193 protein-coding genes and 1 other RNA gene (2 of these 194 only partly in view) are annotated in these 230,686 nt (G+C 45.1%); 89 read left to right on the top strand and 105 right to left on the bottom strand.

What is annotated here, in order from left to right; all coding sequences use genetic code 11:
* From B5X68_RS14080 to B5X68_RS14100, 5 genes are all read right to left on the bottom strand, one after another.
* Positions 1–499 carry the 5' portion of a YdcF family protein gene (locus B5X68_RS14080; RefSeq protein ID WP_229208416.1) on the bottom strand. Its footprint begins 227 nt before the window's first position, so the window shows 499 of its 726 coding nt (coding positions 1–499); the start codon lies at positions 497–499; its stop codon lies off the left edge, out of view.
* 133 nt (positions 500–632) lie between these two features.
* Positions 633–1,265, bottom strand: a complete 633-nt coding sequence (locus B5X68_RS14085; RefSeq protein ID WP_082215406.1) for a hypothetical protein — start codon at positions 1,263–1,265, stop codon at positions 633–635.
* Between the two features lie 38 nt (positions 1,266–1,303).
* The gene (locus B5X68_RS14090; RefSeq protein ID WP_082215407.1) at positions 1,304–1,915 is read right to left on the bottom strand and encodes a hypothetical protein; all 612 of its coding nucleotides are present in this window, start codon (positions 1,913–1,915) and stop codon (positions 1,304–1,306) included.
* Positions 1,916–1,949: 34 nt separating this feature from the next.
* Positions 1,950–3,212: a flexirubin biosynthesis putative acyl-CoA ligase FlxY gene (gene flxY, locus B5X68_RS14095; RefSeq protein WP_229208417.1), complete on the bottom strand. Its 1,263-nt coding sequence runs from the start codon at positions 3,210–3,212 to the stop codon at positions 1,950–1,952.
* Positions 3,213–3,237: 25 nt separating this feature from the next.
* Positions 3,238–4,920 carry a C45 family autoproteolytic acyltransferase/hydrolase gene (locus tag B5X68_RS14100; RefSeq protein ID WP_082215408.1) on the bottom strand — a complete coding sequence of 561 codons (1,683 nt, stop codon included), beginning with the start codon at positions 4,918–4,920 and terminating at the stop codon, positions 3,238–3,240.
* A gap of 56 nt (positions 4,921–4,976) precedes the next feature.
* Here B5X68_RS14100 and B5X68_RS14105 point away from each other — a divergent pair, with 56 nt between their 5' ends.
* Together B5X68_RS14105 and B5X68_RS14110 are read left to right on the top strand one after the other, a co-directional pair.
* Complete coding sequence (locus tag B5X68_RS14105; RefSeq protein WP_082215409.1) at positions 4,977–5,603, top strand: 4'-phosphopantetheinyl transferase family protein; 627 nt, start codon at positions 4,977–4,979, stop codon at positions 5,601–5,603.
* 29 nt (positions 5,604–5,632) lie between these two features.
* Entirely contained in the window at positions 5,633–8,110 is a 2,478-nt protein-coding gene (locus tag B5X68_RS14110; protein ID WP_082215410.1) for a PIG-L family deacetylase, read from the top strand.
* Between the two features lie 5 nt (positions 8,111–8,115).
* Here B5X68_RS14110 and B5X68_RS14115 read toward each other — a convergent pair whose 3' ends face one another.
* From B5X68_RS14115 to sufC, 8 genes are all read right to left on the bottom strand, one after another.
* Positions 8,116–9,225 carry a vWA domain-containing protein gene (locus B5X68_RS14115; protein WP_082215411.1) on the bottom strand — a complete coding sequence of 370 codons (1,110 nt, stop codon included), beginning with the start codon at positions 9,223–9,225 and terminating at the stop codon, positions 8,116–8,118.
* A gap of 90 nt (positions 9,226–9,315) precedes the next feature.
* On the bottom strand, positions 9,316–9,744 hold the full coding sequence (locus B5X68_RS14120) for a BrxA/BrxB family bacilliredoxin (protein ID WP_082215412.1): 429 nt from the start codon (positions 9,742–9,744) through the stop codon (positions 9,316–9,318).
* A gap of 52 nt (positions 9,745–9,796) precedes the next feature.
* Complete coding sequence (locus B5X68_RS14125) at positions 9,797–10,108, bottom strand: SUF system Fe-S cluster assembly protein (protein ID WP_026631607.1); 312 nt, start codon at positions 10,106–10,108, stop codon at positions 9,797–9,799.
* A 26-nt stretch (positions 10,109–10,134) separates the two neighbouring features.
* Positions 10,135–10,569 carry a SufE family protein gene (locus tag B5X68_RS14130; RefSeq protein ID WP_082215413.1) on the bottom strand — a complete coding sequence of 145 codons (435 nt, stop codon included), beginning with the start codon at positions 10,567–10,569 and terminating at the stop codon, positions 10,135–10,137.
* Between the two features lie 11 nt (positions 10,570–10,580).
* On the bottom strand, positions 10,581–10,961 hold the full coding sequence (locus tag B5X68_RS14135; RefSeq protein ID WP_082215414.1) for a DUF5618 family protein: 381 nt from the start codon (positions 10,959–10,961) through the stop codon (positions 10,581–10,583).
* A gap of 46 nt (positions 10,962–11,007) precedes the next feature.
* Positions 11,008–12,234 (bottom strand): cysteine desulfurase, encoded by a 1,227-nt coding sequence (locus tag B5X68_RS14140; RefSeq protein ID WP_082215415.1) that lies wholly within the window; start codon positions 12,232–12,234, stop codon positions 11,008–11,010.
* A gap of 84 nt (positions 12,235–12,318) precedes the next feature.
* Positions 12,319–13,638, bottom strand: a complete 1,320-nt coding sequence (gene sufD, locus B5X68_RS14145) for a Fe-S cluster assembly protein SufD (RefSeq protein ID WP_082215416.1) — start codon at positions 13,636–13,638, stop codon at positions 12,319–12,321.
* A gap of 60 nt (positions 13,639–13,698) precedes the next feature.
* Complete coding sequence (gene sufC, locus B5X68_RS14150; protein WP_082215417.1) at positions 13,699–14,457, bottom strand: Fe-S cluster assembly ATPase SufC; 759 nt, start codon at positions 14,455–14,457, stop codon at positions 13,699–13,701.
* Positions 14,458–14,715: 258 nt separating this feature from the next.
* Here sufC and B5X68_RS14155 point away from each other — a divergent pair, with 258 nt between their 5' ends.
* Together B5X68_RS14155 and ctlX are read left to right on the top strand one after the other, a co-directional pair.
* A complete protein-coding gene (locus B5X68_RS14155; protein ID WP_082215742.1) occupies positions 14,716–16,176 on the top strand; it encodes an arginine deiminase family protein in 1,461 nt (486 codons plus the stop codon).
* 64 nt (positions 16,177–16,240) lie between these two features.
* Positions 16,241–17,197 (top strand): citrulline utilization hydrolase CtlX, encoded by a 957-nt coding sequence (ctlX, locus tag B5X68_RS14160; protein ID WP_082215418.1) that lies wholly within the window; start codon positions 16,241–16,243, stop codon positions 17,195–17,197.
* 70 nt (positions 17,198–17,267) lie between these two features.
* On the opposite strand, the gene B5X68_RS14165 is transcribed toward ctlX, so the two are convergent.
* Positions 17,268–17,726, bottom strand: a complete 459-nt coding sequence (locus B5X68_RS14165; protein WP_082215419.1) for a hypothetical protein — start codon at positions 17,724–17,726, stop codon at positions 17,268–17,270.
* 241 nt (positions 17,727–17,967) lie between these two features.
* On the opposite strand from B5X68_RS14165, the gene B5X68_RS14170 reads away from it, so the two are divergent.
* Together B5X68_RS14170 and hemW are read left to right on the top strand one after the other, a co-directional pair.
* A complete protein-coding gene (locus tag B5X68_RS14170; protein ID WP_082215420.1) occupies positions 17,968–20,040 on the top strand; it encodes a TonB-dependent receptor in 2,073 nt (690 codons plus the stop codon).
* Positions 20,040–21,167 carry a radical SAM family heme chaperone HemW gene (gene hemW / locus B5X68_RS14175; RefSeq protein ID WP_082215743.1) on the top strand — a complete coding sequence of 376 codons (1,128 nt, stop codon included), beginning with the start codon at positions 20,040–20,042 and terminating at the stop codon, positions 21,165–21,167. The genes B5X68_RS14170 and hemW overlap by 1 nt, the downstream gene beginning before the upstream one ends.
* 48 nt (positions 21,168–21,215) lie before the next feature.
* Here the strand turns inward: hemW and B5X68_RS14180 are convergent, their stop codons facing one another.
* Positions 21,216–21,641 carry an OsmC family protein gene (locus B5X68_RS14180; RefSeq protein ID WP_082215421.1) on the bottom strand — a complete coding sequence of 142 codons (426 nt, stop codon included), beginning with the start codon at positions 21,639–21,641 and terminating at the stop codon, positions 21,216–21,218.
* A gap of 272 nt (positions 21,642–21,913) precedes the next feature.
* On the opposite strand from B5X68_RS14180, the gene B5X68_RS14185 reads away from it, so the two are divergent.
* Positions 21,914–22,459, top strand: coding sequence for a hypothetical protein (locus B5X68_RS14185; protein WP_229208418.1), 546 nt, complete (start codon positions 21,914–21,916; stop codon positions 22,457–22,459).
* Between the two features lie 83 nt (positions 22,460–22,542).
* Positions 22,543–23,163, top strand: a complete 621-nt coding sequence (locus B5X68_RS14190) for a DUF1684 domain-containing protein (RefSeq protein WP_082215423.1) — start codon at positions 22,543–22,545, stop codon at positions 23,161–23,163.
* 54 nt (positions 23,164–23,217) lie between these two features.
* On the opposite strand, the gene B5X68_RS14195 is transcribed toward B5X68_RS14190, so the two are convergent.
* The gene (locus B5X68_RS14195) at positions 23,218–23,769 is read right to left on the bottom strand and encodes a YcxB family protein (protein ID WP_170916651.1); all 552 of its coding nucleotides are present in this window, start codon (positions 23,767–23,769) and stop codon (positions 23,218–23,220) included.
* Between the two features lie 201 nt (positions 23,770–23,970).
* Between B5X68_RS14195 and B5X68_RS14200 the strand changes: the two genes are divergently transcribed.
* The 4 genes from B5X68_RS14200 to B5X68_RS14215 all read left to right on the top strand — a co-directional run bounded on the left by B5X68_RS14200 (position 23,971) and on the right by B5X68_RS14215 (position 28,460).
* Entirely contained in the window at positions 23,971–26,031 is a 2,061-nt protein-coding gene (locus B5X68_RS14200; protein WP_082215424.1) for a BatA domain-containing protein, read from the top strand.
* A gap of 98 nt (positions 26,032–26,129) precedes the next feature.
* Positions 26,130–27,260, top strand: a complete 1,131-nt coding sequence (locus B5X68_RS14205) for a 5-(carboxyamino)imidazole ribonucleotide synthase (RefSeq protein ID WP_082215425.1) — start codon at positions 26,130–26,132, stop codon at positions 27,258–27,260.
* A 14-nt stretch (positions 27,261–27,274) separates the two neighbouring features.
* The gene (purE, locus tag B5X68_RS14210; protein ID WP_082215426.1) at positions 27,275–27,766 is read left to right on the top strand and encodes a 5-(carboxyamino)imidazole ribonucleotide mutase; all 492 of its coding nucleotides are present in this window, start codon (positions 27,275–27,277) and stop codon (positions 27,764–27,766) included.
* A gap of 58 nt (positions 27,767–27,824) precedes the next feature.
* On the top strand, positions 27,825–28,460 hold the full coding sequence (locus B5X68_RS14215; protein WP_082215427.1) for a LysM peptidoglycan-binding domain-containing protein: 636 nt from the start codon (positions 27,825–27,827) through the stop codon (positions 28,458–28,460).
* 91 nt (positions 28,461–28,551) lie between these two features.
* On the opposite strand, the gene B5X68_RS14220 is transcribed toward B5X68_RS14215, so the two are convergent.
* Both B5X68_RS14220 and B5X68_RS14225 read right to left on the bottom strand, forming a co-directional pair.
* Positions 28,552–31,434, bottom strand: coding sequence for an outer membrane beta-barrel protein (locus B5X68_RS14220; protein WP_082215428.1), 2,883 nt, complete (start codon positions 31,432–31,434; stop codon positions 28,552–28,554).
* Positions 31,435–31,570: 136 nt separating this feature from the next.
* Entirely contained in the window at positions 31,571–35,185 is a 3,615-nt protein-coding gene (locus B5X68_RS14225) for a PAS domain S-box protein (protein WP_082215429.1), read from the bottom strand.
* Between the two features lie 81 nt (positions 35,186–35,266).
* Between B5X68_RS14225 and rsmA the strand changes: the two genes are divergently transcribed.
* Together rsmA and mgtE are read left to right on the top strand one after the other, a co-directional pair.
* Positions 35,267–36,073 (top strand): 16S rRNA (adenine(1518)-N(6)/adenine(1519)-N(6))-dimethyltransferase RsmA, encoded by an 807-nt coding sequence (gene rsmA / locus B5X68_RS14230; protein WP_082215430.1) that lies wholly within the window; start codon positions 35,267–35,269, stop codon positions 36,071–36,073.
* A 68-nt stretch (positions 36,074–36,141) separates the two neighbouring features.
* On the top strand, positions 36,142–37,494 hold the full coding sequence (gene mgtE, locus B5X68_RS14235) for a magnesium transporter (protein WP_082215431.1): 1,353 nt from the start codon (positions 36,142–36,144) through the stop codon (positions 37,492–37,494).
* Between the two features lie 44 nt (positions 37,495–37,538).
* Here mgtE and B5X68_RS14240 read toward each other — a convergent pair whose 3' ends face one another.
* Positions 37,539–38,966: an L-serine ammonia-lyase gene (locus tag B5X68_RS14240; RefSeq protein WP_082215432.1), complete on the bottom strand. Its 1,428-nt coding sequence runs from the start codon at positions 38,964–38,966 to the stop codon at positions 37,539–37,541.
* Between the two features lie 109 nt (positions 38,967–39,075).
* Between B5X68_RS14240 and dtd the strand changes: the two genes are divergently transcribed.
* Both dtd and B5X68_RS14250 read left to right on the top strand, forming a co-directional pair.
* Positions 39,076–39,528: a D-aminoacyl-tRNA deacylase gene (gene dtd / locus B5X68_RS14245; protein ID WP_082215433.1), complete on the top strand. Its 453-nt coding sequence runs from the start codon at positions 39,076–39,078 to the stop codon at positions 39,526–39,528.
* A gap of 94 nt (positions 39,529–39,622) precedes the next feature.
* Complete coding sequence (locus B5X68_RS14250) at positions 39,623–39,949, top strand: nucleotide pyrophosphohydrolase (RefSeq protein WP_082215434.1); 327 nt, start codon at positions 39,623–39,625, stop codon at positions 39,947–39,949.
* Positions 39,950–40,004: 55 nt separating this feature from the next.
* Here the strand turns inward: B5X68_RS14250 and odhB are convergent, their stop codons facing one another.
* The 8 genes from odhB to B5X68_RS14290 form a co-directional block, all read right to left on the bottom strand.
* On the bottom strand, positions 40,005–41,645 hold the full coding sequence (gene odhB / locus B5X68_RS14255; protein ID WP_082215435.1) for a 2-oxoglutarate dehydrogenase complex dihydrolipoyllysine-residue succinyltransferase: 1,641 nt from the start codon (positions 41,643–41,645) through the stop codon (positions 40,005–40,007).
* 49 nt (positions 41,646–41,694) lie between these two features.
* Positions 41,695–44,457: a 2-oxoglutarate dehydrogenase E1 component gene (locus tag B5X68_RS14260; RefSeq protein ID WP_082215436.1), complete on the bottom strand. Its 2,763-nt coding sequence runs from the start codon at positions 44,455–44,457 to the stop codon at positions 41,695–41,697.
* Between the two features lie 112 nt (positions 44,458–44,569).
* The gene (locus B5X68_RS14265) at positions 44,570–45,493 is read right to left on the bottom strand and encodes a PorP/SprF family type IX secretion system membrane protein (protein ID WP_082215437.1); all 924 of its coding nucleotides are present in this window, start codon (positions 45,491–45,493) and stop codon (positions 44,570–44,572) included.
* Between the two features lie 106 nt (positions 45,494–45,599).
* Complete coding sequence (locus tag B5X68_RS14270) at positions 45,600–48,815, bottom strand: hypothetical protein (RefSeq protein WP_082215438.1); 3,216 nt, start codon at positions 48,813–48,815, stop codon at positions 45,600–45,602.
* A gap of 16 nt (positions 48,816–48,831) precedes the next feature.
* Positions 48,832–49,902, bottom strand: coding sequence for an NAD(P)/FAD-dependent oxidoreductase (locus B5X68_RS14275; protein ID WP_082215439.1), 1,071 nt, complete (start codon positions 49,900–49,902; stop codon positions 48,832–48,834).
* Between the two features lies 1 nt (position 49,903).
* Complete coding sequence (gene cmk / locus B5X68_RS14280; RefSeq protein ID WP_082215440.1) at positions 49,904–50,611, bottom strand: (d)CMP kinase; 708 nt, start codon at positions 50,609–50,611, stop codon at positions 49,904–49,906.
* 98 nt (positions 50,612–50,709) lie between these two features.
* Positions 50,710–51,297, bottom strand: coding sequence for a LutC/YkgG family protein (locus B5X68_RS14285; RefSeq protein WP_082215441.1), 588 nt, complete (start codon positions 51,295–51,297; stop codon positions 50,710–50,712).
* A 4-nt stretch (positions 51,298–51,301) separates the two neighbouring features.
* Entirely contained in the window at positions 51,302–52,678 is a 1,377-nt protein-coding gene (locus B5X68_RS14290) for a lactate utilization protein B (RefSeq protein WP_082215442.1), read from the bottom strand.
* Positions 52,679–52,920: 242 nt separating this feature from the next.
* Between B5X68_RS14290 and B5X68_RS14295 the strand changes: the two genes are divergently transcribed.
* Entirely contained in the window at positions 52,921–53,313 is a 393-nt protein-coding gene (locus B5X68_RS14295) for a T9SS type A sorting domain-containing protein (RefSeq protein WP_082215443.1), read from the top strand.
* 93 nt (positions 53,314–53,406) lie between these two features.
* Here the strand turns inward: B5X68_RS14295 and B5X68_RS14300 are convergent, their stop codons facing one another.
* The 7 genes from B5X68_RS14300 to B5X68_RS14330 form a co-directional block, all read right to left on the bottom strand.
* Complete coding sequence (locus B5X68_RS14300; RefSeq protein WP_082215444.1) at positions 53,407–54,180, bottom strand: (Fe-S)-binding protein; 774 nt, start codon at positions 54,178–54,180, stop codon at positions 53,407–53,409.
* 1 nt (position 54,181) lies between these two features.
* The gene (locus B5X68_RS14305) at positions 54,182–54,964 is read right to left on the bottom strand and encodes an endonuclease/exonuclease/phosphatase family protein (protein ID WP_229208420.1); all 783 of its coding nucleotides are present in this window, start codon (positions 54,962–54,964) and stop codon (positions 54,182–54,184) included.
* A 34-nt stretch (positions 54,965–54,998) separates the two neighbouring features.
* Positions 54,999–55,334, bottom strand: coding sequence for an L-rhamnose mutarotase (locus B5X68_RS14310; protein WP_082215445.1), 336 nt, complete (start codon positions 55,332–55,334; stop codon positions 54,999–55,001).
* A gap of 8 nt (positions 55,335–55,342) precedes the next feature.
* Complete coding sequence (locus B5X68_RS14315; RefSeq protein WP_082215446.1) at positions 55,343–56,173, bottom strand: amidohydrolase family protein; 831 nt, start codon at positions 56,171–56,173, stop codon at positions 55,343–55,345.
* A 1-nt stretch (position 56,174) separates the two neighbouring features.
* A complete protein-coding gene (locus B5X68_RS14320; RefSeq protein ID WP_082215447.1) occupies positions 56,175–57,038 on the bottom strand; it encodes a fumarylacetoacetate hydrolase family protein in 864 nt (287 codons plus the stop codon).
* Positions 57,039–57,082: 44 nt separating this feature from the next.
* Positions 57,083–57,856 carry an SDR family NAD(P)-dependent oxidoreductase gene (locus B5X68_RS14325; protein ID WP_082215746.1) on the bottom strand — a complete coding sequence of 258 codons (774 nt, stop codon included), beginning with the start codon at positions 57,854–57,856 and terminating at the stop codon, positions 57,083–57,085.
* Positions 57,857–57,963: 107 nt separating this feature from the next.
* Positions 57,964–59,616, bottom strand: a complete 1,653-nt coding sequence (locus B5X68_RS14330) for a UxaA family hydrolase (protein ID WP_082215448.1) — start codon at positions 59,614–59,616, stop codon at positions 57,964–57,966.
* A gap of 157 nt (positions 59,617–59,773) precedes the next feature.
* Here B5X68_RS14330 and B5X68_RS14335 point away from each other — a divergent pair, with 157 nt between their 5' ends.
* From B5X68_RS14335 to B5X68_RS14350, 4 genes are all read left to right on the top strand, one after another.
* Positions 59,774–60,676, top strand: a complete 903-nt coding sequence (locus B5X68_RS14335) for an AraC family transcriptional regulator (RefSeq protein ID WP_082215449.1) — start codon at positions 59,774–59,776, stop codon at positions 60,674–60,676.
* Entirely contained in the window at positions 60,673–62,304 is a 1,632-nt protein-coding gene (gene ade / locus B5X68_RS14340; RefSeq protein WP_082215450.1) for an adenine deaminase, read from the top strand. The genes B5X68_RS14335 and ade overlap by 4 nt, the downstream gene beginning before the upstream one ends.
* A gap of 162 nt (positions 62,305–62,466) precedes the next feature.
* Positions 62,467–63,048 carry an RNA polymerase sigma factor gene (locus B5X68_RS14345; RefSeq protein ID WP_015815162.1) on the top strand — a complete coding sequence of 194 codons (582 nt, stop codon included), beginning with the start codon at positions 62,467–62,469 and terminating at the stop codon, positions 63,046–63,048.
* 102 nt (positions 63,049–63,150) lie between these two features.
* Positions 63,151–64,422, top strand: a complete 1,272-nt coding sequence (locus B5X68_RS14350; RefSeq protein ID WP_082215451.1) for a replication-associated recombination protein A — start codon at positions 63,151–63,153, stop codon at positions 64,420–64,422.
* On the opposite strand, the gene B5X68_RS14355 is transcribed toward B5X68_RS14350, so the two are convergent.
* Positions 64,416–64,598, bottom strand: coding sequence for a hypothetical protein (locus B5X68_RS14355; RefSeq protein WP_082215452.1), 183 nt, complete (start codon positions 64,596–64,598; stop codon positions 64,416–64,418). The genes B5X68_RS14350 and B5X68_RS14355 overlap by 7 nt on opposite strands.
* 119 nt (positions 64,599–64,717) lie before the next feature.
* On the opposite strand from B5X68_RS14355, the gene B5X68_RS14360 reads away from it, so the two are divergent.
* Positions 64,718–65,287, top strand: coding sequence for a YfbU family protein (locus B5X68_RS14360; protein WP_229208421.1), 570 nt, complete (start codon positions 64,718–64,720; stop codon positions 65,285–65,287).
* Positions 65,288–65,590: 303 nt separating this feature from the next.
* Here B5X68_RS14360 and B5X68_RS14365 read toward each other — a convergent pair whose 3' ends face one another.
* From B5X68_RS14365 to B5X68_RS14380, 4 genes are all read right to left on the bottom strand, one after another.
* Complete coding sequence (locus B5X68_RS14365) at positions 65,591–65,785, bottom strand: hypothetical protein (protein ID WP_082215454.1); 195 nt, start codon at positions 65,783–65,785, stop codon at positions 65,591–65,593.
* Positions 65,786–65,950: 165 nt separating this feature from the next.
* A complete protein-coding gene (locus tag B5X68_RS14370; protein WP_082215455.1) occupies positions 65,951–66,319 on the bottom strand; it encodes a hypothetical protein in 369 nt (122 codons plus the stop codon).
* 67 nt (positions 66,320–66,386) lie between these two features.
* Positions 66,387–66,887, bottom strand: coding sequence for a hypothetical protein (locus tag B5X68_RS14375; RefSeq protein ID WP_082215747.1), 501 nt, complete (start codon positions 66,885–66,887; stop codon positions 66,387–66,389).
* A 171-nt stretch (positions 66,888–67,058) separates the two neighbouring features.
* Entirely contained in the window at positions 67,059–69,071 is a 2,013-nt protein-coding gene (locus tag B5X68_RS14380) for a T9SS type A sorting domain-containing protein (protein ID WP_082215456.1), read from the bottom strand.
* Positions 69,072–69,697: 626 nt separating this feature from the next.
* Between B5X68_RS14380 and B5X68_RS14385 the strand changes: the two genes are divergently transcribed.
* Entirely contained in the window at positions 69,698–70,336 is a 639-nt protein-coding gene (locus B5X68_RS14385) for a response regulator transcription factor (RefSeq protein WP_082215748.1), read from the top strand.
* Between the two features lie 51 nt (positions 70,337–70,387).
* Here the strand turns inward: B5X68_RS14385 and B5X68_RS14390 are convergent, their stop codons facing one another.
* The 7 genes from B5X68_RS14390 to B5X68_RS14415 all read right to left on the bottom strand — a co-directional run bounded on the left by B5X68_RS14390 (position 70,388) and on the right by B5X68_RS14415 (position 77,821).
* A complete protein-coding gene (locus B5X68_RS14390) occupies positions 70,388–71,434 on the bottom strand; it encodes an aldo/keto reductase (RefSeq protein WP_082215457.1) in 1,047 nt (348 codons plus the stop codon).
* 120 nt (positions 71,435–71,554) lie between these two features.
* Positions 71,555–71,707 (bottom strand): hypothetical protein, encoded by a 153-nt coding sequence (locus tag B5X68_RS28925; protein ID WP_170916652.1) that lies wholly within the window; start codon positions 71,705–71,707, stop codon positions 71,555–71,557.
* A 114-nt stretch (positions 71,708–71,821) separates the two neighbouring features.
* On the bottom strand, positions 71,822–72,394 hold the full coding sequence (locus tag B5X68_RS14395) for a hypothetical protein (RefSeq protein ID WP_141110307.1): 573 nt from the start codon (positions 72,392–72,394) through the stop codon (positions 71,822–71,824).
* An 88-nt stretch (positions 72,395–72,482) separates the two neighbouring features.
* On the bottom strand, positions 72,483–74,132 hold the full coding sequence (locus B5X68_RS14400) for an ArnT family glycosyltransferase (RefSeq protein ID WP_082215459.1): 1,650 nt from the start codon (positions 74,130–74,132) through the stop codon (positions 72,483–72,485).
* Between the two features lie 119 nt (positions 74,133–74,251).
* Positions 74,252–76,021 carry an ATP-binding protein gene (locus B5X68_RS14405; RefSeq protein ID WP_082215460.1) on the bottom strand — a complete coding sequence of 590 codons (1,770 nt, stop codon included), beginning with the start codon at positions 76,019–76,021 and terminating at the stop codon, positions 74,252–74,254.
* 11 nt (positions 76,022–76,032) lie between these two features.
* Entirely contained in the window at positions 76,033–76,455 is a 423-nt protein-coding gene (locus B5X68_RS14410) for a response regulator (RefSeq protein WP_082215461.1), read from the bottom strand.
* Positions 76,448–77,821: a PAS domain S-box protein gene (locus B5X68_RS14415; protein WP_082215462.1), complete on the bottom strand. Its 1,374-nt coding sequence runs from the start codon at positions 77,819–77,821 to the stop codon at positions 76,448–76,450. Before B5X68_RS14415 ends, B5X68_RS14410 begins: the two co-directional genes overlap by 8 nt.
* Positions 77,822–78,006: 185 nt before the next feature.
* Between B5X68_RS14415 and B5X68_RS14420 the strand changes: the two genes are divergently transcribed.
* A complete protein-coding gene (locus tag B5X68_RS14420) occupies positions 78,007–78,528 on the top strand; it encodes a DUF4142 domain-containing protein (RefSeq protein WP_082215463.1) in 522 nt (173 codons plus the stop codon).
* Positions 78,529–78,559: 31 nt separating this feature from the next.
* Positions 78,560–78,901 (top strand): hypothetical protein, encoded by a 342-nt coding sequence (locus tag B5X68_RS14425; protein ID WP_082215464.1) that lies wholly within the window; start codon positions 78,560–78,562, stop codon positions 78,899–78,901.
* An 8-nt stretch (positions 78,902–78,909) separates the two neighbouring features.
* Here B5X68_RS14425 and B5X68_RS14430 read toward each other — a convergent pair whose 3' ends face one another.
* The 28 genes from B5X68_RS14430 to B5X68_RS14565 form a co-directional block, all read right to left on the bottom strand.
* Positions 78,910–82,701 (bottom strand): metallophosphoesterase, encoded by a 3,792-nt coding sequence (locus B5X68_RS14430; protein ID WP_082215465.1) that lies wholly within the window; start codon positions 82,699–82,701, stop codon positions 78,910–78,912.
* Positions 82,698–83,558 carry an SdiA-regulated domain-containing protein gene (locus B5X68_RS14435; protein WP_082215466.1) on the bottom strand — a complete coding sequence of 287 codons (861 nt, stop codon included), beginning with the start codon at positions 83,556–83,558 and terminating at the stop codon, positions 82,698–82,700. The genes B5X68_RS14430 and B5X68_RS14435 overlap by 4 nt, the downstream gene beginning before the upstream one ends.
* Positions 83,559–83,566: 8 nt before the next feature.
* Complete coding sequence (gene ppk1 / locus B5X68_RS14440; RefSeq protein WP_082215467.1) at positions 83,567–85,600, bottom strand: polyphosphate kinase 1; 2,034 nt, start codon at positions 85,598–85,600, stop codon at positions 83,567–83,569.
* A 6-nt stretch (positions 85,601–85,606) separates the two neighbouring features.
* Positions 85,607–86,857, bottom strand: a complete 1,251-nt coding sequence (locus tag B5X68_RS14445; RefSeq protein WP_082215468.1) for a Pycsar system effector family protein — start codon at positions 86,855–86,857, stop codon at positions 85,607–85,609.
* Between the two features lie 35 nt (positions 86,858–86,892).
* Positions 86,893–89,289 (bottom strand): GAF domain-containing protein, encoded by a 2,397-nt coding sequence (locus B5X68_RS28930; RefSeq protein WP_082215469.1) that lies wholly within the window; start codon positions 89,287–89,289, stop codon positions 86,893–86,895.
* Between the two features lie 85 nt (positions 89,290–89,374).
* Positions 89,375–90,661, bottom strand: a complete 1,287-nt coding sequence (locus tag B5X68_RS14455; protein ID WP_082215470.1) for an NAD(P)/FAD-dependent oxidoreductase — start codon at positions 90,659–90,661, stop codon at positions 89,375–89,377.
* 101 nt (positions 90,662–90,762) lie between these two features.
* Positions 90,763–91,494, bottom strand: a complete 732-nt coding sequence (locus tag B5X68_RS14460; protein ID WP_229208422.1) for a methyltransferase family protein — start codon at positions 91,492–91,494, stop codon at positions 90,763–90,765.
* Entirely contained in the window at positions 91,491–92,237 is a 747-nt protein-coding gene (cmoA, locus tag B5X68_RS14465) for a carboxy-S-adenosyl-L-methionine synthase CmoA (RefSeq protein WP_082215471.1), read from the bottom strand. The genes B5X68_RS14460 and cmoA overlap by 4 nt, the downstream gene beginning before the upstream one ends.
* 6 nt (positions 92,238–92,243) lie before the next feature.
* A complete protein-coding gene (locus B5X68_RS14470; RefSeq protein ID WP_082215472.1) occupies positions 92,244–92,888 on the bottom strand; it encodes a sterol desaturase family protein in 645 nt (214 codons plus the stop codon).
* A gap of 1 nt (position 92,889) precedes the next feature.
* A complete protein-coding gene (locus B5X68_RS14475) occupies positions 92,890–93,462 on the bottom strand; it encodes a DUF4833 domain-containing protein (RefSeq protein ID WP_082215473.1) in 573 nt (190 codons plus the stop codon).
* A 15-nt stretch (positions 93,463–93,477) separates the two neighbouring features.
* Complete coding sequence (locus B5X68_RS14480) at positions 93,478–94,386, bottom strand: PfkB family carbohydrate kinase (RefSeq protein ID WP_170916653.1); 909 nt, start codon at positions 94,384–94,386, stop codon at positions 93,478–93,480.
* A gap of 58 nt (positions 94,387–94,444) precedes the next feature.
* Complete coding sequence (locus B5X68_RS14485; RefSeq protein WP_082215475.1) at positions 94,445–95,155, bottom strand: HAD family hydrolase; 711 nt, start codon at positions 95,153–95,155, stop codon at positions 94,445–94,447.
* Complete coding sequence (locus tag B5X68_RS14490; protein WP_082215476.1) at positions 95,152–96,225, bottom strand: lysylphosphatidylglycerol synthase transmembrane domain-containing protein; 1,074 nt, start codon at positions 96,223–96,225, stop codon at positions 95,152–95,154. The genes B5X68_RS14485 and B5X68_RS14490 overlap by 4 nt, the downstream gene beginning before the upstream one ends.
* Positions 96,206–97,168: a CDP-alcohol phosphatidyltransferase family protein gene (locus B5X68_RS14495; protein WP_082215477.1), complete on the bottom strand. Its 963-nt coding sequence runs from the start codon at positions 97,166–97,168 to the stop codon at positions 96,206–96,208. The genes B5X68_RS14490 and B5X68_RS14495 overlap by 20 nt, the downstream gene beginning before the upstream one ends.
* Positions 97,168–98,037: an ATP-grasp domain-containing protein gene (locus B5X68_RS14500; protein WP_082215478.1), complete on the bottom strand. Its 870-nt coding sequence runs from the start codon at positions 98,035–98,037 to the stop codon at positions 97,168–97,170. The genes B5X68_RS14495 and B5X68_RS14500 overlap by 1 nt, the downstream gene beginning before the upstream one ends.
* Positions 98,038–98,100: 63 nt before the next feature.
* Positions 98,101–98,814, bottom strand: a complete 714-nt coding sequence (locus B5X68_RS14505) for a nucleotidyltransferase family protein (RefSeq protein WP_082215479.1) — start codon at positions 98,812–98,814, stop codon at positions 98,101–98,103.
* Between the two features lie 30 nt (positions 98,815–98,844).
* On the bottom strand, positions 98,845–101,412 hold the full coding sequence (locus B5X68_RS14510; RefSeq protein ID WP_082215480.1) for a DUF5686 and carboxypeptidase-like regulatory domain-containing protein: 2,568 nt from the start codon (positions 101,410–101,412) through the stop codon (positions 98,845–98,847).
* A gap of 114 nt (positions 101,413–101,526) precedes the next feature.
* Complete coding sequence (locus tag B5X68_RS14515; RefSeq protein ID WP_082215481.1) at positions 101,527–102,552, bottom strand: NAD-dependent epimerase/dehydratase family protein; 1,026 nt, start codon at positions 102,550–102,552, stop codon at positions 101,527–101,529.
* The gene (locus B5X68_RS14520) at positions 102,549–103,670 is read right to left on the bottom strand and encodes a GNAT family N-acetyltransferase (RefSeq protein WP_082215482.1); all 1,122 of its coding nucleotides are present in this window, start codon (positions 103,668–103,670) and stop codon (positions 102,549–102,551) included. Before B5X68_RS14520 ends, B5X68_RS14515 begins: the two co-directional genes overlap by 4 nt.
* Positions 103,667–104,872 carry a serine palmitoyltransferase gene (gene spt / locus B5X68_RS14525; RefSeq protein WP_082215483.1) on the bottom strand — a complete coding sequence of 402 codons (1,206 nt, stop codon included), beginning with the start codon at positions 104,870–104,872 and terminating at the stop codon, positions 103,667–103,669. Before spt ends, B5X68_RS14520 begins: the two co-directional genes overlap by 4 nt.
* 446 nt (positions 104,873–105,318) lie before the next feature.
* Positions 105,319–108,465: an efflux RND transporter permease subunit gene (locus tag B5X68_RS14530; protein WP_082215484.1), complete on the bottom strand. Its 3,147-nt coding sequence runs from the start codon at positions 108,463–108,465 to the stop codon at positions 105,319–105,321.
* 21 nt (positions 108,466–108,486) lie between these two features.
* Entirely contained in the window at positions 108,487–109,536 is a 1,050-nt protein-coding gene (locus tag B5X68_RS14535) for an efflux RND transporter periplasmic adaptor subunit (RefSeq protein WP_082215750.1), read from the bottom strand.
* A 41-nt stretch (positions 109,537–109,577) separates the two neighbouring features.
* Positions 109,578–110,894 carry a TolC family protein gene (locus B5X68_RS14540; protein WP_082215485.1) on the bottom strand — a complete coding sequence of 439 codons (1,317 nt, stop codon included), beginning with the start codon at positions 110,892–110,894 and terminating at the stop codon, positions 109,578–109,580.
* A 58-nt stretch (positions 110,895–110,952) separates the two neighbouring features.
* Positions 110,953–111,567 carry a TetR/AcrR family transcriptional regulator gene (locus B5X68_RS14545; RefSeq protein ID WP_082215486.1) on the bottom strand — a complete coding sequence of 205 codons (615 nt, stop codon included), beginning with the start codon at positions 111,565–111,567 and terminating at the stop codon, positions 110,953–110,955.
* A gap of 153 nt (positions 111,568–111,720) precedes the next feature.
* Entirely contained in the window at positions 111,721–112,950 is a 1,230-nt protein-coding gene (locus B5X68_RS14550; protein WP_082215751.1) for an acetate/propionate family kinase, read from the bottom strand.
* On the bottom strand, positions 112,947–115,040 hold the full coding sequence (pta, locus tag B5X68_RS14555) for a phosphate acetyltransferase (protein ID WP_082215487.1): 2,094 nt from the start codon (positions 115,038–115,040) through the stop codon (positions 112,947–112,949). Before pta ends, B5X68_RS14550 begins: the two co-directional genes overlap by 4 nt.
* A 53-nt stretch (positions 115,041–115,093) precedes the next feature.
* Positions 115,094–116,038 (bottom strand): FAD:protein FMN transferase, encoded by a 945-nt coding sequence (locus B5X68_RS14560; protein WP_229208423.1) that lies wholly within the window; start codon positions 116,036–116,038, stop codon positions 115,094–115,096.
* Between the two features lie 210 nt (positions 116,039–116,248).
* Positions 116,249–116,437: a hypothetical protein gene (locus tag B5X68_RS14565; RefSeq protein ID WP_082215488.1), complete on the bottom strand. Its 189-nt coding sequence runs from the start codon at positions 116,435–116,437 to the stop codon at positions 116,249–116,251.
* Between the two features lie 424 nt (positions 116,438–116,861).
* Here B5X68_RS14565 and B5X68_RS14570 point away from each other — a divergent pair, with 424 nt between their 5' ends.
* Entirely contained in the window at positions 116,862–118,466 is a 1,605-nt protein-coding gene (locus tag B5X68_RS14570) for an amidase (RefSeq protein WP_082215489.1), read from the top strand.
* Positions 118,467–118,517: 51 nt separating this feature from the next.
* Here B5X68_RS14570 and B5X68_RS14575 read toward each other — a convergent pair whose 3' ends face one another.
* On the bottom strand, positions 118,518–119,975 hold the full coding sequence (locus tag B5X68_RS14575; protein ID WP_082215490.1) for a hypothetical protein: 1,458 nt from the start codon (positions 119,973–119,975) through the stop codon (positions 118,518–118,520).
* Between the two features lie 289 nt (positions 119,976–120,264).
* On the opposite strand from B5X68_RS14575, the gene B5X68_RS14580 reads away from it, so the two are divergent.
* Positions 120,265–121,977 (top strand): hypothetical protein, encoded by a 1,713-nt coding sequence (locus B5X68_RS14580; RefSeq protein WP_082215491.1) that lies wholly within the window; start codon positions 120,265–120,267, stop codon positions 121,975–121,977.
* On the opposite strand, the gene B5X68_RS14585 is transcribed toward B5X68_RS14580, so the two are convergent.
* Positions 121,952–122,344, bottom strand: coding sequence for an alpha/beta fold hydrolase (locus B5X68_RS14585; protein WP_229208424.1), 393 nt, complete (start codon positions 122,342–122,344; stop codon positions 121,952–121,954). The genes B5X68_RS14580 and B5X68_RS14585 overlap by 26 nt on opposite strands.
* A 238-nt stretch (positions 122,345–122,582) precedes the next feature.
* On the opposite strand from B5X68_RS14585, the gene B5X68_RS14590 reads away from it, so the two are divergent.
* The gene (locus B5X68_RS14590; protein ID WP_170916654.1) at positions 122,583–123,836 is read left to right on the top strand and encodes an asparagine synthetase B; all 1,254 of its coding nucleotides are present in this window, start codon (positions 122,583–122,585) and stop codon (positions 123,834–123,836) included.
* A gap of 24 nt (positions 123,837–123,860) precedes the next feature.
* On the opposite strand, the gene B5X68_RS14595 is transcribed toward B5X68_RS14590, so the two are convergent.
* The 3 genes from B5X68_RS14595 to B5X68_RS14605 form a co-directional block, all read right to left on the bottom strand.
* Positions 123,861–124,808, bottom strand: coding sequence for a bifunctional helix-turn-helix transcriptional regulator/GNAT family N-acetyltransferase (locus B5X68_RS14595; protein WP_082215492.1), 948 nt, complete (start codon positions 124,806–124,808; stop codon positions 123,861–123,863).
* Positions 124,809–125,101: 293 nt separating this feature from the next.
* Positions 125,102–126,211 carry a lipid-A-disaccharide synthase gene (lpxB, locus tag B5X68_RS14600; protein ID WP_082215493.1) on the bottom strand — a complete coding sequence of 370 codons (1,110 nt, stop codon included), beginning with the start codon at positions 126,209–126,211 and terminating at the stop codon, positions 125,102–125,104.
* Positions 126,212–126,231: 20 nt separating this feature from the next.
* Positions 126,232–126,651, bottom strand: coding sequence for a 6-pyruvoyl trahydropterin synthase family protein (locus B5X68_RS14605; protein ID WP_082215494.1), 420 nt, complete (start codon positions 126,649–126,651; stop codon positions 126,232–126,234).
* A 114-nt stretch (positions 126,652–126,765) separates the two neighbouring features.
* Between B5X68_RS14605 and rfaD the strand changes: the two genes are divergently transcribed.
* From rfaD to B5X68_RS14620, 3 genes are all read left to right on the top strand, one after another.
* A complete protein-coding gene (gene rfaD, locus B5X68_RS14610; protein ID WP_082215495.1) occupies positions 126,766–127,731 on the top strand; it encodes an ADP-glyceromanno-heptose 6-epimerase in 966 nt (321 codons plus the stop codon).
* Positions 127,732–127,827: 96 nt separating this feature from the next.
* Entirely contained in the window at positions 127,828–129,279 is a 1,452-nt protein-coding gene (sufB, locus tag B5X68_RS14615; protein ID WP_026631702.1) for a Fe-S cluster assembly protein SufB, read from the top strand.
* A 106-nt stretch (positions 129,280–129,385) separates the two neighbouring features.
* Positions 129,386–131,656, top strand: coding sequence for a monovalent cation:proton antiporter family protein (locus B5X68_RS14620; protein WP_082215496.1), 2,271 nt, complete (start codon positions 129,386–129,388; stop codon positions 131,654–131,656).
* Positions 131,657–131,662: 6 nt separating this feature from the next.
* On the opposite strand, the gene B5X68_RS14625 is transcribed toward B5X68_RS14620, so the two are convergent.
* On the bottom strand, positions 131,663–132,556 hold the full coding sequence (locus tag B5X68_RS14625) for a 1-aminocyclopropane-1-carboxylate deaminase/D-cysteine desulfhydrase (RefSeq protein ID WP_082215497.1): 894 nt from the start codon (positions 132,554–132,556) through the stop codon (positions 131,663–131,665).
* A 40-nt stretch (positions 132,557–132,596) separates the two neighbouring features.
* Between B5X68_RS14625 and B5X68_RS14630 the strand changes: the two genes are divergently transcribed.
* Together B5X68_RS14630 and B5X68_RS14635 are read left to right on the top strand one after the other, a co-directional pair.
* Positions 132,597–133,628 carry an RluA family pseudouridine synthase gene (locus B5X68_RS14630; RefSeq protein ID WP_082215498.1) on the top strand — a complete coding sequence of 344 codons (1,032 nt, stop codon included), beginning with the start codon at positions 132,597–132,599 and terminating at the stop codon, positions 133,626–133,628.
* 47 nt (positions 133,629–133,675) lie between these two features.
* Positions 133,676–134,119, top strand: a complete 444-nt coding sequence (locus B5X68_RS14635; RefSeq protein ID WP_082215499.1) for a GNAT family N-acetyltransferase — start codon at positions 133,676–133,678, stop codon at positions 134,117–134,119.
* On the opposite strand, the gene trmD is transcribed toward B5X68_RS14635, so the two are convergent.
* The 10 genes from trmD to fabG all read right to left on the bottom strand — a co-directional run bounded on the left by trmD (position 134,116) and on the right by fabG (position 144,697).
* Entirely contained in the window at positions 134,116–134,793 is a 678-nt protein-coding gene (gene trmD, locus B5X68_RS14640; RefSeq protein ID WP_082215754.1) for a tRNA (guanosine(37)-N1)-methyltransferase TrmD, read from the bottom strand. The two genes, B5X68_RS14635 and trmD, sit on opposite strands and share 4 nt — an antisense overlap.
* Positions 134,783–135,346, bottom strand: a complete 564-nt coding sequence (gene rimM, locus B5X68_RS14645; RefSeq protein WP_082215500.1) for a ribosome maturation factor RimM — start codon at positions 135,344–135,346, stop codon at positions 134,783–134,785. Before rimM ends, trmD begins: the two co-directional genes overlap by 11 nt.
* An 88-nt stretch (positions 135,347–135,434) precedes the next feature.
* Positions 135,435–136,208 (bottom strand): 30S ribosomal protein S16, encoded by a 774-nt coding sequence (locus B5X68_RS14650; RefSeq protein ID WP_082215501.1) that lies wholly within the window; start codon positions 136,206–136,208, stop codon positions 135,435–135,437.
* Between the two features lie 141 nt (positions 136,209–136,349).
* Positions 136,350–137,858, bottom strand: coding sequence for an OmpA family protein (locus B5X68_RS14655; RefSeq protein ID WP_082215502.1), 1,509 nt, complete (start codon positions 137,856–137,858; stop codon positions 136,350–136,352).
* Between the two features lie 56 nt (positions 137,859–137,914).
* Positions 137,915–138,322: RNase P RNA component class A (rnpB, locus tag B5X68_RS14660), an RNA gene on the bottom strand.
* 108 nt (positions 138,323–138,430) lie between these two features.
* Positions 138,431–139,831: a DUF4403 family protein gene (locus B5X68_RS14665; RefSeq protein WP_229208425.1), complete on the bottom strand. Its 1,401-nt coding sequence runs from the start codon at positions 139,829–139,831 to the stop codon at positions 138,431–138,433.
* 34 nt (positions 139,832–139,865) lie between these two features.
* Positions 139,866–140,849, bottom strand: coding sequence for a Smr/MutS family protein (locus tag B5X68_RS14670; RefSeq protein ID WP_082215756.1), 984 nt, complete (start codon positions 140,847–140,849; stop codon positions 139,866–139,868).
* A 60-nt stretch (positions 140,850–140,909) separates the two neighbouring features.
* Positions 140,910–141,863, bottom strand: a complete 954-nt coding sequence (locus B5X68_RS14675; protein ID WP_082215503.1) for a DUF2279 domain-containing protein — start codon at positions 141,861–141,863, stop codon at positions 140,910–140,912.
* Entirely contained in the window at positions 141,850–143,925 is a 2,076-nt protein-coding gene (locus tag B5X68_RS14680) for a hypothetical protein (protein ID WP_082215504.1), read from the bottom strand. The genes B5X68_RS14675 and B5X68_RS14680 overlap by 14 nt, the downstream gene beginning before the upstream one ends.
* Positions 143,926–143,950: 25 nt before the next feature.
* A complete protein-coding gene (gene fabG, locus B5X68_RS14685) occupies positions 143,951–144,697 on the bottom strand; it encodes a 3-oxoacyl-[acyl-carrier-protein] reductase (protein ID WP_082215757.1) in 747 nt (248 codons plus the stop codon).
* Between the two features lie 146 nt (positions 144,698–144,843).
* On the opposite strand from fabG, the gene B5X68_RS14690 reads away from it, so the two are divergent.
* Entirely contained in the window at positions 144,844–145,557 is a 714-nt protein-coding gene (locus B5X68_RS14690) for an SDR family oxidoreductase (protein WP_082215505.1), read from the top strand.
* Positions 145,558–145,631: 74 nt separating this feature from the next.
* Here B5X68_RS14690 and B5X68_RS14695 read toward each other — a convergent pair whose 3' ends face one another.
* Genes B5X68_RS14695 through B5X68_RS14705 form a run of 3 tightly spaced genes read right to left on the bottom strand, consistent with a single transcriptional unit; the run spans position 145,632 to position 148,249 of the window.
* Positions 145,632–146,702 carry a hypothetical protein gene (locus B5X68_RS14695; RefSeq protein WP_082215506.1) on the bottom strand — a complete coding sequence of 357 codons (1,071 nt, stop codon included), beginning with the start codon at positions 146,700–146,702 and terminating at the stop codon, positions 145,632–145,634.
* Positions 146,699–147,337: an ABC transporter ATP-binding protein gene (locus B5X68_RS14700; protein WP_082215507.1), complete on the bottom strand. Its 639-nt coding sequence runs from the start codon at positions 147,335–147,337 to the stop codon at positions 146,699–146,701. Before B5X68_RS14700 ends, B5X68_RS14695 begins: the two co-directional genes overlap by 4 nt.
* A gap of 24 nt (positions 147,338–147,361) precedes the next feature.
* Positions 147,362–148,249 carry a hypothetical protein gene (locus tag B5X68_RS14705; RefSeq protein ID WP_082215508.1) on the bottom strand — a complete coding sequence of 296 codons (888 nt, stop codon included), beginning with the start codon at positions 148,247–148,249 and terminating at the stop codon, positions 147,362–147,364.
* A gap of 346 nt (positions 148,250–148,595) precedes the next feature.
* On the opposite strand from B5X68_RS14705, the gene B5X68_RS14710 reads away from it, so the two are divergent.
* The 10 genes from B5X68_RS14710 to B5X68_RS14745 all read left to right on the top strand — a co-directional run bounded on the left by B5X68_RS14710 (position 148,596) and on the right by B5X68_RS14745 (position 161,570).
* Positions 148,596–149,630 carry an isoaspartyl peptidase/L-asparaginase family protein gene (locus B5X68_RS14710; RefSeq protein WP_082215509.1) on the top strand — a complete coding sequence of 345 codons (1,035 nt, stop codon included), beginning with the start codon at positions 148,596–148,598 and terminating at the stop codon, positions 149,628–149,630.
* A gap of 24 nt (positions 149,631–149,654) precedes the next feature.
* Positions 149,655–151,073 carry an alpha-L-fucosidase gene (locus B5X68_RS14715; protein WP_082215510.1) on the top strand — a complete coding sequence of 473 codons (1,419 nt, stop codon included), beginning with the start codon at positions 149,655–149,657 and terminating at the stop codon, positions 151,071–151,073.
* Positions 151,074–151,122: 49 nt separating this feature from the next.
* Positions 151,123–151,293 carry a hypothetical protein gene (locus tag B5X68_RS28935; protein ID WP_170916655.1) on the top strand — a complete coding sequence of 57 codons (171 nt, stop codon included), beginning with the start codon at positions 151,123–151,125 and terminating at the stop codon, positions 151,291–151,293.
* Positions 151,294–151,392: 99 nt separating this feature from the next.
* On the top strand, positions 151,393–151,560 hold the full coding sequence (locus tag B5X68_RS28940; RefSeq protein ID WP_170916656.1) for a hypothetical protein: 168 nt from the start codon (positions 151,393–151,395) through the stop codon (positions 151,558–151,560).
* Positions 151,561–151,595: 35 nt separating this feature from the next.
* Positions 151,596–153,059, top strand: a complete 1,464-nt coding sequence (locus B5X68_RS14720; RefSeq protein WP_082215511.1) for an alpha-L-fucosidase — start codon at positions 151,596–151,598, stop codon at positions 153,057–153,059.
* A 192-nt stretch (positions 153,060–153,251) separates the two neighbouring features.
* Positions 153,252–153,848 (top strand): RNA polymerase sigma factor, encoded by a 597-nt coding sequence (locus tag B5X68_RS14725; RefSeq protein ID WP_170916657.1) that lies wholly within the window; start codon positions 153,252–153,254, stop codon positions 153,846–153,848.
* 79 nt (positions 153,849–153,927) lie between these two features.
* On the top strand, positions 153,928–155,049 hold the full coding sequence (locus B5X68_RS14730; RefSeq protein ID WP_082215513.1) for a FecR family protein: 1,122 nt from the start codon (positions 153,928–153,930) through the stop codon (positions 155,047–155,049).
* A gap of 178 nt (positions 155,050–155,227) precedes the next feature.
* Positions 155,228–158,806, top strand: a complete 3,579-nt coding sequence (locus B5X68_RS14735) for a TonB-dependent receptor (RefSeq protein ID WP_082215758.1) — start codon at positions 155,228–155,230, stop codon at positions 158,804–158,806.
* 40 nt (positions 158,807–158,846) lie between these two features.
* Complete coding sequence (locus tag B5X68_RS14740) at positions 158,847–160,505, top strand: RagB/SusD family nutrient uptake outer membrane protein (RefSeq protein WP_082215514.1); 1,659 nt, start codon at positions 158,847–158,849, stop codon at positions 160,503–160,505.
* Between the two features lie 93 nt (positions 160,506–160,598).
* On the top strand, positions 160,599–161,570 hold the full coding sequence (locus tag B5X68_RS14745) for a sugar phosphate isomerase/epimerase family protein (protein ID WP_082215515.1): 972 nt from the start codon (positions 160,599–160,601) through the stop codon (positions 161,568–161,570).
* A gap of 150 nt (positions 161,571–161,720) precedes the next feature.
* On the opposite strand, the gene B5X68_RS14750 is transcribed toward B5X68_RS14745, so the two are convergent.
* Complete coding sequence (locus tag B5X68_RS14750) at positions 161,721–162,890, bottom strand: LacI family DNA-binding transcriptional regulator (RefSeq protein WP_082215516.1); 1,170 nt, start codon at positions 162,888–162,890, stop codon at positions 161,721–161,723.
* 349 nt (positions 162,891–163,239) lie between these two features.
* Here B5X68_RS14750 and B5X68_RS14755 point away from each other — a divergent pair, with 349 nt between their 5' ends.
* The 17 genes from B5X68_RS14755 to cobA all read left to right on the top strand — a co-directional run bounded on the left by B5X68_RS14755 (position 163,240) and on the right by cobA (position 188,898).
* Positions 163,240–166,266: a SusC/RagA family TonB-linked outer membrane protein gene (locus B5X68_RS14755; RefSeq protein WP_082215517.1), complete on the top strand. Its 3,027-nt coding sequence runs from the start codon at positions 163,240–163,242 to the stop codon at positions 166,264–166,266.
* 30 nt (positions 166,267–166,296) lie between these two features.
* Positions 166,297–167,790: a RagB/SusD family nutrient uptake outer membrane protein gene (locus tag B5X68_RS14760; protein WP_082215518.1), complete on the top strand. Its 1,494-nt coding sequence runs from the start codon at positions 166,297–166,299 to the stop codon at positions 167,788–167,790.
* 19 nt (positions 167,791–167,809) lie between these two features.
* Positions 167,810–168,742: a hypothetical protein gene (locus tag B5X68_RS14765; RefSeq protein ID WP_229208426.1), complete on the top strand. Its 933-nt coding sequence runs from the start codon at positions 167,810–167,812 to the stop codon at positions 168,740–168,742.
* The gene (locus B5X68_RS14770) at positions 168,739–170,544 is read left to right on the top strand and encodes an FAD-dependent oxidoreductase (RefSeq protein ID WP_082215520.1); all 1,806 of its coding nucleotides are present in this window, start codon (positions 168,739–168,741) and stop codon (positions 170,542–170,544) included. The genes B5X68_RS14765 and B5X68_RS14770 overlap by 4 nt, the downstream gene beginning before the upstream one ends.
* 83 nt (positions 170,545–170,627) lie before the next feature.
* Complete coding sequence (locus B5X68_RS14775) at positions 170,628–173,195, top strand: glycerophosphoryl diester phosphodiesterase (protein WP_082215521.1); 2,568 nt, start codon at positions 170,628–170,630, stop codon at positions 173,193–173,195.
* A gap of 70 nt (positions 173,196–173,265) precedes the next feature.
* A complete protein-coding gene (locus tag B5X68_RS14780; RefSeq protein WP_082215522.1) occupies positions 173,266–174,951 on the top strand; it encodes a sodium:solute symporter family protein in 1,686 nt (561 codons plus the stop codon).
* Positions 174,952–174,988: 37 nt separating this feature from the next.
* On the top strand, positions 174,989–177,016 hold the full coding sequence (locus B5X68_RS14785; protein ID WP_082215523.1) for a glycoside hydrolase family 2 protein: 2,028 nt from the start codon (positions 174,989–174,991) through the stop codon (positions 177,014–177,016).
* Between the two features lie 49 nt (positions 177,017–177,065).
* Positions 177,066–179,342, top strand: coding sequence for an FAD-dependent oxidoreductase (locus B5X68_RS14790; protein ID WP_082215524.1), 2,277 nt, complete (start codon positions 177,066–177,068; stop codon positions 179,340–179,342).
* 129 nt (positions 179,343–179,471) lie between these two features.
* A complete protein-coding gene (locus tag B5X68_RS14795) occupies positions 179,472–180,641 on the top strand; it encodes a TSUP family transporter (protein WP_082215525.1) in 1,170 nt (389 codons plus the stop codon).
* An 89-nt stretch (positions 180,642–180,730) separates the two neighbouring features.
* Entirely contained in the window at positions 180,731–181,918 is a 1,188-nt protein-coding gene (locus B5X68_RS14800; RefSeq protein ID WP_082215759.1) for a trans-sulfuration enzyme family protein, read from the top strand.
* Between the two features lie 23 nt (positions 181,919–181,941).
* Positions 181,942–182,169 carry a UPF0175 family protein gene (locus B5X68_RS14805; protein WP_082215526.1) on the top strand — a complete coding sequence of 76 codons (228 nt, stop codon included), beginning with the start codon at positions 181,942–181,944 and terminating at the stop codon, positions 182,167–182,169.
* Positions 182,162–182,620: a PIN domain-containing protein gene (locus B5X68_RS14810; protein WP_082215527.1), complete on the top strand. Its 459-nt coding sequence runs from the start codon at positions 182,162–182,164 to the stop codon at positions 182,618–182,620. Before B5X68_RS14805 ends, B5X68_RS14810 begins: the two co-directional genes overlap by 8 nt.
* Positions 182,621–182,625: 5 nt before the next feature.
* Positions 182,626–183,330 carry a phosphoadenylyl-sulfate reductase gene (locus B5X68_RS14815; RefSeq protein ID WP_082215528.1) on the top strand — a complete coding sequence of 235 codons (705 nt, stop codon included), beginning with the start codon at positions 182,626–182,628 and terminating at the stop codon, positions 183,328–183,330.
* A gap of 96 nt (positions 183,331–183,426) precedes the next feature.
* The gene (gene cysD, locus B5X68_RS14820) at positions 183,427–184,380 is read left to right on the top strand and encodes a sulfate adenylyltransferase subunit CysD (RefSeq protein WP_082215529.1); all 954 of its coding nucleotides are present in this window, start codon (positions 183,427–183,429) and stop codon (positions 184,378–184,380) included.
* 177 nt (positions 184,381–184,557) lie between these two features.
* Positions 184,558–185,802, top strand: coding sequence for a sulfate adenylyltransferase subunit 1 (locus B5X68_RS14825; RefSeq protein WP_082215530.1), 1,245 nt, complete (start codon positions 184,558–184,560; stop codon positions 185,800–185,802).
* 14 nt (positions 185,803–185,816) lie between these two features.
* A complete protein-coding gene (locus tag B5X68_RS14830) occupies positions 185,817–188,045 on the top strand; it encodes a ferredoxin-like domain-containing protein (RefSeq protein ID WP_082215531.1) in 2,229 nt (742 codons plus the stop codon).
* Positions 188,046–188,124: 79 nt separating this feature from the next.
* The gene (cobA, locus tag B5X68_RS14835) at positions 188,125–188,898 is read left to right on the top strand and encodes a uroporphyrinogen-III C-methyltransferase (RefSeq protein ID WP_082215760.1); all 774 of its coding nucleotides are present in this window, start codon (positions 188,125–188,127) and stop codon (positions 188,896–188,898) included.
* Here cobA and B5X68_RS14840 read toward each other — a convergent pair.
* Positions 188,895–189,284: a hypothetical protein gene (locus B5X68_RS14840; protein WP_082215532.1), complete on the bottom strand. Its 390-nt coding sequence runs from the start codon at positions 189,282–189,284 to the stop codon at positions 188,895–188,897. The genes cobA and B5X68_RS14840 overlap by 4 nt on opposite strands.
* A 60-nt stretch (positions 189,285–189,344) precedes the next feature.
* Between B5X68_RS14840 and B5X68_RS14845 the strand changes: the two genes are divergently transcribed.
* The 11 genes from B5X68_RS14845 (at position 189,345) to B5X68_RS14895 (ending at position 203,575) form a co-directional block, all read left to right on the top strand.
* Positions 189,345–190,244, top strand: coding sequence for a lysophospholipid acyltransferase family protein (locus tag B5X68_RS14845; protein ID WP_082215533.1), 900 nt, complete (start codon positions 189,345–189,347; stop codon positions 190,242–190,244).
* 101 nt (positions 190,245–190,345) lie between these two features.
* Positions 190,346–191,260, top strand: a complete 915-nt coding sequence (locus B5X68_RS14850; protein WP_082215534.1) for a lysophospholipid acyltransferase family protein — start codon at positions 190,346–190,348, stop codon at positions 191,258–191,260.
* On the top strand, positions 191,253–192,236 hold the full coding sequence (locus B5X68_RS14855) for a glycosyltransferase family 9 protein (RefSeq protein ID WP_082215535.1): 984 nt from the start codon (positions 191,253–191,255) through the stop codon (positions 192,234–192,236). Before B5X68_RS14850 ends, B5X68_RS14855 begins: the two co-directional genes overlap by 8 nt.
* 40 nt (positions 192,237–192,276) lie before the next feature.
* On the top strand, positions 192,277–193,185 hold the full coding sequence (locus tag B5X68_RS14860) for a carbon-nitrogen hydrolase (RefSeq protein WP_082215536.1): 909 nt from the start codon (positions 192,277–192,279) through the stop codon (positions 193,183–193,185).
* A gap of 793 nt (positions 193,186–193,978) precedes the next feature.
* Positions 193,979–197,137 carry a SusC/RagA family TonB-linked outer membrane protein gene (locus tag B5X68_RS14865; RefSeq protein ID WP_082215537.1) on the top strand — a complete coding sequence of 1,053 codons (3,159 nt, stop codon included), beginning with the start codon at positions 193,979–193,981 and terminating at the stop codon, positions 197,135–197,137.
* 39 nt (positions 197,138–197,176) lie between these two features.
* Complete coding sequence (locus tag B5X68_RS14870; protein WP_082215538.1) at positions 197,177–198,655, top strand: SusD/RagB family nutrient-binding outer membrane lipoprotein; 1,479 nt, start codon at positions 197,177–197,179, stop codon at positions 198,653–198,655.
* Between the two features lie 37 nt (positions 198,656–198,692).
* Complete coding sequence (locus B5X68_RS14875) at positions 198,693–199,175, top strand: hypothetical protein (RefSeq protein WP_082215539.1); 483 nt, start codon at positions 198,693–198,695, stop codon at positions 199,173–199,175.
* Positions 199,176–199,282: 107 nt separating this feature from the next.
* On the top strand, positions 199,283–200,473 hold the full coding sequence (locus B5X68_RS14880; RefSeq protein ID WP_082215540.1) for a pyridoxal phosphate-dependent aminotransferase: 1,191 nt from the start codon (positions 199,283–199,285) through the stop codon (positions 200,471–200,473).
* A 206-nt stretch (positions 200,474–200,679) separates the two neighbouring features.
* Positions 200,680–201,774, top strand: a complete 1,095-nt coding sequence (locus tag B5X68_RS14885; protein ID WP_082215541.1) for an AEC family transporter — start codon at positions 200,680–200,682, stop codon at positions 201,772–201,774.
* Between the two features lie 22 nt (positions 201,775–201,796).
* Positions 201,797–202,384, top strand: coding sequence for a Hint domain-containing protein (locus B5X68_RS14890; protein ID WP_082215542.1), 588 nt, complete (start codon positions 201,797–201,799; stop codon positions 202,382–202,384).
* A 132-nt stretch (positions 202,385–202,516) separates the two neighbouring features.
* Positions 202,517–203,575 (top strand): agmatine deiminase family protein, encoded by a 1,059-nt coding sequence (locus tag B5X68_RS14895; RefSeq protein WP_170916659.1) that lies wholly within the window; start codon positions 202,517–202,519, stop codon positions 203,573–203,575.
* Positions 203,576–203,622: 47 nt separating this feature from the next.
* On the opposite strand, the gene B5X68_RS14900 is transcribed toward B5X68_RS14895, so the two are convergent.
* A complete protein-coding gene (locus tag B5X68_RS14900; protein WP_082215762.1) occupies positions 203,623–204,423 on the bottom strand; it encodes a glycoside hydrolase family 25 protein in 801 nt (266 codons plus the stop codon).
* A 129-nt stretch (positions 204,424–204,552) separates the two neighbouring features.
* Here B5X68_RS14900 and B5X68_RS14905 point away from each other — a divergent pair, with 129 nt between their 5' ends.
* The 3 genes from B5X68_RS14905 to B5X68_RS14910 all read left to right on the top strand — a co-directional run bounded on the left by B5X68_RS14905 (position 204,553) and on the right by B5X68_RS14910 (position 205,552).
* Positions 204,553–204,753, top strand: coding sequence for a hypothetical protein (locus B5X68_RS14905; protein ID WP_082215543.1), 201 nt, complete (start codon positions 204,553–204,555; stop codon positions 204,751–204,753).
* Positions 204,754–204,876: 123 nt separating this feature from the next.
* Entirely contained in the window at positions 204,877–205,017 is a 141-nt protein-coding gene (locus tag B5X68_RS29475; RefSeq protein WP_374754821.1) for a type II toxin-antitoxin system RelE family toxin, read from the top strand.
* Positions 205,018–205,171: 154 nt separating this feature from the next.
* Positions 205,172–205,552: a T9SS type A sorting domain-containing protein gene (locus tag B5X68_RS14910; protein ID WP_141110308.1), complete on the top strand. Its 381-nt coding sequence runs from the start codon at positions 205,172–205,174 to the stop codon at positions 205,550–205,552.
* 102 nt (positions 205,553–205,654) lie between these two features.
* On the opposite strand, the gene leuS is transcribed toward B5X68_RS14910, so the two are convergent.
* Positions 205,655–208,462: a leucine--tRNA ligase gene (gene leuS, locus B5X68_RS14915; protein WP_082215545.1), complete on the bottom strand. Its 2,808-nt coding sequence runs from the start codon at positions 208,460–208,462 to the stop codon at positions 205,655–205,657.
* 249 nt (positions 208,463–208,711) lie between these two features.
* On the opposite strand from leuS, the gene B5X68_RS14920 reads away from it, so the two are divergent.
* The 3 genes from B5X68_RS14920 (at position 208,712) to B5X68_RS14930 (ending at position 212,139) form a co-directional block, all read left to right on the top strand.
* A complete protein-coding gene (locus B5X68_RS14920) occupies positions 208,712–209,380 on the top strand; it encodes a porin family protein (protein ID WP_082215546.1) in 669 nt (222 codons plus the stop codon).
* Positions 209,381–209,541: 161 nt separating this feature from the next.
* Positions 209,542–211,032: a helix-turn-helix domain-containing protein gene (locus tag B5X68_RS14925; protein WP_082215547.1), complete on the top strand. Its 1,491-nt coding sequence runs from the start codon at positions 209,542–209,544 to the stop codon at positions 211,030–211,032.
* 159 nt (positions 211,033–211,191) lie between these two features.
* Positions 211,192–212,139, top strand: coding sequence for a sterol desaturase family protein (locus B5X68_RS14930; protein WP_082215548.1), 948 nt, complete (start codon positions 211,192–211,194; stop codon positions 212,137–212,139).
* Here B5X68_RS14930 and B5X68_RS14935 read toward each other — a convergent pair.
* Both B5X68_RS14935 and B5X68_RS14940 read right to left on the bottom strand, forming a co-directional pair.
* A complete protein-coding gene (locus tag B5X68_RS14935; protein WP_082215549.1) occupies positions 212,132–213,295 on the bottom strand; it encodes an acyl-CoA dehydrogenase family protein in 1,164 nt (387 codons plus the stop codon). The genes B5X68_RS14930 and B5X68_RS14935 overlap by 8 nt on opposite strands.
* Before the next feature lie 14 nt (positions 213,296–213,309).
* Complete coding sequence (locus B5X68_RS14940; RefSeq protein ID WP_082215550.1) at positions 213,310–213,522, bottom strand: type II toxin-antitoxin system HicB family antitoxin; 213 nt, start codon at positions 213,520–213,522, stop codon at positions 213,310–213,312.
* Between the two features lie 400 nt (positions 213,523–213,922).
* On the opposite strand from B5X68_RS14940, the gene B5X68_RS14950 reads away from it, so the two are divergent.
* A complete protein-coding gene (locus B5X68_RS14950; protein ID WP_141110309.1) occupies positions 213,923–214,342 on the top strand; it encodes a hypothetical protein in 420 nt (139 codons plus the stop codon).
* Positions 214,343–214,348: 6 nt separating this feature from the next.
* On the opposite strand, the gene B5X68_RS14955 is transcribed toward B5X68_RS14950, so the two are convergent.
* Positions 214,349–215,272 (bottom strand): sugar phosphate isomerase/epimerase family protein, encoded by a 924-nt coding sequence (locus B5X68_RS14955; RefSeq protein ID WP_082215552.1) that lies wholly within the window; start codon positions 215,270–215,272, stop codon positions 214,349–214,351.
* 108 nt (positions 215,273–215,380) lie between these two features.
* On the opposite strand from B5X68_RS14955, the gene B5X68_RS14960 reads away from it, so the two are divergent.
* The 7 genes from B5X68_RS14960 to B5X68_RS14990 all read left to right on the top strand — a co-directional run bounded on the left by B5X68_RS14960 (position 215,381) and on the right by B5X68_RS14990 (position 224,517).
* Positions 215,381–216,967: an NAD(P)/FAD-dependent oxidoreductase gene (locus tag B5X68_RS14960; RefSeq protein ID WP_082215553.1), complete on the top strand. Its 1,587-nt coding sequence runs from the start codon at positions 215,381–215,383 to the stop codon at positions 216,965–216,967.
* Between the two features lie 75 nt (positions 216,968–217,042).
* Entirely contained in the window at positions 217,043–217,273 is a 231-nt protein-coding gene (locus tag B5X68_RS14965) for a DUF4160 domain-containing protein (RefSeq protein WP_229208427.1), read from the top strand.
* A 32-nt stretch (positions 217,274–217,305) separates the two neighbouring features.
* On the top strand, positions 217,306–217,545 hold the full coding sequence (locus B5X68_RS14970; protein ID WP_082215555.1) for a DUF2442 domain-containing protein: 240 nt from the start codon (positions 217,306–217,308) through the stop codon (positions 217,543–217,545).
* Between the two features lie 29 nt (positions 217,546–217,574).
* On the top strand, positions 217,575–218,228 hold the full coding sequence (locus B5X68_RS14975; protein WP_082215556.1) for an NUDIX hydrolase: 654 nt from the start codon (positions 217,575–217,577) through the stop codon (positions 218,226–218,228).
* 169 nt (positions 218,229–218,397) lie between these two features.
* On the top strand, positions 218,398–221,169 hold the full coding sequence (locus B5X68_RS14980) for a DNA gyrase/topoisomerase IV subunit A (protein ID WP_082215557.1): 2,772 nt from the start codon (positions 218,398–218,400) through the stop codon (positions 221,167–221,169).
* A gap of 187 nt (positions 221,170–221,356) precedes the next feature.
* A complete protein-coding gene (locus B5X68_RS14985; protein ID WP_082215558.1) occupies positions 221,357–221,950 on the top strand; it encodes a SanA/YdcF family protein in 594 nt (197 codons plus the stop codon).
* Entirely contained in the window at positions 221,947–224,517 is a 2,571-nt protein-coding gene (locus B5X68_RS14990; protein WP_082215559.1) for a DUF5686 and carboxypeptidase-like regulatory domain-containing protein, read from the top strand. Before B5X68_RS14985 ends, B5X68_RS14990 begins: the two co-directional genes overlap by 4 nt.
* A 5-nt stretch (positions 224,518–224,522) precedes the next feature.
* Here the strand turns inward: B5X68_RS14990 and B5X68_RS14995 are convergent, their stop codons facing one another.
* Complete coding sequence (locus B5X68_RS14995; protein ID WP_082215560.1) at positions 224,523–225,503, bottom strand: ABC transporter ATP-binding protein; 981 nt, start codon at positions 225,501–225,503, stop codon at positions 224,523–224,525.
* Positions 225,503–226,075 carry a nitroreductase family protein gene (locus tag B5X68_RS15000; protein ID WP_082215561.1) on the bottom strand — a complete coding sequence of 191 codons (573 nt, stop codon included), beginning with the start codon at positions 226,073–226,075 and terminating at the stop codon, positions 225,503–225,505. Before B5X68_RS15000 ends, B5X68_RS14995 begins: the two co-directional genes overlap by 1 nt.
* A gap of 170 nt (positions 226,076–226,245) precedes the next feature.
* Here B5X68_RS15000 and B5X68_RS15005 point away from each other — a divergent pair, with 170 nt between their 5' ends.
* The gene (locus B5X68_RS15005; RefSeq protein WP_082215562.1) at positions 226,246–226,566 is read left to right on the top strand and encodes a heavy metal-binding domain-containing protein; all 321 of its coding nucleotides are present in this window, start codon (positions 226,246–226,248) and stop codon (positions 226,564–226,566) included.
* A gap of 17 nt (positions 226,567–226,583) precedes the next feature.
* Here the strand turns inward: B5X68_RS15005 and metF are convergent, their stop codons facing one another.
* Both metF and B5X68_RS15015 read right to left on the bottom strand, forming a co-directional pair.
* Positions 226,584–227,540 (bottom strand): methylenetetrahydrofolate reductase [NAD(P)H], encoded by a 957-nt coding sequence (gene metF / locus B5X68_RS15010; protein WP_082215563.1) that lies wholly within the window; start codon positions 227,538–227,540, stop codon positions 226,584–226,586.
* A gap of 375 nt (positions 227,541–227,915) precedes the next feature.
* Positions 227,916–228,377: a GNAT family N-acetyltransferase gene (locus B5X68_RS15015; protein ID WP_082215564.1), complete on the bottom strand. Its 462-nt coding sequence runs from the start codon at positions 228,375–228,377 to the stop codon at positions 227,916–227,918.
* A gap of 99 nt (positions 228,378–228,476) precedes the next feature.
* On the opposite strand from B5X68_RS15015, the gene B5X68_RS15020 reads away from it, so the two are divergent.
* Positions 228,477–229,193 (top strand): YebC/PmpR family DNA-binding transcriptional regulator, encoded by a 717-nt coding sequence (locus B5X68_RS15020; protein WP_082215565.1) that lies wholly within the window; start codon positions 228,477–228,479, stop codon positions 229,191–229,193.
* Here the strand turns inward: B5X68_RS15020 and B5X68_RS15025 are convergent.
* Complete coding sequence (locus B5X68_RS15025) at positions 229,190–229,636, bottom strand: transcription elongation factor (RefSeq protein WP_082215566.1); 447 nt, start codon at positions 229,634–229,636, stop codon at positions 229,190–229,192. The genes B5X68_RS15020 and B5X68_RS15025 overlap by 4 nt on opposite strands.
* 162 nt (positions 229,637–229,798) lie before the next feature.
* Here B5X68_RS15025 and B5X68_RS15030 point away from each other — a divergent pair, with 162 nt between their 5' ends.
* On the top strand, positions 229,799–230,686 hold the 5' portion of the coding sequence (locus tag B5X68_RS15030; protein WP_082215567.1) for an aspartate carbamoyltransferase catalytic subunit. It continues 33 nt past the right edge of the window; the window shows 888 of its 921 coding nt (coding positions 1–888); the start codon lies at positions 229,799–229,801; its stop codon lies off the right edge, out of view.

Here is a 230,686-nt window from a genome sequence, read left to right on the forward strand (position 1 = left end):
TCACCGTGGGCAACAGTCCAATCGGCAGTTCAAACCGCTTGATAAATCTGCGCATGTAACTGGTCTGGATAGGATCCGTAGCGAGCGCAAGTTTTGTAAAACCGAGGTCTTTTCCAAGACGATAAGAATAGTATACGTTCTCTGTGCTGTGTTCAGCCTTTTCTTCTGTGTAAATATTTTCGAGGGGAACCCCCAGCGCGTGCGCATAATTGGCCATTACTTTGCTTTCCACATAAGGCGTAGCAACGGCGGAGCCCGAGAAAATGATGTTTTTGGTGTAGCCTTTCGAATAAAGATAATGTGCCCAGTGAATGCGCATTTGCAGGATCATATCCCATTTCTGGCCGTTGTGCGGAAATCCGGGAACAATGACGGCATCATAAGGTGCTTCTTTAACGCCTTCATTAAAAGCCTTAGCGGCAGACCGATAGAGTATTTTTCCGCAACCAGATAACGATAAGGTGATGAGCGCCAGGAAAATAAGAGGTAAAATCCGCACGATAATGGGTTATCAGTTAAAGAGTAAGCTGTGAAGCGTCCTCCGAAATGGTGAACAAATCACAGCTTACAAAAAATATGCATTGGTATCGGTAATGAACTAACTTTTAAAAATAAGGAATTCTATTTGATTTTTACACCTTGTAGGTTTTGCTCCATTTTTTGTAAAGTTTGGAATCAATGGCTTCATTGATCTTATAAACGCCGCCAGCCCAATAATTCCGGAAGCCAAAACCGCCTGCTTTTCCTTCCACTTTCTCTGTATAAAGCACTTTTTTAGTGCTCAGGTCAATGAAAGTAACCCATACGGTTAGTTTTTCAGCTGTTTTACTCAGGCTTTCAACGACATACACAACGCCTATGCCATCCTTCTCACTTAGTGAATATTTTGAAACAGATTTTTTAACCTGATCTTCCGTAAGCACAGACTCTGCTTCGGTAATGTTATCCGCAACATTGGCTGATTTGTTATATTTAACCATATCCTCCACTTTCGAAGCGTACTGATCATCTTTTAAGTTGAAGGCCTTTTGAAGTGAAAACTTCTTTGGCTCCATTTCTATGAGGTTGTTCCAGCTCACCATATGCTGGTTCTGGATGGCGCTGGGATCTGTAAAACCGATTTTACCGACATATTTGGCCTGCGTAAAATCCAGGCCCAGAAACGTAAGCTTCGCTTTGCCGTTGAAAAGATCCGCCATTGTATTTTCAGCAGATGCAAATCCGGCATTTAAAAGAACAAATGCAAAGAGTAATAACTTTTTCATAACAAGAGAGCGTTGAAAATGTAAGAAATGAATTGTTATTAAAGCTTTTTATCCAAAAATGCAGCAAGTGACTTTCCAGCTTTTGCGTAAGATTCAGCAATTCTGACACCAGTATCAAAGTCGAAGCCGCCAAACTGTCCGCCAGGAACATTACGCAGGTTCAATTGAGCCACTTTCGCAGATTTGTTAGCCGATTCTACCAAGTCAACTTCATAGTCTACATAAGCGTTTTTACGCATCACGCCCACATTAAAACCGGGTTCAACGAATTTGGTACGAACGATCAATGTATAAGTCGCATCGGGACGGGATTGAACGGCTTGCAGGCCTTTGTCTGCCATTCCTTTGTTAAAGAGCTCCTCGAATTTGGGTTCAAAACGATTTTTACGGTCATCAACCCAGGCCTTTTTCCAGGTGTCGCCTTTGCCAGCTTCCTTTGCATTGTATTCCGCTGATTTTTTGTCCAGATATTCCTTTTCAGTTGCAAATTTACCAACTCCGAATTCTGAATAATCGTACTCAATGTTAACCGTTTTCTGACCTGACAATACAGCTACGTCGCCACTTCGCAGATCAACTCTTTGGGCAAATGAATCACTTGCTCCGATCGCAGCAAAGGCAATTACGGCTGCGTAAATAAACTTTTTCATGGTAATTATTTTATTTTTTTATGGTAATAGAGCTTCAAATATAGATCAATTTTTCAGGTTTGCGTTTCTCCTGTTTGTATATTCTGAGGTTGAGTTCGTGAGCGGTTATAAATGCAAATGAAGGCGTTACGCGAAGCCGCGATTTGAACAAAGAATGCAGCTTTTCCCTAAAAACCGGCGTATTCAATTCGTCGGGAAGCTGGATCGCGATGTCATCATTTCCAAATTCATTTTTCGAAACCACAACCTGATAAAGCTCTATTTCCTGGACCATATCCAGCACATCAAAAATGGCAGGCGGAAAGATGGTCGTCCCCTTGAATTTGATCATCTGCTGTTTCCTTCCTACCACTGGCCCTACGCGCGGACTCGTGCGGCCGCAAGCACAAGGTTCGTAATGCACATGGCATAGATCGCCTGTGCGATAACGCAAAAGCGGCATTCCTTCAACGCCTAATGTTGAAATAACAATTTCGCCAAGCCCGCCGTTTTTGACCACAACATCCTGCTCATCAACTACTTCCAAAATCAACAGATCTTCATTCAAATGGCCGCCTTTGCCCGCTTTACATTCTGTGAAGGCCGCACCCATTTCGGTTGATGCGTAAGTGGAGTATAATTTTACGTCCCACTGGGAAGTAATCCTTTTGCCGAGTTCATTATATGTAAAATCAGGATTGCGGATCGGCTCGCCAATGCATATCACCGATTTGATGCTGGAAGAAGCGAAATCAATGCCGTTGGCAACTGCATAATCGATCAGTCTGGGAATAAATGAGGGAATTGCAATAATAACCGTGGGTGAAAAGCGCTGGATCGACTCCCATTGTAAAAACGGAGCGCCCGGCCCGACCCGGATCATGCCCGCGCCCAATTTCCTGGCACCCATCCAATAAGCCAATCCCGCCATGAAACGCTTATCAATGGTGGTCATAAGCTGGTAAATGTCGTGCTCCGAGCCATCCGCACAGCGAAAAGATTCAGACTCATTATCCGCAAGCCGTTCAATGTCCGAATCGGTAAGATAAAATGCGACCGGATCGCTTAATGTGCCCGAAGTTGTCACATAATCCGCAACCCTGCTTTTTGGAACACACAAAAAATCATCATTTGCAGCCGCCAGATCATCTTTCGTTGTGAAAGGCAGCTTTGCCAGATCAGCAATCGAAACAATGCTGTCTACATCCACGCCATGTTTTCGGAAAACCTTCTGGTAATAAGGAGAATGCGCCGAAACATAAGCCAGCAAGTGTTTTAATTTTTGCTCCTGCGTTTCACGGATCATATTAAAGGTCATTGGGAGTCAGGGTTATAACTAAAAATCAGGAGGTTTTTTGGCTCTCGGCAATTTTATCTTTGATCACATTCCTTTCATTAAGGGAAGCCACATCGCGTTTCAATGCTTCCCGGTAATAGCTGATTGCCTTTTTGAAGTTTTTATTTGTTTTGAAATAATCCCCTAAATACAAATAGGGAAGATAACTTTCCGGATTGTTCGCAACAAATGCAGTTTCTTCTTCCCGCGAAAGTTCAAAAGGAATGCCCAGCATCACATATTTAGTGATCTTCTGTTTGGTAACCTTAAAAGCCTCAAACTTTTTGTAGTCGTTAGATGCCAGGAACGGGTCGGGGCGGATTTTGAGAGAATCCTTTGGCTGGAATGTGCCATTGTGATCGAAAATGTCATTCAAATTATAATATATAAATTCTCCCAACTGATAAGGCGGCGTCGAGATCCACATTTCCCCCTTTTCAGGCTTGAAAAGAATGCCGTGGTGCGCGATTAGCTGGTTCAGTGTTTTTGAATTTCCATAACCCACAAATTTGTCATTAACGCCTTTTTGATCGCGTAAAATAGCCGCGGCTTTGTTCACGTCCATCGGATACGACCTGTTCATAAGCTGGTTCATACGATCGAAACGCGCCTTGGAATCCGTGTCTTTGATGTTATTAATGTTCACAGAGTCACCAATAAATGATTTGCCCTGGTAATGATTGGCGCAAACGAGATAATCTTTACCCGATTCGAAAACGTCCATTTTCTGAGGTGATTTCTCAATAATAGCAGCGTTATCATCGGCCGCCGACCCGATCAGCAATGATTCGGAAACGAATGTCTCGCTCCTTTGCGCTATTTTGGTCGCTTCCTCAATGGTGCCCGCATATTGAAGGATTTCCCTTGCCAGAATCGAGATAGGCTCTTTCGCAGCGAACGGAATGTCTGATTTGGAGGCATTTAATGTAACAGTAATTCCCTTCTCATTCATGCCCGAAACCACGCCCGTGAGGCCCGCCCATGCATAGGAAGCAAATTTGTATCCCTCATCCGGGTTCATGAAAACGATGAGCTTGTCCTTTGCAAAACCATCACCCATGTAAAAATCGAAATTGCGTGCGATCAGCAATGTCGAATCATTTGTTAATGCATTATTAACCGCAAAAGAAGTGCAGCCAACCATGTTCAGGTCCGTGAGTGCGTGGCCAATGTCGTGTGCAGCGTGATAATTGAGAATGCGATAATATTTGGGGCCGATATAATTGAATTGCTCTGAAAATGACTGTGAAACTCCGTAGATCTCCTGCTGGTTTTCCTCGGGAATGTATTTGTAAATATCCCGGTTAAACCAGCCTACAAAGCCTTTCAGGACTTGCAAAAACATGCTGCTAGGGATCATTTCCCTGATCTGATTCACAAAATGAACTTCCTGCTTTTCCATCAGTTCTTTTGCAAGAATGCCGTAGATCAGTCCGCGCTCGTAAGGTTTTCCTTCGAGATACATTTCCCAAATGCCTTGTTTATTCTTTTTAAGCCAGCAATTTCCGACCGTATAATGGTCTTCGCCCACTTTAATTCGCTTGTAACTTTCGATAGTTTTATTACTTTCAAGCTTGGGTGCAGGAACGCGGATGCGCCAGATAAACAGCCCAAAAAGAACTCCTACGATCAGCAGGAAGATCGCAATGGTTTTTAAGACGGACCTGGTTACTTTATTTTTGGGCCACATAAAGAGACGGGCGTTGCAATTTTATAAGTGCGGTTGAATATCAAAATTAATAATAAATGGCCATCTGTTACATAAAAAGCATTTCGGATGATTCAACGCTAGGATTGTGGCACATGACGGAAAGCTGGCAGGAGATGCAAGAAATGGCTAATCTGCCCAATTCTGAATATCTGCCGCTGGAAGAGAAAAAAACCGACCGCAGAAAGCAGGAATGGCTGGCATGTCGCATTCTGTTACAGGAAATGATACATTCTCAGCCTCTGATCAAATATGACGAAAACCGGAAACCACGCATAAAGAATAGCACCCGACAGCTTTCAATGTCGCATTCGGGCGATTATGCAAGTGTGTATGTGCATGATAACAAACCGGTTGGAGTGGATTTACAGCAAATGAAGCCGTCTATTTCCAAAGGCGCGGATTATTTTCTGAACGACGCAGAACAGCACTGGGTTGACCTGAATGACAATGTTCAGCTGCATTTGATCTGGTGTGCGAAAGAGGCGGCGTTCAAATATGCCGGCGATGCGGATCTGGACTTGAAAAAACATATCATTACAAATCCCTTTCATAGCAACCAAAATGGATTAATTGAGGTTTCTATCCAAAAGGAACAACTGACTGAATCTGTCAAAGTGCGATACGACACTTTTGAAGACTACTTATTGGCCTGGACTGTCTGAATTTTTGAATACAAAAACCTAATCCCTATATGCCTCGATTTCTTACTTGCCTGCTTTTGCTTTTTGCCCTCCGACTTTCCGCACAAGTTCCTTCGCAATCGTCCAGTGAAATTTTTCAGAACATTAAGAAACTGAATGTATTAGGCTCTGTGCTTTACATTGCCGCGCATCCGGATGATGAAAACACGTTAATGTTATCATATTTATCAAAAGATCAGCTGGTTAGGACGGGATATTTATCATTAACAAGAGGCGATGGCGGGCAAAATCTGATCGGAGCGGAACAAGGTTATAACATTGGCGTCATTCGCACGCAGGAATTGCTGGCTGCAAGACGCATTGACGGAGCGCAGCAGTTTTTTTCAAGGGCATATGATTTTGGCTTTTCCAAAACGCGTGACGAAACATTGAATTTTTGGGACAAGGACAAAGTTCTCGGTGACGTGATCTGGATGATCCGCAAATTCCAGCCAGACGTAATCATTACCCGTTTCCCACCTGATCCGCGCGCAGGCCATGGCCATCATCAAACATCTGCATTTCTTGCAGAACAGGGATTCAGCCTTGCTGCTGATCCGAAATCTTATCCCGATCAGCTGAAATTTGTCAAGCCGTGGCAGGCCAAAAGATTAGTTTGGAATACATACACGCCGGGTTTTACCAACAAACAGCCGACCGAAGAGAAAAATCCGTTCATATCCATCGAAATTGGCGGTTATAACCCGGTTTTAGGCAAATCTTATACAGAAATCGCTGCTGAAAGTCGCAGCCAGCATAAGAGTCAGGGATTCGGGAGCGCGCCTCAGCGTGGCGCCAGGATTGATTATTTCCTGCACAAAGTTGGCGAAACAGCGCAAAAGGGCCTTTTTGATGGGATTGATGTTTCCTGGAAACGCGTGAAAGGAAGTGAGAAAATTCAGACAATGATCACCGGCGCGATCAAAAATTTTTCTGTTAATAAGCCGTCCGCATCCGTTCCTGAACTTTTGAAAATCAATACCGAATTGAATAAGCTTGATTCCACGAACATTTACATTAAAGCAAAAAAAGAGGAGGTTAGAGAGCTGATTTTACAATGTGCAGGGCTTTGGTTTGAAACCAATCCCGACGATTTTTCGCAAGTTGCAGGCGACACAGCTGCTATTAAGATTGCGGTGGTCAAAAGATCGGATTATCCTGTAAAACTGATTTCCCTGCAATGGACTGGCAAAGAAAAGGATAGCACATTGAATTTGGCCTTGGAAGATAACGAGCTGAATTCCTTTGCATTGAATCCGGTTTTGCCTGCCAAATTGAAAGTAAGCCAACCATATTGGCTGGAAAAACCGATCGATAAAGGTTTGTTTCAAATTGATAATCAACAGGACATTGGATTCCCCGAAAACCGGCCTGAAACCACTACCGAGTTTGTTTTTGAGATTGGTGGTCAGCAATTTGCGTTTTCGAGACCCTGGATTTACAAAAGTACCGATCCCGCACAAGGCGAGATTTACAGGCCATTTGAAATTCGTCCGGCGGTGACGGCAAACATTACAGAGCCGGTTTTTATATTTTCTTCATTGGAACCAAAAACAGTTAGCATTCTCGTAGAAGCGCAACGCAAGAATGTAAAGGGATCGGTTAAGCCTGAAATTCCGGCTGGCTGGAAGTCTGTTCCCGAGTCTGCAAGCTTTGATTTCAAAGGAAAATATCAACAGCAATATTTCTCATTCATCATTACTCCGCCAGCTAATAATCAGGAAGTGAAACTGAAAGCGATTGCAACAGTGGATGGACAAATGTTTGATAAATCCATCAGAACCATTGCCTACCAGCACATTCCAAGCCAGACTATCTTCCCAACGTCAGAAGCCAAGCTGGCGAAAATAGATGTAAAAACGACCGTTAAAAATATCGGCTATATTGCTGGCGCTGGCGACGACGTCCCAACGGCCTTACGGCAAATGGATTGCCAGGTTACCATGCTGAACGAAGCCGGTTTGGCAAAAGATCTGTCGATTTATGACGCTATTATTGTTGGCGTGAGGGCATATAACACAGAAAATTATCTCACCAATTACCAATCCAAATTGATGGATTATGTAAAAAACGGAGGGACGATGGTCGTGCAATACACCATTCCGGGTGGGCAAAAAGTAAAACAGATCGGGCCTTATGACATTGAACTTGGACGCGACCGGGTGGCCGAAGAAGATGCAGAAATGCGTTTTTTGTTACCAGAACATCCTTTGCTTAATTATCCAAACAAAATCACGCAAAAAGATTTTGAAGGCTGGATCCAGGAACGCGGGTTATATTTTGCACAAACCTGGGACAAAACAAATTATCAGGCGCTATTTTCAGCCAATGACAAAGAAGAAACGTTGAAAGAAGGCAGCGTACTCTATGCCCAATATGGTAAGGGGCATTACATTTATACTGGCCTGTCCTTTTTCCGCGAGCTTCCGGCAGGCGTTACGGGTGCTTACCGACTTTTTGCCAACATGATATCTGCTGGCAAAAAGTAGGATTCTTACTTGACGTTTTTCCTGCGGTTACGCTGAAAATCTTCCAGAACAAACCCGCCTAACCCTTGCAAATTGCTGTAATAAGCACGGCCGTTATTGACTTGCGTGAAGTTTTGTACAAATTGTTTCAAATAAGGGTCCGTCGCGATCATGAATGTCGTCACCGGAATGTCCAGCCTTCTGCATTGCGCAGCTAGCGTTAATGTCTTATTAATGATCTTGCGATCCAGGCCGAAGCTGTTTTTGTAATAACGGATTCCTTCTTTTAAGCAAGTCGGCTTTCCGTCGGTTATCATGAAAATTTGCTTATTACGCGTTTTTTTGCGTCGCAGGATGTCCATAGCAAGCTCCAAACCTGCTACTGTGTTTGTATGATATGGCCCAACTTCCAGATATGGCAAATCTTTAATCTGGATCTGCCAGGCATCATTTCCGAAAACGATAATGTCCAGTGAATCTTTCGGATATTTACTTCTGATCAATTTAGCCAGCGCAAGTGCAACTTTTTTTGCAGGCGTAATGCGGTCTTCTCCATATAAGATCATGGAGTGACTGATATCGATCATTACAACAGTCGCAGTTGTCGTTTTTTGCTCACGTTCAACGACTTCCAGGTCATTTTCCATCAACATAAAATCACCAATGCCATGGTTGACCTGCGCATTTTTGATGGATTCGGTCATCGCGATCTGGTCCAGTGTATCGCCAAACTGGAACTGGCGAATGTCGCTGCTGAGCTCGTCGCCTACGCCCATATGCGGCGTGTGGTGATTTCCGCCTGTTTTTGAGCGTTTAAGTTTCCCGAATATTTCGTCCAAAGCACTCTTGCGAATGCTTTTTTCGGCTTTGGGCGTCATAATGATCTTGCTCTCTCCGTCCTGCTTTTCTTCGGTGATATAACCTTTCTTTTTAAGGTCATCGAAGAAATCACCGATCCCATAGGAATCATTGGTAAGATTATATTGCCGGTCGAGCTCGCTAAGCCATGACATTGCCTCAGAAACATCGCCGGAAGTCATTAATAGCAGTTGCTGAAAGATGTCGAACAATTGGTCAAACTTACTGTTCGGACCTTGTTCGGCTGGTATAAATTTGGAAAAACGATGTCCGCGCATAAAAATCAGCTAAAATAAGACCTCAAAAAAGAGACGGCTACTTTCAAATTTAATCGAAAGTAGCCGCATATTCATTCATATTTGACAAGACTACGCTTCTTCTGCACAGAATTCTTCAAATGCCATTTGTAAATGTTGTGCAATCATCTCAGCCGAACGGCCTTCGATGTGGTGACGCTCTACAAAATGGATCAATTCACCATCTTTGAAAAGCGCTACCGCCGGTGAAGACGGAGGATATGGCAATGTATATTCGCGCATTTTGGCAACTGCTTCCAGATCGGCTCCTGCAAAAACCGTTGCCAAATGGTCAGGTTTGATTTCGCTGCGTGACAAAGCTGCTCTCACACCCGGACGCGCTGCACCTGCCGCACATCCGCAAACCGAATTGATCACAACCAGAGCCGTTCCTTTCGTGGTTTGCATAAAATTGTCAACTTCCTCAGCAGTTGTCAGATCCTGAAAACCAACATTAACTAGTTCAGCTTTCATTGGAGCCACTAATTGTGGTGGATACATATTTCTAAAAATTAAAGTTTATGAGATAATTATATTATTGGCAATCAAAACCTTACATGAAACCTAATTCAAGTTTGGCTTCTTCCGACATCATTTCCGTCGTATAAGGCGGGTCAAATGTCAGTTCAAGGCTCACGTCATTTACACCTTCCACTTCCCGGATCTTTTGTTCCACTTCTCCTGGTAATGTTCCTGCGGAAGGGCACGAAGGCGATGTTAGGGTCATGGAAACAAATACATTATTGACAGGGAATATTTTCAAATCGTAGATCAGCCCCAGTTCGTACACATCGACCGGAATTTCCGGATCGTAAACCGTCTTGATGGCCTTCACAACTTCTTCCCTTAATTCTGACTCTGACATTTCGATATAAATTTTACTAATCTGAATTAATTCGCTGTGTTAAAAGACTTTGCCTGAAAAGCGACACCATAAGCCTTCATTTGTTTCAACATGGCAGCAAGTCCGTTTGAACGGGTTTGTGCAAGATGCTGATGTAATCCAATGCTTTCCATAAAATAAAGATCCGCACCGGCAATTTCCTTTGGCGTATGGCCCGACAACACCTTTACAAGCATGCTAACCAGTCCACGGACAATGATTGCGTCGCTATCCGCTTCGAATTTCAGCAAATCGCCATCCATGTAAGCATTCAGCCACACGCGGGATTGGCAGCCCTTTATTATATTGTCTTCAGTCTTAAATTGTTCTTCCAATGGTGGGAACTGCTTTCCGAGGTCAATAATATACTCGTACTTGCTCTCCCAATCATCAAACAATTCAAAATCCGAAATTAGTTCGTCCTGTATCTCGTTTATGGTCATTGTATTTTTAATTATGCGACGGCAGTTCTGGTTTCTACCCAATTGATAATTGACTCTGCCATCTTGATGCCCGCCATTGAAACGTTAGCATCAGTATTTCCGTCATAACTCATCGCCAAATGAAGCGTGCTATATGCGGCAACAAATGACGCCAAAGCTTTTTTATCCAATTTTGAAAGATTGTCTTTATACCAACCCACATCTTTTCTACCCTTGCCTTTTTCCTCAAATAAACCATCAAGCGCCACCAAAACTCCGGTGTAAGCTGCATGACCAGCAAGTTTTACATATTTTGGATCCTGATAGAGGCCATCCTCCTTCTTCGCCTTTTCTCTTAAAATCTCCTTAGCATTATCCAGATAACGCTTTGCTTCTTGTACTGTGTTTGGCATAGGTGTATATAGATTTGGTTAAAATTCGGAGGTTAATTTAGCAAGATTATCCGAGCATTCTTTTCACTTTGTGCAAGCCCTGGATCAAAAGATCGATTTCTTCGGTCGTGTTATAAACAGCAAATGAGGCACGTGTGGTTCCGGTAATGTTGAAGCGGCGCATCAAAGGCTGCGTGCAATGGTGACCTGTGCGAACTGCTATGCCCTGCTGATCCAGCAACACGCCCATATCCTGATGGTGAATGCCATCGATCACGAATGAAAGCACACTTACTTTTTCCTTTGCCTGACCTATAATCCTCAATCCTTCAATGTCTTTTACCGCTTCTGTGGCGTACTCAAGTAACTTGTGCTCGTGCGCTGCAATGTTCTCTTTACCTAGTGTATCCACATAATCCAGCGCATATTTCGCGGCCACAACGTCCGCTATATTGGGCGTTCCGGCTTCGAATTTATAGGGCAGCTCGTTATATGTTGTTTTCTCAAAAGTCACTTCTTTGATCATCTCTCCACCCCCGCGATAGGGTGGCATGGCATCCAGCAATTCTTTCTTTCCATACAAAATCCCCATTCCGGTCGGCCCGTAGATTTTGTGGAGGGATAATGAATAGAAATCGCAATCCAGATCCTGGACGTCCAAATGCAAATGCGAACTAGCCTGTGCTCCATCTAAAAGCACTTTTGCGCCAACTGCGTGTGCTTTTGCAATGATCTCTTTAACCGGGTTAATGGTGCCCAGAGAATTGGAAACATGCACGACAGAAACGAATTTGGTGCGCTCTGTCAGCAATTTTTCATATTCATCCATCAGCAATTCGCCCTCATCATTGATCGGGATGATCTTTAAAATGCAGCCTTTCTCTTCGCAAAGCATCTGCCAGGGAACAATATTGGAATGATGCTCCATGGTTGAAATGATCACTTCATCGCCCGCTTTCAGGAACGTGCGGCCATAACTGGATGCGACAAGATTGATCCCGTCCGTTGTCCCGTAAGTAAAAATGATCTCCTCTGGAAGCGGCGCATTCAAAAACGCTTGTAAACGGCGGCGCGATTGCTCAAATGCCGAAGTTGCTTTCTCGGCCAGATGATGGATTCCCCTGTGAATATTGGCATTATAATGCTCATAATAACCCGACAGCGCATCCAAAACCAGACGCGGTTTCTGCGTTGTTGCAGCATTGTCAAAGTAAACCAGCTGCTTTCCGTTCACAATTTCATTCAGGATCGGAAAGTCATTTCTGATGGATGCTATATCAAGATTGTTGCTCATTATGACAGGTATTTAAGAAAAATACCCAACCCAATGAATGACAGGTTGGGTAGCAATAAGATGAGTCCGGCGAATGTCAGACGATTATTTTGAAGCTAATTTCTGAGCGATTACGTTTTCAAGATATTCACGAACAGAGTCGATTTTGATCTGGGAAACTACATCGGCGCAGAATGCGAACATTAACAACGACATAGCTTCCGGTTTCGAAATACCGCGGGAACGCATGTAGAAAAGTGCTTCCTCGTCGATCTGACCGGTGGTGGTTCCGTGCGAACATTTCACGTCGTCGGCAAAGATCTCCAACTGCGGCTTCGTGTTCATGGTCGCTTCCGTTGAAAGCACAATGTTCTTACATGACTGAAACGCATTGGTTTTCTGCGCATCCTGGCGAACAAATATTTTTCCGTTGAAAACGCCCTTTGATTTATCTCTTAAAATTCCTTTATACAATTCATTACTTTCTGAATTGGGCTTGCGGTGATCTGCGACAGTGTGATTATCAACATGCTGCGTTCCATCTGGAAAATAAAGCCCGTACATATGCGCCTCGCAACGCTCTCCATCCAGGATAATGTTCAGGTTGTTACGGGTGAAACGGCCATTCAGTGTAACTGTTCCAGCGTAAAACTGCGAACGATCCAGCATGCGGACCTGCGTCGTGCCTACGTGGTAAGCATTGTCGCTTTCGTTCTGAACTTTGTAATACTCAACACCCGCTTCCTCGCCAACATATATTTCAGTTACGGAATTGGTGAAAGAACGCTCCGTTCCCAAAGTCCGGAACGCCTCGGCAAGTTTTACATGCGCATTACGACCAACTGCAATAATATTTCTGGGCTGACTTCCGACATTCTCTAATCGTGCATCGCTTACAAAACGGAGGATGATAGGATGCTCAACTGTCTTATTATCAGGAATATGAATAAAAATCCCGTCTTGTGCAAATGCTGTATTTAATGATGTAAATGCATCATCCTGATCTTTAACCAACTCATTAAAATAAGAATTGACCAGAGAGGGATTACTTTTATATGCTTCTGAAAGCGAGCTGATTGTGATCTGATCCTGCGAAGAAATGATGCGGGAAAGCTCGGCGTGATAATGTCCGTTTACAAAATAAATGATATTCGCATCCTGCGCCGGTATTTTCAAATCTTCAAGATCCGCCAATCCAAGCGAGCTTTCGGCATTAAAATTATAAGAAACGCTGACCAGGTCTTTCACATTGGAATATTTCCACTCCTCGTTTCTCGGTGTTGGGAAACCCAACTTATCAAATTCAGCCAATGCTGCACGTTTTTTCTGATGAAAAGCCGATGAAGCCTCACCATTCATAACGGATTCGCGGGCATGGAAATCCGCAATCAGCCTGGTTTTCAAATCTATTGTTTCGGTACTCATTGATGTATTGATATGATACTTTAAATGTTAAGAACCCGAAGGTTTAACCTTAATATGTTCTTAACCAACGGCTTCTACTTCCGCCTTGATCCAATCGTATCCTTTTTCTTCCAGTTCCAGCGCGAGCTCCTTAGGACCGGATTTTACAATCCTGCCTTTGTAAAGAACGTGAACATAATCGGGAACGATGTAATCCAACAGACGCTGATAGTGTGTTACCACCACCGTAGCGCGCTCAGGGGAACGCAATGAGTTAACACCTTCTGCCACAATGCGTAATGCATCAATATCTAAACCAGAATCGGTTTCATCGAGGATTGCCAGTTTCGGTTCAAGCACAGCCATCTGGAAGATTTCGTTGCGCTTTTTCTCTCCGCCTGAAAAACCCTCGTTCAAAGCGCGTTTCAACAATGAATCGTTCATACTCACCAGTTTCGCTTTTTCACGCACCATTTTCAGGAATTGCGCAGCGTCCAGCGGGTTCTCGCCTCTATATTTACGGATTTCGTTAACAGCCGTTTTTAGAAAATTAATCGTAGTAACACCTGGAATTTCAACCGGATATTGGAATGCAAGGAAAATTCCCTCTGCTGCTCTTTCTTCGGGAGCCATATCCAGGATATTCTTTCCGTCAAAAACTACCGAGCCGCCAGTAACTTCATATTCCTCTCTTCCAGCCAGAACAGACGCCAAAGTGCTCTTACCGGACCCATTAGGCCCCATAATCGCATGCACTTCACCTGGTTTAACTTCCAGATTGATGCCTTTTAATATTTCCTTACCTTCAATTGAGGCACGCAAGTCATTAATAGAGAGCATAACTTATTTATACTTAAAATACAGTTCGTGGTAAATTTACCGCAAAAGTAACACGCTTTGGGCGTAAAAGAAAATGGCGGCAAATGTCTGCAGTGATAGCCTGCATATAATCTACAACCTTTTTAAAGCCAGCCTTGTTCCCCGGAATTGGATATTTGTAATGTAAAAACCTTGCCGGTGAGGACGTTGCCCGGAAGCCTGTTTTTAATTGCAAAAGAAACATTTACTTTGCGCACAACACACGTCATCAAAACATTTATGCATACAGAAATTACCGCCGGCACCGCAATTCATGTCGCTACGGAAACGGGCACATTGAAAAGACTGCTCATTCACAGCCCCGACCGGGGATTGGGAAAAGTGGTGCCCAGCAAAGCGCAGGACTGGCTTTTTGAAGACATCGTCCACCTGGACACTATGCGCCGGGGTGAATACGATTACTATGTGAAACTGCTGCTTTACTTCCTGGATCCGGACAAAATCAAAGGCAAGCTGGCGGAAATTGACAATGATCCTACCCGCTCCTTTTTTATCCCCGGTTCCGAAAATTATTTTGATTCCAATTGCGTCGTTGACATTCAAAAGCTGCTGGGAGAGATCCTGGAAAACAGTGAGGTCCGCGTTAAACTCACGGCGGCGATTTGTGGCATTGAAAGATGTTCCTATAATACACAGGAAGAACTTAATCAATATGATCCGCACGAGTTGGCCAAAATCTTTATTTCCGGCTCCTACTCTGACAAAAGAATGTTGTTCGCACCCTTGCCCAATCTGATTTTCATGCGGGACATCGGCATTGTTATCAATGATCATATTTTGTTGAACAAGCCAGCAAAAAATGCCCGGACACGCGAATCGATATTGGCGCAGTTTGTATTCTTTTATCACCCCATGTTCGGCAAAATAAAGGACAGCATTATCGAAATTCCTGAAAACGAACGCCATTTTTTGTTGCCGGATGACGAAAAAGCAAGTGATTACCACCGCTGCACCCTCGAAGGCGGTGATGTGATGATGGTTGCACCGAACCATTTGGTGATCGGATGCAGTGAGCGGACGTCGCTTTATGCGGCGCAACAAGTGATGAAATTATTGTTCGAAAAGCATGTAGTGTCTAAAATTACCATAGTCAAAATCCCAAAAAAACGAGATTACATGCACATTGACACCATTTTTACGCAGGTTAAAAAAAATGTGTGGGTGCTGCTGGGCTCATTGGCCCGCTTAGGCGATGAAGCCAAAAAGCAGGATTTGCTTCATTTCTTTGGCCCCCAGGATACAAATAAGGAATTCAGGATTTTGCAGTTTATCAAAGACGATGAACGCAATCCGACAGAAATCGAGAATCTCGAAGATTTGCTCACATCAATCAGCGTCCAAGATTTGGGTGTTACGGAACCAGTCAGATTCATCTATTCAGGCGATAATGAGTTTCCGTACGGCGAGCGCGAACAATGGACGGATTCTTGTAATCTTTTAGCATTAAAAGACGGCGTGGTTGTGGGTTATGATAGAAATGACAAAACGCTGGACGCATTCAGGAAGCACGGTTATCAGGTGATCAGTGCCAAGGATTTGATTCAAAAATTGGAAGATGACGAGTTGTCAGTTGAGACATTAACAGACACTTTTATCACCCTCCCATCCGCCGAACTCTCACGGGCGCGCGGCGGATCGCATTGCATGAGTATGCCCATTTTGCGCGTATCTGCGCCGTAAATTTATATTGTATTCGCGGCGTTTCAGTTGTAAATTGCAATAGACATTAATTACAAAAACTCCTATGCGCGTTATCACTTCATCTGCCCAGATCCAGCCCCAATCGACCTCCCGGATCATGATGATCAGGCCGGTGCGATTTGGCTTCAATGCAGAAACCGCAGAAAGCAACGAGTTTCAGCAGCACTCATTTGCGCTCAGTACGCACGGAACTGCGGGCGACCTGGCGAAAGAAGAATTTGACCTGATGATCGATCAGCTGAAAAAAGCGGGTGTGGATCTGCACGTTTTTGATGATAATGAAGACATTTTGAGGCCGGATGCCGTCTTTTCCAACAATTGGGTGTCTTTTCACCAGAGCGGAAAGGTGGTTTTGTATCCCATGATGGCCGAAAACCGTCGCGCCGAACGTCGGCTTGACATTATCGAGCGCTTAAAAGACGATTTCAAAATTGAGGAGATCATTGATCTCAGCTATTTCGAAGAACAAGGGAAATTTCTGGAAGGAACGGGCAGTATGGTGCTGGACCGCCGCTATAAGATTGCCTATGCGTGCCTGTCGCCACGCACCCACCCGGATGTTTTAGAAGCGTTTGCGGATGCTTTGGGCTATGAGATCGTTGCCTTTTCAGCTTCTGACGAAAACGGTAAGCCCGTTTATCATACCAATGTGATCATGTGCGTCGGCGATGTTTTCGCGGTCGTTTGCCTTGAAGCTATCAAAGACCCGGACGAGCGTCAAATGGTCCGTGCAGCACTGGAAGAAACTAAGAAATACATTATTGAAATTTCATTTGACCAGGTGCGGCATTTTGCGGGAAACATGCTGATGGTGCGAAACAACAAATCGGACAAATTCCTGGTCATGTCTACCCAGGCCTATGATTCATTAACAAGCCCCCAAAAGCAAGCATTAAGCGATTATGCCCGCATTTTACATACAGACCTCGGTGTGATCGAAGGGAACGGCGGAGGGTCTGCCCGATGCATGATGACCGAAATTCATCTCCCCCGAAAGTAACTCCGCTATAAAACAAAAATGCTCCTCAAATGGGAGCATTTTTGTAATTCGTAACCCTCATAAAAAACAATTAATCCCTGATATCGGCTTTCGCTTTTGCGATTTTTTCCTTGGTTTCCGCTTTAAATGAATCCCATTTGTCAGCAGTTTCATCCTGAACATTCCTCCAGGAAGCTTTAAGATCTTCTTTTTCCTCGTTCAATTCTTTTTTGCGGTCTCTCCACTTTGCTTTTTCCTTGTCAGTTGCTTTTTCCATTTTGGCGTCAGCCTCTTCTATTTTTTTGTCAAGTTTTGCAACAGCTTCATCGATATCTGCTTTCAATGATTCCTTATCCTCTTTTACCTTCGCCTCAAACTCATTGCCTGCTTCTTTAATATCTGATTTCGCTTCCGCTACATTATCATCCATATCTTCTTTTGCCTCTTCAACAGTCTCGTTAGCAGAGTCTTTTGTTTTTTCGGAACAGCTGGTTAGGCTCAGCATGCCCATGGTCAACATTGTGGCAACCATTAGAGTGATCTTTTTCATAACTGGGTGTTTAAGTAATGATGTTTTTTGGTGAATGTGGTTTTCATTCTAAAACATCTTCTACAAAAACCCTACCAGACCACTATACGCGTCCTCGCAAATGGTTTGTAGAAAATTATGCTCATTCGCTGTTGCTAACCTGAACTTGATAATATTGTAATAGGTTATGGGTGGTATATCACTTGCTAGTATTCCTTTTAATACTCAGATTTGTATTTTATTGATAGCCGTCTCAACCTTTATGCACAAATTTTATATTCCTAGCCTTTTATTATCGATCTCAATTTTTGTTAATCCGGGAAAAACCGCTGCCCAAAGCGATACATTGAAGGCGCGCGAACTGGAAGAACTCACCGTGAATGCTTTTGAATCAAAAACGAACCCGCTGACCACCACAGCAACTGTGGGCTTGATCACCTCGAGATCCCTGGAAAGGTTTCCGACAAACACCTGGGCTAATGCTGTGAACACAATCCCGGGCGTGAAAATGGAGGAGCGCTCACCAGGAAGTTACCGGTTCTCGGTCCGCGGAAGCCTCATTCGTTCTCCATTTGGTGTGCGGAATGTGAAATTTTACTGGAATGGAATCCCCTTTACGGACGCGAGCGGAAACACACCGCTCAATTCCCTGGATTATGGTGCTATTCAAAATATGGAGGTCATCAAAGGTCCCGGAAGCAGCATTTACGGAGCGGGAACGGGCGGAGTGGTGTTGCTCCAAAGTCAGCCAGACAATGATTTTACGAACCGGATCGAGCAAAGTGTGAGTTTTGGCAAATATGGTTTCCAAAGCAGGAATTCCACGATCCAGGTTGGCGACATTTCGGTACAATATGGCCATAGCGAGCAGGACGGTTATCGAAATCACAGCAGTATGGTAAGGGACGCCATCCGTTTTTCTTCTTCTTCAAAATTGGGCGAGAGAAGCACATTATCCATTCTGGGTATGTTTTCAGATTTGAAATATGAAACACCCGGCGGCATTAACCTCACGCAATATCAAAATAACCCGAAACTGGCCAGACAATCCACCCCGACGGTGCCGGGGAGCGAGGCGCAACAGGCCGCCATTTACACCAAACTCGCGTTAATCGGTGGTAATTACACATTGCAGCTCTCGGATAGCTGGACCCAATCCAATGCATTGTATCTGACATTTACAGATTTCGCCAATCCTTTTATTTCCAATTATGAAAAACGCGATGAGAACGGCATAGGCGGCAGAAATATCTGGCAAAACCGTTCACAAATCGGCAATGTCAAAACCAGCTGGACAACAGGATTTGAATGGCAATATGGCAAATCGGCCCAGCGAAATTACGACAACATTGGCGGCATGCCGGACAAGCAACAAACCGTGGAAGATATCCGCACTACGAGCCTTTCTGTATTCAGCCAACTGGAGGCGGTGGTTTTTACAGACCTTACATTAAGCGCAGGTGCGAGTTACAATACATTTAAATACAAATACGAAAGGTTTTTCGCGCTTCCATACAGCAAGGAAGAACGGAAGTTTGATGGCATTTTTGTGCCGAGATTCGCCGCAAATAAGGTTATTGCCAAAAACTGGGCGGTTGTAGCATCTTACAGCGGTGGCTACTCCCCTCCTACATTACAGGAAGTGCGGCCATCAGCCGGCGGTTTCCGCAGAGATCTGGAAGCGGAAAAAGGCATGAACACAGAATTCGGAATCAGGAAAACCGGCAAAGTGATCACCGGGGAAATCAGTTTGTATCATTTTGGGTTGCGCGAAACGATTGTTCGTCGGACCAATGAGGCTGGTGCAGAGTTTTTTATCAATGCAGGAAAAACCCGTCAGAATGGACTGGAATGGACCATTGCTTACGATGTTTTATCGGATCCAAAACTTCCGGTCATGCTAAAATTGTGGAACACCGGCACGGCGACAAAATACACATTTGAAGATTTCCAGCAAGCAGATGTAGATCTGACTGGCAAAAGAATTCCCGGGATTCCGAAGTTCTCGCAAACATCGGGCCTGGATGCGCTATTTAAATATGGTTTTGCAGCATTTGTAACTTACCAGCACGGAAGCTCGTTTTATTTAAATGATGCCAACACGGTTGAAAACACACCCTATAACCAGTGGATCGCCCGCGTGAGCTGGAAGAAAAGCTGGGGACAACATTTTTACAGCGAACTTTCGGCATCAGCAGAAAAAGTAAATGCTGGCATTTACAGCCAGGGCTACGACCTGAATGCATTTGGCAGCCGTTATTATAATGGTGCGCCAAAAGACAATTTGTGGGCAGGCGTGAAGATCGGCTGGGAGTGGCAGAAAAATTCCAAATAATGCACTTATACCTTCATATTCCTTTTTGCAGACAAGCTTGCCATTATTGTGACTTCCATTTCAGCACAAACACGTCCAACAAACGCGCTGTCGTTGAGGCCATTGTAAGTGAAATTATTTTAAGGAAAGATTATTTACCAAAAGCGGATATTGAAACCATTTATTTCGGCGGCGGAACGCCTTCGATGCTGGACGGGGAGGAATTGCATTTATTGTTAGATACAATCAATCAGCATTTTACAGTTGCAACAAATGCAGAAATCACGCTGGAAGCCAATCCCGATGATCTGCACAGGGATAAGTTACAGCAATTGTACAATGCGGGGATTAACAGGTTAAGCATTGGAATACAATCCTTTCACGAACCGCATTTAAAATTCCTCAACAGGGTTCATTCCGCCCTTGAAGGCGAACATTGCGTAAAAATTGCGCAGGAAATCGGCATCAACAACATTTCTATTGACCTGATCTACGCGATTCCTGCACCTGATCACAGCATTTTAATGCAGGATATTCAAAAGACATTTGCCCTGAACATTTCACATATTTCTGCTTATTGCCTTACCATTGAGCCACAAACTGCATTTGGAAGCTGGCTAAAAAAGAAGAAAATCAAACCCATTGACGAAGAATATGCTGCGCAGCAGTTTGAGATTTTGGTAAAAACGCTGGCTGAAAATGGCTATGAGCAATATGAGATCTCGAATTTTGCACGAAATGGTCATTATAGCCTGCATAACAGCTCATACTGGAAGCAAAAGCCGTATTTAGGCGTTGGACCGAGTGCCCATTCCTACAATGGTGTAAGCCGGGAATACAATGTTTCCAACAATGCCCGCTATGTGGAAGCCATTCAAAAGCAGATCATTCCTGCAACATTGGAAACACTAACGCCGGCGGATCAAACCAACGAATATTTGCTGACCGGCCTGCGGACAAAGTGGGGTGTTAATAAAGAAAAACTCGAATTGTTGTCGGGAAACTCTTTCTATTCCGTGCATCGGGCGGATCTTGAAAAATTGTCGGAGAAAAACTGGATCAGGGAAGATGCAGCTAACTGGTATTTGACCGATTCGGGGAAGCTTTTTGCGGACAGGATATCCAGCGACCTTTTTATTGAGGAATAATTATTTACCGGGCCCAGATAATGTTGCCCGGTAAATAATCAAGCAAGGTTATTCAGCAACCAGCTCAGCATTCAATGTAATTTCTGCATTCAGCAATTGAGAGATCGGGCATTCTTTTTTCGCCTTATCTGCAATTTGAGCAAACTGATCTGCTGCAACGCCTGGCACTTTTGCTTTCAGGTCAATGGCGCTTTTGGTAACCTGTCCTTTTGCAGGATCCAATGTTACAGTTGCAGTTGCATTAAGCTCATCTGCTGTAAAACCGGCTGCATTGAGCTCAAAGCTCAATTTCATGGCAAAACAGCTCGCATGAGCAGCTGCGATCAACTCCTCAGGATTGGTTCCTTTGCCCTCGGCGAAACGGGTATTGAATGAATATTGGGTATTTTCCAACACAGTGCTCTGTGTGCTAACGGTCCCTGTTCCTTCTTTACCAGTTCCTTTCCAAACGGCGGTTGCTTTACGGTTAATCATATCAAATCTGTTTTAGAGTTATATTTAAATCCTTCTTAATTGGATCGTTTCAACGAAAAGTAACAAGCATCGCCGATTTACGCAAATTATTAAATTAATATCCTGCGCAATAAATGGGCACTTTTGAATGTTCCAGACTATGCGCATTCCATATCCGCCACCAGCTCTTTTAGTTAAGGATTGTTAATGGCTGGTCAGGCATTAAACTTTAATATTGCGCTGCAATCTAAAAACCATATTACAAACCATAATTCAACTTAATCTATTAAATCATGAAAAAGATAATAATGCCTCTTCTGCTTGCCGTAATCGTTGCATTCCAGGGTTGTAAAGGACCCGAAGGGCCACAGGGACCGCAAGGTGACGCGCTGGTAGGAACTACATTTGACCTTGTCGGTGTGGACTTTCTGGCCGCAGATGATTTTCAATATGGCCTCACCTTTGCGGATGCCAAACTTGGTGTAGACGTGCTTGAATCGGACGCGGTGCTGGTGTACATTAACTGGGGAACTGAGGATGTTAACGGAACGCCATTAAAAACTTACCGATTGCTGCCCCAAACAGCATTTTTGGACAATGGCATCCTGACCTACAACACGGACCGCACTGTAAATGACTTCTCGATTTTTCTCGACGGAACTGTTAATCTGAACACAGTGAGCGCCGATTACACCAGAGACCAGGATTTCCGCGTAATAATTATCCCATCCGATTTTGCAGCCCGCAAGGCTGGACAAGTGGATTACAGCGACTATAATGCAGTTGTAAAAGCCTACAACATTGACGAATCAAAAATTAAAGTTGTAAAGGCAAATTAGGCACAGTATTTTAAGTGTTTAGGCATTCTGGATATTTTTTAATAAAATCCGGTAATTTTTTACCGGATTTACTTTTACCAAGTATGAAAAGCGTTTTAAACACACTCGGGTTATTGCTGATTACGGTTTCACTGGCTGGTGCGCAGGATTTTAAGAAGGAGACTGATAAATACAGAAAAAAGTACAAAGAGGAATTTCTGAGCTCAGCTAACTCACCCTTAAAAGAAGCAGATTTGCCGTTTTTACAATTTTACGAGCCTGATTCTGCTTACAGGGTCGTTGCGAAATTCGAAAAAAGCCGCGGCCAATCTTTTGAAATGCCTACTTACAGCGGCGTAAATAAGACCTATGTTAAATACGGCAAGGTAAAATTCCGCATTAACGGCAGAAGGCAAACGTTGACCGTTTACAGAAGTCTTAGTTTACAGCAACTTGCGAAGTATAAAGACTATCTTTTTATACCATTTAAGGACAAAACAAATGGTGAAGAATCCTATGGCGGGGGTCGCTATCTGGATCTCAAAACTACCGATATAAAAGATGGCGAACTCGTGCTGGACTTCAATAAGGCATACAACCCATACTGCGCTTACAGTGATGGTTACAATTGCCCTATTCCACCAGCGCCCAATCATTTGCCGATTGCGATCACAGCCGGAGAAAAGAAATTCGGAAAAGATCACCAGCAGGCGCAACTGAAATAGCATAAAAAAATCCCGATCTGTCAAGACCGGGATTTTTTTATTTCTGCACGAAATTTATGCTTTCAAAAAGTCCTTTTGCTTCATTATACGCTCAAAAACCTTGATATCGTGCTCAGAAGTAAAAATGCTAAATGGTAAATACAAGAACTGGCCTTTTGAAATAACCAGCACATAAGCGTCCTTATCTTTGTAAGCATCCATGATCTGCTCCCATTTCATCACACTGCCCTCTTTCTGGTTCAGTTTCATCAGGATCTGACGATTGTCGATCTCATAAGAGAACTTCTCAAACATGGGTTTGTACTGAGCAAGCTGCGTAATTCCTGTAAACTGTACCAGCCAGAAAAGCACGTAAAGTAACGCGCCGACAAACACCGTTATGTAGATCCATAAGTTCGGATAAACACCGGTAAGGTTCAGAACGGCATTGATCAGGATCAGCGCCAATGGTATCAACCCCCATTTCAACTGCGTTTTGAAAAAATAACGCATGGCAAGGGTAATGTATTTTTTAGTGGGTAAAGCGTATCTTTTCGTACGGACCGCCGCCGGGTTCGTAGGCATCTGGTAGACGGGCTGGTGTTTATTCACCGAAACTTTGGCCATAATTCAGTTTAAATTAACAATTCTGTAATTCCCTGCAAGCATTGTTGTTGTCATTATGCTCCCGGAAAATGAAGTGCAAAGTTAGAAAAAAGCTGTCGACATATCAGAAAGCTGTTGAAATAAAAAACTGTTATGAGATTTTAGTGTAATTTGTCTTTCTTAACTGCGTTGAACATGAAACACGAAAATATTCATAACTAAATGGGTTTCCTTTTTCCATCATTTTTGTGGGGTCTTCTGGCTGTTTCGGTTCCTATTGCGATTCATATATTCAATTTCCGTCGTACCAAAAAAGTTTATTTTACCAACGTCGCATTTTTAAAGGCAGTAGAAACAAAAACGCGTTCGGTAAGGCAGGTGAAGCACTGGCTGGTGTTGGCGGCGCGCATTTTAGCAATCATTTGCCTTGCGCTCGCATTCGCTCAGCCATTTTTACCTGCGCAAAACAATGTTGCCGTTGACCGGAAAGGCATTACCAGCTTATATCTCGACAATTCCCTGAGCATGGAAAGCGAGCTCAACAACAAGCGCTATCTGGACATTGCGACCGCACGTCTGAGCGAATTACTGGGGCTTTTCAGAAATGCAACGTCCCTCCAACTCGTCACCAACGAGTTTTCAGCCCAGGAACAAGGCTTATATGCGTCAGAAAAATTACGTGACAGACTGACAACCATTGGTTTATCAAACACACCACGCACTTTTGACCAGATTTATAAGAGACAGGAAAACCTCATGGCCCGGCATCAGCATCCGGGCAAAAACCAGCTTTTCTGGTTTTCCGATTTCCAAAAAAGCACTTCCGGAAATCTCTCCGGGCTTAAAACGGATACAACAAACCAACTTTTTCTGGTGCCCGTTCAGGCTGCGGCTGAAAAGAATGTTTTCGTGGATTCTGCGTGGCTCAACACGCCTTTTATACGTGAGTTGCAAAACAACATTCTCTTCGTAAAGGTCAGCAACTCCGGTTCAGAAGCTGCCCGTAATGTTGTTTTAAAGCTGAATCTGGACAATACACAGGCTTCAACAGCATCCGTGAATGTGCCTGCAAACGGCAGCGCGACTGCGAAATTCAATTTTAACCTCAAAGGAAAAGGATACAAAAAAGGGCAGATCACGTTTGACGATTTCCCGGTAACATTTGACAACAATTACTACTTCGTCCTTAATGCTTCGCCATTAATTCGCGTGCTGCATATTTATGGACAAAAGTCGGCCGGTAATTACGTTGAAAACGTATATGCTAATGACAGCCTGTTTTCGCTGCAAAGTTATAGTGCCAATAATGTTGATCCGGGACTGATTAAAAACACGGATCTGGTCATTTTGGAAGGCGTTACCTCGCTTTCCGGCTCCTTACCGCAGGACTTGCAGGAGCTTATCCGAAATGGTGGAAGCGTTACTGTGATTCCACCGGCCGCTCCTAGCACTGAAAGTTACAATGGTTTCCTTTCGCGGCTTGGTGTCAATGGTCTTACCGGAACACAGAATGCTGATCCTGCGCCGGTTGCATTTGCAGCGCCGGATCGCAACAATCCGTTTTTTAGTGATGTTTTTGAAGAGTCTGTCCGCCAGGAACTGAACCTTAATTTACCCTCCGCTTCGCCAGTATGGAGTTGGGCCAATGCAGGGCAAATGGTGCTTGCATTGCGTAACGGGCAAACTTATCTGAATCAGGTAACCTCGGGAACCGGAAAGCTCTATCTCTTCGCCGCACCATTAAACCCTGAATACGGTAACATTGCGCAACATGCCATTTTCGTCCCGATCATGTATAAAATCGCCGCATCCAGCGTCCGTGCCCAACGTACATCTTGCAAGTTCGACGAAAATCCGATCAGTCTGAATGTTGAAAAAGCGCAACCCAACACAGTTTATAAATTGAGAAGGAACAAAACGGAAGTTATCCCAGTGCAGCGAATCGCCGGAAATCAGCTTTTGCTGGAAATCCCACAGGGCGATCAGCTTGGCGAAGGACTGGACGCAGGTTATTTTGAGTTAATAAAGGATAATAAAGTGGAGCAGATCATCGCATTGAATCATAACAATGCAGAATCAAAACTGCAATACTACTCCCCGGACGAGCTAAGAACCATTTTCGCAGGCCAGAAAAACATTCAGATCTTCGACCGCATCGACGACGATGCCTTCTCCACAGCATTCCAGCAGCAAAACATGGGAACCAATCTATGGAAATACTTCCTATACGCCGCCCTCTTCTTCCTGCTGGTGGAAATCGCTTTGATAAGGTTTTTGAAATGATTGAACCAACGAAAGCAGAATTCTTGTCAAAAGATTTCGGTTCAGTTTTATGTTAGCGGTTTTTACACCAATTTTGTGCGACACTACCGAAACGTTAAATGCTTTCATCGCGAATAGGAATTCTTGGCGGCGGCCAACTAGGACTTATGCTTTTACAAGCCGCTGTGGACTGGAATCTGGACATTCACGTCCTTGATCCCGACGCAGAGGCTCCATGCCGACAAATTGCCCCACACTTTCAGCAAGGCTCATTGCAGGATTATGACACAGTTTATAATTTCGGTAAAGACCTGGATGTCATCACAATAGAGATTGAGAAGGTTAATGTTCAGGCCCTGGAAGCGCTGGAAAAGGAAGGCAAAAAAATCTTTCCGCAACCATCAGTCATCCGCCTGATCCAGGATAAACGCATTCAAAAACAGTTTTATAAAGAAAACAATCTCCCTACTGCTGATTTTATATTAACAGAAAACAGGGAGGACGTTCGCAAGCATTCCTCTTTTTTACCCGCATTTCATAAGCTCGGCAAAGATGGTTACGATGGCCGCGGTGTGCAGCGGTTAACTTCCGAAGGAGACATTGATAAAGCTTTCGAGCAGCCCGGACTGTTGGAAAAAGCGGTGCCTTTCGACAAGGAACTGGCCGTGATTGTTGCAAGGAATGTGAAAGGTGAAATCACAACGTTCCCAACCGTGGAAATGGTTTTCCATCCTGAACTGAACCTCGTAGAGTATCTTTTCGCTCCCGCAGAAATTGAAAAATCAATTGATGAAAAAGCGCTGGAAATAGCCAGAAGAACAGCAGATGCATTCCAGATCGTAGGATTACTGGCAGTTGAGCTTTTTATGACAGCAGACGGAGAGATTCTGATCAACGAAGTGGCGCCACGGCCGCATAATAGCGGCCACCACACCATCCGCGCCAATGTGACTTCACAATACGAGCAACATTGGCGGGCGATATTGGATTTACCACTGGGCAGCACACAAGCTTACGGGCCTTCTGCCATGGTTAATTTGCTGGGCGAAGAAGGTTACGAAGGACCGGCCGTTTATGAAGGAATGGAGAAGTTATTGGCGACAGAACAGGTTTTTCCATTCCTATATTGGAAGGCTGTTACAAAATCATTTAGAAAAATGGGCCACATTACCATTATGGATGCCGATATCGCGTCTTTAAAGAGAAAGGTTGATTTTGTTAAGCAGAATATTAGAGTAATCAGTAAGTAATCTTCGTTATAGTAATGGTTGGAATTATAATGGGAAGCCTGTCGGACAGGAAAATTATGCAGCAGGCAGCTGATGCACTTTCCGAACTCGGGATCGCCTTTGAAATGGAAATCGTTTCCGCACACCGGACTCCCGAACGCATGCTGGAGTATGCCTCAACGGCCAGAAGCCGCGGATTACAGGTTATTATCGCTGGCGCAGGCGGTGCGGCGCATTTGCCGGGAATGGTTGCCTCGCTCACCTCATTGCCCGTTATCGGCGTTCCCGTGCTGTCGAGCAATTCGATAGATGGCTGGGATTCTGTTCTTTCCATTTTGCAAATGCCATCAGGCGTCCCGGTTGCAACGGTTGCATTAGACGGTGCCAGAAACGCCGGAATATTGGCTGCGCAGATCATTGGAGCCAGCGATCAGGAAGTTGGAAAACGGCTTGATTTGTTCAAAGAGGGCTTAAAAGAAAAAGTTGCGGTGATGAATGAGGAATTGAAAAATCACCTTGGAAGTTAGAAGGTCTTTAGTATTTTCGTAAAATTAATTTGCACCACAAAACATCGAATAACCGGCTATGGAAGACGAATTCCCTAAAAAAAGAAATGTCCGTCCGACCGAAAAGTCCAACCTCCCAATTGTTACGCTTCTTGTGTTGGTTCTTTTGGTATTAGCAATGTTGTACGTGGGGTATGAATACATTTCAGACAGTTCATCCAACTCCGAAGAACTTACCTCGGTCGTTGTAGACTCAACATTGGACGAGCAAAGTGTTGGAGAACCCATCACGGATGAACCTGCCGAAGCGCTTGAAACTGCACCTGCTGAAAAAACGGCTGAACCGGCCAAAGAAAAACCAAAAGAGCCCGAAAAAGAAACAACGCCCGCTATCTCGGCATCATCAGTGGGAGGTGAGCAAATTACGCATACAGTGAAAAGCGGTGAGAGTTTTTCCAGCATTGCTTCCCGCTATAATTTAAAAACGGAAACATTAAAGGGACTAAATTCTTCCAGTCCTGAATTAAAGTCGGACGTTACAAAACTCAAAATACAGGTCCAGGCGGTGCATACGGTTGGCCCCGGTGACGTTTTGAGGGTTGTTGCAGGCAAATACGGCATCACGAAAGAGGCACTTATGAAGGCGAATGGCAGAACCAGGGATTACTCAGAAAGAGGAGAAAAACTGATCATTCCTTTCCCTTCAAAAAAATAGATCTTCAATTTACTTTATACCAAAGCCCGGAACGAATACTCGCTCCGGGCTTTTTTGCATTGGAAAGTTCGATCCAGCAACAGTTTCTTAGTTAAAACCCACCCCGTTCGCCTCTGCCTCCCCTTCCACCACCAGGCATATCACCGCTGTCAAAATCTCTGCGGCGATTATTTTCCGGAGCTGGCGCTTTTCCAAAGTTTCTCAGCGTGTAAGTGAATGTAAGCATTGCGTATTGGGTCAGAACGCGGTTGGTTACATCCTGCACATAAGTTTCAGTTACGTTTCTGGTAATGCTGTTGTTTTGTTTCAAAATATCAAAAACCGTCAATTTCAATTCACCTGCATTGTTTTTAAGGAATTTCTTACCAACGCTCGCGTTCCAGAGTGTGAAGTTTTGATTATAACCTTCTCCCAAACCGCGGTAAGACTGGTTGCTTATGTCGCTTTGGACTACAAATCCTTTTCCAAAAATCCAGTTGACACGTCCGGTAATCCCTTGCGTATAATAATTATTGTTCAGGTTCGGCTGAATTGTGTTGCGGACCATATTGTAATTTCCTGAGTACGAAACTGTGAAATCCAGCTTTTCACTCACATTACTGCTGATAACCAGACCTTGTGAAACCGCATACGTGTTAGAAAAATTAGAAATGTTGTTGATCAAACCCGGCGAACGCACATAATTGAAGCCAGTGGTCAGGTTCACATTCAGTTTCAGCGGCGCAACCGGCTTTCCATATGCAAGGAAAGTTCTTGCATTCCAGCTTCCGTCCACATTCACAGGCTTCGTAAATTTTGCACCGCGTTCCAGAACAATGCCGTCAGCCACTTCGGTGGGCTCCTGGGCAATGATCGTTGAGTTCACAATGGCATTGTTGGTTTGGGTTACAAAAACCATGGCATTCAAGCTGTAAGGTCTTTCGGCGCCTGCAAGCGAATAGCGAACATTAAAACTGTTGCGATATTCCTGTTTCAAGCCGGGGTTACCAGCCGTCAGCGCTAACGGATTGCTGTTGTCGATCACATTCTGCAATTGCGAAATGGATGGTTGGTTTGTAGAGCTACGAAAAAATGTACGGAACTGCGTGCCGGTTTTCGATCTGTAACTCAACATAAAATTTGGCAGCAAATTGGTGAATGACTGATCCACTTTGGCATTAATAGGCGCCAGCTGCTGACTATATAATCCTGTGTTTTGAAAATCCACTCCAAAGTTCGCGGACCAGCTGTTTTTGCGGTAACGATATCCGACTCCCGCGCGATTGGTCACATATCGATTGTCAAAAGTGTTGGAAAGCAGCGAATCCAGGTCAGAATAAGTGTTTTCATCAAAACTCATATTATAAGTTTCCTTTTTGGAATCGCTGTTGCTTACGGTCAGGCCGTAATTGAACTGTAACTGACTGTATTTCCCGATGGGTTCTGTATAGTTCACATTTCCGCCCAATGTAACGCCGTTAGAATATGTAAAGCTCTGCTGATCAAGTGTATCCCCTCTCGCGGCAAGGCCCAGGCTGTCGTAAAACATTGTTCTTGAATACAGGTTACCTGTTCCGTTACGATCATTCAGCTGCGTATTCAGGTTTACGGATAACGTCCTGCCCTTCTTTTCAAACGAATGACGGAACAAAACATCATTATTGAAGTTGTAAGCATTTGTCGCGTTGCGCTGGTTATTGTCCAAACTATTGATCCGCAGACCATTTAGTGTGTTAAGCCCTGCTTTTGTACTCGCCGAATTATTATCTTGAAAGCTCAGTCGCGGCGTAATGATCAGCGAGTTGTTTTTATTAATGTTATATTCTATTCTGAAATTCAGTCTGTGATTGGCGTTGGTGTTATTTGTACGGCTGTTTTCATCATAAATCTGATCGGTTGAATCCGTATCGCCTGGTAAAATGAAGCGTTGCTGCATACTCTGCAAATTGCTGTTACCAGTCCGGTTGAAGAAATAACTGCCGGTAACATCCACTTTTTTACCAAACTTATTGGCATAATTCAAGCCAAATGAGTTGGTTCCCGTGATCCCACTTTGATTTCCGACCAAGAAGTTGCCCGAAGAACCTCCTCCTGAGCCCCCTCTTCCGCCACCTCCGCCACCAGATACACCGATCAAATCCTGGCTGGAGAAGTTCTGCATATTAATGTTATTACTCAAACCGATCACTGATATACGCTGGTTGCCTTTAAAAAAGCTCACATTTCCGCCAGCCTGATAGCGGTTATCCAGTCCATAACCTGCGAAAACCTTACCAAACTGCCCCATTTTGCGATCTGCCTTGGTAACAATATTGATTGTTTTCTGTGCAGTGCCATCATCAAAACCTGTGAATTGGGCCTGATCGCTTAGTTTGTCAAAAACTTCGATTTTATCCACAATTTCAGCAGGAAGTGATTTCAAAGTTAATGCAGCATCTTCTCCAAAGAACGGCTTACCATCTACCAAAACCCGGTTAACAGTCTCTCCGTGAGCCGTTACAGTTCCGTTCGTGACCGTAATGCCGGGCATTTTCTGGATAAGATCTTCGGAAGTCGCGTCGGGATTGGTTTTGAATGCAGCAGCATTAAATTGGGTCGTGTCGCCTTTTTGCTCCATAGCGGTGACCTGGCCAACGACCTTAATCTCTTTCAGATTTGCAACCGCCTCACTCAACTGAAATATTCCAACATCCTGATTGTCATCCCGCAATGTAACCGTGCGGGAAGCATCTTTATAGCTGAGATATGAAACCTTAATGAGATAAGCAGCTTGTTTGACCAGTCCATTGAAGGAAAATTTGCCATCCACATCAGTCGTCACATACTCGGGCTTAGCATCCGGCACATTCCTGCTCACAGCCACATAGGCGCCAACGACCGGTTCGTTCGTGACGCTGTCCTTAACTACGCCGGAAATCCGGCCGGTTGGCTCTTGGGCAAATGCTGAAAGCGAAAATAAAATCAGCAGCGAGATCAGGGATGCAATTCTGTTCATGGTTTCTGTAAAGGTTTATTGCAGTTTAGAGCATCCTTTTTGGGTAAAGTTTAATTCCGCTCAGCAATAAACCTCTACAATCGATAAAACCACCGCACTTATAGATCAACGCCAGGATTTACCCGACGAGAAAATTTCATTTCAACCAGTCTTTCAGCAGCCCTTCGTACGCATTCAGGAACTTATGATAAGCTTTTTCCAATTGCGGAAGGGCCTCCGCAAGCGTGCTCGTGTCATCGGATTTCAAACGCCACTCCGCATCGCGGGCAATTTCTGCGACTTGCGCTACACCCACAGTCCCGCCGCTGCCCTTTAACGTATGCAAATTGCTTTTGACCGTCTTAATGTCGCCATTGGCATAAGCCTCCAAAGCGCCCGAAACCAACTCATTGGATTCGGTAACAAAATCCTCGAACACAGACCACACGAGATCCGCACCGCCTATGCCATTCAATTGGTCTATTATTTCTTTATCCAAAACGGGCAAAATCACTTCCTGTGCAATTTCACGTTGTTTGGATTCCAGTTTTCGGCTTTCCACATTGCCTAGCAGGTCTTTTACTTTGAGGATCAATGTCTGCGCCCGGATCGGCTTGGCAATGTAGTCGTCCATGCCTTGGCTCATAAAGCGGTCGCGGTCCTCTTTCATGGAATAGGCCGTCATAGCAACGATCGGCGGCATAGAATCCGGGAAGCGTTTTTTTAATTCCTGGGAAGTTTCAACGCCATCCATATCCGGCATCTGGATATCCATAAATATAATGTCGTAACTCACATCCGAAACCTTTCTTTTGGCCTCCACCATTTCAATTGCCTTAAAACCGCTTTCTGCGAGATCTACGTAACAGCCCGATTTTTTCAGGATTTCATTGGCCACTTTCCGGTTCACGGCATTATCGTCCACAAGCAGGATCGTTGGATGGTAATCCTTGAAAACATTCTCGATAGGCGTTTCTTCCATTTGCACAATGGTACTGGCTTGAGCGATGGAAGTTTCTTTGGTTTCAAATGTAAACCAGAACGTACTTCCCTCTCCTACCGTGGATTCCACGCCGATTTCCCCATGCATTAATTCGCATAACTGTTTCGAAATGGCCAATCCAAGTCCAGTTCCACCAAAAGATTTGCGTGAAGAATTGTCGAGCTGAGTAAACGAAGTAAACAAAATCTGCCGGTCCATCGGACTGATCCCAATGCCTGAATCCTGGACCTCCACCTTGATCTTATGGAACAATCCATCCTTTTTAACCAATGTCAGAATAACCGTAACCGCGCCATTTTCTGTGAATTTCAACGCATTGGAAGTCAGATTTGATAAGATCTGCAATAACCTCGTCTGATCTGCAATGATGAACTTTGGAATGTCGGGGGCGATTTGATAGGTAAGTGTATTGCCTTTGCTTTTGGCGGTCTGACCGAAAAGGGAGACGAGTTTTAGTAACAATTCCTCGGTTGCAATCGGCGCCTCGTGCAGTTCCATCTTTCCAGCTTCAATTTTGGAAAGATCCAGAATGTCGTTCAGAATGTTGAGTAATGTTTCCGATGAGCGCTTGATTGTGAGCACGTAATCTTTTTGCTCCACATCCAGCGGCGTCTCGCCCAGCAAGTCGATCATCCCGATCACCCCATTCATTGGCGTCCGGATTTCATGGCTCATGTTAGCCAAAAAGCCTTCCTTAACCTTTAAGGATCGTTCTGCGTGTTCTTTTGCTTTCAGCAATTCCTGCTCGTTGCGCTTTAATTCAGTAATGTCACGCGCGAGAACGGCAATTTCCGTCGGCTTGCCTTTGTCATTGGTGAACATCAGCATGTTGATCATAAACTGCCTCTCGGTGCCATCCTTGCGGTAAAGCGAGATCTCGAAGTTTCTTAGACTCTTGCTCCTTCGTAATCGGATCAATGCAGAATGTATCCGTTTTTTATCCGGGAAAAATTCTGTGATTTTGTGCCCTATAACTTCGCCTGGCAGGTAACCAAGCCTTTTCAGCACGGATTGGCTGATCATCGTGATCTCGCCAAGGCGGTTGATCCGGCAATAAATATCTTGCAGGTTTTCAAAAATCCCACGGAAAAGTTCTTCGCTATGCCTCAATGAAAGTTCGGCTTCCTTACGCCGCGTAATGTCGCGCGCAATGCCCGATACTTCCTCAATTACGCCATCGGCATAATGGATGGGATTGAGATAAAATTCCAGCCACATTTCGCCCTGGTCTTTCCGGTCGATTTTAAATTCAAAATATTGCGGTTCACCTTTTAATGCTTGCCTGTATTTCGTTTCAAGTGTCCTGCGATTACTGTTACCAACCATTCGCCAGCCAAATTTCTCTGCGCTCGATTGCAGTGATGGCCTCACACCAAGCTGATTCTGAATAAGATCCGCATAATTTCTATTAAATGAAGTCAGTTGCAACGATTTGTTGACCGACCAGATTAAATGAGAACTGCTATCGAAAATGGCATTCAGTCGTGCCAGATATTTACTCAGTTCTTCTTCGCTTTGTTTCCTTGCAATCGCCATCGCAACCTGGCCTGAAATGAATTCCAGCAATTCCAAGTCCCTGGCGTCGAACATATTAGGATCGTCATAGGATTTTACACCAATGATCCCCGTAACGCGGTCGCCCACACGTAAAGGCACGCACAGAAGCAATTTTGGCGTTACACCATATAGATACAAGCTGTTGGTTTTAGCCAATTCCTCAATCTTTTCTCCCGACAGGAAAAGTGGTTTATTGGACGCAATGGCGTATTCAGTAACACCATTACCCAGTTTCCTTTTGGTAAATCTCACATTTCCCTGGAAATACTGATCCACGTAATAAGGGAAATAAATGTAGCTTTTGCTTGGATCGTAAAGCGCGATAAAGAAGTTCTTGACATCGATGATCTTGCCTAATTCCTCATGAATGCTGTGGTAGAAGTCGTCAAGATTTTGCGTGTTAACCGTCCAGTTGGCAATGCTATAATACAGGTTTTGTGCCTTTTCAGCCCTTATTTTTTCTGTAAAATCGTTTAAAATGCAGCGGAAAGCAGTTGGCTTACCATTATCAAACCTGCAATTGACACTTCCGGCAACGAAAACCTTTTTGCCTTCCCTACTCAGGAATACTGTCACAAAATTGGGATTGGAATGGCCTTGTTCGATCAGTTTCAGCTGCGCCAATGCCTGTTCCTTATGTTGCGGATGCAGAATGTCTTCCATCCGCATGGAAGCGATTTCATCGAGCCCATAACCCAGCACTTCGCGCCAGGCTTTATTTACAAATATGAATTTCCCGTCAATCGCCACAAGCTGGATCAGATCGCTCGTATTATCCACCAGGTCCTGCAACTGTGAATTGGATTTGGCAATGGACGATTCCATCCTGCGGCGGCGCGTAATATCGTCGCCCACCAATGTGACACATTCCACCTCGTCCTGTTCGCGGTGCATCAGCACACTATTGATCGAGAATGTCCTTAATGAGCCTTTTTGTGCCAAAAAAGGAATTTCCCGTTGTTCCAGCTTGCGCTTTCCCTGAATTCCTTCTTCCAGCATTTGCCGGATTTCGTGCTCTTCTTCCTTCGGGATAAGTTTATCAAAAATGCTTTGTCCCAATAAATCCGACTCGAGCCAGCCCGTTTTCATCAAGGCGTGCGCACTGATATTACGGATGACGAAGTCTGGAGAAAACGTAATTCCAATGAGGTTCAGATGCTGAAGTGTAGCGTGTATAGTCTGCCAATCGGTATGGGACAAGATCATTTCCATAGTATCTCGATAATCGCACTTTTAAGATTCCTTCCTATTCTTTATTCGATAAATCTACGAATTAAGCCGTAATTTTGGTTCGTGAAAACAAATTATAAAAAGCGCGACGATTCCAAAGTGAGGGCCAAAAAGCATTTGGGCCAGCACTTTCTGAAAGACTTAAATATTGCTCAGCGGATCGTTGACGGCCTGTCGGGACATTACGGTTACAGCAAGGTTCTGGAGATAGGCCCCGGCATGGGCGTCCTGACCCAATTTCTTATCAATAAGGATGCATTCAGCACTTACGTGATAGAAATTGACACCGAATCTGTGACCTATTTAAAGAAACATTATGAAAGTCTTACTCCAAGGATCATTGAGGGCGACTTTTTAAAATTCAATCCGGCAAATCATTTTTCCGAGCCTTTTGCCATCATTGGTAATTTCCCTTATAACATTTCCTCCCAGATCTTGTTCCGTGCATTACAAATCCGTGACCAGATCCCGGAAATCGTTTGTATGCTGCAAAAGGAAGTGGCTATGCGCATTGCGTCACCTCCGGGGAACAAGGATTATGGGATTTTGAGCGTTTTATTGCAGGCATTTTATGATATAGATTATCTGGTTTCTGTGCCCCCGGGCGCATTTGACCCGCCTCCAAAAGTGCAGTCAGGCGTAATCCGATTGCGCAGGAACACGGTTGCGGCATTGGATTGTGATGAAAAAATGTTTTTCCGTGTTGTAAAAACCGCATTTAATCAACGGAGAAAAACGCTTCGCAATGCGCTGAAACCGGTGGGCGATTTGCCCGATCATCCATTATTGACGAAACGGGCGGAACAATTGAGTGTCGCAGAGTTCGTTGAGCTCACAAAGCTGGCCCAGGACTTGCAGCCGCAAATCTAAAATTGCCTTTAAAAAGTATATAATCTGGCTAGGAGGCATTCTGCTAATTGCTAAAAGCTAAGTGAACAATGACGTTTGAATTAACCAAGGAATACGTAGAGCACATTCAGGAACTGATTGAAAAAGAGGATTCGGCTTCCATTAGAACGGAAACAGAAAGCCTTTTTCCGGCAGATATAACCGGCCTTTTGTCAGAGCTGGAAACGGAAAGTGCCAAATTCCTGATCACGCGGCTGGATGTGGAGCGCGGGGCTGAGATCCTCGCGGATATGGAACCCAATGAGCGCCGCGACTTTCTGAAAGCGTTCACGTCGGAGGAAATCTCTCATTTCGTCAATCTTTTTGATTCTGATGATGCGGTGGATTTGTTGAATGAGCAGCCTATCCGCGTCCGAGAAGAAGTCATTGCTTTGCTGGAAGACCGCGAACAAGCGCGATTTATTCTGGACCTGCTGCATTATGACGAAGATGTGGCGGGCGGTTTGATGCAGAAAGAGTTGGTGAAAGCCAATGTCAACTGGACTGTAAATCAATGCATTGAGGAACTCCGGCAGCAGGCCGAGGACGTAGGCAAAGTGTATGCTGTGTATGTGGTCGATGATTTTGGCAAACTACTTGGCATTCTCTCACTTAAAAAAATTGTCCTCGCCCATAAAAATACACGCATTGAAAGCCTTTATGACAAGGATGTTATTTTCGTAGAAACATATCGTCCGGCGGAAGAAGTTGCAGAATTGATGCAACGCTATGACCTTGACGCACTGCCTGTTGTGAATGTGCAGGGAAAACTTCTAGGCCGTATCACCATTGATGACGTTATTGACGTGATCACAGAACAAGCCAGTTCCGATACATTGGCTATGGCGGGGATCACGGGCGATGTGGAAGAAGATGACACGATATGGCAGCAAACCAAGGCGCGTCTTCCGTGGCTTTTGGTGGGCATGATGGGCGGGATTTTAGCGGCGAAATTTATCAGTTTTTTTGAGGGAGATTTGAAAATTATCCCTGCTATGGCTGCATTTATTCCGATTATTGGGTCAACTGGCGGAAACGTGGGCATCCAGACTTCCTCTATTATTTTGCAAAGTCTGGCTGACAAAACGGGTTTAGACACGACCGTTGGTCAGCGATTGATCAGGATGTTTGCGGTCGCTTTCATCAATGGCATTATCATCAGCACGATCGTTTTTGGATTTAATCTCCTGATTGGCAATGACGTACAACTGGCGCTGGTTGTTTCGGCAGCATTAATGTCAGTCGTTTTCCTGGCTTCCTTTATGGGAACTATGACGCCGATTTTGTTGGAAAAAATTGGCATTAATCCCGCAGTTGCATCAGGACCATTCATTACTACTGCTAATGATTTGATCGGTTACGGCGTATATTTCGGACTGGCACATTTGCTATTAAATCTCTAATAATCAGTGCTAATCCCTCGTTGGCTGCAACGGCGCCCGCTCATTTAACATTCACTCAAACTGATCGGAATGTTGACGGCTAGCCCGCCTTCGGAAGTTTCTTTATAGCGATTATTCATATCCAGCGCCGTTTCCCACATGGTATGCACAACATTGTCCAGTGAAACCTTTGCATTCTCAGGATTACTTTGCAAGGCCAGCTGACAAGCCGTGATCGCCTTGATCGCTCCCATCGTATTTCGCTCGATACAGGGAATTTGCACCAAACCTCCCACCGGGTCACAGGTAAGTCCTAAATGGTGCTCCATGGCAATTTCAGCAGCCATCAGACATTGCTCTACCGTCCCACCCGACACCTGCGCCAGCCCAGCCGCCGCCATGGCGGAGGAAACGCCAATTTCAGCCTGACAACCGCCCATAGCAGCAGAAAGCGTCGCTCCTTTTTTGAAAATGCTGCCAATTTCACCGGCTGTAAGCAAAAATCTGAACACATCTTCATCCGTGCCCCCGCCAAACGCGAGGTGAAACTGGATAACCGCCGGGATCACACCAGCAGAACCATTCGTAGGCGCCGTAACCACGCGGCTATATGATGCATTCTCTTCATTAACCGCCAATGCAAAGCAGCTTACCCAATCCAATGTATATTTAAAACCAGCACCACTGGTTCTGATCGCGTCCATCCAGTCATCGCACCCCACGCAAACAAGGTCATTCAAAAGTTTTTTATTTAATGATGCCGCTCGCCGCTGCACATGAAGGCCGCCGGGCAGAACACCATTCGTTTGGCAACCATGAAAAATACTTTGCTGCATCACGTGCCAAATGTTCATCAGATCACGCCTGACATGGGTTTCGTCCTTCCAAACTTTTTCGTTTTCCAAAACAATTTCCCAGATCGGCTTACCCGAATCGTTGTGCCATTTAAGCAAGTCCGCCGCCTGGTCGACCGGATAAGGAAGGTCGACGCACGCCTTCGATTCATCTTCCGCTTTACCTTCCTGAATGACAAAACCGCCGCCGACCGAGTAGTAAGTTTCCTCGATTAAACCCGCCGATTCACAGTTTGCAATGAATGTAAGGCCATTGGGATGGAAAGGAAGTGTTTCGTTCTTATGGAAGATAATGTTTTCTTTTGGAGTAAAAACAACCCGCATGTCGCCGGGGAGCATGATGCATTCTTTTGAGGCAATTTCAGCCAAAATCTCGTCAATGTTCTCTGTTTTGACCGTAACCGGGTCATAGCCGCTTAAACCCAGAATAACCGCGATATCCGTACCGTGGCCTTTTCCTGTTTTCGCCAGCGAACCATAAAGATGAATGTTAACCGCCCGCACCCGATCCAGCCCGCAGCGCACCTGAACAGCCGCCAAAAACTGCTGCGCCGCCCTCCACGGACCAAGCGTATGAGAACTGGAAGGCCCAATCCCAATCTTAAAAATATCAAAAACAGATATGCGTTCTTCTTTCATTGGCAATTGAACTTGGCTCGGTAAAGTTAGTGAGAGTTTTTGATGTTTTGGAAACCTGGAAATTCTGGGGTTACCTTTATAGCAAATGAATAATAATTAATTTTTTAATATGATTGCAGTAATCCAGCGCGTGAGCAGTGCGTCTGTTACCATTGAGGGAAAAATTGAGGGGGAGATACAAAATGGTTTTTTAGTACTTTTAGGCGTTACGCATCTTGATAGTCAGGAGGACGTGGAATGGTTGGGCAGAAAGATTGTCGGGCTGCGGGTTTTTGGTGATAGTGATGATAAAATGAATTTGGACCTTAAATCAGTGGACGGAGACATTCTATTGATCAGCCAATTTACGCTTCATGCGAGCACGAAAAAAGGAAACAGACCATCTTTTATCGAAGCAGCCAGACCCGAAGTTGCCATTCCGCTTTACGAAAAGATGATCCACTTTCTGGAAGCAGAATTGGAAAAACCGATCCAACGCGGGATCTTCGGGGCCGATATGAAAGTAGCATTACTGAATGACGGCCCGGTAACCATTATAATTGATTCAAAAAACAGGATCTAAGATTTCTGCGTCAGCCCCCGCTCATTCACTCATTCACTCATTCACTAATTCACTAATTCACTAATTCAAAACCCACTCATTCAAAACTAAACCCATGACTATCCAAGAAGCACAATCCCAAGTAGATGACTGGATCAAAACCTACGGCGTACGATACTTTTCTGAACTGACCAATATGGCGATCCTTACTGAGGAAGTGGGGGAACTTGCCAGGATTATGGCCAGGACTTATGGTGACCAGTCCTTCAAAAAATCAGATCTGGGTAAAGACCTGGGCGATGAAATGGCGGATGTAATGTGGGTGCTGATCTGCCTAGCAAATCAAACCGGCGTTAACCTGACCGAGGCTTTTGAGAAGAATATGGCGAAGAAAACAGAACGGGATAAAGACAGGCACAAGGATAACGCGAAATTGAAATAAACAAAAAGAGAGCCCGGGTGACCAGGCTCTCTTCGTTTATCGTGCAATGTTGAAATTACATATCAAGCAATAATCTCATTGGATCTTCCAAAAGTTGCTTCACGCGAACAAGGAAGCTTACGGAATCTTTGCCATCAATCGTGCGGTGGTCATATGAAAGCGCCACATACATAATCGGGCGGATAACGATCTGACCGTCAACGACAACTGCGCGCTCAACAATGTTGTGCATCCCTAAGATCGCAGATTGCGGTGCATTAATGATCGGTGTTGATAGCATTGAACCGAATGTTCCTCCATTTGTGATTGTAAACGTACCACCAGACATTTCATCCAGCCCGAGTTTCCCGTCACGTGCACGCACTGCCAGGCGAACGATTTCCTTCTCCACAGCTGCGAACGATAATGTTTCAGCATTACGTATAACAGGAACAACTAACCCGCGAGGCGTTGAAACCGCTACGGAAATATCTGCATAATCATTATAAACCAGCTCTTCACCATCCATATAAGCATTGATAACCGGGAAGTCTTTCAACGCAACCGTTACCGCTTTTACAAAGAATGACATAAAGCCTAAACCTACTTCATGCTTTTCCTTGAACTTATCTTTGAATTTCGAACGCACGTCCATTACCGGCTTCATATCCACCTCATTGAAAGTGGTAAGCATGGCCGTTTCGTTTTTCACAGCCACCAAACGGCGCGCAATGGTTTTACGCAATGACGACATTTTCTCACGACGCTGACTTCTCGCTCCGGCTGGGGCCGGGGCTGCTTGCGTTGCTGGTTTGGCTGGTGCTGGCTGTGAAGCAGGAGCCGATTCAGCCGGTTTGCTACCCGCTTTCAAAGCATCATCCTTCATAATCCGTCCGCCAGATCCTGAACCGTTAACATCTTTCGGATCAATTCCTTTTTCGGCCAAAATCTTCGCAGCAACCGGGGAGGCATGTTTTTCGCTGTATGCTTTGTCTGCTCCGGCTGTTTCAGCGGCAGGTGCAGATGTCTGAGGCGCTTGTTGAGGCGCAGCAGCCCCTGCTCCTTGCTCAATGGTGCAAATGATTGCTCCGATTGACAACGTTTCACCTTCTTTTCCAACAATCCGCAATGTTCCAGCTGCTTCTGCCGGCAATTCGAATGTTGCTTTATCGGATTCCAGCTCGCAAAGGATCTCGTCAACTTCTACGTGATCACCATCTTTTTTGCTCCAGGAAGCAATGGTAACCTCAGTTATCGACTCTCCTACTGCGGGAACTTTCATCTCATATGCTTTTCCACCACCGGCTGGCGCAGCGCCTGTAGATGCAGATTGGGCAGGCGCAACGGCCGCAGGTTCAGCGGCTTTATCTTCAATCTTATCGGCAGCTGGTTCCTCTGCAGCTGACGCGGCTGGCGCAGCAGCATTCGAAGCAGCGGCAGCTTCCTGCTTGGGAGCCGGCGCTTTCGATGCACCGTTTGCGGCTGAATCGATGGTTGCAATCAGGTCACCAATGTTCAGCGTATCGCCTTCCTGCGCTTTGATGTGCAGGACGCCTTCTGCTTCCGCTGTTAATTCAAATGTCGCTTTATCCGAATCAAGTCCACAAATGACCTCATCCATCTTCACAAAATCGCCATCATTTTTGAACCAGTTTCCTATTGTAACCTCTGTAATGGACTCGCCAACGGGCGGTACTTTTATCTCAATTTCAGCCATTTTATGTGCAATCTTGTTATCGAACTAAGTGTCTAAATTTATAGGAATATCATTCAAAAGCTCTGCTAATAATCTCCGCCTGCTCTTTTGCGTGGATTTTTGAGAATCCTGTCGAAGGCGAAGCACTGGATTCGCGGGCGATCACCTGAAGCGGTTTTGCGCCTTTATACATTCTTAACATGAATGTCCAGCCACCCATATTGAAAGGTTCTTCCTGTACCCAATATACTTTTGCATTTGGATATTGAGCCAAATGCGCATCAATCTGGTTTTGCGGGAACGGGTGCATTTGTTCAAGACGGATGATGGCAATATCTTCACGCTTATCTGCCTGCTGCTTCTCGTAAAGCTCATAATATAGCTTTCCTGTGCATAGCAACACTTTTTTGACCTTTTTAGGATCTGCAAAACTATCGCCTATCGTCTCCTGGAACGAACCATTTACAAGGCTGTCGATCGGCGAAACGCATAAGGGATGTCTCAGCATTGATTTTGGCGACATCACCACCAATGGCTTGCGGAACGGAAATTTCAATTGTCTTCGCAGCAAGTGGAAGAAGTTCGCAGGCGTGGTAACATTGGCGACGATCAGGTTATAATTCGCGGAAAGTTGCAAATAACGCTCAGGACGAGCATTTGAATGCTCTGGCCCCTGACCTTCGTAACCGTGTGGCAGCAACATAACCAAACCTGTCCAGCGATCCCATTTGGTTTCACTTGATGTAACAAACTGGTCGATAATCACCTGCGTGCCGTTGGCGAAATCACCAAACTGTGCTTCCCAGATTACCAACGCATTTGGGTTTGCCATGGAATAACCAAATTCAAAACCCAAAACGCCGTATTCCGAAAGCAGCGAGTTGTAGATCATAAACCTGCCCTGATCTTCCTGAATGTGTTCCAGGTTGCTATAAGGTGCGTTGGTTTCGACATCTCTCAGGACTGCATGACGGTGCGAGAATGTTCCACGCTGGACATCCTGGCCACTTAATCGCACAATATTTCCTTCGGTAAGGATAGAACCATAAGCTAGCAATTCTGCTGTTGCCCAGTTCACTTCCTTTTTATCAAAAATCATTTGCTCACGATCTTTGAGCAATTTATCGATCTGTTTCAACCGGCTGAAATTCTCAGGCGTGCTGATAAGCGCCTTGCCAATTTTTTCCAATGTTTCCAAAGGAACGCCTGTTTCAGGAGATTTTTCAAAATCCTCGGGCTTGGATTTGCGCAAAGTATGCCATTCCTGTTCCAGTTTGGGCAATGTATAGGGCAACGCTTTTTGCTTCACCATATCTAAACGCTCCTGCAATAGCTGCTTGAACTCTTTGTCCATATTAGCGGCCAGCTGCGCGTCTACGTCACCACGGTCCGCAAGGGTTTTTTGGTAAATTTCCCTTGGATTCTGGTGTTTCTCAATGGATTTATAAAGAACTGGCTGCGTAAATTTCGGCTCGTCCGCCTCATTGTGGCCATGACGACGATAGCAAACCATATCAATAAAAATATCCTTATTAAATGTCTGGCGATATTCAACAGCAAGTCGCATACAGAACACAACTGCCTCAGGATCATCACCATTCACGTGCAATACGGGCGCATCAACGATCTTGGCAATGTCGGTGCAATAAATGCTTGATCTTGCGTCGATAAAGTCTGTTGTAAAACCTACCTGGTTGTTGATCACAAAGTGAATAGTTCCACCTGTGTAATAACCATTCAGCGCAGACATCTGCGTTACTTCGTAAACAATTCCCTGGCCTGCAACCGCTGCATCACCGTGAATCAAGACCGGCAGAACGCGGTCGTAATCACTGTCATACATGCCATCGGCACGGGCGCGAATGTAACCTTCTACAACCGGGTTAACGGCTTCAAGGTGAGATGGGTTTGGTGCCAGTTTCAAATGTACTTTTTCACCATTCTTGGTTGTGATCTGGCTTGCAAAACCCATGTGATATTTCACATCACCGTCGCCCCAAACCTGGTCGGGCAAGTTGCCTTCGAATTCGTTGAAGATCTGTCCGTAGGTTTTTTGCATTACGTTGGCAAGCACATTCAGACGGCCGCGGTGTGCCATCCCGATCATTACTTCCACAACGCCCATTTCTGCGGCTTTGTTGATCATAGCGTCCAATGCAGGAATAGTAGTTTCGCCACCTTCCAGAGAAAAACGCTTTTGACCTAAATATTTTGTGTGAAGAAAATTTTCAAAAACAACCGCCTCGTTCAATTTGGAAAGAATATGTTTTTTCTCATCAATCGAGAAACTCATGTTCAATGCTTCCTTTTCAATTTTCTTACGCAACCAGCTTTTTTGCTCGCGGTCGCGGATGTATAAATATTCGAAACCAATGTTTCTTGTATAAATCGTAGTCAGGGAATCAACAATTTCCCGTAATGTTGCCGGCCTGCCGAAAACCTCCACACCAGCCTCAAAAACCGAATCAAGATCCTCTTTACCGAGATTGAAATCAGCTATATCAAGCTGTGGCTGACGGTCCCTGCGCTTCTGGATCGGGTTTGTAGTGGCCAATAAGTGACCTCTTGACCGGAAACCGCGGATCAGGTGAACCACTTCCATTTCCTTACGGATACGGGCTGGATCTGCCTTCGAAATCGTCGTTGCTTCTTTACCGTTGGCAGCGCCATTTGCGTGGCCGTTGCCGTTAACAGGATACTTTTGTGAGAAGTCAAAGCCTTCAAAAAATTTCTGCCAGCCTTCGTCTACTGAAGCTGGATTCTGCTTATAGGAATTGTACAATTCCTCTATGTAAGCGCCGTCGGAATTTGCTATATATGTGTATTTATCCATCACAAAAGTGAGTATTTCATTTACCGCACAAAGGTACGAGAGTTATTAAAACATTACGAATAAATTCTCCTTTTAACTTAGGCCAAAAACGATCTCTGACGTTTCAGCCGCACTAATATTTCTGGAATCCGTTAGGACTTGGTACAAATTTCAGCATCAGTTCATGAATGCCTTTGGGGCCGGAATAGGAGGCGTAAATTTGCTCAGCTTGTCTTGTGCTGTAAAAATATCCCAGCCTGATGTTCTTCCCCGCCTGCACTTCTGCCGAAACCTGCAAGTAATCGACCTTCGCAGAAAACGATTTGTAGCCTCCGCCTGCCCGATATGAAGCACCCACGCCTACTTTTTCATTAAACCAAAACCGGCTGCCGAAATCAAAACGCAATTCGTGGTCCTTTTCCTGGACAAACAAAATGTGTGGCAATAGCATGATATCATCATTCAATTCATAACTGCCGCCAGCCATTATATATAAGGGACGACGGTAAACGCTGGTTATTGCCTGATTGCCGAAATTCTGTGTTAATAGTTCGGGTTTTGACAGTCCAAAATACAGACGATCGGAGCGCAGCCACGCCCCGAGCCCAAAACTTCCCAGCACCGTATTATTTCTCGGGGAAGTCAAATCCACGACCGGAAGCACATTAATGCCGCCTTGTGCGCCAAGCCCCAGTTTCCACTCATCTGAAACTGCCAGATGATATGCAAATGATCCGGAAAAACCTGTTGTCGTGAAAAAGCTCGTCTGATCATTCAATGCCATAAAACCTATACCAAACTTTCCATTGGCAACAGTTCCGTCTGCAGTGAATGTCTGACTGGAAGGTGAATTTTGAATGTTAAACCATTTTCTGCGAAACATGGCCGTCATATTGAATGTCTCTCTGACGCCTGTAAAGCCCGGATTGATGGTCATCGGACTTTGCACATATTGTTCGTAAAGGACTTCTCTTTGGGCAAAAACAGTTTGAGAGCTCGCGAAAAAGAATAGGAGAAGGAAGAAGTTTACTTTGATCAAGAAGTGATGTGTGTTCATGAGAATGGATTGAAATAAGTCAATTTATTAAACTAAAAATGGCAAGAGAGGTTATCCCTTGCCACCATTAAGAACCAGAAATTTTTAATTTATACTGATCTTCTACTTAAAAATCATAACCCAATGTTACGTAAGGAACGGCTTTGTTTGTGTAACCATTGTCCACACCCCAGGCGTAATCAAATTTGGCATAGAAGCCAAACAAAGTGGTCCTAGCACCTACTCCATAGCCCATTAAGTAAGGATTTTTGAAGTTGGTGACCGTTGCCCGGAACGGATCGTCCTCGGTTCCAATAATTTGTGTATTCAAACTGTTGTTTTCGCTGAATGGCCCTTTACCTGTCCAGGCAGTTCCAATATCGCCAAAACCAACGATCTGGAAGTTGCGCAGGAAGCTCGAAGTGATGGCGCCGCGATATAAATATTTCACCAAAGGAATTCGTAATTCCGCATTCAGCAACATATAACTTGTTCCCGACAAACGGTTCAGCTTAAAGCCGCGTAAGTTGGTTGCGAAGTCGGCGAAGAATATGTCGCGGTTGTCTTTCTGGAAATCAAGCGGATTATCTCCCGTGCGCGTTTCTTTTTTATTGCCGAGCCAGTTCTCCATTCCACCCAGAATGTTCTGCTTGGGGGCCTTACCACCGGAATGACTCGCCGAAGCACGGACCGCCAGGATCAGATCACGGTGGATTTTTTGGTAATGACGAAAATCGAGGCTTATGCGGTTGAAACTTTCGTTTCCGTTCGTAAGACCTTGTTGCAGGTCATAACGGATCTTGAAACGAGTTCCTTCCATCATATTCATGCCATTTACCCGCGTGTTATCAAACACATATTCGCTTCTCAAACCTCCATAACTGGACGCCAGGTCAGGATTTGGCAGCAAATATACATCGATCATGCGTGTGGAGCTAAACATTGGCGAGAGCGAGAACCGGCTCGTAGTCGAGAATGGATAGGAGGCCGTGAACATCAGCTGGTTAAAGCGATATTTCTGTGGCGCCCCTTCTGAATCAATGTAAAGACTCTTTCTATCGATCCTTAACCCGAAATCAATGCGATATGTGTTGTTGTTATACTCTGCAAAGAGATCGCTGTTCCGGAAGTTCGATGAAATGAAAAGTCCAGCCTTGATGACGTGGTTTTCCAACAAATCATTCATCGAAATAGATTGCGCATATCCGAATCCTCTGATCGGGTCAATGCGCCAGTCGGAATTTGCGTCGTTGGTAATGAACAAACCTTTGTATGCGTAAGGCCCTTTGATCGCGATGTTTTCACGTGTTGCTTTCGATCTGGTCAAAGCGCTCGAAGGAGTAGGGAATGTGCCTCTTCGTTGTTTAGATTCAAATGATTTCAGGACGTCTTCGTCAAATTCGTAATTGTCCGTGTCCACTTCACCTTCTTTCAATGCGATTTTGGGGGTTTCAGCTGGTTTCGCCTGTATGGCTGAATCCGGCTTTTGGCCAACAGCGGCGCCGGCAGTCGTTGTTCCGGCTGCGGCTTCACCATTATTCAATGTTGGTGTAGAAACCGTTGCGTTAATGTCAAATGAGTTTTTGAAAGCTGCGGTGTAATATCCGTCATTCAAATAAGTGTAAGCCAATCCACCGCCCGATTTGGTGGTTATATCAGCATTTCTGATGTTTTGAATGTAGTTGGTCAGCTGCGAGTTGGTGCTGCTGGCGCGGTTGAATTTGAACAGATTACTTACGCCTTTGGCATTCGAAAGATAAACAATGTCATTTTCATCAGCATAAACAGGCAAAATCTTGGTCTTCCCATCCGTCTGAACGAGTTTCAAAAGATTATCAGACTTAGGCGTTCCATCATGCTCGAATATCGTAAATGAGCCTGAAATGGATTTGTAATTCCCCTTATCTCCCGTTCCCAATGAATCCAGCGGACGGTTCGAAGAAAAAACCACCCTGCGCGACGATCCCTGAACGAAACGCGGCGAAAGATCATCGTAAAGATCACTGGTCAGTGGCAATGCAGAAGCCCTCGCTACGCTGATCAGATAAAGGTCATTTTGTCCACCCTTATCGGCACTCACTGCAAGCATTGTCCCGTCATGCGAAACATCCATATCCACAATCTGATCCAGGCCACGAATGTTGCGTTTCAGCTTAACCTTGACCTTTTTCGTGCCCAGGTTTTCATACATGTAAAAATTCTTGCGGTCGTTTTCAGTAGCCAGGATGGACAGCACATTGTTTCTTGACCAGCCTAAAAGCGGCGGTTGTGTTTTTACCCTTCCACCAATAAAATCAAGCTTGCCCTGACGAACGATTTTCTTGCTTCCTGTTTCACTATCAAACAAATAAACCCTGTATCGGCCATTCTTGATCTCGCTAACCGCCGTAAATTTTTTATCCGGAGACACCTTAATGACCGCACTCGCGTCGGAAACGCTGAATTCGTTCAGCTTATATTTCCAGGTTGGATTGGGATCGGTGTAAAACTGCTCCGCGTTTTTATTCTGATTCAAATAATATGCTTTCCAATCACGCAGGAACCGGTTGTAAGACTGGATTCCCAAAGTGCTTGTAATGCTGGTTTGCTCGGTCCTGATAATGCGGGTGAGGTTCAGAATGTCTGAGATCTTATCTTTTCCGTAGCGCTCTGCAATGTAATTCCAAATGGAGTGACCGATCAATGTTGCGTCATTGCCAGTCATTAATGTGGGTTTGCGCACATTGCGGTTTTTGAAAAAATCACGCATATAATCATTCAATTCCGGCGACCAGCCTTCGGCAATGTAAGCGGCTGTTCCGGACATGAACCATTCAGGAAGCGTCAGAAGCAATGAACTTTGCAATGCTTCCTTCATATTTCCGCCGTAAAGCATGTCGTAAACAAACAATAGGCTGATATCTTTTACCAGCTTTTTACGGAAACCGATCTGGTCGCCCGTGTAGGCAACTTCCACGCGTGACTGGGAAAGATCCAGTTTCTGCTCGTTCAGGTTGTCCAATGTCGACAGCCCCATATTGCTTTGTTCCAATTCAGCGGGAGAATTGTAGAGAAAGATCTTTACACGGCTGTAAGGTGTCCAGCCCAGGATATCGGTGATCTTATCAAATTCACTTTCAGCATATTGCGCAGTCAGCTTTGCAAGCGCGGTTCCGCCCTGGTAATGATAGATCTCGAAATTGGTGGTTTTAAATATCTTCCAGTTGAAGGTCTTGTACTGAACCCTGTTCTTTCCAAAGGTTTCCTGAGAAGGGTAGCGCTGCGCTACTGATTCGGTAAATAATCCTAAAACCGCTAAAAGACCGACCGAAAAGGTTAACTTGTATATAAATTTTATGCTCATAGTGCTAAGGCTGACTTCAACGGAAATATAACGAAAAATACCGCTGAATATTAACTAGCGGATTCAATTCTTTCCCGTTTTCCAAATGTTGTGCGAGCTCGTTTGCGAAAAACGGCGCCAGCGTCACACCTTTCGTACCTAATCCATTGAAAATAGCGACATTATCGTAGTCGGGATGCACGCCAATCAGCGGCCTGCGGTCCCTGACCGACGGTCTGATTCCGGCCACTTCCGACCTGATCCGATACGGAATTTTGAGCAGTGTATCCAGCTTTTCTTTCAGTTCTTCGGTTGCTTCTTTTGTCGGCTCCCAATCCAGCGGATCCCAGGAATAGGTGGCTCCTACCCGACTCACTTTTTCACTTACCGGAAACATAAAAATCCCTTGGTTCACAATGTAGTTGGGCAAGGCGACTTCTGTTTCAATTTCCAGGATCTGACCCTTAACGGGCGTAAACGGAAGCCAGTTAAAGAAACCATTTTCCAAAGCTTTAAATCCCTGACATAAAACCAATTTCCCAAAAGTCTTTTCTTTCCAGACAACCGCTTCCTTAGAAACAGATAGCGCATTGACATCGAACTGCTCATCAACGAGGAGATCGTACTCTAAGAAGTAATTTCTGCTTTGCTCCAACAAAACAGGCAGGTCGATCCATCCCGATTTAATGACTTCTAAACCGCCAAAATCTGCGTGGATATAATTAGATAAATCGGCCAGATCGCCGTCTTGCTTTATGTATGAAGCGATTTTTGGATCAGCGGATTGGGCCAGATAAGTGTTTTGCTCGGCAATGGAGCGAAATGGCCTGTAAATGGGTGCCTGATGCACAATTTGTTGACCAAATATGGCTTCCAAATAAGCGTAGAAGCCTTTGGCGTAAGGAAAAAGGTCATCCGCGAGCCAGGTTTTCACCAGCTTTTTACCGGTTAACGGATTAAAAATCCCAGCCGCAACCTGTGAAGAAGAAGGCGCTCCTGAATCATTTACAATCAGGATCTTTTTACCCAAATCCAATAAATGCATGGCCAGCGAAGTGCCCGCAATACCTTGACCAACAATCAGATAGTCATAATCGTGCTGTTCCATATCAAGCTCTGCTGGCTTTTCTGCGCAGGGATAACCCGATTTGCTCGTCAGCCAGCCTCACCACCATTTCCACCTGCTCGTCCAGTGTCATCAGCGAATTATCAATATAAACAGCGTCTGCCGCTTGTCGTAGCGGACTTTCTGCACGGGTGGTGTCGATATAGTCACGCATTTTTAAGTTCTCGGCAATCTCTGCAAGCCCGATAAGCTCTCCTTTTTCAAGTAATTCAAGTTGCCTTCTTTGCGCGCGGATCAGGGGATCGGCGGTCATGAATATTTTCAATTCTGCCTGGGGAAAAACGACGGTCCCAATGTCACGGCCATCCATAACGATGCCTTTTGTCTTGCCCATGCGCTGCTGCTGAGCCACCAGTGCGTGCCTCACTTCTGCAATGGCGCTCACATCGCTCACCTTCTCCGAAACATACATCTTACGGATCTCATCTTCCACATTCAGCCCGTTGAGATACGTGTCATTACGTCCCAGCTCCGCGTGCCTGCGAAATGAAATATGGATATTATTCAGCGCCTGTTCCGTTTCTTTGGGATTTGTCAGGCCAATGTGGTTTTGTATAAAATACAGTGTAACAGCCCGGTACATTGCGCCGGTATCGATATAGGGGTAATTAAGCTGCTTTGCAACCAGTTTCGCAGTCGTGCTTTTGCCACAGCTGGAATAGCCATCAATCGCAACAATTATTTTGGGCATATGGATAAATCTTGTGTTTGCAAAAATAGAAGAAAGAATGGGCTGGCAGCCGATTTCAAGCAATTTTTTCCTCTGGTTGCAACATGATCCACTGCATATCAGGCTTCTTCCAGCAGAAAGATCACCAAACTCCGCGCTCCATGCGCTCCGATAACAAGAGATTGTTCAATATCAGCCGTTTTCGACGGGCCCGAAATGAAACATCCCCAGCCCGTCGTGTCCGCCAAACGCTCATATGCGTCGTGCATATTGTTCACGATCGCCTTTCTTGGGATTACAAATGCGAGGTTTTGGGTAATAAAAGGCAATGCGCGGTGCGGCAAATGTGCATCCGAGATCCAGACTGCGCCATTTTCAGCCACACCAAATTCCGCCTGTAATATTGCGATCTCAATCATTTCCAAAGCGTGAGGATCGGGATTATTAAGACTGAAATCTGCCCAATTGCCCAGCGCGGGAATCGTTGTCGCCCGGTTAACCACGGAGGCGTACAGCTCGCCTGCCTTTTGTGCCAGTTCCGCGTAATCTTTCACCACGATCACTTCCGTGTAGATTGCGGTTAGCGTTTCAATGAATTTATCCTCTGTATTTTCATATAAACTATCGAAACGCTTGACTTCCGGAAGCTGCGTTTCGGCGGGCTTATTCAATTTTATTTGCTGTAATATTCTTTCCCTCGAAGTCATTGTGCTATTCTTTTCGATTACGGATATACCAGTCGCGGAAACTTTCTTTGGGCGGCTCGGGCATTTCCCGCTGCTTAAACCAGGGATTCATCCCATTATTAACCATAAAAGGAACTGTCCGCATCAGCGACCGACCTAACCGGCCCGACCATTGATAAAACCTTGGCTGCGACAGCACCACCGACATTGCTTTTATGCCCAATTCCTTCGTCTGCGGCACATGACCGCCTTTTACCAGAACCTGGCGCCACTTATAAAGCTGATCATGAATGTCGATTTTAACAGGGCAAACATTGGAACAACTGCCGCATAATGTGCTTGCAAAGGGCAGATCAGCATTTTTAGTCATGTCCAAATTCGGGGCCAGAATAGACCCAATTGGCCCTGCAACTGCATTATGGTAACTGTGCCCGCCACTTCTTCGGTAAACAGGACAGGTGTTCATGCAAGCGCCGCACCGAATGCATTTCAATGAATTTCTGAAATCGGCGCGTCCAAGCTGGGTCGTGCGTCCATTGTCGACAATGATAATGTGCATTTCCTGCCCGTCACGGGGCTTCTTAAAATGGCTGCTGTAAGTTGTAATTGGCTGGCCTGTTGCGCTTCTGGCTAATAATCTCAGGAAAACGGCCAGGTCCTTTTGCGTTGGGATTATTTTTTCAAAACCCATGCAGGCAATGTGAATGTCGGCCAGGTGCGCCCCCATATCTGCGTTTCCTTCATTGGTAGAAACCACAAATCCTCCGGTTTCAGCAATTGCGAAGTTTACGCCTGTTAATGCTGCCCTTCTGGTCAGGAATTTGTCCCGCAAATGTTGCCTTGCGGCTTCTGTTAAATATTGCGGATCGGTTGCACCGGCTTCTGTTCCTAAATGTTCGTGGAAAAGATCACCGATGTCTTTCTTTTTCAGGTGGATCGCCGGAAGCACAATGTGGCTCGGCGGCTCATTCCTTAGCTGCACGATCCGTTCGCCCAAATCCGTATCGATCACTTCGATTCCGTTTTTAGACAAAAATTCGTTCATATGACATTCCTCGGTCAGCATGGATTTGCTTTTGACCATCTTGTCAATATTATTCTGCTTTAAAAGATTGAGCACAATCTCGTTGTGCTCTGCTGCGTCGGCTGCCCAGTGAACGTGGACACCGTTTTCCTTTGCCTTTTGTTCAAAAGCAATGAGCAGCTCGTCCATATGAGACAGCACATAGTTCTTAATGCCCGACGCCACTTCTCTCAATTGCTCCCATTCCGGCAACAATTTCGAAGATTTATCTCTCTTCTGACGGACAAACCAGAGCGTTTCGTCATGCCAGTCAACATAAGGCTCGTCCTTGTTGAAGGTTTCGGAAGCCACAGAATGCTCAATAATTGTCTTAGACATAGTTTCCTTAACAATTTGATAATAGTATTTTATAAAGAATAAGAATTGTACTTTTCACATTCGTTGTACTATTCAAAGTTTGCTATTTGTTTAATAAACAACTTTTTACTTATCGCAAAAAAGCTATTTTATTGTATTGCAATATCTTATACTTTTGAATCACAAAGTTATTCGATCAGGGCATCGGAGTCTGAAACAAGTTTAGTTTAACTTTTTTTAGACACAATTAAATTTTCACTCTTATGAAAACGAAAAACACGCTTCTTATCGCAGCCTTGACTGGCTTGCTTTTATCAGGTTCAGCATTGACAGTTAATGCACAAACCAACATCGCAACTGAAAAAACGGAAACGGTTTCTAACAAACTGACTGTTCTTCAGATCAAACCAATGCAATTCCGCGTTTCATATAATAATCCAACTTCAAAAAACGTAGCCGTTCGTATTTTGGATACTGATAAAAATGTTCTTTTCTCAGAAAGCAAACGCGTTGATAACAGCTATTTGAAATATTTTGATTTATCGACCTTGATGGATGGTACTTACACATTCGAAATCACGGACGGTAAAGAGAAGGCTACTCAATCATTTGATATTCTGACTACAACCAGCCGCGTTGTTTCTTCTATCAACTAACAACAAAGCGCTTCTCAGATTTCGACCCTCCAAGGTCAGGCCGTAGTAAAACTACATGCGGCTTGCCTCCCAAACTTTGTAAAATGCCGGTTCCTATGCGGGGACCGGTATTTGTTTTATAGCACTGTTCAAAATCTCTGCAATGTGCTTCACCTGAACATTGCTTTTGCTCCGTTTCAAAATGCCTTCCAAATGTAAAAGGCAGCTCATATCAGATCCGGTAATGTATTCTGCATGATGACGAATGTGGTCCGAAACGCGGTCCTTACCCATTTTTACAGAAACTGCTTCTTCGCTCACACAAAAAGTCCCGCCGAACCCGCAGCATTCATCTGCCCTGTCCAGGTTAACCAATTCCAATCCTTTGACATTTTTCAACAGCGAAACAGGTTTCGAAAATGGTGCCGCATTCAGCTCCGACATTTGCGATAGATGCAACCCGCGCTGTCCATGGCATCCCTGGTGCAATCCTACACGATGCGGAAACTCGGCTTCAATGAAATCAACTTTCAAAACATCGACGATGAATTCCACCAGCTCGTAAACTTTTTTGCGCAATACTTTGGACTCATCGGGCTTTTCCTCCACTTTCAAATGATCCTTAATGTGCAGAACACAACTTCCCGACGGCGATACAACATAATCACAATCAGCGAATTGATTGAAAAACAGACGGTCGCAATCCTTTGTTAAGTGTTCAAAGCCTGAGTTGGCCATCGGTTGACCGCAGCAGGTCTGGCTCAGCGGAAATGTTACGGTACAACCCAGCTTTTCGAGCAGTTCGAGGGTTGCTATGCCTACCTGTGGATAAAACTGGTCGACATAACAGGGAATAAACAATCCGATTTTCAAATCCGAGTAATTCATTTTACCAAAATTCAATGGTGGCAAGTATTGGGTAGTGGTCCGAAACCTGCGGGTAATTTCTGATTACCTTATAATTCCTGATCCTTACTTTATTATTCAGCAAAGCGAAAATATAGTCGAGCCGGTCTCCGGGCAGTCCTTCGTTCCAGGTTTCGAGATGCGATCCCTGGGCGGCGTCCTGCCAGTTTTTCCGGAATGAAAAGTAGGGCTGCTCATTCGGCCTTGCGCCCATATCCATGCCCAGTAACACCGGCTGAATGCTGTTTACGAGCATTTGGTTAATGTAAGCTGCCTGCAAAGCCCTGTCCATCACCGAAGCATATTCCAACCTTGCATTACAAAACCGGAAAGTGAGCCCTCTGGCAGGCTTTACTAACCCGCACAACAGCACTTTCGGATCTGCCCCTTCCGTTTTCGGGAGGTTGATGATCTGCGTTTTTTCAAATTCCCAGGTTGATAAGATGCCCACACCCTGCGAGCCATTTGCAGATCTGTCCGCTTCTCCGTACACATAATGCATCCCGGTTTGCACGGCAATTTGCCGGAGCTGGAATTGCACTTTTCCGTCACCGACCAGACTATCAACCGCTTGCAATGCGATGAGGTCAGGCTTATGCTCGTTAATGATCCTCAGTATGTCTCTCAGGTTAGACTCCTCAGCCCGGTTCAGCCCGTGGCGGATGTTGAAACTCATCACTTTGATCTCCACCGCTTTACGTGGCCGGGAAGAAAGCAATGTACAAGACAAACTGGCAATTAGTAATAGATAAATTAATTTACTCAAACCTTTTTAGAACGCTAAGTCACAGATCTTTTCATTATTCTTTGAGGGCAAATATTTTATCCATTAACACCCATTTTTCGCCTGGTTTGGCGGATGGCAGGGCCTTTTGATATTTCCACATGAGTTGTTCCCATTCCTGGACCTGCGCATTTGCCGCGTCCATCTGGGCTTTATTCTCAAAACTAAAATCGTCTTCTGTCTCCATGATCATAAAAAGCCGTTCGCCGATGCGGTAGATCTCCATTTGGGTGATTCCCGCATCCAGAATGCTCTTTTCAATTTCCGGTCTGGCTTTTTTGTGATATTGCTCGTACTCAGCAATCATAACCGGATCGTTCACCAGATCCACCGCTAGACAGTATTTTTTCATTTTGTCAATTATATATCAAGACTGTAAAATTCCACCGCATTTTTACCCATCACCTTTTGCAATTCCGAATCGGAAAACATGCTGAGATAATCCGTTAATATGCCCTTAGCACCTTCATACTCAGCTGCAACCAGGCAAACAGGCCAATCAGAACCGTATAAAAGCCGGTCTGTTCCGAATGCTTCGAAAACCACATCGAGATAGGGCCTGAAATCTGCCTTTTCCCAGTTTTTCCAATCGCCTTCAGTTACCATTCCGGAAACTTTGCAGCTTACATTGGAAAGCTCTGCGAGGTTTCGGATATCCGTTGCCCAGGGTTGCATTTCACCATTCTTTATCAACGGCTTGGCAATGTGATCAAGGACGAAATGTACATTTGGCAGCTTTACAGCAAAATTGAACGCTTCTTTTAATTGATCCTGACGAATCAGAATATCATATGTAAAGTTAAATGCAACCAGCTGACCAACGCCTTTGATGAATGCAGGTTGCAGCATAAATCCTTCCGCTTCGCCCTGCACAACATGCCTGAACCCCCTCAGTTTCTCAAACTGCGAGTATTTTTCAAGTTGGTCGTACAGGTCTGACGCTTGCAGATCAACCCAGCCAACAACACCTTTTACAAAATCATTGGCCTCGGCAAGCTGCAACAGGAAATCCGTCTCCGACCTGGATTGCGAAGCTTGAACGGCCACACAACCATCAACACGGTTCTCTTTTAAAACTGGTTTCAAGTCCTCAGGCAAAAAGTTTTTCCGGATAACCTGCATTTCGGGCATGATCCACGAATCACGCTCCTGATCGAATATCCAAAAATGCTGATGAGAATCGATTACCATATCAAAGTGGTTTCCAGGCAATAGCTTCCTGTTTTTGTGCGCCCAGTTTTTCAATGCCCAGTTCAACCACATCTCCTGCTTTGAGATACATTTGAGGTTTCATGCCCAAACCTACTCCTGCCGGCGTTCCGGTTGTGATCATATCTCCCGGAAGCAATGTCATGAACTGGCTTAGGTAACTGATCAAAAATGGGATCTGGAAGATCATGTCAGACGTGTTGCTATCCTGGATCTTCTTTCCGTTCAATGTTAACCAAAGGTTCAGGTCATTGGCATTTCCAACTTCGTCGGCTGTAACCAAATATGGCCCCAAAGGCGCAAAAGTGTCATTGCTTTTTCCCTTAACCCATTGTCCGCCACGCTCTAACTGATACTCCCGTTCGGAATAATCATTGTGAATTGCATAGCCCGCCACATAACTCAATGCGTCCGCTTCTTCGATGTAGCTTGCTTTTTTTCCAATGATCACGGCCAACTCGACTTCCCAGTCTGTTTTTTGTGAATTTCTTGGAATAATTACCTGATCATTTGGCCCGCAAAGCGCAGAAGTTGCTTTAAAAAATATGATCGGCTCCTTCGGCAATTCCGTCGCTCCGGACTCGTAAGCATGTTTGGCATAGTTCATTCCAATGCATATGATCTTGGAAGGACGCGCTACGCAGGAACCGTATCTGAAACCTTCCGCCACCTCAGGGCTGGTAGCAGCATTGGTAATCAGCCATTCGGAAAGGCGGTTCAGGCCATTTGTCGCAAAAAATTTCTCGTTGAAATCTTCACCAAATGCAGACACATCCAGTTTTTTACCGTCGGGAAGTTCTACACCCGGTTTCTCCTGCTCAAAAGCACCAAATCGAAAAAGTTTCATATTGAAATGTCAGCTTCCGGCATCCCGCCATCTGCTTTTTTGGTTTAGTTATTTAATTTTTCAAATCCGCCGTCGATCAGATAATCGCAGCCTGTGATAAACCCTGCCTCGTCTGAGCAGAGATATAATGCCAATGCACCGATTTCTTCCGGCTTGGCCATTCTGCCGATGGGCTGAGTTTTGGAAAGTTTTTCAAACATTTCCTCTTCTTTTCCCGGATAATTTTTTGATATAAACCCGTCCACAAACGGCGTATGCACACGTGCAGGGGAAATGCTGTTGCAACGAATGCCGTCTCCCAGGTAATCGCGGGCTACGGATAATGTCATAGAATAGACCGCGCCTTTGGCCGTGGAATAAGCAAAACGGTCCGGAATCCCGACAGTGGCCGCAATAGACGCCATGTTCAAAATCACGCCGCCGCCATTGTTTTTCAAATGCGGAATGGCTGCCATCAGGCAATTATAAACGCCTTTTACATTGACGTTAATGACCCTGTCAAAATCAATTTCAGATGTATTATCAGCCTTTCCAATGTGGGCAATGCCGGCATTATTGACCAGAATATTAATGGTATGGTTAGCTGCAATGGCATTGATGACATTCACCACATCGGCTTGTTTTGAGATATCGACGACATGCGCTTCTGCTTGTCCGCCGTCCGCAACGATCTGGTTTACAACATGATTAGCTAACTCTGAATTGAGTTCAAGAATATGGACAAATGCGCCCTGTTTCGCGAAGGTTTGAGAGATAGCAAGGCCAATTCCGCTTGCCCCTCCTGTTACCAATGCTGTTTTCCCACTTAAATCAAACATGAATTTTTTTATTGTTATTGAAACAAAAGAGCCGATTATCTGGCCTTTACTCAGATTCAATTAATTGCCGAGGGGCTTAAGCCCCCGGCAATTAAGAAAAATTAAAATCATAATGAAACTCCTCTCTTCCAGGGAATGAAATCATCCTGCCCCAATTGCTGTGCTTTGGTCAATTCGCCGCTAGCGACGCGGATGACATATTCCAGCAATGCTTCTGCATTTTGTTCTAAGCTTTGGGTGCCGTCAACTACTGGCCCGCAATCGAAATCGATCACGTCTGGCATGCGGTTGGCTAATGTTGTGTTTGTCGCCACCTTGGCAACCGGACAGATCGGGTTTCCAGTTGGCGTTCCCAGTCCGGTTGTGAAAAGGATAATGTTGGCGCCTGCGGCTGTTTGGCCGGTCGTTGCTTCCACATCATTACCAGGCGTACAAACGAGTTGCAGCCCTGATTCCGTGGCTCTTTCGGTGTAGTTAAGCACGTCCGAAATGTATGCGTTACCGCCTTTGCGCGCTGCTCCTGCGGATTTGATCGCGTCCGTGATCAACCCGTCTTTTATATTACCTGGCGAAGGGTTAAATGCGAAAGCCGAACCCACAGCCTCTGCCTTACCCGCATAATCCCGCATTAATTTCTCAAATTTTGCAGCCTTTTCTTCCGTAACGCAACGGTTAAGAAGCTCTTGCTCAACCCCGTTCAGTTCGGGAAATTCTGCTAACAATGTTTGCCCGCCTAACCCAACAACAATATCAGATAAGTGGCCGAGCACCGGATTCGCCGATATCCCAGAAAATCCATCTGAGCCGCCGCATTTAAGTCCCACGGAAAGTTTAGACAAAGGCGCATCGCTTCTTTCGAACTCATTGATTTTGGCAACACCCATAAATGTTTCTTTTATGGCGCCCGACATTAAGGAATATTCTGTCCCTTTCTGATGCTCGAATGCGAAGAATGGTTTGTTGAAATTCGGATCGCGTTTTTTGATCTCGTCTTCCAATGTTTTCAGTTCCGAATTCTGGCAACCCAGGCTCAAAACCGTGATGCCGGCCACATTAGGATGCACGGCATATGCAGCAAACAGCGCACAAAGCGTGTTGGCATCTGCTCGTGTTCCGCCACAGCCGCCTTCATGCGTCAGAAATTTAACACCATCTACATTCTTGAACGGCCGTTCCTGTTTTTTTCTGACCGGCTCACGCTCGGTGAACGCTTCCATGCTTTTGATAGTGCGCAAATCGCCGTTTTGATATAAATGCAGGAAATCCCTGACATGCTCTCTGTAAATATCTGTCTGCGCATATCCAAGCTCGCGCTCGAACGCATCTTTCATAATCAGCACATTGCGGTTTTCGCAAAAAACCAATGGCACTACAAGCCAGTAATTATATGTGCCTACGCGGCCATCCTCCCGGTGATATCCTCTGAAAGTCCGGCCCTCCCACTTGCTTACATCCGGCTGAACGTAAGAATACGGCTGGCGGTTGGCCGTGCTGTAATCCTGCGAATCGTGTTTAAGATTAAATGTCGTGATCGGCTCGCCCTTCTTGATAGGCTGCGATGCCCGACCGACCAACACGCCATACATAATGATAGCGCCACCGGTTTCAATGTCCTCTGTTACAAACTTATGCTTGGCCGAAACGCCGTAAGGCAGCGAATAATGACTGCCCGCCCACGCCACGTCGGCATTTACGGGCAGATCGCGCAACGCAACGATCACATTATCAGAAGGATGTATTTTTAAAAGCTGTGACGCCATAGTCTGCTCTAAATTGGTTTAAAATCTCAGGGTAGCTTAAATAGAATTTATCAACAAATGAACTGAAATATTTCAATACAATGCATCGTAATAGTAGCAAAATTTTCAACTATATTGGCATATATTTCCTCTTAATAGATTCTTTTTGTAATTATTTGTGAAACCGCAATTACTGAAAGTCCCCAAAGGCCTGCAAAAATCGTTCAGTATCCGGCGCGATGTTGTCCTTTACTTTTATAACCGCTGGCATTATCATCCCGAAATAGAGCTTATCCACATTGAGCAAGGTTCCGGCACGCAGTTCGTGGGCGACAACATTCAAAATTTTCAAAGCGGCGACCTCCTTTTAATAGGCCCTAACCTGCCCCATTACTGGCGCTGCGATGAAAAATATTTCCAGCGCGAAAGTCAGTTGTATGCACAGGCGACGGTTGTTCACTTTTCCCTGGACCTTTTTGGCAACGCATTTCTCGACCTTCCTGAAAACAAGGCCATTCGCGAATTACTGCTCAAAGCAAGGTTTGGGATGAAACTATTGGGAGAAGGGACTGAAAATGTAAAAAAGCTTTTGCAGGAATTGCTGGACCAAAAAAGCGGAAATGCTGTGATTTCCCTTTTACAAATCCTTGAAAACCTGGCACATTGTGCAGAAATGAAAACTTTGTCGCACACACATTATCAGGAGGAATATGACCAATTTGACACGGATCGCATCAATCAGATCTATCAGTATTCGATCAGCAATTTTCAGAAGAAGATTTCCATCGAGGAGATTTCGGAAATAGCCAACATTAGCCCGCATTCATTTTGCCGCTATTTCAAAAGCCGGAGCCGGAAAACTTATTCCCAGTTTTTACTCGAATTAAGGATTGGGCATGCTTGTAAACTGCTGTCTGAAACCAAGTTGCCCGTTGCGCAGATCTGTTATGAAAGCGGATTTAACAACTTCGCCAATTTCAATAAATATTTCAAAATCCACACCGGCAAGAGTCCTTTGGGTTATCAAAAGGAATTCCGCAAAATCGCCGTCCACCTGCCAAATCTGGAAGTTACCCTATGAAAATCAACATTGTCAACATTTTCGAAAAAACCATTTCCGAAGCGCAGCTCCACATTACAGATGGATTTATCAAGGATATCAACATTACCGGTCCTGAAAATCCAGCGTTGCCCTACGCCTTGCCCGGTTTCACTGACGCGCACGTACATATAGAGAGTTCCATGTTAACGCCTGCACAATTTGCGCGGCTCGCGGTTGTGCACGGAACAGTTTCTACGGTTTCGGATCCCCACGAAATCGGCAATGTGCTGGGAATGGAAGGCGTGGAATTCATGATCAATGATGGCAAACGCGTGCCGTTCAAATTCTGTTTCGGTGCCCCTTCCTGCGTTCCGGCAACCATTTTTGAAACGGCAGGAGCTATCATTGATGCGGATCAGGTGGGACAGTTGCTGGCGAGTGATGATATCGGCTATTTGGCTGAGGTCATGAATTTCCCGGGTGTGATCAGTGAAGACCCGGATATGATGGCAAAAATCACTTGGGCTAAACATTATAATAAGGTGATCGATGGCCACGCGCCTGGCTTGCGCGGTGAAGCTGCCAAAAAATACGCTTCCCACGGCATTTCTACTGATCATGAATGCTTTACATATGATGAGGCCAAGGAAAAAATCGGCTATGGAGTTAAGATTCTTATCCGCGAAGGAAGTGCTGCAAGGAATTTTGACGCCCTGATCCCACTCATTGCGGAATTTCCGGAAAAGATCATGTTTTGTTCCGATGACAAGCATCCCGATAGCCTGGTGCTGGGACATATTAATGCACTGGTAAAAAGAGCATTAGCATTGAACTATGACATTTGGGACATTCTGCTGGCAGCCTGTGTTAACCCCGTTTTGCATTATAGCTTGCCCGTCGGCCTGCTTCGAAAAAATGATCCCGCAGACTTCATCATTGTCGATAATCTGAACGCGTTAAATGTGCTGGAAACCTGGATTAATGGGAGTTTGGTAGCCAAAAATGCTGTTTCTCTGATCCCTGACTTGCGCAGCGCACATCCCAATCAGTTTGTGTGCAAGCCGAAAACAGCCTCGGATTTTGTTTGTAAAAATGAAAAAAAAGAGCACTCGAAAGTAAGGGTAATCGAAGCTTTGGAAGGTCAACTGATTACCAATGAAATCATTACGGACGCAGAGCGGCATGGTGACGTAATTTTGACTGATCCTGATGATGATGTACTAAAAATAACCGTGATCAACCGTTACGAAAATGCACCGCCGGCAGTTGCTTTTATTAAGAATTTCGGGTTGAAGCAGGGAGCAATTGCCTCGTCGGTTGGGCACGATTCCCATAACATTATAAGTGTTGGTTGTGATGATGAAAGTATAGCGATGGCCGTGAATATGATCATTGAAGCGAAAGGCGGAATTTCAGCAGTCGGAAATAAAAAAAAGCATTTGATCCCGCTTCCGATTGCAGGCATAATGACGGATGCAGATGGTTATGAAGTTGCTGCAACTTACACACTGCTCGACAACTTTGTGAAGGAAGAGTTGCAATCCACGCTTCAGTCGCCGTTTATGACCTTATCATTCATGGCATTGCTGGTGATCCCATCCTTGAAATTGAGCGATAAAGGACTTTTTGACGGAGAAAATTTCAATTTTATTCCATTAAGTCTTTAAATGGTAACATATTTAACGAAATGGTAACATTAACCTTTGAAATATAATTTTCTGGCGAAAATATTTTTTTAATACGTTTTTTTATAAATATATTTACAAGTGTAATAATGACCCTTATTATCTATATCAATTCCTAACCCCAATCAAAATCCTTTCCAAACAATGGCTCACCTACGCTACAAGCAAGAAGAAGAACTCTGTTTTTGGGATCAGTTCAGAAAAGGCGATGAAAATGCTTATGCATGCCTGTACCGCTCTTACGTTCACATTCTTTACCAGTATTGCTCACAGTTTACGATTGACAAACCACTAATTAAGGACTGCATCCACGACTTGTTCGTAGAACTCTGGAGAAACCGAATGACGCTGGGTGACACCACTTCCGTTCGGTTTTATCTTATGGCGTCTATCAAGAGAAAGTTGGTGCGCCACTTGAATGCACAACAAAAGCATACAAGCAATGAAGATATTCCGGTGGAATACTGGCATATCAACACGCCTTCCCACGAAAACCATCTGATTTCCGAGGAAGAATTTGAATCGACCAACCAACACCTTAACGTAGCGATCAACGGGCTCCCACGCCGTCAGCGCGAGGCCATCTTTTTAAAATTTTACATGAATTTGAATAACCACGAAATTGCAGATTTGATGAAAATCAACATTCAGTCTGTTTATAACCTGGTTTTTGGTGCGTTGGGCAACCTTAAAAAGCAAATGACGCTGGACAGGTTAACCTTCTGAAAATAACTTACTTCCATCTGGAACGAGAAAGCGTGGCGAACTAAGCCACGCTTTTTTTGTTAGTTATTCAAATCATTAACAAACTGAAATAATACCATTTGAATGTCGCTGATAACCACGCCTCTTGCTGAACGCCTCCGACCCAGAACATTGGATGATTTTGTGGGACAGGAAAAGCTTTTAGGCCCTAATGGCCCATTGCGCAGGGCTATTTTACAGAACACAATCCCTTCCATGATCTTCTGGGGACCACCCGGAGTTGGAAAAACCACATTGGCACTGCTTATTGCGGAAACCACAAAAAGACAATTTTATAACCTGAGTGCAATTAGTTCCGGCGTGAAGGACCTGCGGGAAGTTTTAGCGCGGCCATCCGGTTTGTTTCCGGCCATTTTGTTTATCGATGAGATTCACCGCTACAACAAAAGCCAGCAGGACGCATTACTGGGAGCAGTTGAAAAAGGACAGGTAACATTGATCGGGGCGACGACCGAAAACCCTTCATTTGAGATCAACTCGGCACTTTTGTCACGCAGCCAAATTTATATCCTGGAAGCTTTTGGTGAAAAAGAGCTGAAAGAACTGATTGAAAGGGCACTAACAAAAGACCAGTTTCTTAAAGAAAAAAACGTAACATTCACTTCCTATGATGCCTTAATGCGCCTCTCAGGCGGTGACGGACGCAAATTGCTCAATCTGCTGGAACTGGTTATTTTAGGAAAAGGCCAGGAAAAAGACATTGTTATTACAGATGAATGGGTTACCGAGGTTGCGCAACAGAACATTGCCCGTTACGATAAATCCGGTGAGCAGCATTACGATATTATTTCCGCTTTCATCAAATCCCTGCGCGGGAGCGATCCGAATGGGGCGGTTTACTGGATGGCGCGTATGATCGTGGCGGGTGAAGATCCTTCATTTATAGCTCGCAGAATGTTGATCATGGCATCGGAAGATATCGGGAATGCCAACCCTACTGCAATGATCATGGCCAATGCCTGCATGCAGGCGGTTAACGTCATTGGCTATCCCGAGTGCCGCATTATCCTTTCACAAGTGGCTATTTATCTGGCAACTTCGCCAAAAAGCAATGCGAGTTATATGGCCATTGGTGACGCGATTGAGCTGGCCAAAAATACGGCCCATCTGCCCGTTCCGCTGCATTTACGCAATGCGCCTACCAAGCTGATGAAGCAGATTGGCTATGGAAAAGAATACAAATATTCGCATGATTTTGAAGGGAATTTTGCCAAGCAAAACTTTATGCCGGATGAACTGAAAGGGAAAAAAGTTTTTGATCCCGGCCTTAATGCAAGGGAAGAAGAAATCCGGAAAAAGCTACAAAACTGGTGGGGTGACTGGTATGGTTACTGATCTTTGTTTTTCAGTTTTTCCTCGAATTTTGAAAATGACAAATCAGGGGCCTTATCCATTTTCGGAGGTTTATTCCACTCTTTTGTCAATTTTTTTGCCATTTTATCAAGGTTTTCATCGGTCTCTTTTTCCTGGACATACTTGGCGTCTTCAGACATTGGTTTGTTCTTTTTCATGGGTTGAGCGTCCGGAAAGCACGTATTAAAACGACAGATTTAATAAATTACGCAAAGATGCTTTTGATAGGTCAAATATCAGAAACATTGCTAAACTTTATAAGCAAAAATTAACCTAAATGCCCCTAAAAGCTTTAATGATGACCAGTAACACTATGATTCCCGAGAGTATTCCCTTGATCGAGCGCCAATTACTCATCAACCAATGCAAAATACTATCGATAATCAGCGATGAAAAGGAAAGGGAGATCAATGAGAAGCGGATTGAAATTCTGGAAAAAGGCTACACTGGCCTTTACCCCAAAGTGTTCAATTCGCTGTATGAGGAGGTGCCGATCAGCGTTTATACCGAAATTTCCAACATTATGAAAATGTATGGGCAAATCAATGAGTCGATAAAGCTGTTGTCCAATGAAGAAAAAGAACTGCTGGACCTTGCTAGAATCGACTTCGAAGGTTTTGACCAGGACAGCGGCATGCATTACTATATGATGTCCTATCTTGTTGACAGAATGGATCAGCATGGTGAATACAAAGGCCGGCAACTCAAAGCACACAGCAGTTCATGCATGATCAAGTATAATAAAATGCTTTCTGTGTATGCAAACTATGACAACAATGCGAGTAGCCACTTTACCCTAACCGATTTACAGTGCTTCATAGATGCCGTTTTGGACACGCAGGAGTAGATTTCAGACAATTTTTGATAAAGAGAAACCCTAAAAGGCTGAAATAAAAATTATTTACTTCGAAACCCTATAAAAAATGTTATTTCTTAAATAAAAAACAATGTTTTAAATAAAGAATTCGTTAAATTTGTTACTGATAGCCAGGAAACTGCCTATCAAATAACGTTGAGTAAAATCAGACATCCCGAATACGCTGTATTTGGGATGTTTTTTTATGTGAGGTCCAAAACAAAAAAATGCACAGATAACTGTGCATTGTATATGTGGTGTTAATCTAAATACAAACTGGGCCTGGATTGGCTATCAGTGCAGTTCCATCTTTCTAAGCCTGGAAGCATTGCGTTTTAGAAACATCGTATCGCCTACTCCAAAACGCTCGCGATCCGGCGATTTTCTTAACTCGGTAATCAGCCACACACCACAAAGGGCAGCGCCCATTAGCACCAGGATGAACAGGTATGGTCCGATTGCGTATATACTTTGAAGTAGCTGCGTCATAATTTCCAGTAGTTAGTCAGGTTTCTGTGTCTTGACTAAGAATGGAAAAACAATCGTACCAGAAGCGCTTCACGCATGAAGCATTGTATAGCGCCTGTTTTACAGCAAACGTGTAGAATTGCAGGCAGTTAACTGTTGAAAAGTGTGGAATATCAACCGCTAAAATCAGCTCTTCAACACACTCTCTTCTTTCAGATGACCCAGATAATCGCGGAATTCATACCCAGTCATTTCGGTAATCTTTTTTGAAAAAAGCTTGTGCTTTTTGTCCGGTTCCAATTGTGATAGTGCATCCGTAATGAGGAATGTAAGGATCGGGTTCCACCGGTTCAATGTACTTTCAAATGTGATCTCGGGGTCGCTCAATTCCTTGCTTATGAAATGCAGCCCTTTGTCTTCGGCCAGTAATTTCAGGACTTTTAAATAGACCTGTTGATTTTCATCATACTCCGGCCTTTTCCCAATCCCTTCGTATTGAAACAGAAAATCCTGGATCTTGTAAAGGTTCTGCATTGTTGACTCCTGATCTGCCATGATTGTATTTTTAGAAAACCGTGTTTAAATACTACCGATTAAAACCATGCCTTATCCGGGCGCATTATCAGATCACTGCATTCACGACTTTCGTGTCACAACCCACAACGGAGTTATTCACATAGCCAACGCTTATACCTGAAACCTTCGTAGCTTTTCGGGAAGGGAGCGGTGTTTTAATGGTCACGATTTTGGAAGTGATCACCGCCTGCGTGTCAGACAGATATTTGAATTCAACTTCGATGTTCTTAATAGTTGTCGGTGAATTGTTCTCAATAACCATGCTGTGAATCGCGATTCCACCAACGGAGTGCCACTCATTTTCAAGGATTTTGATTTTTCCTATCAATTTGTCCTTGTTCTGGGAACTGACTGAGCTAAGCGAATCCGCCTGGCTGATCACTTCCGTTTTGGATTGAACAACAGGTTTCTCTTTAAGGAAATCAAATTGTTTGTAGTAATAAAGGATATAAATGAATGCGCAAACAGGAACTATGGCGCTGACCCATTTTAAAAAGGGAATAAAGTACTTCTTGAACTTGGCTTTTTTGCCTCTTCTTCCTGCCATATATGTATTGTTATTGTTCTTGGTATATTTTGAGATGCTGTTAAACGCAAATATACCGATACGCAGTTGCAAATTTATTCTTGTCGTTTTTTTTTGACGCGATAGAGTCATAAACAAAAACAAACCGCTGGTTCTGGCCAGCGGTTTGTATGTGTATCGTGTTGAACAGGACTATTGTCTCACAAATTTGTGTGCAGATATCGTACCATTAATATGGATCACCTGGACAACATAAGAGCCGGAGCTCAGGTTACGGGTGCTAATGCCTGTGCTTAATGCATTTGACGCTTCAAACACCGTCTTACCAAGCGCATTAACGACTTTCACCTGCTTTATTTTAGACCAGTCGGCCAAGTTCAGGTTTAAATTTTCAGCATTGCGAACCGGATTGGGATACAGGAATGCTGTGCTGGCGAATTTCAGGTTTTCAATGTGGCTGTATGCGAATGTTTCATCCAAATCAACCATTTTCAATCTGTAAAGATTTTGGCCTTCCAGCGGCTGGGTATCTTTAAAATCATAAAAACGTTGCGACACACTTTCTCGGTTTGATTTCACCGATCCGATCTTATCCCATTGCTTACCGTTCTGGCTGCGTTCAATGTCAAAACGATCACTATTTGTTTCGGAAGCCGTTGACCACGAAAGCAAAGCGGTAGGGCCTTCGGACGAAGCCTTGAAGCTAACCAGCGTAACCGGCAATGTTGGTTCGATAATAATTTTGAAAGTGGTAACCGCGGTTTGTCCTAATGCATTTCTGGCTTCCACGTCGAAAAAGTATATGCCGGTTTGGTTATCATTAGCGTTGCCTTGCAATGCGCCTCCGGTTGTCAGCGAAAATGTATTCGGCAATGTTCCTGCGGTAGTTCTGCCTGTCACCAACGTCACATCCTTCAACGAGTAAGTATAATCGCCGGGCGTTCCACAAGCGATACTGAAACCTGGTTGTGCAGGATTGGAAGGAAAGTCAGGGTCCAGTGCGTATGCCACTGCGGTTGTCAAATTAACATCTACGTTATCGTTTGTATCATACACCAGAAGGTCCCCTCCTGTGAATGTCACTGGCGGACGAGAGGCTACTTCATGCACCTGGATACCGGTGAACGCACTAACCCCTGCGAATGTGCGAGACCTGATTTCTATTCTATCATAAGCAGATCCGGGCACAAACGAAACTCTTGCAATGCCACTCGACGTGAACAATCCCAGCAGCTCAACATCAAGCAGAAGCTGCCTTACACTTTGCGGAGATCCGATCGGGTCATTGCCCAGGTAAGCCTGAATCGTAACGTTTGCGATCAAATCCACATTCGCAAGTGCACCTGGACGCGACACGAAAGCAATCACTTCATTTGACCCTGGTGCGGTTTTCCCCAAATAGATATTTTCATAAACGCTTGATGCAACGGCAACTGTACCATTCTGCAACAGAGAAAAATTGCCAGCAGTCAAATCACCATCAATCGCTCTCTGCGGATTTTGCAAGGCGTCTGTCAGCGTAATGGCAATTCCGGAAGCTTTTGGATCTCTCCCTACAAATGCGAAGGGAACTGCTTGGCATGGTGTAAGGGCCGAATTTTCATAGACCACTCCGTGCTCAAACGACATACTAACAGAAGCCAAAGTAGCAGTCAAAAGACTGGTTGAGTTAGCAAAATCGATTTCAACAGTGACTGCCAAAAATGCTTCGTCCGATGTAACCGCTAAGAATAAGTTACCGCCAGCGTCGCGTACCATCTCCGTTGTAGCGTCTCCGGCATTCGTAGTCACATCAATGATATTATTTTCCAACAACCCAAGTACATTGGCAATAGGATCCAACGAAAGGGAAATACCGGAAATTACCGGATCTGTAATTCTTATATATGCCTTCTTGCCCGCTGCGATACTATTAGGAAAAGTCAGTGTTACGGATGCATCACTTGTCCGGTTAATAAATGATACTATTATCCCGGACGCAGATATAGTGGTAGAATTCCCATCAGGCACACCTTCCATATTGTCAGGATCTCCGGCTGTTGCCGGTGCAAACAACACCGGATTAGCATCAGACGTCGCACTGCTCACATACTCCTGCGCAGAGACGCTCTGGACGAGCAAAACAAAAATCATTATGAAACCTAAGGTCGAACGGGAACCTTTCATGGCTAGCTCTTTAATTAGCTGATGGATAGAGATTTTCATGATATTAAAATTTAGATAGTTATAGTGAACCGTTATGTAAAATAAAGGACGTTGGTACGCTATGAGAATAGCAGGCGACAGCCTTTTGGCCGTCGAATCCGGAACTCTTTTATCTTATTGTGGAGACTTCCCGGCAATCGCCGGAAGTGGGTATCAGTGAACTGTTATTATATTAATTCGAAGACGTAGATTTATTTCATTAAATGGTTTTAAGTTGATAGATTTATTAAGCAATAACGACCAAATTCTTAGTAACATTTAATCGTGAAAAGCACAACATTACCTTGACTAAATAGTAGTTATTTGCAAATGTATCTATAAATAACCCAAAAAATACCCGCATAATGTTACTATGAAACTACCCCCTAATTATAGCGGATGTAGAATTAATTTTATCCACAGAATTATTATGTTACTTATTGCTAAATTGCCAAACCATTAGTTATAAAGTGGCTTTTGGACTCAAAGAGAATAGATTTGTGGACTTGAATGGTTTATCGTAGAACACCCTCCTACTTGATGTTTCGACAAATAAACACGCTGTGATTTCTCATTTTATGGAAAATAGGTTTACGAAGACGAAGGAGCAATCAAACTACGTTTTGAGCGACTCTAAAAATATTTCTATGAACGTAGTTTTAGTAGACGAACTCGTACTTTTAACGGATGCGCTACAATGCGTTTTACGGCACATGCCAGAGGTAAATGCTGTTATAAGTTATCCGGATGGAAAGGAATTTCTGGCTGATAAATCTGCCTGCCCGCCTGGCATTCTGATTATGGACTGGGCGATCAATGGAATGAGCGGACTGGAACTGTTGGACCTGTCGCGTAACGCTATGCCGAAGGAGATGAAGATCATTATACTGTCAACTGTTACCGATGTACAGACGATCAAGCATGCTATCAGAAGAGGGGCGAACGGCTTCCTGCCGAAGTCGGCACCGCTGGAAGAATTGAAGGAAGCTATCCTAATGATTATTGCCGGAAAACAGTACATTGGAAAAGGAATCCGCGACAACCTGATCAACAGTGTTTTCACGGACGAGCAGGTGGTCCTGCATCTTTCACCAAGGGAAAAAGAGGTTCTGCAAAAAGTTTGCAGCGGCCGCACCATTAAGGAAATCGCTTACGACCTGAAACTGAGCGCTCATACAGTACAATATTACCATCGGAGCGTGATGGAAAAGCTTAAAGTGAAACGGACGACAGACCTTATCGTCTACGCCATGCAACACGGACTTTATATTCCGGAAATGAAATGACCGGCACGCAGATCACGTGCCGGCTATTACTTACATCTGATTATCAGCTTGTTACTGGTTAAACTTCCCATAAAAGTCGGGCAAAGGGTTGAGCGCCGTATTTTTGCGCTGATGCCAATAAGGATATATGGGTGATTTGTCACTTGCTGCGTCGAGTTTTTTGACCTGGTCCAGATTCAGGTTCCAGCCTACCGCACCCAGATTCTGTTTAAGCTGCTCCTCATTCCGGGCCCCGATAACAACATTGCTGACAGTAGGTCTCTGCAACAGCCAGTTAAGTGCAACTTGCGCAACAGTCTTCCCTGTTTCAGCAGCCACTTCGTCCAGCACATCGATCAGATTAAAAAAGAACTCTTCCGGAATTTCCGGCCCTTCTCCGCCGCCCTGTGCAATACGGCCATCTGACGGGATCGGCTGGTTTCGTCTGTATTTCCCACCCAGTCTGCCTGCCGATAACGGGCTCCATACGATTGTACCAATTTTCTGATCGACACCCAATGGCATCAATTCCCACTCAAATTCACGGCTGATCAACGAATAATGTGCCTGGTGCGCAATGTATTTGGACCAGCCATACTTTTCCGAAACTGAAAGCGATTTCATCAGATGCCATCCCGAAAAATTGGAGCAGGCAATATATCGTACCTTACCTGCTGTTATCAGGTCATTCAATGCGCTAAGTGTCTCTTCAACAGGCGTATTGCCATCAAAACCGTGCATATGGTAAATGTCAACATAATCTGTTTTGAGTCGGCGCAGGCTTTCTTCGCAGGACTTCACGAGATGGAAGCGGGAAGAGCCGTAGTCGTTAGGGCCGGAACCCATCTTGAAAGTGGCTTTGGTTGAAAGGATGATCTTGTCACGTAACCCAATGATCGCCTTTCCCAGGATCTCTTCGGACAAGCCTTGGGAATAAACATTGGCTGTGTCGAAAAACGTTATTCCTGCATCCATACACAGATTAACGAGCCGTGCTGCTTCGTCTGTCTGCGTGTTGCCCCACGCTTTAAAAAAGTCGCCGCCGCCACCGAATGTACCAGTTCCGAAACTCAGCACCGGAACTTTCAACCCGGACGCGCCCAATTGTCTGTACTCCATATCTGTAAGGTCAGTTTGTTTAGTTTGAATCTTTGATCTAATAGCAGCAAAATTTACGAGAAAACAGCCAAAAAAAGATGGCGTCCAGATTGAACGCCATCTTTTTCGCTTAATTGATCCCTATATCAGCTCAATGTCGAGCAGAATTCTTTTAAAAACTTTCCCGGTCGTTTCAAAAATGCCTTTAAACGCACCCAGGAAAACACACAAGGGAAAAATTACGGGCAGATATATAAACCACCTCAAAGCCATTAGTTGATTAAATCTTTTCATAACCACACCCTTTCAACGTTGCGTAACAATCATTCACAATAGAAGCAATTACACATACAAGATAAAATTAGTCCTACAATAAGTCAAGTTGCCTGAGAATATTAGCTGACATTTTTATTCCGGAATATTTGCTCCTTTATCGTCCTTGTCCCTGTTTTTCCGTTTCTTGTCCTTTTTGCTTGATTTTTCCTGCATTTGCTCATCCGGTTTTGCAGTGTTTAAGGTGCTGCCTGTTCCCGTGCTTGAACTGGTTTCAGACGACTGGCTTGTAGTGGATTGGGCAGTGCCTTGTGACGTTGTTTGCTTTGTTGAATCCGGTGTGGTTGCTGCAGCGGTTCCAGTTGCCTGCGGCCACGCCGATGTTCCTCCCGCGCTATTGCCCTGAGGCTGCGTTCCGCTTGTGTTTGGATTTGTATTTTGTGATTGACCGGTATTTTCACTGGTTCCAGTTCCCTGCATCTTGCTGTTCTTCCCTGTAGTATCCATCGCTGGCGACTGCCGGGTTGCCCCCGCTGTCCCGGTGCTCTGCGGCCATGCAGAAGTGCCTCCTGCGCTGCTTCCCTGCGACTGTGTTGTGTCCTTCGTTGTCGTACTCGACGGCTTCGAATCCTGGTTTGTCGTTTGCGCGTAGACAGTGCCGCATAATGTCAGCATCAGTAAGCCTACACTCATTTTTAGCTTTTTCATGTTATTGATTTTGTTGATGAAATTCATTTTCAGGCAACATATCAATAACTGTTCCAGCAACGCTTATAACCACGCAATTACAGCTAACTCACCTGACGTATAGTAAGCTCCGCCGTTCAACCACCGTTCTTCTGGTATCTTTGTTTAAAAATTTGGATTTCAATTTTGTAATGCGGAAATATTCCGGCGCAGCTAGCAAATCTGCTTTCACACCTGCTTTGAGAAGGCTGTCGGCGAGCTCAGGAGATGTGTAAATGTAGCAAGGAGCCTGGGTCATAAATGCATCGAGTTCCCGGCCGTCGTGCATAATCTTCACATCGCCCGGTGCGTAAAATTCGAGCGAATAAGAAAACGATTTATAGGCCGCGACCGGAGGCTTGGGGTCATTGGCCCAAATCATTTTGGCCGCACTTCTTCCTGACTGATATTGAAGCAGGAAAGGATAGAAGAACAAAAACAGGAAAAGGTAAATGATGGCTGCCATAGCATATCCGTGGTACAAAATCCGCTGTAATGGGTTCTGAAAGCGGATAATGTTCACGATCGCTACGATCAAACAAGTTAAGCCCGTTGCAAGCCACTCGTTTTTCAGGCCCGTAAAATAAAGCAGGACGATCACTGCGATAGCGGCGACAAAAACCAAAACCTGCTGCACTCTTGCCAAAATATATAATTTGACATGCGCCGATTTTTGATATAAAAAATACCCGGTAATGATCGAAAAATAGGGAAACAGGATAACAATGTAATGCGGGAGCTGAAACCGCGACAACGAGAACAATATGAATGTCAGCAATGTGCTGCCGTAAATAATCCAGCGCACCGGCATCCTGTTTGTATCAAAACGTATTAAATAGACGATCCCGCTAACCAAACCGATTGACCAGGGAAGAAAAGCCCACAATGTTGTGTGCATGAAAAAAGTTGGATTCCCGCTTCCCTTAATCGGTCCGGTATTGAAAAAGCGCCCGAACTGGCTGTCCCAGAAGAAGAATTTCAGGCCCGAAACGCCGGTTTTACCAAAAACGATTTTTTCCGGATGAAGATCAAATTGTGCGTAAAGGCTGTATAATTCGGGGGTTATGAAAAGGAAACAAAGTATGAGCATTGCCCACCACCGGTAATTTATAAATTGCTGCCACTGTGCAGTGAAAATCCAGAAAAGCACCCAGCCTCCACCAATCGTAAGCAATACAAAAATGCCTTTCGTCATGATCGCACAAGCCGCAAAAAGTGCTGCGGCAACAATGTGGATCCCGCCCTTCTTTTGATAAACACCTAGCATATGCCATACCGCGGCAATAATGCAAGTAGTGAGATAAGGTTCCGCACGAACGTCAAAGTTTGCTAATGTGCTATGTAAAGCAACAGCTGAGATCAAAACCGAAATCCTTGCAACCGTAACATTGAAAAGGTCCCGGGCCGTCAGGAAAGTGTAATAAAGCCCCAGTAACCAGAACAGAAACGCGGGAAGCTTGTAAGCGAAACTGGTTATCCCAAAAACTTTGTAGCTGATCGCAGCCATCCAGAAAGGGAAATGCGGCTTATCGAGCCAGTCATGGCCGTCGCCCCATAAGTTAACCCAGTCGCGGTGCTGTACAATGTGCTTGGCAATGGTTGCGTAAAGTGCGCCGTCGGGTTCGATGATTTCGAGCCACAGTCCTGGAACATTCAGTGCAATGCCAATGATCAGTAACCAGGGAAAATAACGTTGCAGTACAGGCTCAACATCACGCATAAGTGTAATTTTTCAGACCAGGAACTTCCTGCGTTTCGGGAGAAAGTTGCAAACATACAAAACGACGGCATCATTTGTGACCGGCATTTCCAGACATTTCATTTGTCCGAAACACCAGGCTAAGAGACTTTGGCTGTCTGAACGCCCAGGAAAGGGAAAATATAGGCGTAGAAATCTTCGGGAATAAATGGTTTGGTCAGATAGCCTGTGAACCCGCTGGCATCTATACGATCCTTTTCTTCCTTGAATGCAGAAGCTGTCAATGCTATGATCGGAATGTTCTGGTCAATCTTCCTGATTAGCGCAGTACTTTCAAAACCATCCATGACCGGCATCCGCAGATCCATCAGGATCAGGTTAAAGCCACCTTGCAGAAAAAGCTCGTAGGCTTCTTTCCCATTCTGCGCAACTTCAAAAAGAATGTTCTTCCGTTTCAGCAGCATGGTCGCCAGGGTAACATTGATTTTATTATCGTCGGCAACAAGCACTTTTGCCTGGGGAAAGGCTATTGCTGTCACGATTTTTTTGAGTGGAACAGGCTTTACGGCCACTTCTTCTTCCAGGTAGGGGAATTGGATCTCAAATGAAAAAACGGACCCCTTGCCAGGCTCGCTTTTGAGAAAAATTTCACTTTTGAAGAGCAGCAGCAATTCCTTGGATATAGCCAGTCCAAGGCCTGTTCCTTTGTTTTCGTTGTCTTCCTGCCTCACCTGCGTAAAGCTTTCAAAAATAGTAGGCTGCTCTTCAACAGGGATCCCTATGCCAGTGTCTTCTACGGTGAAGTGTAAAAGCAACGTTTTCTCTTCGCGGGCAATTTCCCTGACAGTAAATTTTACATATCCCGTTTCCGTGAATTTAATTGCATTGTGTATCAGGTTCGTAATGATCTGGTTAAGCCTTACGCTGTCCGAGATGATGTGTGAGGGGAGCTTGCTGTCAATGTCAAAAATGAGGCTAATCTTTTTCTCATCGGCCCGGGGGACAAAAGTCTTTCGCAGGTTTTCGAAAAGTAAACCGGGATCAAAAGCGAACGCATCGAGCTGAATGTGATCGGCATTGATCTTACTAAAATCCAGCACATCATTCACAACAGCCATCAAATGATCGGAAGAGAATTTCAATGTTGTCAAAAGCTCATTCCTGTTTTTTGAATTTTGATCCTCATCCATCATGATATGCACAATTCCTACGATCCCGTTCAGCGGAGTGCGTATCTCGTGGCTCATCATGGAAAGGAAATCGGACTTGGCTTTTGTAGCATTTTCAGCGATGGTCTTCTGTTTTTCAAGCGCAATATTCTGCTCCTGCAAATTGTGCCGGTAATAAAATTCCCTCTTGTCTTTTCCGACGCTGAGCTTCATCACAAACGGAAATAAAAATTGCGCTATTAAGAGAAAAACGCCCCCTTCTGCAAAAAACATTTTAAATGCCGGAGGCTCCGCAAAAAAATAGATCGCGGCCGGATACGAGATTATACTCAATAACGAAGAGGCCAGTGCATAACGGACGGGCCAGCGCAAGATCAGCCCTGTGAAGATGACGCCTAACGTGAGGTTTAGGCACGATTGCGCGTAGGACTTGTGCGGTTGTGCAAGGAGGTAAGTATAAAAGCATATCAGCATGAGCTGGGTAAAAAAACTCATTTTCTGACCTGTGATCACTTTTTTATGATGCAATAGCAACAACACCGCTATCAGACTGCTGGAAATACAGTGTGTGTATAGCAATGTTGAAAAGAAAGGGTCATCGGCCAGGTAAAAACCAATGGACGCCGCTGGATTACAGAGCAGGAAAGTGATACAGAAGAGCTTGTTGTATAATTTATTTTCCGCCTCCGCTTCCGACTGCCAGAGCCTTTCGAAAGACCCGGCATAAGCTATATTTTTCAATGGTTAAAAATTTATTCTGCGGTAAAATCTTCGAAAAAGCCCTTCAACATTTCACTATGGACTATCCTTCCGCAGCTTTCAACGTTGAGCGGTTTCTGTTGGTAATCGATCACCTGGCTGTAATTAAGAGCCTTTTTCTTTTCGGATTCTTCCGTTGCCGAGCTTACCATCACCACATGCACACGGTTTACATAAGGCCTTTCGGCGATTGCGTTCAAAAATTCCCACCCGTTCATAACGGGCATGTTTATATCCAGCAAGACCAGGAAATGGGTTTCTCCCGATGTATAATTATCCAGATATTGAAGCGCATCCAATCCGTTATAGCACAAGACGGTATCATTTAAAATACCACTTTTTTTCAAAAACATTTCATGCAGGAACAGCATGATCTTGTCATCATCTACCAACAGGATTTTAAGATTGCTAATCATCTTCGCTCTGAACTTTATCTGCTTTATTCACTATCTCTTTTATTACATTGTCTAATTCAGTTGCGGACTGCTGCACAAGATTGAGTATTTCTTCTTTCCCCAAATCCCCATATTCCCCCATTTTGAGTAGCTCCACCAACCCCATCATCCGGCTTAGGGGTGCCCTTACCACATGCGACTGAATCCACGCTATCTCCTTCAATTGCTCGTTTTGCAGCTGAATACGGTGTAAATTCTGCTTGTAATCGGTGATATCCCTTACCGAGCCAACTGCCCTTATAGCCTTTCCACTAACATTACGTAAAAAAATGATCCTGTGCTCCACCAACGCCACCTTTTCATCACATTTTACATACCGGCACTCGGTTACCAGCATTTCCCGGCCTGCGTCATTAAGTGCTTCGGAAATTTCCCGTACAACCCGCTCTTTGTCCTCATGATAAATATTATCGGACCAGATATGGTTATTATAAACGGCCAGATCGTATCCAAAAATATCTTTGAAACCCGTCCCCCATTCCACCTTGTCGCGCTCGATATCCCAATCATAAATAGCCTCATTGGCTGCATTAAGAATAAGCTTATAACGCTCATTACTAAGAATTAAAGCTTTGGATTTCAGAACTTTTTCCGTGATATCGGTAACTACGCATAGATGCATACCCGGCAGAATGTTGGGCTTGGCATTGAAGCTGCCGATGATCAGGCTCCCGTCCTTGTGGATAAGGTGCATTTTGCCGTTTCGGATATTCCCTTTCAGGAATCGTTTCCAAAGGCCATGCGGATCCTCTCCATCCCTGACTTTCACTAAATCGAAAAGGTTTAGCTGGTCCAGCTCTTTCCTGGAATAGCCAAACATATCCACTACCGCCGCATTGTAATCCAGGCAATTGGCACCGTCATCGCAGATCATTATGGCGTCCCGGGTGTTTTCAAAAACCGCCTTGAACTTTTCGTCTGCCTTGCATTTTTCTGTAATGTCCGTCGAAAGGACCAGTTCAGCTTTGCGGCCGTCGATATGAATGATGTTGCTTTGAATGTCGACATCAATGATCGTCCCGTTTTTCTTCCGGTGCCTGTAAACACCAGACGAGTAAAGCTTATCGTATCTCCTGACCTTTTCCACGGCCGACACCAGTATAGGAATGTCGGCGGCAGGGCGCAGGTCTTTAATTGTGAGGCGAAGAAACTCATCCCGGCTATATCCATAATGTCTGACCGCCGCCTCATTCACGTTCAGTATCTCAAAAGTTTCCACATCATAGACCCACATTGGCTGGGGATTGAGCTGGAACAGGTCCCTATACATCACTTCCGACGAGATGGAACCGCTTTTTTCACTTTTTCCCTGCGTATAATTAATCATCAAAACTTTCGAGTAGTCCAACAAATGCTAATAAAACCAGCAATCTAAAATTAATTTAGAGAAATGTAGAATTAATATGACTAAATATTTCTAAAAAATATAACCCCGGGAAATATACATCTGGCACAATTATTACCCTCCCCTTTTTCAAGTCACCATAGGGATCCAAAAGGAGGATAACAGTCATGAAAAACGTTAAGCTATATTTTTTTGCAGCATTACTTATACTCGCCGCCTTCGCGTGCGACGATGATCCTACCGGCACCAACGTGCCGGCAGAAATGGATGAACAATTTATGCTTACCGCTTTTGACGGCGGTTTATTTGAAGTAAATGCAGGTCAGGTTGCCTCGTCCAAAGGAACTACAAGTGCTATTAAAGATTTTGGCCAGCAATTGCTGGACGATCACACGGATATCAATCAGGAATTGATGAAGGTTTCCAAAGATGCGGATTTAGATCTTCCCACCACACTGTCCAATGCAAAGCAGCAGCAGCTGGATACATTATCCGGACTTTCAGGAATTGCGTTTGATACAACTTATATCAAAATGATGGTCAGCACGCATGAAGAAATTGTAAATTTATACGAGATCCAGGCGACAACGGGTCGCAATGTTGATTTGAAAGCATTTGCCTCAGACAAGTTACCCAAACTGCGGGCGCATCTTGAAACGGCAAAATCAATGAAAGATTCGATTCAGTGAAGATTCCGATCAACCTTAAAGAAAGAAACTTATGTCACAATCTGTAATTGCCATCTTTGAAACAAATGAAGAGGCACAAAAGGCCAAGCACGCCCTCATTTCGAAAGGGTTTGATATAAGCCAGATCGACGTAAACTATAATGTCGATGTAGAAGAAGGCCGCAGTACCGACGGACAGCAAACCACCACAAATGAGCACTTTGCGAACGAAGGAAACCAGGGTTCCATCGTCACCGTCCATGTGGTGGATAACCGGGAATTGCTGGACGCAACAGCCATCCTGGAAGATTTGGGGGCCATTGATGTAAACGAATTTTCTGCAAAACCTGCCGGAGATTCTGAACCGCTTTTTGATCCTGAGAACATTTCGTAAATCAGGCTTCAAAACCAAAAACCGATCTGAAATGCAATCCGGGGCTTTTCTTCTTTCTTTTCTTTTGGAATAAACGCCCCTACAGCTAAGGTCAGAATGTCAACGGGGGCAAACCATACGCCGCCGCCGTAACTATAATGCCAGGATTTTGATTCGTCGTCATCTTCCAGCCAGACGCGGCCGTGATCAAAGCTTCCAAATACACCGTAGGTTAGCGGTAATGTTGGATTGTAACTACTGCCAAGCCGTATCCGAAGATCCGTATCGTGCCAAATGCTGCTGTTTCCGTAAAAACGCTCTGTGCGATATCCGCGTAAGCCCTGCTTACCTCCTAGCGTAGGCATCTGGAAAAATTCGTAACTGTCGCCAAAGATCAGTCCCGTGCCAACCTGCGTAGCGAGAATAATGTTTTCCCTGGCATCCAGGCTGGTATAGTAAGCAAATTTGGCCCTGAATGATCCGAAATTATTCTTGTTATCCAGGTTGGTAGTCCAGTTGAAACCAGCATTAAAACGAATTCCGGTGTGGGGCGCGAATAAGTTGTCGACGCTGTTGAAATCAAACAAAAACTTACCACCGGCAAACATTTTGGTATGAAAAACATCATCAGACAATCCGTTTTCCGCACTCGTGATAAATCTCCCGCTTGTGGGTTGAATGTCGGATAATTCAAAGAAGGGGCCGAGCGTGACAAAGCCTGCTGTTCCTGCGAAGCGCTTTTTCAAGGCCGGATAAATGTGGAAAAAGCTTTGTCTGACCCGGTAATAGTCGGGATCATCAACAGGCCTTTCTGTATCATTACCTATTCCTGCATAGTTGAAAGCGTAAGTCGGGCCGTGATAATAGGTGTCCAGGTAAAAGTCAAATTTCTTAAAAGCGTTGATAAAATCGCCTGTGTAATTAACCTTAAAACCCTTCGTAGCAAAGGCATAGCTCCCGCCAAATGCATGCAATGAAGCATAAGGCTCCTTCTTGAACCCGTAACGCATCCAGGTAGCGCTCGCGCCGAGCAGCAGGCCGTCATCCGGGTTAACGCCCAAAATTGGCGCTGGAATAGCAATGTCGTAGTTGCTGTCGGCACTTCGCCGGTCGTACACATTATAGCGGTAAAGATTAGAGCGTTTGTCCTTCGTGTCCGGGCCTGACACAACCGTGTTATTCCGGAGATCATCGTAAATGAGCGTTTTCTTCTTACTTGCCCCTGACTGGGTGCTGTCTGCAAACACATCTGCCCCCAATCCGCCGATAAAGCGCACCTTAATGCCTTTTTTAACGTCTCCTTTTACGATAAACTCGTCGTCATCACCATTGCCATATACATTGATCGCCTTCGTTACATCCGAGTCGAAAATGCGTTCGTAATTTAAATGTTTGATTCGGCCGTCTTTTCCTTTTTCGTAAACGGAAACTTTGGTGCGCTTTTCGTCTATCCTATCCACCACGATCCGTTCTTCTTCTTCCGTGCCGATCACATTCACATTTTCACTTACAAACTCATAATGTGTCCTGGCAATTTGAAGCAGGTTATCCCGGCGGCTTTTCATGTTTTGGATCAACGCTGGCGAAGATATTTTCCTGGCTTCACCTGGCCAGTTGGCGAAGGCGCTGGTAATGACTTGGTCTGTCAGGTTTTGTTGGATAAATTTCGCTTGCTCTTCCCATTGGGCCCAGGTGAGCTGGTTGAGGAATGTTCTGTCAAAAAGCCGTGCGCTCCAAGTGGTCCATTTCATGCTTTGGATCTCCGGGCTAAAACTTTGCAGCTGCCGAAGGAACGGCAATGTCAGGCGTGCAACACCGGTTAGCAGCCCGTCATACATGGAAAATGCCTGGTCACGGTCCCGCGGAATGGGGCGATATAATGTTGTCCCGTCCTTTTGCTTCACTGATGACCAAGCCCATTGGTCGTCGTGCCGGTCCCAGTCACCCACAACAAAATCGAAAAGCCGTGTACGGATTGCCCATTCTTCATCCATCTTGTTTTTGCCATTTTCCAGCATGCTTTCAACCAGTTCCGGCGTGCTCACGATCTTATCAGGATTCCCGAAAAACGCTGCTTGCTTCCATCTCTTTCCATCAGGCCGCTCTTCCAGCAAATTCATCGTTCCGCCGAAAAGCGAATTGTAAGTAGCCAGGCCTGGCTGTGCAGGAACATAATACAGCTTTGGATTGGTATGATAAACTTTCACTGCATCTGCCAATATGGGCATGCAAAGCGGCGCAAACGGGTTGGTAGACAAGAAGTTGTCTTCAACCAAATATTTCGCAGCGATCATCTGGTTAAAAGGAAACGGCAGAAACCGGCTCACATCTTTGGTCAGACCGCGCAATGCATACTCTTTTCCTTCGCCGTCGCGCAACCGCAGTGAATTGGTCTGGTTTCCTCCGCCTTGCTTCACAGGCGTCAGACCACCTTTGTATTTAGCAAGATCCAGAACAGGAAACGGATATTTTTGGGTATAAAGATTTCGGTTATGCTCGCCTAACAGGAATTTGTGAAATCCGCCAACAGTTTTCACTTCATTGCTTGTCACAAACCGGCTTGTGGAATCCTTATGCTCATTGTATTCTGTAAATGCGATCGTGGAATCGGGCAATTCAATGGGCTGCCTGTCCTTGATTTTTTTGCGAAAAACCAATTTTGCATCTTTTCCGTCCGGACTTACTTCCCAGAAATTTGTCCACGCTTCACCGCCTTCATAAAAGTTGATTGTGGAATAACCCAACCTGGATGAGGCAAACCGAGACCCCTTACCAAGCCCAACCGGGCTGTTTTTACTACCGCTTCCGCTGACAATGAATTCCTGATTATCGTTTTCAATAAACTGCAATGCATGCTCATGCCCGCTGGCGAAAATGAATTTACCATTCTTTTTCGCGCCTGCCATTACGGCGGTACGCAAGTCCTTATAATGCTTGTTGGCAACATCCTGCCTCGAACCAATGGTTGCCCGGAACAATGCGCTAATGCTGCCTAGCACGGGCAATGGGATCCAGAGATCAGGATTGAGCTCGGTGAGTGGGAAAATGTGCTGCTTTATTGTGAAACGTCCTCCGTGCGGGCCATACGTGTAAGGCGGGTGATGCATGGCAAAAACCACATTTTTGCTGCGGTATTTCCGGACCACATTTTCAAAAACAAAGCGGAACTGCTCCCTATTTTTGATCTCGCAGCCATCATTGATTTTGGAATCCTTGTCCCAATCCGTCAGCCACCACTGCGAATCCACCACGATAACAACCACATTATCATTCAGTTCTATTACTTCCGGGCCTGAGCAGCCGTCCAACGGCAGGAAGTAATTTTCATAGTCCTCCTTATCCTTAACCCCGCGTTTTTCATTGATATATTTATCGACAAATTTTTCCTGGCGCTTCAAACCTTTCACACCCCAACCACGCCAATCGTGGTTTCCCGGAAGAAAAATAGGCGTCCCCTTGAATTTATCCAATGTTTCGAGCTGGGAGATGATCCTGAACTCTGCAACTTTCCGGTCGGCGGAATCCTCCGAAGGTGGCATACCATGCTCATAAATATTATCACCCAAAAACAATGCAGAACTGTTTTTAGACTCTGTTTCCAGTTTTGTCTTGAGATATTCCAAAACCGGCGCACGGTTTTCGGGCGAGTCGTTTCCTGCATCGCCGATCAGATACATGGTATGTTTTAAGACAAGTTCCGACGCGGGCGAATCGCGCTCCCATGCTGCCGATTCTTTGGAAAACTGCGTTTTATAGCTCGCGCAGGAAAATGCACAAGCCAGCGCAACCGAAAAAGTGAAAACCCGCAACGCGTTCCTCATCGGCCCATTTTTTTGAATTTCAAGATATTACCGGAAAACAGATCGTCGCCCTCGTTGGAAATGTAAAGATTTCCCATTTTATCAAAAGCAACGCCCTCAGGCTGTATAAATGTGTTGCCATTAAGTGTATAGGCCTCTTTCACTTTCCATTCGCTATCCGTGACAATCATCAGTTTATTCACGGCCGAAATGATATACCAATCATTGGTTAACGGATTTTTGGCAAGCCCCGACGGTCTGAACCCGCGTTCAACCTTTCCGGTAATGGCCTTGATTTGGTCCACATTAATGGCAAATTTTCCTGTCGCCTGCGTCGAATCCTTGCCCGGCTCAAAAATGTAGCCGGTAACGCTGTTCTTGGAATTATCCTGCTCGCAATTTTTGCAGAGAATGTAAATCTTTCCCGAAGCTTCATCTCCAAACATGCCTTCATACTCACCTTTTGGAAGTATTTTCTTGTATTCCCTAACCTGTTCCGCTTCCGCAAATACCGCCTCGGACAAGGGGAAGTTAAAAAGGACGCCATTACTTTTAAGTATAAAAACACTGTTTTTCAGAATGGTAACGTCCTCGTAATCGCCTTTTTTGGAAAATTTAACATTCAGTTGCTTGGGATGGTCCCAGCCGAGACGATATAACCGCCCGTCTTCATCCTGAATGGCATAAAGCGTGTCCGGATTGCCCTGGTTCAAGGCGATGCCTGAGATCTCGAAAAGACTTTCCGGCATATTGAATTTGTCCGGTTCATCCAGATTATAATCTTTGTAAACGACCTGCTCTTTCTTGGTAGAGTCGCATCCGCCGAGCGAAAAAGTCAGCATGGCAAGCATGCCTATTTGTTGTAAAATTGTCGCCATATCTTTGTTTAAATGACTTTTAGTTCGGAAATATCATTCGACAGCAGCTTGTAAATTGCTTCCTGCGAACGGATTCCCAGTCCTGTTCCTTTCAGGGAAACATTGTTCAATTCGCTGTCAATCATCACCGCCTGCTCCGTATCCTGCCATTGCAGCTCAATAATTTCCGTCATCTTTGCTTTCAATGCTTCGCTGTAAATAGGGAAACAGACTTCTATGCGGCGATAAATGTTGCGGTTCATCCAGTCGGCAGAACCCATATAAACTTCCGGCTGGCCGTTATTGTGGAAAATAAACACGCGGCCGTGTTCCAGGAAACGGTCGACGATGCGCTTCACAGAAATATTTTCACTCTGCCCTTTTACGCCAGGTACGATGCGGCAGACGCTGCGAACGATAAGCCGGATCGTTATGCCTGCATTGGAAGCTTCGTACAGTTTATTGACCAGAACTTCTTCTTCCAGGTTGTTCAGCTTAATGGTAATTCCGGCTGCCAGGCCGCTTTTTGCATTCGCGATCTCCCGATCGATCAGTTGTAAAAATTTGGCCTGCAAATTAAATTGCGCCACAAGCAAATGCTGGAATGCGATAATATCCGAGCTGTCTGGCTTTTTCTTTTTGCTCAAAAACCGGAAAAGAGTTTCTGCTTCGGTTAGCATCGGTTGATGCGCTGTCAGCAAAATGTGATCCGTGTAAAAGCGCGCGGTTCCCTCATTAAGATTACCCGTTGCGAGCAGGCCCAGATAGGGACAAGTCGCGTGTTTTCTTTTCACCAATGCGAGCTTCGCGTGTACTTTCAGCGCATTCACGCTGTGCACAATTTTCACACCGGCCGACTTCATTTTTTTCGCCCAGCGAATGTTATTGGCTTCATCAAATCGTGCTTTCAGCTCCACCAGAACGGTCACTTTCTTACCATTTTTGGCTGCGCTAATGAGTGCGAAAGCTATTTTGGAGTCATGCGCGACGCGATACATGGTCGTGTAGATTTCTTCAACCTGCGGATTGATCGCCGCCTCATTGAAAAACCGCAGAATGGTGTCATAACTCTGGTAAGGCGCGTGCACCATCAGGTCACGTTCCAGGAGCGCGTCGAAAAGAGATGTATTTTCGTTCACTCCCTCTATGCCCTGTACGGCAAGCCATTTGGGATAGGTTTCCGCTGGCGGGCTTACGGGCAGTGAAGCCAGGTCTTTGAGATTATGATATCTGCCTCCCTGAACTACTGAGGCGCTTTTTAAGTCAAAAAAGGATATAATTTTTTGCAAGTGCCGCAATGATAGGCCCGGCTCAAACAAGAGGCGTGTAGCAAATCCAAAATCGCGCTTGCTCAGCTGTTTTTCAAATTTTTCCGCAATATCGTCTCCGTCTTCATCCATCATATCCAGCTCCGCGTCGCGCGTCACTTTGATATTGAACGATTCAATGCTAATGGCTTCCGGGAAAAGGCTTTTCAAATTGCGCTTAATGATATCTTCCAGGAAAATAATGTAATCCTGGCCCTCAACCGTGATTTTCAAAAATCGGCTCAGGTTACCAGCCGGAATGTTAACAAGGGCAATGTGTTCATCATCCGGAGGAAATTTTAAGATTACAACGAGGTAAAGCTGGTTGTTTTCGGGAAAAAAAGACGTGCTTTTTTTCAAAAAAACAGGCTGCAAAAATCCAGCGACCTGCGCAAAAAAGTAATCATTGACTATACCGGAGATTTCTTCGGGGATGCCGTTTTTGTAACAGAAATGCACCCCGAGCTTTGTCAACGAGGGAATTATGAATTCACGTAATATGGTTCCGAATTCATCCTGCTGCTTGTCGATTATCATTCCCGCCTTACTGAAAGCATTCTCATTTTTATCCTGAATTTCCTTCTTTTGCAGATAAGGCATCCGAACCCGATAAAACTCGTCCAGATTGGAGGAATAAATAGAGAGAAAGCGAATGCGCTCCATCAGCGGCACGGATTCATTGGCTGCTTCCTGTAAAACACGCCCGTTGAAGGAAAGCCAGCTGATATCACGGTTGAAATAGCGGTACTTTTCCATAACTGATCAATGTTCAAAAATAGCGGAAGCAGTTACGAAGGCAATGACGGATACGACTATACCGAACATGAAGACATTATAAGCAATCCGCAGTAACCTGTATTTCCGGCCTAGTACAACGCCCTGGGAATAAACATCTTTGGTCAAACTCCCGTATAAAAAATCACGGTCGTTCATCATGCGCTGCATGCCATTGGAATAGTCATTGTATGACATCCGGTAAAAATTTCCAAAGAAAAGCAAATTCACATTTTTGGTATCAATATCCTCTTGCGTAAATGTGCCATGCGGGATCGTAGGCCGCGTGGAAAGGATCGAGAAAACCATGGTAACCATACAAACCGTCAGCAAAAGCATTGTCGGAACGATCAGATAAGTGTTGTCTTCCAGCTTCCGGATAAGTATACTGAGCAGGACGGAAATGATAATGGATGTGGTAGTGATCATGATATGTGCCTTATTATCAGCCATATCACTCAGTCGCTGGTGGTTATTGGAACTGATCCTGAACATGGTTTCAATGCCTTTGTCCGGACGATCGTTCTTCACTTTTTTGATGTCCATGATTTCCGGCGCAGTTGCAGGTGTAAAAAGCTGCGCGGCTGGCTCGATAACCGGATCCTCTGCCTTCTTGAAAACCTCTTCGGGTATGCCGGAATTTTCCAGGTCTTTTTCTTTCAGTTTTTCAATGTTCTTACGCTTTTGCTTATCCAGCAGGTCACGGCAGTAATCGGTTTGAAATGTGTGCGATTCCAGTAATGCGATGGTGTTTTTCCGCCATTGGGCCTTGTCCATTTTTTTGCCGGAACGTTGCTCCGCCTCCTTTCGCACGAGCTTGTTCCAGTCTGAAAACTCTGGCGTCCCAAAATGAAACAGATCGGCGTCACAAACGACCTGCTGCAAAAAATTCTTCGGATTTTGAGGCCATATCGTCGCTAAAATACAACCTTCAACCTCGGCTATAACGCTTTCATCTATTTCCTCCGAACGCAGGAATTCGGCGGCAAGCGCTGCTCCTCTTTGTTCATGACCAGCCGCCTCGCCGGTGCTGTAACCAGTGTCGTGAAACCAGGCGGCGGTCACTACGATAAACGTTTCTTTGTCCTCTAACCGGTAATGATTGGCGATATTAACCGCATTGGACACAACGGCTTCGGTATGCACCAAATTATGGTAACTGAGTTGCGCCAGCTCTTTTGTACCAAAAAAATGATGGACATGATGCCTTACCTTGTCGAGCCGATGGTTGTAATTCATAGAAGTTCAATTTTATATAGCGCATTAACATTGTATCAGGTCCACTCGGATTCGAGGTTGACCCCGATCCTGAGCGCTTTCAATCCGGTAACGCCCTGCAATTCTTCGAGATCAAGAAATTCCAGGTCATCATTTAAAGTCTTTTTTTCCTGTAAATACCGGATATAACCTACATATTCTTCGGCAGATTTACTATTAAAATAAACCAGCGCTATTTTTCCTGGCTGCGTAAGGCGCTCGCCAGTTCCTTTAATGTGGACTTTATCAATGCGTTTTTTAATTACCTGATAGCGAATATTGTATGCGCCTTCCACGTCGAACCTCCGCTCGTCGTCGCGAAAACTAATGTCAATGCTACTGGAATGGATAAAGATCAACTGCGTGGTTTGCAGCGGCTTATCCATTTGAGAAATGAGCGAATTGGTGATTTTAGCAATAGCCGCCATGGACGTCAACTGCCAGAGGCGGATATTTTTGAGATACAGTTCGCTAAATTTTTTCTCAGGCTCAATGGACTGTCCGATATAAATGTCATACTCAATCCCATCCGTCCGGAATTTCTCGAAGTAGCATGGATAAGACTGCTGAATTTCCTTTCTGAACAAGTCCAGATAGAGATTTACCGATGAATTGACCTTTTGCATGGAAGCTTCCAGCGCTCTTCTGTTGGCATATGCAGCGCCATTCAGCTCGTCTGTGATTTTGAAATATCTATCAATTACATCCACCAGTTCTTCGCTTTCGTCATCCGGAATATCGGAAGCTGTCTGAAAAACCCGGGCTTCTTTGAAATGGACCAGGAATGGATGTGCCTCATATTCAAGAAAGTCGCGCACGCGCATTTCGTCGCTGTCGGTTGTATCATTGTCGATTTCTTCGATCCATTTCTTACACTTATAGATCATTTCATCGGCCAGTCCGAAGCCAAGTTTCTGCTTTAAAATCGTAAAGGTTTCAATCAATAAATCAAATTGTAAATGTAAATCGTCCCTTAGTGCAGCATTCCTTTCCAACGTGGAATTCCGGATATCGATGGCCCCATAAAGCGGATATACATTCCGGAACTGAATATTTTCAATGGTGGGTGAAGGCAGTTGCAGCGATTTGTCTCTGAGATAGTGCCACGCAGTTTCTCTGAACCGCCATTGAACGGCAGGCTGCAGCGAAGTAAATTTCTCTCTGATCACATTGTCGATCTCTACATTGAACTCGTCAATGTAATATTTCATCATTTGGCCTATGAAGGGAAGAGCTGCATCCAGCCGGGCCAGCACACGTTCGTCAATCGCCTTTTGCGACTTGGAATACACTTCCAAAACACCAATAGCTTTACTATCATAATAAACCGGCAGCAATGCATAGGATTCAACGCCATCGGCTTTCAAGGTGCGGATGAAATCCATCTTGCTTTCATCTTCAAGCGCCAGATTTCTCATAAACACCACCTTAGGAGCCTGAAAATACTGGTTAGCCATGGACAGATACATGTCTTCCGCCTTGTTATCTTGAAGCGCCGCAGTCATCAGCTTGCTGAAAAGCACGGTGCTACGATCGAAAACAAGCTTATTGTTCACACGCAGGACGGGCAGCAATCCAAAATCAATGTCCGAATTGCAGGCGAGCATTTTCAGCGCATCTGTGACATTCCTGAAATAAGTGTTTGCATCGTAGGAAGCACGATCGAGGATTGCGCTTTTGATATTATCAACTGCATGCTCGGCCGTTACATCCGTGAATGTAATCACCGAAAAGCCCTCAAACCTGAACATTGTCAACGGAAGCAGCCGGGCCAGCACCGTGATGTCGTTGGATTCCTGCAATTCTTTCCGGATTTCCTCCAGATCAAGTTCGGGAAGACTTCCCTTGGCATATACGTCGGCAAAACGGGTGTCCAGATTTGCACGGTAATATCGTTTAAGCCCTGTCTTATCATCGTTCAGCGCGATGATCATGTCGTTTTCGTGCAGGGCAGGAAAATGATAAAGCCGTTCGAGAATAAACGAATAAAGCTTTTTCATTTTTTGCTGCACATTGATTACGGTCTTATCCGCAATTTCGCACCGTACACAGCCCGAATTGTCCGTCATAAGCTTGTAAAAGCCCGACGTTCCATAAAATACGACTGGACTCACAGGTGTGCTGAGTGCCCAAAAAACATCATCTTCGTTTGTAACGGGTGGCATTAGCATGCCATAAACCAAACTTAACTCTTCTCTGAAATCCGCGATGTTATTGATATCAATGTCTGCGGAAAAGGCCGGATTCGACCGCAGCCGGTCCAGCACCATAGAGAAGAATGTTTTTTTGACTGTTTGTTCCTGTCCTGCTTTCTCTTCCAGAAAATTGATAAAATTTCTGAAAGAGATGGAAGAATCAATTTTCTGGAGACCGTATGGTGCATCTTGGATTACATCAATAATAGTCGGTTCCATTATAATATTTTTTAAAACGCGTTTCCATCTCCGACGGTCGTCAAAAATCCGCGTTTTTTGTTAAATTCCAATGTTAAATTTTAAGTTACTCTTTTAAAACCGGTTCTTTAACCTTCTCTGTGACAGACGGTTTAATGATCATTCGGAGTGACTGATCTTTTGTAAAATAGGCCACCATCCAGTTGTAAAGCGTCTTGATCCGGTTGCGGTGATTGATCAGCGAGATCAAGTGTATAAACAGCCATGCGAGCCAAGCGATCACGCCTTTAAAATGCAGCTTCGGCGACGGCATGTCCACAACGGCTTTTGCACGGCCAATGATAGCCATGGAACCCTTGTCGTGGTATGCAAATGGTTTTAGTGGCTGATGTTCAGCGGTTCGCCGGAAATTCTCCGCTAATGTTTTGCCTTGCTGGATGGCAACCTGCGCTACCTGCGGGTGCCCGTTGGGAAACTTGGGATCCGTTTGCTGCAAGCTGGCGTCCCCGATCGCGTAAATATTGTAGGAACCGATCAGCTTATTGTAGGCGTCCACAAGCATTCTGCGTCCACGGCCATACGCTTCCGGCGGAATGCCTTCGAAAACTTTCCCCGTAACGCCGGCGGCCCAGATCAATGTTTTGGCTTCAATACATTCACCTTCACTGAAACACACCTTATCGTCAACAAAATCGGAAACGTGCGTATTCAGCTTGATTTTCACGCCCAGCTTGCGCAATGCTTCGTAAGTGTCCTTTTGTGAGGCTTCGCTCATGGGAGAAAGCAATGCATCACCGCCATCCACCAGGTAAATTTCACTTCCTTTTCCGGCCAGCTCAGGATATTCTTTTCTTAAAATCCCGTTGCGCATTTCTGCAAACATACCGGAGATTTCTACGCCCGTAGGCCCGCCGCCGGCGATAACAACGGTCAACAGCTTTCTGACTTCCTCGGGATCTTCGGAGATTGTGGCTTGCTCCATCTGCTGCAAAAGACGATTTCGCATGCCGATGGCATCTTCGACGGTTTTCATGGGCGTAGCGTTACGCTTCACATTTTCCATGCCGAAGAAGTTGGTCTCTGCCCCGGTTGCGAAAACCAGGAAGTCGTAGTCCAGCTCTCCGTTGGAAAGGATTATCTTATTCTCGGTGGTGACTACACTTTGCAACTCTCCAAGTCGGAATGCCAGATTACCCTTGCCTCTGAAAAGCTTGCGGAACGGATAACTAATGCTCGACGGCTCCAAAAAGGCCGTGGCAACCTGATAAATCAGGGGCGGAAAAAAATTATAGTTGTTCTTATCTACGAGTGTTACTTCAAACTTGTTATTCTTGGCCAGGTCGAGGGCCAGGTTCACACCGGCAAATCCTCCTCCTACAATGACAATTTTCATAATGCTTACTGTTTTTTAGGGGGTAATGATGTTAATAATTTGTTCCGCATTGATCGGCAACAGTCTGCATAGCCCCAGGTAAGATTATAAAAAGAGGCACGCTAGGCCAGGCTGTCGGTCATTTTCCCCGATTTTTTCAAGTATTTGATATAACCATAAACAAGGCCGAGAAAAACGGTAATGCCTATGAAAAGCTTTAAACGCGTATCGCTATCGGGGGTAAGCTCGGGATATCTGAACAGGATGATGGCCGTGATCCCTACTAACCAGACGAACAACGTGTTATATTCCTTTAAAATCCATCTTTTATAATTGAAGCGCATATCATTGAACGTCTCCGACATGCCACTGAAATTGATAATCCACCGGTTTACCTTCCTGCAATAATTGTCAAAATCAGCCCCGAACTTGTTGCGCAAAAAGTTCTCTTCTGCCAGCACGATCGCCTGATATATGAACAAAAAAGACGGCATAACAATGCCCACATATACCAAAGAATTCGACAAAATTCCCACACCCAGCAACATTAGGATATTTCCAACATAAAGTGGGTTTCGGCAATGTTTAAAAATCCCTTCGGTCACCAGCTTCTCGGCATATACCCTCCTGTCACGGCCGCCGCGGATAATGTAGGCAAGACCAATGGTTATACCCCGGATTATCTCACCCGAAAAAGTCACCAGCAAGCCAAGAATGATTGGAAACAGATAATATTTCTCTCCAAAATGTTCTGGTTTGAACAGCAAAGGCGAGGGTAAAAATAAAAGCAGATACAGAAAAATGAATAAAATATTCCTGAACCTGAAAAAGAAATTGCCGATTGTGACCATCATTTTTTATAAGCGATTAGACCTGAAAAATTATACCATTTGAAGAAAGTTTCACAATCTCCAAAGCCCGTTTCCTTCAATAAAAGCAGGTTTTCAGACAGCTTATATGGAATCAAAACGTTTTCCAGGGCCTCCCTTTTCTGCGAAATTTCCATCTCGCTGTAATGGTTACGGCGCTTATAATTGTAATAATATTTGATAAAGTCGCGATTGAAAACGGTGCTCTCTGCAAGCACTTTTTCAACTAACAACAACACGCCTCCAGGGTTAAGCCCTTCGTAAATGTTGCGTAATAAGCGCTCTCTGTAAAGCGGCCTTACAAATTGTAATGTAAGGCAAAGGATCACAACCGAAGCATTCTTGATCGGCAGCTTCTCGTGCAGGTCGCCCGTTACGAGCTCGAAGGGGCGCACAAAACCTGCTTCCTTTAACTTTACATCACATTTTTCAAGCATCTCGGTCGACTCGTCGATCCCGATGAACCGGATGTCGGACGGGATGAGCTTGTCTATCTCGATCATCGTGGTGCCCGTGGAGCATCCCAGATCGTACACAAAACTTCCTTCTTTGACGTGATCCGCCGCAATCTCTCCCAGCATGCGCTGCATTTCGTTGTAAAACGGGACTGATCTGCTGACCATGTCGTCAAAAACTTTTACAACTGTTGTCCCGAATTTAAAATCCGACACTTTGGTAATTTCATCTTTGAAAACATTGTCCTGTTCGGGTTGCGGTGTCTCTGTCATACTAGATTAGGTTTGATTTAATTCAGCTTTTTCCCGCTTGCCATCTTTCGTGTTGAATATTTTATCCCAAAAGTCTGAGCTTACGCCATAACCCTTCTCAGAATCGGCATAATGATGCTGCATGTGGTGCTTTTTCAATTTCTTCCAGAAGGGAGATTTGAAGTTGGCATGATGCAAAGCATAATGGCTCATATCATAGAACAAATACCCGGTCATAAAACCTGAGAAAAAAGCAGCGACGCGGAATTCGTCCATAAAAATGGCAAATAAAAAATAAAATCCAGTCGCTAACGGAATACTTACTGACGGCGGCATCACAAGTCGCTTAGAATCATTGGGATAGTCGTGATGCACTCCATGAAAAATAAAGTGTATCCGCTCCATCAACTTTCCTTTCGGTGAAAAATGAAACACAAACCTGTGCATGAAATATTCTGTGAACGTCCAGACGAACAAGCCGCCAAGGACTGTAAGAACAAAATCATACCAAACCAAACCTCCCGGTTGCAACGACTTCCAGGAAGAACAAACGATTACCGGAATGAAAATAAAGAGCGGTACGCTGAAGTGGACCTTCGAAAGGGATTCAAGAAAATTACTTTTGAACATTCTTGAAGATTCCGTTGAGTTGGAGACATAATTTTTAGCCATGTCATACAGGTTTAATCCGCTGGACTACCGTCTTTCCGGTAGCCGTCTCAGTTCCTTTAAGTTCAATATAAAGTACATTGGGAGACCAGAACGTCCCCCCGTCGATCCGGATGAAAACCCGGCTCAGGATGCATTCTTTTTTGTTGATATTCGCATAAACATGATACTCGTTCTTGCTGTCTTTGCGTAAATAAAGAGGCATTTTCGAGTAAGCAACCGACCGCAGTTCGTAGGTTGAATTTCCGATGGATTTGGAATTGATCCCGTAAGCAAATTTCCTTTGCAGGTAATTGAGATCTCTTCTTTCGCCGCCGTCGGTGTATCTGATCCAGAACGCATCAACAGGATTCTTGCGACTTAACTGGCCCTGATCATCCAGGTTAAGGTGATAAATAATTGTATTCGCATTGGGATCACGCTGAATGTAGAAAAGTAATCCGGGGATATTCTTTGGTACTGGAAATTCATCAGGCTCATTGACTGAAACCTTTGGATTTTTATTAGCAGAAAGACTTCCTGAATACGAACACAGCAGCAGGCTAAAAGCCAGCATCATACTAACTGCGTTTTTCATGACTATTGTTGAGTACTATTGATAAATTGCCTGGGCAATCATTTCACGGTCACATTCACCATATTGGAGCACTTCTTCAACCATTGCGGCATTACCCGAAAACGGTCCGGATGATTGTATTTTCAAAGTGGCCATCGCCGCCCCGAATTCACCCGCTTCCTGAATGTCAGCTCCCTGTATTTTTTTACTCAGATAACCCGCCATATAAGTGTCCCCGCAGCCGGTCGCATCCACGATCGCCGTTGGCTTATAAGCTGGAATCCTGAAAAAATCATTGTCTTTATAGATCAGTGAGCCTTTGCTGCCCAGTGTAATAATCACCTCTTTTACACCAAGGTCCGCCAGATATTCGGCGCCCTTGCGCACGTCGCTCGTGCCTGTCACGACTTCCATTTCAAACTCATTTGCTTTGAGGATTGAAACATGCGGAAGCGCTTCTTTCTTATCGGCCCAGTCTTTATACAAAACCTTCTGGTCTTTCACATATCTCAGATACCCTTGAATATCCAGTGAAACCGTGCCTTTTTGAGCAAGCGATTTCAACAGATCCACAGAAATATCGTCGGAAAGCAAAGGACCCAAATGAAATATCCTCGACTCAATATCAGGCATTTGCGCCGTGGTGAATGGTGCGGCCTTGTGCAGCACATTCTGCTCGCGGTGGTCCTGATTGGCACTGTAGATATTTTCGAAGTAAACAGTGTGTTCGCTCGGTTGGGAGAATACCTGAATGTTTTCGTCCCTCAATGCGGATACGATATGGTTTTCTTTTTCTGCCAGCGCCGTTACCAGCATGTAGTCCACATCGAAGTGCCTTAGCGCCTTCGAAAAGTAGAACGACGTGCCGCCAGGCATGTATTTGACAGACTGGGCAGTTACCACTTTATCCAAAGTAATGTGCCCTATGGTACAAATGTCGTACATCTTCTTTTTCAATTTAATTTTATCAAGGCTGGTGTCCGTGCCCGATAAAAGTTGACAACTAACCCCAAATTGTAATTGTATCCGCTATTTGGGCAAAATCGGTAATCTCAACATCCGCATCCGAAACTTTGAAATCCGTGTCGGCTTCATCCCATCCTTTTACGTTCAGCCAGATCGTTTTACAGCCTAATGACTTGGCTGGCTGAATGTCCTTGGAATACGAATCCCCGATCACGACACATTCCTCAGGAGACAGCGCCAGTTGATCAATTCCGAGCTGATAAATTTGCGGGTTGGGCTTCCGGACGCCAACAACGGCAGATTCAACAACGGCCTGAAAATAATCGCTGATGCCAAAATCCTGCAAAACATGATTGATGTTCCCATAAAAGTTGGAAACCATCACGAGAGGGTATTTTTGCGCCAGTTGTGCCAAGACGGGCGCGGCTTTTTCAACAGTAGTGTGTGCAAATAGGTTACATTCGCGGGCTATTGCCTCAATGGATGCATCATTTAATTCAAATCCTTTTTCTTTTAAAAAGCTGAATTGCTGCTCCACTTTTAGAAACAAAACATCATAAAAAACATGATGCGGTTCAATGATCGGTTTGATCGCCAGGGCTCTCTCGCCGTATTTGTATGCCTCTGCAAATGCTTCCCTATCCACATTTACCTGGTTACGCTGGTAACTCTCCCACAAAACATTAGCCCAATGCAGGCCGTTGGTATCGATTGTACCACCGTAATCAAATAAAATTCCTTTAATCATAATCGTCGGCTTTCGCCAGTTACTCCTATCGGGACAGCTTTGAGATCTTCTTCGAAAACCTCCCCTTCTTTATTAACTTTATTATTTTTGGTCTTCTTATTCATCAATGCTAAGCCGATAATGATCCAAAAAATCTCCCGGATCCGCATTACGATGCCGATAAATATTCCTTGTGAGGCCGCAAATCCTACGCTGCTTAACGCTAATGCGAGTCCGCCTTCCCTGGTTCCCAGCTGCATCGGGAAGAAGAAAATCAGGTTGGCAAAGAGCGAGGATCCCGAACTGATGATCAACGATTCCGGCAAAGACATTCCTAATCCAATGGCCAGCGCGGTAAAGTAAATTTCTGCGCAGCCAATGACCCTTGCCGTGAATTCATAGAACAACGACAGGTAAAAAATGTTTCTTCTTTCGGCATATAAAATGCGGATCTGATCATCGACTTCGTATAATGTTTCCGCATTTTTTAAAGCAAACTCCCTGGCTTTGGTTTTGATAAAAGGAATCTTTTCCAAAAGCTTGAATGTGCTTACTGTAAAGCCCTTTTTGTAAACATTGATAAACCAATAACCCAAAATGAGCCCGGTAATCAGCAACAATCCGCATCCCAGCAGCATTACATTGTTCAACGGCACAACCGCCACGATCAGAACGATGGACGCCAGCCAGAAAATCACGTGCGAAAACATGTGCATTAAGCTGTAAAGCAGCACTGAAGAAGTGGCTTTTTGAATTCCCAACGCAGGTTTTAGTTCCAAAATACGGTAAGGCTCACCGCCTAACGCGACGAATGGCGTAATGTAATTGATCGCATAACCTGAGATCGTCAGTTTCAAAACTGCCCAAAACGAAAGGTCAGTTTCCGGCATATTCTTTTCCCGGATAATGGCCCGGAAAGCCAGCGCATTCAGGACGTAAATCACCAGCCAGCTCCCGATGACCGGGATGAACCAGATGCCTGTCCTGTTTATATTTTCCCAAATCACAAGCGGTCCGGTCCCGTAGATCATATAACCTAGCGACAGAATGCCGATTGCCATGAAAAGGGCTTTATACGCCTTGGAATTCATTCGTTTTAATCTTTTGATAAAAATAACGGCTTACCTTTTCCTGGTTCACGATCATATAGATCAGGATGGGGTTAAGAACAAACATATCGAAGAAAAAATAAATCCACGATTGGTCCAGAAACAGCCAGAGGAACAGGAATAGCACCCTCGTGTTGAACTGGACAATGTTTGTATACTTCATCAAAGGCTTGTTATGCGCGCGAAAATCGGTAACGAGATCCTTTGGCAAGCCTGTTTTATATTTTTCACGAACCAAGCCAAGCAACTTTTGCAAGTGTGGAGAGAAGCTTTCCTGCAACTTGGTGTAATTCAGATAAGTGCGTGCGATGAATTTCATTCCAAAATCCGATTTCCAGCTCAGCCTGTCATATTCAGCTTGCAGGTCGCGGCTATTATCCAGCTCGCTCCCAGACGTTCCTTTGATAAAAAACAAATGCACATTCCGATAATAATCGGCCATTGCCGATTGCACCACGTGCGACGCTCCCGCCAGCACGCCCGGCACCCAAATCCAGGCGCTCCATCCTTCGTTCTGACTTCTCAAACAGATCGCAATGTGAATGGCAATAAACCAGAAATCGCCCGCGGCACCGTCCAGAATCCTTCCTAACCGGCTTTTATCATTCGTCATCCGCGCCAGCTGACCGTCCGCACTATCCAGCGAATTGGCAAATACGAGCAATAACATCCCGATCACATTGATCCACAGCTCCTGATAGTAAAACAAGATCCCGGCAGCAACGCCGAAGAAAATGCTGATAATCGTCACCGGATTAGGCCTCAACCCTATTTTGGCACAAAACAACGCGATCTGATAGCCGATAGGCCGGTAAAACCAAATGTCGATCTGCTCTTCTGTGTCGTTGGATTTCAGCGAGCTTTCGAATGCTGAAATTTGAGGTTCAGTAATGGTCGTTTCGGGGCGCTTTATAACTGGATCCATTAAATACTTTTAGTAAATTTCTCGTAAATCATGCGGGCAATGTGTCCTGCGGCCTTGTCGCGGCATGGCGCGAAGCTTGGCCAGTCGTTTAAATCAATAATGCCGAAACTGCCGTCTTTTCCAACGATTGCATCACCGCCGTAAACATCAATTCCTACCACTTTTGCCGCTTCCGTTGCCACTTCTTTCAGCTTGTCCGCATCAAATGGATAGTAAGCCGAATTGCCGTTAATGTTTTGATATTCAACATATTTATGATGGTTGTTATCATATGGATAAAACCAAAAGAAAAAATCCGTCCCGCGCACGCCGTAAAATTTCACCAGGTCGCCGATCAAATGTTTGCTGATCACCGCATCCGGAATGTCACGCAATGCATATTCACGCAAAATCTCCCTGGCTTCCTCACGCGACGCTGCAAATGACACGTCTTCCTTATGAATAGCGTGAAAATCGCCCCTCTTTATCCAATAACCTTTTCCTGTAATCGCGTCGAAAACTTCGTCTCCTGTGTAATCCGTGGGCACGATGTAACTTTCGGCAACCGGAATGTTGTTCAGGTTCAATGCATTGGTCAGGTTTGTCCGAAAGCAATTTTCAATGCCGAATGCGGAGTTTATAACCTGTGCACCGTTTTCTTCCAAAACCTGCAATTTTTTAACAACTTCTTTCTGGCGGGCCATTGTGAAGATCTTCTGTTCGGTGATGTTTTCGTTTTTCAAAAAATCATCCTCAAAACTTATCCGCACTTTGCAACCCATTTTTTCTAATTCCTTTGCTGTCAAAGAAAAGATCGCATCGTCATTTCCAATGTGGTTAGGCGAGAACTTACGGTTCCGGGGAACGCCCAATATGTTTAATTCACTCATTTACGCTGCGGCAGGCAAATACGCTCCTGCCTTTAATTGGTGTCTGTTACTCAATTTATTTAATCAAACAGCAGTTTCGGGGCTCAAAAAAAGCTCGGCTGTTTTAATGTCCTGCACGTGGTCCACATCCACAATTTTGGAAAATGGATAAGCCTTTAAATGAATGTTATTTTCCAGCAACTGGCGCTGAAAATTGCGCATCCGGCTTACACCGCCGTTCACCGCTTCACTTACAAGCGTAATAGCATCTTTTCTCAGGCAATAAATCCCGCCTGAAACGAATGTTGTTTGCGTCGTATTTTTATCCGTGAAAGCAGTAATGTTCTCCGCTTCATCAATTGCTACATATAAAGGACTTTCATCGTCAATAAATGTGGTTACGGCCATGAGCCCGCCCAGCTCCTTATTTTCCGCAAATTCCTGAATGTACGCCGTGAATTCTTCTTCTTTGAAAACCGTATCCGTTGTCGTCAGACAGACTGCATTTAGCTCCGGGTCGCTTCCCAGCAGTTCGTAAACACTGTGTAGCGAACTCGGCGTTGATTTTTTCACAATCTGAATCGGCAATGTCAGGCTGAGTTCGGACAAGTGACTTTCTAGAGCGGCTGATTCTTCATTGATAATGATCATGATCTTTTCTGCGTCGTTGCGCATAAAGATCCCTATCAGCCTGTCTATCAGCATTTCCCCATTCAGCGTCACCATTGGTTTCGGGAGCTTGAAACCCTCCTTTGCCAAACGTGACCCTTCTCCGGCCGCTATAATTGCGTAATTCATATATAATTGGTGTCTTTTCCTTAATGCCCCTTAAAAATCAAGCCTGAACCTCGCCCTAATCCCCCACTCCGAAACATTCGGGTTGTCCAGATAAGTGAAACGTTTCACCAGATCCACCCTTAACAGTTTGAAAATGTTGGCTATACCCACACTTCCTTCAATGTAAGGCTCTCTCGATAATGTATAGCTGATCGGCTTGCCGTTTTCATCCACCGGAAAGCGGAAAAGCGCGGGGTTATTGGCCGGGTTATTTTCGTCCCTGAGTCCTCCCATGAGTCCTTTGAAGCTGAAAACCTCTCTCAGTTTCAGTTTTTTCAACAATGGTATTTTATTGAATAGGAAGCCGTTCATATAATACTGCACGTCCAGACTGGCATAATGATCGCTCACAAATTCCAGGAAGTTCATCAGGTTATAACTGTTGAGCTGGTAAGCGTAAGTCTGGTTGGCACGGTGGATGGTAAGCAGCGGAAAAAGGACATTGTTTCCGAAAATGTAACTTCCCTCAGCCGTAACGTCCGCATAACCAAACTGCGACAGGTAAACACGTTTCGCAATGTTAGCCGAAACATTATGATAGCGGTTCTGACCTTCAAAAACACCTTTCAAACCTGCATTATAGCGCAATGTGAAGATCGGATATTTGTTAATGATCGGTGTCCGATAAAGTTTCCCCTGATAATATTGTTCATGCGGTGCATAGCGCAGTTCCAGGTTGGCTTCTGTGTTGCTCAATCCGCCCACATTCTCCAAAACGCCTTCATTATCAAGCTTTTCGTATCTCAAAATCCCTGCTGGTGTTTGTCTCCAGTTGGTAAAGCCAATTTTATAAGAAAAGCGGCTTTCGAACTCGCGGACATACTCCAGTTTGTACACATCATTGTAAAGCCAGCGGTTATTATCACCTCTTTTGAATGATAAAAGGAAGTTATCTTCCTGCACAAACTGCAAATCCTGACCCGGGATCTTGGTGTCGCGCTGGTAACTTGCGCGGATGTAGTTGAGCGGGAAATGGTAAACAGACTTGTTATTGAATGAATAAGTGCCACTCAGGAAATATTTCCATTTCTGGTCCTTGAAACCGTACGCTGCATAAGTTTCCAAATAAAAGCGTTTGCTGAAATCCGTCGTGGTCCGTCCGCCGAAACGCAGCCTGAAACCTTCCACGGGGTTGAAACTGTAAAAAGTATTCACCGGCCCCACTTCCACTTTGCCAAAGGATTTGTAACCCGACAAAAAAAGTGTGGCAATGTCCATCGTGCGGCGGAATGAAGGAATGGTTTGCAACGTATCCACATTTCTGTAAATGTTAAGCTCCATTTTTTCCAAAGGCAGATGCCTTGCGCCAGCCCAGAATGCTTCGCCCGTTTTTACATCGGGATTGAATGCCACCTGCTCGCTCGGACCGCTGTAAACACTGTCGGGGCGGCTTTGGTTAACCGTATAGTTTTTAAAATTTACTACACGCTGTCCATAAAAACCTGCATTCTTCTCGCCTAATGCGAACTCCATACCCAATGTTGTCTTCGTTGGGTGATAGCGTCCGTCCGGTCCTTTTTCATATTCCAGACGTGCTTCGAGGTCACGCATGAAGTTGAGGTTAATGTCCTTGTTAACCGTCAGATACGCGTTCTGAACACCATAATTCCCGTCCAGTGTAATGTACAGCTTGCCTTCAAAAAGCATGTCTGTTTTGTTTCTTGGCACAAAACCCAGTTCAACGAGCCAAGGCGTTTCCGTTTTGATCGTATCGCGGATGAAGAATTTGTAGAATGTCGGCGCAGAATTCGCGATCGGGCTTAGTAACAGGTTTGTCGCAATGGAAATGTCGTTTTCGTAAAGATTAACATCTTCATACAATCTGTTGAAATACGCGCTCAAACCATCATTATCCACAAACTTCGCATCAAATTCTGCCCTTCTGTTTGCCAGCACCCATTGCTTTTTAGTATATGGGTTTTTGCGAAAATAAATCTGAGAAAGCTTTTCCTGAATGTAAGCCGGCAACATATTCTTGCCGCCCATTGCCGTCGAATCCTGGTCCTCAAAAAGGAATTGGTAGTTCTTGAAAATGCGTTTTTCCTTGAAATTGTCCGACAGGTTGCTCAGCGCGAAAGATATCTTTTCATACTGCTCGTATTCAACGAAGTCATTGGCGGCCATTTTGTTCTGGTCCTTGTGCGCAATCACTTCGCGGATCAGCTGAACGGCTGGGTTATCCTTATTTCTGTAACGTCCCCTGCCCTTGATGGTCACTTCTTTCAACATGGAAGCATCCACCGACATTTTCACATTAATAACCTGCTCAATGCCCGGTGTAATGGGTTTTTCAATACTGAGATATCCTACATATGTGAATTTTACGGTTTTGTAATCTTCACGCAATGTCATCGCATATTTTCCGTCCGCATCAGAGGCTGTTCCCATGGTCGTGCCTGGGATTAGGATAGACACAAAAGGCAAGGTTTCGCCTGTTTTTGCGTCGGTAACGGTTCCTTTAATTGTGGTGCTTTGCGCTATGGCAGTTCCGGAAGCGATCTGTGCAAGACAGATTATCAGGAATACTTTTAACCATATCGACTTACTTATTGTTTTCATTTTTGAACATCGTAATGTTATTTTTCATGTGGCCCGCATCGGGTTGCCTGCACAGGGCTCCCAAAAAGGTGACCTGCACACGGTTGCTAAATACTGGTATTATCGGGGACGGCTTCAAAGCCACTTATTTTCTTTGTACCACATTAAAGTTTCCTGCATTCCCTGCCGCAAATCATACTGCGGTGTATAGTGCAGGCTGTTCCTGGCTGCGTCAATGCTGCAGATCCAGTTCGAGGCTGTGAGCTCTTTGAGTTTTTCCTTATTTAAAACCGGGGTCACGGAGGTAAATCCATAGATAAAATCCAGGAATCCGGCTGTCAGTTTTACCAAAAACAATGGTAAATGTGCCCTGAATATGTTTTTACCGCTGATTTCCCGGAACCGGTCTGCAAATGCATAACGATCGTAAGCCTGTCCGTCGGAAATATTGTATACTGTGGTTTCGCGCTGGTTTTCCAACATTGCGGCCATTGTGGCGGCCACAAGATCTTTGACATAAACGAAGCTCAGCCGCTGCGGGCCTTTGCCTATATATGCGTCCAATCCATTGTTCAGTGTTTTGAAAAGAATAAACAAATCCTTTTCACCGGGACCGTAAACGGCAGTCGGACGGATAATGGTGAGTGGTAAGCCGCTTACCTGTTCGAGATACTGCTCGGCAAGCAATTTACTTTTACCATAATCTGTCACAGGAATGGGCAATGTTTCCTCTGTAATCGGCTGTTGCTCAGCATAAGACAGCGGGCCAATAGCGGCCAGACTGCTCAGGAAAACAAAGCGTTTCAAAGGAATATTGGCTGACATGGCCGCTTGCGCCAGATGCAGGGAATATTCTGCGTTGACTTTATTGTAAACAGCCGTTTTCTTAGCCTTAGTCACTCCTGCTGCGTGGATAATGTAGGAATAGCCTCCATTTTCCAGTAATTCTTTCAAGGAATCCCTTGAATCAAAATTCGTATTCACAAGCGCCAGCGGGCCTTTTCCTGCCTTTCCTGAATCGCTTTGCAGCTTTTTCAGAAAGGTGAGGTCGCTGGAAGGCCTTACTGCTGCGTGCACTTCCATGCCTGCTTCCAGTGCTGCTTCAACCAGGTGAAAACCGATGAAACCGCTGGCCCCCGTTATGAATACTTTCTCTTTCATATTGCCTTTTCCAACAATCTGTACCGTTTGTACAGCTTACCGTTGATCTGCTCGATGGCGTGGTTCATCAGATAATTTCCTTCCAGCATCCACGAACATTCGCCACCTGTAATCTTTGTTCCGTAAGTGTTTTTGATGATATGGCCGTATAAACAGGCTTCTATGCCCATTTTCCGATATCCTTCAATCACTCCTAATGTCAACACGCGGATGCGGGTTATATTTTTTTTACCAAACAGAAGTTTAAATATTCCGGTCGGCAACAAACGTCCTCTTTTGATCTTGATCTGAATCTGGTTAATGTCCGGGATACCCAATACAAAACCCACCAGCTTGTTATCCTTCTCGGCAACGAGGCAGAAGTTCGGATCCAGCACCAGTTTCAAGTCGTTGGCCAGGTAATCGAATTCCTTCTCGGTCATCGGAACAAAGCCTAAATTCTTGTCCCAGGCACTGTTGTAGATTTCCCTGATCTTGACAACCTCATTTTTGAAGTCTTTCAAGTTGATCTTGCGAATCGTGATGCCGCTTCTTTTCAGCCTCCCTTCCAATGCCTCGATCAGCCTCACTGATTTATCATTCGCCTCATTCACATTGATCTCGTACGCAAGCAGATCCGTTTTCTTAATAAGCCCTGTTTTTTCAAGCAAAGGCACATAATAAGGCGGATTGTAAGGCATCATGGCCATCGGCGGCCTGTCATAACCTTCAATAAGCAGCCCGACGGTGTCATTGGTTGACAAATTCACAGGCCCGATAATATTATCCGCGCCTTTTGCCTTCACCCAATCCGAGGCCTGCCTTATCAGCAGATCAACCGTTTCCTGGTCATTGATTGTATCAAAAAATCCAAAGAAACCGTCGTTCCGCTCTGTAAACGCATTGTGGTTGCGGTTATAAATGGCTGCAACCCGTCCCACGATCTTGTCTCCCTCATAAGCCAAAAATAGTTGCACTTCCGAATGTTCATAAAAAGGATGCTTCTTCGGAGAAAGCATATCCCGTTGTGCTATAAACAGTTCCGGCACATAATTGGGATCTCCCTGATGTAAATCATGGGGAAAATCAATGAATGATGCCAGTTCCTTAGGAGAGTTTACGTGGGCAATACGCTTCATAGTTTTTCGGTAACTGCCTCGGGACAGATCTGACGATAAATTTTTGTCATTTTATCAACTGCTTCTTCAATCTGACCAAAAGTATGTGTTGCCATCAGCGAGAAACGGATCAATGAATGTTCCGGACGGACCGCTGGCGAAACCACCGGGTTAACAAAAACACCGTCTTCCTGCAACAGCTTGGTCATCAGGAAAGTCTTTTCGTTATCGCGGATGTAAACCGGCAGGATCGGGCTTTCTGTTTTACCGAGATCAAAACCATTTACAAGTAAAAGTTCTTTGGCATATCTTGTATTCGCCCAAAGACGCTCAATGTGATGCGGCTCAGACTCAATGATATCCAATGCTGCCAATGTGCTCCCTACTGCGGCCGGCGTCATACTCGCGCTGAACATTAATGAGCGTGCGCGATGTTTCAAATAGTCAATGGTCGCTGCATCTCCGGCAATAAACCCGCCTAACGAAGCAAGTGATTTACTGAATGTGCCCATGATCAGATCCGTGGTTTCGGTTAAGCCGAAGTAGGAAGCTGTTCCTGCCCCGTTTTTCCCGATTACACCCAAGCTGTGCGCGTCATCCACCAACACCGAAGCGTCGAATTCTGCTGCAATCGCATTTAGTTCCGGAAGTTTGACAATGTCTCCTTCCATACTGAAAATCCCGTCAGTAGCGATCAGCTTCACAGCTTCTTCCGGCAAAAGGCTCAGTTTTTTCCTGAGGTCCTTCATGTCATTATGCGCGTACTTGATCACTTTTGAGAAAGACAAACGGCTTCCGTCAATGATGGAGGCATGATCGCTTTCGTCCAGGATCAGATAATCGTTGCGGCCGGTAAGGCTGGACAATGCGCCCAAATTTGCCTGATAACCCGTACTGAAAAGCACCGAAGCTTCTTTTCCGGTGTAAGCGGCAAGCCTTCTTTCCAACTCTTCGTGAATGTCCAGCGTTCCGTTCAGAAAGCGAGAACCTGCACATCCGCTGCCGTATTTCTGCACGGCTTTTTGCGACGACTCGATAATATAAGGATGCGAGGTCAGTCCCAGATATGAGTTAGATCCAAACATAAGGACCGGCTTTCCATTGATAATAACTTCCGTGTCTTGCCCGGATTCGATGGGTCGGAAGTAAGGATAAAGACCTTTGGATCGAATGATAGCCGCGTCTTTAAATTCGGCGATGCGCTTATTTAATTTTTTACCCATAAGTAATTAATGTCAGAATCAACAGCTTCTTTTAGTGGGGTGCCTGATGGCTTAAAGCCGAGGCTGTGGAGTGATCAGAGCGATCAGTTGGTATTGTAGTGTTTATTTTCCATGCTAATTTTTTTTAGAACTTGAGTTTGATAAAATGTCAGTTTTTACGTCCTGCGCCTTCAATTTTCCTGTTCTTAAACTACTCTCCGGCCTTTACTTTTTACCGGATTTTAACTACTGGCATTCAAAGTTAAAAGGTAAACCCGATACCTGCCATACTAGTTCATCAAATTGCCTATTCATTTTGCATTTTACCGTTAACATGAAAAAAAACTTTTTGCACTTTTTACCTCCTCAGTCCCTAAAATGTCAAGTTCTGACCAACTTCGTTTTCAGTATTCCAAAAGCAGGCACATAGTGAAACAGGTATTTTTTCATGTTAACGGCTAGTGTAGCTAAGCTTCCTCAACTACTATACTTTTGGTTACCGTGCCAGAACGGAATCTGAACGACGCCCACTTTTCGGCAGCCCTGTCGACCAAATAATACATCATTGGTACGAGATAGATGGTCAAAAGCATCGAACTGGTTAGTCCACCTATTAAAACCCATGCCAGCGAATTTTTCCATTCCGCACCTGCGCCGGTTGCAGTTGCAATGGGCACCATACCGATCACCATGGCAATGGTCGTCATCAAAATCGGGCGTAAACGCTCTTCTCCTGCAATCAGAATAGCCTCCCTGAACGGTACGCCAAGCTCTTTTTGCTGGTTGGCAAAATCGACGATCAGAATTGCATTTTTAACTACAAGCCCGATCAACATCAGCATACCCAAAAGAGCAAAAATACCGATGTTCGACGATGACAATGCGAGTGCCAGGAGCGCCCCGATCACCGCTACCGGGATGGAGAATAATACAACCAGCGGATAAACGAAACTGTCGTAAAGCAATACCATAATAAAGTATACCAAAACCAGCCCTGCAAGCATTGCCAAACCCAATGACCCAAAACCTTCGCTCTGATTTTTCGCGTCACCACCCCAAGTCAAAATAATATCTGACGGAAGCGGCTTCTCGATTAAGCCCTGCTGAATATTGCTCACCAATGTTCCCGATCCAATCCCTAATGTATTAGCGGTCACCGTCACGGATGAACGACGGTTTTTTCGCTCCACAATTGACGGTCCGTTGCTTAAACTCACATCCGCGAACTCGGCAAGCCGCACCGGGCGCTTTGCTGCCGGACTATAAAAATTTATATTTTTGACATCATCCGGATTCTTACGGTCGAAGGCGTCCAGCATGATGCGGATCTCGTAATCTTCACCACCATCCCGGTATTTGGAATCATCATTTCCTGCGAAAGCATTCTGCATTGTTGCGCCGACGGTTTGAATGTCAAGTCCCAGCTTTGCCATTTTTTCGCGGTCTATTTCTACGCGTACTTCGGGGTTACCGGCTTCTACGGAAACGTTCACGTCATTTGCTCCTGGTGTTTTTCTCAATCTGTTGGCCAGGTCGTTTGCAGATATAAGGATTTTATCCAGATCATCCCCACTTAGGAAAATCTCGATGGGAGACGTGCCGGAGTTGACCATCCCTACCGCCGCTGAATTGAATTCCACTCCTGCAAACTTCTGTTCCAATTCCTTTCTCACTGCAAGCATGTAATCTTCTGTTGGCTGCGCATTGGCGCGCTCGGTAACAGGGATCAATTCTACGGTTAGCTCCGTCCGGTTTGTTTCGCCTTGTCCTGAGCTGTTCAAGCCAGTACTAGCACCGCCTACGTTGGCGAAGATCGTTTTCACCTCCGGTTTTTTTCTCAAATAATCCTCTATCTGTCTGGAAGTAAGGTTGTTTTGTTGCAAAGAAGCACTTTTGTCGAGCTTCATCGTTAATAAAAACTTACCCTGGTCACCTTCGGCCACGAACTCGGAACCAATGATTCCTAAACTCATTACCCAAACGGTCATCCCGAAAATTGCAATCAGAATTCCGGAAAATGCCAGCTTATGTCCCAATACCCATTGCAAACTGCCATGATACCATTTGGTCATTTTGGTAAGGCCTTTTTCAAACCATAGTAAGAAAGCCTGAACCGGATTTTTGGGATCTAAATGTTCTATCCTCGCCATTTTGGATGTCATCCAAGGTGTAAGCGTGAAACTTACCAGCAAACTGACCATTGTCGCAAATGCAACGGTTAAGCTAAACTGGCGAAGCAAATCAGCGATAACAGAGTTTACAAATGTGATCGGAACGAAAACCACCACGATTACCAACGTGATCGCTAATGCCGCAAATCCGATCTCGGTAACGCCTTCAATGGTCGCATCCCAGCGGTTTTTACCCATTTCCAGATGTCGCTGAATGTTTTCGAGAATTACAATCGAGTCATCCACCAGGATCCCGATCACCAGCGAAAGTGCCAGTAATGTCATCAAATTCAGCGAATAACCCATCAGATACATGAAAAGGAAAGCTGCGATCAATGATGCCGGAACCGACACCATGACAATGAATGCGTTCCTGAAACTGTGCAGGAACAAGAGCATCACCGCCGCCACCAGGATCACCGCAATGATCAGGTCATGCGTTACGGCCTCAACCGACTCCAATGTAAAAATGCTGCTGTCGTAAGCGATCGCAAATTTCACTTTGTCCTTCGCATTGGTTTTTTCAATCTCGGAAAGTTTGGCCTGAATGGATTTACTGATCTCAACAGCATTCGCATCAGACTGTTTTTTTACAAATAATCCAATTCCATTGATACCATTGTAACGGCTGATGCTCTCAGCGTCGGTAAGGCCGTCGGTAATGTTGGCCACATCGCCTACGCGGATGGGGCTGCCTGTTACAGGCGACGTGATTACCAGATTTCTGATGTCGTCGATGGATGTGAATTTTCCAGCCAGGCGCAATGTCATATTTTCGCTTGTGCTCTTAACTTTTCCTGTCGGAAAGTCAAGATTAGCCTGATTAATGGCCTGCGTAACCTGTAACAACGATAATCCATAGAAATTGAGTTTATCATTGTTCACATTCACCCGGATCTCACGCTGGTCGCCACCGGTCATTGTGATTTCGGCAACACCTTCAATCTGCGTGAGTATGGGTAAATATTTGTCTTCAACTTGCTGATAAAACACTTCATTAGGCAAGCTCGAAGTCGCCAGAAGCTGCATAATGGGCTGATCACTGGGTGATATTTTGGATAAAGACGGCGTTTCCGCATCGTCCGGCAAGTCGCTGAGCATGTTATTCACATCGCGCTGCGCATCTTCCAGAGCCTTGTCGATGTCGGTTCCGGCTTTGAATTCAACAATTACGAGCGAGGCACTTTCAAGCGATTTGGAAGTTACTTCCTTGATGTTGTCCAGGCCGGAAACGGCATCTTCTATCTTTTTACTGACTTCGGATTCCACCTCAGTTGGCGCTGCGCCAGGGTAAACCGTTGTAATGGTGATCGTTGGCACTGAAAATTCCGGCAACAGCATGTAATTCAGCTGCGTATAGGAAACAAGTCCACCGAGGATCAGCACTGCGAACAGCACAATGATCATCGAAGGACGTTTTAGTATGGTTTGTATAAATTTCATGTTTTCTCTGGCTAATGTGGGTTATTGCGCAATGACGGATGTGCCGTTTTGCAGGTTGATCTGGCCGCTGGTAACCACTTTGTCGCCTGCTTTCAGTCCTTTTGTGATCTCATAAAATTCATTGGTTGTTGCTCCTATGCCTACATCGCGCAAATTAGCTTTACCATTTTCAACCACATAAACCTGCGGCTGTTTGGCCGACCCCGTTATTGCCTGGCGCGGCACAGCCAACGCTTCTCCTTTTACTTCCGCTGCATTGGCAATAGACCCATACATGCCTGCTTTCAACGGATTTTTCTGAGAGTTCTGAACCGTAATTTCCACCGGATAATTGTGTGCGTCGTCACCTTCCGCGCTTACCATGGTCACTTTCCCGCTGAAATTCGCGTCCGGATAAACGTCCGTTTTGATGCTGATGGTTTTTCCATTGCGGAATTCATTTACCGATTTCTCAGGAATGTTGACCACCAGTTTCAGCAGCGATATGTCTGTAATTTCGGCCATAGGCGTCCCTATGCTCACTACGGAGCCTTTTTCAACCATTTTCGCAGTGACTATGCCCGAAAACGGTGCGATAATGCTCGTATTATCGACTTGTTTTTTCAATTGTTTGATTTGCGCTTCGGTGCTTCGAATGCTCAATTGAGTTCTTTCCAGGTTTACAGCCGGAACCGCGTCGCCTTTAACGAGCACTTCGTATCGTTTCAAATCATTCTGATAACCTTCCAATGTAACCTGCGCAGCTTCGATCTGATAACGCAATTGTTCATCGTCCAGCTTCGCAATCAGCTGGCCTGCTTTCACAAATTGTCCTTCCTGAATGTTCAGTCGAACGATTTCACCGCCTGCCTGCGGACGGATTTCTACTTTCCGGTTGGGAGTAAAAGATCCCAAAAAGGATGCTTCCTGGGACAATCGCCGTATTTCTGCGACGGCAACTTTTACACCTACTTTGGGATCTGTGTCTGGTATGTAAACTTTCTGTGCTGTCTTTTCCTTGTTGTCCAACAACTTGGCAGCGGTAAGACCGATGCCGGCAATCACGGCTAAAAATATCAGTAAGCGTTTCATAATCTTGATGTTAATGTTTAGTACAGTAGCAATTGAGTGTTCTATTTTTGTATTAATGAGCCGGTTGCTTTTTTCCATTCCAGCTCAGCTTTAAGCAATTGAACCAGCGAAGTCAAATAGTTGCTTTGCGCGTCCAGGTTGCTGTTTTCGGCCTGGATTACATCCGTTAGCGAAACAGTCCCTTCCTTGAACTGCAACTGGATCTGCTTGTAAACCCGGGAAGCCAGCGCAACCTGATCTTTTTTGGCATTAATGTTCCTTTGCTCTACGGCAAACTTGTTTCTTGCATTGGCTTCTTCCATGGCTATCGATTCTTTGACCTGCCTCAGCTGCACATTTAATTTCTCGTTATCAATCTGATTCTGACTTCTTTTCGCCCTTCTCGCCAAACCGTCGAATACACTCCAGTTCAGTTGCAATCCGGCCCAATAACCGGGCACATCCTGAAAGGTCGAATTTTCTCCCGCTTTGGCATAAAAGGCCATATTGGCTGTCCCGTAAGCATTTACAGTTGGTATAAAGCCCGACTTAATGTTCTTGTCCTGCAACTCATTCAAATCGCGCTGCTTTTGCAATAAGGCCACATCAGTGCGTTTGAGTTCTGCATCTTGAGACTGCGCAGGAAGAGAAACATCACTAACGCTAACAGCTATACGCATTTGCTCTGATTGAGGCGTTCCGGTGTAAGATTTCAGCAGGTTAACCAATTGGTTGTAATTATCTTTCAATGTTTCGAGCTGCGTCTCCGTCGTAGTTTTATTAATTAAAATCCTGTCCACATCCACGCGCTGACCGAGTTTGTTCTGATAGAGCAAATCGGAAACCTTGTACATGCGATCCAATGAGATGAGGTTGCTGTCCAGAAAAGCCATTTGCTGCACAACTGTGACCAGGTTATAATAGGCATCTGTAACATTGTAGGCCACATCTTCCTTGGTTTTTATCGTGCTTAATGATGTCAGCTCGCGGTTCAGATTAGCGGCTTTCAATGCATAACGGACAGATGGATTATACAGATTTTGAGTGACTTGCGCTGTTGTTGACAAATTGTAAGGCAGCCCAAAAGCTAATGTGCTATACTCCCCTTCCGGACCACCAAATGCACTGGCAGGAACAACCTGACCCGGTATTTTAAAGTAGCGTTTATAATCTCCCGAAACATTTACACTGGGAAGCAACGCTGATTTTACTTCATCGATTTTTGCATTGGTTTTCCTTTCATCCAACCTGGCCGACTGAATGCTAAAATCATTTTTCATGGCTAATTCTAAGAGTTGCGGCAGCGAATATTCCTGCGCCTGACTGCTCCCTATCGCCAAAAAAGACAATAAGGCTGCGATATGAAATTTTAATTTCATGGCTAAATTCAAGTAAATGTTTATTTTAAATGTTTGTTTAAAGGAGGGCCAAAAAAATTTAATCGCCTATTACCAAATAATTACAGATCATGGCCTTGATGTGCTCTTTTTGTTCTTCTGCGTAAATTTCAAAGCCTGCGTCATCCATGTTGAAAAGCTTTTTATGGATAGGTTTGGCAAGAAAGATAAACTCAATTGAACATTTAAGAAGCGGGAGCAAATTCTCGATATCCATCTTCCGCAATGTTCCGTTGGCAACACCTTCTTCCAATTGGGTAATAAAATAAGTCGACTTCAACTGTTTGAACAGGGACATATCAGCAAACAGGCGGTCTGGCTCCTTGTGGATTTCGTTCATAATGAAAATGACCATATCCGGCTCTTCTTTCATCATCTTGAAATCATTATCGATCATTTCCGAGATCTTCGCCTTTACATCAATTTTCTTGTTCAGGATCTCGATAGTGCTGTTAAAATACATTTCCAGGACATCCCGGAATATTTCAAGGAACAATTTTTCCTTGCTTCTGAAATAGTAATTGGTCAAAGCAATGTTCATGTCGGCTTCGCGGGCAATGTCTCTGGACGTTGTTCCGTCAAAACCTTTTTTCAGAAAAACCCTCCTCGCCGCGTCCTTAATCTTATCCTCGCTTTTTTCTGTTATGCACTTCACTTGCTTATCCTTTTAATTTTGTCAGGTCTTTTGTTACTGCGCAATGTTTTAATACAAACCAAAGGTCTGCATTTTTTTCAAATCCACAAACATTTTAAATGATTAATTTAAACAAGCATTTAAAACTATAATTTAAAACTAATATTTATCAAATTAATACAATTCAATTTGCTCACACGGCGGTTCCTCATTCAACAATTCATAGCTCTGCCTGGCAATCTCAAACTCCTCATTAGTAGGCACAACCAGAATTTTTACGGTTGAATCCGTCGCATTGATTTCCTTTATTTGTTCTGATTTCGCCTTATTAAGCTCCATATCGATCTTCAAACCTAAAAATTCCATGTCCCTGCATACACGCTCGCGCATCAGCGCGTCGTTCTCACCGACGCCGGCCGTGAAAATAATGGCATCCAGCCCGTTCAAGACAGCCGCATAGGAGCCAATGTATTTTTTAATGCGATAGGCAAACATATCTGCCGCCAATTCCGCATCATAATTGCCCATTTCAAGCAGTTTGCGCACATCACGCATATCGCTATGGCCTGTAAGTCCGGCCATTCCAGACTGTTTGTTGAGCAAAATATCCATTTCATCGGGTGTCTTTTTCTCTTGCCGGAGCAAATGCAGAATGACAGAAGGATCAATGTCACCCGATCTGGTCCCCATAATAAGTCCGCTCAAAGGCCCGAAGCCCATGCTGGTATCCAGCGACTTACCTGCGTCCACTGCGGTAATGCTACACCCGTTCCCCAAATGAATGCTGATGATTTTTGCATCAGGCTTTTTCATCCAGGCCATCGCTTCTGCCGTTACGAACTTGTGGCTTGTGCCGTGAAAACCGTAAGCGCGTATCCGCATTTCCGAGTAATATTTTTCGGGAATGGCATAACGAAAAGCATATTCAGGCATGGATTGATGGAAAGCAGTGTCGAAAACGGCAATCTGTTTTGCGTCCGGAAATGTTTTTTCGGCGATTTCAATGCATTTGTAGTTCACCGGGTTGTGCAGCGGCGCAAGCGAAAAAAGAGAACGGATCTTCTCTTTCACTTCCTCAGTTACCATTACGGCAGTTGTAAAATCTTCCCCACCATGCACCACTCTGTGCCCTACCACTTCAATTTCGCTGATTTTGTCAATAATTCCCGTTTCCGCATCGGTTAGCAATTGCACAACGTTCTGCAATCCTTCCGCATGGTCCCTGACGAAAAAGGTTCTTTCTGTAAGCTTTTCTATGCCGTCTTTCAGCACCTTATGCCTGATAAAGCAGTTTTCCTTCCCTATCCTTTCAATGATCCCCACGCAAAGCGGTTTCTGCTCGGGCATTTTGAAAAACTGGTATTTAAGCGAGCTGCTTCCTGAATTGATGATGAGAATATTCATTCCTGCTGACATTGAATGGCGGTGATCACCACGGTGTTAAAAATATCGTCGACGGTGCAACCGCGGCTCAGATCATTAATAGGCTTGTTCAACCCCTGCAACATGGGCCCGATCGCCAATGCTCCTGTTTCGCGCTGGACCGCCTTGTATGTGTTGTTTCCTGTATTTAAGTCCGGGAAAATGAGCACACTCGCCCTTCCCGCAACCTCTGAATTCGACAGTTTCTGATTTCCTACGATCGGATCCACGGCCGCATCATATTGAATGGGCCCTTCCACTTTGAGCTGTGGCGCCCGCTCCTTCACAATTGCGGTGGCTTCGCGAACGCGTTCCACGTCTTCACCCTCGCCGGAAGTTCCCGAAGAATAGGACAACATCGCGATCCGTGGTTCGATGCCAAACCTTGCACTGCTTTCGGCAGAGGAAATAGCAATGTCTGCCAGCTGAGAAGCGGTTGGATTGGGGTTAACCGCGCAATCGCCAAATATCGCAACACGGTCGGGCAGACACATGAAGAAGATGGAAGAAACGATGGAAACGCCTGGTTTTGTTTTGATAAACTGCAAAGCAGGCCGGATCGTATGCTGTGTCGTATGCACCGCGCCGGACACCATTCCGTCCGCATGGCCTTTGTAAACCATCATTGTACCGAAATAAGAAACGTCGGTCATCAGGTCGCGCGCCATTTCCAAGTTTACGTTCTTGTTCTTGCGCAGTTCGTAAAGCGTCTCTACATAATCTTCATAATTTTCCGAATTAGCCGGATTGACGATCCGGACAACATTGAGGTCCAGATCAATGCCGAGCCTTTTAACAGCAGCAGCCACTTCCGCCGGATCTCCAAGAATTGTGAGATCGACAACATTCTGGCTTATCAGCCTTGCCGCCGCGCGCAAAATACGATCGTCGTTCCCCTCCGGCAGCACAATGTGTTTTTTCTGGCTTTTCGCCCATTTAACAAGCTGGTATTGAAACATATGAGGCGTAATTCCTTCCGGCTGAAATGTGATGATCTTGTCATCCAGTACCTTCATATCAACATATTTTTCAAAAGTATCGATTGCCAGTTCGATTTTTTTAGTGTTATCTGCGGTGATCCGGGAATGTATAGCACCAATGGCCGTTGTGGTCCCGAATGTGCCCTGTTGTACTGCAATGATAGGAATGATGGTTTGTAAACCTTCAATTAGGCGAATGACCGGTTCTTCCGGAATGGTGCCGGCCGTGAGCACTATGCCGGCAACTTTCGGATAATTCGTCGATAGATTTGCCTGCAATGCGCCAATTACAATATCGCCCCGGTCGCCGGGTGTGATAATCAGCACATTCTCTTTTATATGGTTCAAAAAATTGGGCAGCATCATGGCACCCGTCACATAATTATCAACCTGGCTGGACAGCAAATGTTCTCCAAATAAAACTTTGGCATCCAGCGCATCAGTAATTTCGCGCATGGTTGGACTCTGCAGCGCCTTTTCCCAGGGAATTACGGTGAGCATAATGTCGTCCGGTAACTGCATACGCAGCAATTCGCGTACATCATCCACCTGCTCGGCCTTAACCCTGTTTGCCACAATCCCCAGCACCTGCACTTCACGCGACTCAAAGTTGCGCAGCACATTCAGCGCCGAGTTAATGATCTGCGCGGTCGACTTATTTTCCCCGTTTATAATCGTCAGCACCGGAGCACCAAGGTTTTTGGCAATGGCTGCATTGGATTCGAATTCAAAAGCAATGCCTTCCCCCAAAAAATCGCTTCCTTCAATAACCGTGAAGTCATAATCCTCCTCTAGCTTTTTGAATTTGCTGATAATGGTGTTGATCATTTCTCCCCAATTCTCCGACTCGGGATGCTGCAACACTTCCTGGCGGGTGAACGCGAAAGTGTCTTCGTAAGGAATAGGCAACGAAAAGTGATTGATAATGGCCTCAATATGCTTGTCTCTACGCCCGGGTTCCTGCTGGGAAATGATGGGTTTAAAAAACCCAATCTTCTTTGTTTTGGACAAAAGCATATTAACCAGCCCCAAAGCAATCACTGACTTCCCTGCATATGGCTCTGCGGAAGCGATAAAAATGGTCTTTGTCATAAAATGTAGCTGAAAAAGCGGTATAGCTAAGCTTTCAGGTAAGGGTTAAAAAACTATTCCAATGTATTCCAATCGGCTACATGCTCACCTTGCTTTTCCACCAGCCAGACCTTACTATCAGGAAACAGTGCGATGATTTTTTTGCTTTTTTCAATTCCCGCCACGCTGAATGCGGTTGCCAATGCGTCCGCAACGGTTCCGTCGGGCGAAATAGCGGTTGTTCGTACGTGAAATAATAGCCCTATGCCTGTTTTCGGGTCCACGATGTGTGAATATCGTATGCCATTGTACTCCATATAGCGATAAGTTGGGCCGGAGGTGGCGAGTGCAATGTGCGACAATGCCATGGTTTTCAGCGAATCACTGCCGTTTGAAATAGTAATGTTCCAACCCTTTGTACCCGGCGGCGGGTTGGTGAGGACGATTTTTCCGCCCGCATCCATCATAATTGACTTTATGCCAAATGATTTTAAAACCTTAACAGCTTCTTCGGCAGCGAATCCTTTGCCTAAACCGCCGATGTCCAGCCGCATTCCCTTTTGCGAAAGAAAAACCCTTTTTGCTTTTGAGTCAAGCTTCATTTTTGTGTAACCCGTTTTGGACATCGCTTCTCTTATCTCCGTTTCTTGCGGAAAAACCCCTTTTCTCGTTGCGTGGCGCCACATTTGCACTACTGGGCCTAACGTCGCATCAAAGGCTCCATCCGTTTTTTTGCTGATATCCTGGCTGATCGCCAGAATGTTGAAGAGGTCATCACTCACCGGCACCCACTTGCCGCTCCCTGATTGGGCAGAGAGCATATTTATTTCACTTCCATCACGATAATCGCTCAGTATTTCATTCAATTTTTCAATTCTCTTGAAGGCACTTTGAGCCGCAATGTTCGCTATGGAATCATTTTTAGCATAAAAAACGAGCTTGAACGGAGAGCCCATCATGCCCTTTTCAAAACTATATCGACTTTCCTGTGCATGCGACAGCGAAGTCAAAATGCTCATTCCCAGTATAAAAACGCACTTATTAATCTCTTTTAAACACATTCCGGTCATTCGTTTACTACATTGATTAAACCCCAAAAGTATTTGATTTGAAAGAATAACTTGTCTTACTCTGCGAATGTTGCCGGGCTCGTGTAGTATAAGACAAAAAAAGTGGGTGCAGAATCTGATTCCTGCACCCACTTATTTCATTATTATGTCAAGATCGTATCACCCGAAATAATCCGCCATGTGATTTCTGTCAGCATGATGGTGTGAATGTGAGTCAATTGCATCCTTAATCAATCCTGCGCCAATAAACGGCAAAGACACAATGGTGGAAATGATCATTGCAACAAATAAAATCGTTGCGAAAATTAGTTTACCCGAATAATATATGATGTTTGATAGGAAGTCCATGACAATTACTGTTTATGTGATATTTTTCAATGACAAAATTAAATAAATAACCGTGCCAGCCAAATTAAATATGATAATTTTATTATATATTTAAATCATTTAAAGGCACTTAGCTATTTTTAACTATGCGACTATAAGCCAACTATACCCTTTTGTCAAACATATTCTAGGCGCAAGAAAGTATAGTATAAATTATTCTACAACTCACACACACTCATAGCCGGATGACCAAAATTATTGTCATAATTCTCAAATTTCTATTTGCCCTGATTCTTGCTGTGGCAACAGTTATCACCGTCATTATTATCACGCCCTTCTGGCTCGTATTCTGGATCTGGAAACAGCTCACTGAAAAAAATTCCCGTAGTTAACATTTCAGCATGCAGACTTTTTATATTGCATTTTCACTGACGATAATGCTTTTATGAAAAGACGAAACTTTGTGCGCCTGGCGTCTGCTGCGGGAATTACGACTGTTGCTTTTCCATTTTTCCAATGTAAGTCAAATCCCGCCGGCCAGGAAAAGCAGGAGCATTCCGAATTTGCATTAGCCGAAATGACGGTTGCACAAATGCAGGAACAGATGAAGAACGGCACATTGTCATCACATTCAATTACAAAGCATTACTTGGATCAGATTGCCTCGTTGGATCAAGATGGCCCAAAGATAAAGGCGGTGATCGAGATCAATCCGGATGCGCTTGCTCTTGCGGATGCAATGGACGCGGAGCGAAAGAACGGCAAAGTCCGCGGGCCCATGCACGGCATTCCGGTTTTAATTAAAGACAACATTGATACAAAGGATAAAATGCAAACCACTGCGGGTTCAATTGCTCTCGCCGGAAACATTGCTTCCCTGGACGCATTCGTAGTTAAAAAAATGCGCGAAGCGGGCGCAGTTATACTTGGCAAAACCAACATGAGTGAATGGGCCAATTTCAGATCTACCCGCTCCGCAAGCGGATGGAGCAGCCGGGGTGGCCAGACCAGAAATCCTTACATCCTCGACCGTTCCCCTTGCGGGTCCAGCTCAGGATCGGGTGCGGCTGTTGCAGCAAACCTCTGCGCAGTAGCCGTAGGAACCGAAACGAATGGTTCTATTGCATGTCCCGCGGCAATGAATGGCGTAGTAGGAATCAAACCAACCGTTGGATTGGTAAGCCGGTCGGGCATTATCCCGATATCGACGACGCAGGACACCGCGGGGCCTTTGGGGAGAACGGTTGCAGATGCCGCTACGCTACTCAGCGCTATGGTGGGAGCCGATGCTAACGACCCGGCCGAAACAGCCGTCAAATATGAAAATTTCACTGATTTCACGGCATCACTTGACGTCAACGGCCTGAATGGCAAGCGCATTGGCATAGAAAAGGATTTTTTGAAGCAGCATGAGGATGTGGATTCCCTGTTGAGAAGGGCTTTGGATCAAATGACAAAAAAAGGTGCAGTGATCGTGGAAGTGGATTATATGAAAACGCAAAAAACGGACGGCGCCGAGTCCATTTTGCTGCAATATGAATTCAAGGATGGTGTGAACAAATATCTTTCTAAATCAAACGCAAAAATAAAGTCGCTCGAAGCACTTATTGCCTTCAACAAAGCCAACGCGGCAAAGGCCATGCCCTATTTCCAGCAGGAATTATTCGAAATCTCGCAGGAAAAGGGCAATCTGGAATCAAAGGAATATAAGGATGCATTGGAAAAAATATTGAATGTACGGAATGCATTGAATGCCTTGTTTGAGTCTGAAAAACTGGATGCGCTTTGCGGGCCAGCGACCGGGCCGGCCTGGTGTAATGACCTGGTTAATGGCGATTTCTGGACGGGATATGGTGGTTATGGACCTGCGGCGGTGTCGGGATTTCCTTCCGTAACTGTTCCTATGGGTGCTGTGGATGAGCTTCCCATCGGTATTTCGTTTCTGGGTAAAGCATTTGGGGAAGCGGAATTGATCCGGATTGCGTATGCCTACGAGCAAGCCTCCAAAAACAGAAAAGCCCCCAGGTTTATTAAAACGGTTAAAGCGTGATGCTCACCTCGTTTCAATTTCCGGGGGCTGAGAGATATTAGAAGGTTGGCGTTATCTTGCTAAATAAACTTCATAAATCGAGCCTTTCTGACCAAGAAACTGGTTAGCTTCCTGCTGCGAATAAATATTCAGGCCTAATTCATAAAAGTCTTCAAACTGGTTATAAGGATAAGGTTTAAATGTGACCTTGTCGGGGAAAAGCATGGACGTTACCACATTTTCCTGCAAAGCGCGACGGATTTGCGATATCGGCACGATGAGGCCCATTAAGAGAAATAACATTAGTGGATAGGCAACTTTGAGCTTATACCAATTGGGACGCTCTTTGATCCATACGGAAAAACCTTGCAGAATAAAGAGAGACAGCAATGTTAAAACCGGCGTATTTCCCCTTAGGAACCAGTCGTTCCACTTACCCATTCTTACCAGTGAAATAAGGATCAGCAGCATAAATAATGCCAAAATAATATCCCTGTTGATGTTTTTATGCAGATTAAGAATGAATACAATGCCTATCAAAACTCCCAGATCGATAACTACGCCGAAAAAATAATGAAAAGCGATCTCGTTTAATGGATTGAACTGCCAGATAAAACCCGCGATCACCGAACCTTTGCCCGACAGGAAATAGAAAAAAGTCGGAACGAAGATCAGGCCGGGAATGAGGATATCGATCATTACCTGCCGCTGGAAGAAACCTCTGATATCATTTCGGTAACGGAGAAGAATAAGCATCGAGAAGATGATCACGAAAACGATCGACGGAAAAATTCCCCAGATAAATATCGCGATTACGGCCAGGAAGCTTCTTTCTGGTTTTTTGAGATACACATAATCATGAAAAAGAATGGAGGAAACGATGATGATCGGGATCAGCTGGTTGGGTGCCCATTGCGCCTGATAAAGCACCGGCCAGATTTCCGTAAAAAACGGTGGCACATGGTAATTTAGGCCTATAAGCTTCAGTGTTACGACTTTAACCAAATGCCCTATTCCTCCTAATGATAAGAATAAGATTAGCGAGAGATAGCTTTTCCCGGTAAAAATAAATATCCAGCAAAAGCCAAGAAATAGACCAACAGAAGCCCATAAATAAAGTGCTATACCCGATAATTCCCCCAGCATCTTGGAAATCAATGCGGGAACAAGAAAAAATCCGAAGTAGTGACAGGCATAACGACCATTTGCTTTAAACAAAACCGGCCAGTCATGATTAAAAAGCGTATAGTATTTTGAATTATGCGCCCAGTAATCAAATGCTTGAAAACAGAAACCACCAATTCCGGAAAATGCAATGATCAGCAGGGAAATAAAGGAAATCTGGATCAGCTGCTTATTGCTGATTTCCGCAAGGCTGTTTTTTTCGAGGCGAAAATTGTAAACAAATATGAACACAATGCCCAGCGCCAACATTAATGACAAAGGCAATCGGAACCAACCGAGTGAAAAAATGAGGTTTGGCAAAAGAAGGTAACCCAGACTTAAATTACGAAGTAGAGTTGTTTTCATTTAATATCCAGACTTATAGTGAGTTATAATTTGCAGATTGGCTACATGAAATGAGTCCATTGCAATTGTATATTAAAGCTCTCGAAAATTCGGGGCTTTTGAAAATGCAGTTAGCAAACGGTTGACGGAACATCTTGTCGGTTGAGAAATCGGGCTCAAATTTGCCTGAATTTTTATTCATATCCAAAGCCGTATTTACAAATAAGTTGAAAATTTGTAACATAAATTCTACAAGCAAGTAACCGCCCGGTTTTCACTCCTTTTGAAGGCATTAGTAATATTTGCCTGCATGAACAGAAGAAAATTTGTAAAGAAAACAACTGCCGCTATTTGCACATTGCCAATCGCTTCGGCTGTGGCATTTAATCCTGTGAACCGGAAGATGCAAAAGATGCCCGAATGGTTGGAAGCGCTCATAAAGCAAAATGATATCGGCGTCGAGGCAATACGGAAATTCCAGATCAAGGAAACGGCTGATCCCGCGTATGGAGGCCTTATGGACAGTTTTGATGTGGTTAACCCGCACACAACTTCCGCGCTGATACAAGCCGGCGCCAATGCAATATCTTCGCCTGCTTCCCGGTTTTTCCAATCGGAGGAATTACTCCGTGATATGGACCTTGCTGCGCTCTATCTGATTAAGACGCAGCATGCCGACGGGACCATTGACTTGCTATCCACAAATTTCCATTCAACACCGGATACGGGCTTTCTGGTGAAGCGGCTCGTTACTGCATATACGCTGATCCAAAAATCGGAAACCAAGGGTGCCGGGAAAATGCTCGCCAACCTCAAAACGTTCCTGATCCGGGGCGGTAACGCATTGTCTGTTGGTGGCGTACACACGCCCAATCACAGGTGGGTTGTATGTGCGGCGCTCGCGAAGCTTAACTCGCTCTGGCCCGATCCAAAATACGTTGCCCGGGCTGAGCAATGGCTCGGCGAACACATTGATATTGATCAGGACGGTCAATACAATGAGAAAAGCACATTCATTTATTCATCGCTAACCGACCGGCTTCTGATTACGGTTGCCAATGGTTTCAATAAGCCTGAATTGCTGGACAGTGTCCGCAAGAACCTGGATATGACCATGTTCTACGTTCATCCTAATGGGGAAATCGTCACGGATGCTTCCGGGCGGCAAGATAAGGCGCTGATCGGCACGTTGGAAAACTACTATTATCCTTATCGTTATCTGGCATTAAAGGACCAAAACGGTTTATATGCTGCTATGTGTCAAATGATTGAAAAAACAGCCGGGCTGAAAATAGGCGGTTTTCTGGATTATTACCTGGCTGATGAGACATTATGGAAAGCGATGCCTGCACCCAAGCCATTACCCGTCAATTATGTCAAAACTTTTCCAAACTCGGGCCTGGTCAGGATCCGTCGGGGAAACTGGGACAGCACATTGATCGCCAATAATCCTTCCTGGTTTACATTTATGAAAGGAAATGCGGTGTTGCAGGGTGTGCGGCTGGCTTCTTCATTTTTTGGTAAAGGTCAGTTTCAGTCCGAAAAGCTCGAAGAGAAGGGAAAAACCTGGGAGCTGATCCAGACATTGGAGGGCCCCTATTTTCAACCTTATCCCAAAGATTTTATTTCAAAAGACGGAGATTGGGAAAAAATGCCGCGGCTTTTCCGACCCGTCAGCGAAGTACAAAACCTGGAAACGAAAATCCTGATCAGCGAAACAGAAAACGGCATGCAAATTGAAATCGAAACCACTGGCACCGAACGTGTTCCCTTGGCTGTTGAACTGATTTTCAGGCCGGGAGGCACGTTCAAAGGGCTTACCCAAATTGAAAACGCCAAGGATTCGTGGCTGTTGAAAGAAGGAACGGGAACCTACAGTCTCAATGGTGACAGCATTTCTTTCGGCCCTGGCATAGCGTTGCATAAGAACATTGCCTTGCGCGGCGCACTCCCGCCGGTTGAAGCACCCACTGTGTTCCTTACAGGTTTTACACCTTTCAAGCACACCATTCGCTTTTCTTAATGCATTTTAATTTTTGTCCAGCCATTCCAAAATGTAATCGGCGTCCTCTTTCCAGGTTGGCAAGCCGAGTATAAAATGGTTGCGGCATTCCGTTTGTAAGTGCATATTGCCAGTCAGAAAGGGACATTAAATAGGTTTTTTTGAGGGAGGTAAATAATCCCAAAGCTTTCCAGCCGGCTTTTAAGAATGAGAATTCATAAGGAAACACTCCTTGCGGAGGAACAGAGTGGATGGCCGCACCTGCAACGCCTAAGCCTCTGTTGATCAGCACTTGCGTCATCAATCCGCCTAATGAGTGACCTATAATGATTGGTTTTTCAGGTAACTTTTGGATAAAATCTGCGTAGGAGTCAATAACTTCTTGCAAAGTCAGCGTTGCGAGTGCTACGTCATTGGGTTGTCTTTCTATCGGCCTCTGTTTCCATCATCCGGAAGGTTGCAGAGAGGTGTTATTTCCAAAAATAACTAGTAGAAACTGCATTCTAATACATTTTGAAAAAAATACATAAATCACTTACAGGCAACTATTTAATATGATGAATATTAATTAAATTTGATTTTACTCTCCCCTATTTTCTGGCGCTGGAAATTTAACCTGTCACATCATGCTGAAGAGGTTTCTATTGCTCGTTTTGGTGCTCGTTTCGCATATCGGTCTTGCGAACCAGATTCTTGTCCCGATGGATAACACGCAGACTAATCACCTGAAAGCTTACGGGCTGGCCTATATGCTGCTGAAGGGCGAGATCGATGTGGATTGGCTGCTCAATTATCGAGGTGGTAGCTTCAAAGTAGCTTACAGCAAGTCCATTGAAAATGAATGCAAGCTCCGCGCCATTTCCTATGAAGTTTTGTCGGAATCTGCCAATACGCAGATCGTGAGCCAGATCAGCGATCCGAATGTGAATATGGACGTCATTAAGCTGCATAAGGCCGCCAAAATCGCCGTTTATTCACCCATCAAGATCAGTCCTTCCGAATTTGAGAATACGGATGCAGTGTTATTGGTTTTGAAATATGCTGAAATCCCCTTTGAAGTGATCTATGATGAAGAAATCCTGAAAGGAGATTTGCCCAAATACGACTGGCTGCATTTACATCACGAAGATTTTACAGGACAATTTGGTAAAAGCCTGCGACGCACAACGCCTGCTGACGTGAAAGCGCAGGAGGCGATCGCGAGCCGTTTTGGTTTTGCCAAAGTGCCACAGATGAAACTAGCCGTTGCCAAAGCAATTAAGGAGTTTTGCGCAGGCGGCGGTTTCCTATTCGCTATGTGCTCCGGTGCAGAGACCTTCGACATTGCATTGGCCGCAGAAGGCATTGACATTGTGGACAATATGGATGGCGACGGCGTGGATCCGGATGCACAATCCAAGCTGGATTTTGAAAAAACTTTCGCATTTCAGAATTTCAAACTGCAACTGGATGAATATGAAGGAATGACGTTCTCCGACATTAATTCTTCGGCAGGCCGTTTCCGGAACTGGGGTGACGACGGCGCTTATTTTTCACTCTTCGATTTTTCCGCTAAATGGGATGTGATCCCCGCAATGCTCGTTCAGAATCATGAACATTTGGTGAGAGAATTTATGGGACAAACCACTGCTTTTTCAAAACACACCGTGAAACCAAGCGTGCTGGTGATGGGAACGACGCCCTCATCTGACCGCTACATTTACGGTGAACTCGGCCGTGGACAATGGACATTTTACGGCGGCCACGATCCGGAAGGACGAGGCGGAGGCGGCCGCAGAATGCCAACGGATCTCAATCTTTATCCCAATTCACCTGGTTACCGGCTGATCTTGAACAATGTGTTGTTTCCGTCAGCAAGGAAGAAGAAGCGGAAAACCTAGAAACAGGGGGCCCGCTCCGGGCTTTTACAACAGTTCCAGCTCCATTTTAATGTCGGCGCGTTTGAAGTTGTGACCGGTTAGCTCCACTTCGACAAACCCGAGCTTTTTATAAAGGTTAATCCCGGCTGCAGAGCCTTTTTTGTTGGAGTAAAGGATTATTTTTTTCGCTCCAAGCTGGCGCGCCTTTTCGATCACCGCATTACCCAGCAAATCCCCGATTTTCTTTCCGCGCATTTCCTTGGAAACGGTCATTTTACTCATTTCCACCACGCCAGGCGCGCCCTGTTTCAAAGCACACGTGCCAACCGGCTCTCCCTGGTAAAGCGCCATTAAGATCGCGCCGCCGTCTTTAAGGTAATATTTTTCGGGATCTTCAAGCACTTTTTCATCTTCCGGTTCCACTTCATAGGCATCCGAAATCCAGGCATAATTCAAATCGTAAAATGCTTTCGCGTGTTCGGGTGTGTAATCTATGATTTGAACTGCGAAAGTGGTTTCTTCCTGACTTAAACGCTGATAGCGATCGAAAAAGCCCTCTTTTCTAAGTTGATACTCTGTTTCGTCCATGGCGAGTAAAAGGTTGTTTGCTGTATTTGTAATGTTTTCTGCCGCTTTGCGTATCTTTTCCCAAACGGGCTGCATTTTCCGGATCAGTAACTGCGCTTTTTCCGAAAGGCGCACCATTCGCTTCCGTTCGTCTTTCGCATCTTTAAAGGACTCAATCAATCCCTCTTTTTCCAATTCTTTTAATAGTGTAATCGTCGAGGGATGAGCATAACCGATCTCCTCAGAAAGCTCTAAAATGCTTAGTGCCGATTTCACATGCAGCGCATAAATGACCGGAAACCATTTCGGCTCAAAATCAATGTTATTCGCCTTATAAATCAGCGCCCCATCCTTCCGAAATTGGTCACTTAATTGCTGTAAGCGAGTTGAAATTGCCAATCCGCCGAGTTCGTTGAAAATGTTCATTGAATTGTGTAAATGATAATGTTCAAATATACGTAGATGACTACATAAAACAAATTTATGGAGTAACTTACATCGTAAGTCCAATTGATTCAATGCTAACTCCGGAGGAGTAGCCTGTTTCTAGCAAAACGATTTTGGACATGTTTCGGCTGCGGAGCAGCCTCCTGTTTAACTGGCGCCAGGAAACTCCGCCGGAGTTTGGACGGACTCGGAATAACTTTATGCTAGAAGCAGGAGGCCCGTCCCGGGCCGCGTTGAGAAGTCCTTATTGCCGCTTTAATTGTGATGCGGACTTATTTCAAATAACCAACAATCAACCCGCCAGCCCTTTTTGAAGCCCCTGATCCGCCGACCAAGTTTTGCAGTGTTTGATAATCTTCCTTTTGCCGCTGATGCTTTTCTCCACCAGGCAGAATTTGCTTCAATTCACCTACGAGCAAAGCCTCATTTAAATCATCCTGAATCAACTCCCTAACCGCTTCTTTTTCTAAAATCAAATTTACCAATGAAATAAAAGGAACGCGGATGAGGCGTTTGGCGATGGCGTAGGAAAAGGCGCTGGTTTTGTAGCAAACCACTTCGGGAACGCTGAATAATGCAGTTTCCAATGTTGCTGTTCCGGATGTTACTAATGCGGCATCGGCAATGTTTAGTAAATCGTAGGTGGATTCATAGACGATGATCGCGTTGTGCGCGGCAATGTACTTCTCGTACAACGTTTTGGGCAAGTTGCTGACGCCGGCAATCACGAACTGGTGATCCGGAAAATGAGGCTGGACGGTGAGCATAATGTCCAGCATGCCGATGATTTCTTGCTGGCGACTGCCTGGGAGCAATGCGATAACGGGCTTATCTGGTCGCAAATTATGCTTTTCGCGAAATGTTGGATCGGGTTTGAATGCAGTGATCGCGTCCATCAGCGGATTGCCGACGTAATCCACTTTATAATCAAACTTTTTATAAAAATCGATTTCAAACGGGAAGATCACGAACATGTGATCCACATTCTGTTTGATCTTCAAAGCACGCTTCTGATTCCAGGCCCAGACTTTTGGTGAAATATAATAGAACACTTTCAAGCCCTTTGACTTTGCAAAAGATGCAATACGCAGATTAAAACCGGGGTAATCGATCAGGATCAATGCGTCGGGCTTGTATTCCAGGATATCCGCTTTGCATTTTTTGAGAAAACCAGAGATTTTGTGCAGGTTAAGGGCCACTTCCAGGAAACCCATGAAAGCAGTATCCTTATAATGCGTGACCAGGTCCATGCCTGCGGCTGCCATCATATCACCTCCCCAGCCGCGGAACTGCGCATCGGGATCATTCTCACGGATTCCGCCGATAAGGTTGGAACCATGCAAATCTCCCGAACGCTCTCCTGCAATGAGGTAATATTTCATCTGGACTAGTCAGTTGGCGATTATTCGCCGTAATACTCTACAAAATTCTTTGGTGTTTCAACAAGCTTAATATAATGCAGCTTAGCGTTCGGGGATGCCTCAGCAATGGCTGGCGCAAGGATATTCCATATTTCGTAGACAAATATTTCGCAGGACGCCATTTTTCCCTGCATAAAATCAACATCCAGGTTCAGATTCTTATGATCTACTTTATCCACAACTTTTTCCTTCACAATATCACCCAGCACTTTCAGATCGATCACAAAACCGGTGTCCGGGTCAGGCTTTCCTTTTACAGTAACAATCAGCTCAAAATTGTGTCCATGCCAGTTGTTGTTGGCGCAAGGGCCGAAAACTTCCTGGTTTTTTTCCTCAGACCAAGCCGGATTGAAAAGCCGGTGGGCTGCGTTGAAATGCTCTTTTCTTGTTACGTAAATCATAAATCTTCTCCTCCTTGATAAATAGGGTACAAAATTACATCTTGTATCCGTAGTTTTGCAGTTTAACAAGAGGATAACAAAAAAAATGCTATCATTAAAAATATAATCTCTCCCATGATTATCGTAACAGGTGCAGCCGGATTCATTGGCAGCGGGCTTATCAGCCGCTTAAATCAGGACGGTTTCAAAAGCATTATTGCAGTAGATGATTTTTCCAAGATCGAGAAAGCAGAAAACCTTGAAGGAAAAACAATTCAGGAAAAGGTAGAAAGGGCCGAGCTCTTCAACTGGCTCGATCAAAACAACCGCGATGTTGAATTCATTTTCCACATCGGCGCCCGGACGGACACTACTGAATTTGACAGAGATATATTCGAAGAGCTGAATGTTAGTTATTCCAAACAAATCTGGGAGAAATGCGTCGCTTACCAGATTCCGCTCGTATACGCCTCATCAGCAGCTACCTATGGCTTGGGTGAGCATGGTTACGATGATAATGAGTCCACATTGTCGCAACTCAAACCGCTTAATCCTTACGGTGATTCCAAGAATGAATTTGATATCTGGGCATTGCAGCAAGAAAAAAAGCCGTTTTTCTGGGCTGGTTTGAAGTTTTTCAATGTATATGGTCCTAACGAATATCATAAGGGCAGAATGGCATCCGTGGTGATGCATGCTTATAATCAGATCAATAAAACAGAGAAAATGAAGCTTTTCCGCTCGCATAACCCTGATTTTAAAGATGGTGAGCAGATGCGTGATTTTATTTATGTAAAAGACCTGATCGATGTTTGTATTTTCTTTATGCATCACCGCAAAAATTCAGGCATTTACAACCTCGGAAGCGGTCGTGCACGGACATTTAAGGACCTGGTAACAAGCACATTCAATGCGATGGGCAAGACGCCGGACATTTCGTATATAGATACGCCGGAAGATATCCGCGATAAATACCAGTATTTCACACAAGCGAACATGAGTAAACTTCGCTCTATCGGTTTCACACGTCCATTTACATCATTGGAAGACGGAATTGACGACTATGTGAAGAACTATCTTTCAACGGGAGCTTACCTATAAATCCGCATTTTTGTGTATTTTTGATGTTCTCAATAAACTCAATCCCCGTTCTCTGTGTTACTGTAATACGAAACACAGTGTGATAATTATTAGACTATGAGCAAAGAAGATGAATTGTTGGAGGAAATCACCAGTTCGGAATACAAATATGGTTTTGTAACTGATATTGAAGCAGATGAAGCTCCTATGGGGCTGAATGATGATATTGTCAGGTTTATTTCAGCCAAAAAAAATGAACCGGAATGGATGCTTGCGTGGCGTTTGAAAGCTTATCATTTATGGCTGACTATGGCTGAACCCAAGTGGCCGAACGTGCATTATCCAAAAATCGATTTTCAGGCAATCAAATATTATTCGGCGCCTAAAAAGAAAAAACAAGTTGACAGTCTGGACGACATAGATCCGGAATTGCGTGACACTTTTGAGCGTCTGGGAATTTCTCTTAACGAACAAAAAAGGCTTTCAGGCGTTTCTATCGCTGTTGATGCAGTAATGGACTCTGAATCGGTTTTTACAACATTTAAGGAGTCGCTGAAAGAAAAAGGAATCATTTTCTGCTCGATCAGTGAAGCCATACGTGAACATCCGGCATTGGTTCAAAAATATCTGGGATCGGTTGTCCCGCCAAAGGACAACTATTATGCAGCTTTGAATTCAGCTGTGTTCTCTGACGGATCGTTTGTATACATTCCAAAAGGCGTTCGCTGCCCGATGGAGCTTTCCACTTATTTCCGTATCAATGCTGCCGGAACAGGACAGTTTGAACGCACATTGATCATTGGCGATGCCGATAGTCACGTGAGTTATCTGGAAGGTTGTACAGCGCCAATGCGTGACGAAAATCAATTGCACGCTGCGGTTGTGGAAATCTTCGCGCACGAAAATGCGAATGTTAAATATTCAACCGTTCAAAACTGGTATCCGGGTGATAAAGACGGCAAAGGCGGGATTTATAACTTTGTAACCAAACGCGGTCTTTGCGACGGCGCAGGTTCGAAAATCTCCTGGACGCAGGTTGAAACCGGCTCAGCGATCACTTGGAAATATCCTTCTGTGATCCTGAAAGGCGATAATTCGATTGGTGAATTTTATTCCGTTGCGGTTACCAATAACATGCAACAAGCTGATACGGGAACGAAAATGATCCATATCGGAAAGAATACCAAAAGCCGCATTGTTTCAAAAGGAATTTCAGCTGGTAAGAGCCAGAATTCATACAGAGGACTTGTTCAGGTTTTCAAGAAAGCCGAAAAAGCGCGTAACTTCTCACAGTGCGACTCCCTTTTACTAGGCGACAAATGCGGCGCGCATACTTTCCCATACATTGAAGTAAGCAACCCATCTGCAACGGTTGAGCACGAAGCTACAACTTCGAAAATTGGTGAGGACATTCTTTTCTATTGCAACCAGCGCGGAATCCCGACAGAACAAGCCGTTGCGTTGATCGTAAATGGTTATGCAAAAGAAGTGTTGAACCAGCTCCCGATGGAGTTTGCGGTGGAAGCGCAGAAATTACTGGAAATCAGTTTGGAAGGCAGCGTAGGTTAATGCTGTAAAGCCACTTTTTATAGGATTGCCCCAATAAAGCCTTTGATTCGTCAAAGGCTTTTTGTATTTTATTGATCTAAAGAAATTAGCCACTAAGCCCAACCATATGACGCACGTTCCGCAACTAATTATCGACCTTTCACTAATACTCACGATGGCGGGTATCATTACCCTAATTTTCAAGAAATTGAAACAGCCCATCGTGTTAGGATATATACTGGCCGGATTACTTGTAGGTCCTAATTTCAACCTTTTTCCGACTATTACCGACATCAAAACCATTGAAATATGGGCTGAAATCGGTGTTATCTTCTTGCTGTTCAATTTAGGTCTCGAATTTAGTTTCAAAAAGCTCGTTAAAGTTGGGAACACCGCTGCTATAACGGGTTTGTTCGAAGTAGGAATGATGCTTGCGACGGGTTTTACAACGGGGCAGTTGTTAGGCTGGAGCAAAACGGACAGCCTTTTCCTCGGCGGTATAATCGCCATTTCTTCAACCACTATCATCTTTCGTGCATTTGATGAATTAGGTCTTAAAACACAGAAATTCACGCGCGTCGTGCTGGGAATTCTGGTCATTGAAGATCTTACCGCGGTTTTGTTAATGGTGTTGCTTTCAACATTGTCCATCAGCCAGCAATTCGCAGGCATGGAGTTGTTGCAATCCATACTTAAACTGTTTTTCTTCCTGACGCTCTGGTTTTTGGGAGGCATATTTCTCTTCCCCACTCTGCTCAGGCGTTACCGCAAGCTGATGAACGACGAAAGTGTTTTGATCACATCCGTTGCATTATGCTTTGGAATGGTGTTTCTGGTGACGCAGGCAGGTTTTTCGGCAGCGCTTGGCGCATTTATCATGGGCTCTATCCTTGCCGAAACCACACACGCAGAGAAGATTGAACATTTGCTAAAACCGCTGAAAGATCTTTTTGGCGCTGTGTTCTTTATATCTGTTGGAATGCTGATTAATCCAGGCTTATTAGTCGAATATGCATTGCCTACGGCGATTTTAGTTTTGGTTGTGATATTGGGTAAAACAACCTTCGTGTCCCTCGGCGCCATCATTTCGGGACAGCCTCTTAAAAACTCGTTACAATCCGGGATGAGCATGTCGCAGATCGGTGAATTTTCATTTATTATCGCTAACCTCGGGCTTTCATTGAGCGTTACAAGCAATTTTCTTTATCCAATTGCCGTGGGAGTTTCGGTAATCACCACATTTACAACTCCTTATATGATGAAAGCATCCGAACCGCTTTCTGAATGGCTGGAAAAGCGTTTGCCGGAAAAATGGAAACATTATCTCAACAGATATAGCACGAGCACAGAAACTATCGTTCAGACAACACATTGGAATGAAATACTGAAATCCTATTCGCAAACCGTCATTCTGAATTCGGTTGTAATAATCGGAATAGTCATGGCTTCGTCGCGTCAACTGGCCGATCAGCTGCACACCAGAGTTCCGGAAACTTACATTACCAATGCAGTTTTATTTGGCATTACATTTCTTCTAATTTCACCTTTTTTATGGGCACTTATTTTCAAGAGATCAAACAGAAAAGCTTACTCGGCGATCTGGTTAAGCAGAAAATTCAGTCGCGGACCTTTGCTTTTGCTTGAATTGTCCAGGGTGCTGATCGCCATTTTGTTAATGGGTTTTCTATTAAATTCATTTTTTGCAACACCAACGGCACTAAGCGTTGCAGGAGGCATTATGATCCTCGGTTTTGCCATTTTTTACCAAAGATTACAAACCTTTTACAATCGCATTGAAGAGCGTTTCCTGCAAAATTTGAATGCCCGACAGCTGGAAGGCAGCGGCAAATCGAAGAAGATATTACTGCCCTGGGACGCGCACTTTGCGTTTCTGGAAGTAAGTGCCGACTCTTCGCTCATTGGAAAAACATTGCAGGAATTAAAGATCAGGGAAAATTTCGGGATCAATGTAGTGCTGATCGAGCGCGGCAGTAAAACGATCCACCTGCCCCGCCCTACCGAAGTGCTGTATCCCTGCGACCGCATTGAAGTTATCGGAACCGACGACCAACTGGATGTTTTCCGAGGACACATTGAAGTAAGCACAAATGGTGACGTGTACATCGCGCATGAAGACAGCATTGTGCTGGAACGCGTGGAAGTGCGAAGCGAATACCAGATCCGCGGCAAAAGTATCAGAAGCAGCCAGATACGGGAAAAAACGCACGGGATGATCGTGGGTCTCGAACGCAACGGCGAGCGGATCCTTAATCCTGATTCGTCAATGATCATTGAGAACGACGATGTGTTGTGGATTGCAGGAGAAAAGGATTTGATTAAAGAATTTGTAAAGACAAAATCCGCCAACAGCGACGAAGAGATTCCGGCTATGTCCTGAGTTTGGCTACGATTTGAGCAGGCCCTGCAGTCCGCCCGTGTGCAAGGCAACAATGGTCTGACCTTTTTGAAAATTGTTTTTACGGATCAGATCAAAAAGCCCGAAGAACATTTTTGCCGTATAAACCTGCTCTAATTGAATGTCGAATTTTCGCTTAAATTCATTCATGAATGTGATAAGCTCTTCATCATATTTTGCATAACCTCCAAAATGATATTCAGTAAAGAGCTGCAGATCGCCTGAATGTCGCCCATTCAACAAAGCTTTAATGTCCTCTTTCAAAAATGCTCCGCCTTTTAATGCCGAAAAAGCCAGCACATTTGCGCCGACAGATAATAGTCCGGCGGCAGTTCCGCCCGTGCCGGCAGCAACAGCGATATAATCGGGAATTTGACTTAACTGCGCATTGATTTCCGGCAACATTTCTGCAACGCCTTGTAATGCAAAAGCAGAGGTTCCACCTTCCGGGATGATGAATGGATTGCTAAATTTTGCAGCGAGCTTTTGGAGATAATCAGCTTCATTTCTGAGCTTATACTCAGCTCGCGATACGAATTGCAGATTCATTCCCTGCTCTTTACAAAACATTAAAGTCGGCGAAAGCTTTTCCACAATTTCCTCACCCCTTACAATGCCAATTGTCTCAAAACCAAGCGCTTTTCCGGCGGCGGCAACGGCGTATAAATGGTTAGAAAATGCGCCGCCAAATGTTAGTAGACGCCTTTGCCCCTGTGATTGTGCTTCAAGCAAATTGTATTTAAGCTTACGCCATTTATTGCCGGAAACCGTCGAGTGGATCAGATCATCGCGCTTAATGTACAATCGGATGCCAGCCTTTTCCGTGATCGCATTGGACAGTTCCTGAATTGGGGTTGGCAGGATGGCACTTAGTAAATCCACTTATTTTGATAATTTTGTTTACAATAAATGACCAATTGGAATGTCCGAAGACAATATTGAGGTTGCCTCAGAGGAAGATGATTTATTTGAACATTACAGAATTGTTGCTGACAAAGGTCAGGGATTAATCCGGCTCGACAAATATTTGAGCCTTCATGTCGCAAACGCTTCCCGGACAAAAATACAAAATGGAATTGATGCGGAAGCTGTAAAGGTAAATGGCAACGTTACCAAAGCGAGTTATAAAGTGAAGCCGCTGGACGTCATAACTCTGTCGCTTCCGGAACCGCCACGCGATACTGAGATTATTCCCGAAGACATTCCGTTAGACATTATTTACGAAGATGAAGTGCTTTTGATTGTCAATAAGCCTACCGGCATGGTTGTTCATCCCGCGTTTGGGAACTGGTCAGGGACGCTTATCAATGCATTGGTTTATCATTTTCAGCAACTGCCCACGGGCAGAAACGGAGAAGGGCGGCCAGGGTTGGTGCATCGTATCGATAAGGATACATCTGGTTTGCTGGTTATCGCAAAAACCGAATTTGCCATGACATTTCTGGCCAAACAATTTTCAGATCACACGATTGAACGAACTTATAACGCGCTGATCTGGGGTGAACCAAGAGAAGAATCAGGTACGATTCGGGGCAATGTGGGCAGAAGTGTTAAGGACAGGCGTGTTATGGACATTTTTCCGGATGGAAGCCAGGGTAAACATGCAGTAACACATTACAAGACACTCAGGTCGCTCCGCTATGTCACGCTCATTCAATGCAACCTTGAAACTGGCCGCACCCACCAGATCCGCGCGCATATGAAGCATATTGGTCATCCGATCTTCAATGATACAACCTATGGAGGAGATAAAATCCTGCGCGGGCCTTCAAATGGAAGTTATAAGGCAATGGTAACCAATCTTTTTGAACTGCTACCGGGCCAGGCACTTCATGCGAAATCACTTGGCTTTATCCATCCCACAACCAGGCAATGGATGCAATTCGACACAGAACTTCCAGTAAATTTTCAGACAATATTAGAAAAGTGGGAAAACTTCGCGGACAATCAGTAGGAAATTGTGTATTTTAACCTCTTTCAGAATATTTAATAAATGATATTATGACTATCTCAACCCGCCAAGGAAAACTAGAAGACATCCCAGCAATTTTCGAATTAGTTAAGGAACTGGCCGTTTATGAACGAGCCTTAAACCAGGTCACCAATAATGTTGAAAAGATGACCCGGGACTACAATGAAAAACTGTATGACTTCTTCGTTGCCGAGTCGGATTCCAAAATCATTGGCATGTCGCTATACTATTACCGTTATTCGACGTGGAAAGGGAAGAGATTATATATGGAGGATATCATCGTAACAGAAGATATGCGTGGCAATGGCATTGGAAAAATATTATTCGATGCAACCGTAGCAGCTGCCAAACAAACCGGCTGTACAGGCATGTTGTGGCAGGTGCTCGACTGGAATACGTCTGCCGTCGGCTTTTACCGAAAATACGGCACCAACTTCGACAATGAATGGATCAATTGCAGCCTCGATTTTTAAGGTTTCAGTAAATCCGGCCTCCGCTGTTTTGTTCGTTCGATGGATTGCTCGTAACGCCATTCCTCAATCCTGGCTTCATGTCCCGACATTAGAATTTCAGGAACAATGTGCCCTTCAAAATCAGCAGGGCGGGTATAAACAGGCGGCGCCAGGAGATTATCCTGAAATGAATCGGTCAATGCAGAAGTTTCGTCATTAAGAACGCCTGGAAGCAACCGAATAATGGCATCGGAAAGCACTGCCGCGGCAAGTTCACCGCCAGACAGCACATAATCGCCTATACTAACTTCTTTGGTGATAAATAAGTCCCGCACGCGCTGATCAACGCCTTTGTAGTGACCGCATAACATCATAATGTTGCCTTTCAATGAAAGTTGGTTCACCATATGCTGCTGCATCAATTCGCCATCGGGCGTGAGATAAATGATTTCATCATAGTCTCTCTCTTTTTGCAAGCCACGGATACAACGGGCAATCGGTTCGATTTGCAGAACCATTCCAGCTCCCCCGCCAAAAGCATAATCATCGATTGTCCGATGCTTATTAACCGAATAATCTCTGATGTCATGCACCATTACCTCCACAAATCCGCCTTGCTGAGCGCGTTTCAGAATGGAATGTGCGAAAAAACTGTCCAGCAGATTAGGCACGCAGGTTAAAATATCAATCCGCATCATCCGGGGTATTTTCAGAATCAGAATTGTCAAGATAAACTTCCAGCAGGCCTTCGGGAAGGCTAACCATCAGTTGCTTATTTTCTTTATCGGCTTTTAAAACAATGTCAGCAGCCGTTGGGATTAGCACTTCTACGCCTTGATAGTCCATTGCGATAAGGTCCTGACCATTCAGTGAATAAACCTCACGCACAACACCGAGAGCGCCCATCGTTTGATCTACAACGGTGAAGCCTTTGATCTCATGATAATAAAACTCCTCATTGCTAAGCTCTTCCAGCTCATCGAGTGAAAGATAAAGTGAGCTTCCAACCAGCGCCTGTGCTTTCTCAATGGTATTAACATCTTCAAACTTCACAATGGCATTGGCCTGTTTCTGCAAGTTGAAATTTTCGACAAAATAAGGAACCAGCTCACCTTTTATCTCAACATAAATCGCGTCAAGATCTTCATAGTCCTCTGGATAATCTACGTCGAGAAAAATGACAACATTGCCAGTCGTTCCGTGCGTACGAACGATATAACCTAATAAATAACAATTATCCTGTGTCACCTGCTAATAAAATAATGGTGTAAGTATAAAACAATATGAGTCTGTACGGATTACCGACAGACTCATAAAGAATGTATTTAGACGCTAATTACTCAGCCTTCTTCTCTGCTGACTCATCCGTTTCAGGAGTTTCAGTAGACGCTGGAGCCTCAGCCGCCGGTGTTTCAACAGGTGCTGTTTCAGCTGCGGGAGCTTCAACTGGTGCCGCTGCTTCAACTTCTGGTCCGCCAGCCGCTGGTGTTTCAGCAGGCGCTGGTGCAGCTGCTTCAACTTCCGGTGTTTCAACTGGTGCCGGAGCCTCAGCTACTGCTTCTTCAACAGCTGTTTCTTCAGCCGCAACTTCGTCAGTTACTGTGTCGACAGCCGCTTCTGTTTCTTCCACTTCGGGAGCTTCTTCAACAGGAGGTGCGTTTTTCTTAGCGATTGCTTCTGCACGAGTCTGGCTTACTTTACGCTCAGCTTCAAGTCTGGCTTGTTTGTCAGAATCTTTCTTCTGTGATATAGAATCAGCAGCAGTTGCTTTACGATCTGTTTTCGATCCTTTCCATTCTTCAAAACGTGAATCAGCAACTTCTTGCGTGATAGCACCTTTGATAACGCCTACTTGCAAGTGTTTTTTAAGCATAACACCTTCATGTTGCAAAATAGAGCGTGCTGTATCAGTTGGTTGAGCGCCTTTCAAAAGCCAATCAACTGCTTTATCTGATTCCAAAACGATGGAAGCAGGATTTGTACCTGGGTTGTAAATACCCAATTTTTCGATGAAGCGACCATCACGTGGTGCTCTGGCATCTGCGACTACGATGTCATAAATCGCCTTCTTCTTGCGTCCACGACGCGCCAACCTAATTTTAACTGCCATTATTGAATTTGTTATGGTCGGGAACTCGTCCCTAAATTAAACAGGGTGCAAAGGTAAGTGAAATTCCTGAATTCCAGAACAGCCTGCACAAAAAAAGGAAGGTAATCGCTTACCTTCCTTTTCAAATGTTTTGACAACGTCCTAAGGGCGGAAACCAGCAGGATATGTTGAGCGAATCGTGTTGTTAGGCAAAATCTTGATTTCAACACGACGGTTAGACTGTAAGCCTTCAACTGTAGTGTTTTCAGCGATCGGGCGATATTCACCGTAATGCTCTACAATGATGCGGCTAGGATCAGTGATTCCGGCGCGAATCAGGAAGCGTTTTGCTGCATCAACACGACGACGTGAAAGTGACACGTTATAAGCGTCAGACGCACGAGCATCTGTGTGACCAACAAGAACAATGCGGCAGTTTGTACGCATGTTCAAAAGCTCAACCACTTTGCTCAAAGTCTCTTTTGAAGGATTGCGGATGATTGCTTTGTCAGTATCAAATTCAATGTTGCTGAACAACGCTTCGCATTCATCTTTTGGCAAGTTGTTTTTGATAGCATCTCTGATAATTTTATCAAGATCCATTGCAACTCCACCACCCGATACGATACTTCCGATTGGTGTGTTTGGCTCTTTGTCGAAAAGATCTGCTACACCGTCACCATCTGAATCTGTGTAAAGACGTGGATCAACTGGCTTAGGCATGTTTGCTTTTGCAATTGAATCTGCATCTTCCATTGTTGGATTGTAAGGAACAGGGATCAAAGATTGTGGATTTGCCCAACGCAAGTGGTAACGGCCGCTTCCGGCATCATACTTGCCTTTTTTAGCCATTACTGCATTTTTACCAAGTTTGTAAGTTAATGCAATGGTAGCAATTCCGTAAGCATCGTTTCCTGACTCTCCTTTCGCAAATGTCCAGATTCCAGTTTGTGTTGAATAATCACTCAATCCACCAACTGTTGCATCCAGTTTTTCTGTGTTAACAAAGTTATGCGTATAATCTAATCCCAAATCGAATCTTGGAGTTAATTCATAATGTACAGATAGTCCAACCGGCATTACCCATTCACGTGTATATGTAGAACCATTGCGCTCCCACTTTCCAGCTGTTTTCGAGCTGGCATCCGTATTTGTAGAAAAAGAAAATTCTTGCCCGGTTGTAACATTAATATAATCTACATCCGTGTGGTAGTAAATGATACCCCAACCTAAATGTGCGTCTACTTTCCATCTACGCAACTTTTTGTAACCAAATAGCAGGCGGTTGAGATTGGCTGTTCCGTCCAGCGAGACCTGAACAAATGATGGGCTATTAAATGTAGCGTTGTACTCGTGATTAGTGAGTGAGCTGATGTGACCTGCTTTTGAACCTTGCAGACGGCCATTGAATCCAACGATCTGAACACCGAAAATAGGAGAAAGCTGCTTGTTGATAGACAATCCCCAGCCTCCGGTTAATTTCTCGTTGTCTCCGCGTTTGAAGCCATTGTATTCTGTTAAATCTCCGAAGAATTTGGTAATCCCCCCGTAACCTGTGATAGACCAGGTGTTCATTTTATTGGGTCCTTCGTACGTTCGATTTTGGGCAAACGTATTCAAACTCAGTAGGGACAAACAAATCAAAGCAACGTAAAGATTCTTTCTCTTCATGGGAAACACCAGTTATGTGATTCAAATATTCACTATTTAATTAACTCAAAAACAGAAAAAAAGATAAGCCTGTAAGCCGGATTCTGTTACTCTCGATTGGCGAACCAACGTCGAGTTCCTACCATTTATCCAGGATTTTGGTCACCCAAAACCTCTAACGATCTACCCGTGTCAATGTCCCGGAGGACGGGGACGAGCAGCCCCACGGATTGACACCTATTTGATCTTTCAGCTCGTAAGGTTTACCCTGCCCCTTTGGTCACCCAAAGGGCGGTGGTCTCTTACTCCACCATTTCACCCTTACCTTGACACATAAAAAACATGCCAGGGCGGTATAATTTCTGTGGCACTTGCTGTCAGCAATCCGTCTCCGGCCTGCTGCCTTCCCGTTAGGAAGTACGATGCTCTCTGCTGCCCGGACTTTCCTCCCCGGCCGAAACCGCAGCGGTAGGTCAGCTTATTCCTTTCCTCTGACCACAAAGCTAAGAAATACTTTCTTTCGATCAGCAGTCAATATACTATTAAAAGTAAAAAATTATGGTAAAGACGCGGATTTTTGTCGAAATTTTGTTTCAAATTCCCTTTAATCCGTTGACCTTCAAATTAACATTTCCATTCGCAAATACAACAGAATAAAGGTGTTCCGGTGTTAAATAAACCTTGTCCGGTGTAATATCCGTTAAGCTGCCCCGCAAAATGACACCTTCGGTTACTTTCAGGTTTGACAATGCTTTTTGGATTGTTTTTTTCGCATCGCTGATCTGCGCGCCAACCGGAAAAACCATTTTTCGCTCCATCATTCTGCTAAATTGTCCTTGTAAAAGCCAACCTGCAGTTTTCACAATAGAGTTTCTCGTATCCAGGTCATAATCAAGTCCTTTGAGCGACAATTGCTGCGTTATGGGGTCGTAAGAAGGCACTCCTTTCAAATAAATATCTCCATTAATGCTTCCTTTTAAACCAGCTTTGATCACCAACTTTTCGTTTTGACCATACATATCAATAGAGGTAACCTCTACATTATATTGGCCAGCCAGGAAAGAAAACTTTTCCCCGGCAAACTTTGCAGTCGCGAGGCGAGCAGCCTCCGCATAGGAAACCACGCTGATCAAACCCACCTTAAAATCTTCTGAAACCTTGCTTACAATCTGCAAGTCCGGCAATTTTAAAACGGCAGGAATTGCTGGCTTGTGTGCAGAGGTAATTGTTTGCGTGTAGCCTTTAATGCCTATGACAGATCGAAGAATGTTGTTTTTAGCAAGTAAAGGTGTCATTACAACAGCCGTGGGCACAATTGCCAGCCAAGTGTCGAACTCTTTTGACAATAAAACAGGCTGCCGGGCAATGTTCCAGGCCAGTTCCGCATTCTTTTTTAGCTCAATGTTGCTGGCCACCTGCTCGTCAATGGCCTCTGTAATCTTATCAAAATTTTTATTCAAAAGGCGGCTTGCCATACTTTTGATCGGAATGTTAATGCCCGCGACCTTAATGTTCGGGTCGGAGATCCAATCGTAGCTATCTACATAAGTTTCTGATTTGATAGCCCAGTTGGAAGAGATGCCAATCTTTGAGATAAGCCTGATCTTGATAGAAAACTCTGTATCCTTATATCCGGACATGGTAATGCCCAAAGGACTAATCTTATAACCTGCACTAACCCAGATTTTAAGCGGAACTTCAAACAAAAAAGAAGAATCTATCGCAACGACCTTAATGGGGCTTATTTTCCAGACTTTGGCTTTTAGATTGTCGTTATCCTCATCCTCATAGCTGTTGTCTTCATATATCAACCCCTTGATTTTCGCATTGATCTGATTTTCTATTTCGGAAATGGGGATTTCCACCGGAACATTCAGCACAGACAGGTGCTTCTCATTCTGGATCTGATTATCAGAGTACTTATATTCTTCCATAGGCGCTTTGGGGGAGGTGCTTTTAGAACGGCATTGCCATACGCTAAGCGCAAATACCATTGCAAACAATACATTCAGGCAATTAACGAGCCACTTATTTAATCTTAACGAGGGTTGCACCGTATCCGAATTTTTCTTTTTGCGCGTCTTTAAAATAATTTACGTGCTGGTTCTTCCCCAGCCTTTTATGTAATTCAGTCCGTAAAACGCCGCTTCCTGCGCCATGAATGAATGTTATTTCCTCCATTCCATTCGCTATTGCAGATTCCAGGCTACTTTCGAAGGCCGAGAGCTGCGTTTTAAGGATAGAATCATTGGAAAGTGACCCCACATGTTTCGTCAGTTTTTCAATATGCAGATCCACGACTTGCTCTGGCTTTTCCAAAACATGGGTTTCAGTCTTGCTGCCACCCATCAGGCTCGTTTTCAAATCATTGGAAAAATTTTCAGGGCTTGCCTGCACTTCCACTTTTGGGTTTTCCTCATCAATCTGATAGACAAAAGCCTCCTTTCCGAGCACAGGCGCTTTGCCTTTATTCTTGTAAAATGACTGCGCCCTGCATTTGATCCGTTTGGTTAAAGTCTGCGGCAGCGTATGGTTTCCTTCCCGGTAATAAAGCATTTTGAACTCAAATGTAGGCCATGTTTCAAAATCCTTCATGATCAGCTCCGACAGTTTTTGAGCAGTGCGCGGTTGCAGCACGCCACCGGCTAAACCAGTGCTAACCTGCTCGTTGATAGCGACCGCCGTGAACGGCAAAATCCAATCCGAATTATTAATGATATGCATCGTTACTGCGCGATCGTTACTGGCAACAAAAGCCAGATAAATGCCTTTTTCCGCGAACGGTGCATTTCTAGGCACTATAATGTCCTGCTGCGAACCAATTTTCCTGGAATCCTGCTCCTTGACAAGGCGTTGGCCTTCAACGGGTGAAATGGTAACGATCTCATTCCGTAAAACGGGAATGCGAAATCCGTCTTCAATCTCTATTTCAACAATGTTTCCGGGCAGAAACGCATATATGACGCCTTCTTCCCGTCCGTGCACAAGTCTGACTTTATCTCCTATATTCATATTTTTATTCTGATTGAAAGAATGCTGTACATTGTACGACATTCGTTTTAGCAACAATTGTTAAAAGTAAAACGGTTTAAAATCGATGCCTTTTTTGCTGATTTGTAAAGCCGGGGCGGGAATTTTGATTGAATTGGCAAAGAAACCTATCGTCCTGACCAGCTTACTCTTTGTTTTTATTTTAGTCAAATCAATGTCAAGAGACAAATAATACTGACGATAAGGACGGTAACCCCGTTCGATGCTCGTCTCTTTTTCGGCAGAAACCATGTCCTGAATGCCGTAACCAACCGAAAGACAAAGCCATGCAGGCCAGCCGCTGTTTTTAAAGAATGTTCCCGGACTGCCTGAAAACCAGTAAGTCTGACCATTATAATCTTTCAGCCAGCTTTCCGAACGGTTGCTACCCAGCAGTTCCGGCCTTACCTTTGACAATGATGTGTAGTGAAAAGAAAACTTTGGTTGAATTCGCACTTCATCCCAGAGTGCGATCTGGCCCAAGTAGATAACCGATCCCGAAATATTAGCGATCATATCCCCTGGCGAGAAGCCATAATCGGGTGAAAAACCATCCAATATTTCAATTGGCGTCTGGAAAATTATACCTGAAATAGCGCCATATACCAACATTTGACGTTTCGAAATTCCCGTCTTTTTGTATAGTTCCGCTGTGTGCCTTGCAATCTGATACGATGTGTAAACGTGCCCCATTTTGTCCATTTGAAGCCACTCGCCAGAATCGTCCTTAAATGTGAACGTTGTCAGCGGGTTTTTGTACCAGGATTTACTGAGGCCATAGATCGTTCCCAGGTAAAGCGCAGACTGTACTGCAAAAATACCCCTTAACAATGCATAATTGGGCTTGACGACTGTAATTGAATCTTTCGCAAGAGATTCAGTTTGCATAGAATCAGTCCTCATCGGATCCGTTTGTGCAAATACCGGATTAAGGATGCAAAAAGCGAAAACCAGCGGCAGAGATAATCGCAGGAAAGGCGCTTTAATATCCACCATGATACTTTCTAAGGCCCCATTCGGCACCGAGAAGCAAAACCAGAAGGAAAAACAGCCATTTCATATAAATGATTTCAACCATTTCCTCGCTGCTATCCAGCCGGTCGGAGGGGCGGTTTTCTTTTAGTTTTGATATAAAATCTGCAAAAGTTGCAGGCGTTGTAAATGTTCCGCCGGAGCGGCTCGCGAGCTCACGAAGCATTCCAAAATCGGCCGTGGTGTTATTTAATTCAAGATCGGCATTGCTGATTACAAACTGCCCGTTCACCTTTTCCGGGCCCGAACGCAAAGAAGTCGACGCGGCAAAACGGTAAACGCCGTCCGACAATCCACTCACATTGAACCTGGGATTTTCCTTTGAATGCGTGTAAGTAAATTGCCGCGTCACGCCTTTTTCATTGGTAACATCCAGTTTCACTTCCTGTCCAAAGATCGGTTCATAAATGTCATTGTAAATTTCCGTCTGGAACACAACCTGCTCCCCGGCCTCAAACTCATTACGGACAGGGTAAACGCGGAATTTACGCTTATCCTCCCTAACTGAAAGCACCTGGATCAACTTCTGAAACAGATTATCAACCACCTCCTGCTTGTTTGTCTGTGCAAATTCCTCCTGTCTCCATTGCCAGATTCCTTCTCCCGCAAGCACAGCCGTTTTTTGACCTCCATTTGTATTCAGTACCAACAGCGGTTTACTCGTATTTAACGTTCCTACTTTTTGAAATAAAATGGTTTCAGTGCCGGAGGAAATGTTATAGTCGCCAAAAGGGACGGATAAGGGTGGAAGCCGTTCAAGCAGCTTCAATTGTTCGGGATCAAAGTTCAGTTGCTGAAAAGCCGGATTAAAGCGCGCTGTAACCTTATCAACCTGATTATTCGTTGTATTAATGATCAGCGAACGGTTCAAAGAATTGGCCAGCGGCACAGCGGATTGATTGCCCAGAATAAAGAAAAGCGGCGTTTTGGATTCAATAAAACTGCGAACCTGCGTGTTACCCAATCCCAGCACATTCGGGATCTGATGCAAAATGATCAGGTCGTAAGGTTTAGCCGTGGCAACTGGCGTATTGGATATAGACAGGATTTTAATGTCCAGCTCGTAATTGTCATTGGCTTCAATAAGGCTGCGGATGCTCTTAATGTCAGGATGTGGCGCGAGTGCCATTAACAAAATTTTCTGCCTGCCGTCGATAATGTCAATGTAAACTTCTTTTTTGTTATTTCTGGGTGAAGTTTCGCCCGCCACGCCACTCAGTTCCAATGTATAATGCTGAACGCCTTTTTGACTGGAAGACGCTTTGAAATCAACAGCCTTAAAGAATGAAGGCTTGTCAACCATCACTTGCTGGCTTGAAATGACACGGCCATTTTGCTTTAATGTGATCGTCGTAGATTTTCCCGCAAGTCCATTAGCGGCTATTTCCGCGCGGATCGGAAACTCATTGCCGAGATATGCAATCCTGTTACTGATCACGTCTTTGATCCTGATATCCAGATCCGGAACGGTGTCACCCACAGCCAACGTGCTCACTTTGAACGGAAAACGATTATAAGCCGGAGAAATGCCTTGATTAACAATGCCATCTGAAAGCAAAACCACATCTGTAAGATTTCTGCCTTCAAAGTTAGTTTTCACGGTTTGCAGCATTTCAGACAAATCCGTTTTCTTAGCATCGAAACGGATCGAATCAGGAACCGGCGAGCGGGAATCTTTGCCTAATGTTTGTACACTTACCTCAAAACCAGACGATTCCAAATCGGAAACTGCACTGGAAATTTGTTTCATCATTGCTGGCCCGGCACCTTTAACAGATTCCGAGTTATCAATCGCGAAAACGATTTTGGCCTTATCAACAGAGGTTTCGGTCTTACGAACCAGAGGGCCTAGCAGCAGAAAACAGATCATTCCTACGGTCAGTCCCCTCAACAATGCCAGCGCATAGTTCCATTTTTTTCCCCAGGGTGCCGTTGGCTGGTAAAGCACGAACGCGTAAGCAGCGCCTGCCACCAGACAGAAGACAATAAACCAGTAAGGGGTTTGGAAAATGAGTTCGGACCGCATGTGTTAAATGTAACGAAAAAACATGCTATGTCAACATACCGCCGTCCACTTGTAAAACCTGGCCGGTAATGTATCGTGAAAGGTCAGAAGCAAGAAAAACGCACGCATCTGCCACCTCTTCCGGCTGCCCTCCCCTTTTCATCGGAATCGATTGCTTCCATTCTTCAACGGCTTTTGAATCCACGGCATCGGTCATTTCTGTTTCGATAAATCCGGGTGCTACGGCATTGGACCGAATGTTGCGAGAGCCCAGTTCGAGTGCGATGGATTTGGTGAAACCAATGATACCAGCCTTGGAAGCAGCATAGTTGGACTGTCCTGCATTGCCGCTGATCCCAACCACCGAAGTAATGTTGATGATGGATCCGCTTCTGGCGCGCATCATGCTTTTGGTCGCTGCTTTGGTAAGATTAAAAACAGATTTCAGGTTAATCGTAATCACAGAATCCCATTGTTCCTCACTCATACGCATCAGCAGCCCGTCGCGCGTCACACCGGCATTGTTAATCAGCACGTCCAGTTTGCCGAAGTCAGCGATAACATCCGTTACTAGCTGATCCGCAGCCTGGAAATCAGACGCATCCGAACGGTAACCTTTTGCCCGTACACCGAATTGTTCCAGTTCTTTCGCCAGCGCCTCCCCTTTTTCAACACTTGATAAATAGGTAAATGCAACGTCAGCCCCTTCCTGAGCCAGGCGCAAGGCAATGGAACGACCGATACCACGTGATGCTCCGGTTACCAACGCGACTTTATTGTCTACTAATTTCATAAATGGGAATAATTCTGTCAAAATGATTTTGGTGGACAAAAATAGGATTTTAAAGGCCACTGGCAAAAAAGAACATATAGAAACCTTCTGAGTTGGCTTGCTGTTAAGCCACTACATTTAATTTTTGTTTATTTAAATTGAAAGTAATGGCAGAATCAATCAAGACAGCGCTCATAACAGGCGGCTCAAAGGGCATAGGTTACGGCATTGCAGAAGTGCTCATAAAAGAAGGCATACACGTGGCAATTACCAGCCGTTCAAAAGTAAGCGCCGACAAGGCAGCCGCTTCATTAAATCAAATCAAAGAAGGTTTTGCGATCGGCATTGAATCGGACGTGAGAAACCTGGACTCCCAGCAAAAGGCCGTGGAAACCGTTATTTCCAAATGGGGCCAGCTCAATTACTTCATTGCAAATGCAGGCGTAGGACATTTTGCGCCTATCAAAGATTTATCTGCCGAACAATGGCAGGAAACAATCGATATTAACCTGACCGGCGTATTTTTCAGCGCAAAAGCATCATTAGCAGCATTAACTGAAACGAAAGGCTATTTCATCAACATTGCCAGCCTTGCCGGCACAAACTTCTTTGCAGGCGGAAGCGCGTACAATGCCAGCAAATTCGGGCTGGTCGGCTTTTCGCAAGCCATGATGATGGACGTGCGGGAAGCGGGTGTGAAAGTCACAACCATTATGCCGGGTTCGGTTGCAACGGAATTCAGTGATCACAAGCCATCCGAAAAAGATGCATGGAAAATCCAGCCGGAAGACATCGGCCAGATCGTTTCCGATTTGATCAAAATGCCGGCGAGAACATTGCCTAGCAAAGTGGAAGTAAGGCCTTCCATGCCGCCGAAATAGGTTTTTTAAGCACATTTAAAACGGGTTCAGGAAGTTTAATGCTTTGTTGAACCCGTTTTTTTATACATTAAAATTTAAACCCTGTACCATTTCGGATAAGCCATAAAAGCAAATGCTATAAACATTACAGCAATGATCAGAACAGGAATTTTATATAAAATCAATAAAGTCAGCCCGATAAAACCGAAAAGGAACGCCTGCATACATTCTTCGAGCAACCCTTCTTTTTTGTAGAAAAATAAATGCGCCGTGACCAGAACAGACAGCCCTAAAATGTAAAGCTGCATGATTTCAAACAAGGACAATGCACCATTACGCACGCTAACAAGCGTTTCCGGGATGATAATAATGGCATGAATCAAAAATATCCGCCGTATCCGCCGCCACCGCGACACCGGCAACGACCTTCCCCAAAGCCAGGTTTCACTTTCCCATTTATATAATTCAAATGAAATCCCAATGTTCAGCAGATAAGCCAGCGACAAACCGACAGCCGGAAGCCGAAGGTCGTATTGATCTGTTGAATAGTAAAGCAATGTGCCCAATGTGAACAACATAGCCCCTATCTTACCAGCCAGTAATGTCACGCCTTTCTCCTGAAACAACCACTCGAGCGACCACCAGGTCCAGGAGTTGAAGCGCTTGAAAGGCCATTTGAAGAATCGCTTTTTACTTTTCTCAATAAAAAATTGCGGGTTCCTGATCCGCCACTCTGCCGCCATTCCAATGGTAATAATCAGCAATAAATAGTATGGGAAAATCGGCAATAAGCCACTCAAAAGCTTGTCTTGAACGGCCACTGCAATCAAATAAACCCCATAGTAAATCAGCGGCTGTAAAAAACCAATCGCAAGAAGACTAAAACGCAAAACACGTAAAGGAAGCGGCCAGAGCCTTGTATTATATATAAATGTATAATCCGCATTCTTCCAGAGCTTAGTTAAAAACTGCGTGCACAATATTGAATATGCAAGCCAAATCGCCCCCAGATAGAGCATGCCATTGGATGCCGTCAGGAAGAAAACGGCGAATGCGTGATGCTCAGCCCCGCTTAGAAAACCAAAAAGAAGCGCCAGAAGGACAAAGAACATTCCTGCACGCTGCTTGAAAAATTCCGTAACGGTAACCAGCAGCAGTGTTTTCATAAGTTCCCAACAGCGCTAAGTGTCTTATTTTTTAAGACAAATGTTTCGGTGAGATCCAGCCCTTCGTCGCGGAAAGCCTCATGCGATGAAAGCAGGAACGTTGTGCCGTTGGCCCTGTATTGACGGACCAGCTCAAAAAGTGCAACCCGTGCTTCCCGGTCGATGGTGATCAATGGTTCGTCTAGAATAATGACGGAAGGATTTCCCAGAAACGATACGGCAAGCGAAACTTTTTTAACCATTCCGCTGGAACAGCTGCCGAACGGCGTTTGCAGATAATTGATTCCTAATGCCTCAATAAGCATTTCAATTTGCCCTGCCGGACTTTTCTTTGCCTCAGCAACAAAATGGATCAGGTCGACCGGAGTTAAAAATGAAGGATATAAGGGTTCAGCTTCACCTAAATTGAGCTTCAACCTAAAATCAACAGGATGTTTTTTCAAATCATATTGGCCATCGAGTACAAGTGAGCCGGTATATGGAAGCATTCCGGCGATCGTTCGGAACAATGTGGACTTTCCCGCGCCATTTTCACCCTGAAGCCAGAAAATACCCTCACCAATTTCCCAGGAAGCAATATTTAATATCTCTAAATCGCCATACCGCTGGTGAAGGTCCCGGATCTGAAGGGTCATTTTAATGTGTAAAAAGATGATGCATTATTCCTGATAGCCAAATTCGTCTTTAAGAACTTGTAATGCAACCGCTTCCTCGTGTTTGTACAAATCTTTATTAAACATGGCATCATGTCCCGCATTGCGCAAACTCACCCAGCTATGTGTTGCATAAGGATCGTAATCGAAATGTTTGAATGTGTGGCCCATGTTATTCAAATCGGCAAACCATTTCACACCCACATCCAACCGATCGTATGCGCCGAAAGCAGCCGCTTTCCCTAACGGTAAAGTGTCTTTCCTTGTTTTTTCAAGATCAATGAGCGCGACATATTCATTCAGCCTGCATTCCGGGAGCGGCCATGGAGCAGCCGGATCCACAACCCTTGGATATGCGTGCGTGCGCGATTGCGGGTAATCTTTTGCCAATTGCAGCACTTCCGCATAAGGCGGTTTGTATTGCGTATACATTTCCGGGTAACACAATTTCGCCTCGTAGGCCGGACAACCCCAGCATTGCCCGATCCGCCCGATGCCCGACGCCGATCCTATGCCTTCGAGATATTCCTTAACCAGATCTTCTTTAAAATAGACATCATTATGCAGCACCAACAGGTATTTCTGATCCGACATTTCCCAAGGATACTGGTATCTGATCGCGTGCCTGAACTTCTTGAATTTCAAAAGGAAAGGAAACTTCACATTATTCGTCCAAAGCCAGATGCTCGGTTTGTAATGCACGATCTTATCTCCGAAATGGTCCAGGATAAATTGGTATTTCGATGGTTCCGGCTGCTTGGCTTCTTCTACAAAATATATTCGATTGATCCACTGCCCGGAATGCTTCATTAATGTATACAGCGTAATAGCAGTTTGATATGGCTTGCCATAGGCATTTATAGCTACATCGACACTTGATTTAAGAGGATTCATTAACAATTACTATGTATGAATGCAATATTAATTAGGCTAAATTATTGGTTTCTTCCAGATACAAAAATTCAATCCACGAAATTGTTTGTTTTTTTAAACCTTAATTGTCACAAATTCGAATCAACAATGACTAACAATCAGTAGATTAAACGGAAATGTCGCCTGATATGCAAATTACATGCCGACATTTCTGAGTTTGGCAAAATAATCTTACTTTAATTGGTATGTAAAGCACAGAAATGTATATTTGAAAAAATTTTAAAAATTCGCCAGGGGTCTTTAAAATTTGTATTTAACCATAAAAAGCCCTTTTCCAACCTCATCTGATCACCTTAACCGCATTTCGATGACTCCATCACGCCGTTCATTTTTACGCCTTTCTGCGCTCGCCCTGCCACTTGCAAGTGTTCAGAAATTGTTTGCAAAAAATGTGGTCAGAAAACCCATCGTGATCTCAACCTGGGACAGCGGTCAGATTTCCAATGCTGCCGCCTGGCCTGTGCTGGAAAAAGGTGGAAAAGCGCTTGACGCGGTGGAGCAGGCCGCTATTGCGATTGAAAACGACATCAACTGCTGCGTAGGGCTTGGCGGAAATCCGGACCGCGACGGTTTTGTGACATTGGATGCCTGCATTATGGACGAAAAGGCCAATTGCGGCTCGGTAGCATTCCTGGAAAGGATCAAACATCCGATCTCGGTGGCACGGAAACTGATGGAAACAACCCCGCATGTTTTCCTGGCGGGCATAGGCGCCCAGCAATTTGCGGTGGCAAATGGTTTCAAACTCGAACCTGCGAAGCTCTCTCCTGATGCCGAAAAATCTTACAAAGAATGGCTAAAAAAAGCTGAGTATAAACCCGTTATCAACATAGAACACCAACAGTCGAAAGGGCAGAAAGGACACGGTCCATTTGCTCCCGCAAGGCTCGAAGACGGCTCTTTTAATCACGACACAATGGGCACATTAGCATTGGATAACAATGGCGATTTGTCGGGAATGTGCACAACCAGCGGCATGGGTTTTAAAATGCGCGGCAGGGTCGGCGATTCTCCAATTATCGGCGCCGGTTTGTTTGTAGACAATGAAATTGGCGCTGCAACTTCCTCAGGACAAGGTGAAGAAGTGATCCGCGTCTGCGGAACCCACCTGGTTGTGGAGCTGATGCGCTCAGGCCTTTCGCCTGAGGAAGCCTGCAAAAAAGCCATTGAACGCATTGTGAAGCCAAATCCGGAACGTGCAAAGACATTCCAGGTTGGTTTTCTTGCGATTAACAAGCAAGGCGAAGTTGGCGCATATTCTGTTCAGAAAGGCTTCAATTATACAGTTACCGAACAAGGAGGAAAAGGCGTGGTGATTAATGCCAAAAGCTATTTTTCCTGAAAACCCACTTTTTTAGAAGTTAGAATGAAATTGAAATCTACATTGCTTGCCGCTGCCTTGTTGCTCGGCGGTAACATTTACGCGCAGCAACATTCAGAGCAGGACCATTCCAAATACGTCGCTCCGACCGATCCTTTGGTCAAAGAAAAACTAAGTAAATGGCAGGACGTGAAGTTTGGATTGCTCATGCACTGGGGAACGTATAGTGCCTGGGGAATTGTAGAATCCTGGTCGTTATGTCCTGAGGATGAAGGCTGGTGCGAACGAAGAGGACCGCATTCACACGATTGGTTTGAATACAAAAAAGCTTACGAAGACATTCCTAAAACCTTTAATCCGGTTAAATTTAATCCCGAGCGCTGGGCGCAGGCCGCAAAGAATGCAGGAATGAAATATCTGGTTTTCACGACGAAGCATCATGACGGTTTCGCCATGTTTGACTCAAAATACACCGATTACAAAATCACAAACACGCCATTCAAATCCAATCCGAAAAGCAATGTTACCAAGGAAATCCTGGCCGCATTTCGTAACCAGGGATTCATGACAGGCACTTATTTTTCCAAACCAGACTGGCATACCGATACATACTGGTGGCCCTATTTCCCGCCAAAGGACCGGAATGTTTCCTATGACCCTAAAAAGCGGCCGGAGATCTGGAATAAGTTCAAAGATTTCACTTACAACCAGATCGAAGAGTTGATGACCGATTACGGTTCTGTGGACATTCTATGGCTTGATGGTGGATGGGTAAGACCTTTCAGCACCATTGACCCGAATATCAGCTGGCAAAAAACAATCCCCTACGATCAGGACATTGACATGGCCCGAATTGCCAAAATGGCCAGATCACATCAGCCGGGATTGCTGGTTGTGGATCGCACTGTGACCGGCGAATTCGAGAATTATGTAACACCGGAGCAGTCAATTCCGGATCATTATATGTCCATTCCCTGGGAATCCTGCATGACCATGGGCGACTCCTGGTCCTATATTCCAAAGGAAAATTTCAAATCGGCGCAGAAATTAGTGCATACATTGGTTGATATCGTCGCCAAAGGCGGTAACCTACTTTTAAATGTTGCGCCCGGCCCCGACGGAGAGTGGCACGAAGAAGCTTACCAGCGACTGGAAGAAATGGGTAAATGGATGAGTATCAACGGCGTTGGGATCTACGAAACAAAACCCTTAGCGCCTTACCGGGCAGGAAAATGGGCCTACACCAAAAAAGGCAGCACAACCTACGCCTTTTACCTTGCAGAAGCCGGAGAAAAACTGCCAGCAACCCTCAAACCCGAAGGCCTGACGCTTGCTGCTAACGCAAAAATCAATTTAGCTGGAAACAAAAAAGCACTAAAACTAAAAGCAGGAACCATCGAAATCCCAACAAAAACCGCAACAGAAATCGGCCAGCAGCCCGCGTATCTGTTTGTGATCAATTAGGGTTTAGAGATTCGTGAAGTAATCTTATCTTTAAGGTAAAATTACACACATGCTACATTTTGAAATTGACAAACTGACGAATTCAATTGAACACGCGGCAACAGGCGAAATTTTTGAAACATTGGTTTTGCCGTTAGAGGCACTGAAACTGAAATCCTTGGGCGTTCGTAAATGGGTGTTTAACTGGAAAAAGGAAATTCAACCCAGAAGACCAGCTTAATTACACATTATCAAATATCAATCGGTGCAAAAATTCTGGCTGGAAACAGAATGTTTATTGATACAAAAGAACCAGTTTACTGGTTAAACGATATTTCAAATGAAACCTAATTTCAAAGCTATCGACCAAACTGATCCCGAGTTCGTCAATGTTCGTCTCGACGAATCTGACTTAAAGGAAATCAGCGCACTGTTACAAAAAAGAAAAGCTGTTCAGACAAATATGAAGAGTTCAAAACCTGACAGGCTCAAACTGGTCAGAAAATAAAGCTCCATCCGCTATCAATTAGAATCCCTTATAAAATGATCAAACCCCTAGCCGCACTTTTCCTTTTAACGGCATTTAATTCATTTGCGCAGACGCCTCCCAAGCCATATGGTGCATTGCCGGCTCCAAGGCAGGTTGCCTGGCATGAAACCGAAGTTTACGGCATCATGCACTTTACGCCCACTACATTTGAAAACAAGGAATGGGGCTTCGGAGACGCGGATCCTAAAACATTTAATCCGACCGATTTTAATGCAGAACAAATCATATTAGCCGCCAAAGCGGGCGGTTTGAAGGGCATTGTGCTCGTTGCGAAACATCACGATGGATTTGCATTATGGCCTACTAAAACTACCGAATACAACATTTCAAAAAGCCCGTTCCGTGGCGGAAAAGGCGATTTGGTGAAAGAAGTTGCGGACGCAGCAAGAAAACACGGACTGAAATTCGGGGTTTATTGCTCTCCGTGGGACAGGAACAGCGCCAAATACGGAACGCCTGATTATCTGGCGCTTTACCGGGAACAGCTTCGCGAGCTTTATACAAATTATGGTGAGCTCTTCATGTCATGGCATGATGGTGCAAACGGCGGTGACGGTTACTATGGCGGCGCACGCGAAAAACGCGCGATCGATAACACGACTTATTATCAGTGGGATTCAACCTGGACAAACCTAACGCGCAAGCTGCAGCCTACAGCCAGCATTTTCAGCGACATTGGCTGGGATGTGCGCTGGGCGGGCAATGAGGACGGAAGCGTGAATGAAACCTCATGGGCGACATTAACTCCAAAACCTTCGGAAGGACAGAATGTTGCCGTTCCAGGACAAGCCAATGCCACCGAAAACCCGGGTGGAACAAGAAACGGAAAGTTCTGGATTCCTGCCGAATGTGACGTTCCCTTGCGCAAAGGCTGGTTTTATCACCCAACCGAAAAGCCGAAAACACCCGAAAAGCTATTTGACCTTTATTTAAAAAGTGTAGGCAGAGGCGCAGCACTCGATCTTGGACTCGCTCCCGATTTGCGCGGACAACTGCATGAAGACGACGTGGCCGCATTAAAAGCATTCGGCGATCACGTTAAAACGACGTTTGCAACCAATCTGATCGCCCGTGCCGGTTCCAAAGCGGTAAATGTGCGTGGCTACAATTCCATTTACAGTGCCAAAAATATCCTGGATGGAAAACCCGAAACATATTGGGCCACAGACGATGATTTCAAAACGCCCGAAGTGGTCATTGACCTGAGCCAACCAGTTACATTTGATATCATTAGTTTGCAGGAATTTATCAAGCTCGGACAACGCATTGAAGAATTCGCAGTCGATAGCTGGGAAGGCAACGCCTGGAAGGAAATCCATAAGGGAACCAGCATCGGTGCAAAGCGGATCGTAAAACTTTCGACGCCGGTTACGACCCAAAAAGTGCGGCTGCGAATCACCAAATCTCCGGTTAGCGTCGCCATCAGTGAGTTCGGTTTATATAAAGATTCTGAGTAACTTACGGACACATTTTAAGTTAAAGTCATGCTCAAAAGGCGTGACTTTTTTTTATTTCAAGAGGTGCTAGTGTTGCCTTTTTGCAGAATAGGACAATTAAATTTTGTTATTCGAATAATTTGCAAAACAGTATTTTATATATAAATCGCAATGCCTATTTTTGATTAGATCAGCATTTTTACTCCGATTACATTGGCGCAGTTTTCAAAAAATACCGACGATGCTATTCTTTGGAATTACTTCCGCAGCGGGGATGAAGATGCTTATACCGAACTTTCGCAACGCTACTATCGCACGCTGATCCAGTACGGACAGCGGTTCACGGTGAACATGCAGGTGATCGAGGACACATTGCAAGATCTGCTCGTCCACCTGTGGCTGCACCGCGAGACGATCAATGATACGCCCTCGGTCAAATTTTATCTGATCAAATCTTTCCGTCACCGCATGCTTAAAACGATTAAGCCGCTTTGGGAAGAAGTGGAGCTGACGGAGGACATGAACACCGAATTTTCCTGTGAAGATTTTCTCATTCAGCGTGAGCACGAATATGCGCTCAAAAAACAAGTCAAGAATGCGGTCGATCAGTTGCCTGTCCGGCAACAGGAAGTGATTTATCTACGTTTTTTTCAAAATCTGCAACCTGAAGAAATTGGCAGACTGCTCTCTATCAACTCGCAATCGGTTAGTAACATTATCCAGCGGGCGTTGCATAATCTCCGGAATATGTGGATTTCCACGCCGCCATTCTCCATCCTCCTCTGCTCCTTTTTCCAAATTTTGTATTAGTTCCTGAATAAAATTAAAAATATTCTATCCCAACTGAGTATTTGTGCAGCATAATCGGATAATGTAATAAAAGCCGCATATGCATTCCAGTTCGTCCAACCTTTTGCAAGCTTTGCTCACCAACCCCGATTTCGTTGCCTGGGCAAATGGCGGGCGGCCGGAGGACGACGTAAAATGGAACAACTGGGCCGCGGATGATCTTGAAAAGCTGGAAACAATTGCTATCGCGAGAGAGCTGCTGGAATCTTTTCAAGTTGCCAACACTAATATTTCGAATGAGCACATTACAAATAAGGTAAGCCAGGCGCTGAATACGGCTAAACGGATCGAAAGCGAACAAAACTTGCGTCGGATTAGCCCGTTAAGAAATCTCAATTTTACAGTCTGGAATGTTGCCGCGACGTTGGTAACATTGCTGGGTTTAGGTTTGGCAATTTTTGGAATTTATAAAAACAAACATTCAGAAACCGGCCTGAATAGCAATGTAGCCAAAGTTGAAGATGCGGATGCATTTACCAAAGTCATCAATAAAGATCGGGCTGTAAAATATGTGCGGCTATCTGACGGAAGTGCCATTGTTTTGCATAAAAATAGCAGCATTAGCTTTCCGAAACAGTTCACAGGCCCGGTGCGTGAGGTTTTCCTGACTGGCGACGCGTTTTTTGAAATAACCAAAAATCCCGACCAGCCATTTTTTGTTTATGCCAATGAGCTTGTGGCAAAAGTGCACGGAACGAGTTTCAGCATTAAGGCAGGCCAAAGCGAGTCGAAGGTCATTGTGGCGGTTAAAACCGGAAAGGTTTCTGTGTTTTCTAAAAATGATTCGAAGGCGGAACAATACAAAAAAGACAAAGGTTTGCAGGCGTTCCTGCTCACACCTAACCAGCAGGCAACATTTGAACGCAGCCAGTTTAAGCTGTCGCGACTGGCACTCAGCAGCCCTATATTGTTAAACATTCCTATTGAAAATCAAGACTTTACTTATTCAGAAACACCGGTTAAGGACATATTTTCTGCATTGGAAAAAGCATACGGTATTCACATTCAATACAACGTGGAAACGATGTCCGAATGCAGTGTTACGGCCACATTGGGTGATGAGCCGCTCGAAAATAAATTGAAATGGATATGCACGATCCTGGAAGCAGAATACGCCATTAATGATGACCAGATAACGATAAAAGGAAGCCCTTGTAAATAATTATTCACCTAAACCCAACCATTTGACCTGAAACAAAAAGTGAATGATGCGTCAACATCATTCACCTGTATTAACCCCCTCTCTATGCTGGCGCTAAGAAGATCCCCGGACTGGAAGTCCTAACGGGACAAGGGAATTATTTTGCTGATTTTTTATGACCACCAAAACAAACAAAAGTATGAAAAAAACCTTTTACCGGCAGAATTACCTGCTTAAAATTATGAGAATCAGCCTCATGCAAATGTTGATCATTACCATGTTCTCCGGGCTCTCCTATGCATTCGATGGCTTCGGCCAGGAAGTGCTCAGCCGCAGGTTGACGATCAACATTAAAGAACAGAAAATTGGAACGGCACTGAATCAGATCGGTAAACTCTCGGGCGTCAATTTCATGTACAGCCCCGAACTGATCGGTTCGCAACGCACGGTAACATTCAGCGCAAAAGAAGAAAAGCTGGAAGCCATCCTGAATAATTTCCTGACGCCTTTGCAGGTTACTTATGAAGTTTCGGGCAAGCAGATCCTGCTGAAAAGAGCACCCTCCAAATCGGGCACTGCTCCTGCTCAAAGCTCCGGCTCATCTAATAAATTGAACCCTTCCGTTGACGTACCCGTCAAAGGAAAGGTCATTGATGCAACGGGAGGCACTATTCCGGGAGCAACTGTGGTTTTGAAAGGCAGCTCATCGGTGGGAACAACCACGGACGCGGAAGGCACATTCTCGCTTACCGTGCCGGATGGCAGCACCACATTGGTTGTATCTTCCATCGGCTTTCTGACCCAGGAAGTGGACATTACCAATAAATCACAGGTTGACATTACGCTGCAATCTGACGTGAAAGCGCTGACCGAAGTGGTCGTAACCGGTTATTCTTCCCAATTCAAAAGAGACATTACCGGCGCCGTTTCAACGGTGGACGCAACGGAATTGACCAAAGTGGCCGCACCAAACGTTGCCCAGCAATTACAGGGCCGTGTTGCAGGTGTAACTGTGACATCCAATAATACGCCGGGTGGAGAAGCGACTGTCCGTATCCGCGGTTTTGGAACAATTAATAACAACGACCCTTTGTACGTGATCGACGGTGTGCCTACCAAAGGCGGCCTTAACAGCATTAACCCAAACAACATTGAATCCATGCAGGTGTTGAAAGATGCATCTTCGGCTTCTATCTATGGTTCAAGGGCTGCTAACGGGGTTATTATTATTACCACCAAAAAAGGAAAAGCAGGTGCGCCTAGATTTACATTTAACTCGCGTGCAGGTTTGCAAACGGGTAAAATAGACCTTGACTTGATCAAAGACCCACAGCAATTTGGTGATCTTCTTTGGACACAGCGCAGAAACGCCGGTGTTTTGACAAATGGTAATCCTTCGCATCAGCAATATGGCAATGGAACAAGTCCTGTTGTTCCTGACTACATTCTGGCGGGATCGAGCTACGGACTTCCTGAGGGCGACCCGAGAGTTGATCCTTCCTTGTACAATTATAACCGCGCCGGTTTTTACCAAATTGTGAAAGCGAACAAAGAGGGAACCGACTGGCACGAAGAAATCCTTCGTCCGGCTGCAATCCAGGAGTATAACGTGGGTGCAACCGGCGGAACTGAAACAGGCCGTTATGCAATCGCATTCAACTACTTCAAGCAGGATGGTGTATTGATCCACACTTCGTTCAACCGCTATTCCTTACGTTCAAACACTGAGTTTACGTTCAAAAAACGCATTCGCATCGGCGAGAACCTGGAAGTTAGTTACACAGAGAATAAAGGATACTACAACAACAACGGCACAGCAAGCTCGGCAAACAACCAGGATGGCAACCCGATCGGAAACGGATATCGTATTCCCTCCATTATCCCGGTTTACGACATCATGGGCAACTTTGCGGCAACACGCGCGGCTGGTCTTGGCCCTGCTACCAACCCGGTTGCCCAGCTTTGGCGGACACGTAACAATCAGACAAACAACTTCCGTGCATTTGGTAATGCTTATTTGGAAGCAGATATCCTGAAAGATTTAACGTTTAAATCGAGCATTGGTATCGACATTACAGCGGCAAATCGCGTAGGTTACACATTATTGGATTTGGAAGAAGCTGAAATCGAAGCAGCGAATGCATTGACTAATGCAAATGCTTACGATATCAACTGGACGTGGTCTAACACATTGAACTACAACAGAAATTTCGGTGCGAACCACAAACTGGGCGTCTTGCTTGGAACGGAGGCCATCAAAGGAACTGGGCGCGATTTCAATGCGACACGTACAACATTCTTCTCGGAAGATCCTCAGTATATGTTCCTGAGCTCAGGAACTGCGGGTATCAACAATGCTGGCGGCGCTTATGAATGGGCACTTTTCTCCATTTTTGGAAAAATCAACTACGCTTTGAAAGACCGCTATTTGCTTGAAGCAACAGTTCGTCGCGACGGTTCTTCCCGCTTTGGACAAAACAACCGGTATGGAACATTCCCTGCATTCAGCGCAGGATGGAGACTTTCCGAAGAAGCATTTCTGAAACCATTGACCTGGCTGGATGATTTGAAAATCAGAGCGGGCTGGGGACAAACGGGTAACCAGGAAATCGGTAACTACAACGGTTTCAGCACGTACCGTTCAAGTTTAAACCTGTCGTCCTATGCCATCGGCGGCGGTAATAATGCGGTTGAGCCAGGTTTCGACACCGAGGCATTTGGTAATCCTGATGCAAAGTGGGAAACGACAACACAGACAAACATTGGTTTGGATGCGACGTTCCTGAAGGGAATGTTCAACTTCAATCTTGACCTGTATAACCGGACCACTTCCGATATGCTCTATCAGGTGGCTTTGCCGGCGACACAAGGTTCTGCAACGATCCCATTTGTGAATGTGGGTGAAATGAACAACAAGGGAATTGACCTGGCTTTGGATTTCAATAACAAAGCCTTGAATGGTGACCTGACTTACTCGGTAGGCGTGAATTTCTCGACTTACAAAAATGAAGTGACCAAGCTGAATAACAGCGCATCGGCAGTATTGCTAGGTCCTGCGATCCGCAGCTACACCTGGACGCGCTCGGTGCCCGGCATGCCACTTTATTCGTTCTATGGCTTGCAGATCGACGGAATTTACCAGAATCAGGGAGAAGTAGATAATGGCCCAAAATATCCGGGTTACGCTGCTGTGGGTAAGTATAAATATCAGGATACGGATGGAAATGGCACAATTACTGATAATGACCGGGTATTCCTCGGCAATCCACATCCGGACTTTACCTATGGTATCAACCTGAACGCAGGTTACAAAAACTTCGACGTATCGGCATTCTTCCAGGGTGTGAAAGGCAACCAGATCATTAATATGGTGAAACGCTGGGTAGATTTTAACAACCAGGCTGGTAACAGAAGTCTTCGCATGCTGAACGACTCCTGGACTCCTGAAAACCCAGATGCAGTATTGCCCATCCTTGATGCAAACGACAGCCGCAGCCAGCAGCCTTCCAGCTACTTTGTTGAGGACGGATCTTATTTTCGCATGAAAAACCTGACGCTGGGTTACACATTGCCAGCTGGTGTTTTGTCAAAGATCGGATTTGAAAGTGCGCGCATTTATCTGCAAGCGCAAAATCTGTTCACTATCACCAAATACAGCGGCATCGATCCTGAGGTTACGTCGGTTGGTTCGTCACCTGGATCTACGGTGTTGGGTGTTGACCAGGGCAACTATCCGAATTCGAAAATGTACCAGGTGGGTATCAATTTCGGATTTTAATTGAGGTAAATCTTATCTGTGACGTCATAACAATACAAATATGAAAAAGAGCATATTAACAGTAATGATCTGCGCGGGATTGATGACATCCTGCGGCAAGGAGTTTCTAGAAACCACTCCTTTGGGAGTCGGTAACCAACAATCACTTTCCAACAAAGCCGGGGTCAATGCGGTTTTGGTAGGTGCATACAGCTTGCTCGATGGAGTGGGTTCAGGATTTAACTTTTCATCTTCGGTCAGCAACTGGATCTACGGATCAGTGGCCTCCGACGACGCTTACAAAGGCAGCGACGTAGGTGATCAGTCGCAGATCACGACGATCGAGCGGTACATTTCCCAGGCGGACATTGGAGCCTTCAACGACAAATGGGTAACCATTTACGACGGCGTTTCCCGTAGTAATGACGCACTTCGCCTCATTGCCGCAGCTACGGATATGACCGATGCGGAAAAAGCGCAGGCATCAGGAGAAGCCCGTTTCCTTCGCGGCTGGTACCATTTCGAAGCAAAGAAAATGTGGAACATGGTCCCTTATGTGAATGAAACTGTTACCGACTACATCAATCTTCCGAACGACAAAGATATCTGGCCGGAGATTGAAGCTGACTTCCAGTACGCAATTGATAATCTGTCTGTTACAAAAGCACAGGCAGGACGCGCCAGCAAGTGGACTGCAAAGGCGATGCTCGCCAAATCGAAAATGTACCAGCAGGATTACACCGGAGCCAAGCCGCTTTTGGATGACATTGTAAGCAACGGACCTTTCGCGCTTGTGAACAGCTTCCATGAAAATTTCCGTATCACCACGGAGAACAATTCGGAGTCCATTTTTGAAGTGCAAATGTCAGTTGGAGACGGCGGACTCGGTCAGAACGGAAGCTGGGGCGACAACCTGAACTTCCCTTACGGATCAGCCCCTGGCGGTTGCTGCGGATTTTTTCAGCCGTCGCAGAATTTGGTCAATGCATTCAAGACCGACGCGGCTGGGTTGCCATTGCTCGACACATTTAATGACGTGGACGTAACAAACGACGAAGGACTTTCTTCAACAGATGCCTTCACGCCTTACACCGGCACTTTGGACCCACGCCTGGACTGGACCGTAGGCAGAAGAGGCTTGCCATTCCTGAACTGGGGCGTGCATCCGGGTAAAAACTGGATCCGTGATCAGACTTTTGGCGGGCCTTATACATTCAAAAAATTCTTTGCTTACAGTGGCGAAAACGCGGGAGCAGAGTCTCCGCGTGCTAATGCCAACAATTATCGTGCAATCCGTTTTGCGGATATTCTGCTCATGCGTGCAGAAGTTGCAGTAGAGGAAAACGACCTGGCTACGGCTTTGAAACTGGTTAACCAGGTGCGTACAAGAGCTGCCAATGTAGTGGTGATGGACGCTTCCGGCAAACCTGCCGCCAATTATCTGGTAAAACCTTACCCGGCATTTGCTAACAAGGATTATGCAAGAAAAGCAGTTCGTTTCGAGCGCCGTGTAGAACTTGCAATGGAAGGTCACAGGCACTTTGACCTGGTTCGCTGGGGCGTTGCGGATGTAGTTTTGAATGCTTACCTGGCCAAAGAAAGCAAGAAAAGAACTTACCTGAGCGGAGCTACATTCGTAAAGGGCAAAAGTGAATATTTCCCGATCCCCCAAGCGCAGATCGACATTATGGGATCCAATGTATTGAAACAAAATCCCTGACCTATTTGGACAAAGCAGGCTAATCATTTAACTTGCTTTGTCACAAATTTTTCAAATTTTAGTTATATAAATCTATTCCTAAACCTTTACACAATGTCATTCCATTTGAACGCAAATAAAGAAGGTGAATCCCGCCGGACATGGTTAAAGACTGCGGCGCTGGCAGGCGTGGCGGCAGTTGCAGGTAAGTCTGTTGAGGCGCACGTCGCCGAACACGTTCCTGCAAAAGTGCCAGCAAGAAGAATCCCGATTGCCGTTTCCACCTATTCCTACTGGCATTTTGGAAAAGAAAAATATCCGGTTGAAAAGGTGATCGAAGACGCTGCAAAGCTCGGCTTTGACGGCGTTGAAATTCTGCATCGGCAAATGGAGAATGAAACTGTGCCGTATATGAACAAGCTGAAAAGGCTTGCTTTTGATAATGGCTTGTCGCTCCCGTTACTTTCTATTCACCAGAGTTTTGTTCAGCCAAAAGCTGAGGACCGCAAGAAAGACATTGAGCATACGGTTAAATGCATCAATATGGCTGTCCAAATGGGCATTCCTGCTATTCGTATGAACACAGGAAGCTGGCGGACTGCCAAGAGAGACGCCAATTATTACAAAGACGGTAAGGAGCCGCCGATCGAAGGTTATACGGACCAGGATGCCATTAAATGGTGTATTGATTCGATGGGTGAATGTCTGGTCGCCGCAGAAAAAGCCGGCATCGTACTCGCCATTGAAAACCACTGGGGCCTGTCTTCCAACATCGATTATTTGCTTGAAATTTACAAACCACTGGCATCCTCGCCTGCTATGGGCATGAACGTGGACACAGGGAACTTTGTAGGCGATCCGTATCCGCAGTTTGAGCGGTTGGCACCATACGCAACGATTGTTCAGGCTAAAACTTACTACGGAGGCGGCCACTATTACGACCTGGACCTGGATTATAAGCGCATCGCAGACATTCTGCGCAAGGCCAATTTCAAGGGATATATTTCATTGGAAATGGAAGGAAAGGAAGACGCCGCTACGGCCGTCCCCAAAAGCCTGAAATTGTTCCGGGAAGTATTCAGCTGATCCCTAAAAGACAATCATAATTATATTCTGTAGTTAATAAAGTGCGGCTTCCTTGAATTCGCACTTTTTTTGTGCCACGAATGCACTAACGCGCACGAATGCATTTGTGTATATTCTCGTCCGCCACTGCGGCGCATCCGTGGCACACTTTCAATTCCCGCAACGCCGTGAAGAACCCCTGACGATCAATTCCGTTTTCAAAACACGCTTTTCTGGAAGTATAACGTCTTCATCATCAACTAGCTGCAAGATCCAATCCGCCGTAGTGCGCCCGATTTCGTAGGTGGGCTGCCGAACGGTCGTTAGGCCGGGGCCAATGTAAGCTGATTCCGGATTATCGCTAAAACCAACCACACCCAGCTCATCGGGAATACTGATTCCTTTCTCTTTTGCCATGAGCATGATTTCAATAGCCGAAGAATCATTCACTGCGAAAATAGCATCCGGACGGTTGGCCAGATCCAGCAAATATTGGCCGTAAATCCTTGCTTTTTGCTGCGTTAACATGCCTTGAATGATCATATGATCTTCGATGGTTTTGCCGTGCTTTTCCATGGCAGCGCGGTAACCGCGAAGCCGCTCCTGGCTGACCAGCAAATTCAAAGGCCCTCCCAAATGTGCGATCCTTTCATAGCCATTCATAATCAAATGTTCCACTGCCAGAAACGAAGCCTCAAAATCATTCACAACAACTTTTGGAACATTGATCTGCTCACAAACGCGATTGAAAAGCACAAGCGGAATGCCCCGCTTTTCGAAGACACTCAAATGGTCAAAATTATTGGTTTCCTGCGTCAGCGATATTAAAAGACCATCAATGCGGTTGGCAAGCATCGCCTTTGTATTGGAAATTTCAACCTGATACGACTCATTGCTCTGCATAATCGTCAGGTTATAACCCGCATTGGTTAGCACCTCGTGTGCGCCTATGATCACATTGGGGAAGAAGGGGTTATGAAATTCCGGAACGATCATTCCAATCGTGTTTGTCTTGCTTTTTACCAGGTTGTAGGCAAGCTGGTTTGGCTGATAATCCAGCTGCAAAGCTTTGTCCAGTACTGCTTGCCGCGTCTCAGGATTAATGTCCGCATGCCCGTGCAACGCTCGCGATACAGTTGAATTTGAGACCCCCAACGACTTAGCAATGTCGATGATCGTTGTCTGATGACGCCGGCGCTTCATCACCGACGATGCAGAAACGTCTTTTTCCGATTGGGTGAAATAGTAATTGCAGGTTTTGCATAGATAGCGTTGCTTGCCTCTCACGTAACCCGCTTTCATAATGCTATCCACCTGCTCGCACTTCACACATTTGATCATCTTCTTTGTACTATTTTAATATTTAAGGGGCATTGAGACAATTTTACGCACCCAGTCAGGCTTCGCCACAAAAATATAAAATTCTTATATTAAAAAGTCAGAAAACCATATATCGGTAACGTCTTCGCAAACGTTCCCGATAGTTTTTGATTTAAATCCATAATTAATAGGCTTATTATCGGCTTGATTTCAGCTGCCAGCGCTTCTATATTTATGTAGAACCAGCTGTTTGCACCGTTTGAGATTATCTTTTCAAGTTCATCAAATCCAGGATCTCAGCCCTTTCAACCAGTCTGATTTGCATTATTCCTATTTGATCCACATTTGCTTTAACCCTAATAACTAGTATATGAAGAGAAGAATACTTGAATCATTTTTGCTGATGGTCCTGCATCTTGGCCTGACGCATGCAACACTCGCGCAGTCCGGCACTGTGACGGGAAAAGTTACCGATGAGAAAGGCGAAGGAATTCCCGGCGCAAGTGTGACCGTAAAAGGCACACAGCAAGGAACATTAACCACGGCGGAAGGCACATATTCTATTGAAGCCGCCGCAAACGCAACGCTCGTTTTCTCATTTGTTGGCTATTTAGGACAGGAAATTGCCATCAATAACCGCACAACCATTGACATCAATTTAAAAACCGACACCAAGGCGCTTGAAGAAGTGGTCGTAGTAGGTTACGGAACCCAGCGGAGAGTTGAAACAACCGGTTCGATTGCGTCCGTGAAGGCAGAAGATCTGGTACAGACACCCGTTGCCAACATTGCGCAAGGTTTGCAAGCGAGAGTTTCGGGCATGCAGATCAACCAGAACTCGGGTGCTCCCGGCGGAAACATTAGCGTGCGGATTAGAGGAACGAACTCCATCAACGGATCATCAGAGCCACTCTATGTGATCGATGGGATCCAGATCTCCAATGGTGGCGGCATAACGGATGTAAGCCCGCTTTCAACCATTAATCCCAATGATATTGAGTCAGTCGAAGTCCTGAAAGATGCTTCTGCTTCCGCAATTTATGGCGCCAGGGCTGCCAATGGTGTTGTTTTGATCACTACAAAGCGTGGTAAAAGTGGAAAAACGACAGTCACATTTGACAGTTATTATGGCACGCAAAAAGTGAACAAACAGCTCGACGTTTTAAACGCTTCCGAATTTGCTCAGCTGGAAAATGAAGTGTTTAAAAACAACTATTATCCAGACCCCGCTTCCCTGGGCGAAGGCGTCAACTGGCAAAACTACATCTTCCGTAAAGCGCCGATCCAAAACCACCAGCTTTCCATCAACGGTGGAAATGAGAAAACGCAACTGGCATTATCCCTCAACTATTTCGACCAGCAGGGAACATTCATTGGCTCGTCATTTAAGCGTTATTCTTATCGTTTGAACCTGGATCACAGGTTAAGTAAAAAGGTAAAAATAGGCACCAGTATTTTAGGGAGCTATTCTATTAATGATGGGATCCAAACCGGCGGAGAGAACATTGGTGATGGCGGCGCAGTACTATCTTCTGTTTTGGGAGCGGCTATCGGCGCACCGCCTACCCTGCAACCTTATCGCGAAGACGGCTCTATTTTTCCTTTCGGCGAACAAGCTGGCGGCCAGTATCGGGAGGTTGTAAACCCGCTCAATTTTGCAGCAATGGTTTTGAACCGGGACATTAAAAGGACGTTGGCCAACCTATATGCAGAGGTAAATTTTGTCAAAGGACTTACTTATCGTGCTTCTTTTAACATTGACCAGCGCGGCGAATTGTTCAACTCCTACTCACCCAGATCGATTGTCAATAAAAGTGACTTGAATGACAATTCCGGGTCTGGTTCCAAAGGAAATGGAAATTTCCTGGCGCTGCTCCACGAAAGTATTTTGACCTACAATACAAATTTTGGTAAAAACCACACGTTCAAAGCCACAGCGGTTTTTGGAACCCAGCTAGAACAATCGAACTCCAACAACCTGAACGCAACGGGCTTCCCGAACGACGCCACCCAAAATGAAGCATTGCAGCTCGCATTAACGCGCACCGTAAGCAGCAGTCGCAGCAGTCAGCGCCTGGATTCTTATCTGGCACGTATCAATTACGGTTTCAAAGACAAAATTTTCCTCGATCTCACAGCCCGCGTTGACGGTTCCAGCAAATTCGGGGCTAATCATAAATATGGCGTATTCCCGGCCATTTCAGCGGCTTACCGACTGATTGAAGAGCCATTTATCAAGGACGTAACCTGGTTGTCAGACCTGAAACTCCGCGGAAGTTTTGGAATTACGGGAAATGCGGGTGGCATAAATCCCTACCAATCACTTTCAACTGCCGCTTCCACAGGCAGCGATTATCTCATCAACCATACTTATGTGACCGGCATTAATCCCACCGGAATTGCCAATCCGGACCTGCGCTGGGAACGTTCAAACCAGGCTAATTTAGGGCTTGACGTGAGTTTGTTGAACAACCGTGTGAGCTTTATCGCAGATGTGTATCATAAGAAGACCGACGATTTGCTTTACATCAAAGGACTGCCACTGAGTGCCGGATATGGCTCTATAACAGGCAATTACGCATCGCTTGAAAATAAGGGACTTGAACTGGCAGTCAATGCGCGGATCCTGGACGGGAAATTGAAATGGGATGTTTCAGCCAACACAACATTCAACCGGAATAAAGTGCTGGATCTGGACGGCGGCGTGACAAAAGAGCGGTTCGTGACCACTTATACGGTTCTTTCGGTCGGCCAGCCACTCGGTATGTTCAAAACGTATGTTTTTGATGGGGTAAATCAAACAGGCGAAGCCATTCTTCCTGGTTATGACGGCCGCCTGGGTGGGCACAAGGTCAAAGATGTTACGGGCGACAATCAAATTACGGCGGCGGATCAGGTTATTGTTGGAAATCCTAATCCAAAATTCATTTATGGTTTTTCAACCAATCTCGCATTCAAAGGATTTGATCTTGGATTGTTTATTTCCGGATCACAGGGAAACGACATTTACAATGCAAGCCGCCTGTCTTTCGAAAACCCGCTGGGTCAGCGCAACTTGCTGAAAGGCGTTGTGGACCGTTGGTCGCCGACAAATCCCAGCAATCAGTTTGTGAGCGGGGCGCAAGGCGGAAGGCTTCCAATTTCGAGCTATGTGGTTGAAGACGGCTCTTATATTCGTTGCAAAAACCTGACGCTGGGTTACACATTACCACGTTTCAAGGGTGTGCAGGGCATTCGCCTGTATGTAAGCGCCAATAACCTCTTCACGATCACCGATTACAGCGGATACGATCCGGAGGTGAATACTTACGCAGGGTCCAACACGATCATTGGCGTTGACAACTTCGTTTATCCGCAATCCAGATCGTTCCTGGGCGGTATTCAGGTAACATTCTAAATCCTCATCACTGATTCAATTTTCGAAAATATGAGAAAAGCATTAAAAATAAGCGCAACGCTGAGCATACTCGGAGCCTCCCTCCTGCTGCCTTCCTGCGAACTGAACGAAACGATTTATTCGTCCATCTATACCGAAGATTTTTATAAAACAGCGGCCGACGCCGAAAAAGGGCTTGTTGCCGTTTACGGTGCACTTGGCGGGCTGGGCGGCGCTCCGGCACTGACGTTAGTTGCCGATTTTAGCGATGACCAGACTTATCCGCGTGGTGTTGTGGGACGTAACACATTGACAATGTTTACTTATGACGTCAATTACACAACCCAGAAAAGCAATAGCCGCGTAAATGAATCGCCCCAGCAGATCTGGCAGTCATGTTACAGCGGCATCGAAAAGGCGAATTGGGTAATTGCCAAAGTTCCGGGCGCCACCATGGACGAGCCGCGCAAGAAACAGGTTTTGGGAGAAGCGTATTTTCTACGTGCCTTTTATCATTGGTTTCTGACAAAAAACTTCGGTGATGTCCCTGTTAAAATTACACCAAGTTACACCGAAGCCGAAGCGTTAACGGCGAAGAGCCCGAAAGCAGAAGTTTACAAACAGATTTACCTTGACCTTGATCAGGCCACGTCGGCAGGACTCCCATCCTTTCCGGTAGTTGTAAAAGGGCGTGCGTCAAATGAGGCCGCGCTTGCACTTTACGCGAAAGTTGCGCTCTATAACGAGGATTATGCAACCGCATTGGCAAAAGCAAAATTGGTTATCGCTTCCAACAAACATGCCCTTTTGCCCAATGTTTGGGATGTGTATCGTTATGACAATGAGGACGCTGCACGTTTGGAAAACATTTTTGCCTATGAGGTTGACCCTGTGTCGCCAGGTTTAAGCCACCAGTTGGTTGGCCTTTGCGGCCCTCCGGGAAGCGCCGGACCCGAGTATGCGCGCACTTCCTTCGGTTCCATGTTCGCCTATCAATCGTTCTTCAATTCTTTTGATCCCAAAGACAAACGCAGAACGCTTCTGGACACCAACTACATTGACAAAGCCGGAAAAGTCGTACCGCAGAAAAGCATTACGCCGATTACTACGGAAGGCGTTTTGATCAAAAAATACCAGGATCCGGTTTCGACAATTGGCCTGATTCCGAACATTCCGATTCTGCGTATGCCCGACGTCTACCTCATCGCCGCCGAGGCGGAAGCGCGTTCAAATGGTGCGACAGCGGCTGCTTATGAATTCATTAATGTGGTGCGCTTGCGTGCAGGATTACCCGTTTTGAAAGCTGGCTTAACAAAAGATGCATTTATCGAGGCCGTTTTGCAGGAACGCGCGTGGGAATTTTTCGCAGAAGGGGATCGCTGGTATGACCTTACCCGCACCGGAAAGTTTTTAACTGTTATTCCAAAAGCGGTAAACAGCGTATATCCGGTCAGGAACGTAACTGCCAAAAACCGCTACTTCCCAATCCCGCAGGATGAGATCAATGCGAATGCGAAAATCGAACAAAACCCGGATTGGAAGTAAGCATTTTAAAAGAGTGATTATGCGGAATGTGTTAATGTGCTGTGCTTTTCTGTGGATATGTGCAGCTCCGGTTTACAGCCAGGAACAGGTGCGCGAATTTCAGATTGTGGAGAACGACACATTAACTTATACATTAAAACTTGCGCTCGATGATTCGGGCCAGCCGCAATATTTTTTCCGGAACATTTTTACGCCGGTTTGCTACACCAATGAATGCAAACCGGTGCATATCAATTTCTATTGGGATTTGCTGGGAAATTACGAACGATTCGATCTGCCCAAAGACAAGGTTTTGACAAAAGTGGATCACGACGAATTCAAGCAGGAGGATTATGAAAAATTGCAGGAAATTCTCGCACAATCCAATTCGATTTTCGCTGATCTGCAAATGGAAGATCTGATCGCAAAAGGAACTGATAATTTAACCGATTCCGTAGACGCTAAGGCAGGAGCGACATTGAAAACCATTAAGAATCAGGTGATCGACGGTGCCGTTTACACATGTTACACGCTCTGGCATATCGCATATGGAACGGCCGTTCCAGAAATGAAAAAGATCACTGAAACCTATCAAAACGACGCATTGCTCCACCGATTTTTGTCCGGAAACAATTACCATTATCAGTACTGGGCAATGGAAAAAGTGATGGACAAAAAAGGCAATGTTAAAAACTCCTATCAATCCGACATTGAAAAAATCATTGGTGGAAAGAATGTCTTTATTGCGAAAAATACATTGCAGCGCATTAATAGCGATTTTTTCTTAGCACCTGATCGGCAGCAGCGGCTTTGGGAAACCTATGAAAAATCTCCCTATGCATTGCAGATCGCTATTTTGAAAAAATTAAAATCGGTTCAGGTCACAAATACATTGGCCAGCAACCTGAAATCCAGCCTGCAAAAATCAAATGAAGAGCAAACATCCCTGATCAAACAAATCCTGAACCCATGAAAAAACTATGTATCTCCGGGGTGATCCTAACCCTCCTCTCCTTCTGCGCCTCCGCGCAAAATCATGTCTTCGTGGAAACCGAATCCTTCGAAGATAAAGGCGGCTGGGTGATTGACCAGCAGTCCTTTGTAGTGATGGGTTCATCCTACATTATGGCGCACGGCATGGGCCGGCCCGTGAAAGATGCTTCCACAACCGTTAAATTCCCGAAGCCTGGAAAATATAAAATGTGGGTGCGAACCAAAGACTGGGCTCCATTCCCCAAAGGACCTGGAAAATTTGAGATCAGCATGGACGGTAAGAAAGTCAACCAGGTATTTGGTGCAAGCGGATCGGACGCCTGGAAATGGTATGACGGTGGCGAAACAGACATTAAAACAGGGTCAGTAAAACTGTCGATCAAAGACCTAACCGGCTTCAATGGTCGCTGTGACGCGATTTTATTTACCGATGATCTGAAATTCACACCTCCCAATGAATTCGAAACATTAACTGCATTCCGCAAAAAACTGCTCAACCTTGCAGATAAACCTGCGGATGCGGGACAATTTGATATGGTGGTCGTCGGTGGCGGAATTGCCGGAACCTGCGCGGCCATTTCAGCTGCGAGAATGGGATTAAAAGTTGCTTTAATTCAGGACAGGCCTGTTTTGGGAGGAAACAACAGCTCCGAAATCCGCGTGCATCTCATGGGTGATGTGGACAAAAACCACTATCCCAAACTCGGCAGGATCGTTAGGGAAATGGATAATGGTGATCCCGGCAACGGAAATCCCGATGCCAAAGAATACGGCGACGCACGCAAAATTTCTATTGTAAAAGCAGAACCAAACATCTCGCTATTCCTGAACACCCACGTTTACAAAGTCGAAAAAGAGAACGACATTATCACCGCTGTTATAGGCCGCGACATTGCTACAAACAAAGAAATGCGCTTTACCGGCTCATTCTTTTCAGATTGCACGGGCGACGGAACGATCGGTTATCTGGCAGGCGCTGAATTCAGAATGGGACGCGAGAGCAAGGCAGAAACGGGCGAATCACTGGCCGCTGAAAAAGCCGACGATTTCACATTGGGCACTTCCAACTTGTGGGCTTCGCTGGAACGCGACTCCGTTTCATCATTTCCGGAAACGCCCTGGGCCATCCAGTTTTCAGACGAATATCACATTGACGAACCAAAGGCCGACTGGCAATGGGAAACGGGTTTTGGCAATTTTAACACCATTACCGACGCAGAAAAAATCCGTGACCATAACCTGCGCGCTATTTACGGAAACTGGTCCTATTTGAAGAAGAACAAGCCTGCAAAATATGCGAAGAAAGAACTTGCGTGGGTGGCATACATTGGCGGAAAACGCGAATCTCGCCGCATTATCGGCGACCACATTTTGAATCAAATGGACATCCAGGAAGGCAAGTTCTATCCCGACGGCTCGGTAACCGCCACCTGGACCATTGACCTCCATTTCCCCGACGCTAAAAACAGTAAATACTTTGAAGGTCAGGAGTTTTTTGCAGGAACCAAACACATTAAAGTCGCGCCGTACACCATTCCTTATCGTTGTCTTTATTCCAAAAACATTCAAAACCTGTTCGTTGCGGGTAGGAATATCAGCACCACGCACGTTGCATTCGGCAGCACGCGGGTGATGCGTACATGCGGAATGATGGGCGAAGTGGTGGGTTTTGCAGCTTATTTAACGACGAAATACAAAACAACGCCGCGGGGAGTTTACCAGGAACATTTACCCGAACTGATGGGGATTTTGAAAGGCGAAACGACCGCCCCGCAACCGTGAAAGATTTATTCAAATAGAAATAGCAGATTAGCGACTTTTGCCAGCTCAGGAAGCTAAGATTTTATCAATGAAATAACCCGACAATGAAATTAAAACTTGCCATTTTTCTGTGTTTTTGCCAAATAGGCAGTGTTTTTAGTCAAGTCAAATCGCCCGGCGTCCTTACGAACGATTACATTAGTATTCAGTTTAAGAGCGACAGCAAAAGCTGGTCTGTGCATAAAATTCTGGTCAAAAAAGAGGGCAAATGGATAGAAGGCCTGACGCCTTCCGGCGAGTACACTTTGCTTTATTCAGAAACAAAACCTTCCGCTGAGCCGAAAGAAACATTTGAAAAGATCACTGGCGGCAAATTCCCGGAAGACAACTATCATTATCAGCAGGAGCAATGGAAAGAGAGCACTACGGAAGTTTCGTTAAACAAAGCCGGTCAGGTTTTCACTTTTTTGCCGGTTAATCTTTTAGTCAAAAAAGATGCATTGGAATTCACCAAAGAAACCGAAGTAGCAACGGTAAAGGCGACCTGGAAACTGGATCCGCAATTTCCAAACGACATTCAGGTAACCATGCGGCTGATCCCAAAAAAGAAGGGTTATTTTTCCTTGGCAACTCCTACCCTTGCTTCAGTTGCAACAAATCAACTGGCGTGGGCGTCCGTGCCGGGTTACTTTCAGGGAAATTTTATTCAAAAAAACTTCGCGCTCGCCTATGCATACGGACACGGCATTCCTAACCGGCCGGTCGTCTATCGTGAACGCTGCGCAACGACATTAAGCCCCTTGATCAGCACTAAAAACGGCATTACACTTTCCGTAATCCCCGAGCCCGGACTCGCGCGTGACCCTTGGGCAAAAGACAAGATTACGCAAACGGATTGGCAGCTGGGACTCTCGCACATGAACCGCAAGGCAGAACTTTCGCCCACATTATATTATCCCGTTTTGGGAGAACAAAATTCCGAACTCAGTGCTGGTGAGGAGATTAGTTACTCATTTCGTTACAGCCTCATCGCGGGTGACTGGTTTCAGGCGATCAAGCATGCGGCCAATGACATTTACAAGTTCCATGAAACATTAAGCCTCCGCCAAAGCAAACAAGCGCTGACCGACCGCATTGAAAAAATGCACCATTATCTCACCGACCCAAAAACTTCCCTTTGGAACATTGAAGAATTCGAGGGCAAGCAAATCGGCGCGCAGTCTTACCTCGGCGGTGTAGTGGGTTCCAATAAAGATGCCATGAAAAATGCTGATTACGGCGCCATGTGGATGCTGGCTAATGCAACCAACGATCCGGAATTGAAGGAAAAAGTGCTTCCGCCGGCATTAAATTTCAAATTGGTGCAGCAAGAAACCAAAAAAGGCTTTTTCGACGGCGCTATTGAAGGCCAATATTATTTATCCAAAAGCAAAAAATTCGTAGAAGAATGGGGTGAGGTCGTGGAGCCTATCGCGCTGACTTACTATGTGTTACTGGATATGGGCAATATGCTCCTGTTCGAGCCTGATAATGCGGAACTGAAAGAGAGGCTTCGCTTAGGGGCCGATAAACTGCTGAGCTGGCAAACTGCGGACGGCAGCTGGGCCGTAGCATACGACCGGAAAACAGAGCAGGAATTATTTAAAGACATCCAGGACGTGAGACCGACATTTTATGGGATGATCGTCGCTTACCGGCTCTTAAAAGACGAAAAATACCTGAAAGCCGCACAGAAGGGGGCCGATTGGTTTATTAAGAACGCAGTCGAAACGGGCGCATTCCTGGGCGTCTGCGGCGACGCACGTTACGCCCCCGACTTCGCAACCGGGCAATCCGCCCAGGCACTTCTGGATCTTTATGATTTTACCAAAAACAAAAAATACCAGGATGCGGCAATAACCTGCGCGAAAATTTATACTGCTTCCATTTATACGCATCCCATTGCAAATCAAAACGTTAAGAATGTCAATGGTAACAGCAGGGAAGATTGGGAAATCAGTCAAACTGGTTTGAGCTTCGAACACGGCGGCATTTTTGGCTCGGCAACACGCCACGGCCCCATTCAGCTAGCCAGCCACGCGGGGCTTTACATCAGAATGCATCAGTTAACAGGTGAGCAACTCTTCGCCGACATGGCCAGATCCGCTGCCATTGGTCGTGACGCATTTGTCGACAGCAAAACCAGCGTTGCTTCTTATTATTGGAACGCAATGAACAGAGGCGCAGGCCCTTACCCACACCACGCCTGGTGGCAGATCGGCTGGATCACAGATTATCTGCTTTCAGAAGTAGCATTGAGATCCAAAGGAAAAATCGAATTCCCAAGAGGCTTCGTAACCCCAAAAGTAGGCCCGCACCAAACTTACGGCTTCGAGCCGGGGACTGTTTACGGCGATAAAGCAAAGCTGGTCATTATGGAAGGTTTTGCTGTTGCTGACAAACCGGCCATCGATATAATCACTGCCAGGTCAACTTCGAAAAATAGCATTTACGTGACATTATTGAATAATAGTGCGGCGGCTACGGAGTTTGCTTTGAAACTTGATGAAAGTAAGATTGGGGATTTGAAAAATGTTTCAGGGCTGAAATGGATAGATTCTGACGAGTTGGTAACTACTAAAAAAATTACAATTCCGCCATTTGGCTTAAAAACGTTGGAGGTAAAAAACTAGCCTTCGCCAGCCACCCTGATGAGGGTAACAACATCGCCCTTCAAAAAGTGAAAAAGCATTAAATTAATTCATGAACAACACCATAGATACAGTCGTTATCCTAGTTTTCTCCGCATTCGTGATGGGTATTGGGATGTTATTTGCGAGAACTGGCCGGAATTTAAAATCTTTTTTTGCCGGAGGAGAGGCGGTTCCCTGGTTTATCGGGGGACTGTCCTTATTTATGAGCTTTTTTTCTGCGGGGACATTTGTGGCATGGGGCTCCATTGCCTATAAGCACGGCTGGGTCGCTATTACCATCCAATGGACCATGTGCATCGGCGCGCTAATCACGGCACTTTATCTGGCGCCACGCTGGAAAAGGACAGGTGCCTTAACCGCGGCTGAATTCATTAGAGAACGGCTTGGCCTGCCGGTTCAGAAAACCTATATCTTCATTTTTACGCTGGTTTCGGTTTTTATTAAAGGCTCGGTTTTGTATCCTGTCGCTAAGCTTGTGAGTGCTTCGCTGGATTTGCCATTGGTGCCTTGTACGATTGGTTTAGGGCTTTTTATGATTGCTTATACGGCCGTCGGCGGACTTTGGGCGGTGATGGTGACGGACATTCTGCAATTCGTGGTTTTGTCTGCCGCGGTATTCATTTTACTTCCATTGTCATTTGATAAGGTCGGCGGCTGGGAAGGTTTCAGCAAAGCCGTTCCGGATGATTTTTTCAACCTTCTGAACGGCGAATACACCATCGGGTTCGTCGCTGCATTTGTCATTTATCACATTTGCTACATCGGCGGAAACTGGACAATGGTGCAGCGCTATACGAGCGTAGACAGTGAGAAATCAGCTAAAAAAGTGGCGTTCTTATTCGCAGGATTATATCTGATCAGCCCGGTTATATGGATGTTCCCGCCGATGATTTACAAAGCCATTAATCCCGCATTAACCGGCCTCGACACAGAAAATGCGTATCTGATGATCTGCAAATTGGTGCTTCCGCCGGGCCTGCTCGGCTTAATGCTCACGGGCATGTATTTTTCCACCTCAGCCAGCGCAAATACAGCATTGAATGTAGTTTCCGCCGTTTTCACCAATGACATTTACAAAGGAATGGTCAATCCGAAAGCTTCCGACAAGCAGCTGATCCGGGTTGCACGGGGCTCGTCCTGGTTTTTCGGACTGGGAATGATCGGCATCGCACTGCTTGTCCCCGCAGCCGGCGGCATAGTGGAGGTTGTTTTGAGCATTTCGGCGATTTCGGGAGGGCCGCTGCTGGCGCCGCCGCTCTGGGCTTTGTTTTCCAAAAGACTCAATAGCACCGTCACATTATGGGTTACCGGCATCGGACTTTCGGTTAATCTCTTTTTCAAAATCCTTGCTCCGCTGCTTTTGGACTTTAAACTTTCGAGAGGCATGGAAACGATAGTTGGAGTCGGGTTACCGCTGCTGCTTTTGCTGGCTTACGAGATTTGGGCCAGTTCAAAAGACATTATTGCAAAAGAATATCTGACCTACCTGGAAACAAAAGAACAAAAGCGGATCGACGCCCTGGAAGTCAATGAAGAAGAGGCAATTGAAATAAAAAGGCAAAACCGATTCGGATTGCAAGTAATCGCCGGCGCATTGCTCTTTACGGCGGTAATGCTTTTTATACTGAGTGTGCTTACCACCTCCGGAACCGTAATAACAGCTATCGTGGCAACGGTCGTGCTGTTTTCGTCAGCGATTCCGTTTGTCGCTTCGCGGAAGGTTGCTATTGTTTGAATAACATTAAATCTCTCTGAATCCATTAACCCTTTTTATGAACTATAAATTTCAAACATTCCTCCTGATTATCATTTGCTGGGCGTCGCAGGGCAGTTTTGCACAATTCAAAATCCGTGAACCTAATGCTATCCCACTGCATGGCGAGTGGCTTTTTGCCTTGGACCCGGCGGAAATGGGGGTGAAAGGTAAATGGTTTATGGATAAAGTTGCACAGAGCAACCGGCTGGACAAGGTGACTGTTCCGCATTGCTTTTCTTCGGATCCCCGCTTTGCGCATTATACAGGAACTGCATGGTACAGAAAGACTTTTGCATGGAAACCGGTTTCAGGTAAAAGAGTGATCCTGCATTTCGATGCCGCTTATTACAAAACCCACGTTTGGCTTAATAATGAAAAGGTGGGCGAACATGAAGGCGGCTACACGCCTTTCAGTTTTGATGTGACTGATTTGCTAAAAGATGGCGATAACCTCCTTGCCGTTTCGGTAAACAATGACACCTGGAAACCAGGCACGGTTCCGGGCGCGAAGGATAATGGCAACATTAATGATCCTTTTATGGGCTGGCTGAATTATGGCGGCTTGATCAGGCCTGTTTATCTGACCATCAAGCCCGAGGTTTACGTAGAAAATCTGAAAATAGAGGCGCTTCCTGATCTCACAAAAGGAACGGCAACTTTGAAAACCAAAATAAAGATTCGCAATGCTTCCAAATCGGCGGTATCCCCCAAAATCAGCTACAATGTTATTTTCAATGGTAAGACTGTCCCAGTCAATATAAAAGGGAAATCTGAAAGCATTCCGGCCGGTCAAACGGGTTCAGTCGGATCGGAAGGCATATTTACTGCCGCACAGGTGAAATTGTGGGATTTGGATGAGCCAAACTTATACCAGCTCAAAGTCGCTGTTGGCGAAGACTCTGTATCCTCGAATTTCGGGATCAGAAAGGTGGAAGTCAAAAATGCGCAATTGCTTTTGAATGGAAAGTCAATCCGCGTCGGCGGCGGGAACCGCGTTGTGGATTATCCCGGATTGGGCTCTGTGGAACCGGATTGGCTCATTGAAAAGGACTTCAAATTGATGAAGGAAGCGGGAATGGAATTCCAAAGGCTTACGCATTACACACCTTCGGAATATTTCTATGACCTGGCCGATAAACATGGAATGCTGATCATTACGGAGGCTGGCAACTGGCAGCTGACGCCCAGTCAGATGGATAATGATTCGATCCGTAAAAAATTCCGCTCGCAATTTACCGAAATGGCTGAAAGGGACTGGAATCATCCGAGTGTGATCGCTTATAGTGTTGGAAATGAGTATCAATCGACGACACCCGCAGGTCAGAGCTGGACCAAGGACATGATCGCATTTGCCCGCCAAACCGATCCGACACGACTTTACACATTTGCAACCATGCTATTGAACACGCTTCCTAAGAAACCGGAAGACGAGGCGAGTCAATATGTAGATTTTGTTTCTACGAACACATATGGGAACCACGCGAAGGTTTTGGATCACATTCACACCCTATACCCGGAAAAACCAGTCTTCGTGAGCGAATGGGGTGTTCGTGCGGATGCAAAAGATGAGGCATTTCAGGCTCAGCACATTTCCGACCTGATAGTGGAATTTCGTAAACGGCCTTATGTGATTGGCACTTCGTGGTGGACTTACAATGATTACCAAAGCCGCCACCACGGCACGAATGCGAATGGTTATCGTCCCTGGGGAATTGTTGGGTCGGACCGCTCATTCCGGTCAGCTTATAGTATTCATCAGAAAGAATACTCACCCGTAACCATTGAAAAGGTTGGTTTTAAAACCGGCGGGCAAGGCCAGCATTTGCTTACCGTAAGGTTGACTGCGCGCGCTGACTTTCCTTCAAGAACATTAAAAGGGTATAAGTTGAAAACAAACGGCGCGACTGTTAACATACCGGAAATACATCCAGGGGAATCAAAGGAAATAGACATTCCAGTTGCGGGATTTGATAAGCAACTGCACATGACGATCCAAAAACCCACCGGTTTTACGACCATCGAGACAGACATCGAATTAAAATAATTATAAATATTCGCCTGATTTCCAGGGGCGAATGTAATGACCTGACAAAATGATACGCGAAGAAGCATCTGAGAAAAGAGTGCCAAAAACCATTGCATCGGCAGCAGACCTGGTAATTGTAGGAGGAGGATTAACGGGAACCTGTGCGGCGATCACAGCGGCCAGGGCGGGCATGAAAGTGACATTGATCCAGGACAGGCCTGTTTTAGGTGGAAATTGTTCGAGTGAAGTAAGGCTTTGGATACTTGGGGCAACGTCCCACATGGGCAACAACAATCGCTGGGCTCGGGAAGGCGGCGTGATAGATGAAATTATGCTCGAAAACATTTACCGAAATCCAGATGGTAACCCGCTGATTTTTGACACCGTTTTGCTTGAAAAAGTCGTTGAGGAAAATAACATTACATTGCTTCTCAATACTGCGGTTTATGATCTGGACAAAGATGTTGAAACAGAAACGATCACGGCAGTTCACGCATTTTGCAGCCAGAACAGCACGAAATACAGTGTTACCGCACCTCTTTTTTGCGATGCATCCGGCGATGGAATTATTGGTTTCCTGTCCGGTGCCGCATTCAGAATGGGCGCTGAATCTGCTGAGGAATTCGGTGAGAAATTTGCGCCGGATAAGGCTTACGGTGAGTTACTAGGCCATTCTATGTATTTCTATTCCAAGGATATAGGCCGCCCGGTTAAATTTATTCCGCCGTCTTATGCCTTGCAGGACATTACGGAGATCCCACGTTACAAAACATTCAATCCAAAAGATTTCGGGTGCAGGCTGTGGTGGTTGGAATATGGCGGAAGGCTTGATACTGTGCATGATACGGAGAAAATCAAATGGGAGTTGTGGAAGGTTGTTTATGGGGCCTGGAATTACATCAAAAATTCGGGAGAGTTCCCGGATTCCGAAAACATGACCCTGGAATGGGTCGGCACGATTCCGGGCAAGCGCGAAAGTCGTCGTTTTGAAGGGGATTATTTGCTGAAACAGCAGGATATTGTGGAACAAAAGCATTTTCACGATACGGTTGGTTTTGGCGGATGGAGCTTGGACCTGCATCCGGCAGATGGCGTATACAGCGATCAATCGGGTTGTAATCAATGGCATAGCAAAGGCGTTTACAGTATTCCTTACCGTTGTTTTTACAGCAAAAACATTAATAATCTCTTCATTGCAGGCCGCATTATCAGTGCCACGCACGTTGCTTTTGCCTCCACGCGTGTGATGGCTACAAGTGCCATGGGCGGACAATCGGTTGCGATCGCGGCTGCCCTTGCGAAAAAATACAATTGTTCTCCACGCGAAGTTGGTGAAAAGTATTTGGATGAATTGCAGCTGGAACTGTGGCGCGCAGGCCAGTATTTGCCTCAAACCGAAATTGCTGATCCTGAAAATCTGGTTGAAAGTGCCGTTGAAATCAGTGCTTCTTCGAGTTTGAAATTAAAAGGACTTCCCGGCGCGGAGCATTGGGCGGTTATCGGGCATTCCGTTGCGCAAATGTTACCTGTTCATGGTAAAATGCCGTCTGTAACGGTCTGGGTAGAAGCATTGGCAGACACTGAATTAAGAGTTGAACTCCGTAAAAGCAGCAAAGTATTTAACCATACGCCGGATGTTACGCTTGAAACAAAAACATTTAATCTGAATGCTGGAAAGCAGGAAATCAGGTTGGACTGGTCGTCATTTTTCGATGAAGCCGGTTACGCGTTTGTATCATTCATCAAAAATGAAAACATTAAAATCCAATACAGCGAAAAACGTGTAACAGGATTGCTAACAGTATTTAATGCAACAAATCCTGCCGTTTCAAACTATGGAAAACAAGAGCCGACGGAAGATCTCGGTGTAGATACGTTTGAATTCTGGTGCCCGCAACGCAGGCCAGAAGGGCGTAATCTCGCATTCAGCCTCAGCGAACCAATTGCGCTTTTTGAACCTGAGAATTTAAGAAAACATCATAACAGGCCGATATCCGGCCCTAATGCCTGGGTTGCGGACTTTACTGATGACGAGCCGGTGGTAAACATCCGCTGGGAAGCGCCCGTAACCATTAGCAAAATCGACATTTGCTTCGATACCGATTTCGATCATCCGATGGAGAATGTGATTTATGTGCATCCGGAAACGGTTATGCCTTTCTGCGTCAAAGACATTGAAATTTGTAATGACAAAAATGAAATCATTGGTAAAATAACAGACAACCACCTTTCGCGCAGGACCATTTATTTCGATAAGCCCGCCCAGACGCAGTTTTTGAAAATAAAAGTGATTAATCCCAATCCACAGGTTCCTGCTTCTTTGTTCCAGATCCGCTGCTATTGATCTTCGCCGTGAGATTTTTCTTCTTTGAAAACTAACAATTTGATCTTAAATTTGCCCTCTCAAATAGCAAACAATTGTTTGCTATTTTATTGCTCGTTTACTCTATAATAATAGTATACTACATAGACTTTGAAGGAAGCGGCGGATTTTATACCCTCATCTGACACAAACTGGGAATCTCTTGATGTTGCCTACATCGCAAGTGGTGATCCTGAGGAGGATCGGCGTCTTGCGGCACTCGCCCGGGCAAAGGGACAGGTGGTTTTCCTACGTGACATTCCTGAAGAATCCGACGTACGTTTCAATGTTGCTCCTACTGCTGTCGCAATGAATGGATCGGTCATTAATCCGACCAGGAATAATACAAAAGCACCATTGACCTGGGAGACAATCCAGCAGAAAATATGGGCGGCTACGATTCGCAAAAGAACGCGGACCGAAGTTGCAGTTAATATATTCTCCGCGATTGCCTTAATGATCGTGGGGCATTTGCTGTTCACCTTCTTTACTTACGACCGCCTTACCGTTCTCTGGAACGACCTGGAATTGAATGAAAACTTCTTTTATTACGTCCTGGGAGGTTTTGTGGCGCAGATGATCGATGGCGCGTTGGGCATGGCATATGGCGTTACAGCAGCCACTTTTCTATTGACATTGGGCGTTCCGCCTTCCGCTGTCAGCGCGAGCGTGCATACTTCTGAAATATTTACCAGCGGGGTTTCGGGCTATATGCACCTGAAATTCGGCAACGTAAACAGCAAGCTTTTCAAGAAAATTCTGTTCCCAGGCGTTTTAGGCGCTATTGCGGGTGCTTATCTCCTGTCGTCTTTTGAAAAATACATTTACGTAATTAAGCCGTTAGTGGCCATTTATACCTTAATCCTGGGAATTCTTATCATCCAGAAAGCGTTAAAGAAACGAGTTGAAAAAAAGCCAATGACAAAAATTGGCTGGCTGGCAATGGCAGGCGGAACGCTCGATTCGATCGGCGGCGGCGGTTGGGGACCTATCGTAACTTCTACGCTGATCGCCCGCGGACGCCACCCGAAATATACCATAGGATCAGTTAACCTGGCGGAGTTTTTTGTTTCACTCGCAAGTTCAGTTACATTCATCAGCATCATTGGATTTTCACATTGGCAGGTCGTTTTGGGACTCATACTAGGTGGTATGGTTTCCGCTCCGATCGCAGCAAATCTATCCAGAAGGTTACCGATTAAAACAATGATGATCATGGTCGGAACGATTGTCGTCATTGTAAGTTTGAGAATCATTTATATGGTAATCAGAGATTTATAGGACATTATCTAAGTAAGAGCACTAAGCTTTTATATCAAAACAAATAAATGGGCTGAATGCCCAAAGCAGCTAGCAGAAGTATACGAATCATGAAAAAACAAACCAAAGCGATACGCACGCAAACGCCAAAAACCAAGTATCGCGAGCATTCAACGCCATTGTTCCTGACCAGCAGTTTCACTTTTGAAAGCGCAGAACAGGGCAAAGCACTTTTTGAGGAAACCGAAGACGGGAACATTTACAGCCGTTTTTCCAATCCGACTGTGCAGGAATTTGTTGATAAGGTTTGTCTTTTAGAAGATTGCGAGGATGGTGTTGCCACTGCAACAGGCATGGCGGCGGTTTTTGCAAGTATGGCTGCTTTGTTGAAAACCGGCGATCACATTATAGCAAGCCGCGCGTTGTTTGGTTCCGCGCACCAGGTTATTACTCAGATCCTTAGCAAATGGGGTATTACGCACACATATTTGGATGCGGATGCCAGCGAAGCTGATTGGGAAGCTGCTGTACAGCCTAATTCCAAGATGGTTTATCTGGAAACACCTTCAAATCCAGGCTTGGATCTGGTAGATTTGGCGATGATCGGCAGACTTTGCAAGAAGCACAATCTGATCTTTAATGTGGACAACTGTTTTGCATCGCCTGCATTACAAGTTCCGGCAGAGTTTGGCGCTGATTTGGTTTTACATTCGGCGACGAAATTCATGGACGGACAAGGCCGCGTTTTGGGCGGTGTTGTTGTTGGTAAAAAAGAATATATCAAAGAGTTGCGCTTTTTCTGCCGCCAGACAGGGCCCTCGATGTCGCCGTTTAATGCCTGGGTTTTGACCAAAAGTCTTGAAACATTAGGATTGCGAATGGACAGACATTGTTCAAATGCGTTGCAGCTGGCCCAGGCTTTGGAAAAACATCCTGACGTAAAGTCGGTGAAATATCCGTTCCTGGAATCACACCCGCAGCACGAACTGGCCAAACAACAAATGTCAGCTGGCGGGGCAATTGTTACCATTGATCTGGAAGGCGGTTTTGAAAGGGTTTCCGCATTTATGGATGCGCTGGAAATCGCTTCACTTTCTTCAAACCTGGGTGATACAAGAACCATTGTAACAAACCCAAACACAACTACGCACGCTAAACTGAAACCTGAGGAGAAGAAAGCACTGGGCATTACAGAAGGCCTCATCCGCATTTCAGTAGGTCTTGAAGACATCGAAGATTTGATAGAAGACTTCACCAACGCCGTGGAGGTGTCGGTGAAAAGTGATATATTAGGGTAGGAATTTAATTAGGCTCTGATCTTATGAAAGCATTGACCATCAACTTACCGGATTCACTGGATTCAGAAGAATTTGAAATAAAAATGCTTTTGGCTGGCCAGTTATATGAGCGTGGAAAAGTTACGACTGGTCAGGCGGCTGAGATTGTCGGGGTTAGCAAGCGGACTTTCATTGAAATCATGGGAAGATTTGGCTTTTCCATATTCAGTGATTCGGTTGAAGATCTGAGAAACGACATAGCCAATGCGTAATGCGCTTGTTATTGCTGATTCAAGTTGTTTGATCTTATTATCAAAAATTGAAGAACTTGAAATTTTACGGCGCATTTACAAGCAAATATTTATTACAAAAGAAATAGCAGAGGAATTTGGAGGGCCGCTTCCCGACTGGATCGAGATAAAGGAAATTAGCAACACTGCGTTACAGCTTTTATTTGAAGACGCACTGGATATAGGAGAAGCCTCAGCATTGGCTCTGGCATTTGAAATGCGAGAGTGCACGGTAATATTGGATGATCTTAAAGCTAGAAAGGTCGCATCCAAAATGAACATTAGAGTTACAGGCACGATAGGCGTCATTTTGAAAGCCAAAAAGGAAAACAAGATTTCATCTGTCCGAAGTGTTTTTGATAAAATATTAAGCACTGATTTTCGCATCAGCGAACGAATTATAAATGAAGCTTTGAAAGAAGCAGGCGAATAATCACCATGAACAACACAATAATATCTTCTTTAAATGCCGCTATTGAGGGCAAGAGTGAGACGGAATCGCTGGCGATTCTGGCGGAGCTTTTTCCTGGCGAAGTGGTGTTTTCGACTAGCTTGGGCTATGAAGATCAGGTTATTACAGATTTTATTTTAAAGAATAATCTGAACATTACGATTTTCACCCTGGATACAGGAAGGCTTTTCAGCGAGACTTATATGACGCTGCAAAAGACGAACAACCGCTACGATACGAAGATCAAAGTTTACTATCCGCAAACGCAAACCGTGGAGGAAATGGTAAGCACAAAAGGACCTTTGAGTTTTTATGATTCGGTGGAAAACAGGAAGGAATGTTGCTTTATCCGCAAAGTGGAACCATTGAACCGCGCGTTGAAAGGGGCGAAGATCTGGGTAACCGGTATCAGGGCAGAACAATCGGGCAACCGTCATGATATGCCGCAGCTGGAATGGGACGAAGCGCACCAGCTGGTGAAGTTTCATCCGATCCTTAACTGGTCTTTTGAGGAAGTTAAAACATATGTAAAGTCCAATGGCATTCCTTATAACCCATTGCATGACAAGGGTTTTGTGAGCATTGGTTGCGCACCTTGTACCCGTGCGATCCAGGAAGGCGAGGATTTCCGCGCGGGACGCTGGTGGTGGGAAGATGAATCGAAAAAAGAATGTGGCTTGCATGCTAAGTAGGCTGTGAGCTGTTGGCTTTGGGCTGTCAGTTTATAGGATAATCCTCATTTTGAGCAGCATTAGGCCCTAATTAATAGAAAAACAATTATTCAGAATATGTCAATTTCAGTTAAAGAAGTGTCGGATATCAGCGATCAGGAAGCGCGACGCAAGTCACCCGATTATCTGGACCAGTTGGAGGCCGAGGCGATTTACATTATGCGTGAGGTCGCAGGCCAGTTCGAGCGCCCTGCATTGTTGTTTTCAGGTGGAAAAGATTCTATCACATTGGTAAGACTGGCCCAAAAAGCCTTTGCGCCAGGAAAAATCCCCTTTCCACTGGTGCACGTTGATACCGGACATAATTTTATTGAAGCGATAAATTACCGCGACGAACTGGCCGAACAAATCGGCGCAAAATTGGTCGTTCGCTATGTGGAAGATACCATTAAGGCAAAAGGCCTGAAAGAACAAACTGGCAAGAATGCAAGCCGCAACTGGCTGCAAACCTTCACTTTGCTGGATACAATTGAGGAATTTGAATTTGATGCCTGCATTGGTGGTGCACGGCGTGACGAAGAAAAAGCACGTGCGAAAGAGCGTATCTTTTCATTCCGTGATGAGTTCGGACAGTGGGACCCGAAGCGTCAGCGTCCTGAACTTTGGAACTTGTTCAACGGAAGAATTCATAAAGGTGAAAACGTGCGGGTGTTCCCGATTTCAAACTGGACCGAGCTTGACGTTTGGGCTTATTTGAAAAGAGAAAACATCACATTACCATCCATTTATTTCGCCCACGAGCGTGAATTGATTTTGAGAGATGGAAAATTATTAAATAATACGCCGGTTATCGAAAAAGACGAAAACGACCAGATCGTAACGCGTCAGGTTCGTTTCAGAACGGTTGGTGATATGACCTGTACGGCAGCAGTGGAGTCGAGTGCTGCGACGTTGGACGAGGTTATTGCTGAGATTACTGTTTCTAGGATTAGTGAGAGAGGTGAAACGCGGATTGATGACCAGCAAACGGAAGCAGCGATGGAGGATCGAAAAAAGGGGGGTTACTTCTGAGTTAGCTTTGGTGGACGCCCTTCGACTCCGCTCAGGGTGACAAGGCAACAGGTCATGCACTCAGGGTGACAGGGCAACAGGGCGGTGCACTCAGGATGACAGAGTACATCATATTCAGTCATCGCACCGGCGACCCGGTCACTCATTCACTCATTCAATCATTCAAAATTAAAAAAGGTGGATTTACTAAGATTTATAACAGCAGGTTCCGTGGACGATGGCAAGAGCACATTGATAGGACGCTTGCTTTACGATACAAAAAATATATTGGCGGATCAGATGGAGGCCATTGAGCGTGCGAGTAAGAGCCGCAATGTGGGGGAAATTGATCTGGCGTTGCTGACGGACGGCCTTCGTTCGGAGCGTGAGCAAGGCATTACTATTGATGTAGCTTACAAATATTTCCAAACGCCTAACCGCAAGTTTATCAGCATTGATGCGCCGGGACACATTCAGTATACCAGAAACATGGTTACAGGTGCTTCCAACGCGGATTTGGCAATTATTTTAGTTGATGCGCGTCATGGCGTTGTTGAACAAACACGCCGCCATTCGCTGATCGCTTCCATGCTGGGCATTCCGCATGTGATTGTTGCAATTAACAAAATGGATTTGGTCGGCAATTCAGAAGACGCGTTTTTGGAGATTGCAAAATCTTATCAGGAACTGGCTTCCAAGCTGAATATCAAAGACTTGACATTGATTCCGGTTAGTGCCTTGAATGGCGATAACATTGTAGACAGATCAGTAAATATGCCCTGGTACACAGGCGAAACATTGCTTTCTGTTTTGGAAAATGTCAATGTTTTGAAAGACCAGAATCAGGAAGACGGCCGGTTCTCGGTTCAATATGTAATCCGCCCTCAAACTGATGAATTGCACGATTACCGCGGCTATGCGGGACGGGTGCAGAGCGGAACATTCAAGAAAGGCGATCTGGTTAAAGTTCTGCCTTCGGAAACCGAGTCCAAAATTGCCAAAATCGAATTTGGTGGAAACGAAATTGAAGAAGCGTCTGTTTTAGAATCGGTTACGATCCTACTGGAAGATGACATTGACATCAGTCGCGGGGACACAATTGTTTCAGTAAACAATTCACCGATCGTAAGCCAGGATATTGAAGCACTGATCTGTTGGATGGACGACAAAAAGACCCTGAAAGCAGGCAACAAATACGTATTGCAGCACGGAACAGCACGATCGAGATGCTCAATCCGCGACATTGAATATCAGATCGACATCAATTCATACGAGAAGCTGGACGAAGTAGACAGCCTGAAATTGAACGATGTTGCACGAATTATACTTAGAACAGCCCAGCCAATCGCCTACGACCCATATCAGAAAAATCGCGCAAATGGCGCGGCAATCCTGATCGACGAAACGTCGAATGTGACCGTAGGAGCTTGCATGATTGAATAAAAGAAATTATCACCATGAGCGAAATATTGATTTCTGACAAAGTATCCGCTGTTGCGAAGCGCGATATCATTGATTTAAACCAAAAAATCAATGCATTTAATACGGGGGAGACGCCCGAAGAAGCATTCCGTAAGTTCAGGCTTACCCGCGGTGTCTATGGCCAGCGCCAGCCAGGTGTGCAGATGATCCGTATTAAGCTTCCTTATGGACGCATTACAGCGGACCAGCTGGTCAGAATTGCGGATACTTCGGACAAATTTGCAACCGGAAACCTGCATGCAACCACGCGCCAGGACATTCAGCTACACTTTGTAAAACTTTCCGATTCGCCACAATTATGGGCAGATCTGGAAGATGCAGGCATTACATTAAAAGAAGCCTGCGGTAACACCATTCGTAACGTAACCGCTTCATCGATCGCCGGAATCGACCCGGACGAGCCTTTTGATGTGACACCGATCACGCATTCCATATTCAGCTATTTCCTCCGCAACCCGATCAATCAGGATATGGGCCGGAAGTTTAAAATTGCGGTCTCTTCTTCTGAAAAAGATTCAGCATTGGCATTCATTCATGATGTTGGGCTTATTGCTAAAATGGGCGTGAACGAAGCGGGTGAAACGGTGAAAGGTTTCAAAGTGCTGATTGGCGGCGGATTAGGCGCACAGCCTTTTTCTGCACAAACGGCTTTTGAATTCCTTGAAGAGGATAAAGTTATTCCTTTCATTGAAGCATTGCTTCGCGTTTTTGACCGTTACGGAGAGCGCGTGCGTCGTCATAAGGCACGTATGAAGTTCTTGCTGAACGACATTGGTCTTGAAGAAATGATGGCCAGAGTTGAAGAACAACGCGTTGCGCTTAAAAACAAAGTTTTCACAATTCCAGAAGATTTGTTTGGAACAAAGGAAGTGGAATCAATCACTTTCGCCCCGCGTCCATCTTTGACAGAAGCTGAAATCCTGAACATTGCTTCTCAAAGCATTGAAGCGGACAAGCTTGATATTTTTACAAAATGGCTGAGAACCAACACTTTTGAGCAAAAACAAAAGGGCTGGTATGCTGTTCAGTTACGCGTTCTTTTGGGTGATATGCATTCGGATACAGCGCGTCAGCTTGCGGATTTGGTTCGGCAATATGCTGCGGATGACATTCGTGTGACGGTTAACCAGGGCTATATCCTTCGTTTTGTGAAAGGCGAAGATCTGGTTACGCTTTATCATGAACTGGCAAAATTAGGACTTGCAGCGCCTGGTTTTGACAGCACAATGGACATCACAACTTGCCCGGGAACAGACACTTGTAACCTCGCGATTTCCAGCAGTTATGGAATTACGCGCGTGCTGGAAGATGTAATGCGTGATGAATTCCCTGAAATGATTTACAATCAGGATATTAAGATCAAAATCAGCGGTTGCATGAATGGTTGCGGCCAGCATAATGCGTCCAACATTGGTTTCCACGGAAGCTCTATCAAAAACGGCAAGCTGGTCCTTCCCGCTTTGCAGGTTTTACTAGGCGGCGGTTTTTCCGGCGATGGCATTGGTTTGATCGGTGATAAAGTGATCAAAGTTCCTACCAAACGCGGCCCGGAAGTGTTGCGCACGCTTTTCAATGATTTTGAAACCAATGCGTATGACGGCGAATATTACAATCAATATTATCAGCGTCAAACCAAAAATTATTTCTTCCAATTGCTGAAACCGATTGCAGATCTTACGACTTTGCAAGACGACGATTACCGCGATTGGGACCACGACGAATTGTTCAAAACAGAAATCGGGGTTGGAGAATGTGCCAGTGTGCTGGTTGACCTTGTGGCTACGACGATCACGGAGGGACAGGAAAAATTGAATCTTGCCAAAGAAAACTACGAATCAGGAATCTGGGCGGATGCGATTTATCATGCTTATAATGTGCTGATTACGGGCGCAAAAGGTTTGTTAATGACCAAAGATGTGACACTGAACACGCAGTATGGCATCGTGAATGACTTCGAAACGCATTTCGGACAGGATTTCAAATACGAAACGCCTGTTGAATTTGCGCGCGAAGATAAAGCAGAAGCACCTTTCCGTTCGCTGGCATTCAGCATCAATCATTTTGAGCCGACCCAGGAATTTGCTACTTACTTCCTCAGCACCGCGGAACAGTTTTTAAATTTTGTCCGTGATACACGTGAGGCGCAATTGGTGGAAACAGGCGAGCCGGTTTTGCAGGAATTGTCATTCGGAAACGATAGTTAAAATGACTTGAAGCATCGGCTGTCGGCACATTGAGCATTATGCTTGATTGTTGACAGCCGAAAGCGAAAGTCTTGATAATATGAAACTTACACTTATTGGTGCCGGGCCAGGTGATCCTGACCTGATCACCTTGAAAGGGGTAAAAGCATTACAAAAAGCGAAAGTTGTTTTGTATGACTCCCTCGCCCACCCCTCACTTCTCGATTATTGCCCCATAGATTGTGTGAAGATCCTTGTCGGGAAGCGGTTTGGTAAAACAAGCTGCGCACAAGACGATATTAACGCCTTAATTGTCGAAAATGCACGTGTATACGGCGAAGTTGTCCGTTTGAAAGGCGGAGATTCCTTCATTTTCGGCCGTGGCTATGAGGAGATCCTTTACGCAGCGCAATTCGGCATTGAATCCGAAATAATTCCAGGTATATCCAGCAGTTATGCAGCTCCTGCGCTGGCCGGCATTCCCCTTACTTCAAGAGGTTTAAGTGAAAGTTTTTGGGTCATTACGGGCACAACCAAGAACCATGCATTGTCTGATGACCTGCTTCTGGCTGCACAATCCACGGCCACGGTTGTCATTTTGATGGGCTTGCATAAGTTGCAGGAAATAGTGAATATATACGCAGCACTGGACAAACTGGACGAGTCCATTTCGATCATTCAAAATGGAACATTGGAAAACCAGAAAGTGGTAACAGGAAAGATTAGCAACATTGCCACATTGGCGCAGGTGAGCGAAATCGCGTCTCCGGCCATCATTGTCATTGGCAAAGTTGCTGCATTACCCGATTTGAGCTTTGAACAAATTGAACAAATGATTCAACAGGGAAGATCTGTTGCAAGTGAAGTGAATTAAAGCAAGCTCAAAATCCAATTTATATCAATCAGATTCTCCTTTCCGCGGAATTCAAGAAAATAAATTATCCCCGCCAACACCGCATAGCTGACAAACAGCCATTTCTTCTTCATTTCATACTGATCGTGGTGATGAAAATAATCGTATACCATAGAAGCAGTAAACCCAAAGATCATCAGCACGAAAGATATTAGGCCGCAATCCTGACGGTAATGCAGGTATGTGTGCAATGCGGGAGCGCCGAGGACCAGATACATCAGCCACATGCCAAATCCCACCCTGTACAGATACATGCTCAGGCGGCGATCATTCTTTATGTCAAATATTCCTTCCAAAACGGTCGTTATTGAATTGGTTTGAAACAGTGAATTTAACGAAATACACATTCAAAAACCAGCATTTCATATAGATATAATATATACGTATCATTGCAGAAAAATGTTTGCATGCAACTAATAGTCTCAAAATTTCTTTTTTTATTACTAAATCAAATCGCATCATTGTCCTGGAAGAACGCTTTCAGGCTTTCTGATTTTTTATGCTGGTCTATTTTCAGCGTGGGACGATATCGCAGAGAAGTGATCCGTAAAAACCTAAAAAACAGCTTTCCTGAAAAAACGGATGCCGAGCTCTCCTGCATTGCCAAAGATTTTCAGCTCCATTTCACCGACCTGATCGTTGAGACCATCAAGTTCCGCACGGCAAGCCCGGAATGTGTGCGGGAACGCCTCCGGGGAGATATCAGCATCATGGATAAATTTTACAATGACAAGACCAACATTATATATTTAATGGGCCACCGCGGCAACTGGGAGCTTGCCAATCTCTTTTCCTCGCTTTGCTTCACGCACGAATGCATTGTGGTTTACAGGCCATTGCAAAACGAAGCTTCCGATCAGTGGTTTCTGGATCTGAGGACGAGATTCGGTGCAAAACTGGTCCCTATGGACAACATTTTCAAGGAATTACAAAAGCCCCGCGAGAAACCCTACGTCGTCGTCCTCGCAAATGACCAGTCGCCCAATCCGAAAACCGCTTTCTGGACACAATTCCTGCATCAGGATACGGGTGTTTTTAGAGGCGTTGAGACCATTGCAAGGCGTTATAATCTGACCGTTCTGTACGCCGATTTCGCCAAAGTGGCCAACAAAAGAGGTTATTACCAGGTCGCGATTTCGACCATTACGGAATGCCCAAAAGAGGTTCAAAACAACGCAATTCTTGAAAAACAGCTGCGTATCCTTGAAAAAGACATCAATTTACAGCCGCATAACTGGCTTTGGAGCCATAGACGCTGGAAACACAAACGCCCGGAATGCTTGAAACCGGAACAGACGCTAGCCTGATTCCCACCATTTTCCTGATTGCCCGGTCTTCGAAAAGTGCCATTTCGAGGAACTAAATCTTTCGTAAATTCGGTTTTTTCACTGCAAAAGGATTCAACGCAATGAAAAAACTTTCCACCCGACTTTTACTGTTCCTCCTGACAGCAATTTCGAGGCTTTCATGGAAAAAATTATATAAGCTTTCCGATATCTTCCGCTTCCTCATCTTCGACATTGGCCAATACAGAAAGCAGGTCATTTTTGCGAATTTGAAAAACAGTTTTCCTACCTATAATGAAAACACAATAGAATCGATTGCCAGGCGATATTATCAAAACTTCACCGACATTGTTTTTGAAACGATCAAACTAAGGTCCATTTCAAAGAATGATCTGCTCAGCCGGTTCGAGCTGGAAACCGAATTGCTGGATCATTATTATGCACAGCAAAAAAGCCTTGTAGTTGTATCCGGGCACCTGGGAAATTGGGAAATGCTCAACTTATTTGCTTCTGCCAAATTATCCTACCAAATTGTGGTCGTTTACCACGAGCTGGCCAATGACATTTTTGAAGATTGGTTTAAAAAAGTCAGGACCAAGTTTGGGACGGAAATGGTGCCTATGAAAGAAGCGATGGTCCGCGCGATGGCGCCCAGGGAAAAGCCTTTTCTTTTTGTTTTGGTGAATGATCAGTCACCAAGTCCGGACAAGGCTTACTGGACCAGTTTCTTGAACCAGGACACCGGGATTTTCCGGGGCGGCGAACTGATCGCAAAGCGCTTAAATGCACCGGTTTTGTATATGGGGATTTTGCGGGATGAGCGAAAAAGAGGCCATTACCGCTCCTATTTCAAACTGATCACCGAAAATCCGAAGAAAGAACCGGCCAACAACATTCTGCAAAGCCAGATTGAATATCTGGAAGAGGACATCAAGCGCCAACCCGATAACTGGCTTTGGAGCCACAGAAGGTGGAAACATGCACGGCCGCAAAACCTGCTGCCTTTTCAATTACGACAAGAAATAAAAAGTGAATAAACCCATAAAAGTCCTTATCCTGCGTTTCTCTTCCATTGGTGACATTGTGCTTACCACGCCGGTAATAAGGTGCTTGAAACAACAGGTTAACGCCGAAATTCACTATTTTACAAAATCAAAATTCCAGTTTCTGCTCGCCGACAATCCCTATGTCGATAAAATATGGTTGCTGGACAAAGACATTAATCCCATCCTTAAACAGCTCAAAGCTGAAAAATTTGACTACGTTATTGATCTGCACGCCAATATCAGGACGCTGCGCATTAAGCTAGCCTTGGGCGTGAAGGCATTCAGTTTTGATAAATTAAATGCACTTAAATGGCTTCTTACGACATTTAAGATCGACTATCTGCCCGATATCCACATTGTGGACCGCTATATGGAAACCTTGAATGTGTTCCAGGTAACTAATGACGGACAAGGACTAGACTATTTCATTCCTTATAAAGACAATGTTGAAACAAGCTGGCTTCCGGCCACGCACCAGGGAACATTTGTCGCCTACGCAATCGGAGGGCAGCATAACACCAAAAAACTGCCTGTGCCGAGAATGATCGAACTTTGCAGGAAGATCAACTTCCCAATTGTCTTATTGGGTGGAAAGGAAGATTTTGAAGCCGGCGAAGCAATCCGAATGGCCATTGGCGACAATTTGATCCTGAATACCTGCGGGAAATACAATTTTAATCAATCCGCATCGCTGGTTCAGAAATCGCTGATCGTGTTTTCGCATGATACGGGGCTTATGCACGTCGCGGCGGCCTTTAAGAAAAAAGTGTATTCGATTTGGGGAAATACCATTCCAGGTTTTGGAATGTATCCATATAAAACTGCTTTTGAAGTGCTTGAAAATAATAACCTCAAATGCAGACCTTGTTCAAAGATCGGATATAAAGCGTGTCCGCAAAAACATTTTAAATGCATGAACGAGCTTTCCTTAGACTTTCCGATCAAAGAACTACCCGGAGACAAATAGTGTTAAAATTGCTGAACATTAAGATCACAAACGACCATTCATGAATAAAAAAGTAAACATTGGCATTGTCCAAATGAGCTGCACCGAGGATGTTGAGGCCAACTTCCAGAAGGCCGTAAAAGGAATCCGTGAAGCTGCACAGAAGGGTGCTAATATTATATGCCTGCAAGAGCTTTTCCGTTCGCTGTATTTCTGCGATGTGGAAGATCACAGCAACTTCCAGCTTGCCGAACCTATTCCCGGCCCCTCTACGGAGTCGTTAAGCGCATTGGCGAAGGAATTGGGCGTTGTGATCATTGCGTCGCTTTTTGAGAAACGCGCACACGGTCTTTACCATAATACTACAGCGGTTCTGGATGCCGACGGCGCTTACCTGGGCAAATACCGCAAAATGCACATTCCCGACGATCCGGGTTATTACGAAAAATTCTACTTCACTCCTGGTGATGCCGCGACCGGTGAATCTGTGGGTGAAGCCGGAGATAAAGATGGCTACCGGGTTTTCGACACAAAATTTGCCAAAATAGGCGTGTTAATCTGCTGGGATCAATGGTATCCCGAAGCAGCACGTATTACGAGCCTGATGGGCGCCGAGATTCTTTTCTACCCCACTGCCATCGGCTGGGATACAAATGAAACAGACCCGGTCATTAATGAGGAGCAGTATGGCGCGTGGCAAACCATTCAACGCGGGCATGCCGTTGCCAATGGCGTTTACGTCGTTTCAGTGAACCGGACAGGTCGGGAAGCCGATCAGCAATTCTGGGGTGGCTCTTTCATCGCTAATCCGCAGGGCCGTTTGTTATATCTCGCGCCGCATAAAGAGGAAGTAACCCACGTTGAGGAGCTTGATTTGCAAAAGCTTGATTTTTACAGAACAACATGGCCTTTCCTGAGAGACCGCAGGATTGATTCTTACAAGCCAATTCTCAAACGCTACATTGATTAGCAGGAACAGGGAAATATAATTATTCTTAGTTTACATGAGTTTACAAAAAAGAGGGCTCCCGAAATGGGACCCTCTTTTTTGATTTTTGCATATTCCTGTAAAATAGGTTCAAAAATCCAAATATGTAACCGATATTTTATTTAAAATCCAAATTTTACGTATATAAACTTCTCAATTTTAACCAATTAATTGTCAGTTTTTAAAATTTAAGTCTATCTAACGCATAGAGATTCTGCCGAAACGGGAAATTTAAATTATTTATAAAATTATTACCAAAACATTTTATAAACATTTTAAATGACCAATTTTAATTGCAAAAAACTTCAATTTTTCGGTTTATTCTCTTGCATTATTTCACATTGTCAGTATATTTGACAAGTCGTTAAACGAATGACTGAACTTCTGAATACAAGATATATTCCAGCCGCACATGAATATATCTGACTGTATCGGGGGGAACATTTACCAAGGCCGATTATCTCCCAAAGATTTATCCGGCATGTTCTGACCTGATACAATATAATTTTTTTAATACAAGGTTTACCAAGAACACCGTGGACAGGCAAATTGTCTACGCAGGGATTTCTTTGTCTCTGCTTACACTCTCAAACACTGTCTGTCCTCGATTTAAGAGGGTATTGCTTTCCGGAAAAGCAGTTTTGCAAGCTTATGGCTGTGTTGTTCTGTCCACGCGAAAGTGTGTGCGGCGCACGGCAACGTGGACACCACACAGCCATAACTTTTTTCTCCTCCTATTACTGATACCTAACAACAATTTAACTCATCTTCTCCCATGCGTAAAGTTCTACTCTTATTATTATGGGCTTGTCTGTGTTCTCCGCTTGCTTACGCCCAGGTGCGTCAGATCAGCGGCAAGATATCAGCAGCTGACGATGGTCTCGGACTTGCTGGCGCTTCCATTATATTTAAAGGAACCAACGTCGGTTCAAACGCAGATGCAGACGGAAAATTCAGTTTTTCTGTTCCCGGTGATGGAATTCTTGTAGTTTCTTATGTGGGTTTCCTGATCAAAGAATTGCCGATCGGAAACCAGACTCAATTTGATATCAAACTTGACGCCGATACAAGACAACTTGCCGAAGTGGTGGTTACCGCTTTTGGTATAGAACGTGAGAAAAAAGCATTGGGTTACACCGTGCAGGAAGTTAAAGGAAGCGCGCTGACCGAATCGCGGTCAACAAACGTGGCGAACGCATTATCCGGTAAAATTGCAGGTGTAAGGGTTCAGGCCAATGGCGGACCGGGCAGCAGCTCTACGATCCAGATTCGCGGATCTTCTTCTGTCTCAGGCAATAACCAGCCGTTAATCGTTATCGACGGTGTGCCGATGGAGCAGACTTCGAGCAAAACACTGGGTGGCGGAATTTCTGAGGTTAACCCGGACAACATTAAAGAAATGTCTGTTTTGAAAGGGCCTAACGCAGCTGCATTGTACGGTTCACGCGCAGCAAACGGGGTTATTTTGATTACGACTAAAAATGGTCAGGGCACAAAAGGATTGGGTGTTGAAGTAAATTCAAACATTACATTCGAACGTCCCTGGATCAAACCTGATTTTCAAAATACATATGGCGGAGGAAGCGGTTACCGCACCTGGTACAACGACGGATGGAGCTCTTCTATCACAGATCCTGCCCAAATCGCACAATACAGAGCCGTTTATGACGCAAGATATCCGCTGGCTGGTTCAGCAGGAACGGATGAAAGCTGGGGAGCGCCTATGGATGGCCGTATGGTGAGACAGTGGTGGACTGGTGACGATGTTGCACCACTGACTCCTCAGCCTAACAACTGGGAAGAATACTGGCAGACAGGCCGCACGATCACAAACTCGGTGGCACTGTCAGGAGGAAATGACAAAGGCTATTTTCGTTTGGGATTGAGCCGAGTGGATCAGAAAGGGATCATGTATTACAATGATTTCCACAGAAATAACTTCCGCATTAACTCAGGTTACAATTTGACCAAAAACATCAGCATTACATTGTCTGGTGAGTATATCAAATCCGGCTCAGACAACCGCAGCTATGCGGGCGGGCAGGAATTTATCTGGTCTCACCGCTCGGTTTCATGGGATCAGCTGCGCAACTACGAACAATACACGGATGTGCATAACCAAAAAGTGGGCGACACAGATCCACCAAACTGGCAGCATACATTTTTTACCAACCCTTATTTTTCTCAACTTAAAATGCCATCCGGCAATGAAAAAGACAGGTTGCTAGGAAACATCGCATTGAACTACAAAATCCTGCCTTCGCTTTCCTTAATGCTTCGCTCAGGAACGGATTACTGGTCTGACACGCGTATTAATGTAACCAACTTCCTTCGCGTTCGGAACGGCACAAGAACACCGGGACGCTTTAACGAAGAGGTTTTGCGCAGCCAGGAAACGAACACGGATTTCATGCTGACTTACACGAAGAACATTACCAGCGACTTTGGTGTGAATGTTCAGTTCGGTGGCATCCAGCGTAAAAACTATTACAAGAGAAATTACTTTGCTGTGGGTGAAATGGTTGTGGATGGCCTTTATAATGCCGGAAACTCCGTTCCAAGCGCCAACACCATCGAAAGTAAAATCGAAGAATCTGAAACGCAAAGCTTGTTTGGAACGGCTAATTTCTCATGGAGAAACGCGCTTTTCCTTGACCTTACTGCCAGAAACGACTGGTCGAGCACATTGCCTTCCAATGCACGCTCTTACTTCTACCCTTCTGCATCTGTAAGCGCAGTTTTAACCGAATTGTTTGATGTAAAAAGCAATGTGCTTTCATTTGGAAAGATCCGCGCCAGCTATGCTCAGGTGGGTAATGATGCGACGCCTTATCAACTTGCACAAACATTCACTGCGAGCGGATCATGGAACGGAGCAGTTCCGAAATTTGGTGAAAACATTCAGATTGCAAATGCTGACTTGAAGCCTGAGATTACAACCGGTCTTGAATTAGGTGCCGACGTACGCTTCTTCAAAGGAAAAGTTGGTTTGGATGTGACTTATTACGATCAAACAACAAAAGATCAGATCCTGGGTGTTGAGATTTCGAAAGCGAGTGGTTATGACAAAAGAATCCTGAATGCCGGAAAGATCACGAACAAAGGCGTTGAAGTAACATTATCCGGAACGCCGGTGAAATTGTCCAATGGTTTCAGCTGGGAAGTTTCATTGAACTACGCCCGCAACCGCAACAAAGTGGTTGAGCTGGCAGAAGGACTTACGACTTACACATTGGCAACGCAGCGCGGAATGACCTCAGAAGCACGTGTAGGAGAATCTTACGGAACATTCTACGGCGTTGGCTTCCTGAAATCACCGGATGGACAAGTTGTTTATGGAGCAAACGGACTTCCAGTAACCGCCTCAAATCAAAAACTGGGTAACGTGCAGCCAGACTGGATCGGCGGAATGTTGAACACGTTCAACTACAAGGGCTTCTCATTGAGCGCATTGGTTGATGTTCGCATAGGTGGCGACATTTATGACGAAGGAACGGGAACTGCCCGTTGGACTGGTCAATATGCAGAAACGGCGCTTGGTCGTGAAGAAGGTGTGATCGGAAAAGGTGTTCGGGAAGTAACGGGAGCGGATGGTTCTAAATCTTTTGTTCCAAACGACATCATTGTTACGGCTAATCAGCTTTACGGTTACAGCAACCCACGTAACTATCACGAGTCAGCGATTTTCGACGCAAGTTATGTGAAGCTTCGCGAAGTTTCACTGGGTTACAGCATCAGCCCTGCATTCCTGAAAAGAATCAAAATCCAGTCAGCAAAACTTTCAGTAGTAGGACGCAATGTGTGGATGATCTTCAAAAACACACCGCATATCGATCCTGAAATTGATGCAAAAGGCGCAAATGGACAAGGTTTCGGTTACGGCGAGCTTCCTAGCTCACGCAGCGTGGGTATGAACCTGGCCTTGTCATTCTGATCCAGTCAATCGAGTTAACTGACCTTAAAGAATCCGAAGATGAAAAACATATTGAATCATAAAACCATTTGGATGACGGCGCTTGCAGGGATTTTGACTGCATCGAGCTGCACCAAAGATTTTGATGAAATGAATGTAAGTCCGAACAACCCTACGGCCATCGGACCGCAATATCTGCTTCCTACCGGCATTGAAACCGCTATCGACCGTTACTGGGGACACCGGACGCGTTTCGAGCGCATCAACATTGACGCAGCCGAATTGTATGTGCAGCATTTGACGCGTAACATTTATTCCAATGAAGGTGACGATTACACGGTTTCACCTGCATTGGTTGCTAATAACTGGAAAGGTTTCTACAACGATTCTCAGCTGAATTTCCAACGCATTATTGCGCTGTCGGGCGAAGGATCTGCCAATCCGAATTCAAATTACGAAGGCGTTGCACTGGTGATGCGGACGTGGGTTTTCTCCTTATTAACAGACCTTTACGGAGCAATTCCTTACAATGACGCGATCAAAGGAACAGCCGACGCACCGATTTACACGCCGAAATACGATCCAATGGACGTGGTTTACGCCGGTATGCTGAACGACTTGAAAATGGCAAACGAAAAACTGGTCGTAGGCGGCCCGGCCGTTGCGGGTGACATTATGTATTCAGGTGATATTTTGAAATGGAAAAAATTCGCCAACTCATTGCGGTTGCGTCTTGCGAACCGTCAGGCTGCCAAAAAACCTGCGGAATCGAAAGCGATCATGACCGAGATTGTTTCTGATCCTAAAACATTCCCGATTTTCACAAGCAATGCCGACAATGCGCAGTTGAACTGCACAACGGTTTTGCCAAGTAACAACGAGTGGAACCAGGTGATGAAGCAGGATGGCCGTACGGACTGGAACATCAGCAAAACATTGGCCGACAAAATGAATGCACTGGACGACAGCCGCATTACCAAATATGCCAATCCAAACAAAGACGGCAAGTACGAAGGCCATCCAAATGGCTTGCCGGATGCGATCGCAACGACTTACCTCGCAACGAGCTCAACAATCGGTGACGCATTCACCAAAGCAGAAGCGCCGGAAGTGATCATGACTTTCGCAGAACTGAACTTCATTCTGGCCGAAGCCGCGCTCGACGGAGAGATCACAGGCAGTGCAAAAACGTATTTCGACGCTGGAATCGCTGCTTCTTTCGCACAATACGGCTTGACTCCTCCCGCATCATTCATTACCAAACTGGGTGCGGTGACAAGAGAAAAAGTTTTGGAGCAAAAATGGGTCGCACTTTTCGGTCAGGGAGTTGAAGCCTGGGCAGAATGGCGCAGAACAGGTTTTCCGGTTTTCCCGGCTGTTGATCCACGCGCAGTGTTGCAGAACAGCGGCATCCTGCCAACCCGTTTCCCTTATCCTAACTCGGAATATTCGCTGAATGCCGAGTCTGTAAAAGCAGGAGAAGGCCTGAACGGTGGTCCTAACGACATGAAAACCAAGTTGTGGTGGGCAGAGAAGTAAGCAGGTTATTGTTCCAAAAAAATCAAGAATCGAGATTATGAAAAATATCAAAACATACATTCCCGCACTTTGCCTGGCACTTACGCTTTCACTCGGACTGGCATCCTGCAAAGAAGAAGATCCGTTTCTGGACCGCGATGTAGCGCCGGTGTTGGTTGACATTGTGGGTGCCGCTTTCGGCGCACCTATCGCAAGTGAGCCAACCGTTGGTTACCAGGCGACTGCTCCGAAATTAACCCTTTCAGCACGCCTGCTTGAACTGGATAAGACCAACATTCTGGATCATACAAAAGGCATTGATTCCATTCCCGTTCCGAATGTTCCGATCAAAATCACCTTGCGTACAGGAGCCGTTTTGGGCGAAGTAACATCTAATGCACAAGGCCTCGTAACGATCGACAAAACATGGGCGGAATTAGGCGTTCCGACACCGAAAGCAGGCACGGTTACGAAGATTTCCTGGACGGGAACGTACAAGGGAATTGCATTTACAAGATTTTCACAAGTGCAAGCTAACTAGCTCACAATAAGGATAATGTATAGATATATTTTCTAAATAATTTGTATATTGTACCGAGGACTTTACCACAAATACTTATCGTCACATCTTTTCTAAACAATACAACAATGACTCAAAAAATGGACCGTCGAAATCTGTTAAAATCCGGTTTAATGGCAATCGGAGGAATGACTTTGGCACCGCATCTGAGTATGGGTGCTTTCTCAAACGCGCCGCTTAGTCTGGACCCTGAAAACCGTATTTTCCGCAGCCCAATGGTAAGGGAACATTTCCTTCCAAACGACTTTAAAGCGCCTAAGATCATTGCGAAACTGAACTCCAATGAAAATCCTTACGGCCCACCAATGTCCGCGCAGAAAGCCGTTGCCGATTCTGTGAAAAACGGAAACCGTTATGCATGGAAAGAAATGTATGACCTGATCGATAAAATTGCAAAGAAAGAAGGCGTTTCTGCTGACCACATTATGATGGGACCAGGTTCTTCGGATCTTTTGGAAAAAGTGGCTTTGGTAACCTTCATGAACGGAAAAGGAAACATTGTTTCTGCCGATCCTTGCTATATGTCATTGGTACAGGTTGCCAAATCCGTAGGCGCAACCTGGAAGCCGGTTCCCTGTACAGCTGACTGGTCACACGATCTGAAAGCAATGGAAGCTGCCATCGACAGCGAAACAAAACTGGTTTATGTTTGTAACCCAAACAACCCAACCGGTGCTATCACAAAAGGACAGGACCTGCTTGATTTCTGTTCACGCGTTTCCGAAAAAGTGCCTGTATTTGTTGACGAAGCTTACATTGAGCTAGCCGTTGGCGCTGACACGCAGAGTATGGTTTCGCTTTTGACTCAAAAGAAAAATGTAATCGTGGCCCGTACTTTCTCCAAAATCATGGGAATGGCTGGTATCCGCGTAGGTTATATGGTTGCACTTCCAACTTACCTGGCGGGCATTAATAAGATCACACGTGGCGGAATGGGCATTTCTTATACTTCGATCTTCGCAGCATCGGCAAGTTTGGACGACAATCAATTCCAGGACAGCACGCGCAAGCTGAACCACGAAGCGAAACTTTATCTATACGAAAACCTGGACAAATTGGGATACAAATACATTCCTTCTTATACCAACTTCGTACTGTTCCCGATCAGCATTACGGGCAAGGAACTCCTGACCAAAATGAGCGACAAAGGCGTTGCCGTAAGGTCATTTGATATCCAAAACAAACCATGGTGCCGCGTTAGTATCGGAACCATGGACGAAATGAAAGCCTTCGTAGGTGCGCTCAACCAGTTGAGTTAACATTGTGCACGTCACTTCGACTACGCTCAGGCTGACAAAAGCCTCTTCGAATTGACAATAGCCTTGTCACACTGAGCGGACCGGGCCGCCGGGCAGTCGAAGTGACGTGCACTATGAACATTTTCACTCCTATAACAATATCGAAGACCCAACCTACCCTCTTAAATCTTCATTATACCCATTGACCATTCAAATTTCTTTTGATCATGAGTGATGCATTGCAAAAGACCATAACACTCTTATTATTAATTGGTTTGGGACTTCTTCTCAAATCCAAGTTTAAAAACAAAGACCAGACAAACGGGATTAAGGAGATCATTTTGTCCGTTGCATTGCCTTCTACGATCTTTATTTCTTTAATGAAAATTGAAATAGATTCGTCGATGATCATCATTCCGTTGGTGACGCTGGTTTTTAACTTTTTGATGTTTTTCTCTGCGCCGCTTGCATTCTCATTGTTTGGTATTGAAAAAAACAGCCCCACAGGAAGGACTATGATGATGCTAATCCCATCGCTTGCGCCGGGTCTGTCGTGCTTCCCGTTTATTGCAGAATTTTTAGGTGAAAAGAGCCTCGCTATTGCAGCGCTGGCGGATGTGGGTAACAAGTTTTTTGTGCTCATTTCGCTTTACATTCTTGCGATGAACATGTTCCTTAAAAACAGCGATGATAAGGAAACGAAAATGGGCGGAAAATTGAAAAGCTTGTTTGCCAGCATGTTTCAGGAGCCTATCAATATTCTCATTTTCCTGGCGATTATCCTGCTGAGCGTCGGCATTAATTATAACAGCTTACCATTCGTTGTCACAGAAATTTTTGATAAAACCAGCGCCATGATGACGCCGCTTGTGCTGCTCTTCATTGGTCTGGCTGTTCAACTTAAAGAGGGCAAAAAACGCATTGTAGCGAGCATTTTGTTCTTCCGCGCAGGCATTACCATGATTATCAGCGCGGGAATGATTTACGTGCTGCATATCACGGACCTTTCCATGATTTTGTTAGCGATTGTAATTCCGTTGAGCGCAGCGAGTTTCTGGCCACTGGCGCACATTTCAGCATTCAATTTGCGGGAAGATGCCAAAGGTTTGCCTAAGGAAAAAAGAACATTTGACCTCGAACTTGCTGTGTTGCTGCTTGCATTCTCACTGCCATTTTCCACAATCCTGATCCTCGCTATACTTTCATCGGGTTCGTTTTTCGCACATACATCTACGTTGCTTACCAGCGGGATGATATTTATTGTCCTGGGCGCAGTCCCAAACGCTTTAAGTAAGGTGTTTGTAAAAATGTCAAAAGCCTGATTTTCAACCGAAATCCACATTTATGCATAAGTTCGCAATCACATCTGTCCTAGCCCTTTTATCATTCAATCTGATTGCCCAAACCGACATTACAGCTACTGACAATGTCAAGTCAGAATTAACCATCAAAGTATCCAGGAAGACGAAAAAACATCGTTATTTTTCAGACAATGCGCCGGTTACAATGGCCGACGGAAGTGTGAAATCGATTGCGGATATAAAGGTGGGTGAGCATGTAAAAACCTGCAAAGGCGGAAAAAGCATGGCTACGCAGGTGAAACAAATTGATGTGTATAACAAACCTGACTTTTCACTTACTGCTATTTATTTACGTCCCGTCGACGGAATCGCCAATTACGACCCAAAAATGATCCCCGCCCTCTTGCTGGAAGCAACGCCTAATCACCGCGTGCAGACAAACAGAGGTAAAAAACGCTTGAAAAAATTGAGCAAAAATGATATTCTCTATCATTATGAGCCTGCTACTGGCATCGTTTCGTCCTGGAAAGTAGGGGCTGTGAAGGAAAATGCAAGGTTCGTTTCAAAGGCCTACAACCTGGAAACAGAGGACGGCACTTATCTGGTAGACAATGTAATGGTTGCGCAATAATATTATTTACTCAACTTTCACTGACGGGATGCAGGCAACTGCATCCCGTTTTTGTTTGTACATTATCGCTTTGCAATTGCCAGTCAGCAAAACCTTTCCGACCTTTGCACCATAAAATGACTTCTTTCAATTGTGCCTGATATAAACACTTCATTGACGCCGGCGGAACTTGGTTTTGGCTTTCCAGCCGAATGGTTTCCCCACCGTGCCACCTGGCTTACATTTCCGCATAACGAGGCTTCCTGGCAGGGCGAAAGGCTTGCTAAAATGCGTCCGCAGTATCTGGCCTTCATTAAAGCCATTACTCAGGGTGAAAATGTAGGGATTATTGCCAATGATGAAAATCTCAAAACGTTCGTTTCCAAAGAGCTGGACCAAACTGGTGTCGATCTTTCCAAAATTGAATTTGTAATAAAACCGACGAACGACGCCTGGTGCAGGGATCACGGACCCTCTTTTGTTGTCAATGAAAAAACAAAGGAAAAAGCCATTGTAAACTGGGGCCATAATGCGTGGGGAGGCAAATATCCGCCCTATGACGACGATAACCGTACGCCACAGGCGATTGCTAATTACCTGAACCTGCCCGTTTTTAATCCAGGCATTATTATGGAAGGCGGCGCCGTGGAATTCAATGGAGCAGGAAGCTTGCTAACCAGCAAATCGTGCTTATTGAACCTGAACAGGAATCCGCATTTAAACCAGGCCCAAATCGAAGAAATCCTTTGCCAATATTACGGAGTCCAGCAAATTCTATGGGTCGAAGGTGGCATTGTGGGCGACGACACAGACGGCCACATTGACGACACCACGCGTTTTATCAACGAAGACACCGTCATTGCTTGCGTAGAACATGATAAGAACGATGAGAACTACAAGATCCTGCAAACCAACCTCCAAATGCTAAAAGGCATGCGACTGGTTAACGGCAAGCAGCTGAACATCATTGAAATCCCGATGCCCAAAGCCGTCATCATCGACGATTTCCGTACGCCGGGCTCCTATGCTAACTTTTTAATCTGCAATGCTGGGGTTATAACGCCGGTTTTCAATAACCAGAATGATCAGATTGCGATTGATATTCTGGAAAAAGCATTTCCTGAAAAGAAGATTATTCCCTTGGAAGCAACAGAGATCATCTGGGGTCAGGGAAGCTTCCACTGCCTGAGCCAGCAGGAGCCGTTGGTGTAGCCCATATCAACCTGTCACCCTGAGCGGAGTCGAAGGGTGGCAGACAACTAGTTCGCCAGCTCTGCCCACTCCTCAGGCTCGTGCAAAAACACATTATAATCCACAAACCCTCTGATCCCATCGGCCCAACCCTTTTCGCTGTGCTGCCAGAAAAGGACGTGGGCGTCAGAAGCCAGGTCGTCCAGGTGCGTGCGGGAGTAACCTGCTAGCCACAGCGGATATTCGTCGAAGTTTCCTGCAATGTATTTTTTGTAAAAATATTCATTGACGTAGATGATCGGTTTTACTCCGTAATGTGCTTCAATTTGTTCCAGCCAGTTTTTTACACCCTTTATAATGATGTCGTCCGGCTTGCTTGCGTGCGTTTCCAGATCCAGGACCGGCGGCAGGTCGCCCGGCTCCATCCGCACTTGCCCGATAAAGTTTTGAACCTGCCTGTCGGACATCACCCTTGGATTATAAAAGTGATAAGCGCCCCGGCGCATCCCTACCCGCTTTGCCTCCGCCCAGTTCCGCTTGAATTGTCTGTCGAGATGCGTTGCTCCTTCTGTGGCTTTAATGTATACAAAGTCAATCCCGACATTCTCCGAACGCGTTTTTTTGAGCTTATCCCAATTGATTTTTGCATTGTGATGTGAGACGTCAATGCCGTGAATGGCGTAACGAAGTGGCAACTTGATCCCGAACTTGGCGATGAATTCCCATTTGTTAACATCCTTTTTATCACTCCACCAGATCAGCACCCCAATGAACAGAATGACCCCGGCTATGATCGCCCAACCCTTTGCGGGCAATGGTTTCAAATACTTCACTTTGGCCGCCGAAGCCCGAACTTTCCTTTTTGCCATACGCTGCAAAAGTACAAAAGATCGTTGTTTGAATTGAAGGTTTGAAACCGATAAAAAGCTCATAGCGGCCTGAGGAAAATTCCAACCTTGCTATATCACAACTTTCTTATTATTTTAGAATAAAAAAGCATGGAATCCATTCTTATCAATCCGCGGAATAGCAAAGAGTTAAAACTCCTTTCCGAATTTCTTGAAAAAGAGAACATTTCTTCAAAGGTTCTTTCCGAGGAGCAACTGGAAGATGCAGGTCTAGCGATGCTCATGCGTGAAGCTGATCGCAGCCAAAAAGTGTCACGCGAAGAGATCATGCAAAAGCTGGAAAATCATTGAAAATTGAATTCCTGAGAAAGTTTTCCAAAGACCTGGACAACCTGCAAAAGCCACACATCAAGCTTGCACTGATTGACCTCATAAAGTCCCTCGAAGAAGCGGATACGCTCTCCAACATTCCCCATACCAAAAAAACTAAAAGGCTTCTCAAATGCCTATCGCATTCGGATCGGCGATTACCGGGTCGGAATTTTTGTCGAAAATAATATTGTTGAACTTGCCCGGATAGCCCATCGCAAAGACATTTATAAGGTTTTTCCGTAATCAGATACCCTTCAACTTTTCATTTAAGCTTTAACGACCACTCATTTTCCTAATCAACCACTCATGTACTATGTTATGCATAGTACCTGCCATAGCATTATGTTTGTCATGTTCAAACAGAACAAAAGATCAGAACCTTAAACAACTGTTAGCCATGAAAACTTCATTCAGAACCTTCGCATTAGTTATCGCATTCGTTGCTTCTTTCTCTTTTACCGCATTCGCTGACGAAAAAGAAAACAAAAAAGTAACCGGCTTCGGAACAGGTATTTTTGTAAGCAAAACCCACAAGCTGTTTGTAAGTGTGGACAAATACAATGATGCCCATGCAGTGCTAACATTGACTGACAAAAGTGGCAAAGCCATTTACCACGAAACACTTAACAAAAGAATCGATAAAATAAGAAAAGTGCTTGATATCAATAATTTACCAGCAGGAAGTTATACCATTGAGATTTTCAGCAACGGCGAGCGTTACAGCAAAACCATTGAAGTGGCTGAAAAATACACCCAACGCGCCATCAGCCTTCGGTAAGCAGTCTATTAGCCATGAAAGAATAATAATTAGCCAGAAAAATAAAATAAAGGGCCGCTGTTCAACAACAGCGGCCCTTTTTGCCTAAATATTGAACTAAGCTCAGATCACAACATTCACGATCCGCTTTGGAACTACAATCACTTTTTTCGCAGGATTTCCCTCCATCCAACGCTGAACCGTTTCGTTTGCCAACACTTCCTTTTCGATTTCAGAAGCCGGCGTATCCAGTGCAAACGTTAATGATGCCCGTACTTTTCCATTGATCTGAATCGGATATTCAAAGACTGAATCGGTTACGTGCTGCAATTCCCATTTCGGGAAAGTGGCTTTTGAAACCATTCCTTTTTCGTTGCCTAAAAGATCCCACAACTCCTCACTGATGTGCGGTGCATAAGGGGAGAGTAAAACAACAAGCTCCTGCAAAATTGCTTTGCTCTGACATTTAACAGCACCCAACTCATTGACACACACCATAAAGGCACTTACCGCCGTGTTGAACGAGAAGTTTTCAATGTCTTCTTCAATTTTCTTAATCGTCTTATGGAGGATTTTCAGCTCCTCTGGCTTTGCCGGAACGTCCTTCACCATCCATTGTCCCGCATCATTGAAAAACAACCGCCAAAGCTTGCGGATAAACCGATATGTCCCATCTATTCCGTTGGTATTCCAGGGCTTAGCCTGTTCCAGCGGCCCTAAAAACATTTCATACAAACGCAATGTGTCCGCTCCGTAACGCTCAACAATGTCGTCCGGATTGACTACATTAAACTTGGATTTGGACATTTTCTCCACTTCCACACCACACATGTATTTGCCATCTTCCAATATGAATGTCGGATTTTCACCTACAATATCGCGACGTGTTGCCTTGAACTTTTCAACATCCAAAACATCATTTTCCACAATATTAACATCCACATGCAATGCAGAAACCTCGTATTGCGAACGCAGACCTGCACTTACGAAGACCGGACTGCTATAATCATCACCCTTAACCCGATACACAAAATTGCTGCGCCCCTGGATCATTCCCTGGTTGATCAGCTTTTTGAATGGCTCTTCTTCCGGCACAAATCCACGGTCTTTCAGGAATTTATTCCAAAAACGGCTGTATAACAAATGCCCGGTTGCGTGCTCTGTGCCCCCAATGTACAGATCCACGTCGCGCCAGTAATCAATGGCTTCTTTCGACGCAAATTCTTCCTTGTTTTTCGGGTCCATATAGCGATACCAATACCAGCTGCTTCCCGCCCAGCCCGGCATGGTGCTCAGTTCATAACCGTTACCAGAACCGTGCGCCCAATCCTGCGCGCGGCCCAGAGGCGGTTCCCCGTTTTCTGTCGGCAAATATTTGTCAACTTCCGGCAAGTTCAGTGGCAACTCGTTCTCTTCTAATAAATATGGAAGCGGTTGTCCGGTGCTGTCATTTTTATAAAAAACAGGCACAGGCTCGCCCCAGTAACGCTGACGGCTGAAAACCGCGTCGCGCAAACGGTAATTGATTTTACCTTTTCCGATGCCTTTTTCTTCCAGCCAGTTGATCAAAACCTTGTTGGCCTCATGAAAAGTCAGGCCATTGATCATGCCTGAATTGATATAATGACCTTCCTTGGTCGAATCTGCCTGCGTTTCCGTTTCTTTTTGTGAGTCAAGGATTGGGATAATGGGAAGATTGAAATGTTGTGCAAAATTCCAATCGCGCTGATCGCCCGAAGGAACTGCCATTACAGCGCCCGTTCCGTAACCTGCTAATACATAATCTGCTATGTAAACAGGGATTTTTTCATCATTAAAAGGATTTACCGCATAAGCTCCTGTGAAAGCGCCCGAAACCGTTTTCACGTCAGACATCCGGTCGCGCTCCGATTTTTTCCTCGTTGAAGCAATGTATGCATCAATGTCGCCGCGTTGTTCGGGCGTTGTAATGATATCAACAAGCTCATGTTCAGGCGCAAGCACCATGAATGTTACGCCATAAATTGTGTCCACACGCGTCGTGAAAACCTCAATCACATTCTGGTGGCCATCAATGCCGAATTTGACCAATGCGCCCACCGAGCGTCCGATCCAGTTGCGTTGCTGCTCTTTCAATGATTCGGTCCAGTCTACCGTGTCCAGTCCATCGATCAAACGCTGTGAGTAAGCCGTAATGCGCATCATCCATTGGCGCATTAATTTCTGAACCACGGGAAATCCGCCCCTTTCCGAAACACCGTCCTTCACTTCATCATTAGAAAGCACCGAACCAAGCCCGGCGCACCAGTTTACTGTTGCATCCGCAACATAGGTAAGCCTGTATTTCAATGTCAGTTTATACTGGTCTTCCGCTGTCCAGGCATTCCATTCCTCTGCGGTAAAAATCGGCGTATCCTCGTCACAAGGCGCATTAACATCTTTATTTCCACTCTTTTCAAAAATGGAAATCAGCGATTCTATTGGCTCTGCCTTGGCTGAATCGTTGTTATACCAGCTCTTGAAAAGTTCGATAAAGATCCATTGTGTCCATTTGTAATAATCCGGCTCGGAAGTACGCACTTCCCGCTTCCAATCGTAGCTGAAACCCAGATTTTTTAATTGCTCAATGTAGCGTGTAATGTTCTGTTCCGTGGTAATGGCCGGATGCTGGCCGGTCTGGATCGCATATTGCTCCGCTGGAAGACCAAAGCTGTCGAAACCCATCGGGTGCAGCACATTAAAGCCTTTCAACCTTTTGTAACGGGAATAAATATCGGACGCAATGTAACCCAGCGGGTGGCCCACATGCAATCCCGCGCCCGAAGGATACGGGAACATGTCCAACACATAATATTTGGGAAGGCTTGATTGGTTTTCGACGCTAAATGTGCCGTTGCTTTCCCAATATTGCTGCCATTTCTGCTCTATTTCCCTGTGACTGTAATCACTCATAACTTTTTCTATATTTCCTTATTCCGATAGGGGCTGGCACTATGCCTTGCCAAATTTCAAACTGACCGCAAAAATAGCGTTTTTGATTGTAATAAGGTTTACCCTAATCCACATTACATAGCGATCAGCCCATTCTCAGCGCTTGTAGAAAGTAATTCCCAATTCAAGTCAAATGACGGACGTAGCTTTCGGGCACGGGTTTTTAAGTTTTTTTATTAATTCAATTATATCTACTAATTAAAAACCGACATGAAAAACTTTATGATTGCGCTGTGTATGATGACTATAAGCTGCACAGCATCAGCACAATACGACCCGGCCTTCCGGTTTGGTATCAAAGCAGGAGCCAATTTGTCCAACATTAACGGAAGCAATGACCTGACATTGTCAGGCGGAAACAACCCTTTCAATTTCAAGGACAATGATAATCGTTCACTGGGCTTTGCAGGTGGTGTTTTCTTTCGTTTTGGTAAAACATTCTATATCCAGCCCGAGATTTTATTGTCACAAAAAGGAGGTCGTTTCAATGTTTATGAGGACGGCGTGCAAGATTCAAATGGAAAGGTTGATGTTCGCTTTTCGAACCTGGACGTGCCGATCCTGTTCGGGATAAGGGTTGCGAAATTCTTCCGCGTCAATGTTGGCCCGATGGCTTCATTGAGATTATCCAACAATGGTAAAATCGGCGATTCGTTTGATGTGATTACAGGTGAAAATTCCGCGCAATTTAAAAACCGCCTGGCATATGGCTATCAGGCGGGTGTAGGCGTGGACCTTGGACGACTTAGCCTGGATGTGCGTTACGAAGGAAATTTCACGGACATTGTGAAAGTGGAATTCGACAATGCTACAACGGCGTCGCAATTTGGAAAAAAAGGAAATTTGTTCCAGGCAACGCTTGGCTTTGCGATTTTCTAAACAAAAACATCAAGATACAAACGGGACCAGTGTTAAGACGGGTCCCGTTTTTTTGTTTTGTATGTTACCGCTGAATCTGCGGGCGATTTCTACTTTTGCATTTCTTTACCTAAATTGCCTGTATACGAAATCATCCATTACAGGCCGATTCAAACAGCGCAGTGGCAATAAATACAGATAATGTAAGGTTGGTTTTCGGGTTGAAGCTTAAACAGCTGCGACTGGACAAAGGAATGTCACTCAGTGAACTTTCTCAAAAATCGGGACTTTCGATTTCTTATATCAATGAAATTGAGAAAGGCAAAAAATACCCCAAATCCGATAAGATCATTGCCCTGGCCTCGGCTATGGATGTGGATTACGACACGCTTGTTTCACTGAAACTGACCAAACGCCTCGAGCCGATCTCTGACCTGCTGAGCTCCAATGTGCTTACAGAGCTCCCACTGGAACTGTTTGGAATTGATCCCGCTAACCTGCTCGAAATCCTTTCCGACGCCCCGGCCAAGATCAGCGCATTTGTAGGAACATTGATTGAAATTGCGCGTAATTATAATATGTCGATCGAGAAGTTCTACTTCTCGGCATTGCGCACTTACCAGGAAATGCACGACAATTATTTTGAGGACATTGAGCTGGAAGCAGAGCGCTTTCTGATAGAAAACAATGTGGATCAAAATCAGATCCTGAATGAAACAGATCTGGCTGGAATCTTAAAATCGCGCTTTAATTATTCCATTGAAAATATCAATGAAAAGGCAAATCCCGAATTTTCCAGCGTGCGTTCCCTGACCATTACCAACCCGAACGGCAATCGTTTGCTGATGAATAACCATCTTTCGTCTGTTCAGCGGGCGTTTATTTTCGGACGGGAAATTGGTTACCTGTATTTAAATCTGAAAAACCGGTTGCATACCACCGCATTGGTGGAGGCGGAGTCGTTTGAGCAGCTGCTTAATAACTTCAAAGCATCGTATTTTTCGAGTGCGATTATTATCAAAAGAAGCTTACTGGTGCCCGCAGTCGCAGCGGTTTTTGAACAAAAAATGTGGCAGCCGCAGCAGCTTATCGACCTCATCCACAGGTTTAATACAACGCCGGAATCATTCTGCTACAGGCTAAGCAACATTTTGCCGCGTTACTTTGGGATTAATCAGATCTTTTTCTCCCGTTTCAACAATTTTGTTGGTCAGAATATTTTTGATATGACCAAGGAAATGCACATTTCCCGGAAACATTATCCGCACACCGTCAAGGACGAACATTATTGCAGGCGCTGGGTCGCATTGACCATTCTGAATGATCTGGGTGACATTATACGGCGTAAAGAGCAACCCGGAATACTTTGCAAAGCGCAGAAATCAACCTATCTGGATACCCGTGATGAATATCTGGTAATTAGTTTTGCCCTTCCCATGTCCCCCACTCCGGGCCTGAACGTGAGCGTATCGATGGGCATTTACCTGGATGCGCCTACACGCGAAAAATTACAGTTTCTGGACGATCCGTTTCTCGTAGCAAGAGAAGTAAACCAAACTTGCGAACGCTGCTCGCTGTTTGATTGCCGTGAAAGGATCGCAGCTCCCACTATTCTGCAAAAGCGGCATAAAAATGAAGAATTGAGGAAGGCTTTGAAAAGAATGATCAATTAAATTTATGGCAATAGGGGAATCATAGCAGTTAAATGTCTGACAAAAGGAAGGTCGTGCGCAATCCGATTAAAGTTCGATTAAAAATTTCTTAGAATTTATAATCGTAAATCCTGCCACCACCTTCAAGACTATATTTGTTAAATATTTGACACCACTGCTATGCCTGGCACATATGAGTTTGAGGATTTTCTTTTAAAAGTCTCCACTCCGTTTTATTTGTTGCTGATCTGCGTCGAAATCTTCCTGACTTACCGGCCTTCGCACGACCATCATAGTCCGCGCGCTTCCTATAATTTCAAAGACAGCTTTACCAATGCGCTGCTAATGCTCCTGAATGGCGGCATAGACCTTTTATTTAGGACGGCTTATGTGGGCGTGCTGATCTGGTTTTACAATATGGGTTTGAAAACAGCCATTACCAATCCGTTTTTTTACTGGTTCAGCCTGTTCCTTTTCGAAGATCTGGCCTTTTATACATTGCATTATGTGGATCACCACAGCAGGTTATTCTGGGCAGTGCATGTTACGCATCATTCTTCCGAGCATTTCAATTTGACCACTGGTTTCCGTTCTTCTGTTTTCCAACCGCTTTACCGTTTTGTGTATTTTATTCCAGTGGCACTTGTCGGATTTAATCCGGCCGATATCATCATCATGTACTCCCTGACGCAGATTTACGGCATTATTGTGCATACAGAATATGTAGGCAAACTCGGTTGGCTCGAATATATTTTCGTAACCCCTTCTCATCATCGTGTTCACCATGCGAGCAATGTCCAGTATCTGGACAAAAACATGGGCATGTGCCTGATCATCTGGGACCGCATTTTTGGCACATTTCAGGAAGAACTGGAAACCGTGCCGCCCGTTTACGGATTGACCAAACCGATCGAAAACGCAACGCTGGCAAACACCGTTTTGCACGAGTGGAAGGAAATTGGAAAGGATTTCAAACAAAAAGCAAACCTTCGGACGAAGCTCAACTATCTGATCAAAGCGCCAGGCTGGTCCCACGACGGTTCAAGGCAAACTACAAAAGATCTGCAAAACAACTTATCCCGAAATAACGGATCCGAAACTCAGTCGCCGAAAGCCGAGATTATTTAAAGGCCTGAATTCCCGTAATTTCTGCGCCCAGGATCAGCAAATGAATGTCATGCGTGCCTTCGTAAGTGATCACCGATTCCAGGTTCATCATATGCCGCATTATTGGATACTCGCCTGAAATGCCCATTGCACCCAAAATTTGCCGACATTCCCTGGCTATTTGAAGCGCCGTAGCCACATTGTTACGCTTTGCCATGGAAATTTGCGTGGTTGTGGCTTTATTATCATTCATTAATGTGCCCAGCCTCCACGCCAGGAGCTGCGCTTTGGTAATTTCGGTGAGCATTTCAGCCAACTTTCTTTGTGTCAATTGAAAAGCGGCAATGGGTTTATCAAATTGAATACGTTCCGCTGCATATTTCACCGCGGTTTCATAACAGTCCATCGCAGCCCCAATAACTCCCCATGAAATGCCATAACGTGCTTTATCCAGACATTGCAGCGGCGCTTTCAGTCCGGATGCTTGGGGTAAAATATTTTCTTCGGGAATAAATACATCGTTAAAAACCAACTCTCCGGTGGCACTCGCCCTTAATGACCATTTGTTATGAATTTCAGGCGTTGAAAATCCTTCCATTCCGCGCTCCGCAATTAATCCACGCACTTTGCCTTCACTGTCCCTCGCCCATACGATTGCTATATCCGCAAACGGAGCATTGGAAATCCACATTTTCGAGCCGTTGAGGCGATAACCGTTTTCTGTTTTGGAAATTTTGGTCTGCATACCGGCTGGGTTGGAGCCATGATCCGGCTCGGTCAATCCGAAGCAGCCGATCATTTCGCCGCTGGCCAGGCCGGGAAGATATTTGCGCTTTTGTTCTTCGGAGCCAAAGGCAAAAATCGGCCACATCACCAGCGAGCTCTGCACAGAAATCGTTGAACGCATTCCCGAATCGCCTCTTTCGATTTCCTGGCACATTAAGCCATAACTGATGTAATCCAAACCGCCACCGCCATATTCCGCAGGAATCGTCGCGCCAAACAAACCAATCTCACCAAATTTTTTAATCAAATGCAGTGGAAATTCCGCTCTCTGCGCATAGTCCTCAATGATCGGTTTGATCTCCTTATCTGAAAAGTCTTTGACCGCACTTGCAATCAGTTGCTGCTCAGTAGTGAGCAGGTCATCGATATTGAAGAAATCTGTGGTTGGCATGGAGTTAAAGTCAATCAAGCAAACATCAACTTACCTTTGGGTTTTGAAATTTCCCGTCCAAGCGCTTCGGCAGTCTCAATCCATTGATCGATCACAATTTGCGCATTCAGCAGCGCTTCATTTTGCGTAGGGCCATCCGCCATGCATCCAGGTAATTCCGGAACTTCCACAACAAATGTGTTGTCCTCTTCGCTCCAATACATAATTAACTCGTATTTGCTATTCATAACTTACAAGTTTGTATTTCAAAATAATCCCTCTCACCTGTTTCACCTGGTATGATTTAGCCTTATTACCATCAGGTTGAATATTTACAATTTCCACAATATTTTACTTATAAAAAATTCTGTGGCTTCCTCCTGTCGTCTTTTCTGTGAAACCCAGGTTTATTAAAATTAATCTTAGATCATCAAAACTAAAATTGCTGTCAGCAGATCCTGAAAGTAACTTTAACATCAGCTTATCAAATTTTCCCATGTTACGAATTAATTGTAGTGTGTGATACTCTGTTATGATATCGAGGCTAGCCAAAAGGTTCATCAAATTTCCCTGCACAAGATAACAACAGTTACAACCAATGTTGCAGAAATAGCGTCTTTCCAGTTGAAACCTTAATGCTCAAAAGCCATGAAAATCCGCTACTCAATAATGATTACCCTCTTGTTTGTCAGCATGTTTTCATGCAAAGACGACGACGTTCAAGTCGAAAATAACGGCTTGGTAGGCAAATGGAAAATGGTTGAATTTTTGAATGATCCGGGCGACGGCAGCGGTGAATTTCAAAAAGCCTCAGAAGGCGAGTCCAGTGTGGTAGAGTTTAAGGCAAACGGTGATTTCAACGAAATTAAAGGAGCGTTATATTCCTCCATTAACTCATACACAAAATATAAAATTCTCAGCAACTCAAAGATCGAACTCAGCGGCGCACCTGCCAGCAGCGCTTATCCCACTCATAACTGGACTTACGATGATCTGACGCCTACATCCGTAACGCTGGGCTTTGGTTGTGATGAAACATGTGCGGGAAAGTTTGTAGCCATTGAATAACAGGCATTATTTCAACCAATCCTTAAATATTTGAGCACTATACACCAAATCTTTTTTGTGTGCTTCAACAGCGTCCATAGTTTTCGGTGAAGTTTTTTCAAGACATTGTTCCAAAACCAGGTGTGGTGTAACATTCATTGCTTTCAATGCCGCAACGAGGCGGCGGTAATCAATGTCGCCGTCACTAAATGCCTCCTGCCAGATTCCGTCTTTGGATTGCCGCAAATGCAGTTCTACGATTCGCTGTCCGTACAATTTGACAATATCAAAAAGCGCAATCTGCGAATTTCCCGAGCCCCGGTAAACCCAATGCACATCCAGGCAGAGTGAAACATTTTTGGGATCTGTGGCAAGCAGCATATGATGGAATTCCCGCGCAGCCGCACGCAGCTCCACGTCGTGCGTATGGTATGCGAGTGTCATACCGCGTTTTTTCAGCTCTGCACCCAGTTTGTCGAGATTTTTGGCTTGTTCTGCGAGTTCAGCATCATTTTTGTTATCGGGGCTGCCCCATTTAAGCGGGTTAGGATTGGTCACAATGATCTTGGTGTCAGCAGGCTTCAATGCATCCGCAATCGCCAGCACAGATTCAATGGATTTCGTTGCCTCATCGGCCTTATGAAGCGAGCTGTTCACGTAAACCGACGGCATTACAAGCTGATATTTTTTTAAAACAGGCAATAACTTTCCGACCTCATCGGCTTGCGTAAATGCGGGCTCATATGCTTTCAGACCCGTTGAAGCAAAATCTTTAAGCGACGCATCCAGGTTCGCTCCCCAGTCTTTCCCTTCCCGATCGTAAAAGGTAATCCATGAATATTGATTGCAGGAAATGGGAAAAGTGCGTACTATGCCTTCCGTTCCGGGCAAAAATGCAGCTCCGGCCGATACAGCCAGTGAATTAATAAATGTTCTCCGATCCATGGTCATGACGCAAAGCTGTTAACAAGTTCAGGTAATTTTAATCAAAGGTTAAAATGGAAGAATATTACCGTCTTCCTTACCTTTGCACCATTAAAGGATAAATCCCTTTCCAAAATGCATCAAACGCTTCAACTAACACTGGCGCCCGAAATCGCGCTGGACGACGAGAATTTCCGTCAGCATATCATCAAAAAATTGCGGCTGCGTGCCACCGATACGCCCATTATCCGCAAAACCCGACAATCCATAGACGCCCGCAGCCGGCAGGTGAAAGTAAATGTGCAGGCAGAAGTCTATGTTAACGAAACGCCGCCATCGCTGATTGGTTTTCAGCTGGATTATCCCGATGTGAGTAAAAAACCACAGGCAATAATCATCGGTTGCGGCCCGGCGGGCATGTTCGCAGCATTACGGTTGATCGAGCTGGGCATTAAGCCCATTATTTTTGAAAGAGGAAAAGATGTGCGCGCAAGACGCCGTGATCTGGCGGCGATTAATAAAGAACACATTGTCAATCCCGAGTCCAATTATTGCTTTGGCGAAGGCGGTGCAGGAACTTACTCGGATGGAAAACTGTACACGCGTTCCAACAAGCGCGGCGACATTAGGCGCGTCCTGGAAATATTCGTAGGCCACGGCGCCAGCGAGCAGATCCTGATCGATACGCACCCGCATATAGGCACCAACAAGCTCCCTGTTGTGGTTTCCGAAATGCGCGAAAGCATTCTGAAAGCAGGCGGTGAGATTCACTTCGACACCAAGGTCACCGATCTTATCATTGACCAAAACACATTAAAAGGCGTCATTACAGATGATAACAAGGAACATTTGGGCATCGGTGTGATCCTCGCAACGGGACATTCCGCCAGGGATATTTACGAATTGCTGGATGCGAAAAAGATCCTGATCGAGAGCAAATCGTTTGCCATGGGCGTGCGCATTGAACATCCGCAAAACACCATTGACAAGATCCAGTATCATTGCGAAAAGGATCGTGGGCCTTATTTGCCGGCCGCTTCATATAGCTTGGTCACCCAAACGCGCTATAAGGGTATCCAGCGTGGTGTTTTCTCCTTTTGTATGTGTCCGGGCGGTTTCATTGTGCCTGCGGCAACGGCTTCCGGGGAAGTGGTCGTCAATGGCATGTCGCCCTCGCGCCGTGATTCGCCTTATGCCAATTCTGGTATTGTGGTCTCCATTGAGGAGCATGATCTTTCGCCTTACAAAGAGTTCGGCGCATTGGCCGGATTGCAGTATCAAAAAGAAATTGAGCAGGCTGCATGCCGGTTTGCCGGCGCCACGCAGACAGCTCCTGCGCAGCTTGCATTAGATTTTGTGAAAGGAAAAGTTTCTTCACAGTTACGTGAAACCTCATATCAGCCTGGCTTGCAATCGGTTGATTTGCGGGAAATTTTGCCGGCTGAAATCGCTTTTCCGCTCAGCGAAGCGCTTTCGGATTTTGGACAAAAAATGAGGGGCTATCTTTCCGGCGACGCGCAATTGATCGGTGTAGAAAGCCGCACCTCATCGCCCGTGAGGATCCCCCGAGAAACCGAAACCTGCGAGCATCCCGAACTAAAAGGCTTGTTCCCCTGCGGCGAAGGAGCCGGTTACGCCGGAGGCATTATGTCGGCCGCTATGGACGGTGAACGCTGCGCCGCACAACTCGCAAAATTATACGCCAACAAGAAAATCCAATAACTTCCGTATCCATCGTTGTATTCTTATATTTGCATAAATGACGTTTGGAAGAAATTCCATATCACACACTATTTTATGCCAGAGATTTTCAGAATGTTCGGGATGAAGTTTTTCTTTTATAGCCTTGAACATTTACCCATTCACATTCATGTCCGAAATGCGGACGGAACTGCCAAGTTTGAAATAAACCCGGTCAAGCTGGTTGAAAGTCATGGCATTAAGACCAAAGACCTGGTACTTGCCGAGGCTCTGGTTGAAGAAAACAAAGAACTGATCACGAAAAAGTGGCAGCAATTTCATGGCTAATGAGCATGTTAATTTTCTAAATTCTGAATGATATGAAAATTAAAAACGTATGGTTCGACGCCTCAAACATTTATGTTGTTACAGATAGCGGACATACAATTGGGAATCCGCTGGAATGGTTTATAAGGCTTAAAAATGCCACTTCTGAACAACGGGAAAAGTTTGAGATCGGCCCTGAGGGTAACAGCTTGCATTGGGAAGAAATTGATGAAGACCTGAGCCTGGAAAGTCTCTTCGATTTCAAGCGCGAGCTGCATTATGCCAAAATCTGACACCTAACCTTACTCAATAACCTGCCTCTATGGCCACTTTGGGATCCTTTTCCTTATTTGTTAATGCACTCACTCAAAAACTGAAATATCCGCTGCCCGGTGAATCAGCGCACCGGATCATGCAGGCCTCCTCAAAACTCCGACTGACTTTTAAACCTAACGCCCGCACCCGCAAAAGCGCCGTCCTGGTTCTATTTTATCCTTATAAAGACGAAATCTATTTCCCCTTAATCCTGCGCCCGGCGTACGATGGCGTACATTCGGGACAAGTTGCCTTCCCTGGCGGCCGCTTTGAACCGACAGATGAAAACCTCATTCGCACGGCGTTGCGGGAAGCCCAGGAAGAGATCGGTCTTCGGCTGAATGATGTGAAAATTTTGGGTGTCCTAACCGAATTATTTATACCGGCGAGCAACTTTTATGTGTTGCCGGTCATCGCTACAATGCCATACCGACCCGACTTTTACCCCGATCCGCGTGAGGTGGAAGATATTTTTGAGATCAAATTAGAAGAGATTTCTGATATTGACATTATCGGTTCCGGTGACATACAAGTGCGTGGCGAACAGGTCCATGCGCCGCATTACATGGTGCAGGGATACAAAATATGGGGCGCAACAGCTATGATGATCAGTGAGCTTCTGACCGTCCTGAACGCGCCGGAAGGTGACCCTGAAAGCTAGAAATTATCTCTTTATTTGCTATATTAGCAGGTAATTCAAAAAGATCTTCCGGTAAACGCTGCCCTGTTCCGTCCTTTTGGAATGGATTTGCGCTGCATCACAAACCGGCTGGTAATGATTACCTTACAAGAATTTACTGAGTACTTAAAACCTGGTTCCTCCTTCATTTATGGACGAAAACGGAGCTACGCCTGACGTAGAAGATAGCGGATTGCACGATAAACTGCCCATTTCGGGACTATATGAAAGTTGGTTTCTTGATTATGCATCTTATGTAATTCTGGAACGTGCCGTTCCAGCTGTTGAAGACGGCCTTAAACCCGTTCAAAGGCGTATTATGCACGCCTTGAACGAGATGGACGACGGTCGTTTCAACAAAGTTGCCAATGTCGTGGGTTCTTCCATGCAATATCACCCGCACGGGGATGCGTCCATCTACGACGCGATTGTAAACATCGGCCAGAAAGAATTGCTTTTCGACACCCAGGGAAACTGGGGCGATATCCGCACGGGCGACGGCGCTGCGGCTGCGCGTTATATTGAGGTCCGTTTGTCGCGATTTGCCAAAGAAATTGTTTTTAACGACGATACAACGGAATGGCAACTGTCCTACGACGGACGTAAGCGCGAGCCGGTAACATTGCCTGTAAAATTCCCGCTGCTGCTTTCCTTAGGGGTGGAAGGAATTGCGGTAGGCTTATCCACCAAAATCCTCCCGCACAATTTCTGCGAGCTGATCGAAGCTTCTATCAGCATACTGCAAGGTAAGGACGTCACGATCTATCCCGACTTCCTGACCGGCGGACAAATCGATATTTCCAATTACAACGATGGCCACCGGGGTGGAAAAGTAAGGGTTCGCGCGCGGATTGAGGAAGAAGACAAGAAAATGCTGGTAATCCGCGACATTCCATTCGGGACAACGACGACATCCATCATTGATTCCATTATTAAGGCCAATGATTCGGGAAAAATCAAGATCCGGAAAGTGGTTGATAACACCGCTGCGGAGGTTGAAATCCAGGTTCACCTGGCGCCTGGCGTGTCGCCTGACATTACCATGGATGCGCTATATGCATTTACAGAATGTGAGGTTTCCATTTCGCCCAATGCTTGTATCATTATCGCCGACAAGCCGCATTTTGTTGGTGTAACGGAAATTTTAAAATACAACACCGGGCAAACAGTTCATTTGCTGCAGCGCGAGCTTGAAATCAAGCGGTTAGCATTGCTGGAAAAGATCCTTTATGGCTCTTTGGAGAAAATATTTATTGAAAACCGCATTTACCGCGACATCGAAGAATGCGAAACTTTTGAGGCCGTTATCCGGACCATTGACAAAGGACTGGAACCTTATAAGCCGCAATTCTATCGGGAAATCACAGACGACGACATTGTTGAGCTGACCGAAATTAAAATCAAGCGTATATCAAAATACGACGGTTACAAGGCGGACGAGTTAATGAAGAAGTGGCAGGAAGAATTGGCAGAAACCGAGGATAACCTGGTGCATATCACCCGCTTTGCTATCGAGTATTACAAAGATCTGCTCAAAAAATATGGCAAGGGCCGCGGTCGTAAAACCGAGATCCGCGCATTCAACCAGATCTCCGCAAACATCGTTGCAGCCAATAACCAGAAATTGTATGTAAACCGTGCAGAAGGATTTATTGGTTATGGACTCAAAAAAGACGAATTCGTTACAGACTGCTCGGATATTGACGATATCATTGTTTTTAAGTCGGACGGAAGATGCCTGGTTACAAAAATTCAGGAAAAGGTTTTTGTTGGAAAAGATATCATTCACTGTGCGGTTTTTGTCAAAAACGATGAACGCATGGTTTATAACCTCGTTTATGTAGACGGTAAAACGGGCGTTTCATACATCAAAAGATGCCAGATAACCGCCGTGACCCGCGACCGCGAGTACGAGCTCACGCAAGGGACGCCGAAATCAAAAATCACTTACTTCACTGCGAATGAAAATGGTGAAGCAGAGATCATTGCGGTGAGCCTTTCGGCCCAGAGCAAGGCAAAAGTGAAACAATTTGACTTCAATTTTGCAGATCTGCTGATCAAAAACCGCAGTGCGATGGGTAACATTCTGACGAAATACCCGGTCAGGAAAATTGTGTTAAAACAAGCCGGACGCTCCACATTAGGCGGCGTTGACATGTGGTTTGACCCTATTATCGGCCGTCTGAACCGGGATGAGAGAGGTGAATATCTGGGTAACTTCGGCCCTTCCGACAGCATTCTGGTGATTTACAAAGAGGGTTCGTACGAATTAACGAACTTCGACCTTACCAATCATTACGTTTCCAATGAAGTGCTGCTCGTCAAAAAGTTTGATCCAAAACTGGCGATAACAGCGCTCTATTTTGACGGCGGTCAGAAAAACCATTTTATCAAGCGCTTCAACATTGAGACTTCCACCCGGGACAAAAAATTCGTCTTTATCAGCGATGCCAAAAACAGTAAGTTGTTGTTAGCGAGCACAGATAAGCGCCCGAGGCTGGAAATAACATTGCCAAAAACAGCGACAAAAGAACAGTCTAAGGAAGAATATCTGATTGAGGAAATGGTCGACGTCCGTGGCTGGCGTGCGATGGGGAACAAGCTGCCTAACGACAAATTCAAGGATGTGCGCTGGCTGGAACCGCTGCCGGAGCCTGAGGAAGAGGTTGTAACATCAACAGAAGTTACGGATGGGGACGTTGAGGATGTCGAAGTTGCAGATGAGGAAGTGGATGGAGACATTGCGGAAGGAGATGTTGCAGATGGAGAGATTGTAGACGCATCTCCTAACACCGGACCTCAGTCCGGGGAGGCAGGTGAGGCTGAGCCCGAAACCTCTGACGATGACCCAAAACCAGAAATAAAACCAAAGAAAGAACCAAAAAAGGGAAAAGATCAGAAGAATCAATTAGGGCTTTTTTGAATGTTGCACCCAAAATAAAAAAACAATAACGGCAACAAAGAACGCCGCTAACTGCGTACGGTTAAGAAGTACAACATTGCGTACGAAAGACCGGAATATTACAAAGAGTTGATACATTTAGAAGACAACTTCAAGTATACTGGTGAAAAGATTGATTAAAACCATATTACTCTTATTATTTGCGTGCATGGTTTTTATCTTGCTTTGTAACCTCTGGGTTGTCTATTGCACAAGGCAGTACAATTACTTTTCAATCGAAAACCTGCCTTCGAATGATGTGGCGTTGGTGTTGGGAACCAGCAGAAATTCGGAAAAAGGAAAAGAAAACCTTTTTTTCAAATATAGAATGGAGGCCACTGCCAGGCTTTTTAAGGAGGGCAAGATTAAATACATTATTTTAAGCGGAAATAATGATTCACAATATTATAATGAACCGCTTGACATGCAAAGAGCGTTACTGAACCTGGGAATCCCCGAAAACGTGATGACACTGGATTATGCAGGGTTCAGGACCTTCGACTCAATTATCCGTTGCAAAGAGGTTTTTAATCAAGACAACTTTACAATCATTTCGCAGAATTTCCATAACGCACGAGCATTATATATAGCTCATAATGAGGGAATTAATGCAATATCCTTTGCAGCGCAGGATGTGCCGGACGGTTATTCATTACGCACATTAGTCCGCGAGTATCTGGCACGACCCAAGGCGGTTCTGGATGTTCATATTTTGCGTCCGGCGGCAGATGTTACCTCAAATAATGAGATAAGAAAAAAATGAGAAATTGGAATGAGGGAAAAATTCTGCCACACGCGTCGATTCATAAATCCAGCTTGAAAAAAACATTACTATACTTCGTTTTGATTGTTCTGATTGGCTGCAGCAAATCTTTTTCGCAGACGACTTACACGATCAAAGGAAAAATCACAGACGCAACAACCGGGGATGCCATTCCTTTTGCCAATGTTGGAATAAAATCTTCATTATCAGGCGCCACAACCAATTTCGATGGTTTTTATCAAGTTACGTTCACGCCTCCCGCAGACTCTATTCTGGTCACTTATGTAGGTTATGAGAGCAAAAGCAAGCCGATCAAACCGGATGTAGCTGAGCAAATCATTGATATACAGCTTTCTCCCGGCACATTGCAGCTAAGAGAGGTAAAAATATTTGCGGGCGAAAATCCGGCCTATGCAATCATGCGTAAGATCGTGGCTGGCAAGAATAATAACAACACCGAGGAGCTCGACGCCTACGAATACGAAAGCTATAATAAGATCCAGATTGATATTGACAACCTTTCTGAAAAATTCAGGAACCGGAAGTCTGTCAAAAAAATGACCCATATCGTTGATAAATACGATGAAGTGAAGGGTGAAAATGGTGAAACGATCATTCCGATTTTTATATCTGAGTCAGTATCAGATGTTTATTACCGCCGCAATCCGAAGAAAAAAAAGGAAATCATTAATAAAACCAAAGTTTCCGGAGTGGGCTTAACAGACGGAAGCCTTGTTTCCCAGGTGATCGGATCTTCGTTTCAGCAATATAATTTTTATAATAACTGGCTGAATATCCTGGATAAAGACTTTGTTTCCCCTATTGCCGACAGCTGGAAAGTTTACTACGAATATTATCTGTCCGACAGTGTAAAAAACGGAGAGAAATACGATTATCAAATTGATTTCGAGCCAAAACACGAACAGGATCTGGCATTTACGGGCTCCTTCTGGGTGGACGGCGACACCTATGCTTTGACGCAAATGGACGTAAGTGTGGGCAAGCGTGCGAACTTGAATTTCATTGAAAAAATAAAGATTCAACAGTCCTATGAATTCTTTGAAGAACAAAATGAATGGGTAACTTCCAAAACGCGCGTGCTGATCGATGTGGACGAGCCCACGAAGCAGACGGCCGGAATGTTACTGAAATTTTATTCTGCCAATTCGAAATACAAGATCAATAACCCGCGTGATCCTAAATTTTACGACACGGCCATCGAGCTCAAAGAGGATTATATGCAGCATGATTCAACCTACTGGCAAAAGAGTCGCCCGGAGGCATTGAGTTCTGCGGAATTGCTGTCATTCCAACTGGTTGATTCCCTGAAAGTGCTGCCCGTTGTAAAAACATACACAGAGATCCTCAACATTTTTGTGAACGGCTATAAGCGCATTGATAAATGGAACATTGACGTCGGTCCGTATTTGTTTTTGTATGCTAATAACAACATTGAAGGCCATCGCGTAAGGCTTGGCTTCAAAACAGATCCGGGATTTAGCCGGAAATGGATTTTTAACGGTTACGGAGCATATGGAACGAAGGATAAAGCATTCAAATATGGCGCCGGAATGGACTACATTTTTGACAGAAAACCCTGGACCATTGGCGGCATTTCCTATTCCAAGGATTTGGAAAGGCTCGGGCTTTCTGCCGAAACAATAGGCCCAAACACATTATTTGGCGCATTCTCCCGGTTTGGAACGTTTCGCAGGGCTTACTGGCAGGAAGATATTTCTGCGTATTTCAAAAGGGAATTGGTCAAAGGTTTGACGGGCAGCATCCAGATCCGCCACCGCGATTTCAGGCCGTTATTTGATTTCACTTACCGGACCAATCCCGGGGCGGGCATCGAATCACCGGTCAAAAGCACCTTTGATATCACTGAAATAAATCTCGAAACGCGGCTGGCTAATAAAGAAACATTTCTCCAGAATGATAATGAACGCATCAGCATGGGCAATGGCAACTCGCCGGCTTTTACATTGCGTTACACGCTGGGAATCAGGAATTTTTTGGGCGGTGATTTTAATTATAACAAATTCTCTTTCAACATTAAGCAGAGCTTTCGCTTTGGTGTCATCGGCAGGACTTATTATAATGTTACATTCGGTCTGATCCCCTCCACACTGCCCTACCCCTTGCTTTATACGCCGCTTGGGAATGAGTCGCTTTTTTATGTTGATAATGCATTTAACCTCATGCGTTACTTCGAATTCATGAGCGACCGATACGTTTCACTGCGCATGGAGCACAACTTTGAAGGCTTTTTATTGAACAGGATTCCCGCGATCAAGAAACTCAAACTGCGGATGCTGGCAACCGGAAAATTGTTTTACGGAAGCGTGAGCGACGCGAATCTTGCATTATCCACGACCCAGGATGAGTCGGGCAATGAAGTTCAGGTGTTTAATAAATTGAAAGACCGGCCTTATGTTGAGCTTGGTTACGGGATTGATAACATTCTGAAATTTGGCCGCGTGGATTTTGTGCACAGGCTAACTTACCTCAGCAATCCAAATGTTACGCCCTTTGCAGTGAAAATTTCCTTCTGGTTCAGTTTATAAGCCTTTTAGATGCGTTTCAGATCTTTCGACGCATAGGTTAGATGCACCAACTGCCCTACTTCCATATCCATCCGGTTTCTATAAAAGGACAATTTTTCCTTTTTTGAATTGATGCAACGTATTTCCCAGTGGTTTCCATGGAACCGGATCGCCTCCACTTTGCCTTGCCACCTGCTTTTTTCAGGACGTTTTGTCGGCTTGATTTTTTCTGGGCGGATATAAAATTGTTTGATATTCGCCTCATCAGCAAGCCAGTTAATGTCGCCTGTTAACTCGGCCACATAACTATCGATTGGCTGGTTATAAACCTCCTGCGGCGTCCCTATCTGGATAATTTTTCCTTCCCGCAGCACCGCTATCCGGTCCGACCACGCCAATGCATCGGCGGCTTCGTGCGTTACAAAAACGCACGACATTTTTTGCTGTCTGCGCATGGTTTCAATGGCGCTTGCCAAAACGCGGCGATTATGGTTGTCTAAATGCGCGAATGGCTCGTCGAGGAGCAAAACGTCCGGCTGCTCAGCCAATGCTTTTGCGATCGCAGTCCGCTGTTTTTCACCACCTGATAGCAGCTTGGCTTTCTGGTTTTTGACATATTCCAAACCCGTGACCGAAAGCAGCTCATTCACTTTTTCCTTTCTATAACCAGCATCATAAAAACGCAGCGAGTAAGCAATGTTCTCTTCAACCGTCTGGTTAGGAAAAAGCTCAAATTCCTGGTGAATGAGTTTGATAGATTCGTGGCCGGGAATAAGCTCGCCACTTACAGGTTTTAATTCTTGTTCTTTAAAAACGACCTGACCTTGATCCGCATCCTGGAAACGTCCCAGAATGCGAAGCAAGGTGCTTTTACCCGACCCGCTTTCACCCAATATACCAAGCCATTCTCCGGCATTGAGCTGCAAATCAATGTCTGACAGAACCGGTTTTGCACCAAAGCTTTTCGTTAGGGATTGCGCGCGCAGGGTAATTGTGTCTTTTTTCATTATGCCCAGGTAATCTTGCTTTCCATCGGTGTGCGACGGGCCGGTGCTTCCGGTGCATCGTGGTAACCCATGAAATATAATCCCAGGCATTTCTGGTTTTCGGGGATGCCTGCAAATTTGGCCAAAAGGTCAAGGATGGCAGGACTGCTCCAATAAGAACCGATTCCGTAAGCAGTGGCAGTTAGCCACATGTTTTGCACAGCGCAAGCCACAGAAGCCGTTTCTTCCCATTCAGGAAGTTTATCAGGATGCAATTCCGCGCAGATCAGCACTACAACATTGGATTTGAGCACTTTCTCTCCTGCCGCGTCATATCTCGCTTGTGAAAACGATTCAGGAGGCGTTACTGTGCGATATCTTTCTGTGAAAAATCCGGCAAGCTTGTTCAGGCTTTCGCCTTTATAAACCACAAAACGCCACGGCTCTGTTAATTTATGGGTTGGGGCATAGTTGGCATTTTCAAGAATTGTCAACAGAACCTCCTCAGGAATGTCTTTTTCAATATAACTGGGCGGAAAAATACTGCGTCTGTTACGGATTACGTGATTTACTGCCTCAACTGTTTGTTCCATTACAATAAAATTTACTTCTGATTTGTCAAAAAAACAAAGCTAGCAATCTGTAATTAAAATTTACCAACATCTAGCACAACTTTGCCGTTAAACAATTAATTTGGGCGGCTCCTTGGTGAAATGCGCTAAATTGGCCACAATAAATTTCACTTCAACCAACCTGACACAATATGCTTGTTACTACTACGCCGAATATTGAGGGTAAAAAAATCACAAAATACATTGGTTTGGTGAACGGGGAGGCCATTATTGGTGCCAACTTTTTCAAAGATTTTCTGGCCGGGATCCGGGATGTGGTGGGCGGTCGCTCGGGCTCATATGAGCAAGGCCTGCGCGAGGCCAAAAGCATTGCGATCCGCGAAATGATGGATCAGGCCCAAAGATTAGGAGCCAACGCCGTGATTGGTGTTGACATTGACCTGGAAACCATTGGCGGAAATAGTTCGATGCTGATGGTCAGCGCGAACGGAACTGCAGTTTGCTACGAATAGTCAGAAATGCTGCTCTATCAGAAAACTTCTCTGGCGATCTGCGCCACGTTATCCGATTTTCCCATTGTATAAAAGTGAAGCACAGGCACACCATATGCCATTAATTCTTTGCATTGGTGTATCCCCCATTCGATTCCCACCTTACGCACATCTTTATCCGTTGCACATTTTTCAACTTCGCTAACGAGTTCTTTTGGAAATTCGAGGTGGAAAATATCCGCAAGCACGGTTAGTTGTTTTTTGGTAGCCAAAGGTTTCAGGCCTGGAATGATCGGCACGGTAATGCCCTCTGCACGGCATCTTTCCACAAACTGGAAGAATTTTTGGTTATCAAAAAACATTTGGGTTACTATATAATCAGCGCCCAGTTCCACTTTTTTGCGTAAATGCGCGTAGTCTGTGTCAAAGCTCGTTGCATCGAAATGCTTTTCAGGATAACCCGCTACGCCAATGCAAAAATCGGTTGGCCACATTTCCGTCTCAGCATTCAGAAGCTTTCCCTGGTTCATATCATGCACCTGTTTCACCAATTCCGAAGCATACGAATGCCCGCCTTGTTTTGCTTTGAAAACGCCCGCAGACTTTTCAGCATCGCCACGTAAAACCAGCACATTGTCTATTCCAAGATAATGCAGATCGATCAACACATCTTCGGTCTCATCCTTTGTGAAACCGCCGCATATAATGTGCGGGACCGCATCTACATGAAAACGCTCCATTAACCGGGCACAAATGCCCACGGTGCCTGGTCTTTTACGAACGGGAATGCGCTCGATCAGTCCGTCCTGTCCAACCCTATCAATTAGTTCTTCGCGGTGATAGGTAACGTCAACAAATGGCGGTTTAAATTCCATCAACGGTTCGATGGAGTTAAGCAACTCATTGATGTTCTGCCCTTTTAATGGTGGGATGATTTCGATGGAGAAAAGTGTTCTGCCTTCTGCCTGACGAATGAACTCGGTAACTTTGGTCATGAAAAGATTTGGTGTGTTCCGTTGCGGGCACAAATAAACAAAAAAAATGGCCTACCGCATAACAGTAGGCCATTCCACGTAAACCCTCCTCTATCAGTGTTCGTCAAAAATGTTATTGGGTGTCTGACAGGGCGTCAGTCCCAGGCAACAATTTGCTTGACTGAATACTAATAACTAAAATTCTGTGCCAAATTATTAAACAAACCGAAAGACACAAAAATATATCAAAGTTTTTTTATAAAAATGTAGATTATTTACTACAAAAAACGCGATTGATCCTGTTATTTATACCTATCTGAACATTCATTAAACCCAACACTGTCTAATTATTCGCCAAATCCGGGAATTCATTCCCCAATGTTTTACCACTAACCCTTATGGAGCGATTTGACGCGTCATTTCAATGTGTTGGATGTCATCTTCGAGGTAAATATCGCTCGATTGTAAGAAACCGAACGAACCGTAAAATTTCTTCAAATACAACTGTGCGCCAATCCGAATTATGGATTTACCATACAATTCCTCGACTTTTTTAATAGACTCATTTAGCAGCTCAATCCCGTAGCCCATCCCTCTGCCCTGCCCCGAAACAGCGATCCGGCCAATAGATGCAAACTCATAGGAAACGCCGGGAGGCACAATGCGAGAAAAGGCCATTAGTTTTCCGTCCCGGTAGCCAGACAAATGATGTGATTTCTGATCTTTGCCGTCCAGGTCAAGAAAGCAGCATTTTTGCTCTACCACAAAAACATCGTTTCGCAACTGCAGGATGTCGTAAAGTTCGTGCGTGGTCAATTCGCCAAATGTCTTGAAGCGCCAATCTAATTTCAGATCCATCTGTAACAGTTGTCTTGAAAGAATATATTTTTACCTGATTTAAATCGTCTTTTATAAATTTGCAGCGAATTAACAACATAACATTTTACAAAGCTAAGCATGGGAAGAGCTTATGAATATAGAAAAGCGCGGATGTTCAAGCGTTGGGACAAAATGGCCAAGACCTTCACGAGGATTGGAAAAGATATTGTCCTTGCCGTAAAAAGCGGAACCGCTGATCCTAATACAAACGCAAGGCTTAGGGTTCTTTTACAAAACGCCAGGGCCGCAAACATGCCCAAAGACACCGTAGAAAGGGCGATCAAGCGCGCCACATCCAAAGACCAGGAGGATTACAAGGAAATGGTTTACGAAGGTTACGGGCCCCACGGCGTGGCGATCCTGGTGGAAAGCACGACCGACAATCCTACACGGACCGTTGCCAATGTACGAAGCTACTTCAATAAGCTCGGCGGCAGTCTTGGTACAATGGGCATGCTCGACTTTATTTTTGACCGGAAATGTATTTTTAAGATTAAAAATACGGGTTCAAAGGATTTGGAAGAATTCGAATTTGAATTGATCGATGTAGGCGGCGAAGAGGTTTTTCTGGATGAAGAAACCAACCTGATCAACATTTACGGTGAATTCACCGCATTTGGCGCTTTACAGCATTATCTGGAAGAAAACGGTTACGAGATCGTGGAGGCGGACTTTGAACGCATTCCAAATGACACCAAATCGCTCAGCGACGAAGAGGTTGCGGAAGTGGAAAAACTGATCGAAAAGATCGAGGACGATGACGACGTGCAGCGCGTTTACCACAACATGGGTTAATGCAGCGCGATAATTTCGTGTTGCCGTTTCATAAATTCAAATTTGTCGCCGGGCCGTTTTCCTAGCAGCGACGCGCCAACAGGCGAGGAAGAAGAGACTGCTATAACGGTCTCTTCTTCTATTTTTACGGCTCCCAGGCTCACAGCGACAAAAAACCAGCCGGCCGTTGTTTCCAGCAATGACCCGACCGTAGCCCGGGCAGAAACTTCATTTTCATGTATTTTCTCTAAAACCAATCGTTCTTGTCGAACCTGCTCATATTGTCTCGCATGCATATTCCGGTCGAGCTGCCCCATGGAGCGGGAGGTTTCATATTTATCACCCATTGAGCTTTTTCCCTGATCATTTGCTGACGACTGCGCCGCTTCCATCGCATTCCATGCCACCATCATACGCTCTTCCAAAAGTGATTTTATATAGGTTATCAATGCAGCCTTATTCATTTTATTGCAACTTTTTTAGTCGATATTTTAACCAGGCAAAACCCTGGCAGCGTCCCAAAGATAGTCAGCAGTGTCGAAGAAATAGGGATGGGAAATTTCCAAATGCGTTTTCGCGTTGCCAGCTTCCTTATTATCTTTGCCAAACTTTCTTGAATACCAACAATGACAAAACTTTCGGTCCGGCACTTACTTGGAATTAAAAACCTGAACGAGAATGACATTCATACCATCTTAGACACGGCAACGCAGTTCAAGGACGTCATTAACCGGCCCATCAAGAAAGTCCCATCGCTCCGGGACATTACCATCGCAAACGTTTTTTTTGAAAATTCCACGAGAACAAGGCTTTCTTTTGAGCTAGCGGAAAAGCGTCTTTCTGCTGATGTGGTAAATTTTTCTGCCTCGGGAAGCTCGGTAAAAAAGGGTGAAACGCTGCTGGATACGGTCAATAATATCCTGGCTATGAAAGTGGATATGATCGTGATGCGCCACAGCAGCCCGGGAGCGCCACATTATCTTTCAACGCGCATTCCCGCGAATGTTGTGAACGCCGGTGACGGCACGCACGAGCACCCAACGCAAGCATTACTGGATGCTTTTTCAATGCGTGAGAAACTGGGAGATCTTACAGGCAAGAAAATCGCGATCATTGGAGACATTACCCACTCACGTGTTGCGCTTTCCAATATTTTTTGTCTGCAAAAATTAGGAGCGGAAGTGATGGTTTGCGGTCCGTCCACATTGATCCCCAAGCATCTGGATGAACTGGGCGTAAAAATCAGTCATAATGTAAAAGAAGCATTGCAATGGTGCGACGTCGCAAACGTGCTACGCATTCAACTGGAACGCCAGCAAATCAAATATTTTCCCTCATTGAGGGAATATTCACTGTATTACGGCATTAACAAGGCAATGCTGGATGATCTGAACAAAGAAATCGTCCTTATGCACCCTGGCCCGATCAACCGTGGAGTTGAACTTTCATCAGACGCAGCCGATTCAAGCCATTCTATTATACTAAATCAGGTTGAAAATGGGGTTGCCGTGCGG

Source organism: Dyadobacter psychrophilus (assembly GCF_900167945.1).
GTDB classification, from domain to species: domain Bacteria; phylum Bacteroidota; class Bacteroidia; order Cytophagales; family Spirosomataceae; genus Dyadobacter; species Dyadobacter psychrophilus.

Bases quoted from the DNA above. Each gene is read 5' to 3' on its own strand.
- B5X68_RS14830 (WP_082215531.1), top strand. From the start codon at position 185,817: ATGAGCGAAATATTGATTTCTGACAAAGTATCCGCTGTTGCGAAGCGC.
- B5X68_RS14115 (WP_082215411.1), bottom strand. From the start codon at position 9,225: ATGCGCGGACATCGTTTTTCCAAATTTATACCAGCCGAACAAGGTCCG.
- B5X68_RS14655 (WP_082215502.1), bottom strand. From the start codon at position 137,858: ATGAAGAGAAAGAATCTTTACGTTGCTTTGATTTGTTTGTCCCTACTG.
- leuS (WP_082215545.1), bottom strand. From the start codon at position 208,462: ATGAGTGATTACAGTCACAGGGAAATAGAGCAGAAATGGCAGCAATAT.
- B5X68_RS14705 (WP_082215508.1), bottom strand. From the start codon at position 148,249: ATGAATCCTCTTAAATCAAGTGTCGATGTAGCTATAAATGCCTATGGC.
- B5X68_RS14365 (WP_082215454.1), bottom strand. From the start codon at position 65,785: ATGACGCAGCTACTTCAAAGTATATACGCAATCGGACCATACCTGTTC.
- B5X68_RS14135 (WP_082215414.1), bottom strand. From the start codon at position 10,961: ATGCCAAACACAGTACAAGAAGCAAAGCGTTATCTGGATAATGCTAAG.
- cysD (WP_082215529.1), top strand. From the start codon at position 183,427: ATGTCAATTTCAGTTAAAGAAGTGTCGGATATCAGCGATCAGGAAGCG.
- B5X68_RS14690 (WP_082215505.1), top strand. From the start codon at position 144,844: ATGGCAGAATCAATCAAGACAGCGCTCATAACAGGCGGCTCAAAGGGC.
- mgtE (WP_082215431.1), top strand. From the start codon at position 36,142: ATGACGTTTGAATTAACCAAGGAATACGTAGAGCACATTCAGGAACTG.
- B5X68_RS14360 (WP_229208421.1), top strand. From the start codon at position 64,718: ATGCCCCTAAAAGCTTTAATGATGACCAGTAACACTATGATTCCCGAG.
- ctlX (WP_082215418.1), top strand. From the start codon at position 16,241: ATGCGCGTTATCACTTCATCTGCCCAGATCCAGCCCCAATCGACCTCC.
- B5X68_RS14420 (WP_082215463.1), top strand. From the start codon at position 78,007: ATGAAAAACGTTAAGCTATATTTTTTTGCAGCATTACTTATACTCGCC.
- B5X68_RS14460 (WP_229208422.1), bottom strand. From the start codon at position 91,494: ATGATGGTCACAATCGGCAATTTCTTTTTCAGGTTCAGGAATATTTTA.
- B5X68_RS14375 (WP_082215747.1), bottom strand. From the start codon at position 66,887: ATGGCAGGAAGAAGAGGCAAAAAAGCCAAGTTCAAGAAGTACTTTATT.
- ade (WP_082215450.1), top strand. From the start codon at position 60,673: ATGAAAATCAACATTGTCAACATTTTCGAAAAAACCATTTCCGAAGCG.
- B5X68_RS14605 (WP_082215494.1), bottom strand. From the start codon at position 126,651: ATGATTTACGTAACAAGAAAAGAGCATTTCAACGCAGCCCACCGGCTT.
- rfaD (WP_082215495.1), top strand. From the start codon at position 126,766: ATGATTATCGTAACAGGTGCAGCCGGATTCATTGGCAGCGGGCTTATC.
- B5X68_RS14480 (WP_170916653.1), bottom strand. From the start codon at position 94,386: ATGTACGACATTTGTACCATAGGGCACATTACTTTGGATAAAGTGGTA.
- B5X68_RS14965 (WP_229208427.1), top strand. From the start codon at position 217,043: ATGCCAGAGATTTTCAGAATGTTCGGGATGAAGTTTTTCTTTTATAGC.
- B5X68_RS14540 (WP_082215485.1), bottom strand. From the start codon at position 110,894: ATGAAATTAAAATTTCATATCGCAGCCTTATTGTCTTTTTTGGCGATA.
- B5X68_RS14490 (WP_082215476.1), bottom strand. From the start codon at position 96,225: ATGAATTCCAAGGCGTATAAAGCCCTTTTCATGGCAATCGGCATTCTG.
- B5X68_RS14190 (WP_082215423.1), top strand. From the start codon at position 22,543: ATGAAAAGCGTTTTAAACACACTCGGGTTATTGCTGATTACGGTTTCA.
- B5X68_RS15005 (WP_082215562.1), top strand. From the start codon at position 226,246: ATGCTTGTTACTACTACGCCGAATATTGAGGGTAAAAAAATCACAAAA.
- sufC (WP_082215417.1), bottom strand. From the start codon at position 14,457: ATGCTCTCTATTAATGACTTGCGTGCCTCAATTGAAGGTAAGGAAATA.
- B5X68_RS14910 (WP_141110308.1), top strand. From the start codon at position 205,172: ATGAAAACTTCATTCAGAACCTTCGCATTAGTTATCGCATTCGTTGCT.
- B5X68_RS14675 (WP_082215503.1), bottom strand. From the start codon at position 141,863: ATGGTGGATATTAAAGCGCCTTTCCTGCGATTATCTCTGCCGCTGGTT.
- B5X68_RS14785 (WP_082215523.1), top strand. From the start codon at position 174,989: ATGAACTATAAATTTCAAACATTCCTCCTGATTATCATTTGCTGGGCG.
- B5X68_RS14860 (WP_082215536.1), top strand. From the start codon at position 192,277: ATGAATAAAAAAGTAAACATTGGCATTGTCCAAATGAGCTGCACCGAG.
- sufD (WP_082215416.1), bottom strand. From the start codon at position 13,638: ATGAGTACCGAAACAATAGATTTGAAAACCAGGCTGATTGCGGATTTC.
- B5X68_RS14970 (WP_082215555.1), top strand. From the start codon at position 217,306: ATGAAAATTAAAAACGTATGGTTCGACGCCTCAAACATTTATGTTGTT.
- B5X68_RS14870 (WP_082215538.1), top strand. From the start codon at position 197,177: ATGAAAAACATATTGAATCATAAAACCATTTGGATGACGGCGCTTGCA.
- B5X68_RS14715 (WP_082215510.1), top strand. From the start codon at position 149,655: ATGAAATTGAAATCTACATTGCTTGCCGCTGCCTTGTTGCTCGGCGGT.
- B5X68_RS14275 (WP_082215439.1), bottom strand. From the start codon at position 49,902: ATGGAACAGCACGATTATGACTATCTGATTGTTGGTCAAGGTATTGCG.
- B5X68_RS14165 (WP_082215419.1), bottom strand. From the start codon at position 17,726: ATGAAAAAGATCACTCTAATGGTTGCCACAATGTTGACCATGGGCATG.
- B5X68_RS14985 (WP_082215558.1), top strand. From the start codon at position 221,357: ATGGTTTTTATCTTGCTTTGTAACCTCTGGGTTGTCTATTGCACAAGG.
- B5X68_RS14505 (WP_082215479.1), bottom strand. From the start codon at position 98,814: ATGAATTACGCAATTATAGCGGCCGGAGAAGGGTCACGTTTGGCAAAG.
- B5X68_RS14735 (WP_082215758.1), top strand. From the start codon at position 155,228: ATGAAAAAAACCTTTTACCGGCAGAATTACCTGCTTAAAATTATGAGA.
- B5X68_RS14260 (WP_082215436.1), bottom strand. From the start codon at position 44,457: ATGGATAAATACACATATATAGCAAATTCCGACGGCGCTTACATAGAG.
- cobA (WP_082215760.1), top strand. From the start codon at position 188,125: ATGAAACTTACACTTATTGGTGCCGGGCCAGGTGATCCTGACCTGATC.
- B5X68_RS14200 (WP_082215424.1), top strand. From the start codon at position 23,971: ATGGGTTTCCTTTTTCCATCATTTTTGTGGGGTCTTCTGGCTGTTTCG.
- B5X68_RS14130 (WP_082215413.1), bottom strand. From the start codon at position 10,569: ATGACCATAAACGAGATACAGGACGAACTAATTTCGGATTTTGAATTG.
- B5X68_RS14350 (WP_082215451.1), top strand. From the start codon at position 63,151: ATGTCGCTGATAACCACGCCTCTTGCTGAACGCCTCCGACCCAGAACA.
- B5X68_RS14125 (WP_026631607.1), bottom strand. From the start codon at position 10,108: ATGTCAGAGTCAGAATTAAGGGAAGAAGTTGTGAAGGCCATCAAGACG.
- B5X68_RS14995 (WP_082215560.1), bottom strand. From the start codon at position 225,503: ATGAAAAAAGACACAATTACCCTGCGCGCGCAATCCCTAACGAAAAGC.
- B5X68_RS14445 (WP_082215468.1), bottom strand. From the start codon at position 86,857: ATGAATTACAACCATCGGCTCGACAAGGTAAGGCATCATGTCCATCAT.
- fabG (WP_082215757.1), bottom strand. From the start codon at position 144,697: ATGAAATTAGTAGACAATAAAGTCGCGTTGGTAACCGGAGCATCACGT.
- B5X68_RS14140 (WP_082215415.1), bottom strand. From the start codon at position 12,234: ATGAGCAACAATCTTGATATAGCATCCATCAGAAATGACTTTCCGATC.
- B5X68_RS14270 (WP_082215438.1), bottom strand. From the start codon at position 48,815: ATGAGCATAAAATTTATATACAAGTTAACCTTTTCGGTCGGTCTTTTA.
- B5X68_RS14570 (WP_082215489.1), top strand. From the start codon at position 116,862: ATGAAAAGACGAAACTTTGTGCGCCTGGCGTCTGCTGCGGGAATTACG.
- B5X68_RS14430 (WP_082215465.1), bottom strand. From the start codon at position 82,701: ATGAGGAACGCGTTGCGGGTTTTCACTTTTTCGGTTGCGCTGGCTTGT.
- B5X68_RS14635 (WP_082215499.1), top strand. From the start codon at position 133,676: ATGACTATCTCAACCCGCCAAGGAAAACTAGAAGACATCCCAGCAATT.
- B5X68_RS14500 (WP_082215478.1), bottom strand. From the start codon at position 98,037: ATGAGTGAATTAAACATATTGGGCGTTCCCCGGAACCGTAAGTTCTCG.
- B5X68_RS14205 (WP_082215425.1), top strand. From the start codon at position 26,130: ATGCTTTCATCGCGAATAGGAATTCTTGGCGGCGGCCAACTAGGACTT.
- pta (WP_082215487.1), bottom strand. From the start codon at position 115,040: ATGACAAAGACCATTTTTATCGCTTCCGCAGAGCCATATGCAGGGAAG.
- B5X68_RS14760 (WP_082215518.1), top strand. From the start codon at position 166,297: ATGAGAAAAGCATTAAAAATAAGCGCAACGCTGAGCATACTCGGAGCC.
- B5X68_RS14980 (WP_082215557.1), top strand. From the start codon at position 218,398: ATGGACGAAAACGGAGCTACGCCTGACGTAGAAGATAGCGGATTGCAC.
- B5X68_RS14520 (WP_082215482.1), bottom strand. From the start codon at position 103,670: ATGAAGCGTATTGCCCACGTAAACTCTCCTAAGGAACTGGCATCATTC.
- B5X68_RS14845 (WP_082215533.1), top strand. From the start codon at position 189,345: ATGCAACTAATAGTCTCAAAATTTCTTTTTTTATTACTAAATCAAATC.
- B5X68_RS14390 (WP_082215457.1), bottom strand. From the start codon at position 71,434: ATGGAGTACAGACAATTGGGCGCGTCCGGGTTGAAAGTTCCGGTGCTG.
- B5X68_RS14930 (WP_082215548.1), top strand. From the start codon at position 211,192: ATGCCTGGCACATATGAGTTTGAGGATTTTCTTTTAAAAGTCTCCACT.
- B5X68_RS14330 (WP_082215448.1), bottom strand. From the start codon at position 59,616: ATGGCGTCACAGCTTTTAAAAATACATCCTTCTGATAATGTGATCGTT.
- B5X68_RS14215 (WP_082215427.1), top strand. From the start codon at position 27,825: ATGGAAGACGAATTCCCTAAAAAAAGAAATGTCCGTCCGACCGAAAAG.
- B5X68_RS14250 (WP_082215434.1), top strand. From the start codon at position 39,623: ATGACTATCCAAGAAGCACAATCCCAAGTAGATGACTGGATCAAAACC.
- B5X68_RS14475 (WP_082215473.1), bottom strand. From the start codon at position 93,462: ATGAAAAACGCAGTTAGTATGATGCTGGCTTTTAGCCTGCTGCTGTGT.
- B5X68_RS14120 (WP_082215412.1), bottom strand. From the start codon at position 9,744: ATGTATCCACCACAATTAGTGGCTCCAATGAAAGCTGAACTAGTTAAT.
- odhB (WP_082215435.1), bottom strand. From the start codon at position 41,645: ATGGCTGAAATTGAGATAAAAGTACCGCCCGTTGGCGAGTCCATTACA.
- B5X68_RS14940 (WP_082215550.1), bottom strand. From the start codon at position 213,522: ATGAATAGCAAATACGAGTTAATTATGTATTGGAGCGAAGAGGACAAC.
- flxY (WP_229208417.1), bottom strand. From the start codon at position 3,212: ATGACCTTTAATATGATCCGTGAAACGCAGGAGCAAAAATTAAAACAC.
- B5X68_RS14425 (WP_082215464.1), top strand. From the start codon at position 78,560: ATGTCACAATCTGTAATTGCCATCTTTGAAACAAATGAAGAGGCACAA.
- B5X68_RS14325 (WP_082215746.1), bottom strand. From the start codon at position 57,856: ATGTTTGATTTAAGTGGGAAAACAGCATTGGTAACAGGAGGGGCAAGC.
- B5X68_RS14470 (WP_082215472.1), bottom strand. From the start codon at position 92,888: ATGGCTAAAAATTATGTCTCCAACTCAACGGAATCTTCAAGAATGTTC.
- B5X68_RS14775 (WP_082215521.1), top strand. From the start codon at position 170,628: ATGAAATTAAAACTTGCCATTTTTCTGTGTTTTTGCCAAATAGGCAGT.
- B5X68_RS14495 (WP_082215477.1), bottom strand. From the start codon at position 97,168: ATGGATCCAGTTATAAAGCGCCCCGAAACGACCATTACTGAACCTCAA.
- B5X68_RS14920 (WP_082215546.1), top strand. From the start codon at position 208,712: ATGAAAAACTTTATGATTGCGCTGTGTATGATGACTATAAGCTGCACA.
- hemW (WP_082215743.1), top strand. From the start codon at position 20,040: ATGCACTTATACCTTCATATTCCTTTTTGCAGACAAGCTTGCCATTAT.
- B5X68_RS14680 (WP_082215504.1), bottom strand. From the start codon at position 143,925: ATGCGGTCCGAACTCATTTTCCAAACCCCTTACTGGTTTATTGTCTTC.
- B5X68_RS28940 (WP_170916656.1), top strand. From the start codon at position 151,393: ATGAAACCTAATTTCAAAGCTATCGACCAAACTGATCCCGAGTTCGTC.
- B5X68_RS14620 (WP_082215496.1), top strand. From the start codon at position 129,386: ATGACGCACGTTCCGCAACTAATTATCGACCTTTCACTAATACTCACG.
- purE (WP_082215426.1), top strand. From the start codon at position 27,275: ATGGTTGGAATTATAATGGGAAGCCTGTCGGACAGGAAAATTATGCAG.
- B5X68_RS14285 (WP_082215441.1), bottom strand. From the start codon at position 51,297: ATGACTTCGAGGGAAAGAATATTACAGCAAATAAAATTGAATAAGCCC.
- B5X68_RS14900 (WP_082215762.1), bottom strand. From the start codon at position 204,423: ATGGCAAAAAGGAAAGTTCGGGCTTCGGCGGCCAAAGTGAAGTATTTG.
- B5X68_RS14565 (WP_082215488.1), bottom strand. From the start codon at position 116,437: ATGGACTTCCTATCAAACATCATATATTATTCGGGTAAACTAATTTTC.
- B5X68_RS14295 (WP_082215443.1), top strand. From the start codon at position 52,921: ATGAAAACGAAAAACACGCTTCTTATCGCAGCCTTGACTGGCTTGCTT.
- B5X68_RS14195 (WP_170916651.1), bottom strand. From the start codon at position 23,769: ATGGCCAAAGTTTCGGTGAATAAACACCAGCCCGTCTACCAGATGCCT.
- B5X68_RS14740 (WP_082215514.1), top strand. From the start codon at position 158,847: ATGAAAAAGAGCATATTAACAGTAATGATCTGCGCGGGATTGATGACA.
- cmk (WP_082215440.1), bottom strand. From the start codon at position 50,611: ATGCCCAAAATAATTGTTGCGATTGATGGCTATTCCAGCTGTGGCAAA.
- B5X68_RS14840 (WP_082215532.1), bottom strand. From the start codon at position 189,284: ATGTGTATTTCGTTAAATTCACTGTTTCAAACCAATTCAATAACGACC.
- B5X68_RS14410 (WP_082215461.1), bottom strand. From the start codon at position 76,455: ATGATTAGCAATCTTAAAATCCTGTTGGTAGATGATGACAAGATCATG.
- B5X68_RS14875 (WP_082215539.1), top strand. From the start codon at position 198,693: ATGAAAAATATCAAAACATACATTCCCGCACTTTGCCTGGCACTTACG.
- B5X68_RS15020 (WP_082215565.1), top strand. From the start codon at position 228,477: ATGGGAAGAGCTTATGAATATAGAAAAGCGCGGATGTTCAAGCGTTGG.
- B5X68_RS14180 (WP_082215421.1), bottom strand. From the start codon at position 21,641: ATGATTAACCGTAAAGCAACCGCCGTTTGGAAAGGAACTGGTAAAGAA.
- metF (WP_082215563.1), bottom strand. From the start codon at position 227,540: ATGACCAAAGTTACCGAGTTCATTCGTCAGGCAGAAGGCAGAACACTT.
- B5X68_RS14575 (WP_082215490.1), bottom strand. From the start codon at position 119,975: ATGAAAACAACTCTACTTCGTAATTTAAGTCTGGGTTACCTTCTTTTG.
- B5X68_RS14310 (WP_082215445.1), bottom strand. From the start codon at position 55,334: ATGAAAAAATACTGTCTAGCGGTGGATCTGGTGAACGATCCGGTTATG.
- B5X68_RS14385 (WP_082215748.1), top strand. From the start codon at position 69,698: ATGAACGTAGTTTTAGTAGACGAACTCGTACTTTTAACGGATGCGCTA.
- B5X68_RS14890 (WP_082215542.1), top strand. From the start codon at position 201,797: ATGCATAAGTTCGCAATCACATCTGTCCTAGCCCTTTTATCATTCAAT.
- B5X68_RS14550 (WP_082215751.1), bottom strand. From the start codon at position 112,950: ATGAATATTCTCATCATCAATTCAGGAAGCAGCTCGCTTAAATACCAG.
- B5X68_RS14595 (WP_082215492.1), bottom strand. From the start codon at position 124,808: ATGAACATTTTCAACGAACTCGGCGGATTGGCAATTTCAACTCGCTTA.
- B5X68_RS14880 (WP_082215540.1), top strand. From the start codon at position 199,283: ATGACTCAAAAAATGGACCGTCGAAATCTGTTAAAATCCGGTTTAATG.
- B5X68_RS14905 (WP_082215543.1), top strand. From the start codon at position 204,553: ATGGAATCCATTCTTATCAATCCGCGGAATAGCAAAGAGTTAAAACTC.
- B5X68_RS14720 (WP_082215511.1), top strand. From the start codon at position 151,596: ATGATCAAACCCCTAGCCGCACTTTTCCTTTTAACGGCATTTAATTCA.
- B5X68_RS14240 (WP_082215432.1), bottom strand. From the start codon at position 38,966: ATGAAAGAAGAACGCATATCTGTTTTTGATATTTTTAAGATTGGGATT.
- B5X68_RS14780 (WP_082215522.1), top strand. From the start codon at position 173,266: ATGAACAACACCATAGATACAGTCGTTATCCTAGTTTTCTCCGCATTC.
- B5X68_RS14510 (WP_082215480.1), bottom strand. From the start codon at position 101,412: ATGAAAACAATAAGTAAGTCGATATGGTTAAAAGTATTCCTGATAATC.
- B5X68_RS14865 (WP_082215537.1), top strand. From the start codon at position 193,979: ATGCGTAAAGTTCTACTCTTATTATTATGGGCTTGTCTGTGTTCTCCG.
- cmoA (WP_082215471.1), bottom strand. From the start codon at position 92,237: ATGACAGAGACACCGCAACCCGAACAGGACAATGTTTTCAAAGATGAA.
- trmD (WP_082215754.1), bottom strand. From the start codon at position 134,793: ATGCGGATTGATATTTTAACCTGCGTGCCTAATCTGCTGGACAGTTTT.
- B5X68_RS14225 (WP_082215429.1), bottom strand. From the start codon at position 35,185: ATGGAAATGATCTTGTCCCATACCGATTGGCAGACTATACACGCTACA.
- ppk1 (WP_082215467.1), bottom strand. From the start codon at position 85,600: ATGGAAAAGTACCGCTATTTCAACCGTGATATCAGCTGGCTTTCCTTC.
- B5X68_RS14320 (WP_082215447.1), bottom strand. From the start codon at position 57,038: ATGAAACTTTTTCGATTTGGTGCTTTTGAGCAGGAGAAACCGGGTGTA.
- B5X68_RS14300 (WP_082215444.1), bottom strand. From the start codon at position 54,180: ATGAATTACTCGGATTTGAAAATCGGATTGTTTATTCCCTGTTATGTC.
- B5X68_RS14670 (WP_082215756.1), bottom strand. From the start codon at position 140,849: ATGAATATAGGAGATAAAGTCAGACTTGTGCACGGACGGGAAGAAGGC.
- B5X68_RS14535 (WP_082215750.1), bottom strand. From the start codon at position 109,536: ATGAAACGCTTACTGATATTTTTAGCCGTGATTGCCGGCATCGGTCTT.
- lpxB (WP_082215493.1), bottom strand. From the start codon at position 126,211: ATGAAATATTACCTCATTGCAGGAGAGCGTTCGGGAGATTTGCATGGT.
- B5X68_RS14455 (WP_082215470.1), bottom strand. From the start codon at position 90,661: ATGAAAATTGTCATTGTAGGAGGAGGATTTGCCGGTGTGAACCTGGCC.
- B5X68_RS14515 (WP_082215481.1), bottom strand. From the start codon at position 102,552: ATGAAAGAGAAAGTATTCATAACGGGGGCCAGCGGTTTCATCGGTTTT.
- B5X68_RS14765 (WP_229208426.1), top strand. From the start codon at position 167,810: ATGCGGAATGTGTTAATGTGCTGTGCTTTTCTGTGGATATGTGCAGCT.
- B5X68_RS14590 (WP_170916654.1), top strand. From the start codon at position 122,583: ATGCTGAAGAGGTTTCTATTGCTCGTTTTGGTGCTCGTTTCGCATATC.
- B5X68_RS28930 (WP_082215469.1), bottom strand. From the start codon at position 89,289: ATGGAACCGACTATTATTGATGTAATCCAAGATGCACCATACGGTCTC.
- B5X68_RS14170 (WP_082215420.1), top strand. From the start codon at position 17,968: ATGCACAAATTTTATATTCCTAGCCTTTTATTATCGATCTCAATTTTT.
- B5X68_RS14755 (WP_082215517.1), top strand. From the start codon at position 163,240: ATGAAGAGAAGAATACTTGAATCATTTTTGCTGATGGTCCTGCATCTT.
- sufB (WP_026631702.1), top strand. From the start codon at position 127,828: ATGAGCAAAGAAGATGAATTGTTGGAGGAAATCACCAGTTCGGAATAC.
- B5X68_RS14975 (WP_082215556.1), top strand. From the start codon at position 217,575: ATGGCCACTTTGGGATCCTTTTCCTTATTTGTTAATGCACTCACTCAA.
- B5X68_RS14960 (WP_082215553.1), top strand. From the start codon at position 215,381: ATGCATCAAACGCTTCAACTAACACTGGCGCCCGAAATCGCGCTGGAC.
- B5X68_RS14815 (WP_082215528.1), top strand. From the start codon at position 182,626: ATGAACAACACAATAATATCTTCTTTAAATGCCGCTATTGAGGGCAAG.
- B5X68_RS14650 (WP_082215501.1), bottom strand. From the start codon at position 136,208: ATGGCAGTTAAAATTAGGTTGGCGCGTCGTGGACGCAAGAAGAAGGCG.
- B5X68_RS28935 (WP_170916655.1), top strand. From the start codon at position 151,123: ATGCTACATTTTGAAATTGACAAACTGACGAATTCAATTGAACACGCG.
- B5X68_RS15025 (WP_082215566.1), bottom strand. From the start codon at position 229,636: ATGAATAAGGCTGCATTGATAACCTATATAAAATCACTTTTGGAAGAG.
- B5X68_RS15000 (WP_082215561.1), bottom strand. From the start codon at position 226,075: ATGGAACAAACAGTTGAGGCAGTAAATCACGTAATCCGTAACAGACGC.
- B5X68_RS14400 (WP_082215459.1), bottom strand. From the start codon at position 74,132: ATGCGTGATGTTGAGCCTGTACTGCAACGTTATTTTCCCTGGTTACTG.
- B5X68_RS14790 (WP_082215524.1), top strand. From the start codon at position 177,066: ATGATACGCGAAGAAGCATCTGAGAAAAGAGTGCCAAAAACCATTGCA.
- B5X68_RS14695 (WP_082215506.1), bottom strand. From the start codon at position 146,702: ATGAAAACACTGCTGCTGGTTACCGTTACGGAATTTTTCAAGCAGCGT.
- B5X68_RS14950 (WP_141110309.1), top strand. From the start codon at position 213,923: ATGAAAATCCGCTACTCAATAATGATTACCCTCTTGTTTGTCAGCATG.
- B5X68_RS14990 (WP_082215559.1), top strand. From the start codon at position 221,947: ATGAGAAATTGGAATGAGGGAAAAATTCTGCCACACGCGTCGATTCAT.
- B5X68_RS14290 (WP_082215442.1), bottom strand. From the start codon at position 52,678: ATGTCTAAGACAATTATTGAGCATTCTGTGGCTTCCGAAACCTTCAAC.
- B5X68_RS14710 (WP_082215509.1), top strand. From the start codon at position 148,596: ATGACTCCATCACGCCGTTCATTTTTACGCCTTTCTGCGCTCGCCCTG.
- B5X68_RS14730 (WP_082215513.1), top strand. From the start codon at position 153,928: ATGCATTCCAGTTCGTCCAACCTTTTGCAAGCTTTGCTCACCAACCCC.
- B5X68_RS14090 (WP_082215407.1), bottom strand. From the start codon at position 1,915: ATGAAAAAGTTTATTTACGCAGCCGTAATTGCCTTTGCTGCGATCGGA.
- B5X68_RS14810 (WP_082215527.1), top strand. From the start codon at position 182,162: ATGCGTAATGCGCTTGTTATTGCTGATTCAAGTTGTTTGATCTTATTA.
- B5X68_RS14935 (WP_082215549.1), bottom strand. From the start codon at position 213,295: ATGCCAACCACAGATTTCTTCAATATCGATGACCTGCTCACTACTGAG.
- B5X68_RS28925 (WP_170916652.1), bottom strand. From the start codon at position 71,707: ATGAAAAGATTTAATCAACTAATGGCTTTGAGGTGGTTTATATATCTG.
- B5X68_RS14370 (WP_082215455.1), bottom strand. From the start codon at position 66,319: ATGGCAGATCAGGAGTCAACAATGCAGAACCTTTACAAGATCCAGGAT.
- B5X68_RS14580 (WP_082215491.1), top strand. From the start codon at position 120,265: ATGAACAGAAGAAAATTTGTAAAGAAAACAACTGCCGCTATTTGCACA.
- B5X68_RS14850 (WP_082215534.1), top strand. From the start codon at position 190,346: ATGAAAAAACTTTCCACCCGACTTTTACTGTTCCTCCTGACAGCAATT.
- B5X68_RS14265 (WP_082215437.1), bottom strand. From the start codon at position 45,493: ATGAACACACATCACTTCTTGATCAAAGTAAACTTCTTCCTTCTCCTA.
- B5X68_RS14770 (WP_082215520.1), top strand. From the start codon at position 168,739: ATGAAAAAACTATGTATCTCCGGGGTGATCCTAACCCTCCTCTCCTTC.
- spt (WP_082215483.1), bottom strand. From the start codon at position 104,872: ATGGGTAAAAAATTAAATAAGCGCATCGCCGAATTTAAAGACGCGGCT.
- B5X68_RS14395 (WP_141110307.1), bottom strand. From the start codon at position 72,394: ATGAAAAAGCTAAAAATGAGTGTAGGCTTACTGATGCTGACATTATGC.
- B5X68_RS14315 (WP_082215446.1), bottom strand. From the start codon at position 56,173: ATGGTAATCGATTCTCATCAGCATTTTTGGATATTCGATCAGGAGCGT.
- B5X68_RS14805 (WP_082215526.1), top strand. From the start codon at position 181,942: ATGAAAGCATTGACCATCAACTTACCGGATTCACTGGATTCAGAAGAA.
- B5X68_RS14700 (WP_082215507.1), bottom strand. From the start codon at position 147,337: ATGACCCTTCAGATCCGGGACCTTCACCAGCGGTATGGCGATTTAGAG.
- B5X68_RS14885 (WP_082215541.1), top strand. From the start codon at position 200,680: ATGAGTGATGCATTGCAAAAGACCATAACACTCTTATTATTAATTGGT.
- B5X68_RS14955 (WP_082215552.1), bottom strand. From the start codon at position 215,272: ATGACCATGGATCGGAGAACATTTATTAATTCACTGGCTGTATCGGCC.
- B5X68_RS14530 (WP_082215484.1), bottom strand. From the start codon at position 108,465: ATGAAATTTATACAAACCATACTAAAACGTCCTTCGATGATCATTGTG.
- dtd (WP_082215433.1), top strand. From the start codon at position 39,076: ATGATTGCAGTAATCCAGCGCGTGAGCAGTGCGTCTGTTACCATTGAG.
- B5X68_RS14745 (WP_082215515.1), top strand. From the start codon at position 160,599: ATGTCATTCCATTTGAACGCAAATAAAGAAGGTGAATCCCGCCGGACA.
- B5X68_RS14485 (WP_082215475.1), bottom strand. From the start codon at position 95,155: ATGATTAAAGGAATTTTATTTGATTACGGTGGTACAATCGATACCAAC.
- B5X68_RS15015 (WP_082215564.1), bottom strand. From the start codon at position 228,377: ATGGATCTGAAATTAGATTGGCGCTTCAAGACATTTGGCGAATTGACC.
- B5X68_RS14435 (WP_082215466.1), bottom strand. From the start codon at position 83,558: ATGGCGACAATTTTACAACAAATAGGCATGCTTGCCATGCTGACTTTT.
- B5X68_RS14110 (WP_082215410.1), top strand. From the start codon at position 5,633: ATGCCTCGATTTCTTACTTGCCTGCTTTTGCTTTTTGCCCTCCGACTT.
- B5X68_RS14630 (WP_082215498.1), top strand. From the start codon at position 132,597: ATGTCCGAAGACAATATTGAGGTTGCCTCAGAGGAAGATGATTTATTT.
- B5X68_RS14345 (WP_015815162.1), top strand. From the start codon at position 62,467: ATGGCTCACCTACGCTACAAGCAAGAAGAAGAACTCTGTTTTTGGGAT.
- B5X68_RS14100 (WP_082215408.1), bottom strand. From the start codon at position 4,920: ATGTGGCCCAAAAATAAAGTAACCAGGTCCGTCTTAAAAACCATTGCG.
- B5X68_RS14560 (WP_229208423.1), bottom strand. From the start codon at position 116,038: ATGAGCATTTTGACTTCGCTGTCGCATGCACAGGAAAGTCGATATAGT.
- B5X68_RS14085 (WP_082215406.1), bottom strand. From the start codon at position 1,265: ATGAAAAAGTTATTACTCTTTGCATTTGTTCTTTTAAATGCCGGATTT.
- B5X68_RS14380 (WP_082215456.1), bottom strand. From the start codon at position 69,071: ATGAAAATCTCTATCCATCAGCTAATTAAAGAGCTAGCCATGAAAGGT.
- B5X68_RS14800 (WP_082215759.1), top strand. From the start codon at position 180,731: ATGAAAAAACAAACCAAAGCGATACGCACGCAAACGCCAAAAACCAAG.
- B5X68_RS14355 (WP_082215452.1), bottom strand. From the start codon at position 64,598: ATGAAAAAGAACAAACCAATGTCTGAAGACGCCAAGTATGTCCAGGAA.
- B5X68_RS14220 (WP_082215428.1), bottom strand. From the start codon at position 31,434: ATGAACAGAATTGCATCCCTGATCTCGCTGCTGATTTTATTTTCGCTT.
- B5X68_RS14750 (WP_082215516.1), bottom strand. From the start codon at position 162,890: ATGATCAAATGTGTGAAGTGCGAGCAGGTGGATAGCATTATGAAAGCG.
- B5X68_RS14665 (WP_229208425.1), bottom strand. From the start codon at position 139,831: ATGGTATTTGCGCTTAGCGTATGGCAATGCCGTTCTAAAAGCACCTCC.
- B5X68_RS14415 (WP_082215462.1), bottom strand. From the start codon at position 77,821: ATGATTAATTATACGCAGGGAAAAAGTGAAAAAAGCGGTTCCATCTCG.
- B5X68_RS14185 (WP_229208418.1), top strand. From the start codon at position 21,914: ATGAAAAAGATAATAATGCCTCTTCTGCTTGCCGTAATCGTTGCATTC.
- B5X68_RS14155 (WP_082215742.1), top strand. From the start codon at position 14,716: ATGCATACAGAAATTACCGCCGGCACCGCAATTCATGTCGCTACGGAA.
- B5X68_RS14105 (WP_082215409.1), top strand. From the start codon at position 4,977: ATGGCCATCTGTTACATAAAAAGCATTTCGGATGATTCAACGCTAGGA.